Source organism: Micromonospora sp. CA-263727 (assembly GCF_050942455.1).
GTDB lineage: Bacteria > Actinomycetota > Actinomycetes > Mycobacteriales > Micromonosporaceae > Micromonospora.
Window position 1 is genome coordinate 6,670,581 of record NZ_CP192031.1, and the last position, 230,686, is coordinate 6,901,266.

The window sequence follows — 230,686 nt, forward strand, 5'->3', positions numbered from 1 at the left end:
GCTGGAGACGCTGGGCGACCGGGACGCGGTCCGCTCGATGCGCGAGCGGCACCAGCGGGGCGAGCCCCACCGGTGAGCCTGCTCAGCGACTGGTGAGGGTGGGCGCGGCGAGCCCGTCCAGGCCCTGCCCGGCCAGGCAGCGGTATGTGGTGTCGGCGTCCGGGTCGGCCGGCGGCAACACCTCGAAGTGCCATCCGACCGGTTGACGGATCCCGCTGACCAGCCGGAAGGTCTCCTCGTTGCAGACCCGGCGCACGGTCGGATCCGCCACGATCCGGTCGTGGCCGGCACCGACCAGAGCGGCGGGCAGGACGCCCTCGGCGTAGCTCTCCCAGGTGTGCCGGCGGTCGCACGACACCCGGCTGGCCGTGGCCCGCTGACCGCGCACCTGCACCGGCCCGAAGCATTCCAGCTCCGCCGCGCAGTCGGCACCCTCGGGCAGCGCCGCGGGCAGGGCGGCGCAGCCCGGCCGGAGCACGCCGGTCGCCGGTGGGCGGGCCGGCATCGTGGGTTGCGGCGATATGGTGCCACCAGCCGCCCACGCGCCGACACCCGCCGAGGCGGCCAACGCGACCACGCCGGCCGCACCGAGGAACCAGCGCCGTCGGCGGTGGCGATCGGTGGAGCCCCCGGAGGCGTCCTCGCCGGTGGGCACGGCGGCCCGTGCCGAGCGGCCGGCGGCGTGCCGGCCGGCGTCGTGGCGGCTGGTCGCCGCACCGCCGACGGCGAGGGTCGGCCCGCCGACCGAGCCGCCGGGAGTCTCCAGCGGCAGGCTGGCCAGCATGTCGTGCAACTCCACGGCGGAGGGCCGCTCCCCCGGGTCGTTCGCCATGCCGGCGCGGAGCACGTCGAGCAGGCTGTCCGGAATCCCGGGCAGGCTGGGGATCGGCTGGTGGAACATCTCCAGCACGGTGACCAGGCTGGGGTTGCGCTCGGCCTGCCAGCGAGGCGGCCGCCCGTGCATGACCGCGTAGAGCGTGGCGCAGAGCGCGTACACGTCGACGGCGGGCGACGGCGGGCTGTGGCTGAACATCTCCGGTGGCGCGTACGCCGGTGTGAGCACCTCCAGGGCCACCGAAGCGTCCCGCATCTCGGCGACCACGGCCAGCCCGAAGTCGGCCAGCACCGCCGAGTTGAAGTGCGAGTAGAGGATGTTGGCCGGCTTCACGTCGCGGTGCAGCACCCCGGCGCCGTGCGAGTGGGCGAGGGCGTCCGCGATCTTGACGCCCAGGTCCCGAGCCTCGCCGGCGCCCAGCGGAGAGGTCCGCATCCGCTCGGCGTACGACCCGTCGCAGAGTTCCATGATCAGGTAGGGGTGCTGGTCGATGGTGACGCCGACGTCGAAGAGGTCGACCACGTGGGGGTGGGACGACATCCGGCCGGCCGCCCGCGCCTCGCGCAGGAAACGCGCCTGGTCGTGATCGCTGGCCAGGGTGCGGTTCTCCACCTTGACCGCGACCTCGCGCCCCACGGAGATCTGCGTGGCCCGGTAGACCGTCGCGTAGCCACCTCGGGCAAATACCTGCAAATCGGTCAGACCGGGCACAATGGGCTTCGGCAGAGCGCCGGGCGGAGTGTCGGTCACAGCCTCGAAAATACCCAACCCGACCGGCCGCTCAGTGAACCGCATCGGCCGACGGCCCCGCGCCCGGCTCCCGGGCGGCCGTCAACGGGCCACCGGCTGCCGATCCGTCACCGCCCGACGTGGCACCGGCGCTCTCCGCCACACCGTCCGGCCGGGCCGCTCGACGTTCGTCCCACCAGAGACCGACGGCGGTGGCCAGCGCCCCCAGCCCCTCCCAGGCCGCGACTCCGAAGAACCGGCCGGGTGCGATGTCGGCCAGCACCGCGATACTGAAGACGGTGAACGTGACCAGCCGGAACACCACCGTGAAGCGATAGAACGCACGCCACTCGGTGGCGGTGGCGAGCAGGTAGTAGACGCCCATGTTGAACGAGGCCATCGACGACGCCGTCACGAAGACCCCGGTGTAGTCGCCGGGCGCACGTGTCTCCGGTATCTCGAAGCCGAGCATCCCCAGCAGCGCCTCCGGCCAGAGCAGCCCGACCGCGCCCATCACCAGCGCCAGGACGCCGAACACCGCGATCGTCCAACCCGCGACCGAACGCGGCAACCTCATCTGAGCCCTCCCCCTTGACCACACGGCCGTCCATAGTGACCACCGCGTACAGAGGCCACGCTAGCGGCCACCCCCGACAACCACATCCCCGGAACCGCCAATACCTGCCCCGGTATCTTCACCGCCGGACGAACCGGGCGAACCAGCCACCGGACGAACCGTGATCATGCCGGACGCGGGGGCGGGTGATCAGTCACTGCGGAGGCGGGCCCAGAGCGCCTCGGCGGCGCTCCGCTCGCTGCGCTGCTCGGTGCCGTACGCCAGGCGGACCGCCTCCTCGGCACGGGCCAACGCCTCCGGCCGCCGGCCGCAGGCGGCCAACGCGTCAGCGAGCACGCTCGCCGCGACCACCTGGCTGCGGACATCCTCGGCCGGCGCGGTCGCCGCCCGGTGGGCCCAGTCCAGCGCCTGCTCGCACTGGCCGTGGGCGAGCAGGGCGGAGGCGTAGCGGGCCATCGACTGCTGCCGGGAGAAGAGCAGCGAGGGTGTGGTCGCGGCAGCGGTGGCGACCGGGGCGAGCAGCCCGACCGCGGTGCCGGAGTCGCCGGCCGCCAGCCGGGCCGTCGCCAGCAGCACCCGCGGGGCCACCTGCGCTGGCGCCTGCGGGTTGTGCTGCTCCACGCTGGTCAGCACCGCGCGGGCGTCGCGTTCGGCGGCGGCCATGTCGCCCATGTCCAGCGCCACGAAGCCGCGCAGCGTGCCGGCCATCCCGGTGAGCAGCGGATGGGCCGTCCGGTGGGCGTACGACAGCGCGTCGGTGAGCAGGTCGGCGGCGTGTTCCGGCTCGCCCAGTCCACGGGCGACCACCCCGCGGACGACCAGCGCGAAACCCTGCCCCCAGTCGTCCGAGGCGGCGGCGAACTCCCGGTACGCCCGGCGGGCCTCCCGGTCGGCGTCGGCCAGGTCACCCAGTTCGGCATTGGCGTACGCGTCGACCGCCCGAAGGGTGCCGACCGCCCACGCCTCGCCGACCCGCTCGCCGAACGGCAGGAAGATCCGGGCCAGCCGGTGCGCCTCGCGCAGCCGGCCGGCGAGCAGCCGGGCGAATGCGGTGGTGCCGCGCAGCCACGCCCGCCCGTACGGGTCCTTCAGTTCGGCGAAGAGCCGGGCGGCCCGGCCGAGCACGGCGTCCGTACCGGCGAAGTCGCCCCGGGTGGTGGTCACCCAGGCCAGGTTCTGCAACGACCACGCCTGCCCCCGGCGGTCCTGCACCGCCAGGCTGAGCTGGTACGACGCCGCCAGCCGGCTGCTCGCCTGGCCCAGCCGCCCGGCGAGGAAGTCCGCCATGCCCAACCGACGCATCGCCGAGGCCCGCAGGGCGGGCAACTCGGCCTCGGTGGCCACCTGCAACGCCTCCCGCCAGCAGGACTCCGCCCGACGCAGGTCGCCCATCACCTGCTGGGCCTGCCCGGCGAGCAGCAGGGCACTGGTGCGGGTCGCCGCCTGGTCCCCGGCGTTCGCGGCGATCTTCTCGGCGTAGGCCAGCGCGTCGGCGGCCCGGCCGACCTGGAGCAGCGCCCGGGCGTGCACCACCCGGTCGACGGCCGGCACGCCGCCCCGGGCCAGTTCGGCGGCGCGGTCGGCGTACTCGACGGCGAGGGCCGGCTCACCCGCGTGCAGCGACCGGCGCACGGCCCGGCCGAGAGCTTCGACGCCCAGCGGTGCGACCGCCCGGGCCGGCGCGTCCGGACGCAGCGTGACCGCGTCGGCCAACGCGGTGGCCCGTTCGACGTGACCGGCCACGAAGTCGTCCCGGGCCGCCTCGGTGAAGCCGCCCGGTGCGCTCGGCGCGTCCTCCTGCGGCGCGGCCCAGCGGGCCAGCGCGGCGTGCCGTTCGGCCAGATCGGCCTTGCTGATCCCGGCGTACGCCGCCTCCCGCATCAGCGGGGTGGCGAAGGCGTATCCGGCGCGGGTGCGGTGCAGCATCCGGCGTTGCAGCAGCTCCTCCACGGCCCGTTCCAGCTCGACCGCGACCACCGCGGCCGGCCGGCCGTCCCGGCCGGCCCGCTGTTCCCGCAGCGCCTCCAGCGCGCCGTCGGGGACGGTGTCGCCGACCACCGAGGCGTCCCGCAACACCGAACGGGCCTCGCCGGGCAGGGCGTCGATCCGGGCGGCGAGCACCGCCGCGAGGTCGCGGGAGAGCAGCCGGCTGCCGAGCGAGCCGGGCGCCAACCGCCAGCCGCTGCCCGTCCCGGCGGTCAGCGCGCCGCGCTCCATCAGCAGGGTGACCAGCTCGGCCAGGTAGAACGGGTTGCCCTGGGCGGTGGCGAGCAGCCGGTCGGTGTCGGCCTGGGGCAGCCGCCCGCCGCCGAGATAGCTGGTGAGCAGCCGGGCCGCGTCGGCGCCGCGCAGCGGCGGCAGCGGTTGCACCTCGGCGTCCGCGACCCGGGTCAGGGTTCCGGCGGTACGCACCAGCTCGGGCCGCCCGAGCAGCAGCACCAGCACCGGCCCACTGAGCCGGGACAGGGTCACCTCCAGTGCCCGGATGGTCTCCGTGGTGGCGTCGTGCAGGTCGTCCACCACCACCATCAGCGGCGCCTCCGCGGCGAGCGCGCTGAGCAGGTCGGCCACGGCGTTCGGCACCGCGTCGACGTCGGCCGGCGGCTGGGCGTTGCTCCACTCGACCTGGTCGGCGGGGCTGGGCAGTTCGGCGTACCCGAGCAGGGCCAGCAGCTGGTCGACGGCGATCGGGGCCGGCTGGTCCGGGCGGGCGCGGCTGAGCCGCTGGCCGAGCCGGCGCAGCCGTTCCTCGACCGCCGGACGGGTGACCGCGGTGGCCGCGTCGTTGGGCAGACCGGTCGCGGCGCGTACCAGGTCGGCGAGGGGGCGAGCCGCCGGCGCTCGCCGAACGCGGCGCAGCGCACCGAGAGCACCCGGGCGCCGGTGTGCGCGGCGTACCGCCCGGCGCCCACGTCGTAGCCGGCGGCGAGGCGTTCCACCTCGGCGGAGAACCGGGACTTGCCGATGCCGGCCTCGGCGGTCATCAGCAGCACCCGGGGCTCGCCCCGGTCGATCACCTCGGCCAGCCGGCCGGCGACCCGGCCGATCTCGGTCTCCCGACCCACGAAGGGCGCCTCGTCACCGAGGCCGGAGCGGGTGCCCGGGGCGTCCAAAAGGCCGAGCAGCTCGTACGCCTCGACCGGCTCGCGCTTGCCCTTGAGCCGCAACGGGCGCAGCGCCCGCCAGCTGGCCACGTGCCGGGTCGCCGCGGCGGTGCGTCCGCCCGCGTAGACCGCGCCGACGGCGGCGGCGTCGGCCAGCCGGGCGGCGGTGTTCACCGTGTCGCCGATGACGGTGTACTCGATGGCGGCCTGGATGCCGGCGATCACGTCGCCGGTGTTCAGCCCGACCCGCAGGCCGAGCGGCGCGCCGCCGCCCCGCTCGTCGTCGAGCACCCGACGGACCGCCCGCTGCATGGACAGCGCGGCGCGGACGGCCCGCTCGGCGTCGTCCTCGTGCGCCACGGGCGCACCGAAGACCGCCATGATCCCGTCACCGGTCAGCTTGTCGACGTGCCCACCGAAGGTCTTGACCGCCCCGGCGAGCGCGGCCAGCACCCGGTCGGTGACCGCGCCGACGCGTTCCGGGTCGAGGTCCTCCGACCAGGAGGTGAAGTCGGACAGGTCACCGAAGAGCACGGTCACCACCCGGCGCTCGGCGGCGGGCAGGGTGGCGGCGGCCGGTAGCGCGGCACCGCAGTTGTGGCAGAACCGCGCGCCCGGCACGGCGACGGTTCCACACACCGGGCAGGTCACGGTCTCTCCAACCCCACGCTGCCGCCGCCGGATTCCCGGCCCAGGTATTCCAGTTGGGCGCGCACGGACCACTCCGCCGCCCACCACAGCGACCGGTCCACGTCCGCGTACACCCTCGCGACCACCTCGGCCGCGGTCGTCGCGCCCCCGTCGAGCGCCGCCCGCACCTGGTCGAGCCGGGCCCGGCGGTGGGCGAGGTAGAAGTCGGCGGCGGCACCGCAGTCGGCCAGCGCCGGGCCGTGCCCCGGCAGCGCCGGGATCCCGCGGTACGTCGAGAGCAGTTCCAGGCTGGCCAGGTAGTCACCGAGGTGGCCGTCCGGGTGGGCGACCACGGTGGTGCCGCGGCCCAGGATGGTGTCGCCGGTCAGCACCACCCGCCGGTCGCCCTGCTCGACCAGGAAGCAGACCGAGTCGGCGGTGTGCCCGGGGGTCGGCACCAGCCGGATCCGCAGGCCGTGCCCGTCGGGGCCGGCACCGTCCAGGGTGTCGCCGTCGGCACCGGTCAGCGGCGGGCCGCCGATGCTGTGTGCGGGGTCGGCGGCGCGCACCGGCACCCCGTCGAGCAGTTCGTGCAGGCGTGGCGAGGCCTCGGTGTGGTCCGGGTGCCCGTGGGTGATCAGCACCAGGCCGATCGGCCCGTGGGCGAGGATCGCCGCCAGGTGCGCCTCGTCGGCCGGACCCGGGTCGACCAGGACGCCGTACGCCGCGCCGGGGCCCCGCAGCAGCCAGGTGTTGGTGCCGTCCAGCGTCATCGGGCCCGGATTGGGCGCACGCAGCAACGTCACCCAGTCCGGCAGTTCGCTGGCGAGGGCGGTCACCGCCCCCGTCACATGCCCTCCCATGGCTGCGATCGTACGACCCCACCGGGGCGGCCCCGCGATCTTGCAGTTTCGGTCCCCGATTCGCCCTTCCGAGGGGCTTTCGTCCCGACGGAAACTGCAAGATCGCGCGAGAGGCGCGTCGAGGTCAGGAGACCTCGACGATGACTTCGATCTCGACCGGGGCGTCCAGCGGGAGTTCGGCCACGCCGACTGCGCTGCGGGCGTGGCGGCCGGCCTCGCCGAAGACGGCGCCGAAGAGATCCGAGGCGCCGTTGATGACGCCGGGCTGGCCGGTGAAGCCGGGCGCGCTCGCCACGAAGCCGGTCAGCTTCACGATCTTGACGACGTTCTCCAGCCCGACCAGCGAGTCGACCGCGGCGAGCGCGTTGAGGCCGCACCGCTGGGCCAACTGCTTGGCCTGCTCGGCGGAGATGCCCGCGCCGACCTTGCCGGTGGCCAGCAGCTTGCCCTCGGCCATCGGCAGTTGCCCGGAGACGTACACGTGCTGCCCGGACTGCACCGCCGGCACGTAGCTGGCCACCGGCGGAACCACCTCGGGCAGCTCCAGCCCGAGTTCCGCCAACTTTCCGTGCGGACCGTTCGTCACGACACTCACGCCTTCGGTCGCTTCAGGTACGCGACGAGTTGTTCCGGGTTCGGCCCGGGGACGACGGAGACGAGTTCCCAGCCGTCCTCGCCCCAGTTGTCAAGGATCTGCTTGGTCGCGTGGACCAGCAGCGGAACCGTGGCATATTCCCACTTCTGCATCGGCGGAGGGCTCCCTCGGTGGCGTGGATACTTCGGGGCACAGCCTACGGTCCGCCGGCCGGCCGGGGCGCGGGACGCTGCTCAGCCGCGGGACGCGGCTCGGGCGTGGGCGGCAGTTCCCCGCAGGGGCCCCGGTGGTCGTACGGCTGGGGGCAGCGGGTGCGGTCGGGCAGCAGCAGGTCGCAGAAGACCCGGTGCCGGTTGTTCTGGTCGTCGGCCGTCGACACCTCGGTCTCACCGGCGTCCAGCTCGGGCAGAAAGTTCAGCGAGGTCGCCACCCGGCCGGCCAGGGCGGTCGCGGCGGCCAGGTCGGCCACCCGAATGGGCAGGTGGATGACGTACCCGGGGCCTTCGTCGTCCCGCCCTGCGGCCGGTTCTGCGGCGCTGGCCGGGTCGGCCGGCCGCCGGTACGACCGTTCGTTGACCGGCAGCCGGCCGGAGGAGTCGCCGCCGGCCGTCCGGCTGCCCCCTCGTGCCCGCACCGGGAACTGTGATCGGGGGGTGTTGTCCGTGTCGCGCATGCACTGCCTCCGGGCGTCGTACCTGGTCACGGCGCTGCCTGCCGGTCCCGGGCCGCTGCGCCCGGCCCGGGCCGGGCGTGCCGGAGCGACGGTAGGACGGAGCGCCGGTCCCATCAACAGGACGCGCACGGTCGATGCCCTTCGGTCACATTTGCGACACCCGACCAGCGGGAAACCGGCCTCGCCGTTCCATGCGGGAGACACCGGGCCCTCCGCGTTGGGCAGCCGGACCGCTACCCTTCCGGTCTGGACGGGCGCTCGGCCCGGCCACCATCCCACGCTCGCCGCCTCCGCGCGGCGATGCGCCGTACCCGGGGGGACGCGATGACCCAGCCACCCGCCGGCGGCCCGACCGGCCCCACAGACCTTCCGCCGGCCCAGGCCGGTCCGGACGCCGCCCAGGGCCAGCCGGTTCCGCCGCCCCCGCCCGGCTATCCGCCGTACCAGACTCCGACCGGCCCGCCCGGCAAGCGCGGCGCCCTGCTGGCCTCCATCGCCCTGGCCGTGGTGCTGCTGTTCTGCGCCGGTGGCGGTGTGGCCGCCTTCATGGCGTTGCGCAACACCGAGTCGGGCGAGGGCGCGCCGGAGCCGTCGGTGGCGGTCGACGACTTCCTCACCGCGATCTACCAGGAGCGGGACGCCGCCAAGGCGGCCAGGTTGGTCTGCACCGCCGCCCGTGACCAGGACAAGATCCGGGCAAAGGTCGCCGAGGTCGAGGAGTACGCCTCGACCCACCAGAACCCCCGGTTCCGCTGGGACACCCCGAAGGTGGACAACGAGACCGGTGACCGCGCCACCGTCACCACCACGGTGACGGTGACCACGGCAGACGAGAAGATCGCCGACCAGAACCTGCGCTTCACCGTGATCCGAAAATCCGGCTGGTGGGTCTGCGAGGTCGCCTGACCTTGCTGGCTGGATAGGCTCGACAGGTGGGAGCAGCGCAGCGTCCGGCCGACCGGACCGGCACCGATTGGCCCGCCCGCCTGCACGTGGTGACCGGCAAGGGGGGCACCGGCAAGACCAGTGTGGCTGCCGCCCTCGCCCTGGGCCTGGCCACCGGTGGGCGGCGCACGCTGCTGGTCGAGGTGGAGGGGCGCCAGGGCATCGCCCAGCTCTTCGGCACCGACCCGCTGCCGTACGCCGAGAAGCACCTGGCCGACGCGCCGGGCGGCGGCGAGGTCTGTGCGCTGGCGGTGGACGCCGAGGAGGCGCTGCTCGAATACCTGGACATGTTCTACAAGCTCGGCGCGGCCGGCCGGGCGCTGCGCAAGCTCGGCGCGATCGACTTCGCCACCACCATCGCCCCCGGGCTGCGCGACGTGCTGCTCACCGGCAAGCTCAAGGAGGCCACCACCCGCACGGTCGAGCAGCGGCGGGTGTACGACGCGGTGGTGCTGGACGCCCCGCCCACCGGGCGCATCGGCCGCTTTCTGAACGTGACCGCCGAAACCGCCCGGCTGGCCAAGGTCGGCCCGATCAAGACCCAGAGCGAGGGGGTCGCGGCGCTCCTGCGCTCACCGATGACCGCGGTGCACGTGGTGACCCTGCTGGAGGAGATGCCGGTGCAGGAGACCGTCGACGCGATCGACGAGTTGACCTCGCTGGGCTTCGGGGTGGGACGGGTGATCGTCAACGGGACCCGGCCACCGCTGGCAGCACGGCTGGTCACCGAGGCGGAGCTGGCGCGGGGGCTGCGCGCCGCCGGGCTGCCAGCCGACCGGCGGCTCGTCACCGGCCTGCACGAGGAGGCGCGCGACCAGGCCATCCGCCGGGAGTTGGAGGATTCGCTCCGCGCCGACCTGGTCGAGCTGGGCGTGCCCCTGGTGGAGCTGCCGTTCCTGCCCGACGGGGTGGACCGCGCCGGGCTGGACGCCCTCGCCGCAGCTCTCGTGCCCGGCGAATGACTCACACCTGACCGCGGCCCGACGCGTTGGCCCGGTCGGCCCGATACGCTCGATTGGTGCCTTCCGACAACGCCGCGCCGCCCCTGGACGTCGACCAGATCCTGGCCGATCCGGGCGTACGGATCGTGGTCTGCTGCGGGGCGGGCGGGGTGGGCAAGACGACCTCGGCCGCCGCGCTCGCGCTGCGCGCGGCCGAGCAGCACGGTCGGCGTACGGTGGTGCTCACCATCGACCCGGCCCGACGGCTGGCCCAGTCGCTCGGCCTGACCGAGTTGGACAACACTCCCCGGCAGGTCAAGGGGATCGACGTCGAGTCCAGCGGCGGCGAGTTGCACGCCATGATGCTGGACATGAAGCGCACCTTCGACGACGTGGTGCTCGCGCACACCGATCCGGCGAAGGCGGCAGAGATCTTCGCAAACCCCTTCTACCAGGCGATGAGTTCCACCTTCTCCGGCACGCAGGAGTACATGGCCATGGAGAAGCTGGGCCAGCTGCACGCGCGGGGCGAGTGGGACCTGATCGTGGTGGACACCCCGCCGTCGCGTTCGGCGCTGGATTTCCTGGACGCGCCGGCCCGGTTGTCCCGCTTCCTCGACGGGCGGATGCTGCGGCTGCTGCTGGCCCCGGCGCGGACCGGCGGACGGAGCATGTTCAGCCTGGTCACCGCCTCCTTCGGGATGTTCTCCAGGATCGTGCAGAAGGTGATCGGCGCGCAGTTGCTGACTGACCTCTCCGGTTTCGTGGCCGCGCTCGACTCGATGTTCGGCGGGTTCCGGCAGCGCGCGGAGCAGACGTACCGCATCCTGCAGGCACGTGAGACGGCGTTCGTGCTGGTCGCGGCGCCGGAGCCGGATGCGGTCCGGGAGGCCGCCTACTTCGCCGGCCGGCTGCGCGAGGAGAACATGCCCCTCGCCGGCCTGGTGCTCAACCGGGTGCACCGCCCGGCCGTGCCCGACCTGGGCGCGCCGGAGAGCCGGGCCGCCGCCGAGCGGCTGGCCGCGGCCGGCGGCCACGCGGGCACCGTCGAGGTGCTGCGGGCGCATGCCACCCTGGCCGAGCAGGCGGTACGCGAACAGCAGGTGGCCGCGCGGTTCACCGAGGCGTTCCCGCAGGTGCCGACGGTCTCGGTGACGGCGCAGCCCGCCGACGTGCACGACGTCGACGGGCTGCGCACGATCGCAGCGGCGATCAGCCGCCCCTGACGCACGCCCGGTGCGGCGATCGGCCGCTCCTGGCCGCGATCAGCTGCTGGTGGTGGCCAGGATCTTGTCCTTGCCGGTCTTGTCCTTGGCGTTCTTCTTCATCGCCGCCTCGAACATCTTGCGCCAGCTGGTGACCTGCGGGTGGCGGCGCAGCAGCGCGCGGCGTTCACGTTCGGTCATGCCACCCCACACGCCGAACTCGATCCGGTTGTCCAGCGCGTCGGCCAGGCACTCGTACCGGACTGGGCAGCTTCGGCAGATCCGCTTCGCCACGTTCTGTTCGGCGCCCTGTACGAACAACGCGTCCGGGTCCCCGTTCTGACACGCCGCCAGCGACGGCCAGTCAGTGATCATGCCCATCTGTACACGTCCCCCCTTGCAGTACTACCGACGCCGTCGCGGGCCAGCCGGCATTTCCCCCCGAGCGCCCGGCACGCCTTACCCCAAAGGCGGCACGGACGACATGTGGCGCTCTCGCCGCCCCCATCATGCTCTGTAGTTGCCCGATTACGCAACGTTGTCGGCTAAATCCATCATTCCGGACACTCCCGGCTTCTCGGGCTCGGGACCACCGCTTACCCCACCGGAGTCCGCGAAAACGCTGCGGGTCGCCTCCACAGGGAGGAAACTCGACACGGAATCACGCAACCGGACACCCGGTGCCACGCGTCTAGCACAACGAGGCCGGCGCGCGCAGGAAATGGGGAAAAGACGCCCCAGCGCCCCTCGTTACCTGTACGCGTACCCTGTCGAGGTGACCTGGATGCGGAAACGTGACCATAACGTCCTGACCAACGCCGCATCGCTGCTCGTCTGTGGGCTGTTGGCCGGCGTGGTGGTAGCCGCGGCGGCATTCCCCGCCGTGGCGATGTCTGGCCTGGCCGCGAAGGCCGGCGCTGATACCTTCGGCGCGCTGCCGAAGGAACTGACCGTGGCCCGCGCGCCCCAGATCAGTTATCTGCTCGCCTCGGACGGCAAGACACCCCTGGCCACCATGTACGACGAGAACCGTCGAGAGGCCAAGCTGGCCGACATCTCGCCGTACATGCAGAAGGCGATCATCGCCGCCGAAGACCACCAGTTCTACAACCACAACGGGGTCGACCTCAACGGCGTCGCCCGGGCCTTCGTCAACAACAGCGACGCCACCCGGGACCGGCAGGGCGCCTCGACGCTGACCATGCAGTACGTCCGGATGGCCATCGCGTACTCGGCGACCCACCCGGCCGACGTGGTCGCCGCCACCGAGGACACCAGCGCCCGCAAGCTGCGCGAGATGCGGTACGCCATCCAGCTGGACAAGGAGATGTCCAAGGACGAGATCCTGGAGCGTTACCTCAACCTCGCCGCCTTCGGCAACGGCGCGTACGGCGTCTACGCCGCCAGCCAGGTCTACTTCAACAAGCCGCCGAAGAACCTGAAGATCGAAGAGGCCGCCATGCTGGCCGGCCTGGTCAAGGCGCCGACCTCGTTCGACCCGACCACCAAGAGCGGCTACCCGCAGGCGGTCGCCCGGCGTGACTACGTCATCGACCACATGGTCACCACCGGGGCGATCACCAAGGAGGAGGCCGAGGCGGCCAAGGCCGTCAAGCTCGTGGTCAAGGGCAAGCGGACCTCCAACGGCTGCGTCGCCGCCAACAAGAACGCCTGGGGCTTCTTCTGCGACTACTTCTACCGCTGGTGGATGGCGCAGGAGACGTTCGGCTCGACCTCGTACGACCGCGAGCGCCGGCTCAAGAGCGGCGGCTACACGATCACCACCAGCCTGGACAAGCAGGCTCAGCAGGGCGCGGACACGGCGGTCCGCAAGGCGAAGCCGGTGACCTCCAAGGAAGCCGTGATGATCGCCGTGGTCGAGCCCGGGACCGGCCGGGTGCGGGCGCTGTCGACCAACCGCAACTTCAAGCTCGACAACCCGAAGGCCCCGAAGAACGGGCCGCACAGCGATCCGGTCCAGCGCAACAAGGGCAAGCTCGGCAACTACCCGAACACGGTGAATCCGCTGCTGAGCGGCGGCGACGGGATCACCGGGTACCAGGGCGGCTCGGTCTTCAAGATCTACACCATCGTGGCCGCCCTGGAGAAGGGCATCCCGCTCAGCTACTCCATCAACGCCCCGCAGCAGTTCAAGTCCGAATACATCATCAGCAGCAGCAGCCCGGCCGCCTGCCCGGGCACCAACCTCTACTGCCCGACCAACTCCAACCGTCAGCCCGGCGGCGTGAAGGACATGTGGAGCGCCTTCTCGGCCTCGACCAACACCTACTTCGTCCCGTTGCAGCAGCAGGTGGGCGCGGAAAACGTGGTCGACGTGGCCAAGCGCCTGGGCATCCAGTTCCGGCAGAGCGAGGACGCGAAGTTCGCCAACAACAAGGAGGCCGCGCACCAGTGGGGCGCGTTCACCCTGGGCGTCTCGCAGGTAACCCCGCTGGAGCTGGCCAACTCGTACGCCACGCTGGCCGCCGACGGCAAGTACTGCGAGCCGATCCCGGTGCAGGAGATCCGCGACCTGGACGGCAACAAGCTGGACGTGGCCAACCCGCGCTGCGAGAAGCGGTTCAGCACCGAGGTCGCCCGGGCGGCCGTGGACGCGGCCCGCTGCCCGGTGGGTGACAACTCCCGTACCACCAAGTGCGGCGGCAGCCGGACGTCCCCGCAGACCAAGAGCATCGTCAACGCTCCGGTAGCGGGCAAGTCCGGCACCACCGACTCCGAGAAGACCGCCTCCCTGGTCGCGATGACCAAGCAGTACGCGGTGGCCGGCATCCTGGCCGACCCGGACTGGCCGCAGACCAACGTCAAGATGAAGCACAACCAGGCGGACGGCATCAACCCGCCGGTCAACGAGACGCTGCGCGACGCCATGAAGGGCAAGAAGAGAATCGACTTCGACCCGCCGGGTCAGAAGATCTCCCTCGGTGACCAGCGCAGCATCCCCGGCGTCAGGTGCCTCGCCATCGAGCAGGCGAAGTCGCGCATCTCCGGTGCCGGCTTCCAGCCGATCGTCTCCAGCAGCCGGGTCACCTCCGAGTGCCCCGCCGGCACTGCGGCCGGCACCAGCCCCGAGGGCCGCACCATCAAGGGCGGGTACGTGACGATCCAGGTCAGCGCCGGTGGTGGCGGCAACAACGACGGTGGCGGCAACGGCAACGGCAACGGCCGGCCCGGCAACGGTCCGTCCGGGCCGCCCAGCATCCCCACCCGCCCGCCGGACGACGACCGGCCGGGCGGCTGATCGCCGCCAGCAACGCCCACGGGCGGGCACCCAACGCGGGTGCCCGCCCGTGGCTCGTCGACAGCAGGATTCAGCCGCCGAGCTGGCCGCGTACCTCGGCGGCCACCCGACCGCCCTCGGCCCGGCCAGCCACCGCGGCCTGGGCCGCCTTCATCGCCGGGCCCATCTGGGCCTTGCCGGTGAAGCCACCCGCGGCGAGCGCCCCCGCGACCAGCTCGGTCAGCTCGGCGTCGGAGAGCTGCTTCGGCAGGTAGCGATCCAGCACCTCACCCTCGGCGGTCTCCTTGGCGGCCTGCTCGGCCCGGCCCGCGTCCGCGAAGGCGGTCGCGGCCTCCCGGCGCTTCTTCGCCTCCTTGGTCAGCACGGCCAGCACCTCTTCGTCGCTGAGCTCGCGCTTGGCCTTGCCGGAGACCTCGGCGGTGCCGACGGCGGCCAGGGCCATCCGCAGGGTGGAGGTGGTCAGCTCGTCGCGGGCCTTCAGGGCGGCGCGCATGTCAGCGGTAAGGCGGTCCTTCAACGTGCTCATGGACGGTCAAACTACCCTGATCGGCATGCGAAAGCGCACACTATTCCGGCTCGCGACCGCCACGCTCGCGACGGGCGCCGCCGCCCTGGCGTACGCGTCGCTCATCGAGCGCAACATGTTCACCCTCCGGCGCTTCGACGTCCCGGTGCTGCCGACCGGCACCGAGCCGCTGCGCGTACTTCACCTGTCGGACCTGCACATGACCCCCAACCAGCTACGCAAGCAGCAGTGGGTCGCGTCGCTGGCCGCCCTCGACCCCGACCTGGTGGTGGTGACCGGGGACAACATGGCCCACCCCGACGCGGTGCCGGGTGTGCTGCGGGCGCTGCAACCACTGCTCGACTACCCGGGCGCGTTCGTCTTCGGCTCCAACGACTACACCGGGCCGGTCTGGAAGAGCCCGTTCAGCTACTTCCTGCCCGACCGGGAATACTCGGAGGGGACCGAGCTGCCCTACGAGGAGCTGCGGGACGTCTTCACCAGGGCCGGCTGGACGGACCTGAACAACCGGCGCGGCACGATCAAGGCCGGCGGCCGGGCGATCGACATGATCGGTGTCGACGACCCGCACATCGAACGGGACGACTACCCCGCCGTGGCCGGCCCCGTCTCGACCGACGCGGACCTCTCCATCGCCCTGACCCACTCCCCCGAGCCGCCGCTGCTCGACGAGATGGCCGCCGACGGCTTCGGGCTGCTGCTCGCCGGCCACACCCACGGCGGTCAGGTCTGCGTACCTGGCGTAGGGGCGTTGGTCACCAACTGCGGTCTGCCCCGGTCGATGGCGAAGGGCCTGCACCGCTGGCCCGGCTCGGACTCCTGGCTACACGTCTCCGCCGGCCTCGGCACCCACCCCACCGCCCCGGTCCGCTTCGCCTGCCCGCCGGAGGCCAGCCTGCTCACGCTCATCCCACGCTGACCGCCGCCCCGGGGTACCGAGTTTGACCCCCGGGACGGGTGGGCTACTATTTGTCGGCACGCCTCGGGGTGTGGCGCAGCTTGGTAGCGCGCTTCGTTCGGGACGAAGAGGTCGTCGGTTCGAATCCGGCCACCCCGACCAGAGGAAACGCCCTGACCAGCAAGTACGCTGGTCAGGGCGTTGATTTTTGTCTATGGACTCTTGAATCGTCCCCCGAAAACCCCCCACTAACCCGGTCGGCAACCAGATTCTCCGTCGCATCGGCCGTGGGACGTGTCGGGGGACCGCCGGTTCATCCCTATGCGGTCCGTTTAGACAGCCGGTCGCGGCGGGTCGGGGTCACTTGCTGCCCGATCGGCGCTGAACCGTTCGAGGATGTTGGAGACGTCCGGTGCGAGGACGGGCTTGGCGATGTAGTACATGTTGGTGACGTCCTCGTTGGCGTGCCCGAGTTGGGCGGCGGCGCTCTTGGCGTCGGCCTCCTTGTCGATGAGCGTGGCCACGGTCTTGCGGAACGTGTGCGGGGTGACCCATTCGAGGCCGGTGTCGGCGCGGGCTTGTCGCCACTGGCGGCGTACGTTCTGCGGAGACAGCCACGTGCCACGCCGGGAGGCGAAGATCGCATCGTGGGGGTTGTCGGGGGCGTTGAGCTTGCGGGCCATCAGCATCCCTACCGCGAACCGAGGCAGGACCACTGTTCGGAACCCGGCGTCGGACTTCGTCCACTCCTGGCGGAAGAATCCCTTGCCTTTGAGGTAGACGATCGTGCCGCAGATAGTCAAGGTCGGGTGTTCCGCGGCGAGGTCCAGGTCTTCCCATCGCAGAGCGAGGATTTCACCGATGCGGGCGCCGGTGGCGAGCATCAGGTCGACGATGTCGGCCAGGTCTCCGGAGTGCCGGGGACCGGGCTTGCCGAGAATCGGTTGCTGCCAGGCGCGGATCGCCGAACGGACGGTCTGAAGGTGCTCATCCTTAAGGGCGGCGACCTTACGGCGCGGCTTGCGTAGTCGCCCCGTCTCGCGCACCGGGTTGGCCGTCAGCGCGCCCCGACGTACCGCCAGGGCAAACATCTGGCCGAGGACAACTTTCGCGCCTTTGGCCGCCGACGGGTGTTCCTTGGCGATATCCCGTAGGAACTTGTCGAGCCGCCCGACGCTGGCCTCGCGCACTCGCAGGCCACCGAGGGCGGGCACGATCCGTGTGCGCAGGCTGGTCTGGTACCGCTGAATGGTCTGTAGCGCGAGCCGTTCCTCAGCGATGATCTCTTCGACCCAGAGTTCGGCGAGTCTGCTGACGTGGGTCTCGCGGGTGATCTCGTCGTCGTTCGGTGCAGCGCGGTCACGAAGTGCGACCTTCAGTGCTCGGATGGCGGCAGGGCCGGTGGTGCCGGCGGCTTCGACATCGCGGGTCCTGCCGTCGTAGTCACGGAATCGGGCTCGGGCGCAGTACCGGTTGGGGCCGAGCTTCTCGGTTCGGATGGTGCCCCAGGTGCCGACTGGGAGTGGGGGTCGGGCCATGGCTCAGCGCTCCGGGTCGGTGTGGGCGTCGAGCCAGCGTTCGACCTCGCTGCGCCGGTACCGCAGGGTGTTGCCGACGCGGATGGCGCGTGGTCCCTTGCCTCGGCTGTGCCAGGCGTAGAGGGTGTTCTTCGGCTTGCCCAACCAGAGCGCAACGTCATCGATGGTCAAGAGCGGGTCGGGCCGCCATTCGGCGGCGGGCGGGGCGCTCATCGCCGGCCTGCCGTAGCGGGCGAACCGTCCTGCGGGTGGGGTTTGGTGGGGGCGGTGGGCCGCCGGGCGGCGGTGTCGGACCGTACGTCCCCCGGGATGGGGGGTGATGAGGACGGGCACGGATCGGGTGTCCTTTCCACGTCCCGGTCCGGCTTGGACCGGGTGCCGGTGGCACGGCCGTCGGGACTGGCGTTCACGGCGTGCGCGTGTGGACGTCGATCCACGTGGGCGGGGGTGAAGACATCAAGCCTGCGGCCGGTGTGCGCGGTGGCCGGGGCGCATCCGCTCACTGTCGAGGCGCGCCGGGGGTCCTGCGGCGGGGCTTTGAAGATCACCACGTCTTCGTGTTGAACGAGCCATTGCGGGTCGCCTGCGGTGATGGCGTCGCGGACGTTCTTCTGCTGAAAGAACGAGGCCCGCGGGATGATCACGCCGTCGCGAACGCCGCAGATGAGGGCGATGCACTCCTCGACCAGTTCGAGGCCGGCGTTGATGCCGGCGGCGACGACCATGCCGGGAATGTCGATGAGTTCGCCGTGGCGACGGTAGGGCCGGGCGGTGACCACGACGTGTCCGCCGGGCCGCAGGAGCGTGCGGCAACCGGCGAGAATCGCGGTGAACCCGTCGGCGAGTTGACCGTGGCTGCGGTAGGCGAGGTTGTCCCCGGCTCCATACTTGTGGTGGAGCTTGCGGACCTTGCCGCGTCTCGGGCCGGGAGTGCGGACGTGGCCGTGGGTGGACGGCCCGTACGGCGGCGAGGTGATCACCAGGGAGGCTCGCCCGTGCAGGCTCGCCGGCAGCAGGGACGGCAGCGTGGTCGAGTCGCCGTGGTAGATCTCGCCCCGGCCTGTTGCCCCGGCCTGGGCGGCGTGACGGATGTTGGCCGCTGCGTGGGCGACCCATTCGGCTTCGTACTCGACGCCGACGCCGTGTCGGTCGAGGTGCATGGCCTCGATGACGGTGGTGCCGATGCCGGCCATGGGGTCGAGCACCAGGTCACCGGGGTTGGTGTAGGTGCGGATGGCGTACCGGGCGATGGTGGGCAGCATCTTGCCGGGGTGCTTCATCGACTCGGGGGTGTATCGGCCGCGCCGCAGGTCGCGGGACGGATGTCGGCCGGTGAGCCAGACCGAACCCAGGTAGCCCTTGGCGAGCAGATCCGCCAAGTCTGACCCGGGGTACGGCGGCGCGGAGTCGTGCGGACCGGCGGTGCGGAACGACGGGCGAGGCTCAGGCATGGGGGTTCTCCTCACCGGTGGCGGTGGTGCCGAACACGACCAAATCGCGGAAGGCGGGCAGGTGGCGGCCGGCGAGCAGCCGCCGGTCGTCGGCCTCGCCGGGGTGGTCGGGGTTGGTGCGGGGCTCGTGTTCGGGCAGCGGGACGAGGACGGCGGGGATGTGCTGGTGGTAGAAGAAGCCGGCGGCGCGGGCGGCGGCGATGACCGTCGCGCGGTGGCTGAACTCGCCCGGTCCAGGTGGTGCGGGGGTGAGGCCGACGAGGAGGAACCCGCCGGGGCGCAGTAGAGGTCGCCAGGCGGTCATTGCGGTGGCCGCGCTGTCTTGGGTGAGGCGCTGCGTCCCGGCGGGCAGGCTCGCCAGGATCAGGTCGACACCGGTACCGGGCCGACGCGCCGCCCGGCGTTCGGGGGCGGACGTGAGGAGCCGCACGCGCGGGCCGTGGCGACCGGTGATCAGTCGGGCTGGTGCCCGGCGCAGGTAGCGGGTGGCGGCGAGGGCGGCGGGGTGCGCGTCGACGTCGAGCACCACGTCGCCGGCGTGGGTGTAGCGGCGGATGAGGTAGGCGAGATGGCTTGGGGAGAGTCCGTGCCAGTCCGGCACTCCGGTGCGGGGCGTGCGCTGGACGCGGCGGGGAAGGAACAGCCCGACCGGTACCGGCTGGAGCCGGTCACCGGGGGCAGTGGCGTGGGGCTTCGGCATGAGCGTGTGGGCCACGTCCGCCGACGAGCGCTGACACTAGGGGATTACAGATCCGGGTCTTGGATTGGAAACGCGCTCTGCGCCGACTCCGCCGCGCCGCCCGGCATCGCCCGGTTGAACAAGATCCTCAGTGGGTTGAACACACAGGTCAAAGCCGTCGAGACCTCGGCTGCCGGCCTCGCGTGAGCGGCGTCGAACTCCGACGCGATCGGTGACCGGTTGAACAAGATCCTTACCGGCTTGAACAAGGTCATTATCCGGTGGAACACGAACCGGCTGACTGTCGAGGGGCCTTGAACACAATCGCTGCGGGTGTGAGCGCGCGCCGACTTGAGGCGTGGATCGCGTCGGAGGGCAGTGCGTGTTCATGGGCGCGGCCTCGGCGCGGGCGCAACCGGCGTCCAGCGCCTTGAACAGCCCTGACCACGGGTTGCACACCTCGGCCCAGAGCGGCGGCCGGCTGACGGCGAGGCGCATCGATGGGGATCGGCGATGGCCGGGTTGAACACGTGTCGAGACGCCTTGAACAAGATCAGCAGTGTTCATGATCTGTTCAAAGGCCCTGGTGGCGTGGTGGCACAGCGCCGACCGGCACTCCCGCCGGACGGCACATGGTCATCACGAGGGAGCACCACCATGGACCGTCGTCCCCCTGCCACCGGCCCGGCTGCCGGGCCGCGTGGCGAGACGCTGCTTAACGACATCGAGTACCGGTTCCGGCTGCTGGGGCAGGGACCGAGCCCACTGTCGGTCGACGGCCGCTGCCTCGGCCACGGCTTGCCCCGCCGGGCTATTGCCCTGCCGGAGTTGTCGGCGATCCTGATGCACCCGTCCTGCGGTTACGCCGCTCGGGATGTGGTGTGGCGGCTGCTGGTGCAGCGTGCCCGTACCGGTGACCCGGCCTGGAGGGCCGGTGCGGTCGGCGTGGCGTTGCCGGGCTTGCGGTTCAAGGCGTACCTGCTGGCCAAGCTGTTCACCGGCGACGTGCAGGCCGCCATCGTCGAGCACTTCCTGCGCGCTCTCGGCACGGTCGACCTCGACAGGCCGGGCGTGGTCGGGAACCTGCTGTCCGCCGCGTTCTCCAAGGCCCGCGCCGAACTGCGTGACTTGGAGCCGGCCTCGTCCGGGGCACCGAACCACGCCCCCGGGGCGGTGGTGCCGCCGGCCCCGTTCGGCCACCCGGATCTCGTCTTGGCCCGCGCGGTGACCGCCGGGGTCATCACCGTGCAGGAGGCGGAGCTGATCGGCGCGACGTACCTGGAAGAGGTCAGCCTCACCGCGTACGCCGAACGGACCGGCCAGCCGCGCTGGAACCTGTACAAGCGGCGCACCGCCGCGGTGGCCCGGCTGACGGCCGCGATCGAGTCCGGCGCGCTGTCCGACCCGTACGCCGACGTGATCACCGAGGCCACCGCGACGGTGGTCCTAGACGCCTCGACCGCCCGGAAGCGTCCGTAAGCAGGTTGCCTGAGCTGCCGGTTTCCAATCCGAGGCCCGGATGTGTAATCCCCTAGTGCGGGACTTCTCCGCGCAGGTGACCTCGTTTCGACCGGATCCGTTGACGGCGCTGACACCCCGCACGGCCCCTGGCCCACCCACCGAACTTGCTGGTGAGGAGGACGGCCGCGCCGGTCGGCATCACAGGTCACCCCGCACCGCCTGGTCCCGCCTTCGCCACCCACTCGCGCGCCCCCGCCCCGCTGCGGGCTGTTTCGGCGTGCGCCCCGGAGGTGCCCAATCCCATGGATCACCGTCTTGTCCCGCGTCCCGAGGCGGCCGTTCGTCGTCTCGGGACGGGCAGGCGGGGACGGCCGACCGTCCCTCGTCTGCGTCGACACCTTCCTCAACCGGTCCGCGTCGGGCTGGTGATGCTGCTCGGTGCCGCCGCGGTGGCGGTAGCCCTCGCCGCCGTCCCTGACACGGCCTACGCGGCCGAACCAGCCTCGGTGGTGCTGTCCGCCGAGTCGATCCAACAGGTCGCCAACCGGATTCGCGCCTGGCTCGTCGGGATCCTCGTCGCCGTCGCCACGCTGTTCCTGACCGTCGGTGGCCTACGGTACTTGGCCGCCAACGGCGACCCCGGCGAGGTCGAGAAAGCCAAGCTCACGCTGCGGTCCGCCGCGATCGGCTACGGCCTTGCCCTGCTCGCGCCGCTGTTTGTCACCATCGTCGGCGCGTGGGTGGCGTGATGGGCACCCTGGCGATCCGACCCCACCCTGTCACCCGTCGGCTGGCGTTGCTGCTGCTCGGCGTGGTCGTTCTCGCTGGCCTGGCCCTCGCCTGGGCCGGGCCGGCGCACGCCGAGCCGAGCCCCGCGCCCGGCCCGCCCTCCACCGCGCCCGGCCCGCCGCCTGGCGTGCCCGACCCGGGCGTCCGCCCGCCGGGAGCGGACCCGTCCCCGTCGCCCACGCCGGCACCCGCGCCCGGCCCTGCCCCGACTCCCGGCCCGCCGTCGCAGGGGGTCGATGATGATCCGGCCTGGTACGACATCGGCGGCCAGATCCGCAAGGCCGTCGTGGACCTGGTCGTCTGGGCTGCCGAGCAGGCCCTCCAGCCGGTCATGGAGGCCCTCGGCGCATCATGGCTGTCCACCCCGGACCTCACCAATAACGAGCACGTCAAGGCGATCTGGACGATCAGCCTGATCGTCGCCAACGGCATCATCGTGCTGTTCATCGTGGCCGGCGGTTTCCTGATCACCGCTCGGGAAACGTTGCAAACCCAGTATGGGCTCAAGCAGGTGCTACCCCGCATCGCCGTGGGCGTGGTCCTCGCGAATTGCAGCCTGATCATCGGCCAGAAGGCGATCGAGCTGACCAACGCGCTCACTGTGGCCATCGCCGGCAACACGATCGACGGCCCGAGCGCCGCGACGGCGATCCGGCAGACCGTGGACGACGCCCTGCGAGGCGGCGGGTTCCTGATGGCGTTGCTGGCCATCGCGGTGATCGTGATGTGCCTCGTCCTGGAGTTCACGTTCGTCCTTCGTCTGGCGGCGCTGGTCATCCTGTTCGGGGTCGCCCCGGCGGCGTTGATCTGCCACGCCAGCCCGCTCACCGAGGGCGTGGCCCACCTGTGGTGGCGCTGTTTCCTGGCCTGCCTCGGCCTGCAACTCGGCCAGGCCATCGTCGTCATGGCCGCCATCAAGGTGTTCCTCACCCCCGCCGGACCGACCGTCATGGGCATACCCGCGACCGGGCATGGGCTCCTCGGCATCGTGGTCTGCCTGACGATGCTGTGGCTGCTGATCAAACTGCCGGGCTGGATGCGACAGTTCGTCCTCGGCCCGCTCGGGCAGCGCAACGGCCGAGGACTGATCGGTCAACTCGTCCACGCCTTCCTGATGATCAAAACGATCGGGGCGGCGGCCGGCATCCTGGGCGGCGCGAGCACCGCCCGGACCGCCGGACGGACGACTTCCCGTCCGCCCGGCCCCCGTCCGCTGCCCGGTGGCCCCCGTCCGCCCCGCCCGTCCCCTCCACCTCGTCCGGGGCCGACTCCCGTCCGCCCGTCCCCGCCGGGACCGGCCGCGTTCAGCCACGCCCCGATCACCCACACGCCGCTACCCGCGCTGTCCGGGACGAACGCCGCCCCCACCTTCAGCCACCCGTCCGCCCCGTCCACACCGGCACCGCCGTCCGCAGGTGTCCCAGGCACGCGGTTCTCTGACCCGTCCCCGCCCCAGCCGAGTCCACCGTCCCCGACGATGCCGCCGACCCGGGTCGCCTTCAGCGACGCCACGACACCGACACCCCGGCGCGGCGGTCGAGCACCGGCGGTCACGTTCTCGGCCGCACCGACACCGCAGAACGCACCACGCCGGCCACCGGCCCCAGTAACGCCGGTGTTCTCCGCAGCTCCGCACACATCGGCAGCCGGCGGTCCACGACGCGCCTCGATCCCAGCGACGCGACCTACGGCCGCACGGCGTGCCGGCCCGCACGGGCAAGCCGCCACTACGGCGGGTACCCCGGCCGCCGCCCGCCGGGCACCGGCCACCGGCACGCCCCGGCCCCGTCCGCCGATCTCGTCCGCGCCGCCATCCCGGGACGGTCGCCGGTCGGTGGTCCCGTCCCCGCCGCTGCGGCCGTCCGCGCCTGCGGCGGCGTCGTCCCCGAGTGGTGGTCCGGCATCGGCAGGTCCGGCCATCGTCCGCACCGAGCAGTCCCCGCCATCCCCGTCCCCGCCGCTAGGTCGCTCCTCCGCCCCGGCGCGGCGCTCGTCATCGAAGCCGAGGGGTGATCAGCGATGAGCCGGCCCAGCGACGAGGCGCCGATGCGGGCTCGGGTGCCCGCCGACATCGAGCGGCCCGACCGGCTTGCGTTCGGCATGTCCGGGCGGCAGTTGGTGGTCCTCGCCGTGGCGGGTCTGCTGCTCTACACGGTGTGGACGGCAGTGGCCACGGTGGTGCACCCGGTGGGGTTCCTTGCCGGGGCGATCCCGGTCGCCGCCGGGGCGTTCCTGCTCGCGGTCGGCCGCCGTGACGGGGTCGGCCTCGACATGTGGCTCCTCGCGGCGCTGCGGCACCATCGCGGTCCGCGCCGGCTTGTGCCGGCAGACGGGCCGGTCATCCCGGCTCCGGCATGGGTGCAGACCACCGCCGGGCCGGGTGACCGGCTCCCGCTGCCCGCACCGCTGCGGCTACCCGCGAAGGGCATCACACCGGACGGTCTGATCGACCTCGGCCCGGACGGCACAACCGGCCTGGTCGCGGCCTCGACGGTGGCGTTCGGGCTACGGACACCTGGGGAACAAAACGGCCTGGTGGCCGGGTTCGCGCGGTGGCTGTACAGCCTCGACGGCCCGGCGCAGATCGTGGTGCGGGCGCAGCGAGTCGACTTGACCTACCTCGCCGACCGGTTCCTCGCCGCCGCCCCGGGGCTGCCGCATTCCGCGCTGGAGGAGGCCGCTCGCGCGCACGTGGCGTTCCTCGATGACCTGGCCGGGCAGCGCGAGCTGTTGCACCGGCAGGTCACCGTCGCGGTGCGCAGCCGTCGCGGTGCGCACCACACCGCGCACCACGCGGCCGAGGCGGTGCGCGCTCTCGCCGGCTGTGAGGTTTCCGCCCGGGTCCTCGCCGGGCCGGAGGCCACGGTGCGGCTTGCGGCCAGCCTCGACCCCACCGCTTCGGCACTCACGCCCTACGCCACGTTTGTCGGAGGTGATGACCTGTGAGCCTGCTTTCCGCACTGCTGCCGAAGCGGCGACCTGCTCTGCCCGAGTCGGCCACGATCCTGTCCGGTTCGCCGGACGCCGTGGAGGTCGACGGCCGGTTCGTGCGGGTCGGGGACGGCTACAGTGCCACCCTGACCGTCGTCGGCTACCCGGCTGAGGTCGGCCCAGGGTGGGCTGAGCCGCTCCTGGCCTACCCGGGCTTGGTCGACGTCGCCTTCCATATCGAGCCGGTCCCGCCGGCGGTGGCTTCGCAGCGGCTGCGTAAGCAGCGGGGCCGGTTTGAGTCCTCCCGGCGCCAGGACGCGGCCAAGGGCCGCCTCGACGATCCCGAACTTGATGCCGCCGCGGCTGACGCCGCCGAGCTGGCGGGACGTGTGGCCCGAGGCGAGGCCCGGCTGTTCCGCCTCGGTCTGTACCTGACCGTGCACGGCGCCAGCCCGGATGAATTGGCCGATCGGGTGGCCGAGGTGCGCTCCCTAGCCTCCTCGCTGCTGCTGGAGACCGCGCCGGTGACGTGGCGGCAGTTGCAGGGCTGGATCAGCGGCCTACCCCTGGCGTTCGACGCGCTGGGGATGAAGCGGGTGTTCGATACCGATGCCCTCGCCGCAGCGTTTCCGTTCACCAGCCCCGACCTGCCCGACACCGCTGGGGACAGCGGCATGGGTGTGCTGTTTGGGCTCAACCTGCACTCGCCCGGCGTCGTTGTGTGGGACCGGTGGGCGCAGCCCAACTACAACGCCGTCATCCTCGCCCGCTCCGGAGAGGGCAAGTCCTATCTGGCGAAGCTCGACCTGTTGCGTAACCTGTGCCTCGGGGTGGAGGCGTTCGTCATCGACCCCGAAGACGAATACCTGCGCCTAGCCGACGCGGTCGGCGGCACCGTCATCCGCCTCGGCGCGGCCGGCGTGAAGATCAACCCACTTGATCTGCCGCCCGGCGACGACGACGCCCTCAACGACCGGGCGCGGTTCCTGCACACGCTCGTGACCGTAATCGGCAGCGGTGACACCGCCGTCAGCGCGCCGTTGCCCGGCGACGAAGCCCGCTCCCTCGACGTGGCGGTGCTCGCGGCGTACCGGGCCAAGGGCATCACCACTGACCCGCGCACCTGGCGACGACCGGCACCGCTGCTCGGTGATGTGATGGCCGCGCTGGAGGACACCGACGACGCCGGCCGTCGAGTCGCCGCCCGCCTGCACCCCTACGTGGCGGGCAGCATGAAGGGCCTGTTCGACGGTCCGACCACCACCGCAGCGCAGGGGCATCTCGTGGTCTTCGCCATCAAGGACCTGCCCGAGCAACTTCACCCGGTTGGCACGCTGCTCACCCTCGACACGATCTGGCGCACCGTCCGCGCCGCCACCGCACCCGGTCAGCGGCCGGAGGTGCTGCGGATGGTGCTCGTGGACGAGGCGTGGAAGCTGCTCTCCGGCGGGCGCGGCGGCGTGTTCCTGGAGACCCTGGCCAAGTCGGCGCGCAAGTATGGCGTCGGCCTGACCGTCGTCACCCAGGACGCCGCTGACGTGCTCGCCACCAAGACCGGCCGCGCCGTCGTCTCCAACGCCGCAACCCAGGTGCTGCTACGGCAGGCGCCGCAGGCGATCGGCGCGGTAGCCGAGGCGTTCGGGCTCACTGATGGCGAGCGGGCGTTCCTGCTGTCCTGCCAGCGCGGAGACGCCCTGCTTGCGGCCGGGTCGGCGCGGGTGGCCTTCCACGGCCACGCCTCCGCGACCGAGCACGAGTTGATCGTCACCGGCCCGGTCATCGGCCCGACTGCCCGTCACCGCTGACCCCGGCCCCCGAGCATCTCTCACCGCCGCCGATCGGAGTTCCGGATGGTTCCCATCCCTGCCCTGTCCCCGTCTCCGGAGCCCACCGGGTGTGTGCCTGGTCAGGGCGGCGTGCCCGGCTCCTTCGTCGGTGAGCTGCTCTGTGGCTCGTGGGGCGACGACGCCACCGACGCCGTGTGGCGTCTTGTGCGCGACCGGTGGCCGCTGCTCCTCGCCACTGTGGCGGTGCTCATCGCCGTACGGGTCGGGTGGAGCCTGTGGCGGCGGCGCGTCTGGCGGCGGCATGCCGCCGGAGCGCGGTGGCTGCAGATCATCCCGCCGGTGACCGCCACCCCTGCCGCGACGGTCGGCCTGTGGCGGCTGCTCGCCACCGTGTTGCCCGCGCCGCGCCGCTGGGCGCTGCGCCCGGCCCGGCTCGTCTGGGAGGTCGCCGCCGACCCCGACGGGATGCGCTGCGGACTGTGGCTACCACCAGGGGTCAACCCGACCGCCGTCGTGCGGCTGCTGCAACGCGGCTGGCCCGGCGTCCGCGCCGAACAGACCGCCCCACCGGCCGTCCCGACGACCGGGGCCGTGGCCGCCCTCGCGGTCTGGCCCACCCAGCCGGAATGGCTGCCCCTAGTCGAGAACGCCACCCCGGCCCCGCGCCGAGGCGTGGACGCGAGCGCCCCCGAGGAGGACCGGCTCCGGGCCGTCTACGGCGGCCTCGCCTCGGCCGGACGCACCGGCGGCGCGCTTCTGCAAGTCCACCTCGGCCGCGCACCAGCGCACCGGCTGCGGCTGCTCCGTCGCGCGATGACCAACCCACCACGCTCCCGCCGAGCACGAGGAATCACCCGCTCCGCCGGGCTGCTCACCGAGGCACTCCGTGCCGGGATCCTGACCGTGCTCGACGTGGTCACCCCTGGCCCATCGAGCACACGACGGCGCACCAGCAGCCCGACCGACCCGTACGTCGCCGAGCTGGCCCGGCAGGCGCGGGCGAAGTACGCCGACGCGCCCCACCTGCTCGTCGCCGTCCACGCGGTAGTCGCCGGTCCCACCAACCCGGCCGCTGTCGCCGCCGCCGCTGACGTCAGCTCGGGGTTCGGGCTGCTCTCGGCCCACTTCACCCGCCGCCGGCTACGGCATGGGGCGGTCGCGGCGGCCGACCGGTGGGCGCCCGAGACCCGGATGAGCCTCGTCTCCGTCGTGGAAGCCGCCGCCTTCGCGGGATTGCCCGCCGAGCCGGCCGCCTACGGCCTGCCCGGCGCGGCGTCGCGGCGTCGGGCCGCCACCCGCGAGGTCTTCCGCGCTACCCCGACCCCGCGCCGCCGGCCGCTCGCCGCCCCTCCGGCCGAGCCGGACGGGCACGACGATCCGCCGACCGTTTGGAGCACCCCTTGAACAAGATCGAAAACAAGGCTGCCGGATCGAACACCGACACCGAGGACCGCAGGCTCAACCTGGTACCGCTCGACCAGCGACACGGCCTCGGCGGCAAGGTCATCGGCACCGCCAACGCCGGACCGCCGACGCGGGTCGGAATCTCCCTGACCGACTGCCGCTACCACGTCCACGCGCTCGGGCCGACCGGCACGGGCAAGACGACCCTGCTGATGCGGATGATCCTCGATGACGTCGAGGCGGGTCGCGGCGTGGCCGCCTTCGACCCGGCCAAGGGTGACCTCATCCGTGACTTGCTGGCCCGGCTGCCCACGTCGTGTGGGGACCGGCTGGTCCTCATCGACCCGGACGAGCGGGCCGCGCCACCGGCGATCAACCTGCTCGACCCGGCCGTGCACGGCGGCAGCCCGCACGACGTGGCCGCCAATCTCACTGCGGTGATGGCGAAGGTGTGGTCGCGGTGGTGGGGCCACCGCACCGCCGACATCTGCTATCACGGCCTGCTCACCCTCGCTCACCTCGACGGCGCCACCCTCGCCCAGCTGCCGCGGCTGCTGTCCGACTCCGGATGGAGGGCCGCCCGGGTCAACGCCGTCACCAGCAGGTTGAACGCCTGGGAGGGCAACACCCTCGGCGAGTTCTGGGAAGGGTTCAACGAGTTGCCCGCCGCGCAGCGCTCCGGCCTCGTGGCCCCGCTGCTGTCCCGGCTGCGCCTGGTGCTGGCGCATCCGATGGCGAACAGCTTGTTTGGGGTGCCGGCCACCACGTTCTCCTTCGCCGACATCCTCGACGGCGGCGTCCTGCTCGCGCGGCTGCCCAAGGGCGTCCTCGGTGAGGACGGCACCCGCCTGGTCGGTTCGCTGCTGCTCGCGGGGCTGTGGCAGGCCACCACCGCCCGCGCCCGCATCCGCGAAGACGACCGCCCCGACGCCATGATTGCGCTGGACGAGTGCCACAACTTCCTGCACCTGCCCATCGGCATCGATGACGCCCTCGCCGAATCCCGCGGCCTGCATGTCTCCTGGCTCCTCGCTCACCAGTACCTCGGGCAGTTGTCCGCGGACATGGTGGAGGCGATCGACGCCAACGCCCGCAACAAGGTGTACTTCGCCCTAGCCCCCCGCGACGCCATCGACCAGGCCCGGCACCTGCGGCCGTACCTCGACGACGGAGACCTGATCCGCCTCGGCGGCTACGAAGTCGTCCTCCGCCCGGTCGCCGGTGGCCGCGTCGTGCCACCGGTTACCGCCGACACCGAGCCTCCACCCCCGGCCGTCAAGGGGCGGGCCGGCGAGCTGCGCCGCGCGGCCCGCGATCACACCGGCCTCGTCGCCGAGGACCGTCGCCGGTTGCTCGGCGAGACCGCGACCGCTGCCGCACCGGCCGAGCGGTCGACACCCGTCGAGGCAGATGTGGAACTGGTGGGTCGCAACACCTTTGCCCTACACCCCGAGTGGTCTAACGAGACCTCTAACGAGCGATCCAACGAGGAACCCAACGACCACGAACAACCGGGTGAACACGCCCCCTTGAACACGCCATACGCGCACGTGGACGGCGGTGAGGAGGGCTCGTGGACCGGAACCGACTGATAAGAGATATCCCTCCTACCCGCACACCTGCCACAGGCAGCTCCCGCCTGACGGCGTCCGTCGTGGCCGCCGAACTCGGCCGGCTCACCCCCCGAGACCGGCTCCTGCTCGACCTGCTCGACCAGCACCGGACGTTCACCACCGATCAGCTCGTCGACCTCGCCTTCGGGTCGGTCGGTCGTGCCCGCAACCGCCTCAACACCCTGCGTGATCGAGACATCCTCGACCGGTTCCGCCACTACCAGCGGCCCGGGTCGCAAGCGTGGAGGTGGACCCTCGGCCCGGTCGGTGCGGCACTGCTCGCGGCCGGGCGCGGTGAGGCGCTGCCCCGTCCCGCCGCCGTGCGCGACGCTACGGCCCGGCTCGCGATGTCTCCGGCGTTGGCGCACCTGATCGCGGTGAACGGGTTCTTCGTCGCGCTCACGGCTCATGCCCGCGCGTACCCCGGGGCGCGGTTGGTGCGGTGGTGGAACGAGGCACGGTGCCGTGAGGCGTGCGGCAACCTGGTCCGCCCGGACGGGCACGGCGTGTGGGCCGACAACGGTCGAACGGTGCCGTTCTGGGTCGAGGCCGATCTCGGTACGGAGACGTTGGGCCGGGTGGTGGGCAAGTTGACCGGCTACGCCGCACTACCGCCCCGGCTCGCGTACCCGGTGCTGTTCTGGCTACCCACCGCCGCCCGTGAGACCAACCTGCACACCCACCTCCAGCGGACCGGGGTACCGGACGGGCTGACCGTCGCCACCGCCACCGCCGACCACGCCTCCGCGTCCGGCGGCCCGGCGGGGCCGGTCTGGCGCATCGTCGGGCACCCCGACCGGGTGAGTCTGGCCGACCTACCTACGCCGACCGGGGGCGGTGCGTCGTGGGACGGGTAGCCGTGTGGGTCGCGACCGGGGTAGCCGTGACATTGCTGCTGCTGACCTCCGCCACCGCTGGAGTCGTCTCGTCCGTGTTCGGAGGCGGTGGGGGCGGGGGTAGCTGCGTCGGGGCGGTCACCGCGCCGGGCGCGGCCCCGGCGGGGTTGTCTGCGGAGCAGGTCCGTAACGCCTCGGTGATCGTGACCGTGGGTGAGTGGATGCGGGTACCGGTGCGCGGGTGGGTGATCGCGGTCGCCACCGCCCTCCAGGAATCCTCGTTGATCAACCACGGTGACCTCGGCCCGGACAACGATCATGATTCGTTGGGGCTGTTCCAGCAGCGACCGTCGCAGGGATGGGGCACCCCGGAACAACTCATGAACCCCGAGTACGCCGCCGCGACGTTCTACGAGCGCCTGCTCACCGTGCCGGGGTGGGAACGGCTACCGCTCACCCAGGCGGCACAGAAGGTGCAACGGTCGGCGTACCCGGACGCCTATGCCAAACACGAGACACGAGCAACCGAGATCGTTGCGGTGTACACCGGCGGAACGCTGCCCGTGTGCGACGGTGCACCGATCAGTGCCTCCGGGTGGACCCGCCCCGTTGCAGGCACGGCAGGCTCCGGCTTCCGCACCAGCGACCGGCCCGGCCACGACGGCGTCGACATCATGGCCCCGAAAGGCACCGTCATCCGAGCTGCGTCCGGTGGCGTGGTGGTGCGCGTGCGGTGCAACGTCGGGGGTAACTCGTGGGAACCCACCGGCGGGCCAATGCCGTGCGACCGTGACGGCTACCCCGGCCTCGGCGGGTGTGGCTGGTATACGGAGATCCGGCACGCGGGGGACATCGTGTCGCGCTACTGCCACCTGGTGCGCCGGCCTGCCGTCCAGGTGGGGCAACCGGTGATCACGGGACAGCCAATCGGCCACGTCGGCAGTTCCGGAAACTCCTCCGGCCCCCATTTGCACTACGAGATCCACGAAGGCTATCCCGCCACCGAGAACAACGCGGTTGACCCGGTTCCATTCATGCGCGCGAAAGGCGCAGCCCTATAAATTCGTGAAGTGATTTTCGGCACAACCCAAGAAGGGCCCCACGGGTTGCGGTGAGCGCCGCGTCCGGTCCGCCGGGCGTGCGGCGTAGTCGTTTCAACCCGGAAACCGCGACCCCGCCAGGCGGTGTGAACGGCCCCCGTGCCGCCCACCCTATGCAGCCCTCGGGAGGTACGCCGAAGGTGTCACAGCGTCGGTATAAGGCCGTTCAAATGGCGTTTCGGGCGGCGGTGGCAGTTCCCTGAATCGAGAACGGAAAGGGCGCGGCGCGGCCCGTGTAAAGAGTCTTGCGCGACGGGGTTGACAACCGCCGGGCATCGAGCGTCCATGGACGTGGGCAACAAAAACCGCCCCCGGCGAAACCGCAAACAACGCGCACCCGGCGCATGCGGAATCGCTATTGCCAACCCCTATTACGCGGAGGTCTATTCGCCATGTCCACCAACACCAACGCCGCGCCCAACGCCGCCACCACGGTCGCCCGGACCCTCGCCAACCACCCCGACGGCATCACCGTCCGTGACCTCGCCGCTGAGGCCGGGGTGGGACAGTCCACCGCCTCCAAGGCCCTCGCGGCGATGGAGGCCGACGGCACCGCCACCCGCACCCCCGGCCCGACCAACGGCAACCGCAAGAGCGCCGACATCTGGCACCCCGCTACCACCGACGCGACTCCGGACGCCACCAACGAGCCGACCCCGGGCGACGACGCCACCGGCGCGACCGACGAGCCAACCCTGGGCGACGGCGCGAACGGTGCGACCGGCGAGCCGACCCCGGGCGACGACGCCACCGGCGCGACCGACGAGCCAACCCTGGGCGACGGCGCGAACGGTGCGACCGGCGAGCCGACCCCGGGCGACGAGGCCACCGATGGGGCGACCCCCGCCGAGGACGCGAACGGGGGCGGCGCGGCGGACGAGTCCGCGCTGTCGCAGGCCCCCGTGTCCGGTGCGCCGGTGTCTGCGGTGCCGGTCGCCCCGCGCCAGCCCGACCTCAAAGTGTTGATCATGGCTGGCGTGTTGGGCGGGCACCCGGACGGCATCACCGCCGACAACGCGATCAACGAGAGCGGTCTGTCGGTGGTCATGGGTGACACGATCCTCGCCGCGATGGAGGTTGCCGGTGCGGCCCGTCGCCTGCCGGTCACCGAGGACGGTGACGAGCTGTGGGTGATCGGTGACGGTGACCTCGCCATGGTGGACCCGGCCAACGCCCCGACGCACACGACGTGCCCGACGTGCGGGCACACCCGCAAGATCCGCCGCCCCTCCGCGCGCCGTGCCACGGGCACCGGCCGCGCCACGGGTGAGATCAACAGCGACGGTTCGGCCAAGCTCGGCAAGAACGAACTGCGTAACCGGGTCGAGGCGTTCGCCCGTGACCTCGGCCCCGGCCACCAGCTGACCCCCGGCACCGTCGCCCGCGAGCTGGGCGGGCGTAGCCCGGGGGCGGTCCGCAACGCCATGTCCAAGCTGACCGGGCCCGGGGTGCTGGTCCTGACCCGTGAGGCCCCGGAAACCTACGCCCTCGCGGACAACCCGCCCGCCCCGACCGCCGAGGTCCGCGCGTTGATGGCCCCGCCGCAGACCGACACCACCCCGCCTGCCGGTGACGAGACCAGCGCCGACGAGGCCGGCACCGACGAGGCCACCGCCGCGCCGGTCGCAGCCTGACCGACCGCCCCGCCGGGGCCGGGCACCACGCCCGGCCCCGGCACCCGCACACCTACCCACAACGAACGGAAGGCACGAACGATGACCACCCCCCATGACCACCCCCACCACGCTCACGACGCCACCGGCCCGACGACCGCGCCGGTGTCGCTGCGCTGCCCGGAATGCGGGGAACAGGCCCGGCCGGTGCCGCCGGGTGACTGGCCCCTGGAAGGGTTCGCGGCGCGTCCGGCAGTGTCTCACCGCGACGGCACGCCGCTATGTCCGGTGCCCGGCCCCAACGGGTCGCAACCGGCCGAGCCGATCACCACACCGCCCCAGACCAGCTGACCATCTGGCAGGCCATCCGGCAGTCATGGCTCATCCCGAATGCATGACCGCCGCTGTGTCGCTGTGCCCGCATCTGGCGCTCGGTCGGCACCGCCGTGCCCGTGCTGACCGCCCGGGGCGGGCATCATGCCGCCGGGGTCGCACGGCGACAAACCCGACCGGTACCTGTTGGCCATCACCCGCACCTACCGGACCCGGTTCGTCCCCGAACACGGGTTCACCGTATACCTACCGGCCCCGTTCAAAACCGTTCACACCTACGTGTACGGGCCGGACGGGCGGCTACGTCCGGCCACCGACACCCGGTAGGCCACGCCCGGCGGCGGGCGTCAGATTCGCCGCAGAAACCTCCATCGACTCCACCCGATCGCCTTGATCGACGCATGGAGGTAGGAAACATTGTTATTGGCGGCGCGGCCCGGGGTCGTAGCCCCGGCCCGCCGCCCACCTAAACACCACAACCGGGAAGGGGTGCCACCGTGGCACACGAACTCGAAACCCTCGCGAACGGCAAGACGGCGTTCGCCTCCGCGCGGTTGACTGCCTGGCATCAGCTCGGCACGGTCACCGACTCGTGCATGACCGCGCAGGAGGTCATGAGCAAGGCGTGGCTCGGCGGTTGGGAGGTCCGCAAGATCGCCCTTCAGGGCATCGAGGTCACCGAGCGTGGGGTGACGAAGGTCGACTGCCCCGACAAGTACATGACCGTGCGCACCAACCCGGCCACCGGGCAGACCGAGTACCTCGGGGTGGTCGGCGAGGACTACAGCGTGGTCCAGAACGAGCAGGTCGCCGAGACCCTCAACCTCCTGGTCGACGCCTCCGGCGCGCACTTCGAGACCGCCGGCTCCATGCGTAAGGGCCGCTCGGTGTTCGTCACCATGAAGCTGCCCACCGCGATGCGGATCGCCGGGGTGGACGACATGGACCTGTATCTCGCGGCCACCACCTCCCACGACGGCACCGCCGCGCTTCGCCTCGACGCGACCCCGGTCCGCATCGTGTGCGCGAACACGCAGGCCCTCGCCTACCAGCGGTCGCGTAGCTCGTACACGTTCCGGCACACCTCGAACATCACCAGCAAGATCACCGAGGCGCGGCAGGCCCTCGGTCTGATGTGGACGGCGTTCGCCGACTTCGAGACCGAAGCCGAGAAGATGATCAACGAGTCGTTGACCATGGGCGAGTTCGAGAAGATCGTCGCGCAGGTGTGGCCCCTCGCCGACGACGCCTCCGACACCGCGAAGAACAACGCGAAGCAGCGCACCAACACGTTGCGGTACCTCATCCGCGACGCGGACACGCAGAAGGCGATCAAGGGCACCCGGTGGGCCGGCTACCAGGCCATCACCGAGTACGTCGACCACTTCGCCCCCGCCAAGACCGACCTCGCCCGCGCCTCGCGGGCGCTGACCGGTGCCGGTGCGGACATCAAGGCCCGCGCGTTCGAGCTGCTGGCGGTCTGAGATGCGCTGGCCATGGTTCCGACGCCGGAAGAAGAGGAACAAGCCCGGCCCTGTCACCGGGGCGCACAGCGCCACCGGCACGGCGAAAGTCCGTACCGAGCCGGTCGTCGCGCCACCGCCCGCCTCGGTGCCTACCGACTCGGCCGTGATCGCGCTGGTCAACGATGTGTGCGCCCAGTTCGCGCGGGCTGAGGTCGCTCGCGCGTTGGCCGGACACTCCACCAGCCACGACGAACACGCCACCCTGACCGAACGTGCCGCCCGGTTCGACGCACTCGTTGACGAGCGTTGGCGGGAACTGGTCACGGCGATTCGCGCGGGACTGCCCGGCGCGGCGCAGGTCGAGCGGTTCATGCCGGTCCGGCCGCTGACCAACGGCCACGTCGAGCTGCACGTGCACGACACCTCGGCCCGCCGCCTCGTCGTGCTGCTCACCGGCGCGCAGGCCCTCGCCGTGGGCGCGCACCTGACCGCCAACGGGGCGGTCAGCCTCGACCGGATCGGCCAGAAACTCGACCCTGGGCTGCCCCACGTGAAGGCCGCCCCACCGTTTCCCGTGATCGGGACCGCCGGGCATCCGGCCACTCCGGACGGTGCTGCCGGGTCACCGGTCATTCCGGACGGTGCCGCCGCGCATCCGGCCGCCCATCCCTGACTGCCGCGACGGGTGCCGTGCGGCCCCGGCCCGGTCCCCGGGCCGCGCGGCACCCGCAGGCGACATCCCCTCGACTCGCCATGGAGTTTCCGCGATGAATCCAGACCGACTGTTCGACCTCGCCGCCGAGTTCGCCCAGGCCACCGGCAACGCCGAACGTTTTCACGCCCGCGCGGCGGTCGCCACCGGCGACGACCGCGCCGCCCACGAGAAAGCGGCGTCGAGGTGGGAAGCCACCGCCGCCCGCCGCCGCGAGCACCTGCGCGCCGCACTGCGCGAGGCGCTGCGCGGCACCGTCAACGCGGTGCCGGACGAGCGGCTGCCCGTTGCCACCTGGCAAGCGAGCCGCGTCGAGGTCCGCGCCACCACCCTCGACGGCACCCGCGCCGTACGGGTCCGGTACAGCCCGGCGCAAGCCGCCGCTGCCGGAGTCGCGCTCATCGCCTGCGCCGCCCTCACCGACGACCCGAATGGCAGCACCCTCGCCAGCATTCTCCCCGCCTTCCCACCCACCCCACCCGGCGACAAGGCCGCGACCGACGAGGGGCGGCCGGCATGACGCTCTCGATCGACCCGTCAGAGAACACCGACGGCCTCGGCGACGGACAACGCACCCTCAACGGCCCGCAACTCGCGGGCGCGCTGGCCCTGCTCGGCCCGGTCGACCCCGTGTGCGCCGAGGTGATCGGCCGGCTCAACCTGCGCGTCTACCCCGGCGAGCCCGGGGACCGCACCGCCTACGTAGTGCTCGACGTGCATGGCGTCTCCATCGGCGTGAAACGCCGCGCCGACGACCTATACCTGCACGCCGACACCACCGAGACCGATGACCGTCTCATCGCGTTCGAGGTCAACGGCGGCGGCGAAGTCGACCACCCCACCAGCTAGCCCCTCACCCCTTGAACGGAGTTGTGATGTACCGGTCCATGGAGTACGGCGACACCGCCCGGGTGATCAAACCCTCCGACCCGGTCGAGTACCGCCTCGGCACCGTCACCGACGTCCGCTATTCCACCCCGCACACCACCCACGCCCGCCGCTACACCCTCCGCTTCCCCAACGGGATCGAGCGCAGCTACCCGGCCGCGACCGTCAAGCGAGTCACCCGGGCCGATGACCGCGCCGCGATGGAGGCCGCTCTCACCGCCGCATGCGTGGCGCTGCGCTTCGCCTGCCGCATCGCCCACGACTACGACGCCGACCTCAGCGCCGGCACCGCGAGCCTGCTCCGACGCCTGGTCGACCTCACCCGCCTACGCCTCGGGCTCACCCTCGACCCCGCCAACCCCGCCTGGCCTCCCACCCGCGACCAGAACGGAGGCGACCAGTAATGCCACCGCACCGTCCCCACCCCGAGGACGATTCCCGTCCCGCTGAGGTGGCAGCCCTCGACGCCGGCACCGCGCCGATCCAGATGCCGCTTCACTGCCGCCGCTGCCGTCGAGGACTCAACATCCGCTTCAACGACCTGGGCGTCTTCGTCGGGTACCTGCACGCGGCCGAGCAGCGCGGCCAGCGCAGCGACCATCAACCCGAACCCGTACCGGTCACCGAGATCCTCGATCCGATCATCGAGTGCGACTTCTGCTCCGCACCGGAGGCCGCCTGGATCTACCGGTGCGCCAACCGGGTGACCGACGCGCCCCGCGTCACGGCACAGGTGTTTGCGGTGGGTGACTACCAGGCTCGGCACCACGCAGCGCGCGTGCGCCGTACCGAGACCGAACACGCCTTCAGCCAGGCGTGGGGCGAACGCTGGTCGGCGTGCCAGGGCTGCGCCGACCTCATCGAGGCCAGTGATCTGTATGGGCTGATCGGCCGGGTGGCCGACGCCATGCCCGCGAAGCTCACCCGAGGCAAACACCTGATGCGGACCCGGGGCCAACTCCACGAGAGGTACTCCGACGTGTTCGACACCCTCGCCCCCGGACGAGGTCGCATCGCGCCCGGTCACCCGCTCGGCATCTGGACCTACCCGGCGGGAGAGGCATCATGACCGACACGGCACGGCAGGGTTGGCCCATCTTGACGCACGGGAAGGCCCGCCGCCGGATAGGACCGATCTGCGGCGCAGCCGACGTGCCATCGGGCCGCGTTACCGAGGACCCGCACCTCGTCACGTGCCCCGACTGCGAAGGACTCGCCGAGATCGACGCCCTTCCCGACGACGCGACAGCGGGCGACCCGCGCGTGATCGAGTTGCTGCGGGAGGCGAAGCGCGGTAACTGCCGCAAGATCGACGGGGTGGTGGTGGACGCGACCACCGCCGGTGCGATCCTGACCGTGTACGACGCGCTCACCCCTGCCACCCGGGCGAAACTGGCCGCGCTGCGCATCGACCGGATGGCGCACGTGGCGTGGAAGGTGCTGCGCCCACGGGAGTAGCCAGGTAGGGCGGTGGCCGGCGGGCACACCCGAGGGTGCGCGTAGTTCCCGACCGGCCACCTCGCCCGCTTCCGGGCCACCTGCGGACCACACGGCCGCTTCTACCCGAGGGGCGTGCCGCCGATCCTACGACGCGCCCGCCCGCCTCCACGGCACGGCGCCGGCAGCGAGCTTCCCGGAGGGAGGATGGGCGACATGGCACGACGGGTAATCGGCGGACGCACCGCCCTCGACCGGGCCGGAGTCGCCGCACACACCGGCGCGGCCTACACCACCGTCACCCACTGGCACCGCCACCGCGCCCGCTTCGGCTTTCCACACGGCTTCGCGCACGACGGCCGCGACTGGTTTTGGCTCGACGACATCGAGGCGTTCCACACCACCCACTTGGCGGCGAAACGCGCCGAGCTGACAAAGGTCGACCGCCGCGGCGACCCGAAGGATCTCCTCGGCTCCGGCGCGGCGGCGAAGGTCCTCGGCTACGGCTCGTACCGCAACCTGCCCGACAGCCTGTACGACCACCCCGACCGCGTCGAGACGTTGCCGGACGGGCGGATCCGCCGCCTGTGGTATCGGCACACCGTGTGGGCCGTCGCGGATGCCCGTACCGGGCGGCAGTCCACCGGCCGTACCCCTGGCACCACCGGTGCCCGCAAGCCGTACCCGTACGCCGACGACCCTCGACTCCAAGCGGCCATCACGCTGCTGACCGAGGCCGACGCCGCCGGACAGGACCGGCGCGGGCTAGGCGTGACCCTCGCCCGGCAGCTCGCCATCACCGAGCGCACCGCGCAACGCCTGCTCGCTGCTGCCGCCGACACACCCGGCGTCTCCTGCGAGTAGGCCGCCAGGAGCACCGACGGACATCGCCCGATCCGCCATCGCGGACCGGGCGACACCGCCTTGCGCGCTGTCAGTCCTCGTCGTCTACGGCAGCCCGAGGCGTCGGCACCTCGATCAGATAGCGCAGCACATCGTTGATGCTGGTGCCTCTGTTGGTGGCGGTGCGCTTTAGTACGTCGTACACGTCATCAGCGACCTCGATCGTGCGGAGGCCGGGCGTTGTGTCGGTCATCTGTGGTCCCTTCTGGCGGCGTTCGGCGTGGTGCCTGGTCGGACACCACGGCCTATCCACGCCGACCTCTACGCGGCGATCAAGACCAGCCGTCGTCGCGGGCTGGGGCCGGGACACCGCCCTCTGTCCGAGGGAACCGACGAAGTCGGGCTCACTGAAGCCGGGCAGTGGGGCGGGAACCGTTGACCGATGGCGTCTCCTGTCGAAGAGCGGCAAGTAGTTCTGATACGCCGCTGTTTCGGATGGAGTATCCGTTGCTGCGTAGCCGACGTGCGAGAGCATCGCGGCTGACGGCCTGACCCTCGCGGATCAGTTCATCGCAAGCGGTGCGGGCAGCGGACAGTAGCGGCACGAGATCCGCAGTGAGGTCAACGTCTTTGTCCGCATGGTGTTCGATGTCGGGGACGTCATCGTCGTGCGACGCACTGTCGGGATTAGCGTGGAGCCGGCTGCCCACCGCGCTGCGGTCGCCGGTCAGGGGCCGATCGGGGTCGAGCACGACGTCAAGGTACGGCGTGTCGGCGTCGCTGCTCTGGCGTTCGAGTGTCCGACTGGCGCGTGTTGGGCCGGCGTCACCTGGGTCCGGCGGCTGCTCTACCAACCCGGGGGCGACGGGTGCGGTCGATGCGGCGGCCGGTACCACCGCAGGCGCCTCGGCATCGCGGCGGCGCGCGGCGAGTTCCACCAGGGAGACCGATGCGACGATGATCAGCCCGTCGACCGAGAGGGGCAGGAGGTAGGGCACGGTGCCGGTTTCGCCGTAGCGGGCGACGACTCCGACCATGTGGTGATAGCTGATGAACGCGGCGATAGCGGCGATGGCGGTGGCGGCGACGATCCGGATTGCGCCGAGTGCGCGGTGGTGGACGGGTATGCGGGTGACCAGTTCGACGGTGATGAGCAGCGCGAGGGGTGGCCATGCCGCGATGGTCTGGGAGATCGGGTTCGCCTGGGCGTGGAGGATGTTCGCGGTGACCGAGGCCGCAACGCCGAGGGCCAGCGTCGCCCGTACCGCCCACTGCATCCGTACAAGCTGACCGTTGGTCATGATCGCGCTCCGCTGATCGGGGCGACGGGTCGGAGTTGACGCTCGGCGACACGGCGAGTTGCCTGTGACGGTTCGGCGTCGCCGAGGTCGGCTAGGCGTTCCTCCAATCGGCGCAGCGTGCGCCGCACGGCGTCGGGGCGCTGCTGCCGGCCGTGGATACGCATGATCCGCTGGTACAACTCCTCGTTCACCGGGTCGAGATCGGCAGCGCGTTCGAGAGCGGCAACCGCCTGGTCGGGATGGTCGGCTTCGAGGATCTCCGCGATACGGGCGTACGCGGCGAGGACCTGATGGCGGTAGCTGGTGGCGTAGTCAGCGGCCCACGCGTGGTCGTGTTCTTCGGCGAAGTCACCTGCGTACAGGTCGGTCGCGCGGCGCAGCGCGGCGAGCGCGTTCTCTTCGTCGTCGGTGGTGGCGTGGTTGATGGCGGTGAGCATCTGCCAGAGGTCCACGGTGACGGCCTGCGGGTCGAGCTGGTATCGGCCGCTGCCGGGGTCGTAGACGATGAACATGGACTCGTCGTGGCCGGTCGCCGTGCGTAGGACTCGTCGGGCGGTGGTGATGTCGGTGCGGATGCGTTTGACGGCGACCCGTGGGTCGACGTCGGGGTGCAGGCCGGCGGCGAGCTGGTCGAGGGTACGGCCGGCTGGGTGAGCGGCCAGGACGGCGAGGATGGTAAAGGATCCGCTGCGCATCCCGGTGGCGATGGGGCCGGCGGCGGTGGCGACGGTGACCGGGCCGAGTACCTGGAGGCGGACTAGAGCCGCCGTGGCGTCGGGCTGGGCAGGTACCGGTTCGGGTGTCGCCTCGGCGGACGCCTCGGCTGGCGAGGTATTGGTGTGCGGGTCGTCGACGTCGGTGCCGGCTTCGGGGCGGGCCAAGGTGTCGGTGAGCATGGTCAGGATGGCGGCGAGGTCGCCTGCGCCGAGGGTGGACAGTCGCGCCACCGGGTACGGAGTGTCGCCGGTGACGGTGCCCTCGGCGGTGAGTTCGACGGTGGGGATGGCCTCGTGGTCGCCGACGATGACCGGGTGTAGGTCCAAGGCCGTGCGGTGAGCGGCGACGGCCGCTAGGCGGGCAGCGTGCCGGCGGGTGGACTCGATGAGCAGCACGTACGGCGGTTGGGTCTCGGCGTGATCCTGACGAGTGTTGAGGTCGGTGATCGTCTCGGCGTCGAAGCTGTCCAACAGCCGTCTACGACCGATCATCTCCTCCTCGGCGTGTGTGATCGCGGCGGCGGTGTCGGCGAGCACGACGAGCCGTTCTCCGTCGTAGGCGGTGCCGTCGGGATCGAGCCCGACCGCCGGGGTGTCCTCGGGTAGAAGCTGGGTGAGTAGGCCGGTGGTCGTGACGACTACCGGCCGGAGGACGGCCGTCTCGGTCGCGTTGGCGGTGAGGACGGCGGCGAGGATGGCACGAGCCGCCGGAATGGCTCCAGAGCCCTGCAAGGCGATACCGGGACCGGGCAAATGAAACAGGCTCACCTCGGCGGCGTCGGTGTCGATGCCGACCGAGGCTGGTATGGCGGGCGCGGCGGGCCGGTGGTTACTGCCGGTGCCGAGGTGGCGGCTGCCGATCGCGCTGAGGCAGGCCAGGGACGATGGCAGCGGGGAGTGCTGCGCCTCGATGGTGGCTGGTGGGGAGAAGGTGAGCCGGGCGCGGCGGCGGCGTTGCAGCCGGAGCAGGGCGGCCACGGCGGCGATGGCGACGGCTAGGCTGAGGCTGATCCACCCCTGCGCAGGCAGGGCGATTCCGGGCTCGCCGTTCGCCTCGTCCTGGGACGGTTCCGTGTCTGGCGCGGGCGTCGCGGCCTCGTCCGCGTCGCGTGGTGCGGTGGGTGGTGGCGTTGGCGTGCTCGGCTCCGGGCTGCTGGGGGTCGGCGTGACGGTGGCCGGTGGCGTGGATGGGGCCGCCTCGGTGGCCTTCGGTAAGCCGACGTCGGGGCCGGGTGCGGCGGGTGCCGGTGTGGCCTGGCGGCCGGGGAGGGCGAGGATCCAGCCGATGTGGATCTGGTCGGGGTCGGTAAGGGCATAGCCGTTGGCCTGTTGGTGGCCTCGGTTGAGTTTGTAGATCTCCCGCCAACGGTGCGGGTCGGCGAGGTGTTTCGCGGCGAGGTCCCACAGGTTGTCTCCGGCGACAACCCGGTGTGTCCCGCCCGGAGCGTCACGCGCCCAATCGGGAACGGCGGGGCCGTTCCGGTGGGCGGTGAGCGGTACGGCGGTGCTGGTGGCAGCCGGGCTGGAGGTAGACGTGCTGACAGTTAGCACCGAACGCGGGCCGTGGTGGCGGGCGGTAGGAGTATCCGTGTGTGCGGAGGAGACGGCCATGGCCGGGCGGCGGGCGGCGGCATCGGCGGCAGCCGCACTCGGGCTGCTGGTGCCGACACGGGCGGCGTCGATCAGGACGGCTCCGACGACCGCGCCGACGAGAACGGCGGCAACCCAACGGATCGGGCCACGCCGCCCCGGGCGAGGGCGGTGCAGGCCCCGCCGGGCGGCAGACGCGACGGCCAGGGCTTCGATGATCTCGATGGTGGTGTCGCGGAGGAACTGCGCCCACAGCACCCAACCGATCGTGGCGAGCAGCGCGAGGAGCATGTGGTCGGACCACGGACTCGTGAGCGCGCCGGACAGATCGGCCAGGCTCGGAATCGCGCCCGGGTGGGGCCAGCCGATCCAATCGAGGGGCCAGCCGACCGCGACGATCATCAGCCACGGCACCCCGATAGTGGCACCGGCCAGCACGGCGAGCGCGAGCAGGGCGCGCACGGTCCGGGCACAGATGACGAAGGCGCGGGACATGCTGATCGTCCTCTCCGAACGAGGTGGTCAGGTGGTGGGGCCGGCGACGCCCTGCACGGCGGTCGCGGTGGCGGTCGCGGACACGGCGAGCTGCCGCACGCCGACGATCTGAAGGAGCTGCGTACGACTGGAACGGCGCACGGTCACGGTGACCGTGGTCGTGGTCGCGGTGGCCTCGCCATCGGCGCCGGCCGAGACCAGCCATGCCCGCGCTGCCGTAGCGGCGCGGGTCGGGTCGAGTTCGGCAACGTTACGGGTGCGGTACTGGTACAGGTCGAGTTCCTGCGCGCCGGCTCGCGCTGCGGCCTGGGCCAGGTCGAGGGCGCGGACCTTCTCCGTCAGTGCCATACCGGCATCTAGCACCAGCCCGGCCACAGCGAGCAAGGCGACGGTCATGAGCACCGCGAACGCGGTCACCTGACCGGAGTCGTCTGCGGTGCGTTGCCGTATCCGCTGCCAGCGGCGGGCATGAGGTGGGGTCACGATGGGCCTCCGCGCCACACGTCGATGGGAGAGGTCGCCGTGCCCGTCACGGTGCGGGTGCCGGGGACGGACAGCAGGGCGAGGTCGGACAGGGAAACGGTGCAGGCCACGGTCACGGTGACCGCCCCGCCGGGGCGTAGTCCACCGGTGGTGACGGTGACGCTGACCTGTTGGCAGGTGACGGCGCGGGCGGCGAGGGTCTCCCGGGCAGTGCGGTCGGCCTCGGCACGGGCGGCGGCTTCGGTACGGGCGAGCGAGGCGGACCGGGCCGCCGCGCTGGCAGCGGCCTCGAGGTCCATCTGCGCGGACACCAGCCGGCCGCAGAGCACCACGAACAGCATCACCGCGACCAGCAGCGGAGTCACCAGCGCCGCCTCGGCGGTGCTCGCCCCCCGATCACCATCACCAGCCACCCGCCGCCATCGCCGGAGTAGCACGGCCTGCGCTCCTGCCCGGGTCATGGCGCGGCCCCGCTGTCGGGGACGAAGCGCTCGGCGGGCCGAACCACTGTGGCGCGGACCGTCCACCGCACGCCCGGAACCACGGTCGCGGCTTTGCCCACAATCTCCACACGAACCTCTGTGGCGGTGCGGGTCACCGACACCGACGGATCCTTGAGCACCCCGCCTCCGATCGCGGCGAGGGTCTGCCCGCCCGCGTCGCGGCCGGCGGCGGCGCTGGAGTCGTAGCCGGCGGCGGTGTTTGCCGCGCGGGTCGCGGCGCTCTGGGCAACGTGGGTGGCGTGCATGAACACCCCGGCCTGGATGACGAACATGACCATGAGCAGCAGCAGCGGCATCGCGATGACCAGCTCTGCGGTAGCGGCACCTGCGTCCGGGCGGGCGGTCACCTGTCGCCACCGGGTGTGGAGTCGGCCGGCCGCGCCGAGCGCCGGGGAGGGCGGGCGCTCGGCGCGGTGCTCCCGGACGGACGACAACATGGGTGTCAGCCGAGGTTGATGTTGTTGGCCTTGCCGGCGACCTTGACCGCGATGATGCCGATGACCACGATCGCCAGGGTCACCAGCAGGGCGGTGACGAGGACGGCTTCGGTGGAGTAGCCGCCGTCTTTGGTGTCGCGCACCGCCTGCCAGCGGTGCCGCAGCTCAGCGACCAGGTACGTGACGAGTGCGGACATTGCGGTGTTCCTCCAATGCGGTACGGAGTTTCGTGGCTGTCGGGATTGGTGAACGTGGTGTGCCTCCTACAGGCCGCCGAGGACGGCGGCCATCGCGGGATAGCCGAGGAAGATCAGGAAACCGGCGAACAGAGCGACGATCGGCAGGGCCATGCGTTCGGTGGCGGCGTTGGCCTCGCCTTCGTTATCGCTGAGTTGCCGGGCGCGCAGGGCGATGGCGCGGGAACGCAGCGACGCGCGGACCTTCGCTCCTTCGGTGCCGGCCAGCCCGACGGTGGCGGCGAGCTGCTGCAACTCGGCGACCGCGACGCGGCGGCCGAGGGCGGCCAGGACGTCCCACGGCGGTACCCGGGCCAGCCGCGCCTCGGCCAGCGCGTACCGCAGCTCGGTGTAGGCCGGGCCGGAGCCAACCTTCGCCGCGTCGTCGAGCGCCTGGTCCACCCCGGCCCCGGACGCGAGGCTGATGACGACCAGGTCCAGGAAGGAACTGAGGGCGTCGCGGAACGCAGTTCGGTGCTTGGCGGCGTCGGATCGCGCCGACAGTTCCGGGGCGAGGAACCCGACGACGCCGAGCAGCAGCGACGCGGCGGCCGGTACGGCGAGGCCGGCACCGACACCACCGAGGGCGAGCAGCCCGGCGGCGACCGGGGGCAGCAGCAGCCCGAACACCATGGCGGTCGCCTGCTCGGCCAAGTGCACGTCGATCGGCTTGTCGATGGTGGCGAGATCGCGGCGGGTGGAGGCCAGAGGCAGTCCGACGTGGCGCAGCCACCGCACCGCCGGGCGGCCCCACCGTCCCGACCAGCCGGCAGGCCGGGCCTCGGCAGCGTCTGCGGTGCGGTCGAGACCGGCGGGGGCGTCCAGGGCCTTGTCCAGCCGGGGTGGGCGGGGGAACCAGCCCACCACCAGCAGCCACAACCCGATGCCGGTGCCGAGCCCGGCCAGCAGCACGAGGCCGGTCATGTCGGCACCCCTTTGAAAGGGGAGGCAACGGCGACGCCGGCTAGGACGCGGGCGGTGTCGCGGTCGCGCATCAGTCGGCCGAGCCATGCGAACGCCAATCCGAAGCAACCACCGGCCGCCAGGAGCACGAGCTGACCGACCGGGGTGTCGAACGGAGCCAGGTAGCCGCGATTGAGCACGGCGAGAAGCCCGGCCATGCCGAGGGTGGCACCCACGATGACCCGCGCGGAGGTGCGGTTGCGGTTGCGGGCGGCAGCGACACGCTGCCGGGAAGCGACCTTTGCCCGCGCGGACACGGCCAGCTCGCCCAGCACATCGCCTAGCTGCCCGGCGCTGCCTCGCGTGGCCATCAGCAGTCCGGCGACCACGAGATCACCGGTCGGGTCGGCCAGCTCGGCGGCGAACGCCCGCAGCGCGTCCGGTAGCCGCCAACTGCGCTGCAGGCGTACCGCCAGGCGGGTCACCTCATCGCGGATCGGCTCCGGGGATTCGATCGCGCTCGCGGTGATCGCCTGTTCCAGCCCGGCCGCGCCGGACAGGTTGTCCCGCAACGCCTCGATCCAGGTGGCGATGGCCTCGATCCGGGCCACCCGACGGACGTGGTCCCGGTCCGGGCCGATGACGGCCGGTAGCACCCACGCCCCGACGGCTGCCAGACCGGCCGCGACCGGCCAGCGGGTCACCACACCGACGACCACACCGACGGCCAGGAACAGCGCCAGCCGACGCCGGTCGACCGGCCCTCGGGCTGCCGTGAGCCTCGACAGCCACGACTCCGTGTCGAGGTCCGGTCCGGAGTCGGCGGGCCCGCCGTCCCGGCGGGACAGGCCCACGGCCAGCAGGACCAACCCGAACGCGGTTCCGGCCCCCAGCAGGGCAGCCAGCGGCACCGTCAACACCATCACGCCCACCCCCCACCCGGCGCGGCGCGGGCATCATCGAGCAACGCCGGGTCGAAGCCGTGCTCGGCCAGCGCCGACAGCAGCCCGGTCGACGGCGGCGCACCCGGCACCGCCCGCCCGTCCGGCCCGGGGCGAAAGAACTCATTGCTGGACACCGCCAGCCCGTCCGCGTCGACCACCTCCCGCACCGAGGTCAGTACCCGGCCACCGCCCTCCCCGGTGAACCCCATGTGCACGACCAGGTGCACGGACTCGGCGACGAGAAGATTGGTGGTGGCCGGATCAAGACGTTCCGGTGCCTGCGCGGCGTAGAGCATGAGCTTCTTGAGCGCCCCACCCGACGACGAGGCGTGGATGGTGCCCAATGATCCGTCGTTACCCTGCGACATGGCGTTGAGCATCGGGATGACCTCGTGCCCGCGGATCTCCCCGACGATGACTCGGTCCGGGGACATGCGCAGACCCGAGCGGAACAGGCTGCTCATGTCGATTGCGCCTTCGCCCTCGACGTTGGCCTCCCTCGACTGCAACGGCACCACGTTCGGATGCACGGCCTTGTCCGCGTCGAGCGCCAGCTCGTAGGTGTCCTCGATCGTCACGATCCGCTCGTTGAAGGGGATCGCCGCCGCGAGGGCGCGCAGGAGGGTCGTCTTGCCCGCACCGACCCGCCCCGCGATGAGCACGTTCAACCGTGCCCGCACCGCAGCGGCCAACAGTTCCCGCAGCACCGGGTTGACGGTGCCGAGCTGCTCCAAATCGGCCAGGGTGACCTTCACGTAGCCGTGCCGGCGGATCGACAGCGCCGGACGCCTCGTTACCGACATGATCGCGTGCAGCCGCGAGCCGTCCGCGAGCTGCAAGTTCAGGATCGGCGCGGCCCGGTCCCAGCGGCGTTCCTCCGCGCCCTCGCCGCCGGTCTCGGCGCGGCCGGCATCAGCCGCCAGACGGCGAATCAGCTCCACCATCTCCGCATCCGAGTCGGCGATCGGCCCGACCTGGGCGCGGCTGCCGTCGGCGTATCGGACGAACACCTGATCACAGCCGTTGGCATTGACCTCCTCGACGCGCCCGTCATTGAGCAGTGGTTGCAGGCCGCCCGCGCCGAGCAGCATGTCCGCCACCGCCCGACCCACCCGCGACTCGACATCAGGGCGCAGCGGCGGACGCCCGGCGTTCATCTCCTCCGTCGCGTAACCATCCAGCGCCTCGGTGATCAACCGGCGGGTCGCCGCCGCGCGGTCGTCGGCGCGCATCGGTGAGCCGGTGGCCGTCTCGTGCGTCCGGGTGGCCCGGGTGAGTGCCTCGGCGGCCTGCCGGCGGATGCGCCGTACCACCGCGACTTCATCGGACTCGCCAGTGGCCGACGCCGGCAAGTAAGGGCTGGTCATGGCGTTGCCTCCGTGGCCACGTCGTGCTGCGAGGTCACGGCGGGCAGGTGCGGGGCGAGGTCGGCCCACAGCCGCGCGTACGCCTCCATCAGAGGCAGCCGGCGCCAGCGCCGGCCCGCCAGTAACTCCCCACGGAGAACTGCCGCCGCCCGACGGTCTTGCGGCAGTGGGCCGAGCACCGTGACCGCCTCCGGGTCGCGCGCCAACTCCTGGCCGACGTGGGTCGCAAGGACATCCGCCACGTCCGTCGCCGAGTACGCGCCGCCTGCGCCGAGCAGCACCACCAGGCGGCCAGCGCCCGCATCGACCAGCTCGCCGAGGTGCTCCCGCAGATGCGCCACCTCGTCGGCGTTCGCCCGTGCCAGCACCAGCACCACGTCCGCAACCCGCAGCAACGGCCACACCGGGGACCCCGGCCCCAATCGGCCGCAGTCCGCCACCACCACCCGATCCGGCGGGGCCAGCGCCGCCCGGCCGCTGCCGGTCAACTCCGGCAACGCCGCACGGGTCTGCGCCCCACCCGCCGGGGCGACCACCACCGGCACCGGTACCTCGGCCACCGCCACCGTCTGTGAAGCGGTGGCGAAGGCATCTGCCGAACTCGCTGCACCCCGCGCGGCGGCGGCCAGGTCCACGATGCTCGGTACCGCCGCCAACCGGTGCCGGCGCATCAGGTCCCCACCCGCCGGATCGCACTCCACCACCACCGGCCGCTCCGCCTCCAGCGCGACCGCGGCCAACCCGAGGGCCGTCGTCGTCGCGCCCGGACGGCCCTTCACGTACGTCACCGCTATCAGAGGCACGTCAGCTTCCTCCCGGCGCGGTCTGCATCAGCACCACACCGCCGGACGGAGCCGCCGCCAACTGTGGCCCGTCAGCGGCCTTCAACAACAGCGTGATGACCGTCGAGCCCTGGCCGTCACCAGCGAGATCCACCCCCAGCACCACCGCCGAAAACTGGGCCGGGCCTGTCTGCGCCGAGGTGGCCGCCGGAGCCGGTTGACCGCCGTCCCGCGCGGTAGCCGATACGTAAACGGCCACCCGTGCCCCGGCCGCGAGCCCTTGCGGATACTGGCCCGGCTTCACCGCCACCGAGGCAGTCACCTGCCCGTTCGGCGGAAAGGCGGCGTCGCCGAGCAACTCCGGCGTTAGCAACGTGCCGGCCACCAACGGCACCACCGCCGTCCGACCAACCACCTCTGCGGCCTGCGCGGCCGGCACCAGCCGCACCTCGGGATCGCGGGCGGCGGAGACCTGCTTGAGGTCCGCAGCGGTGATTGCCTGCCCTGCTGCCACCGGCCGCGTGACCGCGAGCACCGCCACACGGTCGCCGAGCTGCGCCGCGCCGTAGGCGTAGCCCAGCACGCACACGATGACCAGCAGGCCGCCGAGCGCGACAAACGGCAACCGCCGACGCCGTCGGGCCGCCCGCCACGGACCTCGCCCCGCACGGACGGCCGCCGCCGGGCGATCTCCTCGACCGACTCTCGGGCGCACGGAATCCAGCGCCATGACGTGTCCTCCTCAGGATGCGGCGCTCGAATATTGGTTTGTGGCCTAGCGGACGACGGCCTGCGACTCCTGGACCCGGGTTTGCACCTGCCCCGTCGTGGTCAACCCCGGCACCGTGCCGGACTGCCCAGCCCCCGCCCAGGTCACCTCCCACGTGACCGTGACCGTCACGGCATAGCGCCCGCCCGGCGCGGCAGCCGACGACCGCCGGTAGACATGACCGCAGTCAGGCGACGCCTTCCTCGGATCGCTGCCCGAGGACCAAGCCGTTCCCGGCCCGACACACGTCACCATCGCCCCGTCACCCATCGACCAGGTCGCCTCCACCGGCCGCGCCGTCGCCCTCACCGAGACACCCGGGACCGAGGCCGTCGCCGACTGCGATCGCCACGATTCCCGTTCGAGCGCCAGCCAGACAGGCAGGTTGACGAGCTGATCACCCGGCGGGTTCATACGAATGACGACCCTCGGAAGATTGAGGCGTGCCCGCGCCTGCCGCGCTAGCACCGCCGCCGACACCACCGGCGGGTCACCGGCGATCCACACCACGCCTCCGAACGAGGTGCTGCCGCCGTAGCAGACCTGCCGGTACCAACCGCCTTCACCCGCTGGCTGCCCTCCAAGGGCCTCAATGGTGGAAGGCGACGGGTCAGTCGGCGCGTAGTAGCAGCCGTCCGCCCCGGCCCATGCCCCGTCGCGCTCGCACGGAATTTCCTCTCCGGACGGGTTGCGACACTTACCGTCCCCACCACGGCCCCCACCATTGCCGTCACCGTTCGGGCTGCCCGGCTGGGAGGGAGTACCGGCGTTCACGTCGCAGACCGGCCGAGAATCATTCCTGCTGCACTGCACACCTCCTGTCCCACCACCGGCGAAGGCCGGCACCGCCAGGACGATGCTGCCGAGAAGCCCGGTGATAACGGCGAGGGTCAGCGGGTGCGATCGGCCTAGCATGTCCCCGGCTCCTCCAAGATGAACGAGCTGACCTTCCACACACCATCGGCGACCTTGACGTAAGCGGTGGTCCGGTGCTTGCCGCCGGGCTCGTCGTCCCAGAGCCCGCCGGAAACCTTGTACTCAAGCCAGTTGGTCGAATCGACGCAGTCCAGCACCGTTACCTCCGTGGGGGACTCGCCAGGCTTGACCTCGGTGACCTTGGGATCAAGGACCAGATCACCCTTGATGACCTTCCCCTGTTCCCGATTGGTGTAAAGCGAGCTGACAATCAGCCTGAGCGCCTGGTCAGAAGCGAACCTGCGCAGGCCGGGAGCATCAGGGTCAGACACCTTGCCCGCCTCCACGAAGGCGTCCCACATACCCCGATACGCTGCGACCGCACCGCTCTCAGCTACGGCATCCGGTCCGAGGCTGGGCGGGGTAGCCGGCGCCGCAGGCTGAGTCGCAGAATGACCCCCGCTGGGCTCGCCGGAGCTGCAAGCCGCGCTGAGCAGCACCGACACGCCGACGAGAGAAGCCGCAAGCTGACGGTTCAACACCGGTCATTACCTCCCCGATTCTGACGGACTACCCTGCTCGGCCAACCGGCTCTGCGAGGCTTGACGTCGGCGCGGACCCATCGGCCGCATCAAGGTCACCAGTTGTGTTTACACCCTCACCCCAAGGGGATGTCTATATGCGTACCTGCGTACACGCACCTTGGCGGGCCTGGAACTCACGCGCGTGAAGGTACGTGCGTACGGGTAACGCTGATCTTGCACGCTGCCAAGACAGCTCGGCAGCGAGTCGCTTACCCGACAGATCACTTGGCGTCAACCACGGTTACGCTTCGGGAAAATTGTGGTCGCGAGAAAGGTGGAACCAGGAATGGGCGACCACGATCGCACAGAGCAAACGCTCGCCCTGCTGGCGCGGCGCGGCGCGTACGAGGTGCTGCTCGCCATGCACACCAGCGGCGGCACCGCCAGCTTCACCCGAATCGCCGCCGAGTCCCCGCGCCCGATCGCGCTACTGAGGGCAATGGCCGCCGAAGGGTTCGTAATCACCTCGTGTGGCGGCACCCTCGATGACGATCCCCACGACGAGACCCACTTCCGCCTTACTCCCAAGGGCGAGGCGATCATCGGCCATCTGCTTCGGCTGCATCACTGGTTGGCCTCCCGTGCCCCTGCGGCGAACCACCCGCCGATCCGGAGCGCCTGGCCCAGGCTGGCTTGAATTGCGCCGATTTGTCCCTCAAGCACGGCAGCCGTGACGTTCAGCCTCCTCCATGGACTCGTGCCGCTCCGGTGAAGTCGGTCGCTCGGTACTTGCGTGAGCGCATAGACTGTGCTCACGTTGCGTCGCGCGCTCGACGGTCGGGGGGAGGTGAGTGGCGCTGACGAACGACCTCGAACATCTCTTGAGCCTCCTGGCGAAACGGAAGCTGTCCGTTGCGATCTTGAGCGTCCTGCACGACGGACCATCGCGCTACTCCACGCTCCACCACACGGTGTCGCAGATCAGCCCCTTCACGGTGCATGCCCGCACGTTGACCGACACTCTGAACCACCTTTGCGCTGAGGGCCTCGTCAACCACCACCAAGACGACGACAGTGCCGACTACCGGCTGACCGCTGGCGGCGAGGAACTCGTCGACCTCCTCGCGGAGATCAAACGGTGGAGTCAGCAGCACCGGGCCAGCGGCAAGGCTCAGCCACCGGAGCGGTGAGCAGTCTCGCCTCCATTGGACTTGGCGTCGCTGGCATGATCGCAGGCGTGCCGATGGCCGCCATCGCCCACGGTGTGCCCGCTGCCGGTCAAGTACGCCTACCCAGAGGCTGGTGGGCTGGCGGTGCCGCCCAGCCGCGATTCGTGATCGCCACCGCCGCCTGCACCGGCCTCGTCGCCGCGATGATCGGGGCAGCGGTGCCCGTGAACGTCACCCTGCCTGCCTTCTGGATTTTTGCGGTTGTCGGGGTTGGCCTGGCGGTTGTCGATGTACGGCGTCGACGTCTACCTCATCGCCTTACCGGGATGCTGTGGGCATCGTCGGGCTTGTGCTTCGTCGTTTCTGCTCATGCCACCGGAGACACCGGGGATCTGGCACGAGCCTGTGCCGTAGGGGCCATCGTGGCGGCCGTGATGCTCGTGATCGCCTTAGCCCTGCCTGGGCAGCTCGGCTTCGGTGACGTCGTGTTCACGGGCGCCATCACGTTCAACCTCGGCTGGCTGAGTTGGCAGGCGGCGGCGATCGGCCTTCTTGCCGGCCTGCTCCTTCAAGCCGCCCTGGCAGTCGTGGGCCGATTGCGACGGTCCGGCAATTCCCCGACGCCCATGGGGCCAGCCCTCGTCGCTGGTTGGTGCTTAGGGGCAGTTGTCGGCTCTTGAAATCAAAGTCTACGCGCCCGCGCTTTGCAGGACTCAAGCTTTCCCGAAACATCGACAGGCGTGCAGATGTCGCATTCGGGCATCTGTTTCAGTGAGGTCGCGTTCAGAAGAATGCCGTCGTGGCCAGATAGACGATAATGCGGCTACAGGATCGAGCGGAGATGCGTCATGGCGCCACGGATGACTTCGTGAGCCTCTTTGTCGTAAACGGCGTCCGCCTGAAGCCGGTCCATCGTCGTCGAGTACGCGGATGCCTCATCGCCGTGGAACATGTATTCCCCAATGAAGGTTTCAACGATGGCGAGGTCGTTGCCCAGCAAGAGGAACGAGTTCTGCGGTGCGGTAGCCAACTGCCGGCCAAATGGAATGATCCCGAGCGTGATGTGAGGCATGTCAATGATGTTGAGGAGCCGGTCGAGTTGCGCAAGCATGTCTCGTGGCGAACACAACAGGAGACGGAGAGCGGCTTCGGTGATGACGAACTCAAACGTTTTCGACGTGTCGTATAGCACCTGCTGCCGCGACATCCGACGAGCCGTGGCTGACTCCACCTCGGCGGGATCGGCACCATGAAGCCGTACGCCTTCCTCGATCCGACTTCGAGCGTACCGTGGCGTCTGTAGGAGCCCCGGAATGTAGATGATCTCGGTATTGCGGATACTGCTTGCCTTGCTGACGAGCGCATCATAGTTCTGCTGGATCGTGGTCTGACCGAGTCTGACCTGCTGCTTCCACTCCTGGTGTAGCCCTTGGGCTTCGGCGAGAAGCGTCGTGAGTGTGATTCTGGCAGGCTCGTTTGCCTGACACGCCTCCATCCAGCCAGACAGGTCCTCGTCCGTTGGCATCTGCTTGCCGGTCTCGATCTTTGAGACCTTGGATTGGGTCCAGCCGAGTTGCCTGGCCATCTCCGCTCCGGTAAGTCCGGCGCGGCGACGAAGCTCGCGAAGATGCCCCGCCAGCCCACCGGGCCGCCGGAGCCAGTCCTCAATTGAATCCATTGCCAAGAAACGTTACTTTCTCAGGGAGTTATGTCTTGATTAGTTAGGCCGCTGATATTGCGGCGCTGTTCTGCACGGCGAGATGCCACCACTCGTTGTGCTGTGCCACGATAGCTGGTTCCTCGATTATTTCGCCACCCAGGGGCTCACCTCGATCACTAAATCGCATGACGGCAACGCGCTGTGAGTCGAAAAGCCACCAGTCATGGTCAATGGGAATCCCGACTTCTTCGGCTTGAGATCGGGTCATGTAACGAATGGTCTCGCCTGCTGTGGAGTTGTAACAGCCGCTCCATATTTCCCAACGCTGGTAGTCGGTCGGCGGCTCGTCGAGAATTCGGACTCGCTCCACCCGTCGTCCTTCTGCCGTAACGGACCGGATCTGATCCAACCACGCCGCATAAAAAGGAAACTCAGTCACAGGCCGAGGCTCACCGGCGAGGAATTCTTCGATCGACTGCCGTTCCTCGGCCACCTCATATGCCGGCTGGACCTCTAGTCGGAACGCGGTTGACGTGAAGTAGCGAAACAATCTGTTGAAATCGTCGCCGGTGAGCTGCTCAGCCATCTTTAGAAATCCCGGGCCAGGATGCCGGCGATGACGTCAGCGGGAACTTCGACGGCCGTTTCGTTCTCGCCCAGGTCCCGGAGCTGGGCGCGGGTCGCCTCGTCCAGCTGCCAGCCTTGCACGACGTAGTTGCCGTTCTCGGCACGATATAGGGCCGGGCAGTTGCCTGTACCGCTGTTGCTCCACTTGCGAATGAACTCGAGTTGCACGATCTCTTGCCCCTCTCCCTCGCCGCGCGCAGGGCAGCGCGCCTGCAAGGGATGCTTGCACCCAGCCGGAAAATTCGCAATATTCGACTTGATTGACCCTCGTGGGCGCAGCTCCTCACCTGGGGCGGGATGCGCGCGCGTCAAGGGCGAATATATGCATGTCATCGACGGGTTAGGTGCGCCATGACCCGTACCATCAGCGGCGCCTGAGGGCTTCGGCGCCAACGCTTGCAACGAAGTGGTCCCACGGTTCGCTGCTGAAGACCAGTGCGGGGCCACCTGGATCCTTTGAGTCTCGCACGGCAACCAGGGGGCAGAGGTTGGTAGCGACCTCGACGCATCCACCGTTGTCTTGGGAGCGACTGCTTTTGCGCCAGTGGGCGCGGGACAGATCGGGGCTCACCGTTCACTCCTCGCCGGATCTTCGTACTGGCGGGCCACGACCTCAATCATCCGGGCGGACTCCTGCTTGCTGAGGGCAGAGGCGCTCATGTGGTTGAACGCAAGGTTACAGCGGCGTAAGTCGTCGTCCTTCTCCAGGTAGAGGTTCCCGGCCTGGCACTCCACGTAGACGACTGGGCTGTGAAGTCGTTCGTCGAACTCGAAGATGGTCATCGCGCCGCGGGTTCCGGGATACCCTCCGTTGCCAAACGGTACGACCTGCACGGTGATCCACTGGGGTAGCACCAGGAGGTGCCGCAGCTGCGCGGCCATGACACCGGAGCCGCCGACTTCTCGGCGTAGGACCGTCTCATCCAGGATGGCCCAGACTTCTGGAGGGTCGTCGCTGAGGACCTTCTCCTGTCGTTCCATTCGGATCCTCACCTGTCGCTCGCGTTGATCGTCGTCGGAGAGAAGGGCGACGGTGCCGGCGATGGCGCGGGCGTAGTCCTCGGTCTGGAGGAGGCCGTGGATGACCATGGGCTCGTAGGCTCTGATCTTGGTTGCCGCGCTCTCGATGCCCAGGAACGTTGCGAACGGCGCGGGAACCGCGCCGAACTTCGACCACCAGCCGCGCTGCTTGCCGAGCTTCTGCAAGGCGAACAGCTCGGCCCGTAGCTGCTGGTCGGTGACCTCATATGTGGCGAGCATCGCCTCAAGTTCGGCACGGACTACACCAACTTCGCCAGCTTCGATTTTTTGGATCTTGCTGATCGAGCAGCCGAGCCGGTCGGCGATCTGGCTCTGCGGCACGCGTATCCGCTCTCGCAGCGTGCTGAGTTGCTCGCCAAGTTGCCATCTCGGGATCGTCGGGCCGATGGGCCGGGGCATGAGTTCCTCCTTGGACGGTCTCTGGAGCGTCATCGACCACCTCCGCGCCCGCGACCTCGCCTAGAGCCCCGGCATGGCTGCTGGAGCGCCGACCGGTGTGGTCAGTTGGGGACGCGAAGTTACATCAGAAGATTGACACCCCTGCAAGAGAATGCAACTCTGACTGTCGAGAATATATTCTCGACAGTCAGGAGGGTCTGTGCATGTTGACCCGCCCTCGGTGGGAAGGAGCGTTGATCAAAGATGAACGTCCTACTCGTCGAGATCATCGTCCGTGGCGAGCGAGCCTGACCAGTGATGCCACGGCGGTGCGAAGACCGGACACCACCGTCACCCCCACAACCAGGTGACGGCGTCAAACATTCTTCGGGGAGTTGAGATGCGGCTGGTGGAGTCTGCTGTCCGTCGCGCGACCGGCGACGATGCTGCCGCCCTGTCCGTGCTGTTGGCGGACGCGCTATTGAGCCAGCGGTTGGGTGCCTGGCTGGTGCCCGATGCGGCCGAACGCCCAGGGGTGTTGCAGCGGTACGCGCGGTTCGTCGTGGCGCAGGGGTTGGCCCATGGCCAGGTCGATACGACCAGCGATCGTGCTGCCGTCGCGATCTGGTACTCGCGCCCTGCGCGACCGCCGACATCTCCGGCGTGGATGTTCGAGCTGCATCGGGTGCTCGGCGGGCACGCTGCGCGGTTCGGTCTGCTGCACGCCTACGTCGACGCGGTGTACCCGCACACGGCGCATTACTACCTTGCGCACCTGGCGGTCGCCGCTGGTGGTCAGGGCGGAGTGGGGAGCGCGGTGGTGGCGGGCTACCACCGTCGTGTGGACGTGGCGGGGTTGCCGTCGTATGTGGAGGTCAGCACTGACCGTCCTCGGGAGGGGCTGCTGGGCCGGCTCGGTTACGTGCCTCGGTCGCCGATCATGCTGGAGCCGGGTGGTCCGGTGCTGTGGCGCATGTGGCGTCCACCAGCCCACGGCGGGCGACACGGCGAGGCGAGCGGTGACGAGCTGCCGCGCCGGGCTCGTGCCTGGCGGTCGGCGACGCCGTTTCGTGGCGCGGTGCTGCTGACGGCATCCTCGCGGTCTCCCTGAACGGGCCCGCTTCGACGTCACGTTGATCACCTGCTGGCAGCGCACCGCCGGCCGGCAGGCCACCTCGTCATACCCAGATCTCTCGGAGGAGAGCTTTCTCATGCTGACCACAGCCACCGACCCCGTCACCACATCCGCCCTGCAAAGGCGCAGCGTAAGGCGGTGGTTGTCCGCGCAGTTGGGTTTGGCAGGTCCTGGTGGCTCCGTGCCAAATGTGCAGGACGGAACGTCGGCGGCGTTCGTGTGGGGCTACGCGATCCGGCGGGAGTGGCCGGGTGGTAGCCACGATCTGTTCGGGTTCACGCCTGACCAGGGCGTGGCTGAGCGGTGTCTCGCCCGCGACCGAAGCTTCTGGCGCCATGGGCCGGTGCGGCCGACCGCGGTGTACGTGGTGCCGGCCAACGCTGTCGATGTGGAGCGGCATCCGGTGGGTGGCTGTCGACGGTCGTGGTGCCCGGACTCGCCGGAGCGGGGGTCGCGGTGACGGTGCAGGTGGCGTTGGCGCGGCGGACGTTGAGTCCGTTCGGGTTGTGGGCTTTCGGGGCGGCGGCCTCGGCGCCGATGGTGGTTCTCGCCGGGGGTATCCCGGCGACGTATGCGACGACTGGGGTGACAGCGCTGCCGTTGACGTTCGTGCTCGTCGCGGCGACGGTGGCGTTGTTGGCGGTCGGGTACACGGCGATGGCCCGCCAGGTGGGTCATCCGGCGGCGTACTACGGCATCCTCGCCCATGGTCTGGGCCGGCGGTGGGGGGTCGCGGGTGGGATGGTCGCGTTGCTGGCCTACAACAGCATCCAGATCAGCCTGTACGGGCTGGTCGGTGCGACTCTCGCCGGCGCGTTGGGTGGCGCGTGGTGGGTGTGGGCGGGTCTCACCCTGACGGCGGTCGGCGCGTTGGGTGTGCGGGCGATCGTGCTGTCCATTCGGGTTCTGGTCGCGGTGTTGGCCGTGTCGCTGCTGATCGTGGCGGTGTTCGTGGCCGGTGCCCTGTCGCAGCCGGCAGACGGCGGGCTGTCGTGGGCGGGGTTCGAGGCATCCGGGTTGGCGGTCAGCGGCATCGGTGGGGCGGTCGCGTTGTGTGTGGCCGCGTTCATGGGCATCGACGCGCCGGGCTCGTTCGCCGAGGAGGCCATCGACCGGCGGTCGATCACCCGCGCCAGCATCGCCGGAGTGATGGTCCTCGGGGCGGTCTACTCGATCGCGGCGTGGGCGATGGCCGTGGCGGTCGGCCCTGCCCAGGTCGCCGACGCCGCCGCCGACCCGACGGCCGGCATGCCGTTCTCGGCCCTGGAACGTCTCGGCAGCGGGTGGGCTGCCCTCGCCGACGTCATGCTGATCTTCGCGATCGTCACCTCGATGCTCGCGTTCCACTCCGTGATCGCCAGGTATGTGTTCGCGATGGCCCGCGAACACGTCCTTCCCGCCGGCCTCGCGTACGCCGACAGCGCCACCCGGGTCAGCGCGCCGCGCGGCGGGTCGCTGACCCAGACCGGTATCGCGGCGCTGGTGGTGGCCGCGTTCGCGGCGGCCGGAGCCGATCCGGTGGCGGTGATGTTCACGTGGCTGTCGACGCTCGGCGCGCTTGGCCTGCTGTGCCTGCTGTTCGCCGCCTCCGTCGCTGCGTGTGCGGCGTCGAAGGACGTGCGGGGTCCGGGGGCGTGGCGATGGTCGTACCGGGGTGCGCCGGTACTGGGGCTGATCGGCGGGTCGGTGGTGCTCGGCCTGATGGTCGGCAACGTCGGATCCCTGCTCGGTGCCGTACCCGGGTCGCCGTACCCGTTCCTCCTACCCGTGATCATCGTCGCGACTGCCGCCGGGGGCGGGATGTGGGCCGGGCACCTGCGCCGGTTCCGCCCGCAGGTGTACGCCGGCATCGGTCGCGGCACGCCGAAAACCCACGCCGTCCCGGACAACGTCAATGTTTCGATCTGAAACGGGGGAGAGGATGATGACTCACCCGGCACCGCCGCCAGGCCGGCACTACGACCCCCTGGACCCTCGCTGGCGACCGGAACACCCCTCGGTGGGCCACTCCGGTACCGCATACCCGAGGCCGGAGGCCCATGCACCACCGGGCTACGGGCCACCGCGCATCCTCGCCGACCAATCTCACTCTGAGGCACCATCGGCACCGGTCGCGTCCCGTACGTCCGTGCCGAGCCCGTACGGCCCGATGCCGGGCTCTGGGTCTCTGGCAGCGTCGGTCGGCTCGTCTGCGGACTCACCCGGCCCCTGCGGTCAGCAGCTGGCCGACGAGCTGGTGACGGAGGAGTTGCGTCGGTGGGCGCACCTGCGGAGACAGGTCGGGTTCCGGCTCCAGCGTGCCAACGTCGGGCACGTGTTGGCGGCCTTCGAGCGACTCGACCGCAGCAACGCACTCGGCCCGCATGGCATCGGGCTGCTCTACGTCGTGCCCGCTGGCCACCAGCCGTACGGGTTCGAGTTGAAGGTCGCCACCCGCCTGTTTCTGTCCTCGCCCGAGTCGGATGACCTGCACCGGGTCCTGGTCGATCTCGCCGACATCGCGTGGGACAACATCACCCGCGCCGCAAGGGCGGGACGCAGGTGGGATCCGCTCGGGCCGGAGAACTCGCTGGTCAACGGTGGGGACATGGCCCTGCCCTCCTCCGCCCGGTACATCGGTGCCGCGGTGAGCACGCTGGACTCCGAGATGGGGCCCTGGTACCCGGTCGCCCGGCAGGTCCGTGACCAACCGCTCGGCGGCAGGATGTCGATGTTCGACCTGCGAGGCCAGTGCTACGCCCTGCTGACCGACGACACCGCCCTGTATGTGGACCAGAACCGGAACCGGCCCATCGGCGACACCGGGATCCGCTGCTCCAAGACCCTCGACCCGGACCGGACCACCTACCACAACCGGTACGCGAACCTGACCGAGCAGGGCGACGACAACACCCGGCAGATGTGGGCACAACTCGACACCCTGCACGGCGTCCTCACCGACTACCTACCTCCCTGGCGGCCGGCGTGACCACCAGTCCCGTAACCGACCTCACCACCGCCGCGGACTTGAGCCGGGTAGAGATCGACGTCCCAGCCGTGCTCCAGCAACTCGTCGACCAGGCCGACGCCGCCGCAGCAACGAGTATCGGTTTCCCCGGTGCCGTGGACCTCGACCACAGCGAGATCGTCGCCCGCCTCGGCCGGCGGCTGTGGAACAACATCGGCGACCCGGCGACCGACCCCGGCGGGGCGGCCCACACCAAAACCTTGGAGCGGGCCGTCGTCGCCTGGGTCGCCGAAACCCTGGCCATGCCCGCCGACGACCGGTGGGGCTACGTGACCAGCGGCGGCACCGAAGGCAACCTCGCCGCCCTACACGCCGCTCACCGCCGCCACCCCCGCGCGGTCGTCTACCACTCGACCGCCGCCCACTACTCCATCCCCAAAATCCTCGACATCATCGGCGCGCGAGCGGTCGCCGTCAGGGCCCGCAGCGACGGCGAGATGGACTACACGCACCTCGCCGCCCAGATCCGGCGACGCCCCACCCGGCCCGCGATCGTGGTCGCCACCGCCGGCACCACCATGACCGAAGCCGTGGACGACACCACCCAGATCAGCACCATCCTGGCTTCGCACACCCCCGGCGGACACCTGCACGTCGACGCCGCCCTCTCCGGCATCCCCCTCGCCCTCGACGGCCGCCTCCACCTCGACACCACCAGCGGCATCGACAGCATCGCCGTCTCCGGCCACAAGTTCTTCGGCGTACCCACACCCTGCGGAGTCGTCCTCATCCGGAACCACATCCGCACCCACGGCAGTCACATCATCTACACCGACACCCTCGACACCACCATCAGCGGCTCCCGCTGCGGCCTGGCCGCCGCCCTGCTGTGGCACGCCATCGCCACCTACGGCCGCGAAGGCCACCGATGGCGGATCAGCGAATCCCGACGCCTGGCCGCCTACACCGTCGACCGACTCACCACCGCCGGCTGGCCCGCCTGGCGACACCCCCACGCCTTCACCGTCGTCCTACCCACCCCACCCGAACCCGTACGCCAAAAGTGGCTCCTCGCCACCGACGGCGACATCAGCCACGTCATCTGCATGCCCGGCGTCACCCGCCGACAGATCGACGCTTTTGTAGCGGACCTCACCGCCGCCACGGCCCCGACGCTGATCCCGCGACCTCGCGCACACACCGCATCCGTATCGAAGGAAGGAGAACCCCGATGACGAGCACGCTGCGCGCCACCTTGTCCGGGCTGCTCGACGGCCTCCTCAACCCGATCATCAGCACCGAGTTGGACCGCTTCGACATCCGCCCCGGCCACCGCGTCCTGGAAATCGGCGCCGGCACCGGCGAGATCACCGCCCGCCTGGCTCGTCTCGTCGGTCCGTACGGCACCATCAGCGCCGTCGACAACGACACCAGCGGCCTCAAACCCAACATCCGTCATCGACGTTTACCACCGAGACCTGAACCACGACGAGTTGCCTGGCGAACCCGACAGCTACAACTTCGTCGTCGCCCGCTGGCTCGACGGCCCGCTGACCAACCACGCAAGCGTGCTGGAGCAGATGATCAGCCGGCTGCGTCCCGGCGGTTGGCTCGTCCTCGCCGACATCACACCCACCCCACCTCGCACGTATCGAGCTACCGACAGCGACACCGATGGTCACCTGATCCACACCGCGATGACGCAGATCCACAACACCATCACCAACGCCGACGGCGGGACCTGGGGCGTCGCCGTCGACGCACTGCTAGCCGGCAATCGCATGACGCAGATCTGCGCCCGCACCGCCAGCGAGACGTGGGCAGGTGGCGGCCCCGGATGTCGCCTCCTAGCAGAAACTGCCCAACGTCTCCGTCCCACCCTGACCGACGCGGGCCTCACCGACCCGAACCTCGACCGGTTCGTCGCCCTCATGACCAACCCCCACGTACTCCTCGGCTGCTTCGAACGCCGGGTGATTCATGCCCGCAAAGGCATATGAGACCCACACAGCAGAGCTGACGCCCTGCACGTCCACCGCCTATGACACCCACCGGGCAGTCGTAGACCGGTGATGAGCTGACCGGCCGCCGAACCTGGGGAGGGGCGGCGACCGGTCCTCCGTGGCCGGCGGCAGCGGGCACCCCCGTCCCCTGCCGCCGGCCACCCCCGAACACCTCCTTGCAGCGGCCGGCACGACGCACACAACTTCCAGGCGACCTCAGCGGCTTCATCGTCGAGCCGACGGAGTACGCCTCGAACGTGAACCCATGTTTGGACTCCGTAGCGCTGAAGCGCTCGGACCTTCACAAAGGAGCTGGCCCATGACGGTGATCGAAACGCGAGCACTTGCGCCCGTCCAGGTGGCGAGGGCAGACGTCGCCGCGGCGGTAGTCGCCGCTGAGCGAATGCTGATCGCGCTCGGCGTCGACACGCAGGTGGAGCATCTCCGGCGCACCGCGGAACGGATGGTGCTGTCGTACGGCGAGGTGCTGACGCCGGCGCCGTTCGAGGCGACGGATTTCGTCAACGACGCGAAGCATCAGGGCTTCGTCATCGTGCGGGATGTGCCGTTCGCCGCGATCTGCGCCCATCACCTGCTGCCCTTCGTTGGCTCGGCGACCGTGGGATATCTCCCGAGGGCACGGCTGTTGGGGCTGTCGAAGCTGGCGCGGCTGGTGGCGCACGCCACACGAGGGTTGCAGGTCCAGGAGAACGTCACGCAACAGATCGCCGATGGACTGCAGCAGGTGGTCCCGGATCACGGCGGCATGGGGGCGATCGTCGAGGCAGAGCACCTATGCATGACGCTGCGCGGCGCCAAGGCACGCGGCGCTTCAACGGTGACCTCAACCTGGCGCGGCGCGCTAGAACGTGATGCCACGCTCCGGTCGGAGTTCCTCAGCCTGGCGGGGCAGGGGTGGCGGCCGTGAGCGCTTCCGCATTGCCGCTGGTCACTCCGGTGCCCGCGCACGTCGTCGTCATCGTCTCCGGTGGCATGGACAGCACTGTGTTGGCGTACGCGCTGCACCAGGCTGGGTCGGCGGTGACGCTGCTGTCGTGCGACTACGGGCAGCGGCACCGCCGCGAGCTGGACTACGCAGCGCGAACGGCCGACGCCCTGCACGCGCCACACCTGGTAGTCGACCTGACCGGCATCGTCGGTGTGCTGTCAGGATCGGCCCTCACTGACGACCAGGTCGATGTGCCGGACGGGCACTACACCGATGCGTCGATGCGCGCCACGGTCGTACCGAACCGTAACGCGATCATGCTCGATGTGGCCGTGGCGCGCGCCGTTTCGGTCGGCGCGGACGCAGTGGCGTTTGGTGCCCACGCCGGTGACCACCCGATCTACCCGGACTGCCGGCCGGCGTTCCTCGTCGCATACGAGTCGGCTGCTCGGCTGGCGAACGAGGACTTCCTGTCTGCGGGGTTTCGGGTCGTCGCGCCGTTCATTGAGTGCTCGAAGGCCGACATCGTCCGGCTCGGGGACGCCATCGGCGTGCCGTTCGCTGACACGTGGTCCTGCTACAAGGGCGGCGAGCGGCACTGCGGCACCTGCGGCACGTGCGTCGAACGGCGCGAGGCGTTCGCGGTGGCTGCCGTTACGGACCCGACCGAGTACGCCGCCGCACCGGGGGTGAGCTAGGTGTACCGCATCGGCAAGCAATTCCGGTTCGAGGCCGCCCACTCGCTGCCCGACCTGCCCGAAGGCCACCAGTGCGCGCGCGTCCATGGCCACAGCTACACCGTCGAGGTGCACCTGGTCACTGATGGGACGCTGACGCGGCCCGGGTTCGTCGTGGACTTCGCCGAACTCGGCCCGTTCGGCGCGCATGTTCGTGACCACTTCGATCACCGTGATCTCAACACCGTGCTGGACGTGCCACCAACGAGCGAGCATCTTGCCGCCTACTTCTACCAGTGGTGCCGCGACCATCTGCGCCTACCGGAGCCGGTGCGGGTGGAGAAGGTCCGGGTGTCCGAAACTGCGTCCACGTTCGCCGAGTACGGGCCGGACCTGCGATGACCGCTCCGTCTATGTCCGCCGTACCGCCGTTTCCCGCCGGCTCGCCTTCGCTGCCGGCGCGGCCGTTGCTGGTCGCGGAGACATTCGGCCCGACCTTGCAGGGTGAAGGGCCGAGCACCGGTCAGCAGGCGTTGTTCCTGCGACTGTCGCGGTGCAACCTGTCCTGCCCCCGCTGCGACACCCCATACACCTGGGATACATCCCGGTTTGATCTCCGCGCGCACACGACCCACCGCACGCCCGAGGAGATCATCCGGTGGGTGTTGGCGCAGCCAACGAGGCTGATTGTCATCACCGGCGGTGAGCCGCTGTTGCAGCAGGACCGGCTGCTGCCGGTGGTGAAGGCGGCCACCGAGGCAGGGCGACGGGTAGAGATCGAAACCAATGGCACGGTCGTTCCCCTGCCGGCACTGGCGGCCTCGGTGAGTGCGTTCAACGTGTCTCCGAAGCTGTCCGGCTTCGCCGGGTCGAGGGACGGTCAGCGGCGCATCAACCCGGCCGCGCTGTCGGCTCTGGCGGGCTCGGGCCGGGCCGTGTTCAAGTTCGTGGCCAACAACGCAGCGGAGCTGGACGAGATCGCCCGGCTGAAGGATCGGTTCGGGCTTGACCCGGTGTGGGTGATGCCCGAAGGCACTACCAGCGATGCAGTCGTGACCGGGATGCGGGATATCGCGGACGCGGTCCTAGCCAGAGGCTGGCACCTGAGCAGCCGCCTGCACGTGTTGCTGTGGGAGGACACCCGTGGCCGCTGAATCAGCAGGCTCACGTCGGTCGGCCGGGCTTGGACGGGGCCGTCGTTCCCGCCGTGACGAGCCGCGCGTGTGGGAAAGCGGCCCAGAGATTGTCGGCAGCGGGATCGTTCCTGCCGTCCAAGCGAAGTCCACGATATCCCAACCGGTCCCACCTGTGCAGTCCCGGGCGCACTCCCTCATGCCGTACCTGGTGGACCTGCCACACCTGGTGGCGGCGGCCCGCCTGTGCATGCGCCGTGCCGCCGCACCGGGTGCTGACGGCCTCACCTGGGCCAGCTACCGCAACGGGCTGCGAGCGCGTCTCGGTGAGCTGTCCGACCGGCTACAGACGGGGACGTGGGAGCCGGCCCCGTTACGGCACGTGGAGATCACCTCGTATTCGGGCAAGGTGTTCCCGGCGGTTATCCCGACGGTGGAGGACCGCATCGTGCACCGGGCGATGCGGCGCGCAGTCGAGCCGATCATCGAGCACCACGTCCTGGCGGACTGGGTGTCGGCGTACCGCCCGCGCCGCAACCGGATCACCGCCTTGCGGCAGGCCGAGCAGCACCTGGCGGCGGGACGGCAGTGGGTCGCCGATGTCGACGTGGCCGGTGCCTCGGCAGGCGGCAGCACCGAACAGTTCGTGAATTGGCTTGCCGCCCACGTCGCCGACGGCTCATTCCTGCGGCTGTTCCACCGCGCCGTCGAGGCGTTACCGACGCCGCTCATTCCGGGCAGCGGCCTGTGGCCGGTGCTGTTCCACCTGCGCATGTCCCAGGTTGACACCCTGCTCACCGGCTGGCCGGTCGTGCGGTTCGCCGACAACTACCTGATTTTCACGACGGACGAGGCCAGCGCGGTAACCGCGTTCGAGACCCTCACCGCCGCCTTGGCCGGGGTGCAGCTGCGACCGCACCCGCGTAAGAGCCGCGTCCGGCCACCGCATCAGACCAACACCGAAGACCTGTTCCTCATCGACGGATAAGGGAACTTACCGATGACCATGACGTACACCGGAGCGCTCGCAGGTCCCCGTACCGTGCGCTGGGTACACGTCCCTGCCGGTACCTGCCTTTACGGCGACGTCCGCAAACCCCGTCCGGTGCCTGATCTCCTCGTCGCGGAGACGCCGCTGACCGCCGTGCAATGTGGTGTCGGCGACACCGACCTGCCGGTCACCGGCATTAGCTACGACGAAGCCGTCCACCTGGCCGCCGAAGCAGGCGGGCGCCTACCCACGTCGGTGGAGTGGGAATGGATCGCCGCCGGACCGAGTCGCCGCCGCTACCCGTGGGGCGACGAACCGTGGACCCCTGACCGTGCCCTGCTTACGGGGGCCGGACAGTCCCCACGTGCCGCACAGCCGGTCGGACGGTACCCGGCGGGTGCCGCGCCGCACGGTGTGCTGGACCTGGCCGGCAACGTCTGGGAATGGACCAGCGGCAACGCCATGGGCCGAGGAAAGATCATTCGCGGCGGCTCGTACGCCTCCCCGCCGCTGTACGCGCACACCACCTTCCTCAACACCGCCCCCGTCGAACGCCGCAGCCCCGGCATCTCCGTGCGGCCGGTACGCACCCTATGAACCTTCGACGCCTGCAACTGGCCCATACTTCCCATGCTGATCGGGATGAGTTGATCATCGTCGGCTGCTCGGCGGAAAAGACACCCACGGCTACGCCGCTGCCTGCCCTCGACCTCTACGACGGTGGCTGTGTACCGCACCTGCGTGCCCGGCTCGGTCACCTGCCGCACCAGCGCAGCCGGGTGCGGTTCCTGTCCGCCGAGCACGGACTCGTCACCGCCGACACCCGGCTACACACCTACGACCGTCCCCTCGACCCGGCCCGCGCCGCCGCACTGCGCCCGCGCGTCAGAACACAGCTGCAAGCCGACCTGCACATAGACCGCATTCCCGACGACATCCTCGTCGTCGCCGAACCGCTCTATCTGGTGCTGCTCGCCGACCTCCTCGCCGATCCACACCGACCGCGTATCCACTGGATCGCTGACCACGCCGCGGGCTGGCCCGAGGCCGCCAGGGTCCTCGACTCGTGGGGGTGGTGAGCGTGCCCGCCACCCTCAACGAAGTGCTCGCCGCCACCGCCAACGACCACCGCCACATCACCACGACGTTTACCCACCACACCGGCCTGGACTGGCACGCCCCCACGCCACCGCAACTCGGCACCGACGCCCGGCTCAGCGTCATCATCCCCGCCTGCGACACCGCCCACAGCCTGCCGGCGGTCCTCGACGCGCTCGCGAGACAGCACACCGCGGCGACCGTCGAGGTGATCGCGGTCGACGACGCCTCCACCGACGCCACCACCGAGCTGCTCGCCGCGCACCCGCGCGTCGACCGGGCCGTTCGTCTCCACACCCGCTCGGGGGCGGGAGCGGCCCGCAACGTCGGAGTTCATCTCGCCACCGGCAACACGATCGTGTTCCTCGACGCCGACATGGTCCTGCGGAACCACGTCCTGGCCGACATCGCCGCCCGAGCCCGGCACGACACCGTCCTCGTCGGCTTCCGCAACAACATCCCGTACCTGCCCGACGCCAACGGCTACCCCGTCGTGCCGCCCGGCGAACCTGACCTTGATGCGGACCATCGAGTGCGATGGACCCCACCGGCAGGTGTGCCGATGCTCTACACCGGCCAGGTCTACCCGGCGGCGTTCGTCGGCAGGCCGCTACACGACACCCGGGATTTCCTCGACCTCGGTAACGGCCGCCCGTACTACGACTGGGACCTGCCCCGCATGGTCGTGACCGCCCTCGTCGCCGCACCTCGCCGCGCGGTGCTGGACGTCGGCGGCTTCCACCCCGGATTCGATGCCACGGGCTGGGGCGCCGAAGACACCTACCTCGGCGCAACGCTCATCGGCCATGGCTGCCTCGTCATTCCGCTGCGGCAAGCCCGAGGTTGGCACATCGACCCGCCCGATCCTGCCGCCGTGTGGACAGCCAAGCTCGCCGGTGTCGCACCCCGAATCGCCCTCTACCGGCAGCTCTGCGAGCAGCCGACGCCCACTAGCCGCGCCGCTGACCTGGCCGATCGCGCCGACAATCTTCTGCGGAAGGCAGAGACCCTGCGATGATGCGAAACTTCGCCGCCCACGGCGACCTCATCCACGACCCGGCATCTGGGATGACCCACCGCGCACCCACCTCGATCGGTAGCGGCCGGATCACCCTCGCCCAGGCCACGGTGACCGGCTGGCCACCCGTTGCACCCGGCGACCTCGACCGCTCCACGCCGGACAGCATCTGCTGGTCGCCGATAGTGCGATGCAACCTGCACTGCCCGCAATGCCTCGACGACATCAGCGTTCGCGAGGCGGGGGCCACTGATCGGCACCGGTTGGCCCACGTCCTTGCCGATGCCGACGTCCTCGGAGTTGACGTCTCTGGCGGTGAGCCGCTGCTACTGCGGGACCTGCCCAAGCTGCTGGACATCATCCGGAGCGGGGGCCGTAGCGCCGTCTCCATCACTACCAACGGCTGGCATCTGGCCCGACGTGCCGCCGAGCTGGCCGGGCGTACCGACGCCATTCGGGTCAGCCTCGACGGCCCCGACGTGGCCCGCCATGACGCCATCCGAGGACCGCTCAGCTTCGCCAGAGCCGTCGACGGCATCCACACCGCGGTTGCTCTGCGCGTACCCGTACAGATCCAGACCGTGCTCATGCGCCGCACCGCTGGCTACCTGCAAGAAATGGTTGACCTCGCCGCCGGGCTCGGGGCCTGCGGGTTCACCGCCCTGCAGATGCTGCCCATCGGTGCCGGCACCGACCTGCCCGACGAACTGCTCAGCGACGACGACGCCTTGGCGCTGTTCGCCGCATTGGACGTTCCCGACCGGCTCAACATGCGGCTGCGTACCCGCGACGTCGCCGGCAACTTCACCGTCATCCGCGCCGACGGCCGAGCCTGGCGCAACGACAGCAACGCCTTGAACATCGGCGGCCTGCACCCCCTGCGCAACGCCACTGACCTCACCCCCACACCCCGGGAAGGTACCCCGTGAACGCCCCAGCCGCGCACCAACCACCTGCCCAGCCGCGCACGTTCCGTCAGCAGCGGATTCTGCGCATCCAGCTCGACGCATACGAGCGGGCAATCGAGGTACTGGCCGACTCCGTCCGGCAGCGGCACTGGCCTATCACCGCCACCATCGGTATCGCCAACGGCGGTCTCGCACCAGCACGAGGCATCAGCGAACTCCTGCACGTCCCGAGCTATCACGTCAATGCCAAGCACAACCCCACCGACGCCACCTACACCGAAGCGACCGGCATCGTCACCTACGACCTCAGCCCCCTCACCACCGGCGTGGCCGCACGCAGCCTTGGCGGCACCGTCCTGGTCGTTGACGACATCTGCGGTACGGGTGCCACCTTCGCCACCCTGGCGCCCGAACTCACCGCATACCTCGGCACGGAGGTGGCCCTGCCCACCGTGTCCTTATGCCGCAACGCCGGAAGCACCATCTCCCCCGACCTGTGGGTCTGGACCGTCGATGACTGGGTTTGGTTCCCCTGGGAACCAACGCCTACCGCCGAAACAACGATCGAAGACCTGCCGATCCCCGGCCACGTGCAGACCGCATGACCATCGCGTTCGTCCTCGCCTCCTGGCGGCCCGATGCCCCGGCCGGGATGGAACGTGCGGTCATCGCGCACGCCACCAGCCTCCAGCAGATCAACGCCGAAGCCGTCATCGTGACCGCCGACCCGACTGCGCCAATGGTCTACCGGAAAGTGCCCATCGAGCGGCTGCGCAGCCTCGACGTGCGGTTCCCTTGCGACGACGCCACCCTGCGCACGGCGATCGGCGCATCCGCCGCAGCAATCAGCGAAGAGCTGAGGCGGCTGTTCCGGCGACGTCAGGTAAGCGCCGTCGTCTGCGTCGATGCCTTGTGGGGACTCGGCCGGGTCATGCCGCCCCACCCCGGCATCCGCAACGTCCTCGCCGCGCACGTCGTCGGCCACGACGCAGACCTCCGAGCGGCACTGGCCCGCAACCCGGACGCGATCATCGCACCCTCGGCCACCGTGCTGACCGAGGCGGCAGCCCGCGGCTACGACAGCAGCAACTGGAGCATCGTGCCGAACACCCTGCTCACCGCGCCCGAGCCCCAAGCCGACAGCCACCGCGAGCACCTCCGGGCCAACGGCCCCGTTCGCATCCTTGCCAGGCTCGGCCCGGAAAAGGGCGTCGCCGAACTACTCGAAACGGTCACCGTCCTCGACCGGCCCATCGAGGTCGCGCTCGCCGACGCGCCGTTCGAGCCAGCCGCCGGCAGCCAAGAACACGTTCGCCGCACATGCCGAGACCTGGCCGCCGAGACACCCGGCGTGACCCTTCTGCCCGGCCTCGCCTGGCACGAGGTCTCGCCCTGGCTCGCCGGTGCCAGCGTCGTGATCGTCCCGTCCCGCGCCGAAACGTTCGGGCTCGTCGCGCTGGAAGCCATGGCCGCCAGCACCCCCGTCGTCGCCTACGACGTCGGGAACTTGCCCCACCTGATCGGCAGGGGCGGCGTCATCGTGTCGCGCCGGTCCCGTCCCGGCGGCCTGTGGCGTGCCGCCCAACGCCTGCTGACCGACCCGATAAGCTACGCCGCAGCATCACGGGCCGCGTACTACCGCTCGCGGGACTATTGGCCCGCCCTTGTCGCTAACCAACTCTTGAAGGTGGTGAGCTGATGGGCGGCTCCGTCCTGCCATCCGCACCCGAACCGTGCCCGCTCCTGCTCGTAGACGGACACAACCTACTGTGGGGCGCGACCTTCGGCTTCCCCGCCGAAATCCGCTCCCGCGACAAAACCCGCCTACTCACCGGCGTATTCGCGTTCTTCGCCCTGCTCCGCGTCGCCATCCGCGACGACCTCACGCACCAACCCGAGGTCATCGTCGTGTTCGACGGCCAGTACGGCGGCAGCGACCGCAAAGAACTCGACCCCAGCTACAAGGCCCAACGACCCACCGACGAAGCCGCCCTCGCCCCAATCCAATTCCTCCCAGACGTAAAACGCGGCCTCGACCAGCACGACATCGCCTGGACCGAACTCGACCACGCCGAAGCCGACGACGTCATCGCCACCCTCGCCCACAGAACCCCGCCACCCCGCGAAATCGTGATCATGTCCCGCGACCGCGACTACTACCAACTCGTCACCGACCGCGTCCGCGTCCTCAACACCAAGATGCATCCCGGTAAGCGGTACATCGACCCCACCGACGTCTACGCCCGCCACCAGGTCACACCCGCCCAGTGGGCCGACTTCCGCGCGCTCACCGGCGACCCCGCCGACAACATCCCCGGCATCCACGGCATCGGAGCCAAGACCGCCGCCGCACTTCTTGCCGACGGCATCACCCTCGACGAGCTGGCTGCCTCCGACCGCCTGGACACCGGCCGGGGCCGCCTCGTTCGCGAACAGCTAGACCTCGCCCGAAAGTGGCGCGACATGATCCGCCTCAACCACGGGCTGGACGTTCCCGTCGCCCCTACCGGCGAGCGGAGTCCACACCTGCCCGCACCGGCGGAGGTCGTCGAGGCACTGAGCCTGTGGTGATGTCCAACTACGTCCTGCTCACCGTCATGGCGCACCCCGACGACGCCGAACTCTGGGCCGGCGGCACCATAGCCCGCCACATTCACGACGGAGGAACTGCCGTCATAGCCGTCCCACACCACGACGACGTCCGCGACGCCGAGGCGGCAGCCGGCGCACGCATCCTCGGGGCCGACCTCCACCTGATGGGCCAGATGTCCGTCCCGACCGTCGCCACCATGCTCAGGGAGGTCCGCCCAGAGGTCCTCATCACGCACCCGAGCAACGACATCCATCCTGAACACCGCCGATGCGCCGAAGTAGTCCTCAGCGCGCTACCCGACGTCGTCATCACCACCGGCCATCCAAAGCGGGTCTACCACAGCGACGGCTACAACAACCTCGACCAGTACGGCCGCCCGCTCGACCTGCCAACCATCATCGACGTCAGTGCCCACTGGTCCACCAAGCTCGACGGCCTCCGCGCACACGCATCTCAGCCCATCTTCGATCACTTCGGACCGATGGCCATAGCGCTCGGGCACCTGCACGGGCATCGCATCAACTCCCCGTGGGCCGAGGCATTTCGCACGGTGCCGATCCTCGGCCGACTGCCAGCCGCATCCACCCTTTGACTACCGCAGAGTCAGGCCGAGTCGACCGCAGCATCGATCGACCTCCAATTCCGATCTTTTGCCGCGGAGCAGGATGCTAACTAGCGCCCGTGCGGTTGCGCGACGACGTGGATGCGGGCACGCTCTCTGAGTTGCACGTCGGACCATCATGGTTGCTATAGCGACCGATCATCGGCCGGGAAGATCATCGTTCGTTCCTTCGGAATCGCAATCCTCCGCATCGGATGGTCAATCGGGCAGAGAAGCCACAATGTGCGCTGGTACGCGGACCTGCTTTAGCGCTCCCGGCTCCAACTTTACGAGACCATCGCCGTGATGATTTCTCGCTGCGGCACGCATTGCCTGTTGACCCTCTTCATTTCGCAGCCAGCCGGCGAGGCTCTCAATGGCGCCAGCGAGAAGCGGCTCTGACCGGCGGTTTATTCGCAGTCCATACAGGGTGTTTGTGGGAATGGCTCCGACGGTGTTTACGACGATTCGGAAATGTTCTTTCCCCATAGGGCCGACAAGGATGTCAGGCACAGAGATGGACTCCACTGTGTACCAAGGATCGCGCACGTCACACAAGTGCCTTTTGTGGATTAAAAGCTTTTCGCCTTCGTTGATAAGATTCTTAATCTTGGGATCCTTGATGCTGTCGGCGTCTAGATTCAGGAGCCAGCAGCGTATACCACGCATACTCAACTGAGAGTGCTCGAAGTCGTCTAGGTAATCTCCCTCAAGGTCGCGGAGTTTGCTGATGGCGGGAACGCAAGCGCTAGGGGGGAGATCGTCCGCTTCGGACCTCGTTCGAAGGAAGAACGAATTGGCCCCAGTAGCTACACCTCGCCGAACGGTAGCGAGGACGCCGAGCGGTGTATCCGCGATTGCGCCGAGGCGAAGTGGTTGAGGAACAGCAAGGAGTTTCCGAGGGCTGAAGCTAGCCGGCGTTCGGCCAATTCGTTCGATCTCGTTCACGGTGGTCGATCGGAAGCCCGATTCAAGATCGCCGGATACCCGCACGACCTTCATCCGCTGACGTCGGTTCCTTTCCGGCCCGACGTAGAGGACCATGGCAGCTACCTGGGCTCCCGGAAAGACGTTCAGATCATTCGGAAAAAGGTGCAATTCGGTTGGGCGTTTGACAACGGACCACAGATTTTGCCTAACGGGACGTGCGTAGTCCGCTTCGAGCCAATTTGCTGGTAGTAGAAGGCACAAGGCATCTGAGGGTTTTAACGCCGCCAATGATGCGGCAAGGAAATAGGTCGATAGTCCTGATCGCAATCCGGGGGCAAGACTGCCAACCGCTGCTTGTGCAGCAGCCTTTTCGGTTGCACTCATCTGCTGATGTCTGGTGTAAGGCGGATTTCCCATCAACAGCCTGGGGCCGTTAAGATCTGGCCATTTCGTAGTGAGCCATTCAAGGAAGTTTTCATGCCGCACGCGAAGCCTTGTGCGGGACTTTCCTGGACTACGCCCAGCGAGGTCAGGACGGACGGCCAGCAGGCCAAGGGTTACCAGATTGACATCGACAGCATGAACCTCAGCTTTGGGCCACCACTTTAGGGCGGCTACTGTAAAAGCTCCCACTCCTGCACCCGGGTCGGCGACTACGGCCGGCTGCGATAGCTTCTTGACGATGCCACGCATGTAGTCCAGTACGGGGCCAGGCGTGAAGAACGTCCCGAGCAAGCGGCGGCGAGGACCAGAAACAATCCGCTCGTAAATCAAGGCAAGGGGATCCGTGTCGTCACGAAAATCGGCACACAGGGCATCGATTAGCTCTGGGCTAGGCTGTGGTGCGTCAGCTAGCCAGCGTTGTACGACTGCCGGGAACCCCTCTGTCCGAACTGGCTCTTTCGATCGGGTAACCAGTGCGGCGGCGACGCCGCCTAGCGCTGCAAGTTGTTGCCTTTCATATAGGTTAGCGCCGGGAACCACCGCCTGCGGTATGGGCGACAGCTTTTGCGCGCGACACCACCGTGCTACCTCCGAAACTGACGCCGGCCATACTCGTAGTTTCCTCTCGGCCGCTGCAAGGCTCTCGCCGCTGGTGCTGGCAGAGCTCGAAGTTTCGTTGTCCTGGGGCGACAAGCGCTTTGTCCTTACGGGGAGGTAACTCTGGGTCATCGCGGGCTGTACAAGACGTGCTCGCCAGACGCCAAATGTGTCGGTGATGTGCGCGAATTTTACGGGAATGGCAATCTATGATCAAGCTAGTCTGTCAAACGGGATCGGGTATCCCTGTGGTCAGCACGCTTCTCGGAAGAGTGACCATGGCTTCGGTCCATCGACCGTTCCGGTCGAGAGGCAAGTAAGGTTCGAGCACCGCCGCGCGGCACCAACCCAAGTCATGTGACGTTGCTGTGACGGCGCAGCACACTAGTGCCCATCTATTGCTCCGCTTCCCGACTTCGTACTCATTTCTGCTGATGAAGAACCGGACGGTAGGACCAGGGGGAGCGGTTTGGCCCTTAACTTCAAGCTGACGGGATGGCCCAGCAATTGTTGGCGCTAGTATGTCGAAACCGAATGAGTCTGAGATGAGGCTTACCCGCCTCGTCTGGTCGGCCAAGTCTCCCCGACCAAGGCTCCGCAATTGCGAGCGACAACCTTCTAGGACGATTTCCTCTGCCGCTGAACCGATCTCATTTCTGCGCTCATCATCGGACCTGTACTCGGCGGCGGTGAACGAATTTGTGCCCTCATTCCATTGCCAACGGATAACGCCGAGCATCGTCGCGAGCACGCCGACAGCATCTTCATCCTGGAGCGCAACAGTATCGCGCAACGCCGTGCTAGGCATAAGGATTTGTGCTTCACGCCGTAGCAGTCCAGCTGACAGGAGCGCCTGCTCGGCGCTCCTAAGATCGGCAGTCCGATGAATGCCATTGGTCACCGCATGGGCGTAAGCCCGGGCGACCGCTGTCACGTCGCTGCCCGTGGCGTCAACGGTGCGCGCCACATACAGCACTGCACGCACCTGATGATCAGTCAACGACGGATGGTTCATTGTTTCGCGCGTCGCCTAGAGCCTGAAGGATTTCCTCAAGGTCTTGCGGATCATCGATCAACTCTCCGTAATCGTCGTCATCGGGCAACGCCATCTGGACGAGGCCGGGATCGTCAAGCATCCGCGACAGTCGGCGTGTTTTCTCCTCGACGCGTCTGTTGACACGCTCGTCGATCGTCCCGTCGGCGATCAACAGGGTTACGGTCGTCTCGACGTCCTTGGTCAAGCCGAGCCGATGGATGCGATCTAGCGATTGGAGATACTGTCCGGCGTTGAACGTGCGGTCAATGTAGATCGCGTCGTGACAGACCTTGTGCAGACTTACACCTTCCGACATTGCTGCGGGATTCGCCAGGAGCACCATGCATGATGGATCGGTGCGGAAGCGACGCAGCTCACGTTCGCGGGTACGGACCCCCGGCTGGGCATCCTCGTCGCTAGGGATGGCACCGTAGATTACCGCTGGCGACAGCGCGGCGAGCTGCATTTCCAGCGCGAGTAGATTGTCCGGGAAGTTGGACCAGACCAGGGTTTTGCGGCCCTCCGTGGCATTGCGGTGCACGATGACGCAAGCCCGCTGGATCTTGGCAGGCACCTCATGATCTGCGTATGTCTCGACGAGTCTGGCAAGACTACTGCCCGGCGGTATCGCTAGCGGTGGATAGCGATAGCTCTGTGTCTGATCTGTCCCCCGGGCGAGTAGTCGAGGGCTAGAGGCGGCCTGCAACAGATACATTGTCACCTCGCCCATCTGCGAGAACATCGCACCGTCGCGCCGGTCGAGGTCAAACATCCCGGCATAACGATTTAACATCGCATCGTAGATGTCCTTCTGTAGCGGACTCAAAGCAACGCGTGCAGTTCTCACCGTGACGTCTGGCAGACTCAGTTCGCTCTTGTTCGTGCGCACGTAGATCGGTCGGATCGCATCCGCGACCGCTGCCATCGCGTTCATTGGAGGTTCCTGTTGCAATGCTTGCCGCGGCAGGCGAGAGGATACGCGGCCACCGGGCCAAAGGATATCCAGCAAAGACCTCAGGTCCCGAGGATGGTTAGGGGCAGGCGTGCCAGTGAGAATGTCCCGGCGAGCTGCAAGTGGCGCAAGGTCTAGCAAGGCTCTGCCCCAGCCGCCAGATGCGCCTCGCTTCGCGCGGTGCGCTTCGTCGACGATTAAGTGCACCGTCTCGCGGGTCATCCAAGCTGACAGGCGATCGACGGCATTGGGCAGCCGCTGATAGTTGACGAGTATGACGTCGCTGCGGGGGATGGGCCCTCCGCGCCACCTCGACACCGACATCGGCGGGTCGATAATGGCCTGTGCCTCCTCCTCCCAGGCATCGAAGGCTGACAAGGGCGCAACGACCAAAAGCTTCTCGACCCGTCCTTCTCGCTGCATATGGAGATGAACCGCAAGAGCGACGGTTGTCTTGCCGGCACCTGGAACTGAAAAGTTGGCTCCATGAGCCAGCGCGACAAGCTTGTCGAGATCGCGCTGCTGGAACTCGCGTAGTTCACGGGTTAGCCGCCGCCTGGAAGCAGCGAACTCTCTCGCCGGGATGGCGTCCGAAATCCGGGCTCGGGCGGACTCGGGGATGGCACCCAGTGAACTCAAAGCTCGGTTATCGTCGGCAATAGTGCGTTCTAGTAGACCGCGGACCGCCTGGTCCGGCTCGATTCGGATGTTGTGCCGGCGGAGTACGCCTCGTAGCCCGCCGCGTCGCCCTAGGAAGGTTTCCGGGCGAACGTGCATCGCTTGTCCCGGCCGCGGCAACTCGTCGGCGAGCAGCAGGCCGATCTCCGCCCACTGTTCGTCGGTCACCTCATGCCGCTCCAGACGGATGCGGACGGGAGTGCCCGACAGCGCCAACGTCAGCCGTGGCTGCGACAGCGCGGTCATCCGGCACCTCCGACCCTGGCGTTCGGGCTGTGTTGAGCGAGTTTGGCCTGGAGTTGATCGAGGACCTCTTCGACCTGGCTGGCGGTCATGGCGACGCGTTTCCACTGGGCGGTAAATCCTGGGTCGTCGCCGACCTCGTCGAGTGATTCCAACGCGGTCTTCAGGGCGTTGCGGGCCCGCTCAAGTTCGGCGATAGGGCGATTGAGGCGACCGCCGGCCTGCCGTCGCCGCCTAACTGAGTCGAGTGCCGCCACTACGCCCCGTCCGACCGTATCCAGGGCCTCGGTGCCAGTCATGGCAGCGCCGTTAGGCAGATCGATGATTTCGTCCCCGGCCTTGTTGGCAGCCAGGACGAAGTCGAGAATCGCATCTACCTGGCCTGTTGCGACTGGCTCGGGATCTTCCGGCTCCTCCCCGAGGAGGTCAAGACCGAGATCGTCGTCGCTTCCATCTCGCTGCGGAGGTGCGAGCGGTTGCGTGCCGCCTGTTGTGGGTGGTGGCACCCTGATCGGGTCGTCCTTGGATCCGACGCCTTCCGGATCACTTACGATGAAGTTCAGATCTTGGTGATCCTCCAGCATGTCGACTAGGCCGTCACGCTCGACCCAGTCATCAACGGCAAGCCGCAGCTTGTGTACGGAGCTTGCCTTGGTGAAGTACGCGATGAGCCAGCGCTTGATATGCAAATCACCAGCGCGGTGACTTTCGCGGTTGTCGATCGCCTTCACGTCCCGCAGTAGCTCCGACCAGTTCTGCCGACGGTCTCGGTCGGAGGTAGCGACCTCGAAGGCCGTCAGCGGAAGTGGATCACGCAACAGTTGGCGGGCACGATGCATGAGCGCAAGGATCTCTCGGCTCTCGCGGACGTCTTTACCCTTTGTGCGCAGCACCCGGGCGATCTGCTCATCGGTGAAGCCCTCGTTGAACAGCCGTTGGATCATCATCAACTCGCCGACGAGCTGGTATTTGTCCTTCAGCTCCACCTGCTGCTGCAGCACCATCTCAAGTTCGAGCAGCTCTTGGTCCGTGATGCCGGCCGGCAGCACGGCGACCCTCAGCGTTCCGGCGGGCCCTTTCCCCTCCCGCTGTAGCTCCCGAAGGAGGACGCACCTCGTGTTAGCATTGATCAACTTTCCCGCGCGAGTTATTACGCCCGGCTGCGTCTGGCCACCCTCCTCTAGAAGGTTTTCTTTAAGGTCGGCTGCCTTGCGATGCGCATTTCGAACCAGCTGAGCGACAATGCGCTGCGCCTCGTCTGACTCCGGGCTAGCACGAACGAGAGCCCGGTCCGGGTGCTCCTCCAGTTGAGGCGCGATGCGAAAGCTGTCGGCGTTCAGGAGCGGCAAGCCCAGTGGTACCTCGATGACAGGCAGCACCTTCGAGTTTCGCAAGGGGAGACGTACAGTCTCCGGGTCGGCTTCGCCCTTATGGTCTACCAAAGCTTGCAAGATGTATTGCTGCCTGTTGCTTTCTGTCACGAAGCGCTCCAGATCATGGTGGGGGTCTTCGGTGCCGTGCCGAGCGAGTTGCCGCCGGGGCTTATTGTGCACGTGCCGTCTGACACTTTTGTCGTGCGGAGCGCATGCCTGGGTGAGACGGATTCGCGACAGCGATGCGGCCCCTCCCTGGGTGCGATCGTACGTGGGCTCAAGATCGCCCCGCTGCGGCCCGCTTCCCTTGGCCGCCCATTGGCCGTGTGTTAGCCGGTGGCGCTTTGAGCGCGAGCATGCTGTCGATAATATCGCGATTCTTGCCCCGGATGGTCAACCATGAACCTTGCCCAGACGCTGGGGCCGGGCCTCCGCAGCGCCGGAGTGCCGTGGACCTGGCGGTGATGCTTGCCGACGGTGGCCAGGCCATTGCCGATCTGGGTGTCTGCGTGACCAGAGCGGCCAGTTCGGGCCTGGTGGCTTCCGACCCGACGGCCTGGCGACTGTTGTCACAGCTCGACGAGACGATGCTGGCTGAACTACGCGCCGCCCGAGCTGATGTCCGTCAGGTCGCCTGGGCTCAGCATGCCGAGACCCGCGGGCCCTCTGCAGCAAACGGCGGTGGCCGGGCAGCCGGTCGGCGGGCTGGTGCTGGACATCGATGCGACGATCGTCATCTGCCACTCCAAGAAGGAAGCAGCCACCTCCACCCGGAAACCTTCGGGTACCAGCGATCGGAGCCATGGCATGGCGCTGTCGCCACATACGGACAGCACGAACGCCCCGAGGAACAGGCTATATCGGTAAGGTCGAGCGCCAGCGCCGGCGAAGCCGGACTGGCGGGCGGAAGGGAGCGGGGTCGTGGTGCAGGGGAGTGCCGAGGTCGTCGACCAAATCATGAGGACCCTTGACCGAGAACTACCAGACATCGCAGGGCAGATCCGTGAGGAGATTACCCGGGGACGCATGGTGAAGGGATCGAAGCTGCCGGACAGCATCCGGCAGGATCGGCAAGATGCCCTCAAGGCGCAGCGCCTCGGGCGCATCGGCAAGGACGAGCTTGCCGAAGTGCCGTACACCGGCGACGAGAGCCTTGCCATACTCTTCGACACACTCCTCACGCTGGCGCACAGTTTGACAGCGAACCGGCGGGCGTTGCTCGGCTTGCTTGTCGATCACGGCATCCAGAGCAACCACGTTACGTTCGCCCAGCCGGACGAGACGCAAACGGCCGAACCAATCAGCCTGCAAGTCGAGGGGGAAGCCGGACGAGCAGAGGTGATGTTCGGCCGAGTGAAGAGCCTCATCGGACCGGCTCGTGATGAGGTCGGCGCATGGCACTGACCAAAGAGGAACTGATCGCCGCAATCGAAGAGGCGATAGGCGTGCTGCGCACGATATACACAGACGCTGCACGAGAAGCTGATCTGTACGAGGCAGCCCTGCTCGCCGTTGCAACGGAAGCCGCTGAGGCTGCTGGAGGCGACTGCCTGATCACCAACGACGGCGTCTCCATGGCCAGCAGCGCCGTCTTCCGTACGCAGCCCGGCAACCTGTACGCCGGAAATTTCACGTACGTGTTGGCGTCGTTCTCCGGAGGACGGCAGGTGGAGATTCACCTGGGCGTCTATGTCGCCGGGAAGTCCGGCGTCCTGCATGAGTGCGACGTGGCGGTCCTGGATCAGGAAGAAGCCGAACGTAGCCGCGTCGGATCTGTGCACCCGCGCAGTCGTAACCTCGTTGCGGCGGTCGAGGCAAAACATTACTCGACATCGCCGAGGCTTCGAGTCGGTAGGGAATTCATCGGCCTTGCCTCCGAGATGGGACCGGGCAAGTGCACACTCGCCTTCCCCGCACCCGGAGGCAGCAACATCATGCCGCTACTCGCGAAGCACCCGGGCGAATGTTTCGACGAGCTGATTCCAGGTACTCCCCCAGCTGATTTGATGCGTGGCCACATCACCCAGAAAATTAAGAACTGGATCAATCGTACGTAGGACGGCGAACTACGGAGCGCGGGCCAACCGCAAGAGGCGCCAAATGCGCGGCCAGGGCCCCGGCAAAGATGCTCCTATAGATGTCAAGCGTTATGAAAGAGTTGTCGACCCGGGGGCCTGCGCGGGCCGGCTTCAGAGCCGGCTCCGTAGGAACTCCATCACCTCGTGGAACAGGCTACTGTCGCCAATGTCGGTCACTACGACGGTTACGGAGGCAACCGCCAGCGACACGAAGGCAACCCACAGCGCCCGGCGGCCAGTTTTGGAGGCATCTACCGAGGCCCCCAGCGAGGCCACCGTCGAGAGGATGTCCCGGTAGTCACGGTCAGCAGCGGTCAGTTCCTCGAACCACTCTTTCTGACGCTTCCGTAGCTCGGTATTCATGTGGATCGGCTCGTCTTCCCGGTCGGAGTTGGCCTGGAAGCGTGGCGAGTACTCTACGGTGAACTCCGCCTCATTCTCAAACCGTGGTCGGGATTTCCAGGACCTCTCCAGGTCGCGCTGGACGGTCGCTACGTCGATGCTGAGGGTCAACAGTTGCTCGCGAAGGTCGTTGATGACCTTGGCCTTGAAGCGGCCATGCTGCGCCCGAGCACGATCCCGAATCAGCGCGTAGCGAGCCTCGACTGTTTCAAGCAAGTCAGATACGGCCAGCGTCACCAAGAAGCTCTCGATTGCATTGCCGTAGCGATGCGCTATCGCTCGGTTCGGATCGTCGCCGTAGCCAGTCATGTGGGTGGCGCTGTCCATGACAGCTTGACGCTGACCCCAAAGTGCCCACGTCCGGTCAGTGATAATGCCTCGCGCCATTGACGGCCGAGTCGGGACCAAGTGCATCTTGGGAATCTCAGCGGAGGTGTAGTGGTAGACCCCTGTCTCCGTGATTCCGAGCGCTCGGAACACATTGGCCTGGTCGCGGTCAAGGTTTTCTCTAACGTCAGTCGGGTCGTGCTGGTCCAGGATGAGCATGTCGATCAGCGTCTGAGGACTGTTGAACTCACCAAAGACACCATCGCAGCTCTCATTCATCCACTCCCGCGCCAGCTGGTGCAGGCGTTCCCGGGCCGTCTGCGTAACGTGGAACCCAGCCCACATCCGATCAAGTGCGTGAAGCCGCCCGTCTCGACGGGTCAACATCGGCTCGTGAGGCTGATGCCATACCTCATCGAGTTGTGTGGCACCCAACTCGGAGAGTTGGATGTGAGCAACAACGGCAGTTAGGCCGGAGCCAACCTGCATGGCCTTCAACTCGATGCAGCTGAACTCAGGCGGCAGTTGGGTACGCACTCCGCCGGGCATCAGGTACGTCCCGTTGACGTGCTGAATCGAGGCCATGCGCCACCATCCCCATCCCGTGCGAGCACGGGACTTCAGCAACATGTTGACGTTGGTGTCCTCGGCGCCAGACATCCAACGGTTCCGATCCCAGCCGTTCCTATGGATCGCCCGCTCCAGTCGGGCGAAAGCGCTCGGCGGGAACAGCTCAACCACCCAGATGCCCGGCATGTTGACGTGCTCATCAGCTGGCACTTGGAAGTCGTGCAGCCGATCAGTCGGGTCCCAGATTTTGTGTCGCTCAAGTGCGTTGAACTGACCGAGATCGACGGACCAGAGGTGGAAGGCGCGGAGCGCTGGTTTGGGAATGATCTTGCGCCACCAGGCGGTCTGGAGGAACCACAGCAAGTTGTATGGGAGATCGTACCAGCGGGTCCAGCGGTCGCCGATATACGGCACCTTTTCGAAAGCAGCTGAGGTCCTCTCGGAGATCAGGTCCAGTTGCGGGAGTGGAGTGTCGCCGTCGGCCGCGGGCGTCTCGGGTTGAACCTCAAGCGGTTCGACCTGCTTCTCGGTGGTCACGGCTTGCCCATGCCATTGAAATCATCCCACTGCGTCAGGGCGCGGGCACACGGCCTCCAGACTTCGGAGGTGTACGCAGCCATCTGACCTCCCTCGGATCGAGACCAAGCTTTCTGGCCGATTATCCCAGCAGCCTCCGACAGTCTCCGAAGCCGCGCGCCGAGTCCGAGTCGAATCAAGCCTGCTGTCAGACGTGCTCGGCTGCGGCGGACGTGATGGCGGTAGTTGTCGGGGTGGTGCCCCCGTTTACCCCCCGAAAACCCGTCCGAAGCAATGACAATTAGCGACAGCTAATGATCATGCGCCCGTGGTGTTTACGCAGGTCAGCGCGATAATTTGACGACGAACGACAAAGCCGAGACCGTCACGGTCGGTAAGCGTAGGTCGTCGGTTCAAGTTAGTCTGTTCTACAGCACCGCGAGGGTCCTGCCATGCGTCGCCAACCGATGGCGGCTCGCGCCCGTCCCTCGAACCGGGAGGTTACCCGATCGCGCGCCGGACCGCCTGACGGCCGGGGCACCACTCCCGAGAGGGGTCGGACCATCCAACGGTTGCGCTGGATGGCGGGCTGGCGGGCTTGGCGGGCCAGGTTCGGTCCAGGGCGCCTGGTGTACGTGAACGGCCTAGACGGCCACGAGGCGGCCGGCCGCCTGCGCTGGTTCGAGCTGCGCCCACGACGCCGGCATCGACTCGGCGATGAGCGCGTGCAACCGGGTGATGCCATCGAGGCCTTCTGGCAGCCGGGCGCGGGCGATGCGCCGTCCGTCGTCGCCGAGCAGCTCGACGTCGTGATGGTCCTCGGCCCAGTCGTCTCCTATCCAAATCACTTCTGCCTCCGTTGTGGATAGTCGTCGCGGTAGCGCAGAGGAGACGTCAGCGATCTCATAGTCAAGTGCTCACCGCATCGAGCCGGGGCACGTCATCCCATCAGCTGTTGCATCTCCTCACGACCAGCGGGCGCACGGTCTGCCGCAAGACCTCAAACGCGGATCCGATCCGAAGAGTGCTGACCCGCCAGCCGCTACTGGAGCCATCCTGCATCTGCAGGCTGACAAGAACCTATGAGATCCGGAGGTTGCTGGCCGCGATACAGCATGATCGCCGGTGGGGCTTTGAGCCGTCGGTTGCTGCCGTTCGGCGCGAGGCTGCTGTCAGCGAGCGGGGTTCGGCTCGATGGCGATGATCATGTTCGTTACCCTGGCTCACCGTGAGCTACTACGGCACCATCCTGATGACCCGGGCCGATGTGGTCATGACCAGGTTGCCGCACCTCGCGTCGATCGGGTATCAGCACCGGCGGCTGCGCGAGCTCGGGGACGGCTGGCAGGTTCTGGAGACGGCAGGATGGGATGACCCGCCGGACCTGGAACAGGCTGTTGGTGCGGCGGCCGGATGGTGGAACGCTCCGGTGTTCGGCGCGTACGTTGCGGATGTCTGCGCCCAGATTCACGGCGCGGCTACCGGCCTGGCCACCTGCTCGGGACATCTACCAGACGCCACGGACGTGGACTGCGGGATGCTGCACCGGCCGCCTGTAGCCGCTGGCGCCACTCTGGACGATCTTGAAGCGCACATCATCGACTGGGCCGCCGCTGCCGGCTTGACTCTGAGCACCGCCCGGCTCGGCCGCGCACTGCGATACCGGCAATCCCGGCAGGACAACTCAGACGGCCCGTGCATCTCCCAGGACGAGCAGATCTTCGAACTGGTGCGGGCATTCGGTTTCCCCGTGCTGCCCACCCCGCGGGCGTACGCGTTCGACCCGGACGACGCGCCCTTCGCCAAGGTGATCTCGGGTGTGTGGGGATTGGCCACGCAGGCCCGGTCAGCTGCCGCGTATCGCGCTCAAGGGGCCCAAGACGACCAAGCCGCCGACTGGGAAGCCGAGGCGATCGCGCTGGAGCTGGACGCCAATGCCGCGCTGTACGGCGGGGGGCATCCACTCGCGCAGCTGACCGCACGCGCCGAGTGGATCAGCGCGGCGTATCACGCGGCACGACAGGGCACACCACCGCCGCCGCGAGAGCGGAGCATCGACGGAATGCTGGTGACCAACCCCCACCGCATCACGTACGACCTAGCCCCGAGCATGGTCGCAACCCAACTGGCATTCAAGCGAGAGCACAAAGAGGCGACGCCGAACGGAAGCAACCCTTACGACCCGACAACCGGTCCCGGCCTCTGGCCGGACCTGGCCTAACTGCCGGCCGCTGCAGCAGCAGGCCCACAATCATCGCGCATACCACTTTCGGCAAGATGACACGTCGCAGAGCAAGGCACCTGCGCCCCTTCGTAGCGAGCGAATTGTGGCATGACCACGTACCCGATCCTGCGGCCAGCGCACCGGCGACGATGCTGCCGGGCGAGACGTTCCGTTGCGGACCAACCACCTGCCGCGCTGCATGACGCCCGGTCGGCGGCATGTCCGTGCGTCGGGCCTGTCCCCGACAATGCGAACATCTTCGGCATGAGCGACGAGCAAGAAGCTACGACGACAGACACCCACAGGGATCGACGCGAGGTCATCAATCTCGATGACATCAAGCACGCGCCCACCGGGGACCCGCTCGTCGACCGCGGCATGCAGATGACCCTTGATGAGATCGAGGAAGCTAAAGCTGATACGGACCACCCCGACCATGAGGCGGCGAAGGCTGCCATGCTCCACATCAACAAGAGGCTGGGCAGCATCGTCAGCTCGGTGTACGGGGATCAGTTACGCCGCATCAGTGAGAATCTCGCGGCAGCGCTAAAGCCTAACCTCGGCAATCTGTTCACTGCGCCGAACGTCAAGTCAATTCCCACCGCTGCGGAGCCGGCGGGTCCCCCTGTTCCGACTATGCCGGAGATGCCCGAAGCCGAAGAGTGGGAGATCGACGAGACGCCGCAGCAGACCCTTCAGGCATTGCTGGAGGTTTCTGAGCGCATGTCGGAGATGGTGCGTGTTTCTGTCGAGCACCGCGACGTCGCGGTCCAGCAAATGTCGCACTTCAAAGGGGAAGCGGACGCGTCGCGCAAGTCCGGGCGGTGGATGTTTTGGCTCGCTATGCTGGCGCTCATAGGCACCTGGGCCGCAGTGGTTGTCGCCCTCGTGGCGCTGTAGGGATCGGACGCGGAGAGGGTTCGACTGGACGTCGGATGTCGGCGAATCCTTTTGGCGCGCCGTCGGTGGCTCCGGGATGTCGCGCCGCCGGGCTGTGCGCTCATCGGCACGACCGTGCACCGTGCGCCAACCGTGCGCTCGTCACGTACCGCGACGCTCACTCCGCGGCAGATCCGTGCATGTGATCTCGGTCGGACCACTCCGCGCTTGCATGTGCCGTGACCGTGCCGGCCCGTGCGCGGAGCGAGTCGGCGTCAGTCCGGTTGCGCGATGAATCGCAGCGCCGCGTCCGAGCCACCGGGGTCGAGCACCAAGCCGTCCGTGTCGGTGAACTAACCGAGCCGGGCCAGGGCGACTTCGGGAGAGGTCGCGTCGTGGAGCGAGACGAGTATCCCGGTGAACGTGAGCCAGGCATCGGCGGGCACCGGATCGACACCGAGGCGATCGATATCGCCGGACACGGTTGTCACGGCCCGCAATAGACGGCCACGTTGCTCGACCAGGTCCAGGGTGACCGTCTCGAAGCGGTGGTGCAGGTTGTAGTAGATGCTGGCTTCAGCCGGCTTCCCGAAGCTTGCGCTTGTCACGTGGTGCCCGGCGAGGCGCCGCCAGCTTTCCGCTGGGACGGGAAGCCACTCCACGCTAAGGCTGAGCGGACTTTCTTCGTCCTCGCGGGAGACGTCCTCGAAGGGGAAGTTGAAGCACCAGGTCAGCGTGGTGGTAGATGCAGGGATGGGTTGTCGAACAACAGCCCGTACCACTCACCGCCAGCAGCGGGGACAAAGTCGTCGATGCGTAGCTTGTCCTCGTCGTCAGCCTCCACGACCGCGAGTCTTGCAGAAGCCGTCTCCAACCCGTGCGAGCCCTCGCAGTTCGGGATGCCCGCTCGGCTCAGCAGAGCGCGATTGCTCGATCGGCAAGCACGGACGGCGGCACGAGCGTGCGCTTGATCTTGGCGTCGTCATGCTAGTAAGACCTGCCGCTGCCATACGGTTACGGTGTGGCGATGCAGCGGTTAGCGTTGTTCGATCTCGACAACACCCTCGTCCAGCGCGATCGGGCATTCGCCGCCTGGGCACAGGAGTTCACCGCAGAGCATGGCCTTGACTCCAAGTGGGCCACTTGGCTGAGCTTCGCCGACGCGCATCACGACGGCCCGATGGACACGTTCTTCGACCTTGTCCGCGACGAGTTCGCCCTGAGCACTCCGGCAGACGAGTTGTGGCGACAGTACCGACACCGCATGCCACAGCTGGTCTCGTGCTCCGCCGAGGACCTCGCGGGGCTGGCCAAGCTCCGCCGTCGGGGCTGGAAGATCGGGATCGTCACCAACGGCATGACCGACAACCAGCTCGGGAAGATCCGCAACACCGGCCTGGACCGGCACGTCGACGCCTGGTGCATCTCCCACGACGTCGACATCCGCAAGCCCGACCCACGCATCTTCCAGCTCGCGGCCCACCGCTGCGGCCTCGCCATCGACGGCGGCGGGTGGATGATCGGCGACAGCCTCACCCTGGACATCGCCGGTGGTGCCGGCGCCGGCCTACGTACGGTGTGGATCCCCGAACCCCGTCTCGCCCGCCAGCACACCACATACGGACCGGACTTCTTCCTCCCGCCCGCGCCCGACGCCACTGTCACGTCAGTCGCCGAAGCTGTCGACGTGCTGCTCACGGCCGAGTGACCGGCAGCTAGCCCTGCCCTGCTGGTCGACGCACGCCCTATGCGGCAGATGAGTGCGGCTTACTCTGCCACGTAGCAATGGCCGTTCTCCCGAGGAGGCAGCGTGTCATCTTCCAACCAGGCCCCTCGGCCGAGAGTCGACAGCGAACCCTTCGGGGTACCCAAGCCGCTGATCGCGCTCGACCCCGATGACTGGCCCACTGGCCGTTCGGTGAGCGAACGCCTCTACTGCGAAATGCCGGGCTTCGGTCAGCTTGTCGATCAGGCACACTTCGCAATGACCATGGCCGGCCGAAGCTTTTATGGCGCCACATCAAACACCGCTTCGCTTGAAGTGTTCAGCCAAGCTGTCAATGATTTCAACGACCTACTCTTTGACCTGTGCGACGCCCGGGGACGTCCGGCGACCCGTACTGCTCGCGCCCTGATCGAACACCTAATTAACCTAAGTGACGTCGTCGCCGACACCAGCCTGGCAGAACGATATCTTGCACACGGTGCGCTAACGCCAATGATCGAGGCAGAAGCAGAGGTCGGCATTGCGTTACTGAAGGGGCGGGAACGCAGGACCGAGGAGCATAGACTCAGATCGCAGGCTCGCCGACACAGGCAGAAGGCTGCGGAGGCTGTTGCGAAGTATGGCTCCAGATTTCGGAGATCGTGGTCTGAACAAAATCTCTATGACCGGGCACGCCTGCATGGCCACGAGAAGTTCTATGACTACTACCGCCTGTCGTCCCAGGTTCTCCATGGGGCGTCAGGAGGGGCACGGGAGTCGATTCGGGAGATCGACGGCAGGCATGTGTACCGCTCCGGTATGGCCCTTGCCCTACTGCCACACGCGTATGTGGAAGGGGTGCGGGCGTTCAAGCTGATTCTTGAGACCATGGTCCTGGCAACTCCCCCGGTTGACGCCATAGAGGCGGTGCAAGCGTGTAACGCCTTGCTCGCGGCCTGGCCCCACTACCGGCGGGCGACTTTAAAGGTTGACCGGCAGCTATGGCCCCGAACCGCGCCGGTAGGCCCATACGCGGTATTGGCGATTTCGCGATCCCGCAAGCAGCGATGGTACTGTCACGATCCGGAGCTGAAGCTAATCATCGAAGCCCAACCTCCCGACACCGATAAACTCACAGACATGCAGCGGAAGAACGTTGAGTTGCTGATTGCGAGCATCACCGATGACATGTTTGCGGAAGAAGACCAATGGATCACTATCGTCCTAGACGGCGTAACAGTAAATCCACGTCCTAGTGCTCGCTGGGTCAACGACGCAAGTGTTCTCGTCCCCGCCAGTTCGGATAGGCGCCTTCTCAGCCCGTTACCCGTTGATCCGTCTGAGTTGCCAAGGGTGCTGCGCACCTGCGGCGTTCGGTGGCTGCCCCCGGAGGTGCCCCGCCCATGACATGCCGCCACGGGCAGCGAATAAGGCTTCAATGTGGCTTACATCAGCCGCTGCCAGTCGCAAGGTTGACGTCCAAGGTGCATCCGGGCTGGCCGCCGCCCGACACGTCCGACCTGTCAGGGGTGATGTAGCACGGGTGTCAGGCGTGCAGTAGTACGGTCGGTCATGACCACATCCGCCTCGGTGACCGCCCCTCTACCGGACGTGAGAGCGCTCATACCTGAAGAGGCCAACAGGTTCAGCCAACTCCGCAATCCTCGTCGCAGCCCCGAACCGGTCGGCACCATTGACTGTCGGGCGAAGCCGTGAGCAGACAGATCGACCGGCTACTCCGCGAATACCGCTTCGGTCCCGTCAAGCAGGTCATGACCGACCCCGACTATCCGCCTGACCAGCCACACCGCGGCCCCGGCGTCTACTTCATCGTGGCGTTCCCCGACCGGTTCAGTGACGCGGCCCCCGACCGGATCAAGATTGGCAGAAGCTCGGACGTCCGTCGCCGCCTTGCTGACCTCCAGACCGGCAACCCGGGCCACCTGCACTTGGCGCACGTCATCTACGAACCCGACGCCGACCAGCGCCGCGCCGTCGAAGCTGACCTGCACGACCGCTTTGAGCACCTGCGGGTGAACCGCGAGTGGTTCCACTGGATTGATGATCTTCACGAGTACGTCAACACCCGGTGCAGCGAGGAGTGTCACCACTAACCGACCGCTCGAATGCGAAGCCAGGTGCATCGCCAAAGCCGTGAGCGGCTACTCATGTTCGGTCACCGGGGATGTTCGAACGGTTGATCAACATGCCCGAGGTCATGCACGACAGCCCGGCGGAGATCCTTTGGCTGCACGGGGAACCGCAGGGGGCCGGTCTGAGGGAGTCCGGCCTCCTCGGCTCGATTACTTCTACCCATCCCGCCCAGGTGAGGGATCAATTTGCCGTGGCAACCGCCTGTGCCCGCCAAGGTGCGGCCGGATCGGCGAGCGTGTCGAGGATGACCTGGCACCAGGTATGCGCCGCCCCGACCGCGAGGTAACCGTGACGAGGACGCAGCCCGGTGCGGCGTGCGGCGTGGCCGGTGCCCCAGCCCTCGTTGCGCAGTTCACCGAGGCCGAGAGCGATGCCCGATAGGCCGCCGAGGATGCGCTTGACGGCCTGGCTGCCGTCCGGCCCCGGTGCGGTGGTCTGCGGGTGGAGCCCGAGTTCGCGTTGCGCCCTGTCGATGAGCTGAGGCAGCTTGGCGGTCTTGTCGTCGAACGAGACGCCCAGCTCTTCGAGTACGGTCTTCGCGGTTGCCTCGACCAGTTCCTTTGCCGATCCGATGGCCTGGGCTGGGTCGGTCGGGAGTGCTCTGTTGATTCGTTCGAACGAGTCCAGGATCATCTCCGGGTCTCGCAGCGCGGTCAGCGACCGTGGCATCGTCGCCGCAGCGAGGAGGGCGTTGTCTGACTTCGGGCTGATCCTGCCCTCAGTGTCGACGTCGAAGCCTTGCCGTTCCATGAACTTGCGGGTGCTCGCCAACGCCTCCGGTGGCATGGAGTCGATCAGCGTCTCGTACACCCGTAAGACACGGTTCACGTGGGCGGGATCGGTCCAGTCCACGTTGTCCTCGAACTCGCGCCAGAACCCTCGCCGTTCGCTGGTCTCGTCGTTCGGATCACCGGACGGCGTGAACCCCTGGTCCTCCCACATGCCCGCGATCAGCCGGAGGGTGCTGTAGCTGGCACTGAGATCGCGGAAGTGCCGACGGACGGGTAGCGGCACGAGACTACGGATCGTCACGGTCGCCCAGCGTATCGAGGAACGGGCATCTCGGCGACCGGTTACGACGCGGGCCAACGGCGCCAGACCGACGATCTCGCTCGCCTCACCAGGATTCGCACGGACTGGCTAACCGTGACGGATCACCGCCTGCCTCGGTCGCGACCAGACTCGCCGCAAGCCGGCCCCCTGCAGACAAGAAGCGCCTCTCCCGGCCGAATGCACCTCGTCGGCCTTCTCCGTCGCCGACAGGCTGTCCGGAAGGCCGGTGAGATGGAGGCTACGGTTGGCCGCCTCCGGCCTAAAGGACGGGGCCAGGAGACGTAGGGATGTGGCGCGGGCGCGACGAAGCAGAGGATACTCGGCTGTCTGAATATTAGGACGATCTTGGAGGATGGGTGCGGGTCCGGCGGGTGACATTGCATCAGTTCCGGGGCGTGCTCAGTGGCACGGTGCTGCTCGACGGGAACGCGTTGCTCGTCGGTGGTAACAGCGTGGGTAAGTCCGCGGTGTGCGAGGCATTGGAGCTTGTTCTCGGGCCGGAGCGGATGTTTCGTCGGCCGGTGATCGATGAGTACGACTTCTATGCTGCCCGGTATCAGGAGGTGGACGGGGTTCTGCCCGAGGTGCGTATCGAGGTGGTGCTTACCGACCTGACGCCTGAGGCTGCGCGACGCTTCCGTAGCCATCTCCGTCGCTGGTCATCCCAGGGATCCGATTTTGCCGAGCCACCACCGCAGGAGGCTGGCGAGGAAACCGAGCAGGACGAGTGGTGCCTGCCGCTGGTCTTCCTGGGTCGATTCAACCCAGCCGAGGACGACTTCGAGGGCGGGACGTTCTTCGCCCACCCTGAGCGGGTGGTCGATGATTTCACCGAGTTGTCCGTCGGGCTCGGCACCGGGTTGGCACCGTTCACTCGGGACGACAAGCGGTTGTGCGGCTTCCTCTACCTGCGGCCCAATCGCACGGGCAACCGGGCGCTGAGCTTTCAACGTGGCTCCCTACTCGACACCATCGTGCGCTTGGAGTCGGAGTCCGCCGGACAGTTGTGGGAAAGGGCGCTGCGGGACCTGGACGATGTCGTGATCGCTGGGGACGACTCGGCGTTCATGAAGGTCCGGACCGAGGTCCGTGCCCGGGTCGAGCGGTTCCTCAGCTTGACGGACGACCCCGGCGGGGTCGACGTGCGGGTATCCGAGTTGACCCGAGAGCACCTGCGCGAGGTCCTGCGGCTTTTTCTGGCCACGCAGCCGGGCGCGCACGGCGTTCCGTTCAACCGGCTCAGCACCGGGTCGCTGAACCTGTTGGTGTTTGCCCTGCTGACCTACATCGCCGAGCTGAAGGGCGACCACTCGGTGATCTTCGCGATGGAGGAGCCTGAGATCGCCCTGCCGCCACACGCACAGCGCCGGCTGGTTGACTTCGTGGTCAGTCGCATGGGACAGGTCATCCTCACCTCCCACTCGCCGTACGTCATCGAGAAGTTCGACCCTGACAGGGTCGTGGTCCTCGCCCGCGACAACACGGGAACACTGAGCAGCACCAACGTCGTCCTGCCTGCCGGCTTCAAGCTCAAGCGCTACCGCGACAACCGGCGCCAGTTCGCCGAGGCGGTGTTGGCCAGGGCCGTGCTCGTGGTGGAAGGGGGGACGGAGGCTGCCGTCTTTCGGGCCGTCGCCGACCTCCTCGACCAGGACGAGACCATCACGGACTACCTCCATCCCGACCTGGCCGGCATCTCGATCTTCGATGCTGGCAACGACGTCTCGGTACCGCTGTTCGCCCCGGTCTTCGCTGACATGGGCAAGCCGGTGTTCGGCATCCACGACACCCCGAAGGAGCCGTTAACGCCCGACCAAGCAGCCAAAACCGCTCGATTCACCCGGTACCAAGAGATCCCGTACACGGGTATCGAGAAGCTACTCGTCACAGAAGTGCCGGTAGATGTCCAGAAACGCTTCGCCGCCGCGGTGACCACCCGCCCCGACTATCCGTCCGGCATCCGACCGCTGTCGGAGACGGCTACCGACGGGGAGGTTCGTGCACACGTCCGCAAGCTGCTGCAGGACCGGAAGGGGGACAACGGCGGCTACGCGGCGCTGCTGATCACCGAGTGCCCCAGCCAGGCTGAACTTCCGACCACGCTCGTGTCCTTCCTGCTCGCTATCGACGCGGACCTGCATCCGCATGCGCCCCTACCCGTCGATGCGGCAGCGGAGTCGGATAGCTGAGCACCACGGTGGAACTCGACGACACACGGCGCGAGATCCTTGCCGCAGAAAACCACCTGCTCATTCTGGGCGGCCCCGGCTGCGGCAAGACCACCATCGCCCTTCTCAAGGCCGCCACCACGCTCGACAGACTGGAGCCCGAGCAGCGAGTGCTCTTCTTGAGCTTCTCCCGGGCAGCGGTACGCCAGATCTCCGACCGCATGCGTGGACTGCTCCCTCGTGCGTCCCGCAGCCGGCTTGAGGTACGCACCTTCCACTCCTTCTTCCTCGAACTCGTCCGCGCCCACGGACCCCTGCTGACTGGCAAGCCGTCGTCGTTCATCGCACCCGACCGGGAACGGCAGCTCCGCGCGGACTTCCACGGCGACTGGGCCCAGGAGACCCACCGGCTCGCCCGAGAGGAGGGCCGTTACGTGTTCGACCGCCTCGCCGGCACCGCAGCGACCCTGCTGAGTGGCAATCTTGCGGTTCGCGCACTCTACAGCGACACCTACCCGCTGATCATCGTCGACGAGTTTCAGGACACGAACAACGATCAGTGGCAAGCGGTCCAGGCACTGAGCCAGGAGTCAACGATCGTGTGCCTGGCCGACCCCGACCAGCGGATCTTCGACTTCGTCGAAGGCGTCGACGACAAACGCATCGAGCAGGCCAACGAGTACCTGGACCCGACATCGTTCGACTTATCCAAGGACAATCACCGCAGCCCAGGTGGTGGACTGCTGGACTACGCCAACGCCGTACTCCGCAACACCCCCACCCCGCCACCTTCCAGCGTGGCCACCTGGACGTATGCCTGGCCCGTCACCTACAAGACACAAGCCCACCGGGCGATCGTCGCCATACACAGCCATCTGGAGAAGCACCTGGGTCGCACGCCCACGGTCGCAGTGCTCGCGTCAACCAACGCGCTCGTCGCCCGGATCTCGGAGACAATTTCGGATAATCGTGAGGACCTGGAGAACGCAAAAAGGATTCTGCCAGCTGTCGACCATGAGCTGAACTGGGACCCGGAGCTATCCGCCGCCGCCGGATACGTCGTGGCCTCAGTCATGGAGTGGCCCGACCTCTCCCGAGTACAAGCGATAAGCAGCACGATGTCCGCCATCGCAGACTTCTACCGGATCAAGCTGTCTGGAGGCACGACTGGTGCCCGCGCCAAAATAACCACCATCGAAAGAGCCATCTCCGCGTTCCATCGGGGCGCCAAGGTGCTCTCGAAGACGGGAAAAGTTATCATCACTGCCGTTGACGACGGCGTTCAGCTCAACGGCGATCCGGTCAGCGACTGGCAGATCGCCCGCGCCCGGCTGCACGGCTCCACCGAGTTGGAGGAGATCTTCGCCAGGGCGCGCCTGTTGCGGTTGTTTAAGGCCACCGATGCGCTGGCATGGGCACTCATGGACGCATGGAACGGGCGCGACGCCTACACCGACGCAGCCCAGGCGGTGCGGCAGGTCCTGGCCGCCGAGGCGCTGGAAGCAGCGCAGGCCGAACCTGTTGCGGTGAGCCTGATGAACATGCACAAGTCCAAGGGCAAGGAGTTCGACGGGGTCATCATCGTGGAAGATCAGTACGCGGCCCCGCTGCTCGACCCGGCTTGGGACCAATCGCGCAGTCAGGCAGCCCGACGGGTCCTCAGGGTAGCGATCACACGCGCCCGGCACGTCGTCATCTTCGTGCGACCGGCTGGTGCCACGCCGTTAACTGGGTGAAGATTTGGCGCAACTCGAAAGTCGGCGCAGCCGAGATAATCCGAAGAATTCGCGAACTCGTTGCCAAAGTCAACGAGCACCATCGGGACGACCAGGAAGACGGACCAAATGCTATGAGGTGATGCAGACGCACTACTTTCGGCAAATCCGTACACCGAGGAGACGGCTAGGCTCAGCAACAGGATCGCCCAACGTCACCGACTCGGTTCGTCAGGTAGGGCGACAGGTCGCCGGACGTAGATCGAACTCGGTGCCGCTGTGCACTTGCAGCTACCTACCTCTGCATTCGGAGCTGCACGCCGACATCGAGCACCAGCACCGGGTCCACGCCCCCGTTTACCCCCCGAAAACCCCTTCCAGTTGGCGACCACCAGTGACAAGCAATGACCATGGCTGGACGATGTTCGTGCAGCTCAATGCAAGAATCCGACGACCAATGACAAGCCCCAGACCATGACGGTCCGTAAGAAGAGGTCGTCGGTTCGAATCCGGCCACCCCGACCAGGTTAGAGGGCACACCCATCGATGGGTGTGCCCTCTACTGCTTTGTACAGCAGTCGAGTACAGCAGCGGCGGCGGTCACCGCAGGCTCTCGCCGAGACGCTTGAGGGCGTCGCGGGTGGCGTCCGAGGACGCCTGCGAGTAGATCTCCATCGTGACCGACACCTCGGCGTGCCGGAGCACCTGCATGATGACGCGTGGGTGCACGTCCAGGTCGACAAGCAGGGTCGCGCAGGTACGCCGGGCGTCGTGCACGGTGATCTTCCGGACCTCGGCACGGGCGCAGCGGGCGTCCCAGGACCGGTTGAAGTTGCGCGGCTCGACCGGTGTTCCGTAGCGGGTGGTGAACAGCAGCCGCGAGCCCTGCCAGGCGATCCCGGCCTGGTCGCGGTCTTTCTTCCTCGCGCTCTGGCGGAGGTCAAGCGCCGCCGCGCAGATGTCCGGCAGCGGAAGCGTGGCGTCCGAGGTCTGCGTCTTGGTCTCGCGGTGCAGCAGTTGGCCGCCGACCCGCTGCAACTGCCAGCCGATCGACAACTCCCCCGCCGCCAGGTCCACGGCGTCCTCGGTAAGGCCGAGCACCTCACCCTTACGCAGACCGAGCACCAGGATCAGCACGTACGCGGCGTAGAGCGGATCCCGGTCCGCCCGCGCGGACTCCAGGAAGCGACGCGCCTCGTCACTGGTCCACGCCCTGCCCTTGCGGCGGCGGACGGGCGGGAGCTTGACCAGCGCGGCGGCATTGCGGGTGACCAGTTCCTCGGTGGCGGCATGGTTGAGCGCCGAGCGCAGGACGCCCCGGATGTCCTTGACCGTGCGGGCGGACGGTGTGTCACCACAGCACCCGCCGAGCGCGCAGCAGCGTCGCCTGAGTTCCGGACGGCGGGCGTCCTTGCCCTGGGCGCAGCACTGGCAGGTGCGGGCCACCTCGTTGATCCAGGTCTGCACGTCGCGCACCTGAAGCCGGTCGAGCCGCTTCGCGCCGAGGCCGGGCATCACGTACAGCCGAAGGATCGTCTCGTACGTGGCGCAGGTCAGCGGCGCGAGGTTGGGCCGCACCACCTCCCGGTGCCAGTAGGTCAGATAGTCACCGAGGCTCGGAGCGCGGGTGGCGACCGGACCGGCCTTGGCCTGCTGGTGCAGCTTGATCCACTTGTCGTGGACGGCATCTCGGGTCGGGCCGTAGACATACTTCCGGGTCCGCTTGCCGTCGGGCTTGGTGACCCAGACGTACGCGGCGAAGCCGTTGCGGTACGGGAAGATCGAGCCTTCCCCGTTGGCGCGGGTGCGTCCGGGCATCAGGCGGCCTCCTGCCGCTCGACCTGGTCACGGACGTACTCGTCGACCCACTCGGGGAGGATCCGGCGGTACTTGCCGTCCTTGACGGAGCGCAGCTCGCCGGTGGCGATCTTCATCTTGACCTTGGACAGGCCGAAACCGAGCAGGACGGCGACGTCGGCGGGCGAGTACCAACGCGGGGTGAGGGGCTGAATCATGCCGCCACCCCCGACCACGCCTCGTGGGCGAGTTCTTCCCGGCCGATGCGATGACGTTCCCGGCGTCGGGCGGCGGCGGTGTTGGCGATCAGGGCATCCCCGTCGGTCAGCCAGCCGGAGCCGACGAAGCTGAGGGTGCCGACGGTGACCGCGCCGACGGTGTCGTCGCTGTCGGCGGTGCTGGTGTGCTCGGTGCGGCGGTAGGCGGCGCGAGTGTCGCGGAGCAGGCCGAAGGTGACCGAGTAGCGGCGGGCCTTAGTGAGGAAGTGGCCGCCGTAGCCGAGCATGTGCGCCCAGCGGCGCAGCCCGGCGTACTCGTTCGGTGTGGTGTCAAGGCCGGCTTGGCGCTCGCCGGTCGTGTCGGCGGTGCGGGTGCTCGGGGTGTGGGTGGGGCGGCCGAGTCGCCAGCAGGCGTCGATGAGGCGGGCGAGGTGGTCGCCCTCCGGATCGGCGTAGGCGTCGACGATGTCCGGGGTGAGTCGAGTGGAGCAGTGGCCGGTGACCTCGGTGGACTTGGTGGCGTACTTGGCGAGGTAGGCGGCCACCTTGGCGTCGGTCACGTCACCGTCGCTGGTGCCGATGCGGCGTACGTCGACCTGCTCACCCCAGGCGACCGGCCAGCCCTGCGGGCGGTCGGGGTGCGGCGGGGTGGTGACGGTGATCTGTCGGGCGGCGGCGTGGACGGCAGCGTCGAGGTCGTCGACGGTGACGCCGGCCGACGGCGGGACCAGGGCATGCCGGTCGTGCGGGTCGACGCCGTCGAGGCGCAGCAGGACGTGGAAGTGCACCGCGCCCCGGCCCTGCATCTCGGCGACCTTGCCGTGGGACACCCGCACCGGAGGCACCCGCCGGACCCGGCCGGAGTCGGTGACGACCTGGACGTGGGGAATGCCGCGTCGGCGGCACAGGGCGGCGAGGTGGCGTTCGATGGCCTGCTTCGTGCGCCGCCACAGCTCCCCCGAAAAGTGGTTCCAGACGACCTGGTGGTCGTGGTCGTAGCAGTCCAGGCAGAGCGGTCGACCGAGCTGCGGATCGTCGGCGTCATGGCGGGCGAAGCAGGCTGCGGGCTGCCCGTGTGGGCAGGTGCCGGCGGTGCTCCGGGCGCGGCAGGGTGCGGGGCGGCAGTCACAGCGCCGCCGGTCGGCGCAGGTGTGTCGGGGGATGTGCCGGTGGTGCACCGGGCCGAAGGACGGCGCGGTGAAGGTGGCGAAGACGACCGGATGCGCGCTGACGGTGGCGGGGATGGTCTTGCCGCCGGTCAGGCCGCAGCGGACCACCTGGAAGGCGTCCCCGGCGTAGACCCAGGCGCAGTCGGGGCACTGGGCGGCACGGCGGTTGCCGCACGCCTTGTACAGCGTCCGGTCGGGCAGCTCGTCGGTGTGCCGCTCGGCCAGGACCCGGCCGGTGCCGGGTTCGACGGCGGTAAGGGTGCCGGTCAGGCGGATCGGGCGGGTGCAGCCTCCGGCGGCGCGGGTGTGCTCCAACCAGCCGAAGTAGCCCGGGGCGGCGGCGCGGTGCAGGGCCTGGGCGTCACGGCCGGCGGTGAGGGTGGACACGGTTCTCTCCTCAAGGGGTGGCAGGGGACGGACGACGAACTGCCACCGGACGCCGGAGTGATGTCCGTCGGTGGTGTTCGTGGTGTCTCCTGGCACCGCCGGAGAGGGCGGCTCACGCCGGAGGACGGGTGCAGGCCATCGGCCTTGGACCGCCGTTGAGCTGGGTTCTATGGATCTTGGGTGAGGCCGGGACGGGTGGGGTGCCTGGTCGTCGGCTTCCGGCTGGCTGCCGCAGGCGATCCCCACCCGTCGAGATGCGCGAATCCGAGGGCCATCGTGGACGGCGGGAAGGCCGTGCTGGGCCGCTCAGTGGATTCCGGGCCGGCGCAGTGGCCGGTGCGATCGGGGGCCGGCGGGGTATGACCCGCGTCAGCGGCAGGAAGGCCGCTCGGCAACTCCGAAGTCGAGTTCAGCGATCCGGCGGGAAGGCCGCGCTGGCGTGCTCGACGAGGGCCAGAGTAGCACCGGGTACCGACACGTCAACCCGCCGTGAACTCGCAGGGCGGCCGACTACCGGCCGGTTGTGGGAGGACTTTCTGTACGTCTATCAAGGCGGCCCTTGACGGGCCGCACGCGCCGCCGCCTAGGCGCGCGTCCGTCGCTCCGCTGGCGCTCCGACTCCGGCCACGCAACACGCCCGGCGGCTGGCGCGGAGGGCGGGTAGCCCGGTGGGCCGCCGTATGACGACAGGCCGTTTCCCGGTGGGGTGGTGGGCGGCAGCCGGCGGGGCCGCGCGGCGAGTACCGCGCGGCGTAGGGGGAGCGGACGCCGGGTCCGTCGGCGGCTGCCGGGCGGGTGGGGGGTTGCCGTTACTGCGCCTCCGGCGGGGGCGCTCCGGCTCCAGGATGGCCGGGGCTCCGTCAGCGGCTTGCGGTCCATGGGTGGTGAAGGTGGGAGCCATCCCGCCCACCGTCGACCCGGGCGAGCCGAGCAGACCGCCGCCCGACCCGCCAGCGTCCGTACGAGCCGTCAAGGCCGTCTTGACGTGGCGGGCCGGGCGGCGGCCCGCTCCACAGGAGTGCGGGTCGACGGCAGACAGGGATGGCAGATGTACTGGAGCTAGCGCTTCAGCTTTTCCAAGCGGTCGTCCATGTAGAAGCGGCACTCGCCGGTGCTCTCGAAGAGGACCGTCGAGATCGTCTTCCCCAGATAGGGGCCGCCCTTGACCTGCGCGCGGTCGATGATGATGCCAATCTCGTCAGTGCCCGGTACGCGGGTACGGGTCAGGGCCGGGGTGTCACCCCGAGACTCTTCGGTTCGCAGGGAAATATCCATTTGGGCAGTATGGCCGGTACGTACGACAGGATCAGATTGCCAGGGTTGCTGGCGTGCCCGATACGTGCCCGGTGTAGAGGTCAACACCGGGTCGTAGCGGAGTTCTGGCAGCAGCAAACCGGACGCTGCGTGTTTTCTTGCTAGGCGGAGGGTTACTGAGTGCAGGTGAGCCTGAATCCTAAGCTGAGGTTGGCCGGCCTGCCCAATCTTCTCAGGTGCGCCAGGGCGCTTCGGGGTCCCCGAGCGTCTCCAACATGAGGTTGCACCAGGTGGTGGCGGCCCCAGCGGCGAGGCGAGCATGGCGCGGGCGGACCCATCCCGGGACGGAGTCACGTCCATGACCAACACCAACCTGGTTGCGCAACTCGGTGACCCCTTGGGTCAGACGAGACAATGACCCGAGGATGGTCTTCAACGCCTTCGCTTCTTCTGTGGTGTCGGCTACGCCGGCTGCGTGGAGGCGTAGTGCCTGCTGTGCCTGTGCAACCAGCGCAGGGAGGTCATCCTTCGGGTTGTACTCGACACCACGTTCTCGCAGTACCAGCTTGGCAGTACTTTCTACTAGGTCCTTTGCGACGCTGACCGCCAGTCGAGGGTCGGTGTCCACGCTGGCGGCGAGGCGCTTCAGGTGCTCGGTGATGACGGCTGGATCCGTAAGGGCGTTGAGAGCCGGTGCCACTACGGTGCCTGCGGGAACCTGCTCCTGCATCTGATAGAGCCGCTGGAGCAGGGGCTCGAATGCCTCGCCGACCATCTGTCGACGAGCTGCCCATGATCCGTATCCGTCGTGCGCTAGCCAGTAGCTACGAAAAGATGTGAAGTCCTGCCAAGGAACTTCGATCGCTAGGCCGAGACGCGCGCAGGTCGCCCGCAGCGCTCGCAGGGAGAGGCGCGCGTCAGCATCCGTTAGCCGCTCCCCTCCGCCTGTACCGAAGGCCATGAAATCGCTGTGCAGCAACAGGGCCAGTGCTTCGGCCACATCCACATCATTGACGGCATCGACCGGACCTCGACGCAGCTGTTCCAGCAGGTCAGTCTTGAATCGGCTATCGACTGTCGGCCAGCCGTCGAAGCCAGCGGTGGTGGTCGTCGTTTCGAAGAGGTCGTCAGGCGTCATCGCTACGCTCTCTGTAAGGCAAGGGGCGACCCGGGGTTTCGATCACGATACGCGAGTTGGGGTAGCGGCATTCATGCCCGTAAGGCACCTCCATACCTGCTCACCCCTGACTGACGCTGGGGCTGGACGAAGGCCGACGGGATTGCTGGGAGGCAGGGCAGAAGCAGCCGGAGGCGATCGACGGGTCGACCTGCGGTACAGCCCAGCCCTACGATGAGATGGTGGCATCACGGACAGGCCAACCAACAGACAGGCTGTGGGAGCGCTACGAGCAGTCGGTACACAAGCTGCTCTCGACGCTTGACCCGTCTTCCTCGGTAACCCACAACCAGCGTGTGCCAGGTCGGCTCAGCGGGGTTCCACGTCAGGTCGACGTCTTGGCCTGCGGCGAGGTCGTCGGAGTTCGAGTCACCGTCGCGGTCGAGTGCAAGAAGCACGGCCGGGTCGTTGACGTCGGCGTCGTAGATCAGTTCGTCGGGAAGCTTCTCGATATCGGAGCGGATCGGGGCATCATCTACTCGTACTCGGGCTTCACGGCCTCTGCCGTGACCCGGGCCGTGAGTGCCTCACATCCATCCCTGATGGCGGTGGCCCTGCACACGCCGCCTCTTGTTCAGGAATGCCGTGCTCCCGGCTATCCCGCAGACCTATTAGTCGAAGAGATGCCGCCACAGTGGGTGGAAGAGCTAGACGAGGACGCCTTCGTGCGCTTCCTCGCTCTCGGCGAGTGTTCGAAGTTCTGGTCGTAGCCAGCGCTTCGGCCTGGGTGACTAACTGAGTGACGATCAGGACGAACGTGGACGGACAACGGGGGACAGTGACGGATCACCTCGGCAGGTGAAGAGTACGGTCGTTCCAGGTCAATACCTTGGGCGGGTTGCCTGGGGGTCAAGGAGTCGCTGGGTTGACATCCATAGGAGCATCGGGATGGCTTGACTACTCTGTTCGCGAATAAACTGGAGCTGATCGGGTAGAACGAAAAGTTCTTTCTCTCACAAAAGGGCGGTGGAGCGTCAGCCTCATTCAGAAAAGTCTCTACACTGCGACGACGCATCAGATCTCAGCTGCAATACCCTCTCTACCTTCGACTGACTCAATGCCATGCTGTCTGCCTCTAACCTGAGTTGTAGCGTTTTGGTGATCTTGTGATCGTGGGTGCCGCTGACGTGGGCGTTTGCTCGCGGATCGGCGCTGATGTGGTCACTAACGTGGCTTGGCTGCGTGGGTAGTCTCGCGGGGTGGGCGCTTTCGTGCGGCGGGTGAAGACCGCCTCGGGAGCGACCGCGGTCCAGATCGTGCACAAGCGAGGCCGACGCGTGTTGAGTATCGAGCACATCGGCTCGGCCCACACCGACGACGAGTTGGCGCTGCTGCTGCAGGTCGCTGAGGAACGCCTTCATGGCGGGCAGTTGACCCTGGACCTGGACGGTGCGGGCGCGGTCGCGGTCGGGGCATCTGCGGTGGTTGAGGGCACGTCTTCGCTGATCTTGTGGGAGGTTCTGAACAGCCTCTACGACGACCTCGGCCTGGATCGTCTCGGTGATGACGCGTTCCGGGCGCTGGTGCTGGGCCGGGTGATCGAGCCGACCAGCAAGGCGGACACCGTGCGGGTGTTGACCGAGATCGGGGTCGCCTCGCCGCATCGGGTGACGTTCATGCGCTGTCTCAAGCGCGTGGTCGAGCGTGACTACCGGGCCGTGATCGCGCAGGCCTGTCACCGGCACGCCACGCGGGGTGGGAGCTTGGCGATAGTGCTCTACGACGTGACCACGCTGCACTTCGAGGTCGAACGCGAAGACGGGCTGCGCAAGGTTGGGCTGAGCAAGGAACGCCGCGTCGACCCACAGGTCACCGTCGGGCTGCTCACCACCGGCGACGGGTTCCCGCTGGAGGTGGACCTGTTCGCCGGCAACAAGGCCGAGACCAAGACGCTGATCCCGGTCCTGACCCGGTTCCGCGACCGCCACCAGGCCCGCGACCTCGTCGTCGTGGCCGACGCCGGGATGCTGTCCGCGGCGAACCTGCTGGCGTTGGAAGACAACGGATTCCGGTTCATCGTCGGCTCCAAGACCGGCAAGATCCCCTACGAGCTACAGGCCCACGTCGACAGGCACGGCAACCACCTGCCCGACGGCGCGACGATCGAGACCACCAGGCGCATGGGCACCGGGACCAAGGCCCGTGACCGACGGGTGGTCTACCAGTACACGTTCAAAAGAGCCCAGCACGACAACCGCGCGATCAACGCGATGGTCGAACGCGCCGAGAAGGTCGCCACCGGCGAACGGCCGCTGAAGAAGGACCGCTTCGTCACCTTCACCGACAGCACCACCAGCGTGAACTGGGACCTCGTCGAACGTGCACGCGCCCTGATCGGGATCAAGGGCTACGTCACCAACATCGACGCCGCCGGGATGGACGGCCCCGCCGTCGTCGCTGCCTACCACGACCTCTACCAGGTCGAGCGTTCCTTCCGGATGACCAAGTCCGACCTGGCCGCACGACCGGTCTTCCACCGCCTCGAAGACAGCATCCAAGCCCACCTGACCATCGTATTCGCTGCCCTGGCCATCTCCCGCGAAGCGCAAGCCCGTTCCGGGTTGAGCATCAACAAGATCCTCAAGACCCTGCGGCCCCTCCGCTCAGCCACCATCACCATCGGCACCCAGCAAGTGACCGCCCACCCGCGCATCCCCACCGAGACCCGAACCCTCCTGACCGACCTCGGCTGGAGTGGTCACTAAACCGCTACAACTCAGGTCTAAGCCTCGATCCACCGACGCGGTTCGTGCTGAGCCTGTTGAATAGTTCCGGTATTGGGCGGTTCTGGAGCAGGGTGGGGTTGCCGATTACGTGATCGGCTTGCTCCGTGCGTGGTTGCTGAGGGGTGGGACGGGGTTCGTGGCTTGTGGTCGGGCCGCTTGGTTCCGGTCGGTGTGCCGTGGTCAGCTGGGTGCGGGGTGGACGGCGGTGAACAGGTTGTCGAACGCGGCCTGCCAGGGCCAGTAGTCGGGTAGGTGCAGGTGAACGGTCCGGGCCCGGTGGGCGAGGCGGGCGGCGACGGTGATGATCCGGGCTCGGATCGTCGCGGTGCGGGCGGTCGGCCAGGTGCCGGCGGCGAGGTGTCCGGCTGTGCGGGTGAGGTTGTGGGCGATGCCGGCGCAGGTCAGCCAGGCGTTGTTGGCGTTGAACCGGCCCGATGGCAGGTGCGCGAGTGGCCCGCCGATCAGGTCCGCGTTGACCTGCTCGATGACAGCGTGGTGACGGTGCTGGGCTTCGGCCTGGATCAGGGTGAACGGGCTGTCGGTGAACACCGCGTGATAGCGGTAGGCGGGCAGGAGTTCTTCCTGGCCCGGGGCTTGGGTCGGGTCGTCGCGGCGGACCCGGCGCACGATCAGCCGGGCGGTCACCGCGTGTCGGCTGCCGGCGAACGCGGTGTAGGTGGTCTCGGCGATCTGCGCGTCGGAGATCCACCGCTGGGCGTCGTCGTCCCAGACCGCCTGCGGATATTTGATGTCGATCCACTGGTCTGCGCTGATGTTCTCGCATGCGGTGCGGATCTTCGCGTCGATGCGGGTGGTGACGGAGAACCGCACGTCACGGCGCCGGCAGGTGCTGATGACGGTCTTGGCGTAGAACGCCGAGTCGGCCCGAACCACGATCTCGCCGGTAGCGCCGCACGCACGGGCGGTGGTGATCGTCTCGGCGATCATGCTGGCGGCGCCGCGAGCGGAACCGGCGTTACCGGCGCGCAGCCGGGTCGCGGCGATCACCGGCGCCGACAGCGGCGTGGACAGCGTCGCGACCAGCGGGTTGTAGCCGCGTAGCCGCACGTTGTAGCCGCCGACCTTGGCGTGACCGAACCCGATGCCCTGTTTCTGCTTGCCGTAGACCCGGCGCAGCATCGAGTCGATGTCCACAAAGCACAGCACGCCAGCACCGGCCAGGATCGGCGCCCGCTTCGACAGCCCGATCAGGGTGTCGCGGGCCGCGGCCTGCAACTGGCGCACGTGCCCGTGGGTGAAGGTCCGCAGGAACGACCCCAGCGTCGACGGCGCGTACACGCTGGTGAACAACGACCGCATACCCCCGTGCCGGGCGACGTCGAGGTCATCGATGCTGTCCGCCCCGGCGAGCATCCCGGACACGATCGTGGCGACCTTGCCCGCCGGGTTCGCGCCCTTGTCCGTCGGCACGCTCACCCGCTCGGCGACCGCGTCATACAGGCCCGCCTGCTCGGCAAGGCGCATCACCGAAACCAGGCCGGCACACGACACCAGATTTGGATCATCGAACGTCACGGCCGTCACCGGCGCGCCATAGCGTAATCTCACTTACGAGGTGCCCTCTCGAACCGAGTGATAGAAGCTTCGCAACTCCTATCCTTCCAGTTCAGAGGGCACCTTCTATATCCGGGGTCCTGCAGAGCCGACCTTCATCGGTGGATCGAGGCTAAGGCGGTCAATGACTGCCTTAGACATATCGGGGGAGAGTTGCTGGAAGATTGTCGCTATAGGGGGATTGGGTTGACCAGCCCCAACGACAGTCACAAGCAGTTCCACGGCTAGAGCACGAGTTTCCGGATGAACATCTGCTAGTCGTCCCCAGCCACGAATAAGTTCCGTATTGAACTCGCCCGCAGCAGGGTCGTTAATGAGCCACAGCCATGCATCAGCCAGAGGGTCAAGAAGGTCTAGCTCACCTTGCGCACCCGAACGGTTATTGAGACGGCCTGTTCTATACAGCCACTCGGGATCGAGGAGCCCCGCAAGCGCGATGGTTCTCTCGTGCTGGGGCCATTGTTCAACTGCCGAAAGCACCCTAGTCAGTTTCGTCCTCTCAGCATGAGAACGCAATGCATCTTGTACAGCCAGTCGGACTGCAGGGGTCTGCGCTCGAACAGCAACGCGACGCAACCGCACGACGGCAACGGTGAACGAATTGTCGCCGACCTTGCCGCCACAGAGCCTGGCTACTTCGACGAGATTTCGGCTGCCGCCGGCCCAATCGTAAAGGCGCTTCTGTAATGCCTGGCCGACGTGCGGATCCTCTAAGAGCCCAGCGAGAGCCGCATAGGCCCGCCGATTCTGATCACGATTGCCGCTTAACAAGTTAAAGAGCACATCAATCGCGGATACCCATCGATGGCGGGATGCTAGGCGGTGAACCACTTCGATAAGTCGACGACTCTCAGCGCTGTCAGTAGGTTTGCGAGCTGACATGTCGTTGATCCAGGCGAAGAGTGCCTTCCTAATGTTAGGCCTTTGCTCCCAAAGATAGTCAACAACTTCGTCGTGGTCTGCACCTCGGGCCGATAAATAAACCCGGTCGCCGATTCGGCGCGCCCCCACCTTGGCTAGCTGTTGACGTATGTCGGCACCCTCAAGTGTTCTCGTAGGATCAACCGCTATGCCAAGTTTGTCACTCAGAGCGCTTGCCTCTTCAGAAAGCGTTTCAACCGTTGCTCCGCCCAGAACCGCTGCGGCTATGAGCAGAATTCGCTCTCCCGCACTGCCCGGCGCGTCCTTGGCAAGGTGGTCAACAATGTATCGATTCCAGCGCTTCCATGACGCAGCAAATCGCAGCAATTCCTCTTGCGATTCCGCATGCGCGCTTATATCAGATGCGAGGCCAACGCCGTAGTCTGGCGGGGCATCGCTATCCTTCAACGCTTCGACGATCCCCGCTAGAGCCTGGACATCTAGGAGCTCTCCTCCAGGCATGTTAGTGCGTCGCGCCTGATAATCCAACCGGACCCGCACAACTTCGAGAACCCGAGGTTGGCCAATAGGCACCGTAATGTCGGCAAGTTCGTCGGCATACTGTTGCCAGACTGCGGTGCTTGCGATGACGACTAGCTTCGCCTTCATCGCCTCTAGTTCGCGACCATAATCACGCAGGTTGGCGGCAAAGTCGTCGGATAAATCCTCTGCATAAGTAATGTCAAGCAAATACCGAGCGTTGCCTTCTCGCGGGAGATCACGAAAGTCGTGCTCTCCCCAGGTAACGTTCAGCCTATGTACGGACTGAGCAGTACCGAGACACAACACCGACAACGCACAAGTATGCCGCCCAGTGCGGGGTTCCCCCATCAGCACAACTACGCCCGCATGCCCGCGCCAAAGGATATGTTCTGCCCGCTCATAGCCATGCGGTGAGCTGAAGGCATGAACGGCTACATGAACGTCTCTGGAACTGACCACTACGCGCGGCACTCGAGCACGCACGTAGGTGACGTTCAAATCACGGCGCGCCTGGAGGATCGTTGCATTAGGGCCAGCTTCGGCGATCATTGCCCCAGCATCGGCGCCGAAGGTGTCGTCAGCTTCCACTGCTTTGCCCGAAGTGTATTGCTCCGTTGATGTCTCGGCCAGCCTGAATAGAAATACCGCCCTCCGCCACGGTGGCAGTCATTGGACCAGTACCCGGCGCTGTCGATGAAGCCTCCTCATTGCAGAAGTCCCGGCGGATGGCGGGCCCGAACGCGGTTTCGACAACGGACGGAAATTCCCGTAGCGACCTGGACAGATCCCGGCCGTCTCGAACCTGAATATCGAGACTGGGCCTCACAGCCCTAAGCCTCGATCCACCGATGAAGGTCGGCTCTGCAGGACCCCGGATATAGAAGGTGCCCTCTGAACTGGAAGGATAGGAGTTGCGAAGCTTCTATCACTCGGTTCGAGAGGGCACCTCGTAAGTGAGATTACGCTATGGCGCGCCGGTGACGGCCGTGACGTTCGATGATCCAAATCTGGTGTCGTGTGCCGGCCTGGTTTCGGTGATGCGCCTTGCCGAGCAGGCGGGCCTGTATGACGCGGTCGCCGAGCGGGTGAGCGTGCCGACGGACAAGGGCGCGAACCCGGCGGGCAAGGTCGCCACGATCGTGTCCGGGATGCTCGCCGGGGCGGACAGCATCGATGACCTCGACGTCGCCCGGCACGGGGGTATGCGGTCGTTGTTCACCAGCGTGTACGCGCCGTCGACGCTGGGGTCGTTCCTGCGGACCTTCACCCACGGGCACGTGCGCCAGTTGCAGGCCGCGGCCCGCGACACCCTGATCGGGCTGTCGAAGCGGGCGCCGATCCTGGCCGGTGCTGGCGTGCTGTGCTTTGTGGACATCGACTCGATGCTGCGCCGGGTCTACGGCAAGCAGAAACAGGGCATCGGGTTCGGTCACGCCAAGGTCGGCGGCTACAACGTGCGGCTACGCGGCTACAACCCGCTGGTCGCGACGCTGTCCACGCCGCTGTCGGCGCCGGTGATCGCCGCGACCCGGCTGCGCGCCGGTAACGCCGGTTCCGCTCGCGGCGCCGCCAGCATGATCGCCGAGACGATCACCACCGCCCGTGCGTGCGGCGCTACCGGCGAGATCGTGGTTCGGGCCGACTCGGCGTTCTACGCCAAGACCGTCATCAGCACCTGCCGGCGCCGTGACGTGCGGTTCTCCGTCACCACCCGCATCGACGCGAAGATCCGCACCGCATGCGAGAACATCAGCGCAGACCAGTGGATCGACATCAAATATCCGCAGGCGGTCTGGGACGACGACGCCCAGCGGTGGATCTCCGACGCGCAGATCGCCGAGACCACCTACACCGCGTTCGCCGGCAGCCGACACGCGGTGACCGCCCGGCTGATCGTGCGCCGGGTCCGCCGCGACGACCCGACCCAAGCCCCGGGCCAGGAAGAACTCCTGCCCGCCTACCGCTATCACGCGGTGTTCACCGACAGCCCGTTCACCCTGATCCAGGCCGAAGCCCAGCACCGTCACCACGCTGTCATCGAGCAGGTCAACGCGGACCTGATCGGCGGGCCACTCGCGCACCTGCCATCGGGCCGGTTCAACGCCAACAACGCCTGGCTGACCTGCGCCGGCATCGCCCACAACCTCACCCGCACAGCCGGACACCTCGCCGCCGGCACCTGGCCGACCGCCCGCACCGCGACGATCCGAGCCCGGATCATCACCGTCGCCGCCCGCCTCGCCCACCGGGCCCGGACCGTTCACCTGCACCTACCCGACTACTGGCCCTGGCAGGCCGCGTTCGACAACCTGTTCACCGCCGTCCACCCCGCACCCAGCTGACCACGGCACACCGACCGGAACCAAGCGGCCCGACCACAAGCCACGAACCCCGTCCCACCCCTCAGCAACCACGCACGGAGCAAGCCGATCACGTAATCGGCAACCCCACCCTGCTCCAGAACCGCCCAATACCGGAACTATTCAACAGGCTCAGCACGAACCGCGTCGGTGGATCGAGGCTAAGTTCAATCAGATCAGCCTCTATGTCTTTTGCGTCGACGATGCATGCCACAACCACGATGAAACTAGTGACGATGAACGGCTGCCGAACCTCGAACGCCGTGACCGCGCGTCGCAGGGCCGCTCCGTCGAATTGCGCCACACGCTTACATTGGTATGCAAAATACGTCATACCGTCATCGGTGGCAATCACATCCCGGCCATCGTCAGCCCGGCCGGGCCTGCCGTACAATCGGGCCTCCCGGTGGCCGTCCACCGCCATGGCTACCTCTGCAATGAGTGCCTCAAAGTCATACGGCGACATGGCCTCAAAGGGCAAACGACTCGGTCTGGGGCGCGCAAGCGGCGCGTATCCTTCCGGCGGCACGGCCAACGCTGGAGCAGGATCGAGGGAGTTGAATAGGCGCGCCTGCTCAGTATCGGGCAGATCGAGCTGTCGGCGTTGAGGCGTCACTAGTAGATTATCGACTGAAGCCCCTACAGCCACAGCAAGTCGCTTGCAATCTGTCACTATTCTGACACTTGCTGTGCTAATCCTCGCGGTGGTGCTAGATCGCGACCTGCATTCGGTACCCGGACCGACGGACGATGTTAGGTCACGCAGTACAGCTCTGGCGTCAGCTGAACCGTAGGCTTTGGGCATCACCCAAGGAAGGACTGACGGCCCTGCGCACGATCGTGGGGATACTATCGGCGATCGCGGCCACGGCGATCAGCGTTGCTGGGCAGTTTGCGGGCAAGGCCTGATCAGCTACGTGACGATCAGGTGCAGGGTAGGCCGCTTGCCTTCAGGGCGGATGCGCTTGGCGGCGTGCAGCTCTCCGCCCAGCACGCATCAGGTCCGCAGCACTCGGTGAGGTTCGGCGCGGATACTGGCGGGGTGGTGGAGAAGCAGGCGACGGAGTTGACCCGGTGGACCATCCACGGCGAGCGGGTCGTGGACGACACCCGGCGAGCGCGGCTGAGCATCGCCGAGGTGGAGCTACCCGACGGAGTGCGCTTCGAGCAGTACGTGATCCGGGCTCCCCGGTCAGCCATGGTCGCCGTACTCGACGATCGGGAGCGCCTGCTGTTGATGCGGCGGCACCGGTTCGTGTTCGACCGGTGGGTGTGGGAGTTGCCCGGTGGCTACATCGACAACCAGGAGCAGCCGGCGCAGTGCGCCGTGCGGGAGGTCGAGGAAGAGACCGGCTGGCGGCCCCACGCGGTGGAGCCGTTGCTGTCCTTCCAACCGTGGGTCGGCACCGCCGACGCCGAGAACCTTCTCTTCCTGGCCCGGCAAGCCGAACACATCGGCACACCCACGGACGTGAACGAGGCCGAGCAGGTCGCCTGGATTCCGCTCGACGAGGCATACGCGCTGGTGTCCCGGGGTGAGATCGTCGGTGCCGGCACGGTGATCGCGGTGCTGGAGTTGGTGACGCGCAAGGCCCGGGGAGAGCTGTGACGGTCAGCGCCGTGGGCCGAGGGTGGCGTCGACTCGACCGGTGAAGTGCCGGACGGCGGGGACCCGTCGATGTGGGGCGAGCTGCGCTTGCAGGTCGCGGACATAGCGAACAGCCCTGGCCGAGCGGAGCTGGTTGGTCAGGGTCAGGGCTTCCGCACCGACGGTGCAAGCCCGGTCGGGTTCACCCTGCTGGGCGTGAACGCTGGCGAGCAGCGCGAGATTGAAGGCTCTGCCGCGCACGTACCGGTTGTCCATGCGCAGGGATCGGGCGGCGAAGCGTTCGGCGTGCGTGTTGCGGCCGAGGGCGTGGAAGCAGTGGCCGAACTTGGCCGACAGGTACGCCTCATCGAAATAGCTGAGCCACTGCGGATCACCGCTGCGGTCGGCCCGGTCGAGGGCCTGTTCCGCCTGGTGCAGGGCGGCGGCGCAGGCCCGTTCGTCGTTGGCCTTGGCCAGGGCGTGGGCTTCCATGACGTGGGCTTCGGCGGTCAGGACGGGAACCCCGGCGCGACGGGCGGTCCGGCCGGCGGCGCGGGCGAGGTCGAGGCCGGTGGCGGTGTGGCCGAGGTAGGTGGCCTGGTGGCTCATCGCGGCAAGGATCTCCGCGCCGAGGCCGTCGTCTCCGGCGGCGTGGGCGAAGTCCAGGGCGAGGGTCAGGTACCGCTGGGCGATGCCGTGCTCAGCAGTGTCGTACGCCTGCCAGCCGGCGAGCTGGGCGAGTTCGGCGGCGGCACCGAGCAGCCGTTGACCGGTGGCGTGGTCGTACCGGCCGTCGGTGAGCAGCGGGGTCACCTCCTGGTGGAGGTAACGGACGACGGTGTCGCGGGCGTGCCCACCGCCGTACTGGTTGTCCAACTGGCGGTAGGTCGCCGTCATCGCCCGGATGGTGTCAATCTCCGGTTGACCGACCGCGCTGCGTCCGGGTTGGGTGACCGGAGCCGGGTCGGGGGCGGTGAACCAGCGCAGCGCCGGCAGCGTGTAGCCGGCGGAACTGAAAGCCACCTGCCGGAGTACGTCTCGACGGTTCACGTCACCTCGCCAAAGCTCTGCGGCACTGCGTACGTCATCGCGCCAGGTCCGCTGGGAAGGCGGTTCGCTGGGATTGCGCCGGCCGAGGTCGGCCGATGGTGCGGTCTGTCGGGGTGCCAGCCCCATCGTGGTCCGCGCCTGGTCGGGCATCCGGCAGCCGTCGGCGATCCGCTCCAGGACGTCGATCGAGGTGACCTTGCGTCCGGCCATGATCCGGCTGACGTAGCCCTGTTCGAGCCCGACGGCGGCCCCGATCCGGCTCTGACTCGCACCGGTGAGGTTCGTGATCCAGCGGAACAGGCCGCCGATGTCGCGGGCGGCCAAGGCGGTCAGCACCTCGCCATGCGACCACGCATCCTCCGGTATTCGCAGCGGATCGAGCAGCACGGCAGCTCCCAGCGTCGCGTTCCGACTACTCAAGGTGTGCAGAGCGACAGCTTAGGGCGACCATTCAGGCTGGTCGAGCCGTCCCATGTCACCGTGACATGACCGCTGGCCATGGAACGGCCCACCGACGGACGCGATGGTCGGCGCATGTCCTTCGATGTCGACAACCCGCCCGAAGATCCACCGACCGACTGTCAGCACCGCCTGTTGTGGCGACTGGCCCGCGCCCTCTGGGAAGCCCACCGACCCGACAGCACAGGCTTCTGCGTGGCCACCGGCTGCTGGCACACGAACCAACGTGATCCCTGCCGGCTGGCCCGGCTCGCCCAGGAGGGGATGCGCACGGCGTGCGGAGAAGCCGTCAGCGCCTCGCCGCCCTGGATCGCCGTCACCCGCGAGCGCCTGGCCACCGGCGAGATCGACCCCATGGACGCCATCGCCGAAGCCCTCTGGCACCGCCGCCACACCCCCAGGGCAGGGCGGTGACCTGTGGGAGCCCTCTACACCTCGGCAGCCTTCCAGGAGTACGCCAGAGCCCAGGTCGCCTACGCGGACATCCTGCTGACCAAGCACGCCGAGTCGACCCTCGGTCTGTGCCGCTGCGGCCGACTCCACCCCTGCGACGAACACCGCCACTGGCTGGAGATGCGCACCCACTTCAGGCAGTTCCTCGTCGACGAGCAGTACAGCAGCGAAGTACAGCAACCGAGCCGACCACACCCGACCCAGCGCGCCCCCAGCAGGCCGCACGACCTCGGATGACACCCGATCCGACCGGCTCGCCGCCAGTTCGGGACGAAGAGGTCGTCAGGGCCACCCCGAGAGTACTGGGGGCACATCCAGTCGCTGGAGGTGCCCTCTGGCGTTTCGTCGATCACCATCACTATCTGGTCGAGCGGGCGACTTTGGTGACCGTGTCGGGGCTGGTCCGTCTGCGCCGACCTGGACCTGAGGCAATCTCGTGGATGCGGTTCCCGAGGAGTTGGTACGTGCTGCGTTGACCTCGTCCGATGATGCGGCGGGGGTGGGCGGACCGGCTGGTCGGCCTGGCACTCGACCGAGGCGGCCGGGACAACGTCACCGTGCTGGTCGTTGGTGTCCACGGCAACGACTGGTACCGGCTCGGCTGCCATCATCCAGGGTTGCCGTCGCAGAGGGTTGCTGTTCGACGCACAGCACCTGGGCCGTATGCGGGTGGGACGTGCACGTCCCCAGAAAAGAGCGACCCACCACCGCGCCGCCGTCGGGCATGGCCTCCGGGTGCGGTTAGAAACCGCAGGTCATGCCGGCGGTGTGGCTGACCTGCACGGTGTGCGTGACACATCCGGTGGCGGTCACCTGGTGCAGCAGCAGGGCGGTCGGCTCGGCGACCCAGCCGATCTGTTCGTCGCCGCTCATGGTCAGGGTGGCCTGCCGCCAGGTGCTCGGCGCGACGGTGAGCACCGTGCCGGCGAAGGCCGTGGTCACCGGACGGTGGAGGTGGCCGGCGGCGACGCGTACCACCTGGGGGTGTCGCAGGAGCACCTCGGCGAGCGCGGCACCGTCGGCAAGCCGGATCTCGTCGGCGGCCGGGATGCCGACCTCGACCGGCGGGTGGTGCAGGCAGACCAGGGCCGGCACGTCGGGTCGCGCGGCGAGCGCCCCGTCGAGCCAGCCGAGCTGCTCGTCGCCGAGCCGGCCGCCGTCCGAGCCGGGGACCAGCGAGTCGAGCACCAGCAGGGTCGCCCCGGAATGGTCGACCTGGTAGTACGCCGAGAAGCCGCCGCCGAGCCAGGGGGTGCCGCCGAAGGCGTCCAGCAGCGATTCCCGGTCGTCGTGGTTGCCGGTGGTCAGGTGCACCGGCAGCGGGAAGCGGCCGATCACCTCGCGCAGCACCGCGTACTCGTCGGGGCGACCGTGGTCGGCCAGGTCGCCGGTGATGACCACGCACTCCGGCCGGGGGTTCAGCGCCAGCACCCGGCCCAGCGCGCGGTGCAGCCCGGCGGCCGGCTCGGCGCCGAGCACGCCGGTGGTCAGGTGCGGATCGCTGAGGTGGGCGACGAGCATCGGGCCTCCATTGGACCGGGAGATCCCACGCTATCGCCCGCGACGGCCAGCGGGTGGCCACCGGCCACGTCCACAGCCTGTGGATAGCACATGTGTACGAGAAATCTCCGCCTCCGGCCGCCGTGAGTACGCTTGATCAGCGACCCGGCGCCGGCCGGGAACGTACCCCTACCTGGAACGACGTGCGAGTGGATCACCAGCAAGTCATCCGTGACGTCACGGCCCGCCTGCCCGTGGCGTCGGCCGTCACCGAGGCGTGCCAGGCGACCGTGACCGCGCTGGCCCGGCACACACCCGCCACCATCGCCGTCCTGCTGCACGTGCACGGCCGGCTGCGCTGCGTCGCCGCCACCGGCTCCTGGCAGGTCTTCGCCACCGTCGCGCCGGACGCCGGGATCGTTGGCCGGGTCTACACCGGCGGCAGGGCGGCCGTCGTCCCGGACGTCGCGGCCGATCTTGACCACATCCCGGTACGCCCCGACGTCACCGCCGAGGTGTGCGTACCGGTGCTGGATCCGGCGGGCCGGGCCATCGGCGTACTCGATTTGCAGTGGACCGGCCCGGCCGACCTCGGGTCGTGGCAGGCGACGGCCGAACGGGTCGCCGGCCGCCTCGGTGCCCGGATCGTGGCGCTCGGCGGCCCGGCGGAGAGCCGCGGCGAAAAGCTGCTCCGGCACGCCGCCGCGATGACCGCCGCCACCACCGAGAAAAATCTGATGGCCGCCGCCATCGGGGCCGCCCGGGACGTCTCGACCCTCGCCGCGGCCGTCCTGGTGCTCGCCGGCCGCAACGTCCTGCGGCTCGACACCCCGACGGCGGCCCCCGGGGACCTGGAGACCCGGATGCGCGCCGAGTTGACGGAGGCCGGCCCGCAGGCGCTGCGGCGGATCATGGATCGGGCCCACCGGTACGGCGCGGGCTACACCCTCGGCGAGGCCGGGCACCCGCCGACCGCCGAGCACGAGCCGCTGGTCCGAGCCGGGGTACGCACGCTGATGGCGGTGCCGGTCGGCCCGCCCGAGCAGGGCGGGGTGCTGCTGGTCGCCGACGAGCGGCTGCTCCGCCCCGATTCCACCACGGTCAACCTGATGGAGTTGCTGGCCGGTCAGGCGTGGAGCTGCCTGGACCGGCTGCGCACCCTGGACCGGCTACGCGAGCAGGCCAGCTCCGATCCGCTCACCGGGCTGCGGCACACCGGCCCGTTCGGGCAGCGGATCGCCTCCGCGACCCCGGGGCGTACCGCCCTGCTGGCGATCGACGTCGACGGCTTCAAGACCGTCAACGACACGTACGGCCACCAGGCGGGTGACCGGGTGCTGGTCGGCCTGGCGCGGGCGTTGGAGGATGCGCTGCGCCAGGGGGACGAGCTGTACCGGGTCGGCGGCGACGAGTTCGTGGCGGTGATCGAGGTGAGCCGCCCCGAGGAGGCCGTCCGGGTCGCCGAGCGGCTCACCGAGGCGGCCCGCCGGATCGGCCACACGATCAGCGTCGGCATCGCCCTGCCCCGGCCGGGCGAGTCTCCCGAACTGACCCTGCGCCGCGCCGACCAGGCCCTCTACGCCGTCAAGCGCCAGGGCCGCGACGGCGTACACCTCTCCGCCGCCTGATCACGCTCCGGCAGCCTTTCAGGGATGGGTCAGGTCCTGGGCGAGGAGTTCGGCGATCTGGGCGGTGTTGAGGGCGGCGCCCTTGCGAAGGTTGTCGCCGGTGACGAAGAAGTCCAACGCGCGGGGGTCGTCGAGGGCCCGGCGGATCCGGCCGACCCAGGACGGGTCGGTGCCGACCGCGTCGATCGGCATCGGGAACTCCCCGGCCGCCGGGTCGTCGACCACGATCACCCCGGGCGCGTTGCGCAGCACCCCACGGGCGCCCTCGGCGTCGATCTCGGTGGCGAAGACGGCGTGTACGGCGACCGAGTGGCCGGTCACCACCGGCACCCGTACGCAGGTGGTGGAGACTTTGAGGTCGGGCATCCCGAGGATCTTGCGCGACTCGTTGCGCAGCTTCATCTCCTCGGACGACCAACCCTCGTCGGCCAGCGAGCCGGCCCAGGGCACCACGTTGAGCGCCATCGGGGCGGGGAACGGGCCGAGGTCGTCGCCGACCGCCTGCCGCACGTCCCCGGTACGCGAGCCGAGCAGCCGGTCGCCGGCCACCTTGGCCACTTGGTCGTGCAGCGTGTCCGCGCCGAGCTGCCCCGCTCCGGAGACCGCCTGGTACGAGGCGAGCACCAGCTCGCGCAGGCCGTACTCGCGGTGCAGCGGGGCGACCGCGACGATCATCGCGAGGGTGGTGCAGTTCGCGTTGGCGACGATGCCCCGGGCCCGGTTGCGCAGCTGCTCGGGGTTGATCTCCGGCACCACCAGTGGGACGTCCCGCTCCATCCGGAAGGCGCTGGAGTTGTCCACCACGACCGCGCCACGGCGTACCGCGATCGGCGCCCAGTGTGCGGAGACCTCGTCCGGGACGTCGAACATCGCCACGTCCACGCCGTCGAGCGCCTCCTCGGTCAGCGCCTGGACGGTCAGCTCCTCGCCCCGGCACCACACCTTCCGCCCGACCGACCGCTCGGAGGCCAGCAGGCGGATCTCGCCCCAGACGTTGAGCCGCCCGGTGAGCAGCTCACACATCACCGTGCCGACGGCCCCCGTCGCCCCGACCACGGCCAGGGTGGGCAGCCCGGCCACGCGCGTTACCGTCCCGTCCCCGCGTATACCACGGCTTCGGTGTCGCCACCGAGCTCGAACGCCTCATGGATGGCGCGGACGGCGGCGTCCAGGTCGGTGTCCCGGCAGACCACCGAGACCCGGATCTCCGAGGTGGAGATCATCTCGATGTTCACGCCCGCCTGACCCAGCGCGGCGAAGAAGCCGGCGGCCACCCCGGGGTGCGACCGCATCCCGGCACCGATCAGGGAGACCTTGCCGACGTGGTCGTCGTAGAGCAGGCCCGTGAAGTCGACGGCCTCCTGGATCTTGCTCAGCGCGGCCATCGCGGTGGGCCCGTCGGCCTTGGGCAGGGTGAAGGAGATGTCGGTGCGGCCGGTGCCCTCGGTGGAGACGTTCTGCACGATCATGTCGAGGTTGATCTCGGCGCTGGCGACGGTGTCGAAGATCGACGCGGCGGCGCCCGGCTCGTCGGGCACCCCGACGATAGTGATCTTGGCCTCGCTGCGGTCGTGGGCCACTCCGGTGATCAGTGCCTGCTCCACGGAAAGCTCCTCCATCGATCCGGTGACCATGGTGCCGGTGTTGGTCGAGTATGACGAACGGACGTGGATCGGCAGCTCCGCCCGGCGGGCGTACTCCACGCTGCGCAGGTGTAGCACCTTCGCGCCGCAGGCCGCCAGCTCCAGCATCTCCTCGTAGGTGATCTGCCTGATGTGCCGGGCGTTCGGGACGATCCGCGGGTCGGCGGTGAAGACGCCGTCCACGTCGGTGTAGATCTCACACACGTCCGCCCGCAGGGCGGCGGCCAGCGCCACCGCAGTGGTGTCCGACCCGCCACGGCCCAGGGTGGTGACGTCCTTGGTGTCCTGCGAGACGCCCTGGAAGCCGGCGACGATCACCACGGCGCCCTCGTCCAGCGCGCCCTTGAGCCGCCCCGGGGTGACGTCGATGATCCGCGCCCGGCCGTGCACGGAGGTGGTGATCACGCCCGCCTGCGAACCGGTGAACGAGCGGGCTTCGTACCCCAGGTTGTGGATCGCCATGGCGAGCAGCGCCATGGAGATCCGCTCCCCGGCGGTGAGCAGCATGTCCAGCTCTCGCCCGGGGGGCAGCGGGCTGACCTGGTTGGCCAGGTCGAGCAGCTCGTCGGTCGTGTCGCCCATCGCCGAGACCACGACGACCACGTCGTCACCGGCCTTGCGGGCCGCGACGATGCGCTCGGCCACCCGCTTGATCCGCTCGGCGTTGGCGACGGAGGATCCGCCGTACTTCTGCACTACGAGTGCCACGACGGTGCACTCCCTCCCGGTTGCCCTGAGCGTGCCGACGCCGCCGGCACCAGGTCTGGCGTGGCGACACTGCCGGCACCAGGTCGAGCATGCCGACTCTGCCGGCACCCGGCTGAGCGTGCCGACGCCGCCGGCACCGTGGCCGGCGGCGCGGGTCGGACGACCTCAGGGTATCGGGCCGCTCTGACCGCCGGGTCAGGTGATCCCACGATCCGGCCTGGGCAACGCGTGAGGGAGGTGCGGGCGACGCGTGCGGGTGGCGCACGACACGCCGCAAACGTGGACCTTCCCGGGGGTGTCCGGAAGTCGGCCGCAACGTCGAGAATGACCGGGTGCACGCCGCCCACCGTCGGGCCCGACGCCTGACCACCCCACTCGCGCTCGCCCTGCCCGTCCTGCTCGCCGGTTGCTCCGCCGACCCGCCCGCCGATTCGCCGCCGCCGCCGAACTCCGCCCCACGGCCGGTGGGGATGGACGCGGCCCGCGACGAACTGGCCGCTCTCGCTGCCGCCGCCCAGGATCGTCACCTGGTCGCCCGGTACACCCTGCTCGCCGACGGGGCCGCCGACCGCTCGGTCCTGGTGACCAGCGCCAACGACGGCAGTTGGCGGGTGGACGTGCCGGGTGGCGCGCTCGGCGGCGCGGCCGACATCTCGCTCGCCGCGACCGCCGACGGCCTGTTCCAGTGCGCACTGCCATCGGCGGCCCGGCCGGAGCCGGCGAGCTGCGTACGCCTCGGCGAGCGGGACGACACCCTGCCCCGGCGACTCGACCCGCGGGTGCAGCACCCGTTCACCGACTGGCTGGACGTGCTGACCGACCGGCGCGCCCCACTGTCGGTCTCGCCGGCCATGGCGCCGCCCGGGGCCACCGGCTCCTGTTACTCGGTGGAGACCACCGCGGCATCGATCAACGCCCCGCTGGACGTGGGGATCTACTGCTTCGACGCGGACGGCACGCCGACCGCGGTCCGCGCGGCGTTCGGCACGCTGACGCTGGCCGCACCGCCCGAGCCGGCGCCGGCCACCGTCCAGCTGGCCGGGCCGGTGGTCGAGGGCGAGCCGCTGGGCATGGAGCCGTTGCCCGCCGACCCGCCCACGACGACCGCCACCGAGCCGGCTGGCTCTGACCCGGCTGACACCAACCGGGCTGGCACCGCCCCGGACGCCGCGGCTCCGGACGGCTCGGCTCCGGACGGCTCGGCACCGGACGCGGGAACGCGCTGACCCTCGATTCCGTTACGGGTGGCGTTGCCCACATTCGTCCACCCCAGCATCACCCGCAAAACGCCCATACGGGACGCTTTTCGCATGGCCGACCTCACCCCGCTGCTGGCGTTCCGGTGGAGCCCCCGTTCCTTCGACCCGGAAGCCGAGCTGACCCGGGCCGAGGCCGCGACCCTGCTGGAGGCGGCCCGCTGGGCCCCCTCGGTCGGCAACCGGCAGCCCTGGCGGTTCGCGCTCGGGCACCGCGACGACGAGACGTTCAAGCGGATCGTGGTCAACCTGCCACCGGCAGAGCAGCGGTGGGCCAGCCGGGCCAGCGTCCTGGTGCTCGCCGCGCATCCGCGCGGCGGTCACCCCTTCGCGGCGTACGACCTGGGGCAGGCGGTAGCCCACCTGACGGTGCAGGCCACCGCGCTGGGGCTGCACGTACGCCAACTGACCGACCTCGACCGCGCCGGCCTGACCGCCGATCTCGACCTGCCCGGCAACCTGCGACCGTACGTGGTGGTGGCGGTCGGGCAACTGGGCGATCCGCTGAGCCTCCCGGCCGACCTGCTGGCCGAGGAGACCGCGTTACGTCACCGGCGACCACTCGGCGAACTCGTCCTGAACTGCGAGAATGCGATCGGGTGACCGCAAGCTGCGAATTCCGTCTCAAATTCCGGACGCGTCTTCCCAGACCCCACCCCATCACGTAGGGTCACCCTGTCATGTGGCAGGCGCACCTCCTCCTTGGTTGCCGCGACGAGGCCTGAAGGCCGGCACCTCGTCGCGGAGTCGAACCGCGCCGCCAGCACTGTCCCGGATCTTTCCCGCTCGGCATCGCTGCCGACCGCCACTGCTGACGTCACATGACCCCAGGAGAACTCCGCCATGGCTCACCCAGCCGGCACCACCGACATTGATTCCGATCCCATCGCCCGGCAGCGCCCGAGCCGGATGCCGTACCGCCGCTATGAGCCGTACCGGCAGCAGTTCCGGATCGACCTGCCGGACCGCACCTGGCCGACCCGGCACGTCGAAGCCGCGCCGCGCTGGTGCGCGGTCGACCTGCGCGACGGCAACCAGGCGCTGATCGACCCGATGTCGCCGGAGCGCAAGCGCCGGATGTTCCAGCTCCTGGTCCAGATGGGTTACAAGGAGATCGAGGTCGGCTTCCCGTCGGCCAGCCAGACCGACTACGACTTCGTCCGGCAGCTGATCGAGCAGGATCTGATCCCCGAGGACGTCACCATCCAGGTGCTGACGCAGTGCCGGGAGCACCTGATCGACCGGACCTTCACCGCGCTGCGCGGAGCACGCCGGGCGATCGTGCACTTCTACAACTCGACCTCCACGCTGCAACGCCGGGTGGTCTTCGGGCTGGACCGCGACGGCATCACCGACATCGCCACCACCGGGGCCCGGCTCTGCCAGAAGTACGCCGAGATCCACACCCCGGACACCGAGATCCACTACGAGTACTCGCCGGAGTCGTACACCGGCACCGAGCTGGAGTACGCGCTGGAGGTCTGCGCGAAGGTCATCGAGGTGGTGGACCCGACTCCGGCCCGCAAGCTGATCGTCAACCTGCCGGCCACCGTCGAGATGGCCATGCCGAACGTGTACGCCGACTCGATCGAGTGGATGCACCGGCACCTGCCCCGCCGCGACAGCCTGGTGCTCAGCCTGCACCCGCACAACGACCGGGGCACCGGGGTCGCCGCCGCCGAGCTGGGCCTGCTGGCCGGCGCGGACCGGATCGAGGGCTGCCTGTTCGGCAACGGCGAGCGCACCGGCAACGTCGACCTGGTGACGCTGGGGTTGAACCTCTTCTCCCAGGGCATCGACCCTATGATCGACTTCGCCGACATCGACGAGGTCAAGCGGGCCGTCGAGTACTGCAACCAGCTGCCCGTGCACGAGCGCCACCCGTACGCCGGCGACCTGGTCTACACCGCCTTCTCCGGCTCCCACCAGGACGCCATCAACAAGGGCTTCACCGCGCTGGCCGCGGACGCGGCGGCGGCCGGCGTACCGGTCGACGACGTCACCTGGGCGGTGCCCTACCTGCCGATCGACCCGAAGGACCTGGGCCGCAGCTACGAGGCGGTGATCCGGGTCAACTCGCAGTCCGGCAAGGGCGGCGTCGCGTACATCATGAAGACCGAACACCAGCTCGACCTGCCCCGCCGGCTCCAGATCGAGTTCTCCGGCGTGGTGCAGCAGGTCACCGACCACGACGGTGGCGAGGTCGGCCCGGACACCATGTGGCAGATCTTCGCCGGGCAGTACCTGCTCGACCACCAGACCGACCCGGCGGTGACGCTGACCGGCTACGCCATCGGCACCGCCGACGGCAAGGTCGAGATCACCGCACAGGTCGGTGTCGCGGGCGAGGCCCGCTCGATCACCGCGATCGGCAACGGCCCGATCGACGCGTACGTCAACGCGCTCGGCTCCACCGGCGTGACGGTACGCGTGCTCGACTACCACGAGCACGCGCTCTCCTCCGGTGGCGACGCGCAGGCCGCCGCGTACGTGGAGTGCGAGGTCGACGGCCGTACGGTCTGGGGCGTCGGCATGGACGCCAACATCGTCACCGCCTCCATCAAGGCCGTCACCAGCGCCATCAACCGCACCCACCGCTGAGGTGTAAGGAAGGGCCCCCTATTAACGCCTGGTGTATAGAAGGGAACCCTTCTCACCAGCGCCAGGTACCAGTTGCGGCAACCGGCGCCCTCCACTCGGACGGCGCCGGTTCCGCGGGAGCGTGCTGTTAATAGGGGGCCCCTGCTATGCAGAATGCGTTAATAGGGGGCCCTTCCTTACACCCCGGTGCACGAACAGGGTGGCGATGGCTGCACCGACCAGCAGCAACCCGGCGCACCAGAGGAGGGCACCCCGGTAGGCACCGCTCAGTTCGCCGCGCTGCTCGTACCCGCTGCCGGAGAGCCCGACCAGCAGCGGCAGGGCGGCGACCGCCAGCAGGCCGCCCACCCGGGAGGCGGCGTTGTTGAAGCCGCTCGCCACCCCGGCGAAGCGGTCCGCGACGGCGGCCAGCACGGACGCGGTCAGCGGTGCCACCACCAGGGTCAACCCGGCCCCGAACAGTGCCACACCGGGCAGCACCTGCCGCCAGTACGATGCGCCCGGCTCGACCTCGCGCAGCAGCAAGAGACCGGCGGCGGCCAGCATCGGCCCGACGGTCAGCGGCAGCCGCGGCCCGATCTTCGCCGACAGCGCGCCGGCACCGGGCGAGCCGACCAGCAGCAGCACGGTCATCGGCAGCAGGGCGAGCCCGGTCAGGAACGCCGACCAGCCGACCACGTTCTGTAGGTAGACGGCGAAGAAGAAGGTGAAGCCGCCGAGCGCCGCGTAGATCAGCACGGTGAAAACGTTCAGCATCGAGAACAGCCGACTGTCGAAGAGCCTGGTGGGCAGCATCGCGGTCTCCCCGCGACGCCGCTCCACCAGCACGAACACCACCGCGGCGAGCACCGCGACCAGCGCCGCCACCGCAACCTGCGGCCTGTGCAGACCCCGACCGGGTGCCTCGACCAGGGCGTAGGTGACACCGGCCAGAGCCAGCGCGCCGAGCAACGCGCCGGCCACGTCGAACCGACGCCCCCGCCGTTGGGTACGGGTGGCACTCTCGTCCCGGCTCTCCGGCACCCAGCGGACGGCGGCCAGCACCACGAGCACCGCCAACGGGAGGTTGAGGAAGAAGATCCACCGCCAGGAGAGCGCGTCGATCAGCCAGCCGCCGATGAACGGACCGAGCGCGGTGGAGACGCCGGACAGGCCCGACCACGCGCCGATCACCTTCGCCCGGTCGTCGGGGTGGAAGCTGGCCTGGAGCAGCGACAGCGAGCCCGGGGCCAGCAGCGCTCCGCCGGCACCCTGGAGGAACCGCGCGGCCACCAGCCAGTCGGTACGCAGCGCCAGGCCGCAGAGCACCGAGGCTACGGTGAACCAAACCACACCGAGCAGGAAGATTTTTCGCCGCCCGAACCGGTCGCCCAGTGCCCCGCCGAGCAGCACGAACGCCGCGAGGGTGAGCAGGTACCCGTTGACCGTCCACTGTAGTCCGGCGACGGAGGCGCCGAGTTCGGCACCGAGCCGGGGCAGGGCCACGTTGACCACTGTGCTGTCCAGGAACACCATGCCGGAGGCGAGTACGGCGGCAGCCAGGGTGCCTCGGCCGGCGGCGGTGCCCAGTCGGATGGCGGGCGCGGGTTCGGACATGACTACCAATCTGCCGTGCACCATGTGTCAGACACCACGAAACGCCAAAACCCCGCCCGGGTACTGTGCGGGATCGCCGAAAGCCCGCAAGCTGGAGAGGTGTCGTCTGTGCGTACCAAATCAGGACCGCGCGCCCTGGGAGCGCTCGCGCTCGCCGCGGCGCTGACCCTCGGCGCGGCCGGTTGCGTCCCGTTGGAGGAGCCGGAGGCGCCGCCGAGCAGCGATGGCGGCACCGTTACCCAGATGCTCTCCGAGCTCACCGTCGCCGAGGCCAACCCGATGCGCGGCTACAGCCGTAGCCGCTTCCCGCACTGGCGGAAGACGGGCAAGAACTGCGACGTCCGCGACACGGTGCTGGAGCGCGACGGCAAGGACATCCAGCATTCCGGCTGCAACGTGGTCGGTGGCCGGTGGGAGAGCGTGTACGACGGACGCGCCCTCACCGATCCGTCCCAGGTGGACATCGACCACATGGTGCCGCTGGCCAACGCCTGGCGGTCCGGTGCCGACGAGTGGGACGACTCGAAACGCGGCGACTTCGCCAACGACCTCGACCGACCGCAGCTCTTTGCGGTTTCCGCCTCCTCCAACCGGGCAAAGGGTGATCAGGATCCGTCCCAGTGGAAGCCACCAAACCGGTCATACTGGTGCCAGTATGCCGGCGACTGGGTGGCGGTGAAGCACCACTGGCAGCTGACGATCACCAGTGCCGAGAAGGCCACGCTGGCCGAAATGTTGGAGGGCTGCACATGGGAGAGCAAGCCGTAACCGGTGCCGACGGTTCTCCGGCCCCCGAGCGGTCGCCGGCCACCGGCGAGGCGGCGTCGACCGGCGAGGTCGCGGCCACCGGCGGGGCGGCGGCTACCGGTGAGGCGCAGAGCAGCGGCGGGGCGGCGGCCACCGGCGGCCCATCTTCCGGCCCGGCCGCGGCCGGGATGACCGCCGACGGTGCCGCCGCGGCCGAGGTCGAGGTGCCCGGCGCCGGGATGACGGCCGACGCCGGCGGCGCCACCGGTCCGCAGAGCCGGACGACGGACATCGTGCCCGGTCCGGGCGGGGTGATGACCGACGAGGTCGGCGTGGTCACCGGCGAGCTGACCCTCCGCACCGAATTCGCCGACGGCCAGGTCACCCTGCACGTGCAGTACAAGGACGCCGACGAGTGGTACGTGGTCACCGGCGGCAAGGCGGCGCTGGACGATGCCGCAGGGCTGGACGCGGTGCACAGCATCGCAGTCGGCCTGCTGAATCGCCCCGAGGGCTGAGCACGGCTGACTGTTAAGAGGGGCCCCTTCCTATACGCGAGGCGTTAAGAAGGGGCCCTTCCTTACACGAAGGAGCCGGGTTCGGTGGGGGCGGAGACTACGGCGGGCTCCTCGCCCTCGCCTTCCGGGCGGACAATCTCCGCGCTCACCTTGTGCGGGCGCAGCTCGCCGCTGGCGATCTGCTCGGCGAAGTGGCAGGCGACCCGGCTGCCACCGATCTCCCGCAGCGCCGGCCGCTCGTCGGCGCAGCGGGTCGGCTGGGCCCACGGGCACCGGGTGTGGAAGCGGCAGCCCGACGGCGGGTTGGCCGGCGAGGGCAGGTCACCGGCGAGCAGGATGCGCTCGCGGCGATCCTCCACGTCCGGGTCCGGCACCGGCACCGCCGACATCAGCGCCCGGGTGTACGGATGCAGCGGCTCGGTGTAGAGCCGGTCGCTCGGTGCCTCCTCGACCAGGCCGCCCAGGTACATCACGCCGACGGTGTCGGAGATGTGCCGGACCACCGCGAGATCGTGCGCGATCACCAGGTAGGTCAGGCCGAGGTTGTCCTGAAGCTCGTCGAGCAGGTTGACCACCTGGGCCTGGATCGACACGTCCAGCGCGGAGACCGGCTCGTCGGCGACGATCAGCTCCGGCCCCAGCACCAGCGCGCGGGCGATGCCGATGCGCTGCCGCTGTCCGCCGGAGAACTCGTGCGGATAGCGGGAGAGCGCCCACCGGGGCAGGCCGACCTTGTCCAGCGTCTCGGCGATGATCTTCCGGCGGGCGTCCCGGTTGCCGCCGATCCCGTGCGCCTGTAGGCCCTCGGTGAGGATCGACTCGACGTTCTGCCGCGGGTCGAGGCTGGACATCGGGTCCTGGAAGATCATTTGCATCCGCTTGCGCATCGTGCGCAGCTTGCCCGGTGCCAGCGTGGTCAGCTCGATCCCGTCGAAGCTCACCTGACCGGCGGTGGGCGGGGTGAGCTGGAGCAGCGCCCGCCCGAGGGTGGACTTGCCGCAGCCCGACTCACCGACCAGGCCGTACGTCTTGCCACGCGGGATGCTCAGGTCGACCCCGTCGACCGCCTTGACGTGCCCTACGGTGCGGGAGAAGAGCACGCCCCGACTGATCGGGAAGTGCACCTTGAGGTCCCGTACCTCGACGAGGATGTCGCTCGGCTCGCTCATGGCTTCTCCTCCTCGCGTGGCGCGGGGACCTTGCCCCCGGGCGCCGCGTCGACCGTCAGCCCCGCATCGCCGGCCGGTGCCGCCTCGACCGTCAGCCCCGCCTCGGCCGCTGGCGGCGCTTCGGCGGTTGGCGTCGTGCCGGGAATCGGGGCCGGGTTGACGCAGCGGTAGCTGCGGCCGTCGTGGGCCTGCACCAACTGGGGCGGCTCACCGACGCAGGCGTCCACCCGTCGGGTGCAGCGCGGGGCGAACGCGCAGCCGTCCGGCCAGGGCAGCAGGTCCCGCACCGAGCCGGGGATGGGGTTGAGCCGTTCGCCGCGCCCGGCGTCCAGACGCGGCACCGAGCCGAGCAACCCCACGGTGTACGGGTGCCGGGGCTCACGGAACAGCGGACGCCGCCGCGCGGTCTCCACCACCCGACCGCCGTACAGCACGTTGATGCTGTCGCACATGCCGGCCACCACGCCGAGATCGTGCGTGATCATCACCAGCGCGGTGTCGGAGTCCCGGACCAGGTCCTTCAGCAACTCCAGGATCTGCGCCTGGATGGTGACGTCCAGGGCGGTCGTCGGCTCGTCGGCGATCAGCAGCCGGGGCTGGCAGGCCACCGCCATGGCGATCAGGGCGCGCTGGCGCATGCCGCCGGAGAGCTGGTGCGGGTACTCCTTCAGCCGCCGCTTCGGGTCGGGGATGCCGACCCGGTCGAGCAGCCGGGCGGCCTCCTTCGTCGCCACGTCGCCCTTCATCCCGCGGTGCCGGGCCAGCACCTCGGTCACCTGAAGGCCGATCGGGATGACCGGATTGAGCGACGACAGCGGGTCCTGGAAGATCATCGCGATGTCCCGGCCCCGGATGTCCCGCCGCGACCGGTCGTCGAGCTGGAGCAGGTCGGTCCCGTCGAACACCGCCTTGCCGCCCACCCGCAGGCCGGGCTGCTTGGGCAGCAGGCCCATGATCGCCAGCGAGGTCACCGACTTGCCGCAGCCGGACTCGCCGACCAGGCCGACCACCTCACCGGCGTCGACCGAGAAGGAGACCCCGTCGACGGCGTGCACGGCACGCTGATTACGCCGGGCGAAGGTGACGGAGAGGTCGTCCACTTCGAGTAGTGCCATGGAGGAAACCTACTTCCGCAGCTTCGGGTCGAGGGCCTCACGCATCGCCTCGCCGAGCAGGGTGAAGCCCAGCGCGGTGATGATGATGCCGAGTGCGGGCAGGATCGCGAGTCGCGGTGCGATGTCGATGTAGCGCTGCGCGTCGGCGAGCATCATGCCCCACTCGGGGATGGACGCGTCGTTGTTGCCGAGGCCGAGGAAGGAGAGCGCGGCGGCCTCGATGATCGCCGTGGCCAGCGTGAGCGTGGCCTGCACGATCACCGGGGCGAGCGAGTTCGGTACCACGTGGGCCAGCGCGATCTTCGGTTTCCGCACGCCGAGGGAGGTCGCGGCCAGGACGTAGTCGCTGTTGGACTGCGCGATCATCGATCCGCGCAGCAGCCGGGCGAAGACCGGGACCGAGACCGTACCCACCGCGATCATGACCGTGGTGAGACTCGCGCCGAGGATCGCGGCGATGCTGATCGCGAGCAGCAGGCTCGGCATGGCCAGCAGCATGTCGATGAAGCGCATCAGGACGTTGTCGACGGCCCGGCCCCACCGGCCGCCGAGGCCGGCGGCGGCACCGGCGATCCCGCCGATCAGCGAGCCCACGGCCAGACCGATCATCGTCGCGACCACGCCGACCAGGAGGGTCTGCCGGGCCCCGACGATCATCCGGCTGAACTCGTCGCGGCCGATGTGGTCGACGCCGAACCAGTTCCCGGCCCGGGGGCCGGGAATGTAGCCCATGTTCTCCCGGACCTCGCCCTTCCAGAGCTGGGCCTCGGGCGCGTGCGGGACCAGGAACGGGCCGACGACGGCGACGATGACGAACAGGCCCAGGATCACCGCGCCGACGATCGCGGCCGGGTTGCGGCGCAGCCGGCGGAACGCCTCCTGCCAGAGGCTGACGCCGCGCTCGTCGTCCCGCGCGGCCAGCTCGGCGAGCCGGTCGATCTTTTCCTTCTTCTTGCCGGTGATAAGCGTCATCGGACCCTCACCCTCGGGTCGATCAGGCTGTAGGAGAGGTCCACGATCAGGTTCACCAGCACGTACACCACCGCGATGATCATGATGAAGCCCATCAGCACCGGGTAGTCGCGCTGGCTGATCGCCTCCGCGACGAACGCCCCGATACCGCTGAACGCGAAGACGGTCTCGGTGAGCACCGCGCCGGAGAGCAGACCACCGGTGAGCAGGCCGACCGAGGTGACCACCGGAAGCAACGAGTTGCGCAGTACGTGCCGGCGGCGGACCACGTTCTCGGTCAGGCCCTTGGCCTCGGCGGTGCGTACGAAGTCCTCGTTGAGCACCTCCAGCACGCTGGCCCGGGTGATCCGGACGATGATCGCCAGCGGGATGCTGGCCAGCGCGATGCCCGGCAGGATCAGATGCCAGAGCGCGTCGGCGGCGGCGTCCCACTCGCGGGTCATCAACCCGTCGAGCACGAAGAAGTTGGTGATCCGGGTGGCGCCGAGGGTCGGGTCCTGCCGACCGCTGGACGGGAACCAGCCCAGGTTCTCGGAGAAGATCGCCTTGAGGATGTACGCCAGGAAGAAGACCGGGATGCAGATGCCGATCAGCGAGCCGCCGACCGACATGTGATCGAGCAGCCGGCCACGCCGACGGGCGGCGAGGTAGCCCAGCGGGATGCCGATCCCGATCGCGATCACCATCGCGGTGATGGTCAGCTCGACGGTGCCGGGGAAGCGCTGGAGGAACTCGGTGGTGACCTCGCGCTTGGTCGAGATCGAGGTGCCCAGGTCGAGCCGGATCATCCGCCGGACGAACCGGCCGTACTGGACCAGGACCGGCTCGTCGAGGCCGAGGTTGTGGCGGATCGCGGCACGCATCTCGGGCGTACCCCGCTCGCCGAGAATGGCGGTCTCGGGGCCGCCGGGCAGCCGCCGGAGCCAGATGAACAGCAGGATGGAGAGCCCGAACAGCGTGGGTATCAGCTGTAGCAGGCGTCTGACTATGAACCGGAACACGGCGGCCTCGAAGGGGGTGCGGAGGATCGCGGGCGGGCGCTGTGGTCACAGCGCCCGCCCGCGGTCAGTTGTGTCGTGTCAGGACTTGAACTCGGCGGTGGAGAACCGCTCGTCGGTGAGCGGGCTCGCCTTGACCCCGGTCACGTCCTTGCCGAACACGATCGCCGGCGGCGAGTGCGAGATCGGCACACCCGGCAGGAAGTTCATGATGTCGGCGTTCAGCTCCTTGTAGAGCGCCACCTTGGCCGCCTGGTCCGCGGTGGTGTCCGCCTGCTTGAACTTCTCGAACAGAGCCGGGTTGTTGAAGCCCCACTCGTCCTTCTGACGGTCGAAGAACGTACCGATGAAGTTGTAGCCGTCGCCGTAGTCGCCGGTCCACCCGAGGAAGTGCAGGTCGTGCTTGTTACCGGAGGTGGTGGCGTTGAGGTAGTCCGGGCTCCACTTCAGCGGGATCGCCTCGATCTTGATGCCGGCCGCCTGGAGGTCCGCCGAGACCAGCTCGAAGAGATCCTTCGGGTTCGGCATGTAGGGCCGGGTGACCTCGGTCGGGTAGTGGAACCGCAGGGTCAGGTTCGACGCACCGGCCTCGGCCAGCAGCGCCTTGGCCTTCTCGACGTCGTAGTCGTACTTGGTGACGTCGCCGTTCCAGCCCTCGACGGTGTCGGGGAAGAAGTTCACCGCGACCTGCGCGCCCGGGGGCAGCTTCGAGTCGACCAGCGCCTGGCGGTTGATCGCGTGGGCGATCGCCTGCCGGACCTTCAGGTCGGCCAGCTTCGGGTTCCCCTTCTGGTTGATCGCCAGGTAGAGGATGTTGAAGGCCGGGCGGGTCAGCAGGTTGAAGCCCTCGCTCCTGAGCGGCTCCACGTCGGCCGGGCCGACCAGGTCGTAGCCCTGGATGTCACCGGAGCGCAGCGCCTGCTTGCGGGCGTTCTCGTCCGAGATCGTGCGGAAGATGAGGGTCTTCAGCTTGGCCTTGTCGCCCCAGTAGTCCTCGTTGCGCTCCAGGGTCAGCGCCTTGTTCGGGATGTCCCAGGACTTGAACTTGAACGGACCGGTACCGGTCGGGTGCTCGGTCGCGTAGGCCGGGTACTTGATGTCGTCCGCGCTGCCCGAGACGTTGCTGGCGTCGTACTCCTGGAGCGCCTTCGGGCTGTGGATGGAGAACGACGGCAGCATCAGGGCGGCCGGGATCTTGCTGGAGACCCGGGTGAAGGCCAGGCTGACCGTGGTCGGGTCGGTGGCGGTGCAGGACTTGAAGAGGCTCGGCGGAAGCGTGTCGTCCTCGTTGGCGGCGAAGCCGCCCATGATGTCCTGCCAGTACGCGGTCACGTCCGGGCTCTGCATGAGACCCTTGGCGTTGAACCAGCGGTCGAAGTTGACGCAGACGGCCTCGGCGTTGAAGTCGGTGCCGTCGTGGAACTTCACGCCGGACCGCAGCTTGAACGTCCAGGTCGTACCTGCGGCGTCCGGCTCCCAGGACTCGGCGAGGCCGGGGCTGACCTTGGTGCCACCCTCCTCCGGGCGGACCAGGGTCTCGAACACCTGACGGGCCACGCGCAGCGACTCACCGTCGCTGGCGAAGCTGGGGTCGAGCACCTTCGGGTCTCCGGCGACGCCGAAGACCAGGGTGTCCTTGCTACTACCGCCGGAACCTTCACGGTCGCTTTCGGCACAGCCTGCTACCGCGAGGGCCGCAGCCGCTACGGCCGCGATAGCGACCTTCGGCCTGGATGCACGCATGGGTGCTTCACCTCGTCCTAGGGGGTACGGACAACGTGGTGACAGGGTCACCGATGGCGGTGACCATAGCTCCCGTTCGGACCGCCCGGAAACGGCGCGGGAAGCTCTTGGTACCGGATCGTGTCCTTATTGACCAGCCCTCGTAACGCGAACCAACGAGCTACGGGACAAATCGGTCTAATAACACCTACCAATCGATATCATTCTGTTACATCCATCGAGCAGCCTCATCGCCCCGCTGTCATACCAGCCCCACTGCGGAGCGACCCCGGGCCGAACCACCCCCGCACCACCGCAGCACCGCCGGCAGCACCGGCCGAAGCAGCAATATCCGCTGGTCAGAGCGGGTGCGAGCGGAATCCGGAAGGAGCCGGGACCAGACGCCCCACCAACCTGACGTCACTGAGGCACGTTTATGTCTGAGCGACATCCGGCTACGGGTGGGACGACGTTCCTCTCACTCACCCCGGGTAGGCACCCTCGGGCGGTGGTCACACGGCCCGGCGGCCCTCGAAGGCCCGACCCAGGGTGATCTCGTCGGCGTACTCCAGGTCGCCGCCGACCGGCAGCCCACTGGCCAGCCGGGTCACCGCGATCCCCATCGGCTTGACCATCAACGCGAGGTAGGTGGCGGTCGCCTCGCCCTCGGTGTTCGGATCGGTGGCCAGGATCAGCTCCCGGATCGCGCCACCGCCGAGCCGGGCCATCAGCTCCCGGATGCGTAGATTGTCCGGCCCGATGCCCTCCAGCGGATTGATCGCCCCGCCGAGGACGTGGTACCGCCCGCGGAACTCACCGGTCCGCTCGATCGCGACCACGTCCTTCGGCTCCTCGACCACGCAGATCACCTCGTCGGTGCGGCGTGGGTCGCGGCAGATCCGGCACTGCTCCGACTCGGCGACGTTGTGGCAACTGGTGCAGAACCGCACCAGCTCCTTGACCTTGCGCAGCGCGCCGGCCAGCCGGTTGACATCGACCGGGTCCGCGGAGAGCACGTGGAAGGCGATCCGCTGGGCGCTCTTCGGACCGACGCCCGGCAGCCGCCCCAACTCGTCGATCAGATCCTGGATGGCACCCTCGTACATCTGCGGGCTCAGAACCCGGGCAGGCCGAGGCCGCCCATCCCGCCCGCCACCGGGCCCATCTTCTGCTCGGTCAGCTCCTGGGCCGCCTGGGTGGCGTTGTGCAGGGCGGCGACGACCAGGTCCTCCAGGGTCTCCACGTCATCCGGGTCGACCACCTTCGGGTCGATCTTGACGCTCTTGACCTCGCCGGCACCGGAGACGGTCGCGGTGACCAGACCACCGCCGGCCGTGCCGGTCACCTCGGCCTCGGCCAACTCGGCCTGGGCCTTGGCGATCTGCTGCTGCATCTTCTGCGCCTGCTTCAGCATCTGCTGCATGTTCGGCTGTCCACCAGGCCGCACGATGGCTCCCTCGACTCGTCTATGTGATCGCCGCCCAGCCTAACGGTCGGCACCGACTTCACCCTGACCGCAGCACTCCCGCCCGCAGTCCTACCGGTTGTCGGATTCGGCGATCTTCTCGGTGGCGGCGAAGGCCTCGCGGAGCAGGCGTACGGCCTGTTCCTCGCTCGACTCGCGGGCGGTCTTCTCGTCGATGATCTCGTCCAGCGGCTCGTCGCCGGGATCGAAGCCCTCGTAGGCGACGGTGGCCGCCGGCTGGGCCGCGCCCGATGCTCCCGCACCGCCGCGCACCGGGCCGTCGAAGTCCGGATCGTACGGCGGCTCGCCGGCAAACTCGACGTCCGCCGTCTGCCGGGCCGCCTGAGCGGTACGCGCACCCCGCCCGGCCGCCGCCGCCCGAGCCGCCGCGATCGCGCTGCTCACCGGCGCACCACCGGCACCGGCGCTGCGGGGGCCGCCCCTGCCCCCCGCGTTGCCGTTGCCACCGGCCCCACTGTTACCACCGGTGACGCGAGGGCTGCTGATGGTCGCGCCCTGTCGCGGCAGAGCGGACTCCGTCGGTCCGGCCTGCGGGCCGTTCGAGGCGACGGCGACCGGGGCACCGTTGGCCGGCTGCGCCCCTGCCGCCGGAGTCACCCCGGCTACCGACGTCGAGCCGGCCGACGCGCCCGGATTCGGCGAGGTATCGCGGCCTGCCGCAGCGCCACCCGGACGGGCCGCCTCCGGCCAGCCGTCCTCCGTGTCGCCCGCCCCCGCGTCGGTGGAGGCCGGGGCGGAGCCACCGGGCCGGGCCGGTTCCGGCCAGCCCTCGTCCTCGTCCGCCGACACCGCGCCGCCGGCAGAGGACGCCGGGTCGGCCGCGCCGTGCGGTCGTCCGCCGTCTCCGGCCACCGTGCCGTTCGGCGGGGTGTCCGGCGTCGGGCGGGACGGAGCGGGGGCCGGGCCGGACGCGGCACGGGGGCTGCCGGGCGACGTCCCGCCGCGCTCACCGGCCACCTCGCACCGGATCTGCCAGCGCCCACCCAACTCCTCGTAGAGCGCATCGGTGAGAACCTGGGCGTGGTCCGACATCATCCGGGCCAGCACGGCCGACTTCACGGTCAGCACCAGCGTGTCGCCGTCGAGGTCGCGGACGACCGCGTCGCGCATCAGCGCCGCGATCTTCTTGTGGCTCCGGTTGACCTTCCCGACCACCTCCGGCCAGGCCCGACGCACCGCGACCGCATCGAGCACGCCGGGTTTCACCGAGCCCGGCCTGGGCGGCTCGGGGGTGGCCGGGTCGGGCATGACCGCCGACGGAGGCACCGGACGGCGGGCGCTCTCCGCCCCGGTCGGGCCAGCCGGCGACGCACCGGCCGCTCCCGGGCCACCACCGGCCGGGGCAGCCGCGCCCTGACCACCATTCGCGGCAGTCGATTCCCGGGCACCGGCGTTGCCGCCAGCCATTCGCCGGGCACCATCGGTCGGGGCAGCTACTTCCTCGGCCCCGGCATTGCCGGCAGCCGTCTCCTGGGCACCGGCGTTGCCGGCAGATGTTCCCCGGGCATCACCATTCGGGGCAGCCGTCCCTCGGGTGCCGGCACCCGCGGCGGCGGCGCGTGCGGCGGCCACCCCGGAGTGGGCATCGGGAGCCGCCGGCTCGCCGGCGGTCCGGCCCGGAGACGCGGCGGCAGCCGCGGGCGGGGCAGGAGGCTGGGTGCGTACCGTGGCGGGGTCGGTGGGGGGTGCGGAGCCGGCGGCGGCCGGCGGCGCGTCGGTGCCGGCGAGGGTGAGCCGGCGCTCCATGCGTTCGAGGCGCTGGAGCAGGCCGCCGGTGGTGTCGTCGACGCCGGGCAGCAGCATCCGGGCGCAGATCAGCTCCAGCAGCAGCCGGGGCGCGGTGGTGCCGCGCATCTCCACCAGGCCGTCGTGCACGATGTCGGCGCAGCGGGACAGGGTGGCCGGGCCGAGTCGCTGGGCCTGGGCGGTCATCCGCTCGATCTGGTCGTCCGGCCCGTCGATCAGGCCCTTGGCCGGGGCGTCCGGCACCTGCTGGAGCACGATCAGGTCGCGCAGGCGTTCCAGCAGGTCGGAGGCGAACCGGCGGGGATCGTGCCCGGCCTCGGCGACCCGGTCGACGGTGGCGTACGCGGCGGCGCCGTCCCCGGCGGCGAGCGCGTCGCACATCTCGTCGATCAACGCCGAGTCGGTGACCCCGAGCAGCGCGGCGGCCCGGGCGTAGCTGACGCCGTCGGGGCCGGCACCGGCGATGAGCTGGTCGAGCACGGAGAGGCTGTCCCGGGCGCTGCCGCCGCCGGCCCGCACCACCAGGGGGAAGACCGCCGGCTCGACCTGCACCCCCTCGGCCTGGGTGAGCTGCTCCAGATAGGGCCGGAGCACCTTCGGCGGGATCAGCCGGAACGGGTAGTGGTGGGTCCGCGACTTGATCGTGCCGAGGACCTTCTCCGGCTCGGTGGTGGCGAAGATGAACTTGACGTACTCCGGGGGCTCCTCGACCAGCTTGAGCAGGGCGTTGAAGCCGGCCGACGAGACCATGTGCGCCTCGTCGATGACGTAGATCTTGAACCGGCTGTTGGCCGGCGCGAAGAATGCCTTCTCGCGCAGCTCGCGGGCGTCGTCGACGCCACCGTGGCTGGCCGCGTCGATCTCGATGACGTCGAGCGAGCCGGCCCCGTCGCCGCTCAGCGAGCGGCACGAGTCACAGGTGCCGCAGGGCTCCGGGGTGGGGCCGTGCTCGCAGTTGAGCGAGCGGGCCAGGATGCGGGCGCTGGAGGTCTTGCCGCAGCCGCGCGGCCCCGAGAAGAGGTACGCATGGTTGAGCCGCCCACTGCGCAGCGCCTGCGACAGCGGCTCGGTGACGTGTTCCTGCCCGATGACCTCGGCGAAGGTACGCGGCCGGTACTTGCGGTAGAGCGCCAGTGCCACGGCGTCCCGCCTCCTCTCAACCGCGCCATTCTCCGCCGCCCAAGCCCAACCCACCACCCACCCCGCTGACGAAGATGCAAGGAAGGGCACCTTATTAACGCCTCCGGTAGAGGAGGGGCCCCCTGTTAACACCTGTAACACCTGAGCCGGGAGCGGCGGCTCGGCGGGCGGGTGGGGTGGCGCGCCTGGCGCCGGAGACAGAAAGGCCCCCCGTGCACCCGGCAGAGCTCGCTTATCCTTGCTGCCTTCCGGCCCTGGGGAGGTTCACGAGATACCGCCGCACGGGAGGTAGCCCCAGCCTACCCGACCCGCCATCGATCTTCAGGGGGTGGTGGGGTGATCGGTCCGGCTGGGACCTGTATCCTGTTCGGCGGAGGATTCGCCTAGAGGCCTAGGGCGCACGCTTGGAAAGCGTGTTGGGTTCACACCCTCACGAGTTCGAATCTCGTATCCTCCGCACCCGCCTACCCGGCAGACGCGAGGCCCCGACCGATCAAGGTCGGGGCCTCGTCGCATTCGTGCCAGCGCTACCCAGGGCCACCCAGGGCCAGGCCACCCGGCGACTCATTGATCGTGACGGACCGGTGTGGCAGGATGCGGCCACCGCACCCACAGGTGCGGTTCGTGATCCATGGGGGATTTTCTTGACATCCGTACGTAATGTCGGACTGATCTTGGCGGGAACGGTCGCGGGTGGGCTGCTGCTGGCACCGCCGGCCCAAGCGGACCCCGTCTACCACGACACCAAGATCCTCAGCACCACCATCAACAACGGCAAGCCGATCGTCATGGGGGCGACCGGTCTGGTCGCGGTCCCGGTCACGACCGAGATCTACGACAACTCCGGTGGGGTGGTGCGGATCGATGCCCAGATCCGCACCGTCGGCGGCGGCTTCTTCTTCGTCTTCCTGGAGGGCGACGCCGGCTACAACATGACCTGTGTGGCGGCCACGCCCACCACGCAGATCTGCACCGGTACCGCGATGGTCCACCAGTACCACGTGGACGATGCGTCGGCGGGCCACCCCGTCCACCTGCGGATTTCGGGCTACGCCATTGACGGCGGGCGCTACGACAACCTGCTGAGCGCCGCGGCGGACAGCGTTCCGCTGCTGAAGCAGACCTGGCAGGCGACGGCGAACGCGACGCCCGAACCCGCCCGCAAGAACGGCACCCTCACCGTCACCGGCCGGCTCACCCAGCCCAACTGGAGTGCGCTGGAGGCCGACGGCAGCACGAAGGTCGTGGTCGGCTACGCGAAGCAGCCGGTGCGGCTTCAGTTCAAGAAGGCCGGCGCCACGTCGTACAGCACCGTCAAGACGGTCACCTCCGGCGCCGACGGCAACCTGAAGACGACGGTCAAGGCCACCACCTCGGGAACCTGGCGGTGGTCGTTCGCCGGCAGCGGCACCTCGGTCGGCTCGACGTCCGGCGGGGACAGCGTCACCCTCTACAAGGTCTCCAAGCTGACCGTCAACGCCTTCCCCGAGCCGGTGGCCAAGGGTGGCAAGCTGACCGTGACCGGCCGGCTGACCCGGGCCACCACCGATGCTGCCAGTACCTTTGTCGGCTACGCCAAGCAGCCGGTCAAGCTCCAGTTCCGCAAGGCCGGCAGCAGCAAGTACACCACCGTCAAGACCGTCCACACCGACGCCAAGGGCAACCTGAAGACGACCACCACCGCCAGCGCCGCTGGCTACTGGCGCTTCTCCTACGCGGGAAGCTCCACCGTCGCCTCCGTCTCGGCCGCCGGTGACCACGTCGCCCTGAAGAAGAAGTAACAGACCCGCGCCGGGGGAGCCGGGCCGTCCCGGTCCGGCTCCCCCGGCGGTACGCGGACGGCCTTCCCCTCACCGGCCACGCGCCTAGGACACGAAGCGGTCGTACGAGGTGACCGGGAAGGTAGCGCGTCACCGAACTGGTCGGCGGCTTCCTCGTACAGCGTCGCCAGGTAGATCAGCAGGGCTGCCCGATCCTCCCGGTACTCGCCGAGGAGTCGCAGCTTTGCCGCGCCGCACGGCCAGCATGATCCCGTCCACAGTGGGCGAATACGCCGGCCTCAACGGCCCGTTCATCATCGCCACCGCGGCGGATCACCGCATCGCCGGCTACCTGGACAACCAGTTGCAGGGCCAAGTGGTTAGCGAACAGGCCGACATCGCGGCGATACTGGCCGTGTGGGAGAACGTGCGCGGCGAGACGCTCTCCCACTGGCAGTCGGTCGATCTGATCAGGGAGGTGGCGGAGTCATGGAACTGACCGGAGCCATGGGGCCGCGCATCGCCGGCGTCAACAAGACCTGACCACCGTCGTACACATGTTCTATCCACAGGTTGTGGACGCCGGGTGAGCTACCAGCTCAGCGCGATCGTCGCGGACGCCGACCTGCTGCGCGAGGAGACCCGCGAGCTGGACCATGCCGTCTTGGGCGGGTTGCGCCAGGGCTTCGCCCTGCTGCCGGTGACCTGGCAGCTGGTGCAGGAGCTGACCGGCACGCCGCCCGACTACGCGACCGACGAGCCCGGCCCGGAGCACCCGTTCACGCTGATCCTCTCCGCCGAGCTGACCGAGGCGCTGGCCGGTTGGTCGCAACGCGGCCCGCTGGCGTACGTCGAGGCGGATTTCGCCGGCGGCACCGGGCATCAGGCGGCGGCGGTCTGGTTGGGCGGTGCGCTGGCCTGGGGCCCGCGCTTCGACGCGGCGTTCGACGGGCCGCGCCCCGACTGGCCGATCAACGGGGCGCTGGTCGAGTTGGGCGCGGAGCCGGGCCGGTGGATCGACCCCTTCGCCGAGCTGGGCTTACACGTCGAGCGGAGCACCGAGGGCTGGCTCAACCACGGGCGACGCGGGCTGAGCGCCGACTACTGGGACGAACTCGCCGAAGAATGGGAGGCCCGGCAATAACCTCCGCGCCCCCGTCACGTTGGGGACTGGGGGATTCCATGAATTTGCGACAATTCGGCTTCATCGCCACACTGCTTTTTGCTGCCGCGATCTCGGGCAGCGGACCCATGCCACCGGACACCATCGCCGTGCCCGCGCCCGTCGCGTCGATCACCGTGGTCGATCTCGACGGCCTCGCCGACGTCGACTTCGGCGACACGGAGAGCGAACTGACCCGGCGCGGCATACTCCGCACCGACGTCGACGCCTGCGGCCCGACGCTGGCCGGGCACGACATGGTCAGCCCGATCTTCATCGACAATCGGCTGGTGCTGCTCTGGGCCGGCGACCCGGTCCGAACCCCGGAGGGGGTCACGGCCGGGTCGCCGATCGCCGAGGTCAAGGCCAACTATCCGCAGGTACGCGCACTGCACGCGCCACGGGGAACACACCGTTTCGACGGCCTGCTCGCCCGTGACGGCGACCGTGCGTACCTCTTCCTGCACGACGGCCGCACGGTCCGCAAAATCATCGCCGGGTACGCCGACTGGGCGCATCGCCTCTTCGTCGAGGGCTACGGCCCCTGCTGACCCGACGGGTCAGTAGTAGAGGCCGCCGTTCTGCGGGGTGGCCAGGCGACGGCCGTACCACTTGGGCCAGACGAAGTCGGTACGCAGGCTCAGGCCGCTCCACGACGTCGACTGCGGGGCCAGCCCGCCGGAGCCACCGTGGAAGAGGGCGACCGACCCGGAACCGAGCCCGGCCTGGTCGCCGGCCACCTCCTCGCCGGGCGACGTCACGAGGGCGTCCAGCGGGCCGGTGCCGTTGAGGTTGAGAATCGCCGCCGAGCCGCCGAACCGGTCGCCACGTTCGGACCCGCCCGGAACCACCGCGTGATCCTGGTCGAAGCCCTGGGCCCCGGTGCCGGTCAGCCCGGCGGCTGCGCCCTTGAGCAGGACGATCGTGCCCGCCTCGGCCTTCGTGCCGATCGCCTCGCCGGGCGCGCCCACCAGCAGGTCGGCCCGGCCGTCGCCGGTCACGTCACCGACCGCGAGCGTCGCACCGAACAGGTCACCGGCCTCCGGGGAGCCGGGCACGCCGGGCGTCGCCTGGGTGATGAGCTTGGCGGCACCGCTTGCGAGGCCAGCTGACCCGACGGTGAAGACCGCGGCCGCACCCTCGTTGCCCTTCGGGATCTGGGTGTGCGGCGCACCGGCGATCACCTCGCCCAGCCCGTCACCGTTCAGGTCACCGACCGCGAGCGCCGTGCCCAGGTTCCAGACATAGCTGTCGCTACGCCCGGTCGCCTTGCGTAGCGCCGCCCCGGTGACCGAGGTGGCCCCGCTCAACTTCACCCCGCTCGCCGAGCCCCAGATCAGCGTGATCATGCCGCTGCCCGTGGGCGAGCTGCTCTGGTTCTCCTGCGGTGCGCCGATGATCAGGTCCGCGTACCTGTTGTTGTTGACCTTCCCGATGGCGAGGGTCCACCCGAAGTGGTCACCACGCTCGGCGGAGCCCGGCACCGCAGCCTGGTTCTGGTGCAGTTGCTGGGCGCCGGTGCCGGTCAGCCCGCCGACACCGCCGTAGAGGACGGTGACCGCACCGGCCTCCTTGGTGGTCCCGATCGCCTCGCCGTACGCCCCGACCGCCAGGTCGTCCCGGCCGTCGCCGTTGATGTCACCGGCCGCCAGCGCCGACCCGAACCAGTCGCCCTGCTCCGAGGCGCCCGGAACGCCCGGCGTGCTCTGGCTGAAGTGCTTCGCCGCGTCGATCCGCAGGCCGCTGCCGCTGCCGGGGATCACCCACACCCCACCGGCGTGCACCTGCGCGCTCGGGTCGTACTCCTCTGCCTCGCTGATCGCCAGGTCGTCGTAGCCGTCCCCGTCGAAGTCCCCGGCGGCGAGGACCTCGCCGAAGCAGACGCAGCCGCCGGCCGGCGAGACCGCCGCCGCGTAGTAGTCGACGTACGGTGCCGACGAGTAGCGCGCCACGACCAGGCCGGCCGGTGACTGCGGGAAGCTGTGCTCGAAAGGATCGACGGAGGCGGCGATGTCGTCGACACCGTCCCCGTCGAAGTCCGAGCGGGTGGGACCGGTCCCCTTCACCGGGGTCACCGCCTTCGCCACCCGGTGGTACTGGAGGATGACCCCTTCCCGGGTGATCGTCCGAACCTCGTCCGCCGCCCGCGCGGGCGCACCCACCGCCATGCTGGCCGCAACCGCCAACACCGACACCCCGGCAACACTTCGCCGCATCGGAAACCCCCGTTTGTCATCGACGCGCCCACATCTTAGGAGACGTCGATCAATAGCGGCGTACCTGATCGGACAGACGTCCCGGCCCGGACGGGTCGGGCCCGCGTGTCGCCGCCGGCCTCACCAGCTGACCGGCACCTCCACGGGGCCGAGAATGGTGTGCCCCTGCTTCCACCGCACCTGGTCCGGAGCCACCGCCAGCCGCAGGCCCGGCAGCTCCCGCAGCAGCAGCGTCAGCGCGACCCGAACCTCCAGCGCGCCCAGGTGCGCGCCGATGCAGTAGTGCGGCCCGTAACCGAAGGAGAGGTGCGGGTTCGGGTCCCGCCCGAAGTCCATCAGCTCCGGGTTGGTGAAGACCCGCGGGTCCCGGTTCGCGGCGTCATGCGACGGGATCACGATGTCGCCCTCGGCCAGCCGCGCGCCGCTGGGCAGCATCACCTCCGCCATCACCCGCCGGGGCATGTCATCGCCGTTGGTGGTCGAGTGCAGCCGTTCCAGTTCGGCGACCGCCCCGTCCACCTGCTCCGGGTGCGCCAGCAGGTAGTCCCAGGCGGAGTCGTAGCCGCCGTACGGGCGGGTGCGCAACACGTACACGAAGGTCGAGATGGAGCTGGCCGTGGTCTCCCACCCGCCGACGATCAGCGAGAGGGGCAGTTTCACCTGCACGTCCAGCGGCTGGTCCGCCGCCGCCGTGGCGATCCGGGTCATCAGGTCACCGGCCGGGCAGCCCCGCCGCCCGTCCAACTGTTGCCACAGGTAGCCACCCATCTCCTCGGCGGACCGGGCGGCGTCGGCCCGGCTGAGGTCGCCGGAGCCCAGGAACATGTCGCCCCAGCGGCGGAACTGCGCCCGGTCCGGTTCCGGCAGGCCGAGCAGGTCGGAGATCACGTTAAGGGCGAACGGTATGGCGAAGTCGCCGACCAGGTCGGCCCGCCCGTTCCTGGCGGCCAGCACGGCGAGCTGCGCCTCGGCGGCTGCCCGCACCGTGTCGCCCAGCTCCGACACGGCGGGCTTGGTGAAAGCGTCCTTCACCGTGCCCCGGACGGCGGCGTGCTCCGCACCGTCCATTCCGAGCATCGTCCCGGAGACGTCGACCTGGTCGGCGTGGGCGGCGGCGGCCCGGGAGAACAGGTCCTGCCGACGGAGCACCTCCCGGACGTCGTCGTACCGGCAGATCAACAGCGCCGGCAGCCACTCCCCGCCGACCTGCCGCACCACCGGCACGGTGCCGGAGCCGGACGCGGCGAACTGTGCGTAGTAGGGGTGCTTGTCCGGGCCGGGTATCCGGTTGACGCCGTCGGAGTCGACGTGGAAGGGGTGCCGAACGGGGGCGTCCTCGACGGGGATCATGAGGAGACAATCGCACAGGGGCACAACACCGGCAGTCAGCCACCGGCCGGCACGAAAGGCCCCGAAAAGGGCGTGAAGCTCGCCGGACGGCAGCACAGAACGCCCGGCAGATCCTCGCGGATCAACCGGGCGTTCGCCTGCTCACGAGCGGTGGCGGCGGGATTTGAACCCGCGGAGGGCGTAAACCCTCACACGCTTTCGAGGTCTGCGCTCGGGTGTACCACAGAGGTCGAACCGGTACGTCACCTGCGGCCGGAGCTTCCCGCACGCCCTGGTGAACCGCGACGTACGGTCCCGAATGAGACCGCAACTGAGACCACGCCCCGCCTAGATATGAAGGCCGCGGGGATCTAGGTGTTGGCGTCAAAGCACTAGAAATGCGACGGGATCGCCCGGTTCCAGACACCGCAGGGGTTACGGCGGCAGTAGCGAGAAGCAGACACGCCTTGAGAACGAACGTGACGGTGACAGACAGCGATACGATGAGCAGATGATCCAGGGGTCACGCCTTTCAGCCGGGCAAGTCTTCGTCGCGGGTGGTCTTCCCACCATCACCTACAGTCCGCGCGCGGACCTAGGGCTAGAAGCCCGACTTCAGGACTATCTTGATGAGAAATACCGGATTCTGTCAATTTCGGGTCCCACCAAAACCGGCAAAACCGTACTGGTAAAAAATGTCCTTCAGGACGTCGACAAAATTCTGATTTCTGGCGGAGATATCCGCAGCGTCGGAGACCTGTGGGGCCATATTGCCGATCACTTGTCACTGGTATCGAGTTATGAGGAAACACGGCAGGACACCGACGCTGAGTCTCGAACGCTAGGCGGAGATGTCCAGCTTCCCGGGATGGCAAAGTTGTCTAGGTCCGGCCAAGAGTCGGTCTCGTCTTCCACTTCCGACAAGACCATCCGAAACCGGTCAGCCGACATTGCTGCCAAAAAAGCGCTCCGAACAGCCTGCATTCCTCTGATTATCGACGATTTTCACTACATCCCCGCAGATGTCCAGATTGACATCGTTCGTTCACTCAAAGACCTCGTATTCGACGGACTCCCAGTCATTGTCATTGCTGTTCCCCATCGCGCCTACGACGTCATTCGGGTCGAAAAAGAAATGACAGGTCGCGTGGAGCAGCTTCCGGTTGGATTTTGGTCTAATGCCGAACTACGGGGAATCGCCCAAAAGGGATTCGAGGCCCTTAATGTGCTTGACGAGGCCGGGGTAATCACCGAGCGGCTGGCGGCAGAGAGCTTTGCCAGCCCTCACTTGATGCAGAGCTTCTGTCTAGAAGTGGTCAAGGGAAGCGGAATCAGGGAGAAGCAGGCAGCGCCGACCTTGCTTCACGAGCCCATGTGGACGGAATTCTTCAAGGAACGCTCGGTTGCCGCCTCCAAAACCGCTTTCGACAAGCTTGCACGAGGACCGCGACAGCGAACCGACCGTAAGCCGAGGACCCTCAAGAACGGCTTAACCGTGGACATTTACGGGGCTGTACTGATGGCTATCGGCCACACCGGCCCCCTCACCAGCATCTCTTACGAATCGCTTAGAGCTGCCATGAGGGACATTGCCGCCGAAGACGCACCATCCGGCCAAGAGATAACTCGCATTCTTGGTGAGATGACCAAAATAGCTCGGGAAATCGACGGCGAGCCGGTAGTCGACTATGATGCAAGCCTTGCTACTCTACACATCTCCGATCCCTTCTTTGCATTTTTCCTAAAATGGCGCGCTGGCGAGGAGCTTGCAGCACGGGAAGAACAAATGCGCACTACTTTCACCCCACCAGCGAATCCTGGCATTTCTTGGCTACCGAAGAATCCGGCAGCGGGGATGCCTGCCAGGAAGCAACCGAAGGACACGCCGCGGTTCAATAAGGGCAGCAAGCGCCGAGGGCGGGGACGGCGAAAGTGAGGTAGAAGAGGCCAGCCGAAAAGGCGACGATCCCAGCTTCCGGGCTGCCTCGGCGGCCACACTCCCGACGTCGGTTACCGCCGCTCCGCTTTCGCACCGCCCGTTAGCTCTGGAAGGGCTGGCTAGCGACAAGCGTGGCAGGAAGTTCAGCACGTGTGATGACCTGTCGTGGGCCGATGAAGCGACGGGCCACTAAGAGACCTGCGGCATGAGCCTCGGCGCCGGCATGGCTGGCCGACGCGTCGGCAATCAGCCACGGCGTGAGGTTGCGTTCGAAGGCATCGACAGCACCCTTCAAAACACAGCTCTCTGTCGCAATCCCACAGAAGTAGAAAGTGCTCCACCCCCGCCGCTCAAATGCCGCTTGGCTGTCGATGGTAAACGGGCTGTAAATTCGCTTGTCGAGCATCGTCCCGCGACCCAGGTACGGTTGCAGCTCAGGCACAATGTCAGTCTCAGGGGAAGACTGAAGCCGGCTCCACTCGAAAAAACGCTCGAATGGACTACCGGGATAGTTGAAGTACCGCGTGAAAAGAACGTCGCCGCCGGACTCCTGCCATCGGCGTACCAGGTCGACAACGATCGGCACAACATGCGCCGACTGCTCTCGTACGAACCCGTTCTGCATGTCGGTCACCACGAGCACCGGCTGACCTGCCGTCATCTCAACCTCTATTCGCGTCTCGGAGTGTTTCGATTGCCTGCTCCAACGCAGGCATGAGGTCGCTTGTTCGCAAGATGGCTCTCCGCATCGCCTGATGCTGGCCCGTCTCCCGTGGCCGTGAAGTTGTGAGGCGTGAACGAACTCCTCGAAGATAGCGCCATCCGTGCTCCGGCGGAACTTCAGGGTCTCGCCCATGTTCGATCTGGCGGGTTATAGCGTCGGTGAACGCCCACATCGATTGAACTGCCAGTTCACATGCTACAAGCTCGGTCTCTGTTATTGCCCGGTCCGGCGCTGTCGGATGGTAAACGACACCAGACCAAGAGGCGAAGCCGGAGGAGATCCCGCGTAGGCCGAATGACTCGATACCCGCGTGGTCGTATCCCTCCGCCAGCAAGGATTGCTCTATCAACTCTGCATGGGCTAGATGCTCATCGTCCATCGGCCGATTCCTGTGCAGGAGCACCGACGGCGTAGACATTATCCGGAGCGCAACGTCTAGTAACTCGGGAGCCCAAGCCGATTCGGTTAACCAGTGTGTGCCCAGGACGTAAAGCGCGCTCTGATCAACGGCACGCACGTACCGAGAGAGAAAGTCGGCCGCCCACTTGATATTGTCTCCGTAGGATACCTTCCGCCATGCAGCAAGTGACGCAATGGTAGAGAGCTGCAAGTCTTCGACCAGATGAAAGACGACCGACCCACAAGGCCAGAGGTAAAGAGAGCACTCTCCCTCCGGGTGATCAACGGGCGCAACGGAGCACGCGTGCCATTGCCCCTCGGCAGAGTCGAGCGAGAGGCCGTCGCGCAACGATGCTGCGCCTTCCGCGCCTACATACGCGGGCACGAATTTGTGGGATCGCACGGAGAAGTGCGGGCGGTCCGCTGCGGCGCTGTCAAGTTCACCGAACAAGTCATGAGGCTTCGCGCCGTACGCCAGGCAGTACAGCTGCCGGTAGATCGGATCGGTAACCGCTACTCGCCCGGTTTCATGGCGGTACATTGCCTTTTCGATCGCTTCGACTGTAGGCGTCTCCCGCAACCCACCAGTCAGCCCTAAGCGGTGCAGCTCACGCGCTGCCCGCTTCCGCGAGTCCCAGCCTGCTGCCTTCCGGCGGTTCACGAGCACCAAGTTCGGCTTGAGCTGGCGAGAGACCTCAGTGGACATGGACCGTGTCCCTCGTGTCCGCGCGTGGGGTCTGCCACATCCCCAGCGCAACGGGCACTCTCGATTCCAGGCAGACAAGGTGCCGCTGCCGATCGGAGACGAGAGAGGGGGACACCTGATGCTCCGGGCTAGTCGACGGAAGTGCCCCGGCGCGGCCTACTGGCCTGCCACTGCTGGATGGTCTTCGGCCGCCAGGCCGGGGACCGGCCGAACATCCGATCTGGCGCGGGAGCCTGACCGCGTGAGACGTAGGACGCCCACGTCGCACGGCTGATCGGCACGCCGACAGTCGCCAGGTAGGCCCGCACGTGTTCTGTGGTCCACCAGTCGGTGGGCAGCTCGCTCGAAGTCATCACTACAAGCCTACGCGGTAGTGGTGCTTGCGCGAATACAACGTCGCGCTGTAGCGTGCGAGTACAACGCCAAGTTGTAGCGCTGGCGACTCCACAGCCGGCGGAGGTGGCTTCGGCTGCACCGCTCGTGAATCTGCTGGACCGCCGTGGCGCTCGGTGTTTGACAACTGCACAGAGGTCCGGGACGCAGGGAGATCCGTCTCCCCGATTGGGTCCCGATGCACGCGATCTAGGGGTGGCGAGCGGCGTTCGGCTGTTGACGTGTCCGGCCGCATGACCTGTCCGCTTTAGGGGTTTGGCCCCTTGCTTGCCCAACCGAGGATCGCCCGGCGTGCCGGTACGGCCCGCCCTTGTTGACCGCTGGCGAGTTGCGTACGCCGCCCGGCCTGTAGTGGTCCGGGCGGCCAGCGGAGGTCGCCACTGCGGTGACCAGACGAAAACCTGCTTGATTCGAGCTGGGAGAGGTGAGCCGTCATGTCCGTGAGCATTGCCGCCGCCGTGCGGATTTCGACCAAGCGCAGCGCCGTGTGGCGTGAGTGCCGCGGCTGCGGCGGTCTCGCCCCGTTGGCCCCGGATCAGGCCCGCTGCCGCTCGTGTGAGGAGCGGAGTTCTTCCCGTCGCCGCTCGGCGACGGGTTCCCGCCGTTCTGGAAGGACCCGCCAGAAGTGATTACCGACCGCGACACCGCTACCGCCGCCCCGACCCCGGCTGAGCTGGCCGCGATCGAGTTGGAGTGGCCGTTGATCGCCGCCGAGTTGGATGTGTTGGACGCCGAGATCAGGCTGATCAACGCCGAGGACCACGGCGGCCCGACCGCCCTGGACTGGCGTCGGGTCCGCCGGGCGCAGGCCCGGGTCACCCGCGCCGCCGCCGACCTGGCCGCACGCCCCGAGTTTCGGCAGGTGGCCTGATGGGGGAGACGGGTTCGGGCCGGTACCGGTACACCGCACGGGACCTGGAACGTGTCCCGCCAGGCCGGGTGCGGGTTGGTGACCTGATCGCCTCCGCCGGGCCGCCCGGTTCGGGCCGGTTCTCGGCGGACCGGGTGACCGCCGTGTGGTGGGCGGGCAAGGACCGCTTCCGTCCGGTGGACACGTGGCGGATCGAGTACGGGGCGGGCCGCTACTTCGTCAACCCCGACACCATGCCCGTCTACCGCGTTCGGGTGCCGGCCTGATGTCCCGCATCCGCGCCGCCTTCCACGACCCGGACGGGTCGCGGTACGGCATTCCCACCTTTTGGTGGCAGGGTGCCCCGCCGGGCTACGTCACCCGCCGTCAACTGCGCGCCGCCGGGCTGCGGCCCGCCGGTCAGCCGGTGGCCGCGCAGATCCTCTGGCGCGGTGTCGGCGGTACCCGGACGGCCTACCTGTACCGGGTGGACCTGGCCCGGCCGAAGCGCACCGCCACCCCCGCCCAGCTGCGCGCGATCTCCGCCGCGTTGACGGCCCGCCGCACCTGCCCTGCCTGCGGTGTGGTCCGGCCCTACTGCACTCCGCGCTCACTCGGTGAGTGCGTCGACTGCGCCTACCCCGAAGGAGAGTCCCCGTGAACACCCGTAAGAGTCGCCGTGCCGTCATGGCCGAGCTGCTGCTGTTGGCCGACCCGACCGGCATTCGCGTGCACACCGATGGCGTGTCGCTGGCGGTCGACTTCGACAGCACCGCCGCGCTGCGGTCGTGGCTTCACCTGGCCGGGCTCAACGACCCGGACCTGCTCATCGCCGAGCGCGAGAGCACCGACGACGACGGTCGGCTGCGCCGGACGATGAACGCCTACCCGACGTGGCACGGGTGGGAGATCTACGCCCACGCCGTCGAGTACACCACTCCCGTCGACCTCGCCCCGGCCACGGTCGACCGGCTCGCCGCGCTGGCGGTGGCCGGGTGAGCGCGGTGGAGTTCACCCGGCAGGGCGGTCTGCTTGTGCCGGCCGATGTGGCCGAGTCCGGTCCGAACGGGCCGGCGGTGCAGTTGCGTTCCCGGCTGGCCGGCGAGCGGGCGTTGGTCGACGCGCGTCGGGAGGACACGCGGGCACGCCGGGCGCAGGATGCGGAGCATCGGATCGCGTTGGCGGATGTGGACGAACGGTCCGCCGCCGTGTCGCGTGCCCGTCGGGAACGCGCCCGCGACGCGGAGGAAACCGCCGCGCTGGCCGCGTTGTACCGCCGGGCTGCTCGTGATGGGGAGCGGGCGCGGATCCGGGCCGATATCGGCCGTAGCGCGGAGATGCGGGCGTTGCGGGTCGCGTTGGTGCAGCGGGTGACGCTGCTGGCCGGGGTGCCGATCCTGGTCGCGTTCGGCGCGTGGTCGACCACCGGGGTACAAGCCGGTGTCGCCCGGCTGCTCAGCCTCGACGGCGGGTCGCCGGGGTGGTGGGCCGCGTGGGTGATGGAACCGGCGTTGATCGCGGTCGTGGCGCTGATCATCATCGGCCGGGCCGTGCTGCGTTCCTCCGGTGGTGACACCGACCGGCGGGCCGACGTGGCCGAGTGGACCGCGTTGTCGATGTCGCTGGCCTTGAACATGGCCGGCGGCTGGCACGGGTCCGGATGGGACGCCCTGGGGGCGGCGTTGGCGCATTCGCTCGGCCCGATCGGCGCGGCCGGCACCGCGTTCCTGATCGGCGTGTTCATCGACTACGCCACCAACGCCCGCCCCTGGCAGGGTGCGCCCCGGCTGGCCGACCTCGATCTGACCGGCCGTCCGGACCCCGACCCGTACCACCCCGCCGACGGCCTCCAGCAGGGACAGGGACCGCAGCACAGCGCCCCGGCGCAGGCGGACACCCGCCCGGGCGGCGGCCTCGGTGAGCCGGCACCGGCTGAGCCGGTCACGGCGGTTCGTGAGCCGGTCCGTCCGGGGCGGGTCACGGCCCGGACGCTGACCGCTGGAGAGCGGGTCATCGCCGCGCACACCGCCGACCCGGACGCCCCGCACGAGCGGATCGCCCGACTCGCGAAGGTCAGCGTGAGCACCGTCAAACGCCACCGGCCCCGCCCGATGACCGGTTCACCATCCGCACCGCACGCAGCACAAACACCGGTCACCGACACCCCCGCCCCGATCGCCGCCTGAGAGAGGGAACGCCGATGTTCGGCAAGAAGCCCACCGTCCCGAACACGATCAGCGACCCGCAGCACGCCGACCTGAGCCGCCGCGCGCAGAAGACCAACCCGCAGTGGTTCAGCGACCAGGCCATCAAGCAGCGGCTGGCGTCGACCGCGCAGCGCCGCAAGGCCGACCAGTCCTGACCCCGCCCGGCGGCACAGCCCTCATGGCCTGGAAACCAGTGCCGTGCCGCCGGCCCACCCCCTCAGCCGAATCGACCTCGGGAGTTGCCTCTCATGTTCGCAGACCCGACCGGCGGTGGCGCTACCGCGTTCGCCGCCGTGTTCGCCACCCTCTACGCCGCGCACCAGGTGGCCGACCATTGGGTGCAGACCCAGCACCAGGCCGACTGCAAGAGCGAGCCCGGCTGGGCGGGCCGTATCGCCTGCGCCGCCCACGTCACCACCTACACCGCCACCGCCGGTATCGCCCTGACCGTGCTGATCCTCGCCACCGGGCTGCGCCTCGATCCCTGGGGCGTCGCCGTCGGGCTGGCCGTCTCGGCGGTGTCGCACTACATCGCCGACCGGCGCACCCCGCTGCGTCGCCTCGCCGAACTGCTGGGCAAGGACCCGCACTGGCTCGCCCGCGGTGGCGGCATGTACGCCCTCGATCAGTCCTGGCACACCGGCTTCCTGTTCCTCGCCGCCCTGTTCTGCGCGGCCTGACCGCTTCCGCCACCACCGGGCGATAGCGCCCGGTGGTGTGCGGTGGCTGTCAGACCCGCTGACAGCCACCACCCGAGAGGAATCCGCCTGTGGCGATCTCGTCCTGCAACCAGTGCGGCAAAGGCTTCCGCAGCGTCTCCATCGACGACACCGGAACCCTCGCGATCTGCACCGCCGGGCACTACACCTTCGACCCCGCCACCGCCACCAGCGGCGGCACCGTCCACACCGGCAGCATCACCGTGACCGGCCAGTCCGCGATCGGCAACGGCGCGACCGCCATCGGCGGGCGCAAACGGCGCTGACCTGCCCGGCAGCACGGCCCTGCGGCCGTCTGGCAGCCAAGGTCTTGTTCCGACCAGGGTCTTGTTCTGACTCGCTTCACCGCGCACCCACCCACACGACCGTGGGCGGGTGCGCGGGGTGTGGCCAGTCAGCCGACCGGCCAAAAGGGCGGCCCACCCGCAGGTGCAACTGCGGGCGGGCCGATCGGACGACCCACAGGAGGTCACCCGATGTTCCACCGTAACCCGAAGCCCCCGCAGTGCACCTGCCACAACACCGGCCGCTGCGGCTACTGCCCCTCCATCGCGGTCACCGCCACCCGGGAAGCCCACCTCCCCACCGGCAGCCCCGGCCAGAAAGCCGCCGACCGAATCGACCGCAAGGCAAACCGCCGCTGACCCCATCCCACCGTGCACATCTGTCCGCTTCTACCACCCCCGGGCCCATCGCCCCGGGGGTGGTGGTGGCCGCCAGAGCGTCTGGACGGCCGGGAAGGGAGCACTCCTGATGGGCAAGAGCAAGGACGAGAAACGGGCCGCGATCCGCGAGCACAAGGCCGCCCGCGAAGACCTGGCGCGGGTCAGCAGCAAGAGCCGGGACGTGACGCCGGAGTACCTGGCCGCGAACCGGCGCGTTCTGGACGCCGAGAAGAACCTTCCTTGGTGGCGTCGCTGACCTGACCGCTTCTGCCACCCCCGGGCACATCGGTCCCGGGGGTGGTGGTGGCTGCCAGAGGGTCTGGACGGCCGGGAGGGGAAGTCATGGCGAAGCAGAACACGCCGTATGGCATCGACCCGAACGAGTACGCCGCGGCGGTCGCGGAAGCGGTCCGCCGGGGTGGCGGTAGCCACGACGACGCCCGCACGGCGGGCCGGGCCGCCCGCAAGGACATCAAAGCCCACCCCGACAGCGGTGGGAGCAAGCGGAAGTGAACACCCGGCGGCACGGCCCCTGGCTCGCAACCTGTGCCGTGCCGCCGGCACCCCCGACCCGACCCCTTTTTCGACCGGTGGAGGAAGTCTCATCATGACCAGCGATCCCATCATCAGTCCTGCCGGGCCGCCGGATGAGAAGGCGGCGCGGATTGTGGATTTGGCGCAGCGGCGGGCGGACCGGGCCGCTGCTGCGCAGGGTTTGTCCGCTGCTGACGTGGCGGACATCGAAACCGTCGCCCCGGAACCGGCACGGGACGGCGGTCCGGTCGACCCGCCGGACCGTCGTCCGGACCTCGCCGAGCTGCTCGATCGGCGCGCCGGGCCGGTGTTGCCGTTGTGGTTGACCGACCCTGGTCAGCGGCGTGACATGCTGCGCCGTGCGGCCGGTGCGACCGGCTACCACGTGGGCACTCACCTCGCGCTCTCGCCGGTGTATGCGGGCAAGGTCGCCTGGTACGCGCCGAAGGGCGCGGCCCGCCTGGCCGGTCGCGTGTTGGGGTGGACCAGCGCGGAGACGGGGAACTGGCATCTGCGGCAGGATGCGGCGAACCGTAACGACCCGCGCACGTGGTTGGACCTGGATCGGCATCGGATGCGTCAGGCGTCGTGGCGGTGGTGGGTCACCGGCGCGGGCACCCTCGCGGCCGGCAGCGGCGGTCTGGTCCTCGCCTCCGACCTGACGCCGTGGTGGGTGAAGGTGCCCGTGGTAGCCGCCGGTCTGGTCGGGTTGGCCCGTTACGGGCGGCCCTTGGACAAGCCGATCCTGGCGCGCACGGTGGTCCGCCCGGTCTACCGCAAGCTGACCGCCGAACTGACCCGTAAGGGCATCATGGCCACCGGCCTGGTCAAGCGGCCGGAGGACATCGTGTTTCCCGCTGGGGTGGGGGAGATCCGCCGGGACGGCCCGGGTTACCTCGCGATTGTGGACCTGCCCGATGGGGTGATCGCGGTCGATGTGGTGGAGAAGCGGGAACTGTTGGCCGGTGGGCTGCGGCTGCCGGTCGACCAGGTGTGGCCGGAGGTCATGCCGCGTGAGCACCCGTCCCGGTTGGCGTTGTGGGTGGCCGACCGGCCGGTGTCGGCCATGAAGCAGCCCCCGTGGCCGTTGCTGCGCGGTGGGCAGACGGACTACTTCAAGCCGTTCGTGTACGGGTTCGACCCGCGTATGCGGCCGGTGGACTACCGGATGGATGAGCGCAACAGCCTGTTCGCCGGGTTCCCCGGGTCGGGTAAGTCGCTGTCGGCGCGGGTGGTGATGGCCGGGATGGCGCTGGATCCGCTGGTGCAGTTCGCGGTGTTCGACCTGGCCGGGCGTGGGGACTTCGACGCGTTCGAGCCCTTGTGCCCGCCGGAGTTGTTCGGGTCGGGGGCGGACGAGGGCACCAAGGCCAACGCGTACCGGATGCTGATGTGGCTGCTCAAGGAGTGCGACGTGCGCGGCCCGCGTATCAAGCACTACGCCACCCAGGGCTTGAACAGCGAGAACAAGCTGAACCGGGCCATCGCCGCCAAGGATGCCCGGTTGCGGCCGGTCGTGGCCGCGATCGATGAGGTGCAGGAACTCATCACCGACCCCGAGATCGGCAAGTCGAGCGCGGCAGCGATGACCAGCATCATCAAACGCGGCCGGGCACTCGGGATTCACCTGGTGTTGATGACGCAGCGCATCGACAAGGAGTCACTGCCCAAGGGCGTCACGTCCAACATCGCCAACCGCACCTGCCTGGCCGTGCCCTCCCATGTCGAAACGGACCTCGCGTTGGGCACCGGCGCGTACCGCCAGGGTGCCCAACCGACCCGCTTCGAGGTCGGTGTCGACTCCGGGTGGGGTGTGCGGGTCGGCTACGGGCCGATGGTCTCCGCCCGCGCCGCCTACCTCGATCGGGCCGCCGTCGAGAAGATCTGCGCCCGCGGTGTGGCCCTGCGCGGCGGTACCACCGGCCCGGCCGACCTGCCGGCCGCCCGGGACATCCTGGATGACCTTCGGGCGGTGTGGGTGCCATCCGAGCGGGGACAGCACTGGGACACCCTGGCCGGACGGTTGGCCGACCGGTTCCCGCAGGCGTACTCCGCAGTGACCCCCGAAGCGTTGTCCGCGCTCGTGCGCGCGAAGGGCGTCGAGTCACGCAACGTGAAATCCGGCGGGGCGACCCGCAAGGGCGCGTACCTCGCCGACATCACCACCGCCGCACAACAACGCGACGCCGACGACGGCTGACCGCCGGTAGCGCGGCGGGTAGCGGACCGAACACAGGTAGCGGCAGCGCTACCCGGGCCGCTACCCGCCCCACCAGCACCGATCTTCACCGGTAGCGGTAGCGGCCCATGCCGCCTACCGCCGGTAACCCCCCGTTTGGAGCCTCCAGTGACCCTCATCGTGGCCGCTACCAGCACAAACATGCCCGGAATGTCCGTAGTCTGGTTCGCCGGAATTGCCCTACTCGTTGCTGTCGGTTACGCCGCCGCTTGCTACGTCCGGCCGTTCACTGCCTGTCACCGCTGCAAAGGCACCGGCACCGCCCCACCCCGCCTCTGGGACCGGCTGCGCCGCCGCATCACCCACCCCCGCGCCCTACGCGGACGGCCCGACTGCCGCCGCTGCACGGGCACCGGACTACGCCTGCGCATCGGACGCCGCGCCGTCAACTACGTCCGCCGGCTACGCCGGCACGCTGGCCGGTGACCCGCCGGCCCGCCGGTCACACCGACTGGTGCGGCCGGGACCACCGCTGCAACCTCAACGAACACCGCTCCGACGAAATCGTGATCGACATCCCCGGACAGGCGCGGGCCGTCCTGATCCGCGTGCGGACCGCCGCCGGCCGCGACCACGCCGAGATCCGCGTCCGCGTGGCGCTCGCCCCCACCGAGGTGGCGGCCCGCCGGCAGTTGGTCGGCCTGCTCGGCGACCTGCGGCAGGCGGTCAACCGTGCCGCGATCACCGGACAGCCCCGGGCGAGGTGGTGAGCCGGTGGCCGCCCAGTGGCTCGCCGCGAGCGTCGCGCTCGGCCGTCCGGTCACCGACGACGAGCCCTACCCCCACATCTGCCGACGACGGATCGACGGCACACACACCCACAGCGGACAGCCGGTCTACCTCCAACGACGTGACTGCGCCGCCTGCGCTCAGGAACTGCACCAGCGCCGCAGGACACAGCCCTCGCGTCCCGCCGCGCGGCGGATAGCCGCCTGAAAACCGAACCGGCGCGCTGCGCGCGCTCACCACCTGGTGGCCAGCGCCCGCGCGGCGCTGGCCACCCTTCGCCTGCGCCAGGAAGGACCGCCATGCCCGAGGCTTCCGTGTTGCTGGCCGCCGCTCTGGAGTGCGCGGCGCGCGGCTGGCACGTGTTCCCACTGCGCCCCGACCTACCCGACGTCGCCGACGACCACGCGAAGAGGCCCGCGTTCCCGAACCGGTGCACCGCCGAACGCTGCGACCGCATCGACCCGCGCTGCAAGACCGCCGGGCGGCACGTCGGGTGGGAAGACCGCGCCACCACCGACCCCGAGCGCATCCGCCGGGCGTGGTCGGCCCGCCCCTACGGGGTCGGCATCGCGTGCGGGCCGTCCGGTCTGGTGGTGGTCGACCTAGACGTGCCCAAGCACGCCGACGACACCCCGCCGCCCGAGTGGGCCGGCGCGCGTGACGGGGTGGACGTGCTCGCCGCCCTGGCCGAACGGCACGGCGGCGGCATCGACGCCACCTACACGCAGTCCACCGGGCGCGGCGGTAGCCACCTGTTCTACCTGCACCCCGACACCGGGCCGCCACTGGGCAACACCGTCGGCGAGCGCGGCGGGCTCGGGTGGAAGGTCGACACCAAGTCGCACGGCGGCTACGTCGTGGCCGCCGGCTCCACCGTCGCAGGCCGCCCCTACACCGTGGCCCTGAACTGCGAGCCCTCGCCGCTGTCCGGATGGCTGGCCGGGCTGCTCGCCCCGGCCACGCGCCCCGCGTACCGGCCCGCGGCGGTGACGCTGCCGCCCGACCGGCGCGGCCGGTACGTCGCCGCCGCGATCCGCAACCAGGTCGCACACCTCACCGCCGCACCAACCGGTCAGCGCAACCACATGCTGTTCGCCTCCGCCGTCGCGCTCGGCCAGCTCGCCGCCGGAGGCGCGCTCACCGACGCCGACGTGTACGCCGTCCTGGAACCCGCCGCCCTGTCGACCGGCCTGCCGCCGGGCGAGGTAGCCCGCACGATCGCCTCCGGGCTGCGCATCGGCGCGCGCCAGCCGCGCCGTCTCACCACCGAGGGGAGGGCCGCATGACCGACCGGTTGCAGATCGGCACCGGACCCGAGAGCATCCGCGCACTCAAGTCCGCGCTGGTAGGCGGGCTGCTGCCCGACACCTACGTCTCCGGCGGGACGCTCGTACACATGGAAGCCGTCTCCGGCGGAGTCGCCGCCGCCGCCGATGAGGACTCCCCGCTCCCGGTGTCGGCGAGCACCATCAACCCCGCCGGCCTCGCCGGGCTGCTCGCCGAGCACGCCTACGTCTACCGCGTGAAGACCCGCAAGGACGAACAGGGCAACCCCACGACATACGAAGAGGAGGCCACCCCCTCCCGCGAGGTGCTGTCGTCCGTGCTGGCCGGCAAGACCTGGCCGGGCGTTCCCACGCTGCGCGGCGTCATCGGTGCCCCGGTGCTGCGCCGCGACGGCACCCTGCTGCAACAGCCCGGCTACGACCCGGCGACCGGCTTCTACCTCGCCTCCAAGGTCGCGCTGCCGCCCGTGCCAGACGCGCCCGCCGTCGAGCAGGTGACAGAGGCGCGGCGGTTCCTGCTCGGCCGGTTCCTGCGCGACTTCCCATGGGCCAGCGCCGCCGACCGGGCCAACTACATCGCGTTGTTGGCCACGCCGATCCTGCGGCACTTCACCCGCTCCCTGACCCCGTTCGCGCTGATCGACGCCACCATGCCCTCATCAGGCAAGTCGATCCTCACCGCCGGCCCCGGCATGCTCTACGGCCAGCGCGTCATGCCCTGGCCCTACGCCGAAGAGGAACTCCGCAAGTCCATCACCGCCGTGTTCGCCGAACAGGTCGGCGTGGTCATCTGGGACAACCTCGCCGAAGGCACCGTCATCGACTCGCCCACCCTCGCCCTGCTCGTCACCGCCGGCACCTGGTCCGACCGGCAGTTAGGCGCATCCCGCAACATCGCCACCACCAACGACCGGCTGTGGATGGCCACCGGCAACAACCTCCAAGTCGGCGGAGACATGGCCTCCCGCACCGTCCGAGTGCATCTTGACCCCGACATGCCGCGCCCCGAACTACGCGACCAGTCCGGATTCGGCATCCCGCACCTCGACCAGTGGATCACCTCCCCCGCGAACCAACTCACCGTCCTGTGGCACCTGCTCGTCATGGTGCTCGACTGGACCCGCCAAGGAGCCCCACGCGCCGCCGGCCTGTCCATGCGGCAGTTCACCCCATGGGCGCAGCATCTCGGCGGATTCCTCGCCCACCACGACATCGACGGGTTCCTCACCAACGCCGCCGACGTCCGCGCGATCGACGAAGACGAACAACGCTGGGGAGCGTTCCTCGCCTGCTGGCACGACCGGCACCACGACAAGCCGTTCACCGCCGCCGACCTACGCCGTGACGCCGAACCCATGCACCTGGGCAGCGACGAACACGACCCGTGGGACGGGCAGTTCATCACCACCCCCACCGGCCGCCTACCCAACTCCCTACAACTCGGCCGCATGCTCACCGGCCAAGCCGGACGCTGGCGCGGCAACCACGTCCTACGCACCGGACCCCACGAACGCGGCAACCGCGGCGTCTACTGGGTCGAACGCCGCGACGACTAACCCCGCTGAACCATCCCTGCAACTCGGCAACTCGGCACAACCGGCCTACAAGCTGGGCAAACACCCTGCCGAGATCCGAAAAGTAGAAGATGTTCAATCCCGGCAACTCGGCAAACGCCTGCCGAGAACAACACCGGCTGCCGAGATGACTCCACCGACCCCAACCTCATCTCGGCAACCGTTTCCGCAGCTCAACGCCCCGCCTGCCGAGATGCCGAGATGCAGGGATGGTTCAGCCCTCCCCACAGCCGACAACCGGCGACCCTCCAACGACCCCGCGCAACCGGCCCGCTGAGAGCCATACAGAGACATCGGCGCATGCCATCACCCCGGCCCACCCGAGATCTTGTCTCTACGGCGCTCTCAGCGGGCCGCTCTACGCCGTTCTGCCGCAACACCTCGCGAAACCACCCCCGGACCCCGCCCGAGACGGAAAGGCCGCCAGCATGCGAATCAGGCTGCACGGCACCCCCGCCGAAATCGCCGCCACCCTCGCCGCACTCGCCCACGTGCTCACCATCCGCCAGGTCAGCCGGCCCTACCCCGACCGGCCCCCGTCCACCTGGCACCGCATCTACCTCGACGCCGCCCCGAGGGAGCAGAAGTGACGACCGTCGACACCCGCATTGTCTTGACCATCGAAGAGGCCGCGCGCCGTCTCGGCATCGGCCGCACCACGATGTACGCCCTCGTCAAGACCCGCCAGATTCGCACGGTCACGATCGGCCGTCTCCGGCGCGTTCCGGCCTTCTGCCTTGACGAGTACGTAGAGAACCTGCTCACCGAAGAGACCGCGCTGGAAAACGCGGCCTGAAAGAGACGGGGACTGATGGGAAGACGCAAGCCCAACGGCGCATCGAGCATCTACCAGGGCAGCGACGGCTACTGGCACGGCCGCGTGACCGTCGGCATCAAGGACGACGGCACTCCCGACCGCCGTCACGTTCGCGGCAAGACCGAGGCCATTGTCACCCGCAAGGTGCGCGAGTTGGAACGCGACCGCGACAAGGGCACCGTCCGCAAGGCAGGACAGTCGTGGACGGTCAAGACGTGGCTCACGCACTGGGTGGAGAACATCGCCGCGCCTGCCGTTCGTGACAACACGATCGCCGGCTACCGGGTCGCCGTGTACCGACATCTCATTCCCGGACTCGGCGCGCACCGTCTAGAGAAGCTGCAACCCGAGCACGTGGAGAAGCTGACCCGCAAGATGCAGGCCGCTGGCAGTGCCGCCGCCACCGCCCACCAGGCGCACCGCACCTTACGAACTGCCCTCAATGAAGCGGTGCGCCGGCAACACATCGTGCGCAACCCTGCCACCCTGGCGAAGCCACCACGCATCGAAGACGAAGAGGTTGAGCCGTATTCGGTGGAGGAAGTGCAGCGGCTATTGGTCGCCGCCAGCGAGCGCCGAAACAGTGCGCGGTGGGCAATGGCGCTGGCGCTCGGATTGCGGCAGGGTGAAGTGTTGGGCCTGAAATGGGATGACGTGGACCTCGACGGTGGGACGCTCACCGTTCGCCGCGCCCGGCAGCGCCCCAAATGGAAGCACGGTTGCACGAAACCGTGCGGCCGGAAGTTCGGCGGTCACTGCCCGGACCGGCAGCCACTACGCGCGGAAACCGCCGACACGAAATCGCGGGCCGGTCGGCGCAGTATCGGACTTCCCGACCCATTGGTTGCCCTGCTACGCCAGCACCGAAAAGAACAGGACGCCGAACGCGAGACCGCCGCGCAACTCTGGACGGATACCGGCTTTCTGTTCACCACGCCGACCGGCGGCCCGGTCAACCCGCGCACCGACTACACGGAATGGAAGCGGCTGCTGACCCGCGCCGGACTGCGCGATGGGCGGCTGCACGATGCCCGGCACACGGCGGCAACCGTGCTGCTGATTCTCGGCGTGGCCGAACGTGCCGTGATGGGCATCATGGGGTGGTCGGACTCCGGCATGGCCCGGCGCTACCAGCACCTTACGGGGCAGGTTCGCCGCGACGTGGCGAAGCGGGTCGGTGGTCTGCTCTGGCAGCCCGCGCAGAACGCCGACGACGACCCGGACGACGGGCCGGCGGGGGTGCTCAGCAAGGCGTCGTGAGGACAACTGAGACCAAAACTGAGACCACGACAGGAAAACGCCCGGTGACTCACGGAGAGTCGCCGGGCGTTTCGCCTGTTCACGAGCGGTGGCGGCGGGATTTGAACCCGCGGAGGGCGCAAACCCTCACACGCTTTCGAGGCGTGCTCCTTAGGCCACTCGGACACGCCACCGCCGAGTAGGCTACAGGACCTCCCGTTCCGACGCCGAACCGGTCCCTGCCGGGCCGGCCTGGCAGGATCTCTGCCATGAGTACGCACATCGGCGCGAAGCCGGGCGAGATCGCCGAGCGGGTCCTGATGCCGGGTGACCCCCTGCGGGCCAAGTGGATCGCGGAGACCTACCTAGAGGGCGCGGACTGCTACTCGACGGTCCGGGGGATGCTGGGCTTCACCGGCCGCTGGAACGGTGTCGAGGTTTCCGTGCAGGGCTCCGGGATGGGCATGCCCTCGGCCTCGATCTACGCCCACGAACTGGTCAACGAGTACGGCGTGAAGTCGCTGATCCGGGTCGGCTCGTGCGGCGCCCTCAGCGAGGAGCTTCAACTACGTGATGTGATCGCGGCGAGCGGGTCGTCGACCGACTCGAACATGAACCGGATGCGCTTCGACGGGCTGATCGACTATGCCCCGGTCGCCGATTTCGGGCTGCTGCGTACCTCGGTCGAGGTGGCCGAGCGGCGCGGCATCGCCATGCGGGTCGGGCCGATCCTGGCCGCGGACGCCTTCTACACCGACCGGCCGGACCTCTACGACACGCTCGCCGAGTACGGCGTGCTGGCGGTGGAGATGGAGTCGGCCGCGCTCTACACGATCGCCGCCCGGTTCAAGGCCCGCGCGCTGACGCTGTTGACGGTCAGTGACCACATCAAGACCGGCGAGAAGACCACCTCGCAGGAGCGCGAGCAGACCTTCAGCCAGATGGTCGAGATCGCCCTGGACACGATCATCGCGTGAGCCGGCACCTTCGGCGTCCCGCCACCCGATCGCCGGGTGGCGGGACGTTTCCGCGTCGACGGTGGGTGACGACCATCACCGACGAAATAAACACGACCGGTCGGTCTTATTTAGTACGCTCACCGCATGATCGTCGACGGTCGGCTCGCCCGGGGTGAGCGCACCCGCACCGCCGTGCTCGACGCCGCCGTCAGCCTCGCCTCCGCCAGTGGCCTCGACGGCCTCTCCCTCGGGCACCTCGCCGATTCCCTCGGGGTGAGCAAGTCCGGCCTCTTCGCGCACTGGCGCTCCAAGGAGGCCCTCCAGCTCGCCACCATCGACCGGGCCGTCGCGCAGTGGCAGGAACGGATCATCGCGCCGGCCCTGCACACCCCCCGAGGAGTACGCCGGATCCGCGCGCTGCACGAGGCCCGGATCGACTTCTACGCCGCCCAGGTGCTCCCCGGCGGCTGCTTCTTCGCCACCACGGAGTTCGAGTTCAACGCCCGGCCCGGGGCCGTCCGGGATCGCCTCACCGAGGTCTTCGCCGCCTGGACCACGTTCCTGGAACGGCTCGTCCGGGAGGCGGTCGATCTCGGCGAGCTGCCCCGCGACGTGGATGCCGCGCTGCTGGCGTACGAGATCGATGCCGCCGGCATCGCCGCCGCCATGCGCTCCCGGCTGCTCGACCCGGAGACCACCTACCGGCATGCCCGCCTCGGCGTGCTCGGCCGCCTGCGGGCCCTCTGCCCCGACCTCACCCTGCTACCGGAAGGCCCGTCATGAGTCACGTCCTCGCCGACCAGCCCGCCGTCGAGTACGGCCACGTCGAGCACGCCATGGTGCACTTCGACGACCTCGACGCCATGGGCATCCTGCACAACGCCCGGTACGCGGTGCTGCTGGAGCGGGCGCTCACCGCCTACTGGTCCGAGCGCGGCATCTCCTACCAGGCCGGGCGCGCCAGCGCACCCGACGCCTTCCACGCGGTACGCGAGTTCACCATCACCTACCGCGCGCCGATCACCGGCACCGGCCCGGTCGCGGTCCACTTCTGGCTGGAGCACCTCGGCACCAGCAGCGCCGAGTATGCCTTCCGGTTCCACTCCCCCGACGGCGACCGGGTGTACGCGGAGGGACGGCGGGCGATCGTCCGGCTCGACCCGGCGACCCTGCGCCCCGCACCGTGGACCGACGCCGCACGGGCGGTGGCCGCCACGTTGCTCCGCCCCGCCGCCTGACAACCCCTCGGGCCTCGCCGAGAGGATGATTTCAGAGGGAAATTTTTATTTCTCGATGAAATCAGGCTTCCGCCCATACTTTGTTCCGGCCACGACACGCCGGAACGTTCCGTGCAGGGATCGTCCGGCGCAAGCAGGGCCGGACAGGCCGGTGGCTTCAGCGGAAGAAGGCGCGCAGGACGGCGGCGTTCTCGGTCTCCAGGACGCCGCCGTACACCTCGGGGCGATGGTTGAGCCGGCGGTCGCGCAGCACGTCCCAGAGCGAGCCGGCGGCGCCGGTCTTCGGTTCCCAGGCACCGAAGACCACGGTCGAGACCCGGGCCAGCACCAGCGCGCCCGCACACATGGTGCAGGGTTCCAGGGTCACCACCAGCGTGCAGCCGTCCAGCCGCCACCGGCCCAGCCGCTGCGCGGCCCGGCGCAGCGCCAGCACCTCGGCGTGGGCGGTCGGGTCGCCGGTCAGCTCCCGCTCGTTGCGGCCGATCGCCAACTCGGTGCCGTCCGGCCCGTAGACCACCGCGCCCACCGGCACGTCGTCGCCATCGCCCGGACCGCCCGCAGCCACCGCAGCATCGCCGGCCGGACCGGAAGCGCTGCCGGCAGACGCCGGTTCCGGGCCGGTCACCGCGATCTCCAAGGCGCGACGCATCCAGAGTTCGTGCCGCTGCCGGCGGCCGGTGCCAGCCGGGTCGGCCAGGCCCTCGTCCGCTCCCGGACCCACCCGACCGGCCGAGCCGGGGGTGGGCTGACCTCGCCGGACCGTCTCCAGGGCCGGGTCGGTCACATCGGCCGGCTCAGACCTCACGCAGCTCCTCGACGTCGTCGACACAGCCCAGCACCTGGCAGACCTCGGCGGTGACGTCGGCCGGCATCATGCCCTCGTGGGCGCAGAGGGCGAGCAGCCGCTGCGCGGGGATGCCCAGGTCGGCCAGGAGGTCCGCCTCGCCGACCGGGTCGGCCTCCGGGTCGACGGCGGGCTGCTCGTTGTCGTCGTCGCCGCTGCTACTGGCGACCGGGCGCGGCTCCTCGGTGTCGTCCAGCCCGGTGACCGAGGTCTTCAGGTCGCCCACCAGCAGGGCACCGAGCCGGGACTCCTCCGCGTACGCCGAATCCGAGCCGAAGACCCGCAGGTCCTCCCCCTCGGTCAGGCGCAGGATGACCAGGTAGGTGTCGTCCGCCTCGACGAACAGCAGCGACAGGTCGGCATCGGGAGCCACGTCGCGCAGCCGATCGGCGACCTCGTCGACATCGGCGGCACCCCGCAGGCTCAGCTCGGCGGCCGTCCAGCCGCCCTTTTCACGTACCACGGCCGCAGCGAAGTACGACGACACGGTTCCCCCAAGTAGCCTCGGCACAGCTCACGCCGACCCGTTACGCGTGCACGTTAGCCGGTCGGGTCGGCAGGCGACCGGTCAACGCCCCGAAGGGCCGGTCATTCCTGGGGAAAGGATTTCCGAGCCCCTCAGCCGGCCAGGCGGCGGCGGGTGGCGATCAGCTGACGCAGCCGTTCGGTGCGCGCGCGCTGCGGCCGCTCACGTTCGCGTACCGCGCGGGCGTCCGCCAACTGCGCCAGAAGCTGGAGGCGGCGGCGACTGCGATCGGGATCGAGCCGCGGAGTGGTCCAGGCCATACCGGGAGAGTGCCGAGTCGCGGCAGCCGAGTCAAGACGGGTTTCAGTGCCTGCACGACAACGCAACGCAGTCAACACCGGTGAAGTCACCAGAGCGGCCAGTCCCCGCTGCTCAGCCAGCGGGCGGCCACCACCGCGGCGGCGATGCTCCAGCCTCCGGCGGCGACGATCGCGACGCCGGTGGCCACCCCCCGGTCACCGAACCGGACCAGGGCCAGGGCCGCGAGCCAGGCCAGGGCCGCGGCGAGCAGGGTCCACCAGGCGTACCCGGCGAGGCTGCGCCCGAGCAGGCCGAACAGGACCAGCCAGGCGATCGTCGCGGCGGCTCCGGCCGCGACACCGGGACCGCTGACCGGGTTCGGCTCGCGGTAGGTGGGGCGCGGGGGCCGCCCCGAGGGGAAGAGGCCCGACGGGCTGTACGGCATCATCGCTGGCCACCCCTCGCACGTATGGACGGCTGTCTGCTCACCGTACTCTGCCAGGATGTCCGGGTGGTCTCGCTGACGATCGGACGCCGCTCGGCGTACGCGGTGCTGTTGCTCGTGCTGGTGCTCGCCGCAGCCGGCTGCGGTGCCGGCGCTCCGCCGACCTGGACCGCGCCCCCGGCCACGCCCGGCCCGTCGGCCGCCACCGCCGCGCCGACCGCAGCCACCCCCGGGCCGGACGCCGGCGGCCAGCCGGCACCGACCGGCACGCCGACCCGCGACCGGCTGCCGCACGTCTTCCCGGTACGCGCACAGAAGGTGGCCTACCACCCGACCCACTCCGCGTACCCGGGCACGGACATCTTCGCCGACTGCGGCGAGCCGTTCGTCGCGGTCACCGACGGCACGATCGGCGAGGTTAGCCGCCGGGACCGCTACTCCAAGCGGGGCGTCCAGGGGCCGTACAACGGTGGCCTGTCGGTGTCGGTCATCGGTGACGACGGGGTGCGCTACTACGGCTCGCACCTGACCGAGGTGGCCGAGGGCATCGATCCCGGAGTGCGGGTGCGGGCCGGGCAGCAGCTCGGCACCGTGGGCCGGACGGGCAACGCCAACAACGTCTGCCACCTGCACTTCGGCATCTCGCCGCCGTGTCTCGGCGAGGACGGTTGGTGGATCCGCCGGGGTGTCGTCTGGCCGGCGCCGTACCTGGACTCGTGGCGGAAGGGCGGCAACCGTGCGCCGGCCGGCGAGGTGACCGCGTGGCACCGGAAGCACGGCTGCCCGGAGAAGCCGCCGGTGGGCTGAGCCAGAAGCGGGTCGCCGTCATCTGTGTTTCATCACTCCGACACATTGACGCAGGTCTTCCCGGTGAACTAACGTCCGCGTAACACTCGCAAGAGAGCGCTCTCTCGGGTAGCTAACCTCACAATGACGACGAAAGGCGCCGCCGCCGGCGCGGCCGGACCGGCGCGCGATGGAGGAAAGATGCGACCTCCCGTCCCACACCGCACCCGCCGCCGGCTCCTGGCCGCGGCATCCGCCGCGGTCCTCGTCCTCGGCGGCCTGGCCGTCACCGCCACCTCCGCCGCACAGGCCGCACCCGTCGGTGCCGGCAGCTACACCACCACCCCGGTCGGCCCGCTCCCCAGCGGCTGCGGCAACATCGCCACCAACCCCCGGCAGTACGCCACCGCCGACGCCCCGCCGGGACCGGTGCCCACCAACGACTGGTGGTCCTCGCTGCTCTGGAAGCGCCTGAACTGCTCCTTCAGCGAGCCGCTGCACGCGCACCCGGTGGCGTACCAGCCGGTCACCGACGGGCTCGGCTTCTCCGCCACCTCCACGCCCGCCATCAGCGGCACCGCCACCGGCGTCGGCGAGTACAAGTACCCCTATGTCGAGGACATCCGGGTCGGCGTGGCCGGTCTCGCCGCCCCCCTCGTGCAGGTGGCCGACTGGACGGACTGGACGGTCACCCCGTACTGGAGCGACGGGTCCCGGACCCTGCGCGCCACCATCGGCCACGGCCTGCCGTTCGCGTACTTCCGCACCAGCGGCGGCGACGCGGTGATCAACGCGACCGGCGGCGGCTTCACGGTCTGGTCCAACAGCGGCAGCACCATCGGCTTCAGCGTCCGCGGCCACGACTACGTCGGCTACGCCCCGACCGGCGCCGGCTGGACCGTCAGCGGCAGCCGGATCAGCTCCAACCTCGCCGGTCGCGGGTACTTCTCGGTCGCGCTGCTGCCGGCCACCGGTGACAGCGCGGCCCGCGCCCAGCTCGCCACCAGCTTCGGCCAGTACGCGCACGCCCACGTCACCGGCACCCGCATCGGGTACACCTACAACCAGGCGAGCAGCCAGGTGGAGACCAGGTACACCTTCACCACCACGCCACGCGAGGGCACCGAGACCCGGACGGTGGTCAGCCTCTACCCGCACCAGTGGAAGGCCCTGGCCGGGGCCACCCCGATCACGCCCACCTACCCGTCGGCCCGGGGCCGGATGAAGGTGCTCACCGGGGTCGGCGAGTTCCGCACCTCGATGCGGTTCCACGGCGTACTGCCCGAGATTCCCGCCGTCGCCACCGGGGCCGGAGCCGACCTGACCACGCTGCGCCAGCACCTGTCGGCGGTCCGGGGCAACCCGATGGACCAGCGCGGCGGGGACACCTACTGGACCGGCAAGGGCCTCGGCCGGGCGGCCCGGATCGCCGAGATCTCCGACCAGGTCGGCGACACCGAGACACGGACGGCGGCGCTGAACGCCATCCGGTCCACGCTCAACGACTGGCTCACCGCCTCACCGGGCGAGACCGAGCGCCTCTTCTACTACGACGAGCGGTGGGGCACGCTGATCGGCTACCCGGCCTCGTACGGCTCCGACCAGGAACTCAACGACCACCACTTCCACTACGGCTACTACATCGCCGCCGCCGCGACGCTGGCCAAGTTCGACCCGGCCTGGGCCCGCCAGGACCAGTACGGCGGCATGATCGACCTACTCATCCGGGACGCCAACAACTACGACCGGGCCGACACCCGTTTCCCGTACCTGCGCGACTTCGACATCTACGCCGGGCACGACTGGGCCTCCGGGCACGGCGCGTTCGCCAGCGGCAACAACCAGGAGTCGTCGTCGGAGGGGATGAACTTCGCCAACGCGCTCATCCAGTGGGGGCAGGCCACCGGGAACACCACGGTCCGGGACGCCGGCATCTACCTCTACACCACCCAGGCGGCGGCGATCCACGAGTACTGGTTCGACGTCAACGACGAGAACTTCCCGGCCGAGTTCGGGCACTCCAATGTGGGCATGGTCTGGGGTGACGGCGGAGCGTACGCCACCTGGTTCAGCGCCGCGCCGGAGATGATCCAGGGCATCAACCTGCTGCCCATCACCGGCGGGCACCTCTACCTGGGCTACCACCCGAACTACAACTCCATCAAGTACGCGGAACTGGTCCGCAACAAGGGTGGCGAGCCGACGGTGTGGCAGGACCTGCACTGGCAGTTCCTGGCGCTCGGGGATGCCGACGCGGCGCTGGCCAAGCTGCGTGCCAACCCCGGTTACACCCCGGAGGAGGGCGAGAGCCGGGCACACACCTTCCACTGGATCCGGAACCTGGCCGCGCTGGGGCGGGTCGACACCGGGGTCACCGCCGACCACCCGTTGGCCGCCGTCTTCAACCGGGGCGGCGCCCGCACCTACGTGGCCAGCAACATCTCCGGTACGCCGCTGACCGTGCGGTTCTCCGACGGGACGCAGCTGACCGTCGCCGCCGGTCGCACCGCCACCAGCGGCGCGCACAGTTGGAGCGGTGGCAGCGGCGGTGGCGGGGTGACCCCGAGCCCGACGCCCACGCCCACCCCTACCCCCACGCCGACTCCCACGCCGACGCCGACCCCCACGCCCACCACCCCGCCGTCCAGCGGGCCGGTCCGCTACCTGCTCTCCGGCGGTGGCCTGGGCGCGGCCGGCACCGCCGGCACGACGACGGTGTCCAGCGCCGGGGGTGCCAACTACGACGGCACGCCCCGCAACCCGGTGGTGTTCACCGCGACCGGGCTCAACCTGACCCAGAACGGTGGACAGACCGCGTTCGACCTCTTCCTCGACGCCGGTGCTGCGGTCGGCAACGGGGTGCAGCTACGGATCTCGTACGACCTGACCGGCGACGGGAGCTGGGAGCGGGTGGAGACGTACCGCTACTTCGCCACCGACCCGGTGCCCGGCTGGGAGCACTACACCCAGTCCGCCGGGTTGCAGTCCAGCACCGGCACGCTCGGTAACCTGCGCGGCGGCACGGTCCGGGTGGAGGTCTGGTCCGCGATCGGCACCAACACCACCACGCTCGGTGTCGGTAACCAGTCGGTGGTGCGGCTGCCGTTCAGCTGACCCGTTCCACCAGCACCCCGCGCCGCCGGTCGTCCCCCGACCGGCGGCGCGGGCACGTTAGGTTGCAGGTCATGAGCGAGCGCCAGCGAGCGAGCCGCGACCCTATCGCCGACCTGCGTCGGGTCGCCTTCCTGCTGGAGCGGGCGAACGAGGCCACCTACCGGGTCCGTGCCTTCCGGTCGGCGGCGAACGCGCTGGCCGGGCTGCCGAAGCAGGAGCTTGCCGAGCGGGCCCGCGCCGGCACCCTCACCGAGCTGGCCGGAGTCGGTGACGTCACGGCCCGCTGCGTGGCCGAGTCGCTGGCCGGCGAGGAGCCGGTCTATCTACGCCGGCTGGTCGCCACCGAGGGCACCGACCTGGACGCGGAGGCCAGCAGCCTGCGTGCCGCCCTGCGCGGCGACTGCCACACCCACTCGGACTGGTCCGACGGCGGGTCACCGATCGAGGAGATGGCGCTGGCCGCCGTCGAGCTGGGCCACGAGTATCTGGTGCTGACCGACCACTCGCCCCGGCTCAAGGTGGCCCGGGGGCTCACCGCGGACCGGCTGCGCCGCCAACTCGACCACGTGGCGCGGCTGAACGCGGCGCTGCCCGAGGGGTTCCGGATCCTCACCGGCATCGAGGTGGACATCCTCGCCGACGGCTCCCTCGACCAGGACGAGGAGTTGCTGGCCCGGCTGGACGTGGTGGTCGGGTCGGTGCACAGCGGCCTGAACGACGACCGGGCGAAGATGACCCGCCGGATGCTGACCGCGATCGCCAACCCGCACCTGGACATCCTCGGCCACTGCACCGGCCGGATGGTGTCGTCCCGCCCGGCCGGAGTGACCGGGCCGGGCGACCGGGGGCATCGCGCGCGGACCCGCGCGGAGAGCGACTTCGACGCCGATGCGGTCTTCGCCGCCTGTGTCGAGCACCGCACCGCCGTAGAGATCAACTCTCGGCCGGAGCGGCAGGACCCGCCGAAGCGGCTGATCCGCCGGGCGCTGGAGGCCGGCTGCCTGTTCGCCATCGACACCGACGCGCATGCGCCCGGTCAGCTCGACTGGCAGCGCTTCGGCTGCGAGCGGGCGGCCCGTTGCGGCGTCCCCGCCGACCGGGTGGTCAACACCTGGCCGGCCGGCGACCTGATCGCCTGGACCCACGCCTGAGCCGGCCCGACCCGGGCCTGAGCCGGGCGCGCCGGGCCGGGCCGGGCGGGTCAGTGGGCGGCGGGCTCGGCGAGGGGCGTCGACCGGGTACCGGCACCGGTGACCACCCGCTGACGCCGCCGACCGACCAGCCCCTGGGAGACGGCCACGCCGAGCAGCACGATCAGCGCGCCGACCGGCTGGTGCCAGGTGAGCCGCTCGCCGAGCACGACCGCGCCGATGAAGACCGCGAAGACCGGGATCAGGTAGGTCACGGTGGAGGCGGTGGTCGCCCCGACGATCCGGATGTTGCGCATGTTGATCACGAAGGCCAGCCCGGTGCCGAGCGCGCCCAGCGCCAGCACGGCCAGGAACACCTTCGGTGACAGCGCGGTCGGCACCGGCGGCGCGCCGGCCACCAGCGGCGCGACGATGGCCAGCTGGACCGTCGCGACCACCAGCTGCGCGGCCGACAGCGACAGCCCGGACAGCTTGCTGCCGGCGATGAACCTCTTCTGGTACGGGATGGCGAAGCCGTAGCAGGCGGCGGCCCCGAAGCACATCAGCTGGCCGACGAAGTGCGCCCCGCCGATGCCCTGCCAGACGCCGAGCACCACCATCACGCCGGTGAAGCCGAGCCCCAGCCCGACGGCACCGCGGGCGGTCAGCCGCTCGGTGCGGAAGACCAGCACCGCCAGCGGCAGCACGACCAGCGGCGTGGTGGCGTTCCAGATGCCGGCGAGCATCGACTCGACCCGCTGCTCGCCGTAGCCGAACAGGGTGAACGGCAGGGCCACGCCGAAGGCGGCGACCACGGCGAGGTGAGCCCACACCCGCGGCTCCCGGGGCAGCCGGTCACGCAGCACGGCAAGGACCACGAGCAGGGTCAGCGCGCCGGCGGCGACCCGGTAGAGGGTGAGGTGCAGCGGGTGCAGCTCGGCCACCCCGACCTTGATGAACAGGAAGCTGGAACCCCAGATCGCGGCGAGCGCGACGAAACCGGGCAGCCAGCTCCGAAGCGCCGGCCGGTCAGCAGTGAAGTGGGCTGTCACCCCTGACACTCTGCCCCTGGCGTACGACATAGTCGCGCGGTTTTCGGCCGCCGTGTCGAGCGCCACAGAAACCACCTGTAAAGCTCGCCCGACTGCTCTCACCCGCCGCCCAGGCGGTCAGCGGCCGGCGGCTATGGGCCGACGAGCCGTTCCCGATCGATTTCGACCCAGCCGACCTGCTGCCCTGACCGGGTCGAAACAGGGTCGACGCCGGCAGGTCCGGATCACGTAGGGTCGCAGCGTGGGACGAATCGACGACCTCGCGAACCGCTACGTGGCCGACTGGGCCGCACTCAGCCCGACCGGCGCCACCTACGTCGGCATCTCCGGCTACGAAGACCGGCTGGACGACCTGTCGCCGGACGGCTATGCCGGGCGCGCCGAGCTGACCCGGCGCACCCTGGCCGACCTCGACGCCATCGAGCCGGAGACGGAGGCCGAGCGCACCGCCCGGGAGGCGATGCAGGAACGGCTCGGCCTCGACCTCGCCCGCTACGAGGCTGGCGAGACGACCAGTGAGGTCAGCGTCATCACCAGCGGGTTGCACGAGATCCGGATGGTCTTCGACCTGATGCCGACCGAGGGCACCGAGGCCCAGGCCAACATCGCCGCCCGGCTCGACCTTTTCTCCGGCGCGCTGGAGAGCTACAAGACCACGCTGCGCGAGTCGGTGGCCGCCGGGCGGGTCAGCTCCCGGGTGCAGTTGCTGGAGGTGGCCAAGCAGTGTGACGCCTGGGTGGACCCGGACGGCGACAACCTGTTCCACGGGCTGGTCGAGCGGCTGGGTGCCGACGGCGCCCTCGGTGCCGAGCTGCGCCGGGGTGCGGCGGCGGCCACCGCGGCGACCGCCGAGTTCGGGCAGTTCCTGCGCACCGAGCTGGCCCCGCACGGCCGGGAGCGGCAGGCCGCCGGGCGGGAGCGCTACGAGCTGGCCTCACAGTACTTTCTGGGTGCCCGGATCGACCTCGACGAGACGTACGCCTGGGGGTTCGCGGAGCTGGCCCGGCTGGAGGCCGACATGCGTACGGTGGCCGGGCAGATCGTCAGCCCCGGCGCCACCATCGACGAGGCGGTCGCGGCGCTGGATGCCGACCCGGCCCGCACCATCCGGGGCAAGGAGGCGTTCCGCGACTGGATGCAGGCGCTGGCCGACCAGGCCATCAGCGACCTGAACGGCAGCCACTTCGACATCCCGGAGCAGGTGCGGCGCATCGAGTGCAGGCTCGCGCCGACCAGCGACGGCTCGATCTACTACACCGGCCCCAGCGAGGACTTCACCCGGCCGGGTCGGATGTGGTGGGCGGTGCCGCAGGGCATCACCGACTTCTCCACCTGGCGTGAGGTGACCACCGTCTACCACGAGGGGGTGCCCGGGCATCACCTTCAGATCGGGCAGACCGCCGTCCGGGCCGAGCTGCTCAACCGCTGGCAGCGGTTGCTCTGCTGGGTCTCCGGGCACGGCGAGGGCTGGGCGCTCTACGCCGAGCGGCTGATGGACGACCTGGGCTACCTGGAGGACCCGGGCAACAAGCTCGGCATGCTGGACGGCCAGGCGTTCCGGGCGGCCCGGGTGATCGTCGACATCGGCATGCACCTGGAGCTGGAGATCCCGAAGAACAACCCGTTCGACTTCCACCCCGGCGAGCGCTGGACGCCGGAGCTGGGCTGGGAGTTCCTGCGGGCGCACTGCCGGGTGTCGGACGAGATGCTGCGTTTCGAGCTGAACCGGTACCTGGGTTGGCCGGGGCAGGCACCGTCGTACAAGGTGGGCGAGCGGATCTGGCTCCAGGCCCGGGAGGACGCCAAGGCCCGCAAGGGCGCGGACTTCGACCTGCGCGAGTTCCACCGTCAGGCCCTCGACCTCGGCGCGCTCGGCCTCGACCCGCTCCGCCGCGCCCTGGCCCGCCTCTGATCCGTTACGCAGACACCTGAGGGGCGGGCCCGCGCGGGCCCGCCCCTCAGCGCGTTCCTACCTTACTTCTTTTCTGACTCGCCCTGCGCGGGCCGCTGGGTCGGCACGGTCGGCTCGTCGGACTTCCAGTTGGTCGACGCGGGCGGGATCTCGTCGGTCAACGGCCCGCCCTCCCGCTCGTCGTCCCGCACCGGCGTCTGGTCGACGCGGGTGGGCGTCGGGTCGGCGGCCGGCCCGGCGGCCGGGGCAGCAGCCGGCTTGGCGGCCGGGGTAGCGGCTACGGCGGTCGGCGCGGCCGGGGCGCTGCGCCGCGAGAGCAGCAGCGCGACCACGATCAGCACCAGGCCCAGCACCGCGATCCCGATCGGCGCGTACACGCCGAGGATGGTGAGCTGACCACGGCTCGTCTTGGCCCGCTCCACCGAGGACGCCACGGTCTCGTCGTTGTAGGAGAAGTCCGCGCTCAGCAGCGTGACCGGGGTGCCCACGTTCGGCACCAGCACCTTTTTCTGCTGCTCCCGTACGTTCAGGTAGGAGCCGGTGACCGGGTCGACCCAGACCGTACGGGTGTTGCTGTAGACGACGTCGCCCGAGGTCGAGCCCGGCGCGAGCACACCGAGCAGCAGGCCGACCCGGTCGGCCGGCAGCGGCAGCTTCTCGTCGGTGATGACCTGCTCGTAGCGGTACGCCTCGATGCCGTCGACGTCCTCGGTGCCCTTGAACTCGGACACCCGGGTCTGCCGCAGATCCCGGTCGAAGACCTCGTAGTTCTCCTGCGCCGAGTCGAACGGGAACTTGTAGACCTGACCGGCGAACGAGATCTTCTCGGGCGCGCCGCTCTCGTCGAGGAACTGCTCGTTCCAGTCGACGGCCGCACCGGAGACCCGGTCCAGCGCCAGCTCGGCGCCGTACGCGCTGACCAGCTCCTTGGTGTCCGTCCGCTCGACGGTCTGGCCGACCCGCCAGACCACCGTGTCACCGGCGAGGTCGCCGCTGAGCGCCGCGGTCTTGGCCCGCTCCGGCGTGACCTGGACCGTCGACTTGAGATCGGCCTGGTTGATCGCGACCGCCCCGTTGGTGATCTGGAGGAAAGTCGCGCCCTTGGCCTCGGCCACCGACGTCGTCGGATCCAGATCGTAGGGCAGTTTGGTCATCGCCGGCTTGACGACGAACACCAGCCCGGCGGCCAGCGCCAGGAGCAGTACGCCGCCGCCGAACAGCACGGCACCCACGGCGCGGTGCTTCATTTTTGCCTCCCTGAGGAGCTCATTTTCGTCGATATCGATCGGTGGGATGGCCGCGAGGTTACTACCTGGTCACATAGCAACGCGACCCCCGGTCAGCTCTGATTTCTCCACCGCGTCGGACTGTCGCCCGGCGGTCCGACGCAGTACGAGCACGAAGTTCCAGGCCACGACTTCGCGGACGCCGGGAACCCGGATCACCCACCGGGCCCACCACGGGTGGTAACGCGGCAACGCGTCCACCACCTCGATGTCGCCGTTGCCCCGCGCCCAGCGCAACGTGTCGGCGATCGAGACCGGAAAAAGCGTCTCGCCGAACCGGTTCTTCGGCGGTCGCCCCATCCGTCGCTCGTAGCGACGCCGAGCCCGGTGCCCGCCGAGGTAGTGCCACGGCGCGGTCTCGTGCCCGCCCCACGGCGACAGCCACGGGGTGTACGACACGAAGAGCAACCCGCCCGGCCGGGTCACCCGCACCATCTCGTCGAGCATCCGGGGTGGTTCGGCGACGTGTTCCACCACGTTGGACGAGAACGCCACATCCACGCTGCCGCTGCGCACCGGCAGCGCCGTACCGCTGCCCCGCAGCATGCCGGCCACCGAATCGCCGCCCGCGGAGAAGTCACCCACGTCGGGGTCCAGCCCGACGTAATGGGCGCCGGCCGCGCGGAAGGCCGCCGCGAAGTATCCCGGCCCGCCGCCGACGTCGAGCACCGTACGACCGGCCAGCTCGGTGTAGCCGGCGACCTGGCGTACCGAGTCGACGGCCAACAGTCCGTAGAAGCGATCCGGGTCGGTCTGCTCGACCAGGAACGCGCGGAACAGGGTCACCGAGCGGCGCAGGGTCGCGAAGCGACGACGCGCCGCCCGAAGTGTCCGGTCGTCCGCTGCCGTCACCGCGCCACCGTCCCGTCTCCGCCCTCGTCCCGACCGCCGGCCGGCGGCGACCCACCGGGTGTGCCCGGCGTCACATCATCCGGGATGGGCGGATCGGGCCGCACACCGGGGACCGGTACCACCGCCGCGACCACCGCGCCGATCGCGACCAGCATCGCCGCCTGCACCCAGCTGCCGTACGCCCAGTCCTGCCCGTGCCCCTGCAACCGACCGGCCACCGAGATCCCGGTGGCCACGCTCAGCCCGCCCAGCACCACCACCGGCAGGGCCCGCACGGCCAACTGCCGCAGCAGCATCGCGGCCAGCACGATGGCCACCGGAAGCACCCCGCCCAGCGCGGCGAGCAGCACCACCAGCAGCGCCCCGATCGCCCACGCCGGAGCCTCGGCCGGGATCGCACCCGCCCCGCCCGGGTCCAGCACCGCCCGGCGGCGCACCGGCCAGGCGGCCAGCACCAGCACCCCGAGCGCGGTCAGCGCACCGGCCAGCAGGCCGCCCTGGTACGCCCGGTCGGGTGCGAAGGCGAGGCGGATCTCACCGCCGGCACCCGCTGGCAACAGCCACGCCTGCTGCCAGCCGTCCACTCGGGTGGCGGCCAGCAGCTCGCCGTCCAGGGTGGCTGTCCACCCGGCATTCGCGTTCTCCGGCACCACCAGCAACGCCCGCCCGCCGGCCGCGACCCGCACCGTGCGCTCGGTCGACGCCCAGTCCAGCACCGTGACCTCGCGGTGCCGGGGCGCGGCGGAACCGGCGTCGTCCGGCCGTAGTGCCGCGTCCTGCACGACGAAACCCGCCGAGGGGATGGTCGCCAGCCGGTGTCCGCCCGCCGGCAGGTCCAGCACCGCACCGTCGTCGCCGCAGATCCGGACCGGCACCGGCCGCCCGGCCAGCACGTCGGCGAGGGTGGCGCTGACCGAGGTCTGGTAGCGGAAACCGTCCAGCTCGACGGCCGGTCCGTCGCCACACCGTTCGACCACCCGGGTGTCGGCGTCGATCGGGTTCAGCAGTTTCGCCAGCGCCGGGATCTGCACCTCCGCGATGCCCGCGGTGGCGGGCCAGCCGTTGCCGCGGTGATCGGCCACCCGGTGCTCGGTCTCCCGCACCACGATCTCGATCCGGTCGGTACGCACCGCCGGGAAGCGGACCCACCCGTCCGCGCCCACCGACGCCACCACCTCGCGGCCCGGCGTGTGGATCTCGACCTGTTCGGGCAGCGAACCGATCGGTGACTGCGCGCCGCGCAGCCGCAGTCGATCGATCCGGTGCTGGCCCGACCAGCTCAGCCGCAGGGTGGGCCGCAGGTCGCCGGTGTCGGCGAGCCAGGCCGTGCCCGGGTCGCCGTCGATCGCCGCGTACCCGGCCACCGCGGGATCCCCGGTCAGGTACGACGAGGCGGTCGCCGTCACATCCGTGGCGGCCAGCCTCACCTCGCCGCCCGGCCGGGGCACCGCGCGCAGCTCCATCCGGTACGTGCCGGCGACCGGATTGCGGAACAGCCGGTCCAGCCCCAGCGGCTCCTCACCGACCCGGGCCAGGAACCGGTCGCAGCGGATCACCGTGTCGGCCGCCCGCACCGGCGCTCCGGTCCCTCCCGAACCGCCCGTCGCGATGCGGTCCGCCCCGGCCGCCGGGGTCGGGTAGCACGCCGGCCGGGCGGCCGGTGCGCGGCTGAACACCCAGTTGGCCGGGGTGGAGAGGTCCGGGGGCAGATCGGTCGGAGCGCGCAGCGCCCGGCGCGGCTCGGTGTCCGGAATGGACAGCTCACGGACGCCGACGCTGCCGTCGAGCCGGCCGCCGGCCACCGCCAGCACGGTCACCCGAACCTTGCTGGTCGGCCCCGGCAGCGTGTAGTACGAGTGGCCGCCCAGCGTGTCGGCGACCTCGTGGTCCACCGAGCCCCGGTCGGTGGTGAGCCGGAACCGGGTCACCGGCCAGCCCACCGCGAGGTCACCGACGAAGGCGAGACGCACGCTCTCCACCTGGCGCGGGGTGTCCAGGTCCACCTGGAGCCACTGCCCGACCGGCCCGATCAGCGGGGCCGAGTGCCAGGCGGTGGCGTAGTCGCCATCGATGGCGGCGAACGGCAGGCGCGACGGGTCGGCCGGGCCGAGGGTGTCCACGTAGCTCACCGACGAGGACGCGGTCACCTGGCGTACGCCCTGGTAGGTCGCGGTGGTCTGGTGTTGCTCGCCGGGGAAGGGCAGCAGGTCGAGGGCGACCCGGCCCTGCCGTCCGGACTCGTTCGCGGTCAACGTCTGGGAGAGGTTGTCCCGGACCCGCCCGATGTCCCGCTCCCGGCGGCGCAGCCCGTCCGTGACGATCCACTCCTCGCCGGTCGCGTCCAAGGAGTCGTCCCGGTCGCCGGCGAGCACCACCGGCCGGTCCCGTTCCACCACACCCTGCTCCAGCAGGGGCAGCAGCGACTCCGGGCCGCCGCTGACCGTGGGCACGTCGGCGGTGAGCACCGCCGAGGCCGCCGGCACCGGGCGCTGCACCTCGTACACCTCGATCGCCGGCAGCGCGTCGGTGCCGCCGTCCACGGGGCTGCCGAACGCCCGCCACGGGGCGTCGGTGGTGCCGAAGGTGACCACCCGGGCAATGCCCGGCGAGTCGGCCAGGGCACGGCGCAGCACGGCCACCGGTGGCGCGTCCACCTGCGTCCGGTCGATGTCGTTGCGCAGCAGCAGATGCCGGAAGCCGGAGCGGGCCAGCAGGTCGGCCAGGCCGGTGGAGCCCCGGCCGGTGGCCAGCAACTGCTCGACGGTGTCCAGCATCCGGGTGTTGCCGGCCGAGCCGAGCGGGATCTGGTTGCGGACCGCCCAGGGCGCGCCGGCCAGGGCCTGCAACGGCTCGTCGACCGTGCGCCCCCACTCGTACTGGCCGAAGCCGGAACCGGGCACCACCAGCGTGCGGGCCAGCGCGTCGCGCTCGGCCAGCCAGGTCGCCGCGGACCGCCAGTGCGGCGGCAGGTCCGACCAGCCCGGGCCGGGACGCAGCAGGCCCAGCCAGGCCGGCGCGGCGGCACCCAGCACGAGCAGCAACACCGGCACGAAGACCAGCGGGCGCAGCCGGATCCCGGGCCGGCGTCGGGCCATCGCGTGCTGCATCCGGGTGGCCACCGCGTCGACGCCGTGCGCGAAGCCGAGCATCAGCGGCAGCCGCAGCACCGGGTCGAGCTTGTGCACGTTGCGCAGCGGGGCCAACGGGCCGTCCAGCAGGCTGCGGACCAGTTCCGAGATCGGGCTGTCGACCGCGCCGACGTAGCCGATGGTGAGCAGGGTCAGCCCGGTCAGGAAGCCGGCCACCAGGAACCGCCGCTCGGGCAGCAGGTTGCCGGCCAGCCCGGCCAGGCCGATCAGCGCCACCACCGCGGTGAGCGCCATCAGCGCGGGGTGGTCGATCAGCAGCCAGCCCGCCGGCCACCAGGGCTCGCCCTGCACGATGTACGCCACCCACTGGTTGGTGCCGCGGACCGCCTGGAACAGCGAGGCCACCGCGGTGGTCGTGGTGGACGACTCGATGTAGTCCAGGAAGGGCAGGCTGTACTGGCCGAGCAGCAGCAGCGGCACGATCCACCAGAGGCTGACCCCGGCCACGCAGACGCACCACCAGGCGACCAGCCGCCGGTGCTGCGCATCCCAACGCCGGGTGAGCAGCCAGACGGCGGGCAGCAGCAGGGCCATCAGCACCACCGCCGCGTTGATCCCGCCCATCCCGAGCACCGCCAGCGCGGAGAGCGCCGCGGCCCGCCGGGGGGAGCCGATCCGGCAAACGGTGACCAGCGGCAGCAGCACCCAGGGCAGCATCGCGGCGGCGAGCGTCTCCGAGGAGAGCACGCCGATCTCGGTGAGGATCCGGGGGGCCAGCGCATAGCCGAGCGCCGCCGCGTACCGGGTCGGTTCGGTGCCGATGTTCAGCGCCCGGGCCAGCCGCAGCAGCCCGTAGAACGCGGCCACGAGCAACAGCGCCGTCCAGAGCCGCTGGGTGATCCAGGGCGGCACGCCGAGCGACTGGCCGGCGGCGAAGAACGGCCCCATCGGGAACAGGTAGCCGTACGCCTGGTTCTGTAGCTCCCCCGAGGTGGCCTCCGGATTCCACAGGTGCAGCGCCCGGGCCAGGAAGTGGATCGGGTTGGCGGCCAGGTCGAGTTTGGTGTCGAAGGTGACCTGACCGGGCCGCTGCCCGAAGGCGATCGCGGTGAGCAGCAGCACCGACAGCGTGGTGCCGGGCGACCGGCGCAGCCGCGCGAGCACCCGGCTCACCGGCGGCACTCCGGGGGCAGGCAGCTCAGGTCGGCCAGCGCGGAGAAGAAGATGCCGCGCATCCCGCCGGGCTGCGCGGTGACGAACACCCGTCCGCCGGTGACCTTCGCGATCGCCTCCAACTCCTCGGGGTCGATCTCCCCGCCCAGGCCGATGAAGATGATCGGCAACGGGCGGCGTGGCTCCTGCAACCGCTTGAGTTCGGCGAGGAAGGCGGCCCGGCCGATGCCGTCGTCGTCCTGGTTACGTCCGTCGGTCATCACCAGCACCAGGTTGATCCGCCCGGGCGTCCAGTTGCGCCGCGCGTCGCGGTACGCGGCCAGCGTGCTGTCGTACAGACCGGTGCCGCCCTGCGGCTTGACCCGGACGCCGGCGAGCACCTCGGCCAGCCGCTCCCGTTGGGCGCCCAACGGGCCCACCGGCAGGATCTCGCGGTGGTCCCGGTCCCCGTCGACCTTCGTGGAGAAGACCCAGATGCCGAGTTCACTGTTGTCGAGCAGCAGCGCCGCGCCCTCCTGGGCGGCCCGGACGGTGGCGTCGAGCCGGGTTCCACCGCCGGGCACCTCGGCGGCCATCGAGCCCGAGATGTCCAGCAGGGTGAGGATCCGGGCGCTGCGCTGCACGCCGCTCCAGCCGGTCAGCACGTCGGTGACCGTCTCCTCGACCGGCAGCGGCACCGGCGGGCGTTCCTCCACCTGCAACCGGTCGTCGCCCGGCATGGCCGGCGGGAACCCCGACGCGGTCCGGAATCCGTAGCCGCTGAACACGTCGCGGGCGGCACCGGCGAGCAGCTGGGCGAGGAAGTCCGCGGCGGCGTCCCGGGCCCGTCCCTGCGCGGCGGGCAGCACCACGTACGGCAGGTCGAGCCAGGGGACGGCAACCTCCGGGTAGGCCGCGACCAGCTTGCCGGAACCGGCCAACGCGTTGTGTTCGAGCACGGCCTGCTCGCTGGCGGCGACCACGTCGACGCCGCCGGGCAGGGCACGGCCCGGGGTGAGCGGGCTGGCGTCCCCGGCCGGACTGAACGTCCGCGCGGCGAGACGGCGTAGCGTCGCCGCCACGGTCGCGGCCGAGTCCCGGTTCCCGTCGGCCAGCAGCCGGACGCCGAGCAGCGCGCCGACCCCGGTCGGATCGACGGCCGGGTCGGGGAGTCCGACCTGGACCGCCCGTGCCCGGGTGCCGACCAGCGATTTCCAGGTCAGCGGCTGGGCCGGCCAGCCCGTACGGCGGGCGACCCGATCGGTCACCGCCAACACCACCGGAGTGCTCGCCACCGACGTGCCCTGAGCGGGGACCTCGAACGCGCCCACGGTCCGGGCCCGACGCAGCCAGAAGGTCGACTCCGGCACCCAGGCGTCCGCGACGTCGCCGCCGTCGGCGAGTTCCCGAGCCACCTCGGCCGACCGGCGGGCCTGCACGTCGACCGACACGCACGGTTGGCGGCCCGCGTTCGCCCGCGCGATGCGGTCGAGCGCGGGCGCGATCACCGGAGCCGCCGCCACCCGCAGCCGGACCTGCTCGACGCAGGTCGGGGTGCCCCGGTCAGCCCGCACGTACGCCACCGCCGCCCAACCGGCCAGCAACAGTGCCAGCGCGGCGCTGAGCAGCACCACCGGCGAACGGCGGGACAGGGCGCGCGTCGGCGCGGGACGGTCGGCCTCCACCGCCGCCTCACCTCCTCGTCACCCCTGCGGACGACGTCTCCACCGCAGGTCAAACCCGCGCCGCGACGAGATCGGAACTCCGGGCACCGGCCATCGCGGGCAGTTGCGCTGCACACCCTGCCAAGGTTTCCGCCCGCCGGCAAACCCCCGATCGGCGACCCGTTATCGGATCGCCGCCGCCGAATCTGCCCATTGCGCTGCCGGGCCGGACCGCCCTAGGGTGGCGCGATCGTGCTCACTTACTCACCGGTAGGAGCAGCGTGGACAACTTCGGCACCCCCTCCCGCCACGTCCTGTTCCTCAACTGGCGCGACACCACCAACCCCGAGGGTGGCGGTTCTGAGGTCTACCTGGAACGGATCGCCGCCGAGCTGGTGACCGCTGGTCACCGGGTGACTCTGCTCTGTGCCGCGCACGAAAATGCCGGCCCGGCCGACACCACCGACTCCGGCGTACGCGTGCTGCGCCGTGGCTCGCGGATGACCGTCTACCTCCGCGCGGCGTTGACCTGCCTCGCCGGCCGGTTCGGCCTGGGCCCGCTGAGCCGGCGCGGTCTCGGCCGCCCGGACCTGGTCGTGGACGTCTGCAACGGCGTGCCGTTCTTCGCCCCGCTCTACGCCGGACGGCCGGTCATCGCGCTGGTGCACCACGTGCACCGGGAACAGTGGCCGGTGGTGTTCGGCCCGTGGATGTGCCGGCTGGGCTGGTGGATCGAATCGTGGCTGGCGGTGCGGCTGTACCGGCGGTGCCGCTACGTCACCGTCTCCGAGGCGAGCCGGGCCGAGCTGACCACGTTGGGCGTGGACGCCGAGCGGATCGACGTGATACCCAACGGCACCTCTCCGGTTACCGGCCCGGCGCTGCCCCGTACGCCCCATCCGTCGCTGCTGGTGCTCGGCCGGCTGGTACCACACAAGCGGGTGGAGATCGCCCTGCGGACGGTCGCCGAACTCGCCGGGGAACTGCCCGAACTGGAGCTGGTGGTGGCCGGGCAGGGCTGGTGGGAGGAGCCGCTGCGCGCGCTGTGCGGCTCGCTCGGGATCACCGACCGGATCCGGTTCGCCGGCTTCGTCAGCGAGGCGGAGAAACACGCCCTGCTCTGCTCGGCCTGGTTGGCGCTCACCCCGTCGGTCAAGGAGGGCTGGGGCCTGACCATCGTGGAGGCCGCGGCGCGCAGCACCCCGACGGTGGCGTTCCGCTACGCCGGTGGGGTTGCCGAGGCGATGATCGACACCGAGACCGGCCTGCTGGTCGACGACGAGCCGGAGTTCACCGCGGTGGTCCGGGAGCTGCTCGCCGACGACGTGCGGCGCAAGGCGATGGGGGAGGCCGCGCTGGCCCACGCGGCCCGGTTCACCTGGGCCGCGACCGGCGCCCGGTTCGCGCAGCTGGTGGCCCGGACGACCGCCCGCGCCAGCTGACGCGTCGACGCCGGACACGATGATGGGCACCCGCGGGTCGCGGGTGCCCATCGTCTTTCGACGTCAGCGCGTGCCGTACAGCGGGGCCTCGGTCTGCTCGCTCACCTTGGAGTTTGCGGCCTCCTTGGCGGACGGGCTGAGCACGTTCGCCAGACCGACGCTGCCGAGCATGCCGAGCACGATCCCGAGTACCCCGACGGCGACGAACGCGGGCAGGTTCCTCATCCACCTTCTCCTTCCGCGGGACTCGCGTGCCGGGACGCTACCACGCGGTAGCACCATCGCGCAGTGCCTGAAAAACCGATGGCCAGCACCACCGTTCCGGCCAGCAGGTGGGCGAGGCCCACCGGTCCGGGCCGGACCGGCGCAGATGGCGGCGTCCACGCCGGATTCTCGTACAGGGTCAGCTCACCTCCTGCGTAGACCAGGCGCAGGCCGGCCAGCGTCGTGGGATCCAGCGCCGGGCCGGCGGCCCGCTGCACCAGCACCCACCGGGGGCCGGCCGCCGCCACCGGCTGACCTGTGGCGAGCAGCGTGCGCAGCCGGGCGGCCCGGGGATCCTCCCCGGCGACCGCGGTGCCATCCACCCGCAACGTGTCGTCGATCAGCACCGGCACGCCGAGGTACCGGGGCGCGGGATCGATCACCACCCGGCCGTCGTTCCAGCCGTAGCTCTGGTACTCCTGAAACGGCAGCGAGACGACCTCACCTGGCCGCTCGTCGACCAGGCGGGCCACGATCGCCCAGTCCGCCGGCCAGGCCACCGGGCGGAGCCGCCCGACGCCGCCGAAGGCCAAGTCCGGCAGGACTGCCACCGGCAGCAACGCCGCGCCGACCAGCAACACCCGCCCGGTGGCCGCGTCGAACCGGGCCGCCAGCAGCCCGGCAAGCCGCTCCGCCCCCAGTGCCAGGGCGACCGCCAGGGCCAGGGCGTACGGCACCAGCAGCTTCTGCCCGTCGCGGAGCAGCCCGGCACCGGGCACGTCGGCGACCAGCCAGCCCAGCAGGGCCGCGCCACCGGGGAGCACGCCGAGCGCCGCCGCCAGCCACGACCCGACCGCCAGCAGGGCGAGCCGGCCGACCACCGGTCCCGGCCACCGACGCCGCAGCAGCGGGATCCCGAATCCGGCGACCGCCAGCACCAGCACGGTCGCCAGTGGCACCAGCCACCCGGCCCGGGACGCCGGGGTGGCCTGCCCGTTCCAGATGCCGCCGGTACCGGCGAGCGCCACCAGCGGACCGGCCCAGTTCTCCGCGCGAGCCGCGAAGACCGCCACTGCGTCCGGGTCGGACCGGCCGTCACCCTGTCTGGTGAACCCGGCCACCAACCACGGCGCGTTCAGCAGCACCGTGACGCCGAGCCCGACCGGCACCGCGCGGGCCGCACCCGGATATCGCCCCGCCACCAGCACCGTCACCACGACCAGCGCGAGCAGCCCGCCGGTCGGCGTGATCGCCGAGGCCGCCGCGGCCAGCAGCAGCCGGCGCAGGGCGGCACGCTCGCCCGCCCGTACCCCGATCGCCGCCCGCACCAGCCAGGGCAACGCGGCGTACGCGACCAGCAGCCCCCACTGCCCGATCAGCAGCCGCTCGGCCAGGTACGGCGTCCAGGCGTACCCGAGCGCGGCAACCGCCCGCACGGCCACCCGCTCGGTCGGCACCAGCCGGGCAGCACCGAGCGCGGCCAGGTAGAGGATCGCCACCAGGACCAGCCGTTGCAGCAGCCACCCCGGGACCACCTGATTGGCCAGCGCCACCACCGCGTCCTGCGGAACGGCCCGGGGCAGCGCCGTGGCCGGCGCGATCACCTCCCAGCTCAGCTTCTGCCGGGGCACGAAGACCATGTCGTAGCGCAGCACGTACCCGGGCAGGGCCAGCGGCGCGAGCACCACCGCCGTCACCGCGGCGGCCACCGCGTGCGGCATCAGGGCGTGTCTCCGGGAGACCTGCCCTGACCGTTCCCGCATCCGTCGACCTCACCACTGCCCGGGCGCGGCGACCGGCCGCGCTGGTGGCGGCCACTGTACGCGGCCGTTCACCGCCCGCTCCGCCCGCCGCCGAACCACCCGTTGACCTGATGGGAGACGCGCTGACCGGTGTGGCAGTCTTCCCGCCATGGCATCGACGGGGGCAAACAGCGCCGTGGCACCGGGCCGGGTCGGCGGCTGGCTGGCCAGCGACCGCGTCCGCGCGGCGGCGCTGGCGATGATCGCGCTGAGCGCGTTGTGGCGCGCCCAGGTGGCGTCCCGTGGCTTCCTGGCCGCCGACGACTACGTGATGGTCACCCAGGCGGCCGAGTCCGACCTGAACGTCGAACACCTTTTCACGCTCTACAACAACCACTTCATGCCCGGCGGGCGACTACTCACCTGGCTGGTCACCGAACACCTCGGCATGGCCTACTGGCCGTACGTGCTGCTCATGGCGGTCGGCCAGGCGGTCCTCGGGCTCGCCTTCCTGCGCCTGCTACGCCGGCTGCTGCGCCCGTCGGCCCTGCTGCTCCTGCCGCTCGGCGTGCTGCTGTTCAGCCCGTTGACCCTGGAGGCGACCTCCTGGTGGGCCGTCGGGGTCAACATGCTGCCGATGCAGATCGCCATGGTGCTCGCGGTCGGCGCGCAGGTCGGCTACGTGCAGACCCGACGCAGGCGGCACCTGGTGACCCTGGCCCTCTCCGTCCTGTTCGGTCTCCTCTTCTTCGAGAAGTCGATCCTGGTCGTACCCCTGGTCTTCCTGCTGACCGCCGCCCTCTACACCGAGGGTGGCCTGGTACGCAGCCTCTGGACCACGATCCGCCGCTGGTGGCCGTCCTGGCTGCTGCTGACCGCGCTCTCGCTCGGCTTCCTCGCGGCCTACCTGGGGCGTTCGGAGTCCTCGCTGCGCCGGCCGGAGTCGGCGGCCGAGGTGTTCCTGTTCCTGAAGCAGATACTCGGGTCCACCCTGGTACCGGGCCTGGTCGGCGGGCCGTGGCGGTGGTTGGGGGCCGGTGACGGCGCACCGGTCGCCGCGCCACCGGAACTCGGCACGTGGGTGGGCTGGGTCGTCGTGGTCACGTTGATCGTGGCAACCGTACGGCGTCGGCGCAGCTCCGCTCGGGTGTGGCTGCTGCTCGGGGCGTACCTGTTGATGGTGGCGGGCCTGCTGGCCGCGACCCGGCTCGGTTCGGTCTTCAGCGGGGTCGCCGGCGGCGTACCCCGGTACGTCAGCGACGTCGTCGTGGTCGCCGCGATCTGCGTCGGCGTCGCGGTGGTCGGGCTGGCCCGGACGTCCCGGGCGGCTGGCGGGATCGAGCCCTCCGCCGCCGACGAGCAGCCGGCGACGCCGCACGTCTCCCCGCCCCCGGTGGACGAGGAGACTCCCGACCGGGTCGCGCCACCGATCCCGGCGCAGCCGGCCACCCTGCCGGCGACGCCACCCATGCCGGTGCGGTCGGTACAGCCGGCCCGGGTGGTGTCGCGGCCGGGCGTCATCCACGCCGAAGCCCCCGTCGACCCGGAACCAGACCCGGAACCAGACCTAAAGACCGGCTCGGAACCCGGCCCGGAGGTCGCACCGGAGGCACCGGTGCTTCCCGACCCGGACGATGCCCCCGCTCCGGATCCGGCCGCCGGTCCACCGCCGGTCTCCGGTCCGGATTCCGAGCCGGCCCGGACATCGGATCCGGTTCTGCCCTCGCTCGCCCCCGATCGGCCGGCGTCGACCGGAGCGAGCCGGACCACGCAGGCGGGGACGGCGACGCCCGGTCCGGCCGAGCCGCCCGCACCCGGCCTGCTGCCGGAGCGCTACCGGGAAGCGGTGAACGTCGCGCTGGTGCTGGTGCTGCTGGTCGCCGGCCTGGGCACGGCCTGGACCACCTCGCGGTACAGCGACGAGTGGGCGGCGAAGGCCGGCAGGTCGTACATCGACACCGTCCGGATCGAGATGGCCAGCGCGCCGCCGGGAACGGTCTTCTTCGACGCACCGGTGCCGGACGCGGTGGTACCGAACCTCTCCTGGCCGTACAACCTCCAGTCGCGGTTCTTCCAGGCCTTCGGCACCCGTCCCACCTTCGTGGACGAGGCCGATAACGTGTCGGTCCTCGACGGACTCGGGCGTATCCAGGTGGCCACCGTGGTCGGCAGCACGATCGAGCCCGGACCGCAGGAGGGCTGCGGCTACCTGGTGACCAGTGGGCAGACCGTCCGGATGCCGCTGCACGAACCGCGCGGCGACTGGCACTGGGTGGTCCGGATCGCGTACCTGAGTTCGGCTGACGGCACGGCAACGCTGAGGTTGGGCGGCGGCACCGCCGAGTTCCCGGTCAGGAAGGGGCTGCACCAACGCTTCTTCCGGATCGTCGGAGGTGGCGAGGCGGTGGAGTTGACCGTGACCGGGGGCGAGGTCTCGCTCTGCACCAACGAGATCGCGATCGGCAATCCCGCACCCAAGCCCGAGTAGCGAGCAACATGACGCAGACGGCGGGCAGGGACGCCACGGGGGTGCGGTTCGGCGCGGCCGGCGTCGCCGTCACCGTGGCCACCCTGGTGACCAACGCACTGGCGTACGTCGTGCCGATGCTGGGCGCACGTCGGCTCAGCGCCGCCGACCTGGGCGCGCTGGCGACGGTGCTCGCGCTGGGGGCGATCGCCGCGGTGCCCGGGTTCGGCCTACAGATCGCGGTGGCCGCCCACCGTGCCCGGTGGGGTGGTGGCGGCGGGGCCGGCCGGCTGGGCCTGCGTACCGCAGCGCTCACCGCCGCGGTCGCCGTCGCCGCGGCACCGGTACTGACGATCGCCCTGCGGCTGCCGGTCGCGCTGACGCTGCTCCTCGCGGCCAGCACCTTCGCCACCGTGCTGAGCGGTCGCTGGCTCGGCGAGTTGCAGGGGGACCAACGCTTTCTGCGGCTCGCCGTCGCGATGACCGTGCTGGCCGCCGGCCGCTACGGCGGGCTGGTCCTCGGTCTCCTGCTCGGCCGGGGACCGGTCGCCTGCCTGCTGCTGGGCACGCTCACCGGCCTGCTCGCGCTGCCGCTGCTGGCCCGCCTCGCCGCACCACCAACTCCCGCATTAGCAGCGACCGCACCACCGACGACCACGCCGCCGGGCCCGGCCACCCGGCCGGCCGCCGACGCCGCCGGGCCGGCCGGGGTCACCGGGCCGACCGCCGGAGAAGAGCCGGACGCGACGGGCGTCTCACGGCAGTTGGCGGCCCGGCAGGTGATGACGGCGTGTGGCGCGACGCTGGCGATGCTCACCATCTCGTACGCGGATCTGATCCTCGCCCGCCAGCTGCTACCCGCCGCCAGCTCCGGTGCCTACGCGGTCGGTTCCGTACTGACCAAGGGTGCGCTCTGGGCCCCGCAGGTGGTCACGCTGCTGGTACTGCCCCGGCTGGCCCGGGGCGATCGCCGCGCCCGGCTGGTGGCGCTGGCGCTGATCCTGACCTGTGGGGCGGTCCTGGTCGCCGCCTCCGCCATCGGCGGCGAGTTGGCGTTCCGGCTCGTCGGTGGCGCCGACTATCTGCACCTGGCCGGCTCGGCACCGCTCTTCGCCGCCACCGGCGCCCTCTACGCGGTGGTGTTCATGCTGGTCAACGACCGGGTGGCGACGGCCGCCCGGTGGCCGGCCGCCCCGTTGTGGGTGGCCACCGCCGGCTTGGCGCTGGCCACCGCGCTGATCGCGCCACGCACCGTGACCGGTGTGCTTTCCTGCGCACTGGCCGCCGCCACCGTGACCGCGGTGGCGATGGCCTGGCTCGTGTTTCGCCCGGCCCGGCGTTGACACCCGGCGCACCAGATCACTACCGAAAGTGACCAGGCCGGGGGTTGCGGCAACTCCGTCCGCGCTCAGGCTCCCCGCCGGCCGCCGCGTTGGCTACCGTAGTTGTCTCCCGGGCTGGGGGCCCGGCTCCGCATGCGGTACGTCCCTAAGAGGTAGTTGTGACGCTGTACGGCGAAGAACGTCCGCCCGCCGACGACCGGCCCACCGTGCAGGTGGCGGCGGTCACCTGGCCCGTCGAGGAGCCGGTGCGGCCCGCTCCGGTCACGCCACCGGAGGGCAAGCGCCCCCGGTCGCGCCGGTTCCGGCTCCTGCTCGCCTCCGGGGTGGCCACAGCCGTGCTCGCCTCGGTCGGCGCGGTGGCCGTCTGGGCGTACGTCGGTGACGTGCCGCGCGGCACCAGCGTGATGGGCACCGAACTCGGCGGACGTAGCCGGACGGACGCGGCCCGCGAGTTGCGGGCGCAGCTCGAACTCCGCGCGGCGGAACTCACCGCCCCGATCCAGGTACACGTGGGAGAGCGGACGGCCGAGATCAACCCGGCCGACGTCGGTCTGACCGTCGACGTGGACGCCACCGTGGCCGCCGCAGCCGCCGCCAACGCGCACGCCATGGACCGGCTGGTCGGCTCGCGGGAGATCCAGCCCGTGGTCTCGGTCGACGTGCCGAAGCTGGAGGCCGAGCTGGAGAAGCTCGTCGGCAAGCAGGGCCGGAAGATGACGATGCCGGCCATCACCTTCTCCGGCACCACGCCGAAGGTGCGCTACCCGAAGCCGAGCCTGGCGGTCGATCCGGAGCACTCCGCCGAGGTGGTCAAGGAGGGCTGGCTGAGCGGGCAGGCGGTGACCGTGCCGCTGGTGGAGAACCACCCGGCCACCTCCGCCGAGGAGTTGGACCGGATGGTCGCCGAGTTGGCCGAGCCGGCGGTGGCCGCACCGGTCAAGCTGACCACCGACCGGGGCTCCGTGAACATCCCGCCGCAGGCGATCGCCAAGGGGCTCCGGTTCAAGGCCGACAAGGCCGGCAAGCTCACGCCCAGCGTGGACGTGAAGCAGCTGCGGGCCGCGCTCGGAAACAAGCTCGATGCCGTCGAGGTGGCGGCGAAGGACGCCCAGATGACCATCTCCGGCGGCAAGCCGAAGGTGGTGGACGGGCGCGCAGGGCAGCAGGTGGATACCAGCACGCTCGGCCGCGACCTGCTCGCCGTGCTGCCGCAGAGCGAGGGCCGTACGGTCTCCGCCAAGCTCAAGCCGATCGAGCCGAAGCTCACCGCGGAGAAGATCGCCGGCCTCGGCATCAAGGAGAAGGTCGCCTCCTTCACCACGAACTTCACCGGTGGCCTCTCCTCGCCGCGCAGCCAGAACATCGTGACGATCGCCAACGATGTGAAGGGCACCGTGGTGCTCCCCGGCGCGACCTTCTCGCTCAACGGCCACACCGGCGAGCGCGGCTACTCGCAGGGCTACCGCGACGCGCCGGTGATCCTCGACGGCAAGCTGGTGCCGGGGGTGGGTGGTGGCACCTCGCAGTTCACCACCACCCTCTTCAACGCCACCTACTACGCCGGCCTGGAGGACGTCGAGCACAAGCCGCACTCGTACTACTTCACCCGCTACCCGGCCGTCATCGAGTCGACCATCTTCTGGCCCAACCTCGACTTCAAGTTCCGCAACAACACCGAGTACGGCGTGCTGATCGACACCTCCTACACGGGCAGCTCGGTGACCGTGTCGATCTGGAGCACGAAGATCTGGGACAGCGTCAAGACCGAGTACGGCCCCCGGCGGAACATCACCTCGCCCCGGACGGTCTACCTGGAGCCGGGGCCGTCCTGCATCCCCGCCAACGGCAGTCAGGGCTTCACCCAGGACGCCTTCCGGGTCATCAAGAAGGACGGCAAGGTCGTCAAGCGGGAGAAGTTCACCTGGACCTACGACGCCGAGCCGCGCTTCATCTGCGCCAAGGAGCCTTCCTGACGTCCGTCCGTCCCCCACCAGCTTCGTCACGGCCCCGCCGGCACCACACCGGCGGGGCCGTTCCATGAGGTACGCCCAACGCCAGCGCTCACCGTGCCGTGCCCTGCCGTGGCGTGCCGCCACCCGGGTTCGTGTCTGGTGGAGACCCCATGCCTACTGGCCGCGCTACTGGCCGAATGTGGACGTGCCCCTGTGGACCGAGCAGGTCGAGGCAGGTCGAGGCATCTGGTCGGGAAATGCGGAACCCGGTTGGGAAATGCGTTGAGGGCCGCCCCCTGTAGGGGGTGGCCCTCAACGAAAGATTGTCCGGCGGTGTCCTACTCTCCCACACCCTCCCGAGTGCAGTACCATCGGCGCTGGAGGGCTTAGCTTCCGGGTTCGGAATGTGACCGGGCGTTTCCCCTCCGCCATGACCGCCGTAACCTTATCAACATATCAAACAACACCAACACCAACACACTTGTCGGGGTGTATGTTTGTTTGTCGTGAGTTACACAGTGGACGCGAGCAGAACCTTCGTGAGCAAGTCCTCGGCCTATTAGTACCGGTCAACTGAACCCGTTACCGGGCTTACATCTCCGGCCTATCAACCCAGTCGTCTAGCTGGGGGCCTTACCCCCACAAATGTGGGGTGGGATACCTCATCTTGAAGCAAGCTTCCCGCTTAGATGCTTTCAGCGGTTATCCCTTCCGAACGTAGCTAACCAGCCGTGCCCCTGGCGGGACAACTGGCACACCAGAGGTTCGTCCGTCCCGGTCCTCTCGTACTAGGGACAGCCCTTCTCAAGTATCCTACGCGCACGGCGGATAGGGACCGAACTGTCTCACGACGTTCTAAACCCAGCTCGCGTACCGCTTTAATGGGCGAACAGCCCAACCCTTGGGACCTGCTACAGCCCCAGGATGCGACGAGCCGACATCGAGGTGCCAAACCATCCCGTCGATATGGACTCTTGGGGAAGATCAGCCTGTTATCCCCGGGGTACCTTTTATCCGTTGAGCGACACCGCTTCCACACGCAAGTGCCGGATCACTAGTCCCGACTTTCGTCCCTGCTCGACCCGTCAGTCTCACAGTCAAGCCCCCTTGTGCACTTGCACTCAACACCTGATTGCCAACCAGGCTGAGGGAACCTTTGGGCGCCTCCGTTACCCTTTAGGAGGCAACCGCCCCAGTTAAACTACCCACCAGACACTGTCCCTGAACCGGATAACGGCCCGAAGTTAGATACCCGAATCAACCAGAGTGGTATTTCAAGATTGCCTCCACACATACTGGCGTATGCGCTTCACCGGCTCCCACCTATCCTACACAAGCTAACTCAGATACCAATGTCAAGCTATAGTAAAGGTCCCGGGGTCTTTCCGTCCTGCCGCGCGTAACGAGCATCTTTACTCGTACTGCAATTTCGCCGGGCCTGTGGTTGAGACAGTGGGGAAGTCGTTACGCCATTCGTGCAGGTCGGAACTTACCCGACAAGGAATTTCGCTACCTTAGGATGGTTATAGTTACCACCGCCGTTTACTGGCGCTTAAGTTCTCCGCTTCGCCCCGAAGAGCTAACAGGTCCCCTTAACGTTCCAGCACCGGGCAGGCGTCAGTCCATATACATCGAATTACTTCTTCGCATGGACCTGTGTTTTTAGTAAACAGTCGCTTCCCCCTGCTCTCTGCGGCCATACAACGCTCCACCCGCACGGGGCTTCACGTCTCCGGCCCCCCTTCTCCCTAAGTTACGGGGGCAATTTGCCGAGTTCCTTAACCACAGTTCGCCCGATCGCCTCGGTATTCTCTACCTGACCACCTGTGTCGGTTTGGGGTACGGGCCGCTCGAAACTCGCTAGAGGCTTTTCTCGGCAGCATAGGATCACTGACTTCACCTGAATCGGCTCGGCATCACGTCTCAGCCTACATGCGCCACGGATTTGCCTATGGCACGGCCTACACGCTTACCCCGGCACAACCACCGGCCGGGCTCAGCTACCTTCCTGCGTCACCCCATCGCTTGACTACTACCCGCCAGGTTCCCACGCTCCCCCAGCATGGTCCGAAGACCACACCAGGCTCGGATGGTTAGCACAACGAAGTTCATCAGGGACGCTCCTTCGCGGGTACGGGAATATCAACCCGTTGTCCATCGACTACGCCTCTCGGCCTCGCCTTAGGTCCCGACTCACCCAGGGCGGATTAACCTGGCCCTGGAACCCTTGGTCATCCGGCGGAAGGGTTTCTCACCCTTCTTTCGCTACTCATGCCTGCATTCTCACTCGTGCCGCGTCCACAACTCGATCACTCGGCTGCTTCACCCCCGGCACGACGCTCCCCTACCCACCCACACACCTGCACCAGATTCCCAAAGAAACCCGGCGAAGTACACGTGTGAGTGCCACAGCTTCGGCGGTGTACTTGAGCCCCGCTACATTGTCGGCGCGGAACCACTTGACCAGTGAGCTATTACGCACTCTTTAAAGGATGGCTGCTTCTAAGCCAACCTCCTGGTTGTCTATGCGACCCCACATCCTTTTCCACTTAGCACACGCTTAGGGGCCTTAGCTGGTGATCTGGGCTGTTTCCCTCTCGACTACGAAGCTTATCCCCCGCAGTCTCACTGCCGCGCTCTCACTTACCGGCATTCGGAGTTTGGCTGATTTCGGTAAGCTTGTAGGCCCCCTAGACCATCCAGTGCTCTACCTCCGGCAAGAAACACACGACGCTGCACCTAAATGCATTTCGGGGAGAACCAGCTATCACGGAGTTTGATTGGCCTTTCACCCCTAACCACAGGTCATCCCCCAACTTTTCAACGTTGGTGGGTTCGGCCCTCCACGCGGTCTTACCCACGCTTCAGCCTGCCCATGGCTAGATCACTCCGCTTCGGGTCTAGAACATGCGACTCAAACGCCCTCTTCAGACTCGCTTTCGCTACGGCTCCCCCACACGGGTTAACCTCGCCACATGCCACTAACTCGCAGGCTCATTCTTCAAAAGGCACGCCGTCACCCCGCAAGGCTCCGACGGATTGTAGGCGAACGGTTTCAGGTACTATTTCACTCCCCTCCCGGGGTACTTTTCACCATTCCCTCACGGTACTCGTCCGCTATCGGTCACCAGGAAGTATTTAGGCTTACCAGGTGGTCCTGGCAGATTCACGGCAGATTACAGGAGTCCGCCGCTACTCGGGAACACCCACAGAAGACCAGCTGCTTTCACCTACCGGACTATCACCGTCTACGGTCAGCCTTTCCAGACCATTCAGCTAACAACTGGCTTTATCACTCCTCCAACAGGTGTCAGCCTGTCGAGCAGGGTCCCACAACCCCGACCACGCAACCCCTGACAGGTATCACACGCAACCGGTTTAGCCTCAATCCGCTTTCGCTCGCCACTACTCACGGAATCACTATTTGTTTTCTCTTCCTACGGGTACTGAGATGTTTCACTTCCCCGCGTTCCCTCCACACACCCTATGAATTCAGGTGCAGGTGACTGGACATGACTCCAGCCGGGTTACCCCATTCGGACACCCTGGGATCACAGCTCGGTTGACAGCTCCCCCAGGCCTATCGCGGCCTCCCACGTCCTTCATCGGCTCCTGGTGCCAAGGCATCCACCGTCCGCCCTTGACAACTTGACCACAAAGATGCTCGCGTCCACTGTGCAATTCTCAACAAACAACCAACCCACAACCCACCACGTGCGACACCAAACCCGACCACCGCCGGCGGTATGCCACACCAGGCCATGCCTGGCAAACCACACCCCACCACACAGGCAGGACAATGGCACCAAAAGAAACCACCACACAGGGCTGTTCCTTCAGGACCCAACAGGGTGCTCTACATTCCCCACCCAGCCGCACCGGTCAACCGTTCCCTACCACCCCAAAGAATGGTCGTACTAGACATCCCGGCCGTTGCCAGAAGAAAACTCGCCAGTGTCTCCGCCAACGAGCACCCCGACCCGACATCCGCAGGCCGCGGGCTCCATACCAGCTTTCACTGGATGGTGCTCCTTAGAAAGGAGGTGATCCAGCCGCACCTTCCGGTACGGCTACCTTGTTACGACTTCGTCCCAATCGCCAGCCCCACCTTCGACGGCTCCCTCCACAAGGGTTGGGCCACCGGCTTCGGGTGTTGCCGACTTTCGTGACGTGACGGGCGGTGTGTACAAGGCCCGGGAACGTATTCACCGCAGCGTTGCTGATCTGCGATTACTAGCGACTCCGACTTCACGGGGTCGAGTTGCAGACCCCGATCCGAACTGAGACCGGCTTTTTGGGATTCGCTCCACCTCACGGTATCGCAGCCCATTGTACCGGCCATTGTAGCATGCGTGAAGCCCTGGACATAAGGGGCATGATGACTTGACGTCATCCCCACCTTCCTCCGAGTTGACCCCGGCAGTCTCCCATGAGTCCCCAACCGAATTGCTGGCAACATGGGACGAGGGTTGCGCTCGTTGCGGGACTTAACCCAACATCTCACGACACGAGCTGACGACAGCCATGCACCACCTGTCACCGGCCCCGAAGGACCCCACATCTCTGCAGGATTTCCGGCGATGTCAAACCCAGGTAAGGTTCTTCGCGTTGCATCGAATTAATCCGCATGCTCCGCCGCTTGTGCGGGCCCCCGTCAATTCCTTTGAGTTTTAGCCTTGCGGCCGTACTCCCCAGGCGGGGCGCTTAATGCGTTAGCTGCGGCACAGAGAACCGGAGAGGCCCCCCACACCTAGCGCCCAACGTTTACAGCGTGGACTACCAGGGTATCTAATCCTGTTCGCTCCCCACGCTTTCGCTCCTCAGCGTCAGTATCGGCCCAGAGACCCGCCTTCGCCACCGGTGTTCCTCCTGATATCTGCGCATTTCACCGCTACACCAGGAATTCCAGTCTCCCCTACCGAACTCTAGCCTGCCCGTATCGACTGCAAGCCCACAGTTGAGCTGTGGGTTTTCACAGTCGACGCGACAAGCCGCCTACGAGCTCTTTACGCCCAATAAATCCGGACAACGCTCGCGCCCTACGTCTTACCGCGGCTGCTGGCACGTAGTTGGCCGGCGCTTCTTCTGCAGGTACCGTCACTCACGCTTCGTCCCTGCTGAAAGAGGTTTACAACCCGAAGGCCGTCATCCCTCACGCGGCGTCGCTGCATCAGGCTTCCGCCCATTGTGCAATATTCCCCACTGCTGCCTCCCGTAGGAGTCTGGGCCGTGTCTCAGTCCCAGTGTGGCCGGTCGCCCTCTCAGGCCGGCTACCCGTCGTCGCCTTGGTAGGCCATCACCCCACCAACAAGCTGATAGGCCGCGAGCCCATCCCAAGCCAAAAAATCTTTCCACCACCCACCATGCGGCAGACAGTGAATATCCGGTATTAGCCCCCGTTTCCGAGGGTTATCCCAAAGCCTAGGGCAGGTTGCTCACGTGTTACTCACCCGTTCGCCGCTCGAGTACCCCAAAGGGCCTTTCCGCTCGACTTGCATGTGTTAAGCACGCCGCCAGCGTTCGTCCTGAGCCAGGATCAAACTCTCCAACAAAAACTTGGAAAACAAACCCCAGCAACAAAAAATGTCGCCAAAGAAACCCCAACCAGCCAGACCCAAAGACCCAACCAGCCAGGACAACAATCAAACTTGGCACTGGCTTATCAAGCACCCTGTTGAGTTCTCAAAGAACAACCACACACCATCAGAACACCCACAAACCGCAGGCACCCATCCGGGGCATCCCATCCACACCCACCGCATCTCGCGGTGGGCACTTTTATTACGTTACCTTACCGTCTGCCCCGTGTCAAACCGTGTGTCCCGGTCTGTCACGCTTTCAGCCAGTTCGGCACCCGCCAACCGGCGCGGCGGCGAACCACCTCGCTCGATCGTCGGATTTGGCAGGCCGGCCGCTGCGGTCTCCCGCAGGCTCGCCCGGTGCCCTGCCGGTCGTCAACCTTACCCGGTCGGTTCCGCTCCGCCAAATCCGCCCCTCGGCGATCCGGTCGAGCCCCACCCGGGGCCGCGTCCACTGAGGAACAAGTCCTCGGAGAACCCGGCACCACCGCTTCGGAGCCTCTGGACTTTCGCCCTGTTTGCCCGTTCCGCGCTGGCAGAGAGAAAGTTACGCGTCCACCGGATTGATCGTCAAGAGTGCCAGCGGTCCCCGTCACACCCCACCATCCGGTCACCGTGCGCTCCGAGATGGACACCGGAACACCAGCACCAGTGGGCAACGGCGGCGAGGCCCGGACAGGCTCAGCGCGTACGCCGGCGGGATGCCTGCCAGGCACGGAGGCCGAGCAGGCCGACGGCCGTGCCGATGGCCAACGAGGCCACGATCAGCAGTGCGTGCACCCAGAGAAAGCCGGTCGGCGGGCCGTCCCCGACCGTACCGGTGGACCAGGACCGCGGGTCCTTCCAGATGGCCACCGCGAACCTCGGCCAGATCACCCAGGTCCAGACGCCGACCCCGGTGAGAAAGACCGCCCAGCCGCGCGACAACACCATGGTCGGCGAGTATGCCAGCGACCTGACCGGGACGGCCGTGGACCGCTCCGGTCGGTACGGTGGGATGCATGACCCCGCCGCTGAGCCGCACCAACGCGGAGGCGCACCTCTACATGGACCTGCATCCCTGCTCGTGCGGGGAGAGCCGGTTTGCCCGGCAGAGCTCCGTCATCGCGCTCGACGACGGCGACCTGGCCAGCCGGTACACCGGCGCGTGCGCGGGCTGCGGCCAGGAACGCGAGTTCACCTTCCGGTTACCGCCGACGATCGGCGGGGCGGGCAGCGGATTCCGTTACGGCGGCGACGAGCCGTCCCAACTTCTCGATCCGGGCGAGTGGCTGCTGGTCGCGGACACGTACGCCGGTCAGGTGCCGGCGGGATCGGCGAGCGGCGAGGACGGACAGCGGGCCCGGGCCGCGCTGACCCGGGCCGTCGCCGCACTGGACGAGGTCGGCAAGTTCATCCCGGCGGGTGGCGACGCCGTTGCACCGGACGCCTTCGACAGCGACCGGGGGCGACAGCTGCACCACCGCGAGCCGGGCCGGTTCCGCAGAGACCGGCTGGCCGCGGTCCGTGAGGCGTACGCCGGCCTGCTGTCACAGCTCGGCTGAACGCACCGGCCCCGTCCCCGGCGGCGCCAGGAGCAGGGCCGGTGGGGTCTGCGCCGGGCTCAGGGCTGCCCGGCCTCGTCGTTGCGGGGGCCGGTGGCGGTGCCGGGCGGCAGGACCTGTGCGGGCGGAAGATGATCGAGTTCCACTGGGGTCAGCCGGCCGACGAATTCGTGCATCGACCAGGCCACCGCGCGCAGCTTCCGTTCCCGCGCGGCCGAGGCGGGCGGACCCGGCGGGCCGACCAGGTCGAGCTCGTGCACGAAGTAGACGCTCTCGTTGCCGGAGTCGGCCGAGACAGCCAGCAGGCCGCCGGACGGGTTCGCGATCACCAGCCAGTCCGGCGACAACCAACGATCCCGATGTACGCGCTGCGCCTGCACCAGATCGAGGGACGGATCCTGCGGGTGCACGCCGAAGAGCGGACGCTCCGGCAGCAGGGTGAAGGGTGCGCCGGGGATGTGGTGTTCGCCCTCGGGCTGCGCGCCGTTGTTTCGGGATTGCCAGTCGCGGTAGCTCGCCGGCAGCCGGACCCCGAGGGTGGTCTCCAACGACCGCAGCTGCGCCTCGTCGAGCTGGCCGTAGGGCCGCAGTCGGGCCGGCTTCCAGAGGCGGCCGGTGGGCGGCTCCAGCACCTCGTTCTCGTCCACCCGCCGGACGGTGACCTCCCACTCGTCCCCGCTGGACATGTCGACATCGGCGAAACGCCAGGTCTCCTCGCCCACCGGAAAGGTCTCACCGAGCGTCACCTCGTAGTGCGGCGACGCTTCGTCCCGGTACGGCATGACGACGATCTCCGCACGCACCGGCGGCCCGACGTCGACCCACCGCACGCCGAGCCGGGCCGGCCCGATGTCGGCCGGCATGTTGTTGGGAATGGCGGTCAGGTGCGTGAACGAGCGCAAGGGTCCGCCGCCGACGCTCATGCCGTCACCTCGCTCCGCTCGGCGTCGGCCTGAGCGTTTTCCGCACTGCGTTGCCGATTCACTCGCTGTCGCTCGCTCATGCCGTCACCTCGCTCCGCCCGGCGTCGGCCTGAGCGTTTCCCCCGCACCGCGCTGCTGGTTCGCTCGCTGAGGCTCGCTCATCCCTATCCGTTCTCGTAGTTGCCGGGATCGGTGGACGTGCCGGGCGGCAGCATCTGCGCCGGAGGAAGGTGGTCCAACTCCTTTGGCGTCAGGCGGCCGACGAATTCGTACATCGACCAGGCCACCGCGCGCAGCTTCCGTTCCCGCACGGCCGAGGCCGGCGGACCCGGCGGACCGACCAGGTCGAGCTCGTGCACGAAGTACACGTTTGCGCTACTCGGCTGCGTCGAAACGACCAGCAGGCCGCCAACGGGATTCGCGATCACCAGCCAGTCCGGCGACAACCAACGATCCCGATGTACGCGCTGCGCCTGCACCAGATCGACGAGCGGATACTGCGGATGCACCCCGAACAGCGGACGCTCCGGCAGTAGCGAGAACGGAACACCGGGAACGTGGTGCTCCACCTCGGGCAGCGCGCCGTTGTTTCGCCGCAGCCATTCCCGGTAGTCCGGCGGCAGCGGATGCCCCAGCGCGGCCTCCGCCGACTGGAGTTGCGCCTCGTCGAGGTGCCCGTACGGCCGCAGCCGGGCCGGCTTCCAGAGATGACCGCTGGGCGGCTCCAGCACCTCGTTCTCGTCCACCCGCCGGACGGTGACCTCCCACTCGTCCTCGCTGGACATGTCGAGATCGGCGAAACGCCAGGTCTCCTCGCCCACCGGAAAGGTCTCGCCGAGCGCGACCTCATGGTGCGGGGACTCGTCGGTCCAGTGCGGCATGACGATGATCTCGGCGCGCACGGGGGGGCCCACATCCACCCATCGCACTCCGAGCCGGGCGTGCCCGATATCGACCGGTATGTTGTTGGGGATCGAAGTGACCTCGGTAAAGGAACGCAACGGCCCTTCTCCCTGTCCTGCCATCGGCATCGTCAGCCGTCCACCATGTCGCACAACGCCGGCTCGGGCGGCAACGTGAAGCCGAGCACGTCCCGGGCGATGCGCTCTGCCTCCGCCCGCACGATCGGCACGGACTCCGCCACGCCCGGCGCGTCGCCGCTGGTCCAGTGGACCGAACGCGGCCCTTGCTCGGAGGACACCACCACGAGCAGCCCGCTCACCGTACCGTCGGGACCGAGCAGGGCATGGTAGTCAACGGTGATCCGCTCGTCGTCGAGGTAGGTGCGCCCCAGCGAGTGCGGACGCGGCCGAGATGGCACGGTTTCCAATGTCTCCGGCCTGCCCGGTGCCGCCGCCACCGGGGGCGGCACCGCGAGGGAGACCGTCGACACGGCAGGCGCCGTCGGCGGGGCGGGCGTCACCCCGTTCTGTGCCGGACCCGCCGCGCCAGCGCCGTCCAGGTGCGCATAGGAACCGCTCGTCAGATCCAGGAAGTCCCGCACGGACATCGGGGCGGGATGATCCCGGTTCCAGGGGTTCCGTAGCCACACCTGACCGTTGGTGGCCGCGATCACCTCGTAGGCGTGGCCAGCGACGAGCCCGAACGGAAGTCGGTTACGGATCGCCTCCGGGTACGCCCGCTTCGGCCTGGTACCGGTGATCACCGGGCTTCCGCTGGCCAGCAACGCCGCCAGTCGCGCCTGCACCACGGCCTCGTGCCCCGGCTGGCCGTCGAAGACGGACGTCCGGCTCGGCGAACCGGTCAGCTGGGTCAGCAGTTCCGCCTGCATCTGGGGGGTGCTGCCGACATGCAGGCGGGCATAGCCGGTGGGTGCTGCCCGCAGCGGGTCGTCCTTGCTGTGCCAGGCACGCCAGGTCGCCTGCCACTGCTGGTGCCGCTGCCCGCTCCAGGTTCGGTCGACCGCCGCCAGCGCCTTCTCCAACAACGAGGCCCACGCCGTGCCGTTCAGGTGCTGGTCGGCATAGGCTGTCTGACCCTGGGCCACGTGCCGTAGCGGCACATCCGGGTGCACGGTGATCCGCAGCCGGCGGCCGGTGGGCACCGTCGCGGCACCCAGCAGCGTGCTCTCGTGCAGCAACACGTCCACCGTGCCATCCGGGTTCGGCTGGAACAGCTGGGCCAGCGACTCCGGCCGATGGCCGGCGACGGCAGCCAGGCTGGCGAGCATCCCGCAGTCACCGAGCATGCCCTGCTGCACCTGCTCGCGGCGGGGCGGGCCGTCGAAGAGTGGCGCGGGTTGCCCGGTTCGGCCATCCCGTGGCCGCCCGTACTCGACGGGGCGTTTGGCGATCGGGTCGGGCAGGGTGACCCGGTCGGCGGCCACGGTCACCTCGCCGCTGGTCATGGTCGGGGTGACCTCGACCCCGACCTCGGGTTCGGCCGGCATCATCGCCCGCAGCGCCTCGGTCAGCGCGTTCGGGACCAGCGCCATCAGCCGAGCGTCGGTCTGGTAGTGGAAGCTGTGCGTGCTGAGCACCGCCATGGCGGCGGGATTCGACCCGTACGCAGCGCGGAAGGTGGCAGCGGCCCGGCTGCGGTCCTCGCTGAGCAGCGCATTCCGGCCGGCCTCGGTGTCCAGGTCGAACGTGGGCGTCGACGCCGTCAGCGAGATCTCCGGTGCGCCGTCGAGGGTGTACGGGCGCAGGTCGAAGCGGCCGGTCAGGTCGACGTAGACGCCCTCGGCGGCGAGCCGGTCGGCCAGCCGTGGGTCGACCTGGCGAATCGGGTCCAGCAGGGCGGGCGGCACCGCGATGATCTGCCCGGCCAGGGCGGGCATCCGGGGCAGCGAGGACTGGCTCCGCTCCCCGTGCACGGCCAGTTCGCGCAGTTTCGTGTCGAGCGCGGCGGCCGGCGGCGGCTGGAAGTCCGGCGCCAGCCGGCTGCGGTAGTCGATCGCGCGGAACCGTTCGACGGTGGTCGGGTCGGGGTTGGCGGCCAGCGCGGCGGCTACCGCGTCGGGCGTGACCGCCGGCACGCTCAGCCGCATCACCTGGGCCCACACCTCGCTCGGCAGGACCGCCAGCCGGGCGTGCGCGTCCGGTGTGCCCCAGCGCAGCCCGAGGCGGTCGACCAGCGAGTCGACCTCGGCCCGCAGCGCCACCCGGGCGGTGGGATCGGCCCGGGCGTACCCGGTGGCCATCAGGCGTAGCTCCGCCAGCCGGCCCCGGTCCCGGGCGGTGAGGCCGGCCGGATCGATCGGCCTCTCGGCGGTGCCCTGGTCGAAGTGCCCGACCTGGGCCGCTCCGGTCTCGTGCCGGGCCAGCAGCTCGGCGGTCTCGTGTGCCGCCGCGCGGTCGACCACGGCGTCGGCGGCCCGGTCGGAGACGGTCAGGGTGAAGGTGCCGTCCAGGTTGCGGGTGGTCTGGGCCACCCGGCCGGCGGCGAGAGGGCCGGCGGTAACCCGGACGCGCAGCGGGTCCAGCCCGGCCGAGCGGAGCTCGAAGACGTCCGGCCCGACGGCGACGACCTGGTCCGCGCCGATCGTCCCGGCGAGGGTGGGCAGCACCAGCCGGGCCCGGTCCAGCACCGCCGTCGGGTCGGCCACCGGCCGGCCCTGACCGTGGAACTCGGAGCCGGGCAGCGCCGCCACGGTGCTCCGGGCCAGCTCGACGTGGGCGTACCCGGGGCTCATCAGGTCGAGGAAGGCGCGCACCGGCATCGACGACGGATGGCTCGAATTCCACGGGTTGCGCAATTGCACCTGGCCGTTCGCCACCGACACGATCTCGTACGCGTGCCCGGGGACGAGCCCGTACGGCGGCTTCCCGTTCGGGTAGGCCGAGGCCGGGCGGGTGCCGGTGATCACCGGACTGCCGGCGGCGAGCAGGTCCGCCAGCCGTGCCTCGGCGTCGGTCTCCCGACCCGGTGTCGAATCGAACTGACTCACCCCGGTCGGCAACCCGGTGAGCTGGGTGAGCAGCTCCGCCTGGACCAGGCGGCTGCTGCCGTTGCCCAGTCGGGCGTAGCCGAGCGGCGCGGCCTGGGCAGGGTCCGTGCCCGGTCGGGCGGTCCACTGCTGCTGCCACTGGTCATGGCGCTGCTGGGTCCAGGTGCGGTCGACCGCGGCGATCGCCTTCTCCAGCAGCGACGCCCAGGCCGTGCCGACCGTCGACTGGTCGGCGTACGCGCTGCGCCCGGTCGAGTTCGGGTGCAGCGGAACGTCGGGCCAGACGGTGACCCGCAGTTGGCGTCCGGTCGGAGTGACCGTCTGCCCCGGCCCGCTGGCCTCGTGTAGCAGCACGTCGACCGAGCCGGCCGGGTTCGGCTGGAACATGCGCGCGATCGTCTCCGGCAGGTGACCGGCGACCGACCCGATCACGGCGATCATGCCGCAGTCGCCGAGCGCGCCCTGCTGCACGTCCTCCCGTTTCGGCGGGCCGTCGAAGAGCGGTGGCGGCTGCCCGGTCCGGGCGTCCAACGCCGGGCCGTAGCGCGGTCCGGGCTTGTTGGGGGCGTCCGGCGGCAGGGTCACCCGGTCGGCCACCACCGTACGGTCGCCGGCCGGGTCGGCAGCCGCTGCGCTCTCCACCGTCACCGCCGGGCCCGGCGATGCGGGGGTGATGCCGCGCAGCGCCTCGGTCAGCACGTCGGGCACCAGACCCATCCACCGGGCCGTCCCCTGGTAGTGGAAGTCGTGGGTGGTGAGCAGGGCGACGCCCGGCCCATTGGGCAGGCCGCGCAGCGCGGCCCGGGAGCGCTGCCGGTCCTCGTGCAACTGGGACTGCCGGCCGGCCTCGGTGGTGAGGTCGTACGCCGGGCGGGCCGCGCCGAGGTCGATCGCCGGCACGCTGGTCACCATGTACGGGCGCAGGTCGTAGCGGCCGGTCAGGTCGACGTAGATCCCCTCGGCGGCGAGCCGGTCGGCGAGTTGCGGATCCACCGCCCGGACCCGGTCGAGCTGCCCGGCGGGTACGGCGATGATCTGCCCGGCGAAGGCGGGCATCCGCGGCATGCTGGACTGCGAGTGTTCGGCCTCGGCGGCCAGTTCCCGCAGCCGGGCGTCCAGGTCGGCCTGCTGCGGCACCTGGAAATCCGGTGCCAGCCGGGATCGATGGTCGATCATCCGGACCCGCTCGACCTCGGTGAGGGTCGGGGCGCCGGCCAGCACCGCCTGCACCGCCGCCGGGGTGATCGAGGGCACGCTGAGCTGCATCAGGTGGGCCAGCACGTCGCGCGGCAGGACCGCCCAGCGGGCTCGGGCGTCGGGGTCACCCACCCGTACGCCGAGGTGGCTGGCGAGGGCGTCGATCTCGGCGCGTACGGCCGGGCGGGTGGCCGGCTCGGCGTCGGCGTACCCGGCGGCGAGCAGCCGGATCTCGGCCATCCGGCCGCGGTCGTGCGCGGTCAGCCCGGCCGGGTCGATCGGGCCCTGCGCGTTGCCCGGGTCCAGCGGGCCGACCAGCGCCCGGCCGGACTCGTGCAGCGCGACCAGCTCCGCCACCTCGTGCGCGAGCGCTCGGGCCACCACACCGTCGACCGCCCGGTCCGACACGGTGACCGTGAAGCTACCGTCGGGCTCCCGGCTCGACCGGGCCACCACACCGTCGGTCAACGGACCGGCGGTGAGCCGCACGGTCAGCGGGTACTGCCCGGCCGTACGGATCTCGAACCGGTCGGGGCCGACCGGGACCACCGCGTCCACCTGGGCGTACGGGGCCACCTGCGGCAGCGCGGTTCGGGCCGTGTCCAGCACCGCCGCCGGGTCGGCGGCCGGCCGGCCCAGGCCGTGGAAGGTGGAGCCCGGAACGGCACTGGCGGTGATCGAGCCGTCCGTCGATACGCTGCCGTCATGGCCACGCCCGCCGAGCTCTACGCCGCCATCCTCGCCGACCCGGACGACCTCGATCTGCGCCGGCGGTACGCCAACGCGATCGAGGGCACCGACCCCGAGCACGCCGAGCTGATCCGTCTCGACCTGGCGGGCATCGACGGGACCCGGGAGGCCATCCTGCTGCACCGGCGGGTCAGCCAGCGGCTCGCCGCGCCGGTCGCCCACCTGCTCGTCGACTGGCAGGTGCGCAACGGCCTCGTCGAGTCGGTCACCATGACGGCCCGCGCCTTCGTCGATCACGCCGACGAGGTCTGGGCCAATCTCCCCGTCCGGTATCTGGTGCTGGTCGAGGCCGCCGCGCTGATGCCGGGCGTGGCCGGTGTCGCCGCCCTCGGTCGCCTGGTCGCCCTCGACCTGCGCGGCAATCCGATCGGCGACGACGGGCTCGCCGCGCTGGTCGGTTCCCCGCACCTGGGCCGGCTGCGTTGGCTGGGCCTGGCCCGCTGCGGCATCGGGCCGGCCGGGGCCGAGGCGCTCGCCGCGTCCCGGAACCTGCCCGCCCTGCGCTACGTCGACCTGCGGCGTAATCCCGTCGAGGTCACCGCCCAGGGGCGCGGACAGGACATCAACGGCGGCCCCACCGAGGTCGAGCTGCCCCCGCTCGGCCGGGATCTGGTCGCCCGGTACGGAGCGCTGCCCTGGCTCGACGAGCAGTGGGGTTGGAGACCGTACGGCGTCGTCCTGTGGGACGAGGTCTGACGGCGGGTCCGACGGCGCGGGGCCGCCGTCGGCGGGCCCGCTCGGCGACGGCACCGGCGGCGCGCCCCGGTTCGCCTCGGCGATCCGCTGTGCGTGGAACCGGATGCTCGGCCCGATACCCCGCGAGTCGTCCGGCAGCGCTCTGGCCTGACGCGTCACCGCCTCCCCGACGGTGTCGTCGACCTCGGCCAGCAGCGCACCGGCCACGCTGGCTCCGCCGAGGACGCGCAGTTGGCCGGTGGCGTCGCGCAGCCCCAGCACGTCGGGGGCGGGGTTCCTCCTGGCGGTGGGCGGCCCCTCGATGGCCGTGAGGTCCACCTCGGACAGCAGCGCGTGCACGCCGCCGGGAAGTCGGGGCTCCTGCCCGATGGAAAGGACCACCCGGTCGTAGACCTGCTCGGTGCCGTCGGTGAAGCGCACCAGAAGCGCCCCGTCGACCGTGTGCCGGACGGCGACGATCTCACGCAACGACATGTCCGCCACCCGGGCCTGGGCCGCGTCCGAGTACGCCCCGAGGCCGGGCAGGGTGTTGCGCCGGTTGTAACCGCCGCTGAAGCTGTACTCCAGTCGGGCCTGCGCATCCACTACGGGGTCGCCCGTCACCCGCGCGGGCGGCAGCTCCCGGGCCTGGGCCGACCAGTCGATGCGTCCCGCCGCCGAGGCCGCGGCCTGCTCGATGTCCCACGCGCCGGAGGCCCCCGCGCCGTAGACCAGCACGCGGTCCCCGGCACGGTAGGCGTCGGCCAGGTTCTGCCCGCCGAAGTCGACGGGTGGCGCGGCGGGGCGGGGATCGTTGAACGAGCCGTCCGGGGAATGGCCCAGTCGGGCTGCCACCCCGTCGGGCAGCGCGCCGGGGTCCACCGGTCCGCCGGCCGGGTCGAAGACCTGCCCGGTCGAGGGGTCGACGGCATAGCCGGAGACCGGGTCGGCCACCAGCGGATCGGTCAGCCGACCGGCGAGGTCCGTCAGCAGCGGCAGGTCCGCGATGTTCGGGCCGGTGCCACCGAGGACGGCTCGCGCAGCCGGGGGCAGGGCGTCCGGGTCGACCGGGGAGCCGTCGGGGGCGCGGAACACCGGCGTGGGACCGGAGCGGTCGACACGGTAGCCGGTCGTCGGGTCGGCGTACTGGGAGGTGGTGGTGGCCGGTGCGCTCGGCACCCGGGAGGGCCCCGGCCCGGTGGCCACGTCGACCGACGCGGTGAAGAAGTCCCGTCCGCCGACGGTCACCCGGAAGTTGGCGCCGTCGGGCCAGCCCGCGGCGTCGGCGGGGCGGGGGGTGATCCCGGTCGCCATGCCCTGGTAGGTCGGCATCCCGGTCAACGCCCGTGCGGCACCCACCGCGTCGGCGAAGACATCGGAGGGGGTGAACTGGGTGCCCTGCTCGGCCAGGTCGGCCGGCTGGAACGGCAGCCCGGGAAGTTCCAGCTCCGACGGGATCTGCCCCATCAGCAGGGCCTGCCGTTCCGCCCACGGGTCGTGGCCCTGCGACACGCAGAGCACCGGCGGGAGCCCGGCGCCGGTGTCGCCGGCCGCGCCCATGGTGACGAAGTCGGCGGTGGCGGCCCAGCCGCCCCCGATCACGAGCCGGCCGAAGACGTGGTCGGGGGCGGCGGCCAGTTCCGCGTCCACCCGGGCGGTGAGCGCGAGGTCGGCCTCGTCGCGTAGGGCGGTGGCCTGCTGTGCCCAGGTACGGGCCTCGGCGCGGATCGCCGACTGTGCCGCCCGAAGGTCCGCGACGAGTTGTTGCCCGTCGCCGTGTGCCAGCCCGATCAGGCTTTCGAGCTGCGGGGCGACCGGGCCGAGGTGGCTCCGGATCAGGTCGAGCCGGGCCTGGGCCGCCGCCGGCCCGACCACCGGCACGTTGCTGTCGAGGTCGTGCACCGCGTGCGTCGGATCCTGCTCCAGCAGGCCGGCGGCGACGAGCAGGCTCAACGCCTCGGCGCGCAGTTGGCCAGCCTGGGCCGGATCGGCCGTGGTCGTGCTGTCGGCGAGCACGACCCGCAGGTCGGCGAGGTGGCCGATGTCCCGCGCGGTGAGGACGCGGTTGCCGCCACCCTCCGGCCGGGCGCCCTCGGCAAGCGCGGCGGTGGCGTCGACGCGCAGCCCGCTGGCCCGGTCCTGGGCGACCGTGTCCGCCTCGGCCAGCATCGCGGCCACGGCTCGCCGGATGTGATCGGGGTGCGCCCCGGTGGACACCTGCACCACGGCACCGTCGGCGGTGTGCTGGATGGTGGCGACCGGCGCGACGGGGGCGTCCGCCCGGGGGTCGGTCAGTTCGATGCGTACCTGCTGCGGGCCCTCGGGGGTGTCCAGGGTGACGGTCGCGGTGGCCGGGTCGACGCTCGCCCCCTCGGGCAGCGGCCCGGTGGTCAGCGCCGCCTGGACGGCTTGCGCGGTGCGGCCGGGGTCGGCGTCGAGCAGCGCGCCGCCGAAGGTGGTACCGGCGGCGGCCCGGCGTAGGTCGGGTCCGTCGGCGGCGGTCGCGTCGGGATCAGCTCCGGGGGGCCCGGTCGGGCCGTCGGGATCCGTCAGCCCGTCGGTTCCGCCTCGGGCCAGACCTGTCGGCCCTTGATCCGGCCCTCGCGTCGTGCCTGGGCGTACTCCTCCATCACCCGCCGGGGTGGCAGGCTGGAGTGGACCGTGATCACTCCCGACCGGTCGATGATGTAGCTCCCCTGGCCCACGTGCATCCCCGAGGCCCGCTCCTGCTCCGAGAGCCTCTCCCGGGCCAGCCAGCCGAACTCGAACTCCCGGAGCACGATCGGATTCCGGGTCCCAAGCAGCCGGCTGATCAGTGTCAGCGCCTCGTCCTCGGTCAACTCGCCCCTCTCCGTCAGGCACCATCATCGCCCAGAGGGCATGGGATTCCCGCACGTCGGCGGCCGGCATGTCCACCGACGCCGTCCCGCTCTGGGGATCCCACCACACCGGCGCGTCGGCGTCGGCCGGGAAGACGATCACGAAGGCGTGTGAGCCGTCCACCTCGGGCCGGCCGGCTTCGTCGAGGACGACGTTCCCGGCGGCGTCGAGGTACAGCCAGTCGGACACCACCAGCGCCGACGCCCCCGGTCCGGCCTCCGCCACCAGCTGGTAGAGATCGGCGTACTGCGCGGCCACCGCATCGGCACGGGCCGACAGGTCGGCGGGGAGGTTGTCGGGCCCGCCGATCCACTCCCCGCCGATCCACGCCTCGGCCCGGTTCAGACCGCCCCGCTCACCGGAGACCCGGTCGACCGAGCCGTCGTCGAGCCGATCCGGCCAGCGCGGCATCGACACCTGCGGGTCACCGTGGAAGCTGGCCAGCGCCGCCAGCGAGCTGTCGACGCAGTTGTTGCCCCGGCCCGGCTGGTCCGGCCCACCGTCGTTGACCAACTGGCCGTACGGGTGGGTGGACGGATCCGCGAAGACCGCGTACCCCTGCGGGGTGGCCAGGGTCGCGGCCAGGTCGCCCTGGAAACGGGGGTCCTCCAGCGGCGCCAGCACACCCGGCCCGAACCGCCGGCCCTCCGGCAGCGACAGCTCGGACCCGGGATCGCTCAGGTCGCCCGGCGGCAGATCTCCGTCAACTCGGCCTCCGTCGGCAGCGGAACCGTCGTGAAGCGCGTTGTCTCGCGTTCCGCCGCCGCCCGGTCGACCCGCTGGACCTCGTGACGCTCCGGATTCGCCCAGAGGATCGCCGCCGCCACGTCCGGACGGAACGTCCAGGCGTCCGTCGACCGGTCCCAGATCACCGCCTGGGTCGGCCCCGCGCTCTCCGCCTCCGCGATCAGGTTGACCGGCGGGCCGGTCGGGTCGTCCGGTCTCCGGAGGAGGAAGTAGCCGAACGTCAGCGTCGCCATGCACGCCCCCCATCAGGTCGAGGTCCAGACCGGGCAGGTCGGACGCCGTCAATCCTCGCTCGGCGAGCATGTCGGCGAACGTCTGGCCCTGCTGCCCGAGCCAGTCGAGGTACGAATCGCGGACGCTCGCCTGCCGGGGTGACGCCATCCACTTGGCGAAGCTGGTGTCCTTCGGCGTCTCGAACCGCGCGGTCGCCATCCCGCCCGGCATGCTCGCCGCGATGCCGTTGGCCTTGTTGATCGCGAGGATGTCGAGGAAGGCGTGTACCCGGGCGGCCGGCGACTGCGCCGGGTCGCGCATCACCTCGTACGCCCCGTGGGTCTGCTTGCCGATGGCGTAGCTGGTCGCGGTCGGGAACTGCAACTCGAAGCTGCGCCCGGTCGGTGACGTCAGGGTGCAGTTCAGACCGAAGAAGCGGTTGCCGGGGTGCCAGAAGCTCTTCAGGTCGGTGACCTGATAACCCTGCGCCTCCAACGCGGACAGGACCGCGTCCACCGCCGGCCCGTACGCCTCGGACTCCGGTCCGCGTACGGAGAACCGCACCACGTCGTTGACGGTCTCCAGCGCCGCCCCGATGTCGTAGCCGAGCGGCTCCAGCTCGGTACGGAACTTGCGAGCCAGGGATTCCGCGCCCTTGACGCGGTGCTCCTCGCCGAGGGTGCTCAGCACATCCTCGCCGGTCAGCCCGAGCCGCGCGTTCACGTCGGTGTTGACGTCGTGCAGGTCCGCCAGGATCTGGTCGGCATCCTGCCGCGCCACGGTCAGCGCGTCGAGCAGGGTTGCCTGGTCCGGTTCCGGGAGCCCGTCGAGATAGCGGTTGTCCGCCGGGTCGGCGTTGTTCAGCCCGTCGGATCCGGTGCCGGCCAGACCTGCCAGCCGGTGATCCGTCCCTCCCGCCGGGCCGCCGCGTACCGTTTCATGATCAGTGGTGGTGGCAGGCTGGGATGCGCGGTCACCACCCCCGTCTGGTCGATGATGAAGACCCCCTGGCCCAGTTGCCGGCCCTGGGTCCGTTGCGGCGAGGACAGCGTCTCCTGGGCTGCCCAGCCGAACTCGAACGGGAAGACCGCTACCGGGTTGTCCGTCCCGAGCAGCCTGGTCATCAGCTGCCGGGCTTCCTCCCTGCTCATCGGCATGGCCGGGCTGCACCTCCATCGACCACAGGTTGTGCGTCAGTCCAACATAGTCCCCGGGTAGGGGGTCGGTGGTGGTGCTGCCGAACTGGGGATCCCACCACACCGGCCCCGCGGCGTCCTGCGGGAAGACGAGCAGGAACACGTGCTGGGCGGCGCCCTGCACGTGACCGTCCGCGTCGACCAGCGGGGCACCGGTGTTCTCGTCGATCCGGAGCCACTCGACGGCGACGACCGCGGCCGAGCCCGGCCCCGCGTCCCGGACGTTCTGGTAGAGCTGCTCGTACCGGTCGGCCACCGCGTCGGAGCGCTCGTCGGGCGTACGGGGCATCGAGTCGTTGTCGCCGGTCCAGTCCCCGCCGATCCAGCTCGCTACCCGGTCAAAGCCAGCCAGCTCGCCCAGCTCGGTGTCGAGGGAACCGTCGTCGAGCCGGTCCGGCCAGCGCGGGTGGGACACCTGCGGATCGCCGTAGAAGCTGGCCAGCGCCGCAAGCACGTTGTCGACGCAGTTGTTGCTCCGCCCCGGCTGGTCCGGGCCGCCGTCGTTGACCAGTTGGCCGTACGGGTGGGTGGACGGATCCGCGAGAACGGCGTACCCGTCGGGTGTCCGCAGGCTGTCCGCGATGTCGTCCTGATAGCGGGCGTTCTCCAACGGTGCCAGTTGGTCCGGCCCGAACTGGCGGGTGTCCGGCATCGGCCAACCCTGCATGTCGGGCCAGGCACCCGGGTCGGGATCCCCCTCGACGTTCTGATCGCCGCCCGTCACGTCCGGGCCCGTCACGTCCGAGTTGGTCGGGTCCGAGTTGGCACCGGGTCGGCCGGCCGGCGGTGGCTGCGTGTCCGGCTGTTCGACGGTCGTGGCCGCTGGCGCGGAGCCGGGTGCGGTCGAGGTCGGCGGTGCCGGTGGCCGGGTGTCGGCGTCCGTCACCGACGGCCGGACCGGGTCGCCCTCGGCGTCGAGCACGATCGACCAGACGTCGCCCACCCGGTCGGCGTGCACCGGGTCGGTGTCGGAGAGCAGCTGGTTCTGGCCGTCGAGCCAGATGATGGTGCCGTCGTGGTTGACCGCGTTCCAGGTGTGTGCGCCGTTGCCGTCCGCCTGAGTGGTGACGATCAGCGCCGCCGAGCCGGGACCGGCCGCACGGAGCGCCTCGGCGATCGCGTCCAGCCCGGTGCTGCCGGCGCCCTGGTGGGCGAAGCTGGCCCGCAGCGCCTGCTCCTGCCGCGCGGTGCTGCCCAGCTCCACCTCCGCCGACGGAGCCGTCGGCGCCGCCACCTCGGGCCGGCCGAACCAGGTCGCCAGGACGGAGAGCCCGACGTCCGCGCAGTTGTTGTCGCGCCCGGGGACGGTCGGCCCGCCGTCGTTGACCAGCCCGGCCCACTGCCCGACGCGGGGATCCGGGTGCACGAGCGGGCGGCCGGTTGCCGGATCCTGCGGCACGGCCGCATCGAGCGCCTGCTGGTCGGCCTGCGCCGGGGGGACCAGCCCGTCCGGGCGGCCGTACGGCCGGTTGTCGCTCAGCGGCGGGCCGGTGCCGACCACGCCCGGCACCGGCGGCTGGTAGGTCGTGGCGTCCCGCTCCGGGTCCACGATCGGCTCGACGTTGAACTGCGGCAGGAAGTGCGCGCACGAGCGGCACGGCGGACGGTGGTGGCCGAGCTGGTAGCTGATGTCGTCCTGCCGGGCCGGCTTGACCTGGTGCGTGAGGATCTTGGCACCCTGGAAGGCGTCCAGCGCGTACTGCTCGAAGGTGCCGGGTTCGCCCGCGTCCCGCCACTGCTGTTCGAGCTGATAGAGCTGGTCGGAGACCAGGGCCACCTCGGCGCACTTGCCGTGCCCGCTGCCGGTGCCGTCGGGCAACGCCGCCTGCGTCCGGTCCAGCGCGGCCTGTGCGAGCGGATGGACGGCCGGCTGGGTTGCCGGATTGGTGCCCTTGTTGGCCGTCATGCTGGTGTGCGTCGTGATCTCGCCGTTGGGCATCAGCAGCGCGCCGGCGGTGCCGGGCTGCTTGGCCCGGGAGATCGTCGTGTCCTTGACCGCAGTCCGGGCGGCCTCGGCCAGCGTCCGCGACGCCTCGATCAGGGCGCGCTCCGCGTCCGGACCACTGGGGTCACCGTCGACCGTTGTGGGATCCAGCTGCCAGCTGTGCGTACCGCGGCCGGTCGGCCCCTCCGACCGCCGGAGGGTCTCCGGGTTCACCCGGCCCGGGTCGGCGCCGGGTGCGGTCGGGCCACCGGGGAGGGTGGTCCCGGTACTGCCCGGCACCGGGACGACGACCGGCCCGTCGGTGGCGGGCCGCTGGGATGGGTCCGACCGGTCCGCCGCCGGGCCGGCGACGCCGTCCGGGTTCCCGGGCGCGGTGGTGGTCGTCGGGTCGGTGCCCGCGCTCTGCGCCGGCACCGCCGGAGCGAGCGGGTCGACCGGCGTACGCCCCTCCGGCCGGCCACCGGCGGGCGGACCGCCCGGCTGGCTCGCGGTGCCCGGCTGCGCCGGCGTGCCCTGGGCTGGCGTGCCCTGGGCTGGTGCCGGGGTGCCTGGCTGCTGCGTGGGCCCGGTCTGCTGGGTGGTGACGCCGGGCTGGGCGGGGTTGGTCGAGGTGGCCGGCGCCAGCGAGACCGAACCCGCCGTGTTCGCCGCCGTCGTGGTGACCGGCGGACGGGCCGGTGCCGGTTGCGTGCTGGTGTTACCGGTGCCGGGCTGGGTATTCGTGCCCGCTGCCGGCGTCCCCGTCGTGGCCGGCGCGTTGGCGGGCGTCCCGGTCGTGGCCGATACGTTGGCGGTGGGCGTCACCTGCGGGGCGGTCTGCGTACCGGGCGTCACCTGTGGCGCGGTCGGCGGGCCGGGAGTCGTCGGGGCTGCGGGGCCGGTCGGGGTGACGTTGCCCGGCGTCGGCCCGACCACCGTGGCGGCGGGCGCACCGGGCAGGACCATCGGCGGCGCGTCCGAGGCCAACGGATCGGTCCCGGTGTCGGGCGGGCGGTCCCCGGCACGGTCGGCCGGGCCAGCTGCGGCGAAGTCGGTCGTGGGGCCGGCGACCACGGTGCGACCGGTGCCGGTCGACGCGTCGACGGGCGTGGTCGGGGTAGTGGTGTCCCTGGATGTGGTCGTATCCCGGTTTGTGGTGGTGTCGCCGGATGTGGTGGTGTCGCCGGTCGCGGCCGGGGTGCTCGTGGCGGCGGGCGTGGATCGGTCCGTCGTCGCCCCGCTGCCGCCCTGATCGGCCGAGCCGGTCGCGGAACGGTCGGTGCCGGGCGCGTCGGTGACCGGTGTGCCCCGGTCACCTGCCGTACCGCTCGGATCGGCATCCACGGTCGGGCCGGCCGGCACCGGCGTGCCCTCGGCGGACGCCCGGCCGGCGGTCGTGGACGCGTCGTCGGTCGGGGCCGGAGTGGCGGTCGCGTCGTCGGCGCGCGGTGCGCCGTCGACCGAGGTCGGGTCGTTGACCACGCTGGCCAGGCCAACCCCGTCGGTGGTGGTGGCCCCGGTGGTGGCGCCGTCGACCGGCGGCGGCGCGAGGCTGATCGAGCCCGACCCGCTGTCCGGTACCGCGCTCGCGCTGTTCTGGGTCGCCCCACCGCCGGTGTCGGTGTTTCCGGTGCCGGAGGTGTCAACCGGGCCGCTGGAACTGCCGGAGCCACCCGATCCGGACCCGCCGGAACCCGAGGTCGAGCCGTTGCCGCCGGTGGCACCGGTCCCCGTCGAGGAACCGCCACCCGTGCCGTCGGCACCGCCGAGGTTGCCGAGATTGCCGAGGCCGTTCGCGCCACCGACCCCCAGGGACGGGTCGATCCCGCCTGCGCCGAGACCGGCACCGGGCGTGAACGAGACGCCGATCCTGTCGAGACCGAGGTTGGTGACCCTCGCCGCCAGGTTGCCGCTGGCGCTGCCGGCCAGGGTCGCCCCGGTGCGGCCCGCGCCGCTGGCGAACCCGCCGAGGAAGGCGTCCGCGCCGGGCAGGACGAACTGCTGGTTGACGCTGGCGTTGGCGAGCACGCTCGCGGCCGGGGAAATGATCGCGTTCTGTGCGCCGGAGGCGATGCTGTTGCTGCCCCAGCGGACCAGACCGCCGCCCGGGAAGGTCAACCGGGACGGGCTGAACGAGAACGGCATCCGGGGCGCCGCCCGCCGGCCAGCCCAGTGCATGCCGGTGCCGAGCACGGCCCCGTAGGCACCGCCCACGCCTGCGGTGAGCGTCCGCCGGCTGTCCCACTCCCGCCGCTCGCCGCTGCGCATCTGGTACGCCTGGGCGCCCACGTCGATGATCAGCTCCTCGCCGATCTCTTCGAGCAGTTCCAGGCCGAGCCGGTTCAGTCCCTGCCGGAAGCCCTGGCTCGTGACGAACTGCCCCAGTCTCGTCCCGGCGAGCCGCAGTGCCGACTGCATCCCGGCCCGGGTGAGCAGTTGCCGACCCATCTGAGCGATGAGCCGGCGGAAGGCGACCGTCACGGCCTGCCGACCGGCCGCCAGGATGCCCGGGATCGCACCCGCCGAGACCCCGCCGAGCCAGGCCATCAGCAGTGCGACGAAGACCGCGATCACGGTGATGATGACCGCGATCAGCACGGTCAGCTTGGCGTACTCGATCTCCAGGGCCGCCTGGTCGCAGCCGGTGGCGTACGCGGCGGCGATCTCCTGGATCAGCGGCAGGCCGGTGTTCGGGTCGACCCCGATCTGGTTCCACAGCCCACCGAACGCCTCGCCGGCCCCGCCGCCCCAGCTTTGTAGGATCTTCATGACCGCCGGGTCGGCCTCGGCCAGCGTCTCGCTGACCAGGTCGGACACCGCCTGCCAGTTGTCGGCAAGCTCGCGCATCCGGTCCTCGTCGCCGGTGGGCCACGCCTCGCCTGCGCTCACCCAGCAGATGGCGTCCCAGACCCAGGCGTACTCGCCCAGCGAGTCTCTGGGATTGGGTACCGCCACCCCGAGCGCCCCTCTGTCCGATGTCGACCCGCAGCCGGCCGGCGGCTACTTGTCGTCGCCGCCGAAGAGCGTCTTGACCATGTCGTCGACGTCGACGGTGCCCTCGACCGCGCCCTTGACGGTCGGCCCCAGCTGCTCCACCACCGGGACCAGGTCGCCGGCCATGTCGAGGACCTTCTGCGCCGGCTGGTCCTCGCCGCCAAGGTAGCTCTTGTTGAACTCGTTGCCCGGCTCGTCGGTGCCCCAGGGCTGGCCGCCGTTCAGCGTTTCGATCCGTGCGGCGAGGCCCTGCCAGCGCAGGGCGAGCCGAGCACCGGCGGCACCGAGGGTGTTTGCGCCCTCCAGCGCCGCGTCCGGCTTGACGAAGGTGTCCTGCAGCTCGGTCATCCCTTTTCCTTCCCGGGCAGGTCGCTGTCCAGCTGACGGAAGATGCCGTCGAGGTCGTGATCCATGTAGGCCTGGAACTGGCTGTCCGGCACGAACGGGCGGAGCAGTTGCTCGACGTCGGCCATCGCCTTCTCGGTGGCCCGCCGGATCGTCTCGGTGACGGTGGCGGCGAGCTCTTTCGAGTTGGGCCGGCGGTATATGCGGGGGTCGAACTCGACCTTCGTCACCTGACCACGCGGACCGACCGTCACGGTGACCAGGCCGTCGTCGGAGGTGACCGTCGCCGCCACCGCCTTGAGTCCCTGCTGGAGTTCGCCCACGCCGGAGCGCATCCGCTCGAACTGCGCCATAAGTTCGTCGGCACGGGCGCGCAGCGCCTGTACGTCCATGGCGTGTCCCTCCCCGTCCCCTCCCCGTGCACGCCCACGTTCCACCTGCACCGGGCGTGACGACTCGACCATACTGAATTGGCGCGACATCGCCAGTCGTCGGTTTACGGCCGTTCGCCGTTACGATGCATCGGCACCGGTCGGCGGGGAGGTGGCAGGAATGGTCCGGGACCGTCCCATGGGGGCATTCGCCCTGGTAGGCGCGGTGTTGGCCACGGCACTGACGATTCCCGCACCGACGCCGGCCCGGGCGGCTCCGGCGATTTGCCAGAATCCGAGCGATCCGGGTGAGGTCAACACCGAGACGCCCTGGCACCAGCGGTGGCTCGCGCCGCAGCGGGTGTGGCCGTTCAGCACCGGCGCGGGGGTACGGGTGGCGGTCATCGACTCCGGCACCGACAGCGGCCACCCGCAGTTGTCGGGGCGGGTGACCAGCGGCTTCGACGCCCTGCGTGGCGAGCCGGGCGGCGACGTGGACTGCGTCTCGCACGGCACCGCGGTCGCCAGCATCATCGCCGCCGGCCGGCAGGAGGGCGTCGGCTTCTACGGGCTGGCGCCGGATGTCACGATCGTGCCGATCCGGGTCAGCGAGCGCAACGCCAGCGAGGGCGCAGGCTCCGGCGACGACACCGTCACCGCCGCGGTCTTCGCCCAAGCGGTCCGGCGCGCCGTCGACGACGGCGCGGATGTGATCAACATGTCGGTGACCCTCTACTACCCGGATCCCGACGTCGAGCGGGCCATCCGGTACGCGGTCGGGAAGGACGTCGTGCTGGTCGCCGCCGCCGGCAACCAGCACCAGAACGACGCGCGCCCCGATCCGGTGCCCTACCCGGCCGCCTACGACGGAGTGATCGGCGTGGGCGCCATCGACCAGACCGGCGCCCGGTTCCGGCAGTCCCAGATCGGGTCGTACGTGGACATCGTCGCCCCGGGCGGCGCGGTGGTGGCCGCGACCCGGCAGTACGGTCACACCGTCTACGACGGCACCAGCTTCGCCGCCCCGATGGTGAGCGCCACCGCCGCGCTGATCCGCTCGGCGGAACCCGGGCTGTCGGCGAAGGAGGTCACCCGAAGGCTGCTGGCCACCGCCGACCCGGCCCGGGGCGACGCGTCGCGCGGCTACGGCAACGGGGTGGTCAACCCGTACCGGGCGGTCACCGAACGGCTGACCACCGGGAAGCCGGTGGCCCAGCCGCCGCTGCCCGAGCTGCCCCACGACGCGGCGGCGCAGGCTCGCGCCGAACGCTGGGCGCTGTTCGGCCGGCTGGCGCTCTGGATCGGCCTGGCCCTGGCCACGGTCGCGGTCGGCGTCGCGGCGCTGGCGGCGCTGATGCCGCGCGGACGGCGGACCCGTTGGCGGCCAACCCGGCCGTCCGCGCCACCCGCCGCCGGGCCCGAAATCGACGAGCCCGAGGAGGCCTTCTTCCGGGTGCCGAGTTCGATGCCGCGCGGCTGACGGCACCGGCAGCGGGCGCCCCGAGGTCGGGACGGGACGTCGGAAACGCCGGACGGCGCACCGGAGACGACGATGGCCCGGCGCGGGCCGGGCCATCGAGCGGTGCGGTGGTGGCTCAGCCGCCGAACTTCGCGCGGTTCGCCGCCTCGCGGGCCTGCATCCGGGTGGCCGACTCGCGGAGCGCCCGCTCGATCCGGCCGAGCAGGTCGCGCAGGTCGTTGGCGGCCGACTCCCACTCGGACTGCCGCTGGAAATACGCCTCGCGGGCCTCGCCGTCCCAGGTGGCGAGCAGCGGAGCGATGCCGGACTTGAGCCCGTCGAGCTCGCTGGTCAGATTCCCGGCAGCACTGCCGCAGCTGTCCGCCGCGGCGTTCAGGCCGGCGAAGTTGTACCGAATCTCCGTCATGAGTTTTCTCCCCCGTCAGAGCTTCAGCGCCGCGGTGATCTGGCCGGCGGTCGCACCCGCGTTGTCCATGTCGGCCCGGATCTCCTCATCGCTGACGTCGTAGTCCTTACCGGCCGAGCCGACGGCCTCGGCGATCGCGCGCAGCGCGACATTGAGCCGGGCCATGTCCTGGTCGAACCGCTCCCGGACCTGCTGGAAGGAGCCCGCACCCGCGCCCTTCCACTGGTCGTACAGCGGCGCGAGCTGGTCCATCAGCGAGTTGAGATTGCCGGTGAGCCGGTCGGCGACGGCATCGACGTCACCCTCGGTCTTCAGCATCAAGCCGGTGTCGGTATTCATCGACATGGCGGATGTCACCCCCGTCCTCGTTGATCGCCGCTCCTCGGCGGGGCGGCGTGTCAGTCGGCGCTAACGCACCATCGTCATACGAACGGTAACGGGTCGTCTCCAGCCAGCGCTAGACCGTCGACCGGCCCGCAGTTTCCATTGTGGCTGGTAGCTCACTCCGGGTCGAGGGCGAGTTTCGCGGTCGTCGGGTCGAGAGCCGGCCCGGCGGGCAGCCGGACCACCAGGCTGGCCGGCAGCCGCACCGGCTGGACTCCCGAGTAGCCGAGCATCGCCGGCACCCCCTCGGAGGCCAGCGGATACCGGTAGCCCACATCGGTGACCAGGTTGAGGGTGCCGCCCTCCTGATCCGGCGAGGAGACGGCGGTGACCAGGACCCCGTAACCGGGTTCGATGACGACCCGGTCGGCCAGCGGAATGCCGTCGCCGGTCTGTTCGCCGGTGCGCACCGGCTCGCGTACCGGTTGGACCTGCGCGTCGAGCAGTACCGTCGGCTCGTCCTGACCTGGTTGGTAGGCGGCGCAGATGGCCGGCTGGTCGCCGGCCAGCCGGGCGATCTCGGGCCGCTGCTCCGGTGCCCGGTGCCGGCCCTGGGCCGGGGCCGCCGCCTTGGGCGCGGCGGCGGCGGCCCCGGCGGCGAGTTCGATCGCGTACGGCTCGGGCCCGTCCGGGTACGCCGCCTTGGTCTCCGGGTCGGTCAGCAGCACGTCCGCCTGCACCGGAGTGATCGGGACCAGTCGCTCCCGCTCGGCAAGGTAGTGCTGGCGGCTGCCGTTCTGGCTCTCCACCATGAAGACCTGGCCGACCCGGGCGTTGGGCAACGCGGTCGAGGGCGCGCCCCGGTCGGCCACCCGCCGGGTGGCGATCGGCTCACCCGCGGGCAGCGCGTTCAGCCAGGCACCGCCGACCTCCACCACCGGCTCGGCGTTCATGGTGAGGCCCTCCAGCACCACCTTCTCGTTGCGGATCTCGTACCGGTGGTCCCGCCAGACCAGGTGCAACCGACTGGTCTTGCGGTCGCGGACCAGCAGTGCGGCGTCCCCCGGATCCCGCCCGCCGCCGGGCGCCCGCCCGACGGTGAGCACCGTGGTGGCCACGATCCCGCCGGCGGCGTCCCGGGCCGGCTGGGTGCAGAGGGTCCACGGCCCGTCCAGGATCCGGTTCGGTGCCGGCAGCGAGTCGGGCGCGAACGGGATGCCGATGCGGGGACCGCGGGGCGTGCCGACCAGCGAGTTGCGGGAGACCGACATGGTCGGCACCGCCGATCCGATGGCCAGCAGGGCGGAGGCGTAGTTCAGCACCGGATGCAGGCGGCCCTCGCGGTACAGGTACCGGGTGCCGGTCTCCTTCTCCAGGATGACCGCGTTGCCTTCCTTCCACTTGGTGGCCCCGCCGGGACGCAGCAGGCCGTACACGCCCACGGCCGCCAGGCAGAGCACCGCCACCATGACGCTGGCGAAGCCGGCGCCACCGAGTCGACGGAACGGCGCCGCCTCCGGGTCGGGCTCGCGCGCCACCAGTGCGGACGTCATCCGCTGCACGAAGAACTGGTACGACTGGACCTGGTCCCGCCGCGACGGCATGGCATTCTCCCCCTGGCATACGCCGGCACGGCCCGATTTCCGGACCGCGATGCCTACCATAGGCACGACGTCGAGCCGGCCGGTGCCCGCACCGGGGCCGGCCGGTGCCACCGACGACGGCAGCCCGAGGAGTCCTTCGATGATCAGTCGCGACGAGGCCCTGGTCATCGCGCGCCAGTGGGCCGGTGCCGGCAGGTCGGGGCCCGCGCCGGAGGTGTTCCTGCACGAGTTCGACCTCGGTTACGTCGCCTGGCGGGCCGAACCGGCTCCGCCCGCCACCGACGGGCCGCCCGCGCCGCCGCCGGCCACGGGGTACCCCCGGGCGGTCATCGACCGGGAGACCGGCGAGGTGTCCCAGTGGCCGTCGCTGCCCGAAAAAACGATCGCCGAGCGGTACGCGCAGCGCCACGCCGCCGAGGGGCGCTTCCCACCCGACGTGCGGCACGTGCTGGAGGCGGCCGGCTGGTTTCCCGGTCGCGACCACACCACGGCGGTCGAGCACTGGATGGTCCGCTTCGCCGACGACCTGGCCGGGCTGGAATGCCCGCCGGTCGCGCGGGCCGCGCTGGTCGAGTTCGGCGGCCTGCGGCTGCCGCAGTTCGGCCGGAGCGGCCGGCTCGGCGGCGGCTTCACCAGCTATCTCCATCCCACCCGGGGCGGGGTGGAGACCGAGTCGGCACGAATCTTCGCCGAGGAGTACGACAACCCGGTCTACCCGCTGGGCAACAACGAGGACGGTCCGTCCGAACTGGTGGTGGACGCGCAGGGACGGGTCTTCATGCTGCACTGGGTCGACGACTTCTTCGTCGGAGCCGACATCGACTCCGCCATCGTCAAGCTGATCCGGGGCGGACCGATGCCCGAGGCGAGCGACCGCGACTGGTGAGGTCGGCAGTCAGCCGTTGATCGCCCGCATGAACGCGTACAGGCCGAGCACGCTGCACGCCACCGGCACCACGGCGAGCTGGAGCAGGATGTCGAACACGTCGCCCAGCCGGGCCAGCCGGGGCGACGGGGCGCGCCGGCTGTAGGCGAGCCCGGCGCCGGCCGAGAGCCCGGCCGCGACCACCGCCACCGGCAGCACGGCCAGCACCCGTGCCGCGGTCGACGCGTCGGCCGCACCGACCAGTGGCAGCAGGCCCAGACCCACCAGGCCGACGGCGAGCATCGGCACCCGGTGCCGGACGGTCGGCACCAGGCGGGCCCGCAGCAGGTAGCCCAGCGAGATCACGCCGGCGAGCAGCAACGCGGAGAGCGTGCCGGTCGCGGTGAGCACGACCAGGCAGCTGATGGTGACCAGGAACGCCCCGAAGATCATTCCGGTGAGCACCTCGTCGGCGCGGGCGGTGGCCTGGTAGACCACCTCGCGCTTCGGCTGCGGCTCGTCGCGCAGCAGGTCCCCGGCGGTGCGCGGCAGCGCCGGCATCGGCATCTTGCCGAGCCGGACGGAGAGCAGCGGCATGGCCGGCAGCAGCAGGGCCACCGCGCTGACCACGGCGGCGCTGCCCTGGGCGGCGTCCATGGTGCCGAGGGCGAGCAGGCCGCCCACCATGCCCCAGAACCCGACGAAGACCGCGGCCACGAAGACCCGGGTGGCGTCGCCGACCCCGAGCAGGCCGAGCAGCCCGGAGAGCAGCAGCACGGCCGAGCCGAGCAGCACGTGCGGCGCGCCCAGCGCCCACACCGACTCCCCGGTGCCGATCACCAGCACGCCGCCGACGAAGGCGTACGGCAGGCCGGCGGCGGCGACCACCGCCCCGGCGAGGGAGTCGGCCATCGCGCGGGACAGCACGATCCCGGCGACCAGCAGCAGGCCGGCCGCGCCGAGGGCGACCGCGCCGCCGAGCCAGCCGGGCTCCTCGGAGGTCACGATCACCACCAGGCCGAGCAGCAGCAGCACCCCGGCCACGATCAGGCCGGTCAGCCGGGTCGCGAACGGGGTCCAGGCCACCCCGCGCCGCCGGGCACCGTCGGCGACGGCCTCCATCAGATCGTCGTACGCCAACTCCGGCCACTCGGTGCGGCGGGGCACCAGGTGCAGGGTCTCGCCGTCGCGGACGTTCTGCGCGGCGAGCGTACGGGTCAGCTCGACGACGCTGCCGTCGCTGCGGCGCAGCATCCACCCGCCGTGGCTGGTGCCGTCCGACGGCTCCTCATCGGCCTGGCGCAGCACCGCGGGCAGCAGCCCGACGATCGGCAGATGCTCGGGCAGGGCGAGATCCAGCCGCCGGTGAGGAGCGACAATGGCGATACGCGCGAGTCCGGTTCCGGCCTGGGTGACCACTGACGACCCCTCGGTACGCGGAGCGGGCGACGGCCCGCGGCTGTCCTGACGGGAGAAGGCTACCTACCATGTGCCCGTGGCGCGGTGCCGGTTCACCGCGGCGCACCAGACCCACGAGGGGCGACGGAGGTCTGTCACGTGAGCACGCTGGTCGTCAAACGACCCGCCCGGCAGCCGGAACCGGAGTACCCCTCCGGCGAGGTGCTGCTGGAGGCGCCGCCCGAGGTGCCCGCACCGAGCGGCAAGTCCTGGGGGCAGATGATGATGATGCTGCCGATGCTCGCCGGCTCCTTCGCGATGGCGCTGATGTTCGCTGGTCGTGGCGGGTCGACCCTCGGCTACGTCACGGGCGGGCTGTTCGGGCTCTCCGCCATCGGCATGCTCGGCTCCCAGCTCACCAACAACTCCGGTGGCCCGGGCAAGCAGGAGATGCTACAGAAGCGCCGGGAGTACATGACGCACCTGTCGCGGCAGCGCCGCCGGGTGCTCAAGACGATCCGCAGGCAGCGGGAGGCCGCCTTCTACCGGCACCCGGACCCGGACACGCTCTGGTCGCTGCCACTGGGCCCGCGGCTGTGGGAGCGCCGTCGCGGCGACGTGGACTTCGCCACCGTCCGGATCGGTCTCGGTCCGCAGGAGCTGGCCACCCCGCTGGTGCCGCCGCCCGCGACCTCGCTGGAGAAGCTGGAACCGATGTGTGCGCTGGCCCTGCGGCGGTTCCTGACCACCTACGGCGAGGTGCCGGACCTGCCGGTGACGATGGCGCTGAACGGATTCGCCCGGGTGCACCTGCGTGGCGACACCGACGCCGCCCGGGGCATGGTCCGGGCGGTGCTCGCCCAGGCCACCGCGTTCCACGCGCCCGACGACATGCTGGTGGCGATCTGCGTGGCACCGGACCGGCGGGCGGCGTGGGAGTGGACGAAGTGGCTGCCGCACGCCCTGCACCCGTCGCGCACCGACGCGCTCGGCCAACTGCGGTTGGTGGCGCCCTCGGTGACCGGCCTGGAGGCCATGCTCGACGACGTGCTGGCGAGCCGGCCCCGCTTCAACGCCAGCGGCGGGGCGCCTCACGTCGGGGGGCCGCACGTGCTGGTGGTCATCGACGGCGGCGACACCGCCGGCTCGGACCACCTGATGACCGACGGCGGTGTGGAGGGCGTCACGCTGCTCGACCTCTCCACCCCGGCGCCGCGCATGCTCGACCGGGCGCGGCTGGTGCTGGAGGTGGCGGCGGACGGCCAACTGCACAGCACCACCGTGGACGGGCCCGCGGAGATCGGGCGGGCCGACGGGTGCCGCCTGGCGGAGATCGAGACGCTGGCCATGCAGTTGGCCCCGCTGCGCCTGTCGGCCGCCTCCCGGGGCGGTGGCGACACCCCGCTCACCACCGAACTGGGCCTGGCCGAGATGCTCGACATCGGCGACCCGTACGAGTTCGACGTCGACCGGTCGTGGCAGCCGCGCCCCAACCGCGACAAGCTGCGGGTGCCGATCGGGGTGGGCACCGACGGCGGGCCGGTGGAGCTGGATCTGAAGGAGTCGGCGCAGGACGGCATGGGCCCGCACGGGCTGCTCATCGGCGCGACCGGCTCCGGCAAGTCCGAGCTGCTGCGCACCCTGGTGCTGGCACTGGCCGCGACGCACTCGTCGGAGAGCCTCAATTTCGTCCTGGTCGACTTCAAGGGTGGTGCCACCTTCACCCGGCTGGACGGGTTGCCGCACACCAGCGCGGTGATCACCAACCTGGCCGACGAGCTGCCCCTGGTGGACCGGATGACCGACGCCATCAACGGCGAGTTGGTCCGCCGGCAGGAGCTGCTGCGCGCGGCGGGCAACTACGCCTCCCAGCGCGACTACGAGAAGGCCCGGGCGGCGGGCGCCCCGCTGTCGCCGTTGCCGAGCCTGCTCATCATCTGCGACGAGTTCTCCGAGCTGCTCACCGCGAAGCCCGACTTCATCGACATGTTCGTGCAGATCGGCCGGGTCGGCCGGTCACTCGGCGTGCACCTGCTGCTGGCCAGCCAGCGCCTGGAGGAGGGGCGGCTCCGGGGGCTCGACACGCACCTGTCGTACCGGATCGGTCTGCGGACCTTCTCGGCGATGGAGTCGCGGGTGGTGCTCGGCGCCACCGACGCGTACGAGCTGCCCCGTTCGCCGGGTCACGGTTACCTGCGTTTCGGCACCGAACCGCTGGTCCGGTTCAAGGCCGCCTACGTCTCCGGGGCCTACCGGAGCAAGACCGCCGCGGCGGTCGCGGCCGGCGACGGCGAGGACCGGGTACGCGAGTACAGCACCACCTACGTGGCCCCGCCGGTGACCCGTACGCCCAAGCCGGAGGAGGCGCCGGAGCCGGTCGACGGGGTCGGCGAGAGCGTGCTGGACATCCTCGTCGGGCGGCTCGCCGGCCGGGGCAAGCCGGCACACCAGGTGTGGCTGCCGCCACTGGCCGAGCCGCCGACGATGGACCAGTTGCTGCCGCCGCTGACCGCCGACCCCGCCCGTGGGGTGACCGTGGCGCACGCCGGTCTGCTGGGCGAGTTGCAGGTGGCGGTCGGCATCGTCGACAAGCCGTTCGAGCAGCGCCGGGACGTGCTCTGGTTCGACCTGGCGGGGGCGGCCGGCCACGCGGTGATCATCGGCGGGCCGCAGAGCGGCAAGAGCACCCTGCTGCGTACGGTCGTCACCTCGCTGGCGTTGACCCACACTCCCAGGGAAGCCCAGGTGTACTGCCTCGACCTGGGCAGCAGCGCGCTCTCCTCGCTGCGCGACCTGCCGCACGTCGGCTCGGTGGCGACCCGGCTCGACGGGGGGCTGGTCCGGCGTACCGTGGCCGAGTTGCAGCTGCTGATGGGCGAGCGGGAGCGGCGCTTCGCCGAGCGCGGCGTCGACTCGATGGCCGAGTACCGGCGGGCCCGCCGGCACGGCCAGCACGACGACGACCCCTTCGGCGACGTCTTCCTGGTCATCGACGGTTGGGCGACGCTGCGGGCGGAGTTCGAGGACCTCGAACCGGCCATCAACGACATCGCCAACCGGGGGCTCTCCTTCGGCATCCACCTGATCGTCACCGCCGGACGCTGGATGGACCTGCGCCCGGCCGTGCGGGATGTCTTCGGTACCCGGCTGGAGTTGTGGCTGGCCGATGCGAGCGACTCCAACCTGGACCGCCGGGCGGCGATGAACGTGCCGGAGAAGTCGCCGGGGCGGGGCATCACGCCGGACGGCCAGCAGTTCCTGGCCGCGCTGCCCCGTGCCGACGGCGCGCAGGAGTCGCAGTCCCTGGCCGAGGGGGCCCGCAAGCTGGTCGCCGACCTGGCCGCCGCCTGGCAGGGGCCGGGTGCTCCACCGATCCGGCTGCTTCCGCCGGTGGTTCCCTACGGCAGCCTGCCGAGCACCGGCCGCCCGGGGGTGCCGATCGGCATCGCCGAGGTGGACCTGCAACCAGTGCACCTGGACTTCGCCGCCGATCCGCACTTCATCCTCTTCGGCGACGGCGAGTCGGGTAAGAGCACCTTCCTGCGGGCGCTGGCCCAGACGATCGTCGACCGCCACGAGCTGACCGAGGCCCGGCTGGTCCTGGTCGACTACCGACGCAGCCTGCTCGGCGACATCGACACGCCGCACCTGATCGGGTACGGCTCGACGGCACAGGTCACCGAGAGCATCGTGAGCGAGGTGGCCGGGGTGATGCGCGACCGGCTGCCCCCACCCGACATCAACGCCGAGCGGCTGCGGGCCCGGGACTGGTGGAAGGGCCCGGATCTCTACGTCCTGGTCGACGACTACGACCTGGTCGCTGGCGCCGGCAGCAACCCGCTGACCCCGCTGCTGGAGTTCCTGCCCCAGGCCCGGGACATCGGCCTGCACCTGGTCATCGCCCGGCGTACCGGCGGCGCGAGCCGGGCGTTGTACGAGCCGGTGCTGATGCGGCTACGCGAGATCAGCACGCCGGGCATCGTGATGTCCGGCAACCGGGACGAGGGGGTGCTGCTCGGCACCGTCCGGCCCGGGCCGCTGCCGCCGGGTCGCGGCTGGCTGGTGTCCCGGCGTGGCGGGACCCGGTTGGTGCAGTTGGTGCACCTTCCGCCGCGCTCCTGAGCCTCGTACGGGGTTGCCGGAGCGGGCTACCGTCGGCCAGAGTGGACTTGCCGTGCGCGGCTGCGGAGTTCCAGCTTGTCGGCGGGACAACCGGCCGTGCCAGCGCCGCGCGAGCGAACGGGGGAGGGACATGGGCGACGAATGGCTCGTCGACGAGAACATCGACGTCGACATCAGCCAGCTGAAGGACTTTGCGCAGGCCATCCAGCAGGAGCTGGAGAAGAACTTCCAGCCCAGCTTCGAGGGCGGCCTCCGTCCCATGCTCACCGTGCAGGCGCCGTTCGGCGGCGGCGGCATGAAGGAGGCGGCGTTCTTCCGGGGTCGGCACGACGAGAGCCGGATGGCGGTGAGCCACCTGATGGGCGACGTCATGAAGGGCCTCACCGCGCTCAGCATGGCCGCCATGTCGATCTCCGCCGAATACCTCACCGGCGACGCGCTGGCCCAGGCCACCAACGATGACGTCTACCGGGCCTTCAGCGCGGTCGACGGGCAGGAGACGCTGAGCGGCCAGTGGCAGCAGGAGGGCGACCCGGCGGGCCTGGTCCCGGAGGAAGCGACCAGCCCTGCGGTGACGAACCCCTACTACGGGATGGATTCCTGCCCGACGGACGACCAACGCGAGCAGACCCCGGAGTGGGCCAAGCCGGAGGTCATCGGTGAGGGCGATGGCGCGTATCTGATCCACGGCGACGGCGAACGCATGCACGGCGAGGATCTCCGGCTGGACCAGTCGAACCTGCAATGACGGGCGACACGGGGGCGAAAGCGCGGGAGCGGGGATGACGGACGACTACTACGGCTACCGGCCGATCAGCAATCACCCGATGTACGGCGGACCGCCGGACGACTACGCGGCCGAGCGGGCCGCCCAGTCCACGCCGTACGAGCCCACGGTGTGGGAGTCGGTCAACATCGAGCAGATGTGGGAGTACATCCGCAAGGAGAGCGACGAACGCACCACGGCGCTCGCCGAGACCTGGCGACGGGCGGCCAGCCTGTTGCAGGCCACCCGGGACAACCTCAAACGTCACGCCGACTCGTTGGAGGCCCGGTGGCAGTCGCCCGCGGCCCGGGTGTTCATGTCCAAGGTGGGGGCCACGCTGCACTCGCTGGACGAGTGGAAGACCGTGGCCACCAACAACGCCACCGGCCTGGAGCAGTTGGCTGACAAGATCAAGACCGCCCAGGGCGACATGCGGACGCTCTGGCAGGAGTACCAGGCAGAGCAGGTCCGGCAGGGCGAGCGCCGCAGCAACGACGAGGGATTTCAGGCATCCGACCTGGTCGACTGGATCCCCGGGGTGACCGGCAACAACGGCAGATCGTACGAGGACGTCCAGAACGACTACCACCAGCGGGCCAAGAACATCGCCAAGCCGCTGGCCGACTTCTACATCGACGTCTACATCTCGAACATCTCCCGCGGCGGCATGTTCAAGGGTCCGACCGATGCGGTCATCCGTACGCCGGGTGACGTGCCCGGGCCCGGCGCACCGGGCGCACCCCGGCCGGTCAAACCCACGACCGGCCCCGACCCGAACCGGCCGGACCGGCCGGTCCGCCCGGACATGCCGACCCGCCCGGACGTGGGCGAGCCGACGCCCGGACCGACCCCGCCGCCGGCCAACCTGCCGGAGGGGGTCGGTCTCGCCGGCGGCGCAGCGACCGCGCCGCCCGCCCCGCCACCGGCCGCCCCGCCCGTCACCACGGCGCCGAACGCACCCGCGACGCCCGGTCCGGCCGTGCCGCCGGTGGCCGGGCCCGGGCCACGGCCGGTCGGCCCCGGCCCGAACCCACCGAACTCGGGGGCCCGACCGGCGACGCCACGGACCAACCTGCCCGGTGCCGGCGCGCCGGCCTCCCCGGGCGGTCGTGGGCCGGCACCCAACCGGCCCACGCTTCCCGGTGCCAGCGGCCCGGGCGGCGGGTCCTCGACACCGGGCGGCGGGCGGCGTGGCCCCGCGCCGAACCGCCCGACCCTGCCGGGCAACACCGGCGCTGGCACGCCCGGCGGCGGCCGGCCCCGGTCGGGCCCCGCAGCCCGCCCGGGCGCCTCGACCACCCCGCCACCGTCGAGTCCGCGCCTGCCGGGCTCCACGGCTGGCTCCGGCCAACGCGGCACGCCGGGGCGTCCCACCGCACCGCCGCCGAGCCTCGGCGGACAGCGGGGTGCCGCATCGGGCGGTCCGCCCAAGGCGGGCTCCCCGCTGACCGGCCGGCCCGCGACCGACAAGCCGCTGGCCCGCGGCCAGGCGGCCGGGGGGCGGCCCGACCTGAGCGGACGCGCCGGGACCGGCGCCGGTCGTCCGGCACCCACCACGGGGCCGGCACCCTCGCTCGGTGGCCGGCGCGGCGGGCCGGCCACACCGGTCCCACGCCAGGCTGCCCGGCGCGACGACGAGCCGGAGACCTGGGAGTACGGCGACGGTGATGACGAGTTGTGGGCCACCGAGTCGTCGGCCGTCGGTGTGGTCGAGGCACCGGCGGAACACCGGCCCCGCGAGCAGGGCCGGGCGCTCGGCCAGGGCTGATCATGGGCGAGCCGGTCACTCCACCTTGGGTGGCCGGCCCGTACCATGCGGTGACCGTCCATCCCCGGCCGCCCGACCAGCACGGCCCACAGAGGAAGGTTGACGGGCATGCGTGTCCCGACCCGACCGGCAGCCGCCGTCGCGCTCGCCACCGCGAGCGCCCTGGCCGCCTTCGCCCTGCCCGCCGCGCCCGCCCTGGCGGATTCGGCCCGAGACGACTCCTGGCACGTCAAGGCCCTGGAACTCGCGGAGATGCACAAGGTCTCCCAGGGTGAAGGTGTCATCGTCGCGGTGGTCGACACCGGGGTGGACGCCACGCATCCCGACCTGAAGAACAATGTCCTGCCCGGCGTTGACCTCTACGACGACGACGCCGAGGGCCGGGTCGACCGTCAGGGTCACGGCACCGGCATGGCCTCCCTCATCGCCGGCCACGGCCACGGCCCCGGCAACCGCGACGGGGTGCTCGGCATCGCGCCGAAGGCCAAGATCCTGCCGGTGACCATCAAGAACGAACGCAGCGCCGTGACCCCGCCGACGGCGCTCGCCGCCGGTATCAACTGGGCGGTCGACGCCGGTGCGGACGTGGTCAACGTGTCGTTGTCCAGCAGCTTCAGCGAGGAGCTGAACCGCGCGGTCGAGCGTGCCTACCAGAGCAACGTGGTGGTCGTCGCCGCCGCCGGCAACGACAACGACATCCTGGTCGGCAGCCCGGCCGCACACCCCGGCTGCATCGCGGTCAACGGCATCGACCGCAACGGAGTCATCAGCAAGAAGGCATCCGTGCCGGGCACCCCGGACCTGCCGGTCAACATCGCCGCGCCCGGACAGGACATGGTCACGGCCGCTCCCGGCGGCAAATACGTCACGGTGACCGGCAGCAGCACCAGCAGCGCCGTCGTCTCCGGCGCGATGGCCCTCATCAAGGCCAAGTACCCCGACCTGAACGCGTACGAGCTGTTCCAACGCCTGCTCGAAACCACCAGGGAGGCCGGCGAGCCCGGCCACGACCAGCTCTACGGGTCGGGCGTGCTCGACCTGCGAGCGGCGTTGACCGGTGAGCCCGACGGCCGAGGCAGCCGCACCGCGGGTCCGAGCGCGCCAGCGGGCGACGACGCGCTCGCATCCGCCCGCGCCATCGAGGGCCCCGGAGCCGAGGAGACCGTGATCGTGGTGCTGGTCTGGATCGCGATCCTCGCGATCCTCGTCGGTACCGTGCTCGCCGTGATCAAACTCCGTCGCCGGGCGCGGCAGCGCCGGGCGACGATCGACACCCCGGATGACGCGCCGGAGACCGGCCTGCCCACCGGAGCGTCACCGCACGGCTCACCGGCCGCGCCGGCCAGCCGCCCGCCGGCGCCCAGCGACACCGACGACACGGCCTGGCGTCGGCCGCCCGGCTGACCGGTCCGACCTGAGGAGGACGCCCGTGTCGACCACGCCAACCGAGGGGTTCCCGCCCCCCGGCCCGCCGGCCCGCGGACCGCATCCGGCCGGCCGGCGGCCGATCGTGGTCACCCTGGCCGTCCTGCTGATGCTGCCGGCGATCGTCACCTGGCTGATCGCCGGGATCGCCTTTCTCCGGGCGATGCTGCGGGCCGAGGGGGACGGGCTCGGGCGGATCCTGGTGGTGGGCATCGGAGCGGCCGTGCTGGCCCTCGCCCTGCTGGTGGTGCTGCTCGCCGCGCTGGGGTCGGCCATGGCCTGGCAGGGCGCCAGCGCGGAGGGGCTGACCGTGCCGGCGGCCTTCACCTTCGGGCTCTTCGTCGTCGTCATCGTCACGCTGCTGGTGCAGGGCAAGCTGAGCTATCAGCCGACGATGGTCACGCCGCTGGTGGTGGGGGGACTGGCCGGTGTGTCGCTCGCCCTGATCAAGAGCCCGCCGGCCCGCGCCTGGTTCGCCAGCCGCAGGCGTTGACCGCAGCCACCGGCGCCGGGTGACGCGGGCAGCACCGGCCGGGGAGGACGGGGCCGGGCAGAGCGGCGGCCGGGAAGGCAGCGTGCGGTTCGGTCAGGCCGGCGACCAACGGCGGGCCGCCGCGTCGAACCGGGCCAGCAGCTCGTCCCGGCCGTCCTGGTGCAGGCAGCGCAGCTCGGTGTCGTCCGGTACGACAAGCGACTCCATCCGCGGCTGACCCCGGCCCCACTCCTCGGGCGTGGCCTCGCCGGGCGCCCAGCGCAGCACGGCCACCCACTCGTCCAACTCCTCGAACGGCGAACCGCCACCGAGCAGGCCCAGGCGGCGGTAGAGACGTGCCGGCGTGTCCCGCCCGGGGCCGTGCCAGGCGTGCACCAGACCGGCCGCCCGGTCGTAGCCGTCGTCCAGGTAGGACGTCAGGTAACGGTGCGGGATGACGAGTTGCAGCCGCAGCGGCACCTCCGGGTCGGGCCCGTCCTCGGTCACGGTCTCCGACGCCGGCCGCGGCACCGGCACGCCCACCGTCGACGGCTCCGCGTACGCGGCCGTCCCGCGGCGGCGCTGCTCCTGCTCCGCCGCCTCGGTGACCACCGCCCGCAGCTCGCCGAGCCACTCGCGCAACGTCAGCACCGCCTCGCCGGGCAACGCCGCGGCCACCGGCGTCTCCGGGTTGAGCAGCAGCTGCCAGGACAGGTCCGGCCAGTGCTCGGCGAGCTGGAGACTGCTCACCGCCACCAGGTCGTGGTCGCCGAGAGCCTGCCGCAGCCGGGCCTCGGAGGTGAACACCGGCAGGCTGAGCCGACCCTGCTCGTCCGGCACGCTCCACCACGGAAACTCCGGGTCCGACAGGTCACGGGTCGCCGGGCCGTCCGGCCGCAGTGGCAGCACCAGCTCGGCCCGGAGCAACGCGGACATCAGCGCGTCCGGGTCCTGCTGGACGATCGCCTCGCGGACCGGCCGCTCGGCCTCGACCGCGGGCGCGGCGAGCGTACGCAGCTCGTCGGCGACGAGCCGGACACCGATGGGCAGGCCGGCATCGACCGCCAACACCCAGTCGTCGTCGGGCCAGTCGACGGCGAGATCGATCAACCCCGACACCCGGTAGCTGACCGACTGACCGGGCAGGCCGGCAGCGATCGCCGCCGGCGAGGTGTAGACCATCACGTGGGTCACCCCGTCGTGCTGGGCCGTCGGCCAACCGGCCGGCTCCCGACCGGCCGCCGCCGCTGGTGACACGGGCAGCAGCAGTGCGGCGGCGGCGAGTTCGGACAGAAAAGCCTGCCGGTCGTCGGCCTCGGCGGCGGCCAGCAGCGCCTGCTCGGTGGCGTTGGCCGGTTGCCAGCCGGTCACCAGGTGCCGTCCCCGCGTACCCGACGGGGTTGCCGGCCGAGCACCAGCGTGCCGAGCGCCTCGTCGAGACTCCCCCCGAGGAACCAGTCTCCGGTGTGGTCGAGCACGAAGACGCGACCCTGCCCGTCGATGGCGAGAATGCCGGTGCCGTCGCCCTCCTCGCCGAGCGGCGTCAGCGGCGCCCCGGTCACCTCGGCCAACTCGGCGAGCGTGACCACCGAGTGGCGTACCAGGAACGGGTCGAGGTGGAAGTCGCTCGGCGCGATCTGCTCCCCCTCACCCTGCGGGCGTACCCGCAGCCCGCCAAACTCGGCGTACGCCTCGACCGCGGCGGCCGTCACGACGTGCTGCCGGCCCTCCGGCGTGGCGTGCGCGGCGATGCGCAGCGCCCACTCCCGGGCCCGGCTGTCGTCGCGCCGACCCGGCGACCAGCCGGCGGCGACGAGGGTTTCGGCCACCCGGGACGGAAACCGCTCGGTCATCCCAACGCCTCCATGCCGAACCAGTCGAGCAGGGCGGCACAGGAGCGGCAGGGCGGCTGGACCTCGCCATGGCGTGGGTCGCCCTCCTCCCGCACCCGCGTCACCCGCACCTTCGCGCCCCACAACAGCGCGCGGGCCTGGGCGGCTTCGAGCGGCGGGCCGCCCGCCTCGGCGGCGTACAGCCGATCGGAGACGAGCACCGCCTCGGCACACCACCCGACGAAGCGCTCGCGCTGCTCGACGGGCAACCCGTGCAGGAAGCGCCGGATCACCGGGTGCAGGTCGGGCGCCGCGTCACCGCGTACCGAGGTGTGGGTGTGGACAGTGCCGTCGGCGAGCAGCGCACCGGCCGCCAGCGGCAGCATCCGCAACTGCGCCATCCGCCCTCCCAGGTATCGACCGGCATCCCGCCCGGGACCGATCCCGGGCCACCCGACGAGCCTAGCCACCGAGTGGGCCGACGTCCTGGCACACCGGCTTCTGTCACCGTCGAGCGGAGCACGGTCCGGCTCGGCTTTGGCTGGCGCAGTAACGGGCTCACGCGGTGTCGACCGGCTGGGATATCGTCGGTCCAGCCCCTCTCTGCCGTACGAAGCCGGAGCCATGACGCGCACCCTTCTCGTCTCCCCGGACCAGCCCGGCGCCTACCCGTCCATCGGGGAGGCACTCGCGGTGGCCAGCGACGACGCCGTCGTCTCGGTCAGTCCCGGCACCTACTACGAGGCGTTGTTCGTCAACGATCGGGGCGTCACGATCGTCGCCGCGCAGGGGGCGGGGACGGTCACCGTCGACGCCTCGTCCGGGACGTACCCCACGGTGTCCTGCAACTCCGGCCGGTTGGAGCTGCGCGATCTCGTTCTCAAGGCCGGCGACGCGCCGGTCGTGGTGGCCGATCGGGCGAAGCTCACCATGGCCGGGTGCGAGCTGAGCGCCGGTTTCGGTGCCGCGATCCAGGTCGCCGGTCGCACGGAGTTCACGCTGGCCCGCTGTCGGGTCACCGGTGGGCGCTACGGCCTGGTGGTGGAGGATTCGGACGGCAGCGTCGAGGGCTGCGAGTTCACCGACCTCAGCGAGGACGGCATCATCGTGCGGATCGGGGCCGCGCCGACGATCCGCACGAGCACGGTGACCCGCTGCGGCAACCGGGGCATCTACGTCTACCAGTACGGCAAGCCCACCATCGAGGCCTGCGACATCTCCCAGACCGGTCACGCGGGGGTGGCGGTGGTGCACCAGAGCGCACCGGTGCTGCGGCGCTGCCGGATCCGGGACACCCGCGGCCCGGCGATCTCGTTCGGCCGTGGCTGCCACGGCACGGTCGAGGAGTGCAGCACGGAGAACACCGCCCAGCCGGCGATCGAGGTCGCCGAGGGGGCCGCGCCGACCATCGTGGAGGGTACGGCCGGCCGGAAGGCCGCCTACGGCGCGGACGCGGCCCGCGCCGCCGCCCAGCAGGACACCGCCCGGGTGGAGAAGCTACTGACCGACCTGGAGGCGATGGTCGGTCTGGAGTCGGTGAAGGAGGAGGTCCGCGCCCTCATCGACGAGATCCAGGTCAACGAGTGGCGGCGCAGCGCCGGGCTGCCGGTCGGCGCGGTCAGCCATCACCTGATCTTCGCGGGGGCACCCGGTACCGGTAAGACCACCGTGGCCCGCATCTACGGCGACCTGCTGGCGGCGCTGGGCGCACTTCCCGGCGGCGCGTTCCGTGAGGTCTCCCGCCGGGATCTGGTCGGCCAGTACATCGGCCACACCGCCGAGAAGACCGCGGCGGCGGTCGAGCAGGCGCGCGGCGGCGTGCTCTTCATCGACGAGGCGTACACCCTCTCCCGCTCCTCCGGCACCGGTGGTGACTTCGGGCAGGAGGCCATCGACACGCTGGTCAAGCTGATGGAGGACCACCGTGACGAGATCGCGGTGATCGCTGCCGGCTACACCGGTGAGATGTTGCAGTTCCTCGACGCCAACCCCGGTCTGGCCTCCCGCTTCGCCAAGACCATCGAGTTCGGCAACTACTCGCCCGAGCAGTTGGTCGTCATCGTGGAACGCATTGCCGGTGGCGACGAGTATCTGCTCGCCGCCGGCGTCAGCGAGGTGCTCCGGGAGCACTTCGGCACGATCGAGCGGGACCAGAACTTCGGCAACGCCCGGGAGGCCCGCAAGCTCTTCGAGGGCGTCCGCAAGGCGCAGGCGCAGCGGCTGCGGCAGTCCGGCCAGCGCCCCACCCTCGACGAGCTGCGTACCGTGACGGTCGCCGACATCCGCGCCG

The 230,686-nt window shown here is 69.8% G+C and carries 200 protein-coding genes, 3 tRNA genes, 3 rRNA genes, 1 other RNA gene and 7 pseudogenes (2 of these 214 only partly in view); 117 read left to right on the forward strand and 97 right to left on the reverse strand.

The window, feature by feature from the left end:
• On the forward strand, nt 1-76 hold the 3' end of the coding sequence (locus ACQPYA_RS29315) for a hypothetical protein (protein WP_433530233.1). Its footprint begins 260 nt before the window's first position; only the last 76 of its 336 coding nucleotides appear in the window; the start codon falls outside the window, past its left edge; it ends in the stop codon at nt 74-76.
• 6 nt (nt 77-82) lie between these two features.
• Here the strand turns inward: ACQPYA_RS29315 and ACQPYA_RS29320 are convergent, their stop codons facing one another.
• The 7 genes and pseudogenes from ACQPYA_RS29320 to ACQPYA_RS29350 all read right to left on the reverse strand — a co-directional run bounded on the left by ACQPYA_RS29320 (nt 83) and on the right by ACQPYA_RS29350 (nt 8,006).
• A complete protein-coding gene (locus tag ACQPYA_RS29320; RefSeq protein ID WP_433530234.1) occupies nt 83-1,585 on the reverse strand; it encodes a serine/threonine-protein kinase in 1,503 nt (500 codons plus the stop codon).
• A gap of 31 nt (nt 1,586-1,616) precedes the next feature.
• Nucleotides 1,617-2,141: a hypothetical protein gene (locus ACQPYA_RS29325; RefSeq protein ID WP_433530235.1), complete on the reverse strand. Its 525-nt coding sequence runs from the start codon at nt 2,139-2,141 to the stop codon at nt 1,617-1,619.
• 189 nt (nt 2,142-2,330) lie between these two features.
• Nucleotides 2,331-5,896 (reverse strand): annotated as a pseudogene (locus ACQPYA_RS29330) (adenylate/guanylate cyclase domain-containing protein).
• Nucleotides 5,893-6,738 carry an MBL fold metallo-hydrolase gene (locus tag ACQPYA_RS29335; protein ID WP_433530236.1) on the reverse strand — a complete coding sequence of 282 codons (846 nt, stop codon included), beginning with the start codon at nt 6,736-6,738 and terminating at the stop codon, nt 5,893-5,895. Before ACQPYA_RS29335 ends, ACQPYA_RS29330 begins: the two are co-directional and overlap by 4 nt.
• A 124-nt stretch (nt 6,739-6,862) precedes the next feature.
• The gene (locus tag ACQPYA_RS29340; RefSeq protein WP_433530237.1) at nt 6,863-7,324 is read right to left on the reverse strand and encodes a RidA family protein; all 462 of its coding nucleotides are present in this window, start codon (nt 7,322-7,324) and stop codon (nt 6,863-6,865) included.
• Between the two features lie 5 nt (nt 7,325-7,329).
• Nucleotides 7,330-7,485 (reverse strand): DUF4177 domain-containing protein, encoded by a 156-nt coding sequence (locus tag ACQPYA_RS29345; protein WP_013736319.1) that lies wholly within the window; start codon nt 7,483-7,485, stop codon nt 7,330-7,332.
• Nucleotides 7,486-7,529: 44 nt separating this feature from the next.
• On the reverse strand, nt 7,530-8,006 hold the full coding sequence (locus ACQPYA_RS29350; RefSeq protein WP_433530238.1) for a hypothetical protein: 477 nt from the start codon (nt 8,004-8,006) through the stop codon (nt 7,530-7,532).
• Nucleotides 8,007-8,330: 324 nt separating this feature from the next.
• Here ACQPYA_RS29350 and ACQPYA_RS29355 point away from each other — a divergent pair, with 324 nt between their 5' ends.
• The 3 genes from ACQPYA_RS29355 to ACQPYA_RS29365 are packed head-to-tail and all read left to right on the forward strand — an operon-like array spanning nt 8,331 to nt 11,118.
• Nucleotides 8,331-8,912, forward strand: coding sequence for an Rv0361 family membrane protein (locus ACQPYA_RS29355; RefSeq protein ID WP_433530239.1), 582 nt, complete (start codon nt 8,331-8,333; stop codon nt 8,910-8,912).
• Between the two features lie 26 nt (nt 8,913-8,938).
• Nucleotides 8,939-9,913 carry an ArsA-related P-loop ATPase gene (locus tag ACQPYA_RS29360; RefSeq protein ID WP_433530240.1) on the forward strand — a complete coding sequence of 325 codons (975 nt, stop codon included), beginning with the start codon at nt 8,939-8,941 and terminating at the stop codon, nt 9,911-9,913.
• Nucleotides 9,914-9,966: 53 nt separating this feature from the next.
• Nucleotides 9,967-11,118 carry an ArsA family ATPase gene (locus tag ACQPYA_RS29365; RefSeq protein ID WP_433530241.1) on the forward strand — a complete coding sequence of 384 codons (1,152 nt, stop codon included), beginning with the start codon at nt 9,967-9,969 and terminating at the stop codon, nt 11,116-11,118.
• 39 nt (nt 11,119-11,157) lie between these two features.
• Here the strand turns inward: ACQPYA_RS29365 and ACQPYA_RS29370 are convergent, their stop codons facing one another.
• Nucleotides 11,158-11,478, reverse strand: coding sequence for a WhiB family transcriptional regulator (locus ACQPYA_RS29370; protein ID WP_433530242.1), 321 nt, complete (start codon nt 11,476-11,478; stop codon nt 11,158-11,160).
• A 403-nt stretch (nt 11,479-11,881) separates the two neighbouring features.
• Between ACQPYA_RS29370 and ACQPYA_RS29375 the strand changes: the two genes are divergently transcribed.
• Nucleotides 11,882-14,356 (forward strand): penicillin-binding protein, encoded by a 2,475-nt coding sequence (locus ACQPYA_RS29375; protein WP_433530243.1) that lies wholly within the window; start codon nt 11,882-11,884, stop codon nt 14,354-14,356.
• A 70-nt stretch (nt 14,357-14,426) separates the two neighbouring features.
• Here ACQPYA_RS29375 and ACQPYA_RS29380 read toward each other — a convergent pair whose 3' ends face one another.
• On the reverse strand, nt 14,427-14,882 hold the full coding sequence (locus ACQPYA_RS29380; protein WP_433530244.1) for a GatB/YqeY domain-containing protein: 456 nt from the start codon (nt 14,880-14,882) through the stop codon (nt 14,427-14,429).
• Nucleotides 14,883-14,907: 25 nt separating this feature from the next.
• Between ACQPYA_RS29380 and ACQPYA_RS29385 the strand changes: the two genes are divergently transcribed.
• Together ACQPYA_RS29385 and ACQPYA_RS29390 are read left to right on the forward strand one after the other, a co-directional pair.
• The gene (locus ACQPYA_RS29385) at nt 14,908-15,801 is read left to right on the forward strand and encodes a metallophosphoesterase (protein WP_433530245.1); all 894 of its coding nucleotides are present in this window, start codon (nt 14,908-14,910) and stop codon (nt 15,799-15,801) included.
• 64 nt (nt 15,802-15,865) lie between these two features.
• Nucleotides 15,866-15,942, forward strand: a tRNA-Pro gene (locus ACQPYA_RS29390).
• A gap of 170 nt (nt 15,943-16,112) precedes the next feature.
• Here ACQPYA_RS29390 and ACQPYA_RS29395 read toward each other — a convergent pair.
• The 4 genes from ACQPYA_RS29395 to ACQPYA_RS29410 are packed head-to-tail and all read right to left on the reverse strand — an operon-like array spanning nt 16,113 to nt 19,469.
• Complete coding sequence (locus ACQPYA_RS29395) at nt 16,113-17,318, reverse strand: tyrosine-type recombinase/integrase (protein WP_433530246.1); 1,206 nt, start codon at nt 17,316-17,318, stop codon at nt 16,113-16,115.
• Between the two features lie 3 nt (nt 17,319-17,321).
• Nucleotides 17,322-17,531, reverse strand: coding sequence for a helix-turn-helix transcriptional regulator (locus ACQPYA_RS29400; RefSeq protein WP_203998987.1), 210 nt, complete (start codon nt 17,529-17,531; stop codon nt 17,322-17,324).
• Nucleotides 17,528-18,769 (reverse strand): TRM11 family SAM-dependent methyltransferase, encoded by a 1,242-nt coding sequence (locus tag ACQPYA_RS29405; protein WP_433530247.1) that lies wholly within the window; start codon nt 18,767-18,769, stop codon nt 17,528-17,530. Before ACQPYA_RS29405 ends, ACQPYA_RS29400 begins: the two co-directional genes overlap by 4 nt.
• On the reverse strand, nt 18,762-19,469 hold the full coding sequence (locus ACQPYA_RS29410; protein WP_433530248.1) for a hypothetical protein: 708 nt from the start codon (nt 19,467-19,469) through the stop codon (nt 18,762-18,764). The genes ACQPYA_RS29405 and ACQPYA_RS29410 overlap by 8 nt, the downstream gene beginning before the upstream one ends.
• A 636-nt stretch (nt 19,470-20,105) precedes the next feature.
• Between ACQPYA_RS29410 and ACQPYA_RS29415 the strand changes: the two genes are divergently transcribed.
• The 19 genes from ACQPYA_RS29415 to ACQPYA_RS29505 all read left to right on the forward strand — a co-directional run bounded on the left by ACQPYA_RS29415 (nt 20,106) and on the right by ACQPYA_RS29505 (nt 38,682).
• Nucleotides 20,106-20,927 (forward strand): hypothetical protein, encoded by an 822-nt coding sequence (locus ACQPYA_RS29415; RefSeq protein WP_433530249.1) that lies wholly within the window; start codon nt 20,106-20,108, stop codon nt 20,925-20,927.
• A gap of 284 nt (nt 20,928-21,211) precedes the next feature.
• Nucleotides 21,212-21,658, forward strand: coding sequence for a pilin (locus tag ACQPYA_RS29420; protein ID WP_433533679.1), 447 nt, complete (start codon nt 21,212-21,214; stop codon nt 21,656-21,658).
• 326 nt (nt 21,659-21,984) lie between these two features.
• Complete coding sequence (locus ACQPYA_RS29425) at nt 21,985-23,721, forward strand: hypothetical protein (protein ID WP_433533680.1); 1,737 nt, start codon at nt 21,985-21,987, stop codon at nt 23,719-23,721.
• Nucleotides 23,718-24,644, forward strand: coding sequence for a PrgI family protein (locus tag ACQPYA_RS29430; RefSeq protein ID WP_433530250.1), 927 nt, complete (start codon nt 23,718-23,720; stop codon nt 24,642-24,644). Before ACQPYA_RS29425 ends, ACQPYA_RS29430 begins: the two co-directional genes overlap by 4 nt.
• Nucleotides 24,641-26,434, forward strand: a complete 1,794-nt coding sequence (locus tag ACQPYA_RS29435) for a VirB4 family type IV secretion system protein (RefSeq protein WP_433530251.1) — start codon at nt 24,641-24,643, stop codon at nt 26,432-26,434. The genes ACQPYA_RS29430 and ACQPYA_RS29435 overlap by 4 nt, the downstream gene beginning before the upstream one ends.
• A gap of 45 nt (nt 26,435-26,479) precedes the next feature.
• The gene (locus tag ACQPYA_RS29440) at nt 26,480-27,820 is read left to right on the forward strand and encodes a hypothetical protein (protein ID WP_433530252.1); all 1,341 of its coding nucleotides are present in this window, start codon (nt 26,480-26,482) and stop codon (nt 27,818-27,820) included.
• Nucleotides 27,817-29,412 carry a type IV secretory system conjugative DNA transfer family protein gene (locus ACQPYA_RS29445; protein WP_433530253.1) on the forward strand — a complete coding sequence of 532 codons (1,596 nt, stop codon included), beginning with the start codon at nt 27,817-27,819 and terminating at the stop codon, nt 29,410-29,412. The genes ACQPYA_RS29440 and ACQPYA_RS29445 overlap by 4 nt, the downstream gene beginning before the upstream one ends.
• A gap of 62 nt (nt 29,413-29,474) precedes the next feature.
• Nucleotides 29,475-30,290, forward strand: coding sequence for a replication-relaxation family protein (locus ACQPYA_RS29450; RefSeq protein WP_433530254.1), 816 nt, complete (start codon nt 29,475-29,477; stop codon nt 30,288-30,290).
• Entirely contained in the window at nt 30,278-31,330 is a 1,053-nt protein-coding gene (locus ACQPYA_RS29455) for a M23 family metallopeptidase (protein ID WP_433530255.1), read from the forward strand. Before ACQPYA_RS29450 ends, ACQPYA_RS29455 begins: the two co-directional genes overlap by 13 nt.
• A 431-nt stretch (nt 31,331-31,761) precedes the next feature.
• Nucleotides 31,762-33,003, forward strand: a complete 1,242-nt coding sequence (locus tag ACQPYA_RS29460) for a MarR family transcriptional regulator (protein WP_433530256.1) — start codon at nt 31,762-31,764, stop codon at nt 33,001-33,003.
• 456 nt (nt 33,004-33,459) lie between these two features.
• Nucleotides 33,460-33,642, forward strand: coding sequence for a hypothetical protein (locus tag ACQPYA_RS29465; protein ID WP_433530257.1), 183 nt, complete (start codon nt 33,460-33,462; stop codon nt 33,640-33,642).
• Between the two features lie 170 nt (nt 33,643-33,812).
• Nucleotides 33,813-34,799 carry a DUF932 domain-containing protein gene (locus tag ACQPYA_RS29470; protein ID WP_433530258.1) on the forward strand — a complete coding sequence of 329 codons (987 nt, stop codon included), beginning with the start codon at nt 33,813-33,815 and terminating at the stop codon, nt 34,797-34,799.
• 127 nt (nt 34,800-34,926) lie between these two features.
• Nucleotides 34,927-35,454, forward strand: a complete 528-nt coding sequence (locus ACQPYA_RS29475; RefSeq protein WP_433530259.1) for a hypothetical protein — start codon at nt 34,927-34,929, stop codon at nt 35,452-35,454.
• 94 nt (nt 35,455-35,548) lie between these two features.
• Nucleotides 35,549-36,013, forward strand: coding sequence for a hypothetical protein (locus ACQPYA_RS29480; RefSeq protein ID WP_433530260.1), 465 nt, complete (start codon nt 35,549-35,551; stop codon nt 36,011-36,013).
• Nucleotides 36,010-36,342, forward strand: coding sequence for a hypothetical protein (locus tag ACQPYA_RS29485; protein WP_433530261.1), 333 nt, complete (start codon nt 36,010-36,012; stop codon nt 36,340-36,342). Before ACQPYA_RS29480 ends, ACQPYA_RS29485 begins: the two co-directional genes overlap by 4 nt.
• A 26-nt stretch (nt 36,343-36,368) precedes the next feature.
• Nucleotides 36,369-36,785, forward strand: coding sequence for a hypothetical protein (locus ACQPYA_RS29490; protein WP_433530262.1), 417 nt, complete (start codon nt 36,369-36,371; stop codon nt 36,783-36,785).
• A 47-nt stretch (nt 36,786-36,832) separates the two neighbouring features.
• Nucleotides 36,833-37,450 (forward strand): hypothetical protein, encoded by a 618-nt coding sequence (locus ACQPYA_RS29495; protein ID WP_433530263.1) that lies wholly within the window; start codon nt 36,833-36,835, stop codon nt 37,448-37,450.
• Nucleotides 37,447-37,839, forward strand: a complete 393-nt coding sequence (locus tag ACQPYA_RS29500) for a hypothetical protein (RefSeq protein WP_433530264.1) — start codon at nt 37,447-37,449, stop codon at nt 37,837-37,839. Before ACQPYA_RS29495 ends, ACQPYA_RS29500 begins: the two co-directional genes overlap by 4 nt.
• A 186-nt stretch (nt 37,840-38,025) precedes the next feature.
• On the forward strand, nt 38,026-38,682 hold the full coding sequence (locus tag ACQPYA_RS29505; protein WP_433530265.1) for a hypothetical protein: 657 nt from the start codon (nt 38,026-38,028) through the stop codon (nt 38,680-38,682).
• Between the two features lie 70 nt (nt 38,683-38,752).
• On the opposite strand, the gene ACQPYA_RS29510 is transcribed toward ACQPYA_RS29505, so the two are convergent.
• From ACQPYA_RS29510 to ACQPYA_RS29575, 14 genes are all read right to left on the reverse strand, one after another.
• Entirely contained in the window at nt 38,753-38,914 is a 162-nt protein-coding gene (locus tag ACQPYA_RS29510) for a hypothetical protein (protein ID WP_433530266.1), read from the reverse strand.
• Between the two features lie 151 nt (nt 38,915-39,065).
• Nucleotides 39,066-39,962: a DUF2637 domain-containing protein gene (locus ACQPYA_RS29515; protein WP_433530267.1), complete on the reverse strand. Its 897-nt coding sequence runs from the start codon at nt 39,960-39,962 to the stop codon at nt 39,066-39,068.
• Complete coding sequence (locus ACQPYA_RS29520; protein ID WP_433530268.1) at nt 39,959-42,763, reverse strand: BTAD domain-containing putative transcriptional regulator; 2,805 nt, start codon at nt 42,761-42,763, stop codon at nt 39,959-39,961. Before ACQPYA_RS29520 ends, ACQPYA_RS29515 begins: the two co-directional genes overlap by 4 nt.
• Nucleotides 42,764-42,790: 27 nt before the next feature.
• Nucleotides 42,791-43,159: a pilus assembly protein TadG-related protein gene (locus ACQPYA_RS29525; protein WP_433533681.1), complete on the reverse strand. Its 369-nt coding sequence runs from the start codon at nt 43,157-43,159 to the stop codon at nt 42,791-42,793.
• Nucleotides 43,160-43,242: 83 nt separating this feature from the next.
• Nucleotides 43,243-43,707 (reverse strand): TadE/TadG family type IV pilus assembly protein, encoded by a 465-nt coding sequence (locus tag ACQPYA_RS29530; protein WP_433530269.1) that lies wholly within the window; start codon nt 43,705-43,707, stop codon nt 43,243-43,245.
• On the reverse strand, nt 43,704-44,186 hold the full coding sequence (locus ACQPYA_RS29535; protein WP_433530270.1) for a TadE family protein: 483 nt from the start codon (nt 44,184-44,186) through the stop codon (nt 43,704-43,706). The genes ACQPYA_RS29530 and ACQPYA_RS29535 overlap by 4 nt, the downstream gene beginning before the upstream one ends.
• Before the next feature lie 5 nt (nt 44,187-44,191).
• Complete coding sequence (locus ACQPYA_RS29540) at nt 44,192-44,383, reverse strand: hypothetical protein (RefSeq protein WP_433530271.1); 192 nt, start codon at nt 44,381-44,383, stop codon at nt 44,192-44,194.
• A 66-nt stretch (nt 44,384-44,449) separates the two neighbouring features.
• On the reverse strand, nt 44,450-45,346 hold the full coding sequence (locus ACQPYA_RS29545; RefSeq protein WP_433530272.1) for a type II secretion system F family protein: 897 nt from the start codon (nt 45,344-45,346) through the stop codon (nt 44,450-44,452).
• A complete protein-coding gene (locus ACQPYA_RS29550) occupies nt 45,343-46,257 on the reverse strand; it encodes a type II secretion system F family protein (protein WP_433530273.1) in 915 nt (304 codons plus the stop codon). Before ACQPYA_RS29550 ends, ACQPYA_RS29545 begins: the two co-directional genes overlap by 4 nt.
• Complete coding sequence (locus tag ACQPYA_RS29555) at nt 46,248-47,636, reverse strand: CpaF family protein (RefSeq protein ID WP_433530274.1); 1,389 nt, start codon at nt 47,634-47,636, stop codon at nt 46,248-46,250. The genes ACQPYA_RS29550 and ACQPYA_RS29555 overlap by 10 nt, the downstream gene beginning before the upstream one ends.
• Complete coding sequence (locus tag ACQPYA_RS29560; RefSeq protein ID WP_433530275.1) at nt 47,633-48,439, reverse strand: hypothetical protein; 807 nt, start codon at nt 48,437-48,439, stop codon at nt 47,633-47,635. Before ACQPYA_RS29560 ends, ACQPYA_RS29555 begins: the two co-directional genes overlap by 4 nt.
• Before the next feature lies 1 nt (nt 48,440).
• A complete protein-coding gene (locus tag ACQPYA_RS29565; RefSeq protein WP_433530276.1) occupies nt 48,441-49,043 on the reverse strand; it encodes an SAF domain-containing protein in 603 nt (200 codons plus the stop codon).
• A gap of 150 nt (nt 49,044-49,193) precedes the next feature.
• Nucleotides 49,194-50,102: a hypothetical protein gene (locus ACQPYA_RS29570; protein ID WP_433530277.1), complete on the reverse strand. Its 909-nt coding sequence runs from the start codon at nt 50,100-50,102 to the stop codon at nt 49,194-49,196.
• Nucleotides 50,096-50,464, reverse strand: a complete 369-nt coding sequence (locus ACQPYA_RS29575) for a hypothetical protein (RefSeq protein WP_433530278.1) — start codon at nt 50,462-50,464, stop codon at nt 50,096-50,098. Before ACQPYA_RS29575 ends, ACQPYA_RS29570 begins: the two co-directional genes overlap by 7 nt.
• A 508-nt stretch (nt 50,465-50,972) precedes the next feature.
• On the opposite strand from ACQPYA_RS29575, the gene ACQPYA_RS29580 reads away from it, so the two are divergent.
• From ACQPYA_RS29580 to ACQPYA_RS29590, 3 genes are all read left to right on the forward strand, one after another.
• Nucleotides 50,973-51,323 (forward strand): hypothetical protein, encoded by a 351-nt coding sequence (locus ACQPYA_RS29580; RefSeq protein ID WP_433530279.1) that lies wholly within the window; start codon nt 50,973-50,975, stop codon nt 51,321-51,323.
• A gap of 154 nt (nt 51,324-51,477) precedes the next feature.
• Nucleotides 51,478-51,816 carry a winged helix-turn-helix transcriptional regulator gene (locus ACQPYA_RS29585; protein WP_433530280.1) on the forward strand — a complete coding sequence of 113 codons (339 nt, stop codon included), beginning with the start codon at nt 51,478-51,480 and terminating at the stop codon, nt 51,814-51,816.
• Nucleotides 51,817-51,851: 35 nt separating this feature from the next.
• On the forward strand, nt 51,852-52,475 hold the full coding sequence (locus ACQPYA_RS29590; protein ID WP_433530281.1) for a prepilin peptidase: 624 nt from the start codon (nt 51,852-51,854) through the stop codon (nt 52,473-52,475).
• Between the two features lie 143 nt (nt 52,476-52,618).
• Here ACQPYA_RS29590 and ACQPYA_RS29595 read toward each other — a convergent pair whose 3' ends face one another.
• The 5 genes from ACQPYA_RS29595 to ACQPYA_RS29615 form a co-directional block, all read right to left on the reverse strand.
• Complete coding sequence (locus ACQPYA_RS29595; protein WP_433530282.1) at nt 52,619-53,473, reverse strand: helix-turn-helix domain-containing protein; 855 nt, start codon at nt 53,471-53,473, stop codon at nt 52,619-52,621.
• 43 nt (nt 53,474-53,516) lie between these two features.
• Nucleotides 53,517-54,041 (reverse strand): DUF6879 family protein, encoded by a 525-nt coding sequence (locus ACQPYA_RS29600; RefSeq protein ID WP_433530283.1) that lies wholly within the window; start codon nt 54,039-54,041, stop codon nt 53,517-53,519.
• Nucleotides 54,042-54,043: 2 nt separating this feature from the next.
• Complete coding sequence (locus ACQPYA_RS29605; protein ID WP_433530284.1) at nt 54,044-54,250, reverse strand: hypothetical protein; 207 nt, start codon at nt 54,248-54,250, stop codon at nt 54,044-54,046.
• Nucleotides 54,251-54,446: 196 nt separating this feature from the next.
• Nucleotides 54,447-54,653 (reverse strand): DUF397 domain-containing protein, encoded by a 207-nt coding sequence (locus ACQPYA_RS29610; protein WP_433530285.1) that lies wholly within the window; start codon nt 54,651-54,653, stop codon nt 54,447-54,449.
• Nucleotides 54,650-55,522, reverse strand: coding sequence for a helix-turn-helix domain-containing protein (locus ACQPYA_RS29615; RefSeq protein WP_433530286.1), 873 nt, complete (start codon nt 55,520-55,522; stop codon nt 54,650-54,652). Before ACQPYA_RS29615 ends, ACQPYA_RS29610 begins: the two co-directional genes overlap by 4 nt.
• A gap of 379 nt (nt 55,523-55,901) precedes the next feature.
• On the opposite strand from ACQPYA_RS29615, the gene ACQPYA_RS29620 reads away from it, so the two are divergent.
• From ACQPYA_RS29620 to ACQPYA_RS29710, 19 genes and pseudogenes are all read left to right on the forward strand, one after another.
• Nucleotides 55,902-56,612: an N-acetyltransferase gene (locus ACQPYA_RS29620; RefSeq protein WP_433530287.1), complete on the forward strand. Its 711-nt coding sequence runs from the start codon at nt 55,902-55,904 to the stop codon at nt 56,610-56,612.
• A 486-nt stretch (nt 56,613-57,098) separates the two neighbouring features.
• Entirely contained in the window at nt 57,099-58,544 is a 1,446-nt protein-coding gene (locus tag ACQPYA_RS29625; protein WP_433533682.1) for an APC family permease, read from the forward strand.
• Between the two features lie 328 nt (nt 58,545-58,872).
• Nucleotides 58,873-59,604 (forward strand): hypothetical protein, encoded by a 732-nt coding sequence (locus ACQPYA_RS29630; protein WP_433530288.1) that lies wholly within the window; start codon nt 58,873-58,875, stop codon nt 59,602-59,604.
• On the forward strand, nt 59,601-60,818 hold the full coding sequence (locus ACQPYA_RS29635; RefSeq protein WP_433530289.1) for a histidine decarboxylase: 1,218 nt from the start codon (nt 59,601-59,603) through the stop codon (nt 60,816-60,818). The genes ACQPYA_RS29630 and ACQPYA_RS29635 overlap by 4 nt, the downstream gene beginning before the upstream one ends.
• Nucleotides 60,815-60,952: pseudogene (locus ACQPYA_RS29640) on the forward strand (hypothetical protein); the annotation flags it as partial. The gene ACQPYA_RS29635 and the pseudogene ACQPYA_RS29640, both read left to right, overlap by 4 nt.
• Before the next feature lie 124 nt (nt 60,953-61,076).
• Nucleotides 61,077-61,583, forward strand: coding sequence for a hypothetical protein (locus ACQPYA_RS29645; RefSeq protein WP_433533726.1), 507 nt, complete (start codon nt 61,077-61,079; stop codon nt 61,581-61,583).
• 322 nt (nt 61,584-61,905) lie between these two features.
• Nucleotides 61,906-62,514: a GTP cyclohydrolase I gene (folE, locus tag ACQPYA_RS29650; protein ID WP_433530290.1), complete on the forward strand. Its 609-nt coding sequence runs from the start codon at nt 61,906-61,908 to the stop codon at nt 62,512-62,514.
• The gene (gene queC / locus ACQPYA_RS29655) at nt 62,502-63,233 is read left to right on the forward strand and encodes a 7-cyano-7-deazaguanine synthase QueC (protein ID WP_433530291.1); all 732 of its coding nucleotides are present in this window, start codon (nt 62,502-62,504) and stop codon (nt 63,231-63,233) included. The genes folE and queC overlap by 13 nt, the downstream gene beginning before the upstream one ends.
• Nucleotides 63,234-63,614, forward strand: coding sequence for a 6-pyruvoyl trahydropterin synthase family protein (locus ACQPYA_RS29660; protein WP_433530292.1), 381 nt, complete (start codon nt 63,234-63,236; stop codon nt 63,612-63,614). It begins immediately after the preceding gene.
• 11 nt (nt 63,615-63,625) lie between these two features.
• Nucleotides 63,626-64,366 carry a 7-carboxy-7-deazaguanine synthase QueE gene (locus ACQPYA_RS29665; protein ID WP_433530293.1) on the forward strand — a complete coding sequence of 247 codons (741 nt, stop codon included), beginning with the start codon at nt 63,626-63,628 and terminating at the stop codon, nt 64,364-64,366.
• A 178-nt stretch (nt 64,367-64,544) separates the two neighbouring features.
• Nucleotides 64,545-65,333, forward strand: coding sequence for a reverse transcriptase domain-containing protein (locus ACQPYA_RS29670; RefSeq protein WP_433530294.1), 789 nt, complete (start codon nt 64,545-64,547; stop codon nt 65,331-65,333).
• A gap of 117 nt (nt 65,334-65,450) precedes the next feature.
• On the forward strand, nt 65,451-65,933 hold the full coding sequence (locus ACQPYA_RS29675) for a formylglycine-generating enzyme family protein (protein WP_433530295.1): 483 nt from the start codon (nt 65,451-65,453) through the stop codon (nt 65,931-65,933).
• Entirely contained in the window at nt 65,930-66,415 is a 486-nt protein-coding gene (locus ACQPYA_RS29680; RefSeq protein WP_433530296.1) for a DUF6884 domain-containing protein, read from the forward strand. Before ACQPYA_RS29675 ends, ACQPYA_RS29680 begins: the two co-directional genes overlap by 4 nt.
• Before the next feature lie 2 nt (nt 66,416-66,417).
• On the forward strand, nt 66,418-67,452 hold the full coding sequence (locus ACQPYA_RS29685; RefSeq protein ID WP_433530297.1) for a glycosyltransferase family 2 protein: 1,035 nt from the start codon (nt 66,418-66,420) through the stop codon (nt 67,450-67,452).
• On the forward strand, nt 67,449-68,381 hold the full coding sequence (locus tag ACQPYA_RS29690) for a radical SAM protein (RefSeq protein ID WP_433530298.1): 933 nt from the start codon (nt 67,449-67,451) through the stop codon (nt 68,379-68,381). Before ACQPYA_RS29685 ends, ACQPYA_RS29690 begins: the two co-directional genes overlap by 4 nt.
• Entirely contained in the window at nt 68,378-68,965 is a 588-nt protein-coding gene (locus ACQPYA_RS29695; RefSeq protein WP_433530299.1) for a phosphoribosyltransferase, read from the forward strand. Before ACQPYA_RS29690 ends, ACQPYA_RS29695 begins: the two co-directional genes overlap by 4 nt.
• The gene (locus tag ACQPYA_RS29700; protein WP_433530300.1) at nt 68,962-70,059 is read left to right on the forward strand and encodes a glycosyltransferase family 4 protein; all 1,098 of its coding nucleotides are present in this window, start codon (nt 68,962-68,964) and stop codon (nt 70,057-70,059) included. The genes ACQPYA_RS29695 and ACQPYA_RS29700 overlap by 4 nt, the downstream gene beginning before the upstream one ends.
• On the forward strand, nt 70,059-70,931 hold the full coding sequence (locus ACQPYA_RS29705) for a 5'-3' exonuclease (RefSeq protein ID WP_433530301.1): 873 nt from the start codon (nt 70,059-70,061) through the stop codon (nt 70,929-70,931). Before ACQPYA_RS29700 ends, ACQPYA_RS29705 begins: the two co-directional genes overlap by 1 nt.
• Nucleotides 70,931-71,545 (forward strand): PIG-L deacetylase family protein, encoded by a 615-nt coding sequence (locus ACQPYA_RS29710; protein ID WP_433530302.1) that lies wholly within the window; start codon nt 70,931-70,933, stop codon nt 71,543-71,545. Before ACQPYA_RS29705 ends, ACQPYA_RS29710 begins: the two co-directional genes overlap by 1 nt.
• 228 nt (nt 71,546-71,773) lie before the next feature.
• Here the strand turns inward: ACQPYA_RS29710 and ACQPYA_RS29715 are convergent, their stop codons facing one another.
• The 4 genes from ACQPYA_RS29715 to ACQPYA_RS29730 form a co-directional block, all read right to left on the reverse strand.
• The gene (locus tag ACQPYA_RS29715; protein ID WP_433530303.1) at nt 71,774-73,177 is read right to left on the reverse strand and encodes an Eco57I restriction-modification methylase domain-containing protein; all 1,404 of its coding nucleotides are present in this window, start codon (nt 73,175-73,177) and stop codon (nt 71,774-71,776) included.
• A 574-nt stretch (nt 73,178-73,751) separates the two neighbouring features.
• On the reverse strand, nt 73,752-74,525 hold the full coding sequence (locus tag ACQPYA_RS29720; protein WP_433530304.1) for a protein NO VEIN domain-containing protein: 774 nt from the start codon (nt 74,523-74,525) through the stop codon (nt 73,752-73,754).
• A complete protein-coding gene (locus ACQPYA_RS29725; protein WP_433530305.1) occupies nt 74,518-76,437 on the reverse strand; it encodes a DEAD/DEAH box helicase in 1,920 nt (639 codons plus the stop codon). The genes ACQPYA_RS29720 and ACQPYA_RS29725 overlap by 8 nt, the downstream gene beginning before the upstream one ends.
• Nucleotides 76,434-77,915 (reverse strand): hypothetical protein, encoded by a 1,482-nt coding sequence (locus tag ACQPYA_RS29730; RefSeq protein ID WP_433530306.1) that lies wholly within the window; start codon nt 77,913-77,915, stop codon nt 76,434-76,436. Before ACQPYA_RS29730 ends, ACQPYA_RS29725 begins: the two co-directional genes overlap by 4 nt.
• Nucleotides 77,916-78,124: 209 nt before the next feature.
• Between ACQPYA_RS29730 and ACQPYA_RS29735 the strand changes: the two are divergent.
• The 3 genes and pseudogenes from ACQPYA_RS29735 to ACQPYA_RS29745 all read left to right on the forward strand — a co-directional run.
• Nucleotides 78,125-78,584 (forward strand): annotated as a pseudogene (locus ACQPYA_RS29735) (IS1380 family transposase); the annotation flags it as partial.
• Nucleotides 78,585-78,728: 144 nt separating this feature from the next.
• Nucleotides 78,729-79,211 (forward strand): hypothetical protein, encoded by a 483-nt coding sequence (locus tag ACQPYA_RS29740; RefSeq protein ID WP_433530307.1) that lies wholly within the window; start codon nt 78,729-78,731, stop codon nt 79,209-79,211.
• Nucleotides 79,202-79,864, forward strand: a complete 663-nt coding sequence (locus ACQPYA_RS29745) for a hypothetical protein (protein ID WP_433530308.1) — start codon at nt 79,202-79,204, stop codon at nt 79,862-79,864. Before ACQPYA_RS29740 ends, ACQPYA_RS29745 begins: the two co-directional genes overlap by 10 nt.
• A 132-nt stretch (nt 79,865-79,996) precedes the next feature.
• Here ACQPYA_RS29745 and ACQPYA_RS29750 read toward each other — a convergent pair whose 3' ends face one another.
• Together ACQPYA_RS29750 and ACQPYA_RS29755 are read right to left on the reverse strand one after the other, a co-directional pair.
• Nucleotides 79,997-81,721 carry a hypothetical protein gene (locus ACQPYA_RS29750; RefSeq protein WP_433530309.1) on the reverse strand — a complete coding sequence of 575 codons (1,725 nt, stop codon included), beginning with the start codon at nt 81,719-81,721 and terminating at the stop codon, nt 79,997-79,999.
• A gap of 692 nt (nt 81,722-82,413) precedes the next feature.
• A pseudogene (locus ACQPYA_RS29755) lies at nt 82,414-82,548 on the reverse strand (IS110 family transposase); the annotation flags it as partial.
• A gap of 380 nt (nt 82,549-82,928) precedes the next feature.
• Between ACQPYA_RS29755 and ACQPYA_RS29760 the strand changes: the two are divergent.
• Nucleotides 82,929-83,921 (forward strand): hypothetical protein, encoded by a 993-nt coding sequence (locus ACQPYA_RS29760; protein WP_433530310.1) that lies wholly within the window; start codon nt 82,929-82,931, stop codon nt 83,919-83,921.
• 267 nt (nt 83,922-84,188) lie between these two features.
• Nucleotides 84,189-84,824 carry a hypothetical protein gene (locus tag ACQPYA_RS29765; protein WP_433530311.1) on the forward strand — a complete coding sequence of 212 codons (636 nt, stop codon included), beginning with the start codon at nt 84,189-84,191 and terminating at the stop codon, nt 84,822-84,824.
• Between the two features lie 332 nt (nt 84,825-85,156).
• Here ACQPYA_RS29765 and ACQPYA_RS29770 read toward each other — a convergent pair whose 3' ends face one another.
• Nucleotides 85,157-85,465, reverse strand: coding sequence for a hypothetical protein (locus ACQPYA_RS29770; protein ID WP_433530312.1), 309 nt, complete (start codon nt 85,463-85,465; stop codon nt 85,157-85,159).
• A gap of 365 nt (nt 85,466-85,830) precedes the next feature.
• On the opposite strand from ACQPYA_RS29770, the gene ACQPYA_RS29775 reads away from it, so the two are divergent.
• The 3 genes from ACQPYA_RS29775 (at nt 85,831) to ACQPYA_RS29785 (ending at nt 88,622) form a co-directional block, all read left to right on the forward strand.
• Nucleotides 85,831-86,511 carry an HAD family hydrolase gene (locus ACQPYA_RS29775; protein WP_433530313.1) on the forward strand — a complete coding sequence of 227 codons (681 nt, stop codon included), beginning with the start codon at nt 85,831-85,833 and terminating at the stop codon, nt 86,509-86,511.
• A gap of 102 nt (nt 86,512-86,613) precedes the next feature.
• Nucleotides 86,614-87,915 (forward strand): DUF5677 domain-containing protein, encoded by a 1,302-nt coding sequence (locus tag ACQPYA_RS29780; RefSeq protein WP_433530314.1) that lies wholly within the window; start codon nt 86,614-86,616, stop codon nt 87,913-87,915.
• Between the two features lie 365 nt (nt 87,916-88,280).
• Nucleotides 88,281-88,622 carry a GIY-YIG nuclease family protein gene (locus ACQPYA_RS29785; RefSeq protein ID WP_433530315.1) on the forward strand — a complete coding sequence of 114 codons (342 nt, stop codon included), beginning with the start codon at nt 88,281-88,283 and terminating at the stop codon, nt 88,620-88,622.
• Between the two features lie 220 nt (nt 88,623-88,842).
• Here ACQPYA_RS29785 and ACQPYA_RS29790 read toward each other — a convergent pair whose 3' ends face one another.
• On the reverse strand, nt 88,843-89,694 hold the full coding sequence (locus ACQPYA_RS29790) for an abortive infection family protein (protein WP_433530316.1): 852 nt from the start codon (nt 89,692-89,694) through the stop codon (nt 88,843-88,845).
• A gap of 392 nt (nt 89,695-90,086) precedes the next feature.
• On the opposite strand from ACQPYA_RS29790, the gene ACQPYA_RS29795 reads away from it, so the two are divergent.
• Nucleotides 90,087-91,904 carry an ATP-dependent nuclease gene (locus ACQPYA_RS29795; protein WP_433530317.1) on the forward strand — a complete coding sequence of 606 codons (1,818 nt, stop codon included), beginning with the start codon at nt 90,087-90,089 and terminating at the stop codon, nt 91,902-91,904.
• An 8-nt stretch (nt 91,905-91,912) separates the two neighbouring features.
• Nucleotides 91,913-93,619: a UvrD-helicase domain-containing protein gene (locus ACQPYA_RS29800; protein ID WP_433530318.1), complete on the forward strand. Its 1,707-nt coding sequence runs from the start codon at nt 91,913-91,915 to the stop codon at nt 93,617-93,619.
• A gap of 579 nt (nt 93,620-94,198) precedes the next feature.
• On the opposite strand, the gene ACQPYA_RS29805 is transcribed toward ACQPYA_RS29800, so the two are convergent.
• The 5 genes from ACQPYA_RS29805 to ACQPYA_RS29825 all read right to left on the reverse strand — a co-directional run bounded on the left by ACQPYA_RS29805 (nt 94,199) and on the right by ACQPYA_RS29825 (nt 99,561).
• Nucleotides 94,199-95,416: a tyrosine-type recombinase/integrase gene (locus tag ACQPYA_RS29805; protein WP_433530319.1), complete on the reverse strand. Its 1,218-nt coding sequence runs from the start codon at nt 95,414-95,416 to the stop codon at nt 94,199-94,201.
• Nucleotides 95,416-95,613 (reverse strand): excisionase family DNA-binding protein, encoded by a 198-nt coding sequence (locus ACQPYA_RS29810; protein ID WP_433530320.1) that lies wholly within the window; start codon nt 95,611-95,613, stop codon nt 95,416-95,418. Before ACQPYA_RS29810 ends, ACQPYA_RS29805 begins: the two co-directional genes overlap by 1 nt.
• Nucleotides 95,610-97,169 (reverse strand): replication initiator, encoded by a 1,560-nt coding sequence (locus ACQPYA_RS29815; RefSeq protein ID WP_433530321.1) that lies wholly within the window; start codon nt 97,167-97,169, stop codon nt 95,610-95,612. The genes ACQPYA_RS29810 and ACQPYA_RS29815 overlap by 4 nt, the downstream gene beginning before the upstream one ends.
• Before the next feature lie 1,059 nt (nt 97,170-98,228).
• On the reverse strand, nt 98,229-98,444 hold the full coding sequence (locus ACQPYA_RS29820) for a hypothetical protein (RefSeq protein ID WP_433530322.1): 216 nt from the start codon (nt 98,442-98,444) through the stop codon (nt 98,229-98,231).
• 211 nt (nt 98,445-98,655) lie between these two features.
• Nucleotides 98,656-99,561 (reverse strand): abortive infection family protein, encoded by a 906-nt coding sequence (locus ACQPYA_RS29825; protein ID WP_433530323.1) that lies wholly within the window; start codon nt 99,559-99,561, stop codon nt 98,656-98,658.
• A 218-nt stretch (nt 99,562-99,779) separates the two neighbouring features.
• Here ACQPYA_RS29825 and ACQPYA_RS29830 point away from each other — a divergent pair, with 218 nt between their 5' ends.
• A complete protein-coding gene (locus tag ACQPYA_RS29830; protein WP_433530324.1) occupies nt 99,780-100,310 on the forward strand; it encodes a restriction endonuclease in 531 nt (176 codons plus the stop codon).
• Nucleotides 100,311-100,799: 489 nt separating this feature from the next.
• Nucleotides 100,800-102,305: an IS1634 family transposase gene (locus ACQPYA_RS29835; RefSeq protein ID WP_433528571.1), complete on the forward strand. Its 1,506-nt coding sequence runs from the start codon at nt 100,800-100,802 to the stop codon at nt 102,303-102,305.
• Nucleotides 102,306-102,506: 201 nt separating this feature from the next.
• Here the strand turns inward: ACQPYA_RS29835 and ACQPYA_RS29840 are convergent, their stop codons facing one another.
• Entirely contained in the window at nt 102,507-103,895 is a 1,389-nt protein-coding gene (locus ACQPYA_RS29840; protein ID WP_433530325.1) for an IS1380 family transposase, read from the reverse strand.
• Between the two features lie 72 nt (nt 103,896-103,967).
• On the reverse strand, nt 103,968-105,893 hold the full coding sequence (locus ACQPYA_RS29845) for a hypothetical protein (protein WP_433530326.1): 1,926 nt from the start codon (nt 105,891-105,893) through the stop codon (nt 103,968-103,970).
• A 365-nt stretch (nt 105,894-106,258) separates the two neighbouring features.
• Between ACQPYA_RS29845 and ACQPYA_RS29850 the strand changes: the two genes are divergently transcribed.
• Nucleotides 106,259-107,647 (forward strand): IS1380 family transposase, encoded by a 1,389-nt coding sequence (locus ACQPYA_RS29850; RefSeq protein WP_433530325.1) that lies wholly within the window; start codon nt 106,259-106,261, stop codon nt 107,645-107,647.
• An 88-nt stretch (nt 107,648-107,735) separates the two neighbouring features.
• On the opposite strand, the gene ACQPYA_RS29855 is transcribed toward ACQPYA_RS29850, so the two are convergent.
• Nucleotides 107,736-108,281 (reverse strand): restriction endonuclease, encoded by a 546-nt coding sequence (locus tag ACQPYA_RS29855; RefSeq protein ID WP_433530327.1) that lies wholly within the window; start codon nt 108,279-108,281, stop codon nt 107,736-107,738.
• A gap of 426 nt (nt 108,282-108,707) precedes the next feature.
• Between ACQPYA_RS29855 and ACQPYA_RS29860 the strand changes: the two genes are divergently transcribed.
• On the forward strand, nt 108,708-109,274 hold the full coding sequence (locus ACQPYA_RS29860) for an NUDIX hydrolase (RefSeq protein WP_433530328.1): 567 nt from the start codon (nt 108,708-108,710) through the stop codon (nt 109,272-109,274).
• Nucleotides 109,275-109,277: 3 nt separating this feature from the next.
• Here the strand turns inward: ACQPYA_RS29860 and ACQPYA_RS29865 are convergent, their stop codons facing one another.
• Nucleotides 109,278-110,690, reverse strand: coding sequence for a helix-turn-helix domain-containing protein (locus tag ACQPYA_RS29865; protein WP_433530329.1), 1,413 nt, complete (start codon nt 110,688-110,690; stop codon nt 109,278-109,280).
• Nucleotides 110,691-110,801: 111 nt separating this feature from the next.
• On the opposite strand from ACQPYA_RS29865, the gene ACQPYA_RS29870 reads away from it, so the two are divergent.
• Nucleotides 110,802-111,176, forward strand: coding sequence for a hypothetical protein (locus ACQPYA_RS29870; RefSeq protein WP_433530330.1), 375 nt, complete (start codon nt 110,802-110,804; stop codon nt 111,174-111,176).
• Between the two features lie 3 nt (nt 111,177-111,179).
• A complete protein-coding gene (locus ACQPYA_RS29875) occupies nt 111,180-111,452 on the forward strand; it encodes a hypothetical protein (RefSeq protein ID WP_433530331.1) in 273 nt (90 codons plus the stop codon).
• A gap of 504 nt (nt 111,453-111,956) precedes the next feature.
• On the opposite strand, the gene ACQPYA_RS29880 is transcribed toward ACQPYA_RS29875, so the two are convergent.
• Nucleotides 111,957-112,736, reverse strand: a complete 780-nt coding sequence (locus ACQPYA_RS29880) for a phosphodiesterase (protein ID WP_433530332.1) — start codon at nt 112,734-112,736, stop codon at nt 111,957-111,959.
• Between the two features lie 188 nt (nt 112,737-112,924).
• Here ACQPYA_RS29880 and ACQPYA_RS29885 point away from each other — a divergent pair, with 188 nt between their 5' ends.
• Nucleotides 112,925-114,343, forward strand: a complete 1,419-nt coding sequence (locus ACQPYA_RS29885; RefSeq protein WP_433530333.1) for a diguanylate cyclase — start codon at nt 112,925-112,927, stop codon at nt 114,341-114,343.
• An 18-nt stretch (nt 114,344-114,361) separates the two neighbouring features.
• Here ACQPYA_RS29885 and ACQPYA_RS29890 read toward each other — a convergent pair whose 3' ends face one another.
• Complete coding sequence (locus tag ACQPYA_RS29890; RefSeq protein WP_433530334.1) at nt 114,362-115,423, reverse strand: aspartate-semialdehyde dehydrogenase; 1,062 nt, start codon at nt 115,421-115,423, stop codon at nt 114,362-114,364.
• 5 nt (nt 115,424-115,428) lie between these two features.
• Entirely contained in the window at nt 115,429-116,694 is a 1,266-nt protein-coding gene (locus ACQPYA_RS29895) for an aspartate kinase (protein WP_433530335.1), read from the reverse strand.
• A 332-nt stretch (nt 116,695-117,026) separates the two neighbouring features.
• On the opposite strand from ACQPYA_RS29895, the gene ACQPYA_RS29900 reads away from it, so the two are divergent.
• The 3 genes from ACQPYA_RS29900 (at nt 117,027) to leuA (ending at nt 120,551) form a co-directional block, all read left to right on the forward strand.
• Nucleotides 117,027-117,920, forward strand: a complete 894-nt coding sequence (locus ACQPYA_RS29900) for a hypothetical protein (protein WP_433530336.1) — start codon at nt 117,027-117,029, stop codon at nt 117,918-117,920.
• 84 nt (nt 117,921-118,004) lie between these two features.
• Nucleotides 118,005-118,553 (forward strand): nitroreductase family protein, encoded by a 549-nt coding sequence (locus ACQPYA_RS29905; protein ID WP_433530337.1) that lies wholly within the window; start codon nt 118,005-118,007, stop codon nt 118,551-118,553.
• Nucleotides 118,554-118,793: 240 nt separating this feature from the next.
• Entirely contained in the window at nt 118,794-120,551 is a 1,758-nt protein-coding gene (leuA, locus tag ACQPYA_RS29910; protein ID WP_433530338.1) for a 2-isopropylmalate synthase, read from the forward strand.
• 144 nt (nt 120,552-120,695) lie between these two features.
• Here the strand turns inward: leuA and ACQPYA_RS29915 are convergent, their stop codons facing one another.
• Complete coding sequence (locus ACQPYA_RS29915; protein WP_433530339.1) at nt 120,696-122,147, reverse strand: MFS transporter; 1,452 nt, start codon at nt 122,145-122,147, stop codon at nt 120,696-120,698.
• Between the two features lie 108 nt (nt 122,148-122,255).
• Between ACQPYA_RS29915 and ACQPYA_RS29920 the strand changes: the two genes are divergently transcribed.
• On the forward strand, nt 122,256-122,915 hold the full coding sequence (locus ACQPYA_RS29920; protein WP_433530340.1) for an HNH endonuclease family protein: 660 nt from the start codon (nt 122,256-122,258) through the stop codon (nt 122,913-122,915).
• Nucleotides 122,897-123,412: a hypothetical protein gene (locus tag ACQPYA_RS29925; protein WP_433530341.1), complete on the forward strand. Its 516-nt coding sequence runs from the start codon at nt 122,897-122,899 to the stop codon at nt 123,410-123,412. The genes ACQPYA_RS29920 and ACQPYA_RS29925 overlap by 19 nt, the downstream gene beginning before the upstream one ends.
• A 62-nt stretch (nt 123,413-123,474) precedes the next feature.
• Here the strand turns inward: ACQPYA_RS29925 and ACQPYA_RS29930 are convergent, their stop codons facing one another.
• The 9 genes from ACQPYA_RS29930 to ffs form a co-directional block, all read right to left on the reverse strand.
• Nucleotides 123,475-124,581, reverse strand: coding sequence for an ABC transporter ATP-binding protein (locus tag ACQPYA_RS29930; protein WP_433530342.1), 1,107 nt, complete (start codon nt 124,579-124,581; stop codon nt 123,475-123,477).
• Nucleotides 124,578-125,696 carry an ABC transporter ATP-binding protein gene (locus tag ACQPYA_RS29935; protein ID WP_433530343.1) on the reverse strand — a complete coding sequence of 373 codons (1,119 nt, stop codon included), beginning with the start codon at nt 125,694-125,696 and terminating at the stop codon, nt 124,578-124,580. Before ACQPYA_RS29935 ends, ACQPYA_RS29930 begins: the two co-directional genes overlap by 4 nt.
• Nucleotides 125,697-125,705: 9 nt before the next feature.
• Nucleotides 125,706-126,668 (reverse strand): ABC transporter permease, encoded by a 963-nt coding sequence (locus tag ACQPYA_RS29940; RefSeq protein WP_433530344.1) that lies wholly within the window; start codon nt 126,666-126,668, stop codon nt 125,706-125,708.
• Nucleotides 126,665-127,669 carry an ABC transporter permease gene (locus ACQPYA_RS29945; protein ID WP_433530345.1) on the reverse strand — a complete coding sequence of 335 codons (1,005 nt, stop codon included), beginning with the start codon at nt 127,667-127,669 and terminating at the stop codon, nt 126,665-126,667. Before ACQPYA_RS29945 ends, ACQPYA_RS29940 begins: the two co-directional genes overlap by 4 nt.
• A gap of 78 nt (nt 127,670-127,747) precedes the next feature.
• A complete protein-coding gene (locus ACQPYA_RS29950; RefSeq protein ID WP_433530346.1) occupies nt 127,748-129,409 on the reverse strand; it encodes an ABC transporter substrate-binding protein in 1,662 nt (553 codons plus the stop codon).
• A 491-nt stretch (nt 129,410-129,900) separates the two neighbouring features.
• The gene (gene recR / locus ACQPYA_RS29955; protein WP_433530347.1) at nt 129,901-130,494 is read right to left on the reverse strand and encodes a recombination mediator RecR; all 594 of its coding nucleotides are present in this window, start codon (nt 130,492-130,494) and stop codon (nt 129,901-129,903) included.
• Nucleotides 130,495-130,502: 8 nt separating this feature from the next.
• Nucleotides 130,503-130,811, reverse strand: coding sequence for a YbaB/EbfC family nucleoid-associated protein (locus ACQPYA_RS29960; RefSeq protein ID WP_433533683.1), 309 nt, complete (start codon nt 130,809-130,811; stop codon nt 130,503-130,505).
• Nucleotides 130,812-130,925: 114 nt separating this feature from the next.
• Nucleotides 130,926-133,760 carry a DNA polymerase III subunit gamma and tau gene (locus tag ACQPYA_RS29965; protein ID WP_433530348.1) on the reverse strand — a complete coding sequence of 945 codons (2,835 nt, stop codon included), beginning with the start codon at nt 133,758-133,760 and terminating at the stop codon, nt 130,926-130,928.
• Nucleotides 133,761-133,961: 201 nt separating this feature from the next.
• Nucleotides 133,962-134,051: signal recognition particle sRNA small type (ffs, locus tag ACQPYA_RS29970), an RNA gene on the reverse strand.
• A gap of 81 nt (nt 134,052-134,132) precedes the next feature.
• Here ffs and ACQPYA_RS29975 point away from each other — a divergent pair.
• From ACQPYA_RS29975 to ACQPYA_RS29995, 5 genes and pseudogenes are all read left to right on the forward strand, one after another.
• Nucleotides 134,133-134,217 (forward strand) — tRNA-Ser (locus ACQPYA_RS29975).
• A 217-nt stretch (nt 134,218-134,434) separates the two neighbouring features.
• The gene (locus tag ACQPYA_RS29980; protein ID WP_433530349.1) at nt 134,435-135,541 is read left to right on the forward strand and encodes a hypothetical protein; all 1,107 of its coding nucleotides are present in this window, start codon (nt 134,435-134,437) and stop codon (nt 135,539-135,541) included.
• 250 nt (nt 135,542-135,791) lie between these two features.
• A pseudogene (locus ACQPYA_RS29985) lies at nt 135,792-136,019 on the forward strand (Scr1 family TA system antitoxin-like transcriptional regulator); the annotation flags it as partial.
• Between the two features lie 87 nt (nt 136,020-136,106).
• Nucleotides 136,107-136,664, forward strand: coding sequence for a hypothetical protein (locus tag ACQPYA_RS29990; protein ID WP_433530350.1), 558 nt, complete (start codon nt 136,107-136,109; stop codon nt 136,662-136,664).
• A 38-nt stretch (nt 136,665-136,702) separates the two neighbouring features.
• A complete protein-coding gene (locus ACQPYA_RS29995) occupies nt 136,703-137,233 on the forward strand; it encodes a hypothetical protein (RefSeq protein ID WP_433530351.1) in 531 nt (176 codons plus the stop codon).
• Between the two features lie 9 nt (nt 137,234-137,242).
• Here ACQPYA_RS29995 and ACQPYA_RS30000 read toward each other — a convergent pair whose 3' ends face one another.
• Nucleotides 137,243-138,898, reverse strand: a complete 1,656-nt coding sequence (locus ACQPYA_RS30000) for an FG-GAP repeat protein (RefSeq protein ID WP_433530352.1) — start codon at nt 138,896-138,898, stop codon at nt 137,243-137,245.
• A 120-nt stretch (nt 138,899-139,018) separates the two neighbouring features.
• The gene (locus tag ACQPYA_RS30005) at nt 139,019-140,248 is read right to left on the reverse strand and encodes a cytochrome P450 (protein WP_433530353.1); all 1,230 of its coding nucleotides are present in this window, start codon (nt 140,246-140,248) and stop codon (nt 139,019-139,021) included.
• Between the two features lie 490 nt (nt 140,249-140,738).
• Here ACQPYA_RS30005 and ACQPYA_RS30010 point away from each other — a divergent pair, with 490 nt between their 5' ends.
• Nucleotides 140,739-142,163, forward strand: a complete 1,425-nt coding sequence (locus tag ACQPYA_RS30010) for a hypothetical protein (protein ID WP_433530354.1) — start codon at nt 140,739-140,741, stop codon at nt 142,161-142,163.
• A 103-nt stretch (nt 142,164-142,266) separates the two neighbouring features.
• Here the strand turns inward: ACQPYA_RS30010 and ACQPYA_RS30015 are convergent, their stop codons facing one another.
• The gene (locus ACQPYA_RS30015) at nt 142,267-142,827 is read right to left on the reverse strand and encodes a cysteine hydrolase (RefSeq protein WP_433530355.1); all 561 of its coding nucleotides are present in this window, start codon (nt 142,825-142,827) and stop codon (nt 142,267-142,269) included.
• Nucleotides 142,828-144,123: 1,296 nt separating this feature from the next.
• Nucleotides 144,124-144,348, reverse strand: coding sequence for a helix-turn-helix transcriptional regulator (locus ACQPYA_RS30020; RefSeq protein ID WP_433530356.1), 225 nt, complete (start codon nt 144,346-144,348; stop codon nt 144,124-144,126).
• A 665-nt stretch (nt 144,349-145,013) separates the two neighbouring features.
• Between ACQPYA_RS30020 and ACQPYA_RS30025 the strand changes: the two genes are divergently transcribed.
• From ACQPYA_RS30025 to ACQPYA_RS30120, 20 genes are all read left to right on the forward strand, one after another.
• The gene (locus ACQPYA_RS30025; RefSeq protein WP_433530357.1) at nt 145,014-145,259 is read left to right on the forward strand and encodes a DUF6284 family protein; all 246 of its coding nucleotides are present in this window, start codon (nt 145,014-145,016) and stop codon (nt 145,257-145,259) included.
• The gene (locus tag ACQPYA_RS30030) at nt 145,259-145,525 is read left to right on the forward strand and encodes a hypothetical protein (protein ID WP_433530358.1); all 267 of its coding nucleotides are present in this window, start codon (nt 145,259-145,261) and stop codon (nt 145,523-145,525) included. The genes ACQPYA_RS30025 and ACQPYA_RS30030 overlap by 1 nt, the downstream gene beginning before the upstream one ends.
• On the forward strand, nt 145,525-145,899 hold the full coding sequence (locus ACQPYA_RS30035) for an RRQRL motif-containing zinc-binding protein (protein ID WP_433530359.1): 375 nt from the start codon (nt 145,525-145,527) through the stop codon (nt 145,897-145,899). The genes ACQPYA_RS30030 and ACQPYA_RS30035 overlap by 1 nt, the downstream gene beginning before the upstream one ends.
• A gap of 26 nt (nt 145,900-145,925) precedes the next feature.
• A complete protein-coding gene (locus ACQPYA_RS30040) occupies nt 145,926-146,237 on the forward strand; it encodes a hypothetical protein (RefSeq protein ID WP_433533684.1) in 312 nt (103 codons plus the stop codon).
• Complete coding sequence (locus tag ACQPYA_RS30045; protein WP_433530360.1) at nt 146,234-147,424, forward strand: hypothetical protein; 1,191 nt, start codon at nt 146,234-146,236, stop codon at nt 147,422-147,424. The genes ACQPYA_RS30040 and ACQPYA_RS30045 overlap by 4 nt, the downstream gene beginning before the upstream one ends.
• 14 nt (nt 147,425-147,438) lie before the next feature.
• A complete protein-coding gene (locus ACQPYA_RS30050) occupies nt 147,439-147,600 on the forward strand; it encodes a hypothetical protein (protein WP_433530361.1) in 162 nt (53 codons plus the stop codon).
• A gap of 93 nt (nt 147,601-147,693) precedes the next feature.
• Nucleotides 147,694-148,125 carry a DUF3307 domain-containing protein gene (locus ACQPYA_RS30055; RefSeq protein ID WP_433530362.1) on the forward strand — a complete coding sequence of 144 codons (432 nt, stop codon included), beginning with the start codon at nt 147,694-147,696 and terminating at the stop codon, nt 148,123-148,125.
• Nucleotides 148,126-148,214: 89 nt separating this feature from the next.
• A complete protein-coding gene (locus ACQPYA_RS30060) occupies nt 148,215-148,430 on the forward strand; it encodes a hypothetical protein (protein WP_433530363.1) in 216 nt (71 codons plus the stop codon).
• A 210-nt stretch (nt 148,431-148,640) separates the two neighbouring features.
• Nucleotides 148,641-148,808 carry a hypothetical protein gene (locus tag ACQPYA_RS30065; RefSeq protein WP_433530364.1) on the forward strand — a complete coding sequence of 56 codons (168 nt, stop codon included), beginning with the start codon at nt 148,641-148,643 and terminating at the stop codon, nt 148,806-148,808.
• 109 nt (nt 148,809-148,917) lie between these two features.
• A complete protein-coding gene (locus tag ACQPYA_RS30070) occupies nt 148,918-149,085 on the forward strand; it encodes a hypothetical protein (protein WP_433530365.1) in 168 nt (55 codons plus the stop codon).
• Nucleotides 149,086-149,171: 86 nt separating this feature from the next.
• A complete protein-coding gene (locus ACQPYA_RS30075; RefSeq protein WP_433530366.1) occupies nt 149,172-149,342 on the forward strand; it encodes a hypothetical protein in 171 nt (56 codons plus the stop codon).
• Nucleotides 149,343-149,559: 217 nt separating this feature from the next.
• The gene (locus ACQPYA_RS30080) at nt 149,560-151,563 is read left to right on the forward strand and encodes an FtsK/SpoIIIE domain-containing protein (protein WP_433530367.1); all 2,004 of its coding nucleotides are present in this window, start codon (nt 149,560-149,562) and stop codon (nt 151,561-151,563) included.
• A gap of 189 nt (nt 151,564-151,752) precedes the next feature.
• Nucleotides 151,753-152,028, forward strand: coding sequence for a hypothetical protein (locus ACQPYA_RS30085; RefSeq protein ID WP_433530368.1), 276 nt, complete (start codon nt 151,753-151,755; stop codon nt 152,026-152,028).
• Entirely contained in the window at nt 152,025-152,312 is a 288-nt protein-coding gene (locus tag ACQPYA_RS30090; RefSeq protein WP_433530369.1) for a hypothetical protein, read from the forward strand. The genes ACQPYA_RS30085 and ACQPYA_RS30090 overlap by 4 nt, the downstream gene beginning before the upstream one ends.
• A gap of 4 nt (nt 152,313-152,316) precedes the next feature.
• Complete coding sequence (locus ACQPYA_RS30095; RefSeq protein WP_433530370.1) at nt 152,317-152,538, forward strand: hypothetical protein; 222 nt, start codon at nt 152,317-152,319, stop codon at nt 152,536-152,538.
• 92 nt (nt 152,539-152,630) lie between these two features.
• Entirely contained in the window at nt 152,631-153,617 is a 987-nt protein-coding gene (locus tag ACQPYA_RS30100; protein WP_433530371.1) for a bifunctional DNA primase/polymerase, read from the forward strand.
• Complete coding sequence (locus tag ACQPYA_RS30105; RefSeq protein ID WP_433530372.1) at nt 153,614-155,173, forward strand: hypothetical protein; 1,560 nt, start codon at nt 153,614-153,616, stop codon at nt 155,171-155,173. The genes ACQPYA_RS30100 and ACQPYA_RS30105 overlap by 4 nt, the downstream gene beginning before the upstream one ends.
• Before the next feature lie 446 nt (nt 155,174-155,619).
• Nucleotides 155,620-155,781: a hypothetical protein gene (locus ACQPYA_RS30110; RefSeq protein WP_433530373.1), complete on the forward strand. Its 162-nt coding sequence runs from the start codon at nt 155,620-155,622 to the stop codon at nt 155,779-155,781.
• Entirely contained in the window at nt 155,778-155,987 is a 210-nt protein-coding gene (locus ACQPYA_RS30115) for a helix-turn-helix domain-containing protein (RefSeq protein WP_433530374.1), read from the forward strand. Before ACQPYA_RS30110 ends, ACQPYA_RS30115 begins: the two co-directional genes overlap by 4 nt.
• 15 nt (nt 155,988-156,002) lie before the next feature.
• Nucleotides 156,003-157,268: a tyrosine-type recombinase/integrase gene (locus ACQPYA_RS30120; RefSeq protein ID WP_433530375.1), complete on the forward strand. Its 1,266-nt coding sequence runs from the start codon at nt 156,003-156,005 to the stop codon at nt 157,266-157,268.
• An 86-nt stretch (nt 157,269-157,354) separates the two neighbouring features.
• On the opposite strand, the gene ACQPYA_RS30125 is transcribed toward ACQPYA_RS30120, so the two are convergent.
• Nucleotides 157,355-157,441 (reverse strand) — tRNA-Ser (locus tag ACQPYA_RS30125).
• Between the two features lie 75 nt (nt 157,442-157,516).
• Here ACQPYA_RS30125 and deoD point away from each other — a divergent pair.
• The 3 genes from deoD (at nt 157,517) to ACQPYA_RS30140 (ending at nt 159,444) form a co-directional block, all read left to right on the forward strand.
• Nucleotides 157,517-158,224 carry a purine-nucleoside phosphorylase gene (deoD, locus tag ACQPYA_RS30130; RefSeq protein ID WP_433530376.1) on the forward strand — a complete coding sequence of 236 codons (708 nt, stop codon included), beginning with the start codon at nt 157,517-157,519 and terminating at the stop codon, nt 158,222-158,224.
• A gap of 126 nt (nt 158,225-158,350) precedes the next feature.
• The gene (locus ACQPYA_RS30135) at nt 158,351-158,989 is read left to right on the forward strand and encodes a TetR/AcrR family transcriptional regulator (RefSeq protein WP_433530377.1); all 639 of its coding nucleotides are present in this window, start codon (nt 158,351-158,353) and stop codon (nt 158,987-158,989) included.
• Nucleotides 158,986-159,444 (forward strand): acyl-CoA thioesterase, encoded by a 459-nt coding sequence (locus tag ACQPYA_RS30140; RefSeq protein WP_433530378.1) that lies wholly within the window; start codon nt 158,986-158,988, stop codon nt 159,442-159,444. The genes ACQPYA_RS30135 and ACQPYA_RS30140 overlap by 4 nt, the downstream gene beginning before the upstream one ends.
• 157 nt (nt 159,445-159,601) lie before the next feature.
• Here the strand turns inward: ACQPYA_RS30140 and ACQPYA_RS30145 are convergent, their stop codons facing one another.
• The 4 genes from ACQPYA_RS30145 to ACQPYA_RS30160 all read right to left on the reverse strand — a co-directional run bounded on the left by ACQPYA_RS30145 (nt 159,602) and on the right by ACQPYA_RS30160 (nt 161,502).
• Nucleotides 159,602-160,093 carry a nucleoside deaminase gene (locus ACQPYA_RS30145; RefSeq protein ID WP_433533685.1) on the reverse strand — a complete coding sequence of 164 codons (492 nt, stop codon included), beginning with the start codon at nt 160,091-160,093 and terminating at the stop codon, nt 159,602-159,604.
• A gap of 145 nt (nt 160,094-160,238) precedes the next feature.
• Nucleotides 160,239-160,775, reverse strand: coding sequence for a tRNA adenosine deaminase-associated protein (locus tag ACQPYA_RS30150; protein WP_433530379.1), 537 nt, complete (start codon nt 160,773-160,775; stop codon nt 160,239-160,241).
• A gap of 131 nt (nt 160,776-160,906) precedes the next feature.
• On the reverse strand, nt 160,907-161,074 hold the full coding sequence (locus ACQPYA_RS30155; RefSeq protein WP_171023025.1) for a hypothetical protein: 168 nt from the start codon (nt 161,072-161,074) through the stop codon (nt 160,907-160,909).
• An 86-nt stretch (nt 161,075-161,160) separates the two neighbouring features.
• On the reverse strand, nt 161,161-161,502 hold the full coding sequence (locus ACQPYA_RS30160) for a hypothetical protein (protein WP_433530380.1): 342 nt from the start codon (nt 161,500-161,502) through the stop codon (nt 161,161-161,163).
• A 63-nt stretch (nt 161,503-161,565) separates the two neighbouring features.
• Here ACQPYA_RS30160 and ACQPYA_RS30165 point away from each other — a divergent pair, with 63 nt between their 5' ends.
• The 3 genes from ACQPYA_RS30165 to ACQPYA_RS30175 all read left to right on the forward strand — a co-directional run bounded on the left by ACQPYA_RS30165 (nt 161,566) and on the right by ACQPYA_RS30175 (nt 166,550).
• Entirely contained in the window at nt 161,566-162,306 is a 741-nt protein-coding gene (locus tag ACQPYA_RS30165) for a M23 family metallopeptidase (protein ID WP_433530381.1), read from the forward strand.
• Between the two features lie 180 nt (nt 162,307-162,486).
• Entirely contained in the window at nt 162,487-165,399 is a 2,913-nt protein-coding gene (locus ACQPYA_RS30170; RefSeq protein WP_433530382.1) for a glycosyl hydrolase, read from the forward strand.
• 71 nt (nt 165,400-165,470) lie between these two features.
• Nucleotides 165,471-166,550 carry a PHP domain-containing protein gene (locus ACQPYA_RS30175; RefSeq protein ID WP_433530383.1) on the forward strand — a complete coding sequence of 360 codons (1,080 nt, stop codon included), beginning with the start codon at nt 165,471-165,473 and terminating at the stop codon, nt 166,548-166,550.
• Between the two features lie 50 nt (nt 166,551-166,600).
• Here the strand turns inward: ACQPYA_RS30175 and ACQPYA_RS30180 are convergent, their stop codons facing one another.
• Nucleotides 166,601-167,611, reverse strand: coding sequence for a DMT family transporter (locus ACQPYA_RS30180; RefSeq protein WP_433530384.1), 1,011 nt, complete (start codon nt 167,609-167,611; stop codon nt 166,601-166,603).
• A gap of 211 nt (nt 167,612-167,822) precedes the next feature.
• Here ACQPYA_RS30180 and ACQPYA_RS30185 point away from each other — a divergent pair, with 211 nt between their 5' ends.
• Nucleotides 167,823-169,493 (forward strand): DUF885 domain-containing protein, encoded by a 1,671-nt coding sequence (locus ACQPYA_RS30185; protein WP_433530385.1) that lies wholly within the window; start codon nt 167,823-167,825, stop codon nt 169,491-169,493.
• Between the two features lie 62 nt (nt 169,494-169,555).
• Here the strand turns inward: ACQPYA_RS30185 and ACQPYA_RS30190 are convergent, their stop codons facing one another.
• The 4 genes from ACQPYA_RS30190 to ACQPYA_RS30205 form a co-directional block, all read right to left on the reverse strand.
• Nucleotides 169,556-170,740 carry a DUF3068 domain-containing protein gene (locus ACQPYA_RS30190; RefSeq protein ID WP_433530386.1) on the reverse strand — a complete coding sequence of 395 codons (1,185 nt, stop codon included), beginning with the start codon at nt 170,738-170,740 and terminating at the stop codon, nt 169,556-169,558.
• A 69-nt stretch (nt 170,741-170,809) separates the two neighbouring features.
• Entirely contained in the window at nt 170,810-171,631 is an 822-nt protein-coding gene (locus ACQPYA_RS30195; protein ID WP_433530387.1) for a class I SAM-dependent methyltransferase, read from the reverse strand.
• The gene (locus ACQPYA_RS30200; RefSeq protein WP_433530388.1) at nt 171,628-175,893 is read right to left on the reverse strand and encodes an alpha-(1->3)-arabinofuranosyltransferase; all 4,266 of its coding nucleotides are present in this window, start codon (nt 175,891-175,893) and stop codon (nt 171,628-171,630) included. The genes ACQPYA_RS30195 and ACQPYA_RS30200 overlap by 4 nt, the downstream gene beginning before the upstream one ends.
• On the reverse strand, nt 175,890-177,557 hold the full coding sequence (locus ACQPYA_RS30205; RefSeq protein ID WP_433530389.1) for a substrate-binding and VWA domain-containing protein: 1,668 nt from the start codon (nt 177,555-177,557) through the stop codon (nt 175,890-175,892). Before ACQPYA_RS30205 ends, ACQPYA_RS30200 begins: the two co-directional genes overlap by 4 nt.
• 260 nt (nt 177,558-177,817) lie before the next feature.
• On the opposite strand from ACQPYA_RS30205, the gene ACQPYA_RS30210 reads away from it, so the two are divergent.
• Nucleotides 177,818-178,978 carry a glycosyltransferase family 4 protein gene (locus tag ACQPYA_RS30210; RefSeq protein ID WP_433530390.1) on the forward strand — a complete coding sequence of 387 codons (1,161 nt, stop codon included), beginning with the start codon at nt 177,818-177,820 and terminating at the stop codon, nt 178,976-178,978.
• A gap of 63 nt (nt 178,979-179,041) precedes the next feature.
• On the opposite strand, the gene ACQPYA_RS30215 is transcribed toward ACQPYA_RS30210, so the two are convergent.
• Complete coding sequence (locus tag ACQPYA_RS30215; protein WP_158566423.1) at nt 179,042-179,203, reverse strand: hypothetical protein; 162 nt, start codon at nt 179,201-179,203, stop codon at nt 179,042-179,044.
• Nucleotides 179,200-180,945, reverse strand: coding sequence for a hypothetical protein (locus tag ACQPYA_RS30220; RefSeq protein WP_433530391.1), 1,746 nt, complete (start codon nt 180,943-180,945; stop codon nt 179,200-179,202). Before ACQPYA_RS30220 ends, ACQPYA_RS30215 begins: the two co-directional genes overlap by 4 nt.
• 148 nt (nt 180,946-181,093) lie before the next feature.
• Here ACQPYA_RS30220 and ACQPYA_RS30225 point away from each other — a divergent pair, with 148 nt between their 5' ends.
• The 3 genes from ACQPYA_RS30225 (at nt 181,094) to ACQPYA_RS30235 (ending at nt 186,707) form a co-directional block, all read left to right on the forward strand.
• Nucleotides 181,094-183,412, forward strand: coding sequence for a hypothetical protein (locus ACQPYA_RS30225; RefSeq protein WP_433530392.1), 2,319 nt, complete (start codon nt 181,094-181,096; stop codon nt 183,410-183,412).
• Between the two features lie 8 nt (nt 183,413-183,420).
• Nucleotides 183,421-184,734 carry a polysaccharide biosynthesis protein gene (locus ACQPYA_RS30230; RefSeq protein ID WP_433530393.1) on the forward strand — a complete coding sequence of 438 codons (1,314 nt, stop codon included), beginning with the start codon at nt 183,421-183,423 and terminating at the stop codon, nt 184,732-184,734.
• A gap of 158 nt (nt 184,735-184,892) precedes the next feature.
• Nucleotides 184,893-186,707 carry a VanW family protein gene (locus ACQPYA_RS30235; protein ID WP_433530394.1) on the forward strand — a complete coding sequence of 605 codons (1,815 nt, stop codon included), beginning with the start codon at nt 184,893-184,895 and terminating at the stop codon, nt 186,705-186,707.
• A gap of 304 nt (nt 186,708-187,011) precedes the next feature.
• On the opposite strand, the gene rrf is transcribed toward ACQPYA_RS30235, so the two are convergent.
• The 4 genes from rrf to ACQPYA_RS30255 form a co-directional block, all read right to left on the reverse strand.
• A 5S ribosomal RNA gene (rrf, locus tag ACQPYA_RS30240) occupies nt 187,012-187,128 on the reverse strand.
• 97 nt (nt 187,129-187,225) lie between these two features.
• Nucleotides 187,226-190,340: ribosomal RNA gene (locus tag ACQPYA_RS30245) — 23S ribosomal RNA — on the reverse strand.
• Nucleotides 190,341-190,722: 382 nt separating this feature from the next.
• Nucleotides 190,723-192,238, reverse strand: a 16S ribosomal RNA gene (locus tag ACQPYA_RS30250).
• Together the 16S, 23S and 5S rRNA genes form the textbook arrangement of a ribosomal RNA operon.
• Before the next feature lie 708 nt (nt 192,239-192,946).
• Nucleotides 192,947-193,198: an SCO4848 family membrane protein gene (locus tag ACQPYA_RS30255; protein ID WP_433530395.1), complete on the reverse strand. Its 252-nt coding sequence runs from the start codon at nt 193,196-193,198 to the stop codon at nt 192,947-192,949.
• 68 nt (nt 193,199-193,266) lie between these two features.
• On the opposite strand from ACQPYA_RS30255, the gene ACQPYA_RS30260 reads away from it, so the two are divergent.
• Complete coding sequence (locus ACQPYA_RS30260; RefSeq protein WP_433530396.1) at nt 193,267-193,809, forward strand: hypothetical protein; 543 nt, start codon at nt 193,267-193,269, stop codon at nt 193,807-193,809.
• A gap of 59 nt (nt 193,810-193,868) precedes the next feature.
• Here ACQPYA_RS30260 and ACQPYA_RS30265 read toward each other — a convergent pair whose 3' ends face one another.
• The 3 genes from ACQPYA_RS30265 to ACQPYA_RS30275 form a co-directional block, all read right to left on the reverse strand.
• Entirely contained in the window at nt 193,869-194,732 is an 864-nt protein-coding gene (locus ACQPYA_RS30265; RefSeq protein WP_433530397.1) for a DUF6406 domain-containing protein, read from the reverse strand.
• A gap of 164 nt (nt 194,733-194,896) precedes the next feature.
• Nucleotides 194,897-195,763 (reverse strand): DUF6406 domain-containing protein, encoded by an 867-nt coding sequence (locus ACQPYA_RS30270; protein WP_433530398.1) that lies wholly within the window; start codon nt 195,761-195,763, stop codon nt 194,897-194,899.
• A 2-nt stretch (nt 195,764-195,765) separates the two neighbouring features.
• Entirely contained in the window at nt 195,766-200,079 is a 4,314-nt protein-coding gene (locus tag ACQPYA_RS30275; RefSeq protein WP_433533686.1) for a C2 family cysteine protease, read from the reverse strand.
• An 810-nt stretch (nt 200,080-200,889) separates the two neighbouring features.
• On the opposite strand from ACQPYA_RS30275, the gene ACQPYA_RS30280 reads away from it, so the two are divergent.
• Complete coding sequence (locus tag ACQPYA_RS30280) at nt 200,890-201,285, forward strand: hypothetical protein (protein ID WP_433533687.1); 396 nt, start codon at nt 200,890-200,892, stop codon at nt 201,283-201,285.
• A 2,964-nt stretch (nt 201,286-204,249) separates the two neighbouring features.
• Here ACQPYA_RS30280 and ACQPYA_RS30285 read toward each other — a convergent pair.
• From ACQPYA_RS30285 to ACQPYA_RS30305, 5 genes and pseudogenes are all read right to left on the reverse strand, one after another.
• Nucleotides 204,250-204,768, reverse strand: a pseudogene (locus ACQPYA_RS30285) (toxin glutamine deamidase domain-containing protein); the annotation flags it as partial.
• Between the two features lie 53 nt (nt 204,769-204,821).
• Nucleotides 204,822-205,124, reverse strand: coding sequence for a hypothetical protein (locus tag ACQPYA_RS30290; protein ID WP_433533688.1), 303 nt, complete (start codon nt 205,122-205,124; stop codon nt 204,822-204,824).
• Nucleotides 205,125-206,400: 1,276 nt separating this feature from the next.
• Nucleotides 206,401-211,071, reverse strand: a pseudogene (locus ACQPYA_RS30295) (toxin glutamine deamidase domain-containing protein); the annotation flags it as partial.
• A 153-nt stretch (nt 211,072-211,224) separates the two neighbouring features.
• Nucleotides 211,225-211,566, reverse strand: a complete 342-nt coding sequence (locus tag ACQPYA_RS30300; protein ID WP_433530399.1) for a hypothetical protein — start codon at nt 211,564-211,566, stop codon at nt 211,225-211,227.
• Nucleotides 211,563-211,955 carry a YbaB/EbfC family nucleoid-associated protein gene (locus tag ACQPYA_RS30305; protein WP_433530400.1) on the reverse strand — a complete coding sequence of 131 codons (393 nt, stop codon included), beginning with the start codon at nt 211,953-211,955 and terminating at the stop codon, nt 211,563-211,565. The genes ACQPYA_RS30300 and ACQPYA_RS30305 overlap by 4 nt, the downstream gene beginning before the upstream one ends.
• 382 nt (nt 211,956-212,337) lie before the next feature.
• On the opposite strand from ACQPYA_RS30305, the gene mycP (ACQPYA_RS30310) reads away from it, so the two are divergent.
• The gene (gene mycP / locus ACQPYA_RS30310) at nt 212,338-213,414 is read left to right on the forward strand and encodes a type VII secretion-associated serine protease mycosin (protein WP_433533689.1); all 1,077 of its coding nucleotides are present in this window, start codon (nt 212,338-212,340) and stop codon (nt 213,412-213,414) included.
• A 115-nt stretch (nt 213,415-213,529) separates the two neighbouring features.
• On the opposite strand, the gene ACQPYA_RS30315 is transcribed toward mycP (ACQPYA_RS30310), so the two are convergent.
• The 3 genes from ACQPYA_RS30315 to eccB all read right to left on the reverse strand — a co-directional run bounded on the left by ACQPYA_RS30315 (nt 213,530) and on the right by eccB (nt 215,748).
• The gene (locus ACQPYA_RS30315) at nt 213,530-213,820 is read right to left on the reverse strand and encodes a WXG100 family type VII secretion target (protein WP_433530401.1); all 291 of its coding nucleotides are present in this window, start codon (nt 213,818-213,820) and stop codon (nt 213,530-213,532) included.
• 15 nt (nt 213,821-213,835) lie between these two features.
• Nucleotides 213,836-214,165 (reverse strand): WXG100 family type VII secretion target, encoded by a 330-nt coding sequence (locus ACQPYA_RS30320; RefSeq protein WP_433530402.1) that lies wholly within the window; start codon nt 214,163-214,165, stop codon nt 213,836-213,838.
• Nucleotides 214,166-214,320: 155 nt separating this feature from the next.
• A complete protein-coding gene (gene eccB / locus ACQPYA_RS30325; protein ID WP_433530403.1) occupies nt 214,321-215,748 on the reverse strand; it encodes a type VII secretion protein EccB in 1,428 nt (475 codons plus the stop codon).
• Between the two features lie 139 nt (nt 215,749-215,887).
• Here eccB and ACQPYA_RS30330 point away from each other — a divergent pair, with 139 nt between their 5' ends.
• Nucleotides 215,888-216,634 (forward strand): SUKH-3 domain-containing protein, encoded by a 747-nt coding sequence (locus ACQPYA_RS30330; RefSeq protein ID WP_433530404.1) that lies wholly within the window; start codon nt 215,888-215,890, stop codon nt 216,632-216,634.
• Nucleotides 216,635-216,643: 9 nt separating this feature from the next.
• Here the strand turns inward: ACQPYA_RS30330 and eccD are convergent, their stop codons facing one another.
• On the reverse strand, nt 216,644-218,032 hold the full coding sequence (gene eccD / locus ACQPYA_RS30335) for a type VII secretion integral membrane protein EccD (RefSeq protein WP_433530405.1): 1,389 nt from the start codon (nt 218,030-218,032) through the stop codon (nt 216,644-216,646).
• A gap of 138 nt (nt 218,033-218,170) precedes the next feature.
• Between eccD and eccCa the strand changes: the two genes are divergently transcribed.
• From eccCa to ACQPYA_RS30360, 5 genes are all read left to right on the forward strand, one after another.
• A complete protein-coding gene (gene eccCa, locus ACQPYA_RS30340; protein WP_433530406.1) occupies nt 218,171-222,133 on the forward strand; it encodes a type VII secretion protein EccCa in 3,963 nt (1,320 codons plus the stop codon).
• A gap of 130 nt (nt 222,134-222,263) precedes the next feature.
• The gene (locus tag ACQPYA_RS30345; RefSeq protein WP_433530407.1) at nt 222,264-222,881 is read left to right on the forward strand and encodes a hypothetical protein; all 618 of its coding nucleotides are present in this window, start codon (nt 222,264-222,266) and stop codon (nt 222,879-222,881) included.
• A 34-nt stretch (nt 222,882-222,915) separates the two neighbouring features.
• Nucleotides 222,916-224,667, forward strand: a complete 1,752-nt coding sequence (locus ACQPYA_RS30350) for a hypothetical protein (protein WP_433530408.1) — start codon at nt 222,916-222,918, stop codon at nt 224,665-224,667.
• Between the two features lie 108 nt (nt 224,668-224,775).
• Nucleotides 224,776-226,071: a type VII secretion-associated serine protease mycosin gene (gene mycP, locus ACQPYA_RS30355; RefSeq protein WP_433530409.1), complete on the forward strand. Its 1,296-nt coding sequence runs from the start codon at nt 224,776-224,778 to the stop codon at nt 226,069-226,071.
• Between the two features lie 25 nt (nt 226,072-226,096).
• Nucleotides 226,097-226,585, forward strand: a complete 489-nt coding sequence (locus ACQPYA_RS30360) for a hypothetical protein (protein ID WP_433530410.1) — start codon at nt 226,097-226,099, stop codon at nt 226,583-226,585.
• A 93-nt stretch (nt 226,586-226,678) separates the two neighbouring features.
• Here ACQPYA_RS30360 and ACQPYA_RS30365 read toward each other — a convergent pair whose 3' ends face one another.
• From ACQPYA_RS30365 to ACQPYA_RS30375, 3 genes are read right to left on the reverse strand one after another with little or no spacing between them, the layout of a single operon-like run.
• Nucleotides 226,679-227,938, reverse strand: coding sequence for an SseB family protein (locus tag ACQPYA_RS30365; protein ID WP_433533690.1), 1,260 nt, complete (start codon nt 227,936-227,938; stop codon nt 226,679-226,681).
• The gene (locus ACQPYA_RS30370) at nt 227,932-228,417 is read right to left on the reverse strand and encodes an SUKH-3 domain-containing protein (protein ID WP_433530411.1); all 486 of its coding nucleotides are present in this window, start codon (nt 228,415-228,417) and stop codon (nt 227,932-227,934) included. The genes ACQPYA_RS30365 and ACQPYA_RS30370 overlap by 7 nt, the downstream gene beginning before the upstream one ends.
• On the reverse strand, nt 228,414-228,797 hold the full coding sequence (locus tag ACQPYA_RS30375; protein WP_433530412.1) for a YwqJ-related putative deaminase: 384 nt from the start codon (nt 228,795-228,797) through the stop codon (nt 228,414-228,416). Before ACQPYA_RS30375 ends, ACQPYA_RS30370 begins: the two co-directional genes overlap by 4 nt.
• 223 nt (nt 228,798-229,020) lie before the next feature.
• On the opposite strand from ACQPYA_RS30375, the gene ACQPYA_RS30380 reads away from it, so the two are divergent.
• A protein-coding gene (locus tag ACQPYA_RS30380; protein WP_433530413.1) for a right-handed parallel beta-helix repeat-containing protein crosses the window boundary here: on the forward strand, nt 229,021-230,686 show its 5' portion. 14 nt of this gene lie beyond the right edge of the window; 1,666 of the gene's 1,680 nt are visible here — the first part of the coding sequence; the start codon lies at nt 229,021-229,023; its stop codon lies off the right edge, out of view.

Excerpts from the sequence above, each read along its gene's own strand:
- ACQPYA_RS29905 (WP_433530337.1), top strand. The coding sequence starts at position 118,005 with ATGGCCGACCTCACCCCGCTGCTGGCGTTCCGGTGGAGCCCCCGTTCC.
- ACQPYA_RS29370 (WP_433530242.1), bottom strand. The coding sequence starts at position 11,478 with ATGGGCATGATCACTGACTGGCCGTCGCTGGCGGCGTGTCAGAACGGG.
- ACQPYA_RS30005 (WP_433530353.1), bottom strand. The coding sequence starts at position 140,248 with ATGATCCCCGTCGAGGACGCCCCCGTTCGGCACCCCTTCCACGTCGAC.
- ACQPYA_RS30255 (WP_433530395.1), bottom strand. The coding sequence starts at position 193,198 with ATGGTGTTGTCGCGCGGCTGGGCGGTCTTTCTCACCGGGGTCGGCGTC.
- ACQPYA_RS29460 (WP_433530256.1), top strand. The coding sequence starts at position 31,762 with ATGTCCACCAACACCAACGCCGCGCCCAACGCCGCCACCACGGTCGCC.
- ACQPYA_RS30190 (WP_433530386.1), bottom strand. The coding sequence starts at position 170,740 with ATGAAGCACCGCGCCGTGGGTGCCGTGCTGTTCGGCGGCGGCGTACTG.
- ACQPYA_RS29950 (WP_433530346.1), bottom strand. The coding sequence starts at position 129,409 with ATGCGTGCATCCAGGCCGAAGGTCGCTATCGCGGCCGTAGCGGCTGCG.
- ACQPYA_RS29775 (WP_433530313.1), top strand. The coding sequence starts at position 85,831 with ATGCAGCGGTTAGCGTTGTTCGATCTCGACAACACCCTCGTCCAGCGC.
- ACQPYA_RS30140 (WP_433530378.1), top strand. The coding sequence starts at position 158,986 with ATGAGTCACGTCCTCGCCGACCAGCCCGCCGTCGAGTACGGCCACGTC.
- ACQPYA_RS29925 (WP_433530341.1), top strand. The coding sequence starts at position 122,897 with ATGGGAGAGCAAGCCGTAACCGGTGCCGACGGTTCTCCGGCCCCCGAG.
- recR (WP_433530347.1), bottom strand. The coding sequence starts at position 130,494 with ATGTACGAGGGTGCCATCCAGGATCTGATCGACGAGTTGGGGCGGCTG.
- ACQPYA_RS29700 (WP_433530300.1), top strand. The coding sequence starts at position 68,962 with ATGACCATCGCGTTCGTCCTCGCCTCCTGGCGGCCCGATGCCCCGGCC.
- ACQPYA_RS29335 (WP_433530236.1), bottom strand. The coding sequence starts at position 6,738 with ATGGGAGGGCATGTGACGGGGGCGGTGACCGCCCTCGCCAGCGAACTG.
- ACQPYA_RS30230 (WP_433530393.1), top strand. The coding sequence starts at position 183,421 with ATGACGCAGACGGCGGGCAGGGACGCCACGGGGGTGCGGTTCGGCGCG.
- ACQPYA_RS29490 (WP_433530262.1), top strand. The coding sequence starts at position 36,369 with ATGTACCGGTCCATGGAGTACGGCGACACCGCCCGGGTGATCAAACCC.
- ACQPYA_RS30160 (WP_433530380.1), bottom strand. The coding sequence starts at position 161,502 with ATGATGCCGTACAGCCCGTCGGGCCTCTTCCCCTCGGGGCGGCCCCCG.
- ACQPYA_RS29870 (WP_433530330.1), top strand. The coding sequence starts at position 110,802 with ATGGAACGGCCCACCGACGGACGCGATGGTCGGCGCATGTCCTTCGAT.
- ACQPYA_RS29680 (WP_433530296.1), top strand. The coding sequence starts at position 65,930 with ATGAACCTTCGACGCCTGCAACTGGCCCATACTTCCCATGCTGATCGG.
- deoD (WP_433530376.1), top strand. The coding sequence starts at position 157,517 with ATGAGTACGCACATCGGCGCGAAGCCGGGCGAGATCGCCGAGCGGGTC.
- ACQPYA_RS30315 (WP_433530401.1), bottom strand. The coding sequence starts at position 213,820 with ATGACGGAGATTCGGTACAACTTCGCCGGCCTGAACGCCGCGGCGGAC.
- ACQPYA_RS29375 (WP_433530243.1), top strand. The coding sequence starts at position 11,882 with ATGCGGAAACGTGACCATAACGTCCTGACCAACGCCGCATCGCTGCTC.
- ACQPYA_RS30330 (WP_433530404.1), top strand. The coding sequence starts at position 215,888 with ATGATCAGTCGCGACGAGGCCCTGGTCATCGCGCGCCAGTGGGCCGGT.
- ACQPYA_RS29810 (WP_433530320.1), bottom strand. The coding sequence starts at position 95,613 with ATGATTCAGCCCCTCACCCCGCGTTGGTACTCGCCCGCCGACGTCGCC.
- ACQPYA_RS30175 (WP_433530383.1), top strand. The coding sequence starts at position 165,471 with ATGAGCGAGCGCCAGCGAGCGAGCCGCGACCCTATCGCCGACCTGCGT.
- ACQPYA_RS29690 (WP_433530298.1), top strand. The coding sequence starts at position 67,449 with ATGATGCGAAACTTCGCCGCCCACGGCGACCTCATCCACGACCCGGCA.
- ACQPYA_RS29995 (WP_433530351.1), top strand. The coding sequence starts at position 136,703 with ATGAATTTGCGACAATTCGGCTTCATCGCCACACTGCTTTTTGCTGCC.
- ACQPYA_RS30015 (WP_433530355.1), bottom strand. The coding sequence starts at position 142,827 with ATGACGGCAGGTCAGCCGGTGCTCGTGGTGACCGACATGCAGAACGGG.
- ACQPYA_RS30320 (WP_433530402.1), bottom strand. The coding sequence starts at position 214,165 with ATGTCGATGAATACCGACACCGGCTTGATGCTGAAGACCGAGGGTGAC.
- folE (WP_433530290.1), top strand. The coding sequence starts at position 61,906 with ATGACGGTGATCGAAACGCGAGCACTTGCGCCCGTCCAGGTGGCGAGG.
- ACQPYA_RS29520 (WP_433530268.1), bottom strand. The coding sequence starts at position 42,763 with ATGTCCCGCGCCTTCGTCATCTGTGCCCGGACCGTGCGCGCCCTGCTC.
- ACQPYA_RS30265 (WP_433530397.1), bottom strand. The coding sequence starts at position 194,732 with ATGAGCGTCGGCGGCGGACCCTTGCGCTCGTTCACGCACCTGACCGCC.
- ACQPYA_RS30155 (WP_171023025.1), bottom strand. The coding sequence starts at position 161,074 with ATGGCCTGGACCACTCCGCGGCTCGATCCCGATCGCAGTCGCCGCCGC.
- ACQPYA_RS29615 (WP_433530286.1), bottom strand. The coding sequence starts at position 55,522 with ATGCCCCGGCCCATCGGCCCGACGATCCCGAGATGGCAACTTGGCGAG.
- ACQPYA_RS29535 (WP_433530270.1), bottom strand. The coding sequence starts at position 44,186 with ATGTTGTCGTCCGTCCGGGAGCACCGCGCCGAGCGCCCGCCCTCCCCG.
- leuA (WP_433530338.1), top strand. The coding sequence starts at position 118,794 with ATGGCTCACCCAGCCGGCACCACCGACATTGATTCCGATCCCATCGCC.
- ACQPYA_RS29350 (WP_433530238.1), bottom strand. The coding sequence starts at position 8,006 with ATGCGCGACACGGACAACACCCCCCGATCACAGTTCCCGGTGCGGGCA.
- ACQPYA_RS29515 (WP_433530267.1), bottom strand. The coding sequence starts at position 39,962 with ATGACCAACGGTCAGCTTGTACGGATGCAGTGGGCGGTACGGGCGACG.
- ACQPYA_RS29530 (WP_433530269.1), bottom strand. The coding sequence starts at position 43,707 with ATGACCCGGGCAGGAGCGCAGGCCGTGCTACTCCGGCGATGGCGGCGG.
- ACQPYA_RS30145 (WP_433533685.1), bottom strand. The coding sequence starts at position 160,093 with ATGCGTCGCGCCTTGGAGATCGCGGTGACCGGCCCGGAACCGGCGTCT.
- ACQPYA_RS30055 (WP_433530362.1), top strand. The coding sequence starts at position 147,694 with ATGTTCGCAGACCCGACCGGCGGTGGCGCTACCGCGTTCGCCGCCGTG.
- ACQPYA_RS29880 (WP_433530332.1), bottom strand. The coding sequence starts at position 112,736 with ATGCTCGTCGCCCACCTCAGCGATCCGCACCTGACCACCGGCGTGCTC.
- ACQPYA_RS30280 (WP_433533687.1), top strand. The coding sequence starts at position 200,890 with ATGCCGGGCGTGGCCGGTGTCGCCGCCCTCGGTCGCCTGGTCGCCCTC.
- ACQPYA_RS29830 (WP_433530324.1), top strand. The coding sequence starts at position 99,780 with ATGGTGGCATCACGGACAGGCCAACCAACAGACAGGCTGTGGGAGCGC.
- ACQPYA_RS29570 (WP_433530277.1), bottom strand. The coding sequence starts at position 50,102 with ATGCTAGGCCGATCGCACCCGCTGACCCTCGCCGTTATCACCGGGCTT.
- ACQPYA_RS29620 (WP_433530287.1), top strand. The coding sequence starts at position 55,902 with ATGCGGCTGGTGGAGTCTGCTGTCCGTCGCGCGACCGGCGACGATGCT.
- ACQPYA_RS29825 (WP_433530323.1), bottom strand. The coding sequence starts at position 99,561 with ATGACGCCTGACGACCTCTTCGAAACGACGACCACCACCGCTGGCTTC.
- ACQPYA_RS29725 (WP_433530305.1), bottom strand. The coding sequence starts at position 76,437 with ATGACCGCGCTGTCGCAGCCACGGCTGACGTTGGCGCTGTCGGGCACT.
- ACQPYA_RS29575 (WP_433530278.1), bottom strand. The coding sequence starts at position 50,464 with ATGTGGGACGCCTTCGTGGAGGCGGGCAAGGTGTCTGACCCTGATGCT.
- ACQPYA_RS30040 (WP_433533684.1), top strand. The coding sequence starts at position 145,926 with ATGGCCGAGCTGCTGCTGTTGGCCGACCCGACCGGCATTCGCGTGCAC.
- ACQPYA_RS29915 (WP_433530339.1), bottom strand. The coding sequence starts at position 122,147 with ATGTCCGAACCCGCGCCCGCCATCCGACTGGGCACCGCCGCCGGCCGA.
- ACQPYA_RS29930 (WP_433530342.1), bottom strand. The coding sequence starts at position 124,581 with ATGAGCGAGCCGAGCGACATCCTCGTCGAGGTACGGGACCTCAAGGTG.
- ACQPYA_RS30170 (WP_433530382.1), top strand. The coding sequence starts at position 162,487 with ATGCGACCTCCCGTCCCACACCGCACCCGCCGCCGGCTCCTGGCCGCG.
- ACQPYA_RS30035 (WP_433530359.1), top strand. The coding sequence starts at position 145,525 with ATGTCCCGCATCCGCGCCGCCTTCCACGACCCGGACGGGTCGCGGTAC.
- ACQPYA_RS30010 (WP_433530354.1), top strand. The coding sequence starts at position 140,739 with ATGATCCAGGGGTCACGCCTTTCAGCCGGGCAAGTCTTCGTCGCGGGT.
- ACQPYA_RS29705 (WP_433530301.1), top strand. The coding sequence starts at position 70,059 with ATGGGCGGCTCCGTCCTGCCATCCGCACCCGAACCGTGCCCGCTCCTG.
- ACQPYA_RS29710 (WP_433530302.1), top strand. The coding sequence starts at position 70,931 with ATGTCCAACTACGTCCTGCTCACCGTCATGGCGCACCCCGACGACGCC.
- ACQPYA_RS29555 (WP_433530274.1), bottom strand. The coding sequence starts at position 47,636 with ATGACCAGCCCTTACTTGCCGGCGTCGGCCACTGGCGAGTCCGATGAA.
- ACQPYA_RS30220 (WP_433530391.1), bottom strand. The coding sequence starts at position 180,945 with ATGCGGGAACGGTCAGGGCAGGTCTCCCGGAGACACGCCCTGATGCCG.
- ACQPYA_RS30050 (WP_433530361.1), top strand. The coding sequence starts at position 147,439 with ATGTTCGGCAAGAAGCCCACCGTCCCGAACACGATCAGCGACCCGCAG.
- ACQPYA_RS30070 (WP_433530365.1), top strand. The coding sequence starts at position 148,918 with ATGGGCAAGAGCAAGGACGAGAAACGGGCCGCGATCCGCGAGCACAAG.
- ACQPYA_RS29410 (WP_433530248.1), bottom strand. The coding sequence starts at position 19,469 with ATGCCGAAGCCCCACGCCACTGCCCCCGGTGACCGGCTCCAGCCGGTA.
- ACQPYA_RS29670 (WP_433530294.1), top strand. The coding sequence starts at position 64,545 with ATGCCGTACCTGGTGGACCTGCCACACCTGGTGGCGGCGGCCCGCCTG.
- ACQPYA_RS30075 (WP_433530366.1), top strand. The coding sequence starts at position 149,172 with ATGGCGAAGCAGAACACGCCGTATGGCATCGACCCGAACGAGTACGCC.
- ACQPYA_RS29545 (WP_433530272.1), bottom strand. The coding sequence starts at position 45,346 with ATGACCGGCCTCGTGCTGCTGGCCGGGCTCGGCACCGGCATCGGGTTG.
- ACQPYA_RS29385 (WP_433530245.1), top strand. The coding sequence starts at position 14,908 with ATGCGAAAGCGCACACTATTCCGGCTCGCGACCGCCACGCTCGCGACG.
- ACQPYA_RS29485 (WP_433530261.1), top strand. The coding sequence starts at position 36,010 with ATGACGCTCTCGATCGACCCGTCAGAGAACACCGACGGCCTCGGCGAC.
- ACQPYA_RS29325 (WP_433530235.1), bottom strand. The coding sequence starts at position 2,141 with ATGAGGTTGCCGCGTTCGGTCGCGGGTTGGACGATCGCGGTGTTCGGC.
- ACQPYA_RS30065 (WP_433530364.1), top strand. The coding sequence starts at position 148,641 with ATGTTCCACCGTAACCCGAAGCCCCCGCAGTGCACCTGCCACAACACC.
- ACQPYA_RS29805 (WP_433530319.1), bottom strand. The coding sequence starts at position 95,416 with ATGCCCGGACGCACCCGCGCCAACGGGGAAGGCTCGATCTTCCCGTAC.
- ACQPYA_RS29430 (WP_433530250.1), top strand. The coding sequence starts at position 23,718 with ATGAGCCGGCCCAGCGACGAGGCGCCGATGCGGGCTCGGGTGCCCGCC.
- ACQPYA_RS29400 (WP_203998987.1), bottom strand. The coding sequence starts at position 17,531 with ATGAGCGCCCCGCCCGCCGCCGAATGGCGGCCCGACCCGCTCTTGACC.
- ACQPYA_RS29405 (WP_433530247.1), bottom strand. The coding sequence starts at position 18,769 with ATGCCTGAGCCTCGCCCGTCGTTCCGCACCGCCGGTCCGCACGACTCC.
- ACQPYA_RS29820 (WP_433530322.1), bottom strand. The coding sequence starts at position 98,444 with ATGGATATTTCCCTGCGAACCGAAGAGTCTCGGGGTGACACCCCGGCC.
- ACQPYA_RS29480 (WP_433530260.1), top strand. The coding sequence starts at position 35,549 with ATGAATCCAGACCGACTGTTCGACCTCGCCGCCGAGTTCGCCCAGGCC.
- ACQPYA_RS29590 (WP_433530281.1), top strand. The coding sequence starts at position 51,852 with ATGATCGCAGGCGTGCCGATGGCCGCCATCGCCCACGGTGTGCCCGCT.
- ACQPYA_RS30135 (WP_433530377.1), top strand. The coding sequence starts at position 158,351 with ATGATCGTCGACGGTCGGCTCGCCCGGGGTGAGCGCACCCGCACCGCC.
- ACQPYA_RS30305 (WP_433530400.1), bottom strand. The coding sequence starts at position 211,955 with ATGGACGTACAGGCGCTGCGCGCCCGTGCCGACGAACTTATGGCGCAG.
- ACQPYA_RS30105 (WP_433530372.1), top strand. The coding sequence starts at position 153,614 with ATGACCGACCGGTTGCAGATCGGCACCGGACCCGAGAGCATCCGCGCA.
- ACQPYA_RS30270 (WP_433530398.1), bottom strand. The coding sequence starts at position 195,763 with ATGCCGATGGCAGGACAGGGAGAAGGGCCGTTGCGTTCCTTTACCGAG.
- ACQPYA_RS29785 (WP_433530315.1), top strand. The coding sequence starts at position 88,281 with ATGACCGACCCCGACTATCCGCCTGACCAGCCACACCGCGGCCCCGGC.
- ACQPYA_RS30030 (WP_433530358.1), top strand. The coding sequence starts at position 145,259 with ATGGGGGAGACGGGTTCGGGCCGGTACCGGTACACCGCACGGGACCTG.
- ACQPYA_RS29510 (WP_433530266.1), bottom strand. The coding sequence starts at position 38,914 with ATGACCGACACAACGCCCGGCCTCCGCACGATCGAGGTCGCTGATGAC.
- ACQPYA_RS30375 (WP_433530412.1), bottom strand. The coding sequence starts at position 228,797 with ATGGCGCAGTTGCGGATGCTGCCGCTGGCGGCCGGTGCGCTGCTCGCC.
- ACQPYA_RS29420 (WP_433533679.1), top strand. The coding sequence starts at position 21,212 with ATGGATCACCGTCTTGTCCCGCGTCCCGAGGCGGCCGTTCGTCGTCTC.
- ACQPYA_RS30260 (WP_433530396.1), top strand. The coding sequence starts at position 193,267 with ATGACCCCGCCGCTGAGCCGCACCAACGCGGAGGCGCACCTCTACATG.
- ACQPYA_RS30275 (WP_433533686.1), bottom strand. The coding sequence starts at position 200,079 with ATGGCCGAGATCCGGCTGCTCGCCGCCGGGTACGCCGACGCCGAGCCG.
- ACQPYA_RS29935 (WP_433530343.1), bottom strand. The coding sequence starts at position 125,696 with ATGGCACTACTCGAAGTGGACGACCTCTCCGTCACCTTCGCCCGGCGT.
- ACQPYA_RS30100 (WP_433530371.1), top strand. The coding sequence starts at position 152,631 with ATGCCCGAGGCTTCCGTGTTGCTGGCCGCCGCTCTGGAGTGCGCGGCG.
- ACQPYA_RS30085 (WP_433530368.1), top strand. The coding sequence starts at position 151,753 with ATGTCCGTAGTCTGGTTCGCCGGAATTGCCCTACTCGTTGCTGTCGGT.
- ACQPYA_RS30020 (WP_433530356.1), bottom strand. The coding sequence starts at position 144,348 with ATGACTTCGAGCGAGCTGCCCACCGACTGGTGGACCACAGAACACGTG.
- ACQPYA_RS29960 (WP_433533683.1), bottom strand. The coding sequence starts at position 130,811 with ATGCAGCAGATGCTGAAGCAGGCGCAGAAGATGCAGCAGCAGATCGCC.
- ACQPYA_RS30350 (WP_433530408.1), top strand. The coding sequence starts at position 222,916 with ATGACGGACGACTACTACGGCTACCGGCCGATCAGCAATCACCCGATG.
- ACQPYA_RS30370 (WP_433530411.1), bottom strand. The coding sequence starts at position 228,417 with ATGACCGAGCGGTTTCCGTCCCGGGTGGCCGAAACCCTCGTCGCCGCC.
- ACQPYA_RS29465 (WP_433530257.1), top strand. The coding sequence starts at position 33,460 with ATGCCGCCGGGGTCGCACGGCGACAAACCCGACCGGTACCTGTTGGCC.
- ACQPYA_RS30300 (WP_433530399.1), bottom strand. The coding sequence starts at position 211,566 with ATGACCGAGCTGCAGGACACCTTCGTCAAGCCGGACGCGGCGCTGGAG.
- ACQPYA_RS29440 (WP_433530252.1), top strand. The coding sequence starts at position 26,480 with ATGGTTCCCATCCCTGCCCTGTCCCCGTCTCCGGAGCCCACCGGGTGT.
- ACQPYA_RS29665 (WP_433530293.1), top strand. The coding sequence starts at position 63,626 with ATGTCCGCCGTACCGCCGTTTCCCGCCGGCTCGCCTTCGCTGCCGGCG.
- ACQPYA_RS30225 (WP_433530392.1), top strand. The coding sequence starts at position 181,094 with ATGGCATCGACGGGGGCAAACAGCGCCGTGGCACCGGGCCGGGTCGGC.
- ACQPYA_RS29355 (WP_433530239.1), top strand. The coding sequence starts at position 8,331 with ATGACCCAGCCACCCGCCGGCGGCCCGACCGGCCCCACAGACCTTCCG.
- ACQPYA_RS29595 (WP_433530282.1), bottom strand. The coding sequence starts at position 53,473 with ATGGATTCAATTGAGGACTGGCTCCGGCGGCCCGGTGGGCTGGCGGGG.
- ACQPYA_RS29415 (WP_433530249.1), top strand. The coding sequence starts at position 20,106 with ATGGACCGTCGTCCCCCTGCCACCGGCCCGGCTGCCGGGCCGCGTGGC.
- mycP (WP_433530409.1), top strand. The coding sequence starts at position 224,776 with ATGCGTGTCCCGACCCGACCGGCAGCCGCCGTCGCGCTCGCCACCGCG.
- ACQPYA_RS30000 (WP_433530352.1), bottom strand. The coding sequence starts at position 138,898 with ATGCGGCGAAGTGTTGCCGGGGTGTCGGTGTTGGCGGTTGCGGCCAGC.
- ACQPYA_RS30345 (WP_433530407.1), top strand. The coding sequence starts at position 222,264 with ATGGGCGACGAATGGCTCGTCGACGAGAACATCGACGTCGACATCAGC.
- eccB (WP_433530403.1), bottom strand. The coding sequence starts at position 215,748 with ATGCCGTCGCGGCGGGACCAGGTCCAGTCGTACCAGTTCTTCGTGCAG.
- ACQPYA_RS30110 (WP_433530373.1), top strand. The coding sequence starts at position 155,620 with ATGCGAATCAGGCTGCACGGCACCCCCGCCGAAATCGCCGCCACCCTC.
- ACQPYA_RS29380 (WP_433530244.1), bottom strand. The coding sequence starts at position 14,882 with ATGAGCACGTTGAAGGACCGCCTTACCGCTGACATGCGCGCCGCCCTG.
- ACQPYA_RS29500 (WP_433530264.1), top strand. The coding sequence starts at position 37,447 with ATGACCGACACGGCACGGCAGGGTTGGCCCATCTTGACGCACGGGAAG.
- ACQPYA_RS29940 (WP_433530344.1), bottom strand. The coding sequence starts at position 126,668 with ATGACGCTTATCACCGGCAAGAAGAAGGAAAAGATCGACCGGCTCGCC.
- ACQPYA_RS29715 (WP_433530303.1), bottom strand. The coding sequence starts at position 73,177 with ATGCGTGGCATCGTCAAGAAGCTATCGCAGCCGGCCGTAGTCGCCGAC.
- ACQPYA_RS30180 (WP_433530384.1), bottom strand. The coding sequence starts at position 167,611 with ATGTCGTACGCCAGGGGCAGAGTGTCAGGGGTGACAGCCCACTTCACT.
- ACQPYA_RS29345 (WP_013736319.1), bottom strand. The coding sequence starts at position 7,485 with ATGCAGAAGTGGGAATATGCCACGGTTCCGCTGCTGGTCCACGCGACC.
- ACQPYA_RS29540 (WP_433530271.1), bottom strand. The coding sequence starts at position 44,383 with ATGTCCGCACTCGTCACGTACCTGGTCGCTGAGCTGCGGCACCGCTGG.
- ACQPYA_RS29395 (WP_433530246.1), bottom strand. The coding sequence starts at position 17,318 with ATGGCCCGACCCCCACTCCCAGTCGGCACCTGGGGCACCATCCGAACC.
- ACQPYA_RS30215 (WP_158566423.1), bottom strand. The coding sequence starts at position 179,203 with ATGAGGAACCTGCCCGCGTTCGTCGCCGTCGGGGTACTCGGGATCGTG.
- ACQPYA_RS29600 (WP_433530283.1), bottom strand. The coding sequence starts at position 54,041 with ATGGCTGAGCAGCTCACCGGCGACGATTTCAACAGATTGTTTCGCTAC.
- ACQPYA_RS30290 (WP_433533688.1), bottom strand. The coding sequence starts at position 205,124 with ATGGCGACGCTGACGTTCGGCTACTTCCTCCTCCGGAGACCGGACGAC.
- ACQPYA_RS29745 (WP_433530308.1), top strand. The coding sequence starts at position 79,202 with ATGGCACTGACCAAAGAGGAACTGATCGCCGCAATCGAAGAGGCGATA.
- ACQPYA_RS29765 (WP_433530311.1), top strand. The coding sequence starts at position 84,189 with ATGAGCGACGAGCAAGAAGCTACGACGACAGACACCCACAGGGATCGA.
- ACQPYA_RS29525 (WP_433533681.1), bottom strand. The coding sequence starts at position 43,159 with ATGACCGTCGCCTTGCTCGCTGTGGCCGGGCTGGTGCTAGATGCCGGT.
- ACQPYA_RS30120 (WP_433530375.1), top strand. The coding sequence starts at position 156,003 with ATGGGAAGACGCAAGCCCAACGGCGCATCGAGCATCTACCAGGGCAGC.
- ACQPYA_RS29580 (WP_433530279.1), top strand. The coding sequence starts at position 50,973 with ATGGGCGACCACGATCGCACAGAGCAAACGCTCGCCCTGCTGGCGCGG.
- ACQPYA_RS29505 (WP_433530265.1), top strand. The coding sequence starts at position 38,026 with ATGGGCGACATGGCACGACGGGTAATCGGCGGACGCACCGCCCTCGAC.